222 protein-coding genes and 1 tRNA gene (2 of these 223 running past the window's edge) are annotated in these 222,370 nt (G+C 74.1%); 121 read left to right on the forward strand and 102 right to left on the reverse strand.

Translation table 11 applies throughout. The features are described from left to right. The 8 genes from HNR61_RS49015 to HNR61_RS02950 form a co-directional block, all read left to right on the forward strand. Window positions 1-2,038 carry the 3' portion of a nitrate- and nitrite sensing domain-containing protein gene (locus HNR61_RS49015; RefSeq protein WP_182841521.1) on the forward strand. 578 nt of this gene lie to the left of the window's left edge, so the window shows 2,038 of its 2,616 coding nt (coding positions 579-2,616); the start codon falls outside the window, past its left edge; the stop codon is at window positions 2,036-2,038. After that, entirely contained in the window at window positions 2,038-2,439 is a 402-nt protein-coding gene (locus HNR61_RS02920; RefSeq protein WP_067833430.1) for a roadblock/LC7 domain-containing protein, read from the forward strand. The genes HNR61_RS49015 and HNR61_RS02920 overlap by 1 nt, the downstream gene beginning before the upstream one ends. Window positions 2,440-2,444: 5 nt before the next feature. Beyond that, window positions 2,445-2,873: a DUF742 domain-containing protein gene (locus tag HNR61_RS02925; protein WP_245682090.1), complete on the forward strand. Its 429-nt coding sequence runs from the start codon at window positions 2,445-2,447 to the stop codon at window positions 2,871-2,873. Next, window positions 2,854-3,486, forward strand: coding sequence for a GTP-binding protein (locus HNR61_RS02930; protein WP_182841522.1), 633 nt, complete (start codon window positions 2,854-2,856; stop codon window positions 3,484-3,486). The genes HNR61_RS02925 and HNR61_RS02930 overlap by 20 nt, the downstream gene beginning before the upstream one ends. A gap of 96 nt (window positions 3,487-3,582) precedes the next feature. After that, a complete protein-coding gene (locus HNR61_RS02935) occupies window positions 3,583-6,225 on the forward strand; it encodes a sensor histidine kinase (RefSeq protein WP_246441929.1) in 2,643 nt (880 codons plus the stop codon). Then, the gene (locus HNR61_RS02940; RefSeq protein WP_067812469.1) at window positions 6,222-6,668 is read left to right on the forward strand and encodes a roadblock/LC7 domain-containing protein; all 447 of its coding nucleotides are present in this window, start codon (window positions 6,222-6,224) and stop codon (window positions 6,666-6,668) included. The genes HNR61_RS02935 and HNR61_RS02940 overlap by 4 nt, the downstream gene beginning before the upstream one ends. A 1-nt stretch (window position 6,669) precedes the next feature. Next, window positions 6,670-7,080 carry a DUF742 domain-containing protein gene (locus HNR61_RS02945; RefSeq protein ID WP_067812489.1) on the forward strand — a complete coding sequence of 137 codons (411 nt, stop codon included), beginning with the start codon at window positions 6,670-6,672 and terminating at the stop codon, window positions 7,078-7,080. Further along, entirely contained in the window at window positions 7,061-7,672 is a 612-nt protein-coding gene (locus HNR61_RS02950; protein WP_182841523.1) for a GTP-binding protein, read from the forward strand. Before HNR61_RS02945 ends, HNR61_RS02950 begins: the two co-directional genes overlap by 20 nt. Window positions 7,673-8,058: 386 nt before the next feature. On the opposite strand, the gene HNR61_RS02955 is transcribed toward HNR61_RS02950, so the two are convergent. Both HNR61_RS02955 and HNR61_RS02960 read right to left on the reverse strand, forming a co-directional pair. Next, window positions 8,059-8,661 carry an isochorismatase family protein gene (locus HNR61_RS02955; protein ID WP_182841524.1) on the reverse strand — a complete coding sequence of 201 codons (603 nt, stop codon included), beginning with the start codon at window positions 8,659-8,661 and terminating at the stop codon, window positions 8,059-8,061. Window positions 8,662-8,733: 72 nt separating this feature from the next. Then, window positions 8,734-9,717, reverse strand: coding sequence for a GlxA family transcriptional regulator (locus HNR61_RS02960; protein ID WP_182841525.1), 984 nt, complete (start codon window positions 9,715-9,717; stop codon window positions 8,734-8,736). A 197-nt stretch (window positions 9,718-9,914) separates the two neighbouring features. On the opposite strand from HNR61_RS02960, the gene HNR61_RS02965 reads away from it, so the two are divergent. From HNR61_RS02965 to HNR61_RS03020, 12 genes are all read left to right on the forward strand, one after another. Further along, window positions 9,915-11,102, forward strand: coding sequence for an ROK family transcriptional regulator (locus HNR61_RS02965; RefSeq protein ID WP_220508871.1), 1,188 nt, complete (start codon window positions 9,915-9,917; stop codon window positions 11,100-11,102). 15 nt (window positions 11,103-11,117) lie between these two features. Further along, window positions 11,118-12,635: a sugar ABC transporter ATP-binding protein gene (locus HNR61_RS02970; RefSeq protein ID WP_182841526.1), complete on the forward strand. Its 1,518-nt coding sequence runs from the start codon at window positions 11,118-11,120 to the stop codon at window positions 12,633-12,635. Then, window positions 12,632-13,612: an ABC transporter permease gene (locus HNR61_RS02975; RefSeq protein ID WP_312897738.1), complete on the forward strand. Its 981-nt coding sequence runs from the start codon at window positions 12,632-12,634 to the stop codon at window positions 13,610-13,612. The genes HNR61_RS02970 and HNR61_RS02975 overlap by 4 nt, the downstream gene beginning before the upstream one ends. A 23-nt stretch (window positions 13,613-13,635) precedes the next feature. Beyond that, window positions 13,636-14,682 (forward strand): ABC transporter substrate-binding protein, encoded by a 1,047-nt coding sequence (locus tag HNR61_RS02980; protein WP_182841527.1) that lies wholly within the window; start codon window positions 13,636-13,638, stop codon window positions 14,680-14,682. Beyond that, window positions 14,679-15,833: a Gfo/Idh/MocA family protein gene (locus tag HNR61_RS02985; RefSeq protein WP_312897739.1), complete on the forward strand. Its 1,155-nt coding sequence runs from the start codon at window positions 14,679-14,681 to the stop codon at window positions 15,831-15,833. Before HNR61_RS02980 ends, HNR61_RS02985 begins: the two co-directional genes overlap by 4 nt. Next, window positions 15,830-16,837: a sugar phosphate isomerase/epimerase family protein gene (locus HNR61_RS02990; RefSeq protein WP_182841528.1), complete on the forward strand. Its 1,008-nt coding sequence runs from the start codon at window positions 15,830-15,832 to the stop codon at window positions 16,835-16,837. The genes HNR61_RS02985 and HNR61_RS02990 overlap by 4 nt, the downstream gene beginning before the upstream one ends. 75 nt (window positions 16,838-16,912) lie before the next feature. Further along, window positions 16,913-17,467, forward strand: coding sequence for an RNA polymerase sigma factor (locus HNR61_RS02995; protein ID WP_182841529.1), 555 nt, complete (start codon window positions 16,913-16,915; stop codon window positions 17,465-17,467). Next, window positions 17,464-18,336 (forward strand): hypothetical protein, encoded by an 873-nt coding sequence (locus HNR61_RS03000; RefSeq protein ID WP_182841530.1) that lies wholly within the window; start codon window positions 17,464-17,466, stop codon window positions 18,334-18,336. Before HNR61_RS02995 ends, HNR61_RS03000 begins: the two co-directional genes overlap by 4 nt. 70 nt (window positions 18,337-18,406) lie before the next feature. After that, entirely contained in the window at window positions 18,407-18,823 is a 417-nt protein-coding gene (locus HNR61_RS03005) for a hypothetical protein (RefSeq protein WP_182841531.1), read from the forward strand. Next, window positions 18,820-19,872 (forward strand): efflux RND transporter periplasmic adaptor subunit, encoded by a 1,053-nt coding sequence (locus HNR61_RS03010; RefSeq protein WP_312897740.1) that lies wholly within the window; start codon window positions 18,820-18,822, stop codon window positions 19,870-19,872. Before HNR61_RS03005 ends, HNR61_RS03010 begins: the two co-directional genes overlap by 4 nt. Further along, complete coding sequence (locus HNR61_RS03015) at window positions 19,869-20,540, forward strand: ABC transporter ATP-binding protein (RefSeq protein ID WP_182841532.1); 672 nt, start codon at window positions 19,869-19,871, stop codon at window positions 20,538-20,540. Before HNR61_RS03010 ends, HNR61_RS03015 begins: the two co-directional genes overlap by 4 nt. Window positions 20,541-20,634: 94 nt before the next feature. After that, the gene (locus HNR61_RS03020; RefSeq protein ID WP_312897741.1) at window positions 20,635-21,810 is read left to right on the forward strand and encodes an ABC transporter permease; all 1,176 of its coding nucleotides are present in this window, start codon (window positions 20,635-20,637) and stop codon (window positions 21,808-21,810) included. 7 nt (window positions 21,811-21,817) lie between these two features. Here the strand turns inward: HNR61_RS03020 and HNR61_RS03025 are convergent, their stop codons facing one another. From HNR61_RS03025 to HNR61_RS03035, 3 genes are all read right to left on the reverse strand, one after another. Next, complete coding sequence (locus HNR61_RS03025) at window positions 21,818-22,498, reverse strand: cupin domain-containing protein (RefSeq protein WP_312897742.1); 681 nt, start codon at window positions 22,496-22,498, stop codon at window positions 21,818-21,820. Window positions 22,499-22,825: 327 nt separating this feature from the next. Beyond that, entirely contained in the window at window positions 22,826-23,743 is a 918-nt protein-coding gene (locus HNR61_RS03030) for an NADP-dependent oxidoreductase (RefSeq protein WP_182842258.1), read from the reverse strand. Window positions 23,744-23,825: 82 nt separating this feature from the next. After that, window positions 23,826-24,410, reverse strand: a complete 585-nt coding sequence (locus tag HNR61_RS03035) for a Uma2 family endonuclease (protein WP_182841533.1) — start codon at window positions 24,408-24,410, stop codon at window positions 23,826-23,828. A gap of 185 nt (window positions 24,411-24,595) precedes the next feature. Between HNR61_RS03035 and HNR61_RS03040 the strand changes: the two genes are divergently transcribed. Together HNR61_RS03040 and HNR61_RS03045 are read left to right on the forward strand one after the other, a co-directional pair. Beyond that, window positions 24,596-25,138: a DUF1707 SHOCT-like domain-containing protein gene (locus HNR61_RS03040; RefSeq protein ID WP_182841534.1), complete on the forward strand. Its 543-nt coding sequence runs from the start codon at window positions 24,596-24,598 to the stop codon at window positions 25,136-25,138. A gap of 34 nt (window positions 25,139-25,172) precedes the next feature. Further along, complete coding sequence (locus tag HNR61_RS03045; RefSeq protein WP_182841535.1) at window positions 25,173-26,159, forward strand: D-cysteine desulfhydrase family protein; 987 nt, start codon at window positions 25,173-25,175, stop codon at window positions 26,157-26,159. Between the two features lie 197 nt (window positions 26,160-26,356). On the opposite strand, the gene galK is transcribed toward HNR61_RS03045, so the two are convergent. The 4 genes from galK to HNR61_RS03065 form a co-directional block, all read right to left on the reverse strand. Further along, window positions 26,357-27,484: a galactokinase gene (gene galK / locus HNR61_RS03050; RefSeq protein WP_182841536.1), complete on the reverse strand. Its 1,128-nt coding sequence runs from the start codon at window positions 27,482-27,484 to the stop codon at window positions 26,357-26,359. Between the two features lie 325 nt (window positions 27,485-27,809). Beyond that, entirely contained in the window at window positions 27,810-29,759 is a 1,950-nt protein-coding gene (locus tag HNR61_RS03055) for a DUF8508 domain-containing protein (protein ID WP_246442330.1), read from the reverse strand. 165 nt (window positions 29,760-29,924) lie between these two features. Continuing rightward, a complete protein-coding gene (locus HNR61_RS03060; protein ID WP_182841537.1) occupies window positions 29,925-31,013 on the reverse strand; it encodes an alcohol dehydrogenase catalytic domain-containing protein in 1,089 nt (362 codons plus the stop codon). Between the two features lie 79 nt (window positions 31,014-31,092). Continuing rightward, complete coding sequence (locus HNR61_RS03065; RefSeq protein ID WP_182841538.1) at window positions 31,093-31,284, reverse strand: ferredoxin; 192 nt, start codon at window positions 31,282-31,284, stop codon at window positions 31,093-31,095. A gap of 186 nt (window positions 31,285-31,470) precedes the next feature. Here HNR61_RS03065 and HNR61_RS03070 point away from each other — a divergent pair, with 186 nt between their 5' ends. Further along, window positions 31,471-32,157 carry a class I SAM-dependent methyltransferase gene (locus HNR61_RS03070; protein WP_182841539.1) on the forward strand — a complete coding sequence of 229 codons (687 nt, stop codon included), beginning with the start codon at window positions 31,471-31,473 and terminating at the stop codon, window positions 32,155-32,157. 43 nt (window positions 32,158-32,200) lie between these two features. Here HNR61_RS03070 and HNR61_RS03075 read toward each other — a convergent pair whose 3' ends face one another. The 7 genes from HNR61_RS03075 to HNR61_RS03105 form a co-directional block, all read right to left on the reverse strand. Next, window positions 32,201-33,328, reverse strand: coding sequence for a prenyltransferase/squalene oxidase repeat-containing protein (locus tag HNR61_RS03075; protein ID WP_182841540.1), 1,128 nt, complete (start codon window positions 33,326-33,328; stop codon window positions 32,201-32,203). Next, window positions 33,318-34,073, reverse strand: a complete 756-nt coding sequence (locus HNR61_RS03080; RefSeq protein WP_182842260.1) for a class I SAM-dependent methyltransferase — start codon at window positions 34,071-34,073, stop codon at window positions 33,318-33,320. The genes HNR61_RS03075 and HNR61_RS03080 overlap by 11 nt, the downstream gene beginning before the upstream one ends. Before the next feature lie 61 nt (window positions 34,074-34,134). After that, complete coding sequence (locus tag HNR61_RS03085) at window positions 34,135-35,430, reverse strand: glycosyltransferase family 4 protein (RefSeq protein ID WP_312897743.1); 1,296 nt, start codon at window positions 35,428-35,430, stop codon at window positions 34,135-34,137. Window positions 35,431-35,665: 235 nt separating this feature from the next. After that, a complete protein-coding gene (locus HNR61_RS03090; protein ID WP_182841542.1) occupies window positions 35,666-36,895 on the reverse strand; it encodes a cytochrome P450 in 1,230 nt (409 codons plus the stop codon). A 75-nt stretch (window positions 36,896-36,970) separates the two neighbouring features. Next, window positions 36,971-37,873: an SDR family NAD(P)-dependent oxidoreductase gene (locus HNR61_RS03095; protein ID WP_312897744.1), complete on the reverse strand. Its 903-nt coding sequence runs from the start codon at window positions 37,871-37,873 to the stop codon at window positions 36,971-36,973. Between the two features lie 190 nt (window positions 37,874-38,063). After that, window positions 38,064-39,020: an MBL fold metallo-hydrolase gene (locus HNR61_RS03100; protein ID WP_312897745.1), complete on the reverse strand. Its 957-nt coding sequence runs from the start codon at window positions 39,018-39,020 to the stop codon at window positions 38,064-38,066. A gap of 32 nt (window positions 39,021-39,052) precedes the next feature. Further along, window positions 39,053-40,216: a steroid 3-ketoacyl-CoA thiolase gene (locus HNR61_RS03105; protein ID WP_182841545.1), complete on the reverse strand. Its 1,164-nt coding sequence runs from the start codon at window positions 40,214-40,216 to the stop codon at window positions 39,053-39,055. 178 nt (window positions 40,217-40,394) lie between these two features. Between HNR61_RS03105 and HNR61_RS03110 the strand changes: the two genes are divergently transcribed. Continuing rightward, window positions 40,395-40,847: an SCO2583/SCO2584 N-terminal domain-containing protein gene (locus tag HNR61_RS03110; RefSeq protein ID WP_182841546.1), complete on the forward strand. Its 453-nt coding sequence runs from the start codon at window positions 40,395-40,397 to the stop codon at window positions 40,845-40,847. Here HNR61_RS03110 and HNR61_RS03115 read toward each other — a convergent pair. Then, the gene (locus HNR61_RS03115) at window positions 40,817-42,058 is read right to left on the reverse strand and encodes a cytochrome P450 (protein ID WP_312897746.1); all 1,242 of its coding nucleotides are present in this window, start codon (window positions 42,056-42,058) and stop codon (window positions 40,817-40,819) included. The genes HNR61_RS03110 and HNR61_RS03115 overlap by 31 nt on opposite strands. 194 nt (window positions 42,059-42,252) lie before the next feature. Here HNR61_RS03115 and HNR61_RS03120 point away from each other — a divergent pair, with 194 nt between their 5' ends. The 8 genes from HNR61_RS03120 (at window position 42,253) to HNR61_RS03155 (ending at window position 49,915) form a co-directional block, all read left to right on the forward strand. Continuing rightward, window positions 42,253-43,254 (forward strand): 3-oxoacyl-ACP synthase III family protein, encoded by a 1,002-nt coding sequence (locus HNR61_RS03120; RefSeq protein WP_182841547.1) that lies wholly within the window; start codon window positions 42,253-42,255, stop codon window positions 43,252-43,254. A 14-nt stretch (window positions 43,255-43,268) separates the two neighbouring features. Beyond that, on the forward strand, window positions 43,269-44,021 hold the full coding sequence (locus tag HNR61_RS03125) for a glycosyltransferase family 2 protein (protein ID WP_182841548.1): 753 nt from the start codon (window positions 43,269-43,271) through the stop codon (window positions 44,019-44,021). After that, on the forward strand, window positions 44,018-45,175 hold the full coding sequence (locus HNR61_RS03130) for a cytochrome P450 (protein WP_312897747.1): 1,158 nt from the start codon (window positions 44,018-44,020) through the stop codon (window positions 45,173-45,175). The genes HNR61_RS03125 and HNR61_RS03130 overlap by 4 nt, the downstream gene beginning before the upstream one ends. Beyond that, window positions 45,172-46,683 (forward strand): class I adenylate-forming enzyme family protein, encoded by a 1,512-nt coding sequence (locus HNR61_RS03135; protein ID WP_182841549.1) that lies wholly within the window; start codon window positions 45,172-45,174, stop codon window positions 46,681-46,683. The genes HNR61_RS03130 and HNR61_RS03135 overlap by 4 nt, the downstream gene beginning before the upstream one ends. After that, window positions 46,680-47,612 (forward strand): NAD-dependent epimerase/dehydratase family protein, encoded by a 933-nt coding sequence (locus HNR61_RS03140; RefSeq protein ID WP_182841550.1) that lies wholly within the window; start codon window positions 46,680-46,682, stop codon window positions 47,610-47,612. The genes HNR61_RS03135 and HNR61_RS03140 overlap by 4 nt, the downstream gene beginning before the upstream one ends. Before the next feature lie 44 nt (window positions 47,613-47,656). Beyond that, the gene (locus tag HNR61_RS03145; protein WP_182841551.1) at window positions 47,657-48,358 is read left to right on the forward strand and encodes a GOLPH3/VPS74 family protein; all 702 of its coding nucleotides are present in this window, start codon (window positions 47,657-47,659) and stop codon (window positions 48,356-48,358) included. Between the two features lie 79 nt (window positions 48,359-48,437). Next, a complete protein-coding gene (locus HNR61_RS03150) occupies window positions 48,438-48,986 on the forward strand; it encodes an NIPSNAP family protein (RefSeq protein WP_182841552.1) in 549 nt (182 codons plus the stop codon). A 62-nt stretch (window positions 48,987-49,048) separates the two neighbouring features. Beyond that, window positions 49,049-49,915, forward strand: a complete 867-nt coding sequence (locus tag HNR61_RS03155; protein ID WP_182841553.1) for an aldo/keto reductase — start codon at window positions 49,049-49,051, stop codon at window positions 49,913-49,915. A gap of 228 nt (window positions 49,916-50,143) precedes the next feature. On the opposite strand, the gene HNR61_RS03160 is transcribed toward HNR61_RS03155, so the two are convergent. Together HNR61_RS03160 and HNR61_RS03165 are read right to left on the reverse strand one after the other, a co-directional pair. Beyond that, window positions 50,144-51,121, reverse strand: a complete 978-nt coding sequence (locus tag HNR61_RS03160) for a hypothetical protein (protein ID WP_182841554.1) — start codon at window positions 51,119-51,121, stop codon at window positions 50,144-50,146. 144 nt (window positions 51,122-51,265) lie between these two features. Then, window positions 51,266-52,441: an MFS transporter gene (locus tag HNR61_RS03165; RefSeq protein ID WP_182841555.1), complete on the reverse strand. Its 1,176-nt coding sequence runs from the start codon at window positions 52,439-52,441 to the stop codon at window positions 51,266-51,268. Window positions 52,442-52,527: 86 nt separating this feature from the next. Here HNR61_RS03165 and HNR61_RS03170 point away from each other — a divergent pair, with 86 nt between their 5' ends. Further along, complete coding sequence (locus HNR61_RS03170; protein ID WP_182841556.1) at window positions 52,528-53,019, forward strand: RrF2 family transcriptional regulator; 492 nt, start codon at window positions 52,528-52,530, stop codon at window positions 53,017-53,019. Here the strand turns inward: HNR61_RS03170 and HNR61_RS03175 are convergent. From HNR61_RS03175 to HNR61_RS03185, 3 genes are read right to left on the reverse strand one after another with little or no spacing between them, the layout of a single operon-like run. Further along, a complete protein-coding gene (locus HNR61_RS03175; protein ID WP_182841557.1) occupies window positions 53,007-53,555 on the reverse strand; it encodes an antibiotic biosynthesis monooxygenase in 549 nt (182 codons plus the stop codon). The two genes, HNR61_RS03170 and HNR61_RS03175, sit on opposite strands and share 13 nt — an antisense overlap. 43 nt (window positions 53,556-53,598) lie before the next feature. Then, entirely contained in the window at window positions 53,599-54,048 is a 450-nt protein-coding gene (locus HNR61_RS03180) for a DUF6210 family protein (RefSeq protein ID WP_182841558.1), read from the reverse strand. Further along, window positions 54,045-55,175, reverse strand: a complete 1,131-nt coding sequence (locus tag HNR61_RS03185) for an FAD-dependent monooxygenase (RefSeq protein ID WP_182841559.1) — start codon at window positions 55,173-55,175, stop codon at window positions 54,045-54,047. The genes HNR61_RS03180 and HNR61_RS03185 overlap by 4 nt, the downstream gene beginning before the upstream one ends. A gap of 62 nt (window positions 55,176-55,237) precedes the next feature. Here HNR61_RS03185 and HNR61_RS03190 point away from each other — a divergent pair, with 62 nt between their 5' ends. Continuing rightward, window positions 55,238-55,804 (forward strand): TetR/AcrR family transcriptional regulator, encoded by a 567-nt coding sequence (locus tag HNR61_RS03190; RefSeq protein WP_182841560.1) that lies wholly within the window; start codon window positions 55,238-55,240, stop codon window positions 55,802-55,804. On the opposite strand, the gene HNR61_RS03195 is transcribed toward HNR61_RS03190, so the two are convergent. Then, a complete protein-coding gene (locus tag HNR61_RS03195) occupies window positions 55,801-56,166 on the reverse strand; it encodes a sigma factor (RefSeq protein ID WP_182841561.1) in 366 nt (121 codons plus the stop codon). The genes HNR61_RS03190 and HNR61_RS03195 overlap by 4 nt on opposite strands. A 125-nt stretch (window positions 56,167-56,291) precedes the next feature. Here HNR61_RS03195 and HNR61_RS03200 point away from each other — a divergent pair, with 125 nt between their 5' ends. Next, window positions 56,292-56,858, forward strand: coding sequence for a DoxX family protein (locus tag HNR61_RS03200; protein WP_182841562.1), 567 nt, complete (start codon window positions 56,292-56,294; stop codon window positions 56,856-56,858). A 240-nt stretch (window positions 56,859-57,098) separates the two neighbouring features. Here the strand turns inward: HNR61_RS03200 and HNR61_RS03205 are convergent, their stop codons facing one another. Further along, complete coding sequence (locus HNR61_RS03205; protein ID WP_182841563.1) at window positions 57,099-58,007, reverse strand: helix-turn-helix transcriptional regulator; 909 nt, start codon at window positions 58,005-58,007, stop codon at window positions 57,099-57,101. Window positions 58,008-58,174: 167 nt separating this feature from the next. Between HNR61_RS03205 and HNR61_RS03210 the strand changes: the two genes are divergently transcribed. After that, window positions 58,175-59,563: an MFS transporter gene (locus tag HNR61_RS03210; RefSeq protein WP_182841564.1), complete on the forward strand. Its 1,389-nt coding sequence runs from the start codon at window positions 58,175-58,177 to the stop codon at window positions 59,561-59,563. Here HNR61_RS03210 and HNR61_RS03215 read toward each other — a convergent pair. The 3 genes from HNR61_RS03215 to HNR61_RS03225 form a co-directional block, all read right to left on the reverse strand. After that, entirely contained in the window at window positions 59,544-59,819 is a 276-nt protein-coding gene (locus tag HNR61_RS03215; protein WP_182841565.1) for a hypothetical protein, read from the reverse strand. The two genes, HNR61_RS03210 and HNR61_RS03215, sit on opposite strands and share 20 nt — an antisense overlap. Further along, window positions 59,816-61,018 (reverse strand): MFS transporter, encoded by a 1,203-nt coding sequence (locus HNR61_RS03220; protein ID WP_182841566.1) that lies wholly within the window; start codon window positions 61,016-61,018, stop codon window positions 59,816-59,818. Before HNR61_RS03220 ends, HNR61_RS03215 begins: the two co-directional genes overlap by 4 nt. A gap of 215 nt (window positions 61,019-61,233) precedes the next feature. Continuing rightward, entirely contained in the window at window positions 61,234-62,688 is a 1,455-nt protein-coding gene (locus HNR61_RS03225; protein ID WP_182841567.1) for a catalase, read from the reverse strand. Between the two features lie 118 nt (window positions 62,689-62,806). On the opposite strand from HNR61_RS03225, the gene HNR61_RS50395 reads away from it, so the two are divergent. The 4 genes from HNR61_RS50395 (at window position 62,807) to HNR61_RS03240 (ending at window position 66,354) form a co-directional block, all read left to right on the forward strand. Next, on the forward strand, window positions 62,807-62,959 hold the full coding sequence (locus tag HNR61_RS50395) for a helix-turn-helix domain-containing protein (protein WP_220508872.1): 153 nt from the start codon (window positions 62,807-62,809) through the stop codon (window positions 62,957-62,959). A gap of 6 nt (window positions 62,960-62,965) precedes the next feature. Then, window positions 62,966-64,000, forward strand: coding sequence for an RNA-guided endonuclease InsQ/TnpB family protein (locus tag HNR61_RS03230; protein ID WP_312897797.1), 1,035 nt, complete (start codon window positions 62,966-62,968; stop codon window positions 63,998-64,000). Between the two features lie 243 nt (window positions 64,001-64,243). Then, on the forward strand, window positions 64,244-65,218 hold the full coding sequence (locus HNR61_RS03235) for a hypothetical protein (protein ID WP_182841568.1): 975 nt from the start codon (window positions 64,244-64,246) through the stop codon (window positions 65,216-65,218). 11 nt (window positions 65,219-65,229) lie between these two features. Beyond that, on the forward strand, window positions 65,230-66,354 hold the full coding sequence (locus HNR61_RS03240; protein ID WP_182841569.1) for a hypothetical protein: 1,125 nt from the start codon (window positions 65,230-65,232) through the stop codon (window positions 66,352-66,354). Here the strand turns inward: HNR61_RS03240 and HNR61_RS03245 are convergent, their stop codons facing one another. Continuing rightward, complete coding sequence (locus tag HNR61_RS03245) at window positions 66,355-67,569, reverse strand: MFS transporter (RefSeq protein ID WP_182841570.1); 1,215 nt, start codon at window positions 67,567-67,569, stop codon at window positions 66,355-66,357. Between the two features lie 106 nt (window positions 67,570-67,675). On the opposite strand from HNR61_RS03245, the gene HNR61_RS03250 reads away from it, so the two are divergent. From HNR61_RS03250 to HNR61_RS03265, 4 genes are all read left to right on the forward strand, one after another. Next, entirely contained in the window at window positions 67,676-68,047 is a 372-nt protein-coding gene (locus tag HNR61_RS03250; protein ID WP_182841571.1) for an ArsR/SmtB family transcription factor, read from the forward strand. Window positions 68,048-68,282: 235 nt separating this feature from the next. Next, window positions 68,283-68,678, forward strand: coding sequence for a hypothetical protein (locus HNR61_RS03255; protein WP_182841572.1), 396 nt, complete (start codon window positions 68,283-68,285; stop codon window positions 68,676-68,678). Window positions 68,679-68,782: 104 nt separating this feature from the next. Then, entirely contained in the window at window positions 68,783-69,298 is a 516-nt protein-coding gene (locus tag HNR61_RS03260) for an RNA polymerase sigma factor (protein WP_220508874.1), read from the forward strand. Next, complete coding sequence (locus HNR61_RS03265; RefSeq protein WP_182841573.1) at window positions 69,291-70,100, forward strand: hypothetical protein; 810 nt, start codon at window positions 69,291-69,293, stop codon at window positions 70,098-70,100. Before HNR61_RS03260 ends, HNR61_RS03265 begins: the two co-directional genes overlap by 8 nt. Window positions 70,101-70,114: 14 nt before the next feature. Here HNR61_RS03265 and HNR61_RS03270 read toward each other — a convergent pair whose 3' ends face one another. Continuing rightward, on the reverse strand, window positions 70,115-70,993 hold the full coding sequence (locus tag HNR61_RS03270) for a LysR family transcriptional regulator (protein ID WP_182841574.1): 879 nt from the start codon (window positions 70,991-70,993) through the stop codon (window positions 70,115-70,117). 82 nt (window positions 70,994-71,075) lie between these two features. On the opposite strand from HNR61_RS03270, the gene HNR61_RS03275 reads away from it, so the two are divergent. Further along, on the forward strand, window positions 71,076-71,801 hold the full coding sequence (locus HNR61_RS03275) for an SDR family oxidoreductase (RefSeq protein ID WP_182841575.1): 726 nt from the start codon (window positions 71,076-71,078) through the stop codon (window positions 71,799-71,801). Window positions 71,802-71,888: 87 nt separating this feature from the next. On the opposite strand, the gene HNR61_RS03280 is transcribed toward HNR61_RS03275, so the two are convergent. The 4 genes from HNR61_RS03280 to HNR61_RS03295 form a co-directional block, all read right to left on the reverse strand. Then, window positions 71,889-72,887, reverse strand: a complete 999-nt coding sequence (locus HNR61_RS03280) for a hypothetical protein (protein ID WP_182841576.1) — start codon at window positions 72,885-72,887, stop codon at window positions 71,889-71,891. After that, window positions 72,888-73,214 (reverse strand): hypothetical protein, encoded by a 327-nt coding sequence (locus HNR61_RS03285; protein ID WP_182841577.1) that lies wholly within the window; start codon window positions 73,212-73,214, stop codon window positions 72,888-72,890. A 102-nt stretch (window positions 73,215-73,316) separates the two neighbouring features. Continuing rightward, window positions 73,317-73,916, reverse strand: coding sequence for a hypothetical protein (locus tag HNR61_RS03290; protein ID WP_182841578.1), 600 nt, complete (start codon window positions 73,914-73,916; stop codon window positions 73,317-73,319). A 78-nt stretch (window positions 73,917-73,994) separates the two neighbouring features. Further along, on the reverse strand, window positions 73,995-74,576 hold the full coding sequence (locus tag HNR61_RS03295) for a hypothetical protein (RefSeq protein ID WP_182841579.1): 582 nt from the start codon (window positions 74,574-74,576) through the stop codon (window positions 73,995-73,997). Window positions 74,577-74,708: 132 nt separating this feature from the next. On the opposite strand from HNR61_RS03295, the gene HNR61_RS03300 reads away from it, so the two are divergent. Then, window positions 74,709-75,476 (forward strand): hypothetical protein, encoded by a 768-nt coding sequence (locus tag HNR61_RS03300; protein ID WP_182841580.1) that lies wholly within the window; start codon window positions 74,709-74,711, stop codon window positions 75,474-75,476. 7 nt (window positions 75,477-75,483) lie between these two features. Here HNR61_RS03300 and HNR61_RS03305 read toward each other — a convergent pair whose 3' ends face one another. Next, a complete protein-coding gene (locus HNR61_RS03305) occupies window positions 75,484-77,007 on the reverse strand; it encodes a PucR family transcriptional regulator (RefSeq protein ID WP_182841581.1) in 1,524 nt (507 codons plus the stop codon). 152 nt (window positions 77,008-77,159) lie between these two features. On the opposite strand from HNR61_RS03305, the gene uraD reads away from it, so the two are divergent. From uraD to alc, 16 genes are all read left to right on the forward strand, one after another. Further along, on the forward strand, window positions 77,160-77,672 hold the full coding sequence (uraD, locus tag HNR61_RS03310) for a 2-oxo-4-hydroxy-4-carboxy-5-ureidoimidazoline decarboxylase (protein ID WP_312897748.1): 513 nt from the start codon (window positions 77,160-77,162) through the stop codon (window positions 77,670-77,672). After that, entirely contained in the window at window positions 77,672-77,986 is a 315-nt protein-coding gene (gene uraH / locus HNR61_RS03315) for a hydroxyisourate hydrolase (RefSeq protein ID WP_182841582.1), read from the forward strand. The genes uraD and uraH overlap by 1 nt, the downstream gene beginning before the upstream one ends. Before the next feature lie 6 nt (window positions 77,987-77,992). Beyond that, on the forward strand, window positions 77,993-78,892 hold the full coding sequence (gene pucL / locus HNR61_RS03320) for a factor-independent urate hydroxylase (protein WP_182841583.1): 900 nt from the start codon (window positions 77,993-77,995) through the stop codon (window positions 78,890-78,892). A gap of 14 nt (window positions 78,893-78,906) precedes the next feature. Next, window positions 78,907-79,797 (forward strand): FAD binding domain-containing protein, encoded by an 891-nt coding sequence (locus HNR61_RS03325; protein ID WP_182841584.1) that lies wholly within the window; start codon window positions 78,907-78,909, stop codon window positions 79,795-79,797. A 1-nt stretch (window position 79,798) separates the two neighbouring features. Next, the gene (locus HNR61_RS03330) at window positions 79,799-80,290 is read left to right on the forward strand and encodes a (2Fe-2S)-binding protein (protein WP_182841585.1); all 492 of its coding nucleotides are present in this window, start codon (window positions 79,799-79,801) and stop codon (window positions 80,288-80,290) included. Then, window positions 80,287-81,642, forward strand: coding sequence for an 8-oxoguanine deaminase (locus tag HNR61_RS03335; protein WP_312897749.1), 1,356 nt, complete (start codon window positions 80,287-80,289; stop codon window positions 81,640-81,642). The genes HNR61_RS03330 and HNR61_RS03335 overlap by 4 nt, the downstream gene beginning before the upstream one ends. Beyond that, on the forward strand, window positions 81,642-83,951 hold the full coding sequence (locus HNR61_RS03340) for a xanthine dehydrogenase family protein molybdopterin-binding subunit (protein ID WP_182841586.1): 2,310 nt from the start codon (window positions 81,642-81,644) through the stop codon (window positions 83,949-83,951). The genes HNR61_RS03335 and HNR61_RS03340 overlap by 1 nt, the downstream gene beginning before the upstream one ends. Window positions 83,952-84,165: 214 nt before the next feature. Then, on the forward strand, window positions 84,166-85,623 hold the full coding sequence (locus HNR61_RS03345) for an NCS2 family permease (protein WP_182841587.1): 1,458 nt from the start codon (window positions 84,166-84,168) through the stop codon (window positions 85,621-85,623). A 10-nt stretch (window positions 85,624-85,633) separates the two neighbouring features. Next, window positions 85,634-86,743 carry an XdhC family protein gene (locus tag HNR61_RS03350; protein ID WP_182841588.1) on the forward strand — a complete coding sequence of 370 codons (1,110 nt, stop codon included), beginning with the start codon at window positions 85,634-85,636 and terminating at the stop codon, window positions 86,741-86,743. A gap of 22 nt (window positions 86,744-86,765) precedes the next feature. After that, window positions 86,766-87,155, forward strand: a complete 390-nt coding sequence (locus tag HNR61_RS03355; protein WP_182841589.1) for an allophanate hydrolase-related protein — start codon at window positions 86,766-86,768, stop codon at window positions 87,153-87,155. Further along, entirely contained in the window at window positions 87,152-87,961 is an 810-nt protein-coding gene (locus tag HNR61_RS03360; RefSeq protein ID WP_182841590.1) for a hydroxypyruvate isomerase family protein, read from the forward strand. Before HNR61_RS03355 ends, HNR61_RS03360 begins: the two co-directional genes overlap by 4 nt. Further along, window positions 87,958-88,839, forward strand: coding sequence for a 2-hydroxy-3-oxopropionate reductase (locus HNR61_RS03365; RefSeq protein ID WP_182841591.1), 882 nt, complete (start codon window positions 87,958-87,960; stop codon window positions 88,837-88,839). The genes HNR61_RS03360 and HNR61_RS03365 overlap by 4 nt, the downstream gene beginning before the upstream one ends. 107 nt (window positions 88,840-88,946) lie before the next feature. After that, a complete protein-coding gene (gene gcl / locus HNR61_RS03370) occupies window positions 88,947-90,662 on the forward strand; it encodes a glyoxylate carboligase (protein WP_182841592.1) in 1,716 nt (571 codons plus the stop codon). A 114-nt stretch (window positions 90,663-90,776) separates the two neighbouring features. Then, window positions 90,777-91,940, forward strand: a complete 1,164-nt coding sequence (locus HNR61_RS03375; RefSeq protein ID WP_182841593.1) for a glycerate kinase — start codon at window positions 90,777-90,779, stop codon at window positions 91,938-91,940. Continuing rightward, window positions 91,937-93,262 (forward strand): allantoinase AllB, encoded by a 1,326-nt coding sequence (gene allB / locus HNR61_RS03380; protein WP_182841594.1) that lies wholly within the window; start codon window positions 91,937-91,939, stop codon window positions 93,260-93,262. The genes HNR61_RS03375 and allB overlap by 4 nt, the downstream gene beginning before the upstream one ends. 37 nt (window positions 93,263-93,299) lie before the next feature. Continuing rightward, window positions 93,300-94,331 carry an allantoicase gene (alc, locus tag HNR61_RS03385; RefSeq protein ID WP_182841595.1) on the forward strand — a complete coding sequence of 344 codons (1,032 nt, stop codon included), beginning with the start codon at window positions 93,300-93,302 and terminating at the stop codon, window positions 94,329-94,331. Here alc and HNR61_RS49020 read toward each other — a convergent pair. From HNR61_RS49020 to HNR61_RS03415, 7 genes are all read right to left on the reverse strand, one after another. Beyond that, window positions 94,321-94,443: a hypothetical protein gene (locus tag HNR61_RS49020; RefSeq protein ID WP_281400291.1), complete on the reverse strand. Its 123-nt coding sequence runs from the start codon at window positions 94,441-94,443 to the stop codon at window positions 94,321-94,323. The genes alc and HNR61_RS49020 overlap by 11 nt on opposite strands. A gap of 86 nt (window positions 94,444-94,529) precedes the next feature. Next, on the reverse strand, window positions 94,530-95,579 hold the full coding sequence (locus tag HNR61_RS03390; RefSeq protein WP_182841596.1) for a Gfo/Idh/MocA family protein: 1,050 nt from the start codon (window positions 95,577-95,579) through the stop codon (window positions 94,530-94,532). Continuing rightward, the gene (locus HNR61_RS03395; protein ID WP_182841597.1) at window positions 95,576-96,721 is read right to left on the reverse strand and encodes an NAD(P)/FAD-dependent oxidoreductase; all 1,146 of its coding nucleotides are present in this window, start codon (window positions 96,719-96,721) and stop codon (window positions 95,576-95,578) included. Before HNR61_RS03395 ends, HNR61_RS03390 begins: the two co-directional genes overlap by 4 nt. Window positions 96,722-96,770: 49 nt before the next feature. After that, window positions 96,771-97,865 (reverse strand): LacI family DNA-binding transcriptional regulator, encoded by a 1,095-nt coding sequence (locus HNR61_RS03400; RefSeq protein ID WP_220508876.1) that lies wholly within the window; start codon window positions 97,863-97,865, stop codon window positions 96,771-96,773. Continuing rightward, window positions 97,865-98,623 carry an amino acid ABC transporter ATP-binding protein gene (locus tag HNR61_RS03405; protein WP_182841598.1) on the reverse strand — a complete coding sequence of 253 codons (759 nt, stop codon included), beginning with the start codon at window positions 98,621-98,623 and terminating at the stop codon, window positions 97,865-97,867. Before HNR61_RS03405 ends, HNR61_RS03400 begins: the two co-directional genes overlap by 1 nt. Next, a complete protein-coding gene (locus HNR61_RS03410) occupies window positions 98,620-99,372 on the reverse strand; it encodes an amino acid ABC transporter permease (protein WP_182841599.1) in 753 nt (250 codons plus the stop codon). Before HNR61_RS03410 ends, HNR61_RS03405 begins: the two co-directional genes overlap by 4 nt. A gap of 2 nt (window positions 99,373-99,374) precedes the next feature. After that, window positions 99,375-100,220: a substrate-binding periplasmic protein gene (locus HNR61_RS03415; protein ID WP_182841600.1), complete on the reverse strand. Its 846-nt coding sequence runs from the start codon at window positions 100,218-100,220 to the stop codon at window positions 99,375-99,377. Window positions 100,221-100,458: 238 nt separating this feature from the next. Between HNR61_RS03415 and HNR61_RS03420 the strand changes: the two genes are divergently transcribed. Both HNR61_RS03420 and crcB read left to right on the forward strand, forming a co-directional pair. Next, window positions 100,459-100,923 carry a fluoride efflux transporter FluC gene (locus HNR61_RS03420; RefSeq protein ID WP_182841601.1) on the forward strand — a complete coding sequence of 155 codons (465 nt, stop codon included), beginning with the start codon at window positions 100,459-100,461 and terminating at the stop codon, window positions 100,921-100,923. After that, on the forward strand, window positions 100,920-101,285 hold the full coding sequence (crcB, locus tag HNR61_RS03425) for a fluoride efflux transporter CrcB (RefSeq protein ID WP_312897750.1): 366 nt from the start codon (window positions 100,920-100,922) through the stop codon (window positions 101,283-101,285). The genes HNR61_RS03420 and crcB overlap by 4 nt, the downstream gene beginning before the upstream one ends. On the opposite strand, the gene HNR61_RS03430 is transcribed toward crcB, so the two are convergent. Beyond that, complete coding sequence (locus HNR61_RS03430) at window positions 101,282-102,397, reverse strand: CobW family GTP-binding protein (RefSeq protein WP_182841602.1); 1,116 nt, start codon at window positions 102,395-102,397, stop codon at window positions 101,282-101,284. The two genes, crcB and HNR61_RS03430, sit on opposite strands and share 4 nt — an antisense overlap. 68 nt (window positions 102,398-102,465) lie before the next feature. Here HNR61_RS03430 and rpmG point away from each other — a divergent pair, with 68 nt between their 5' ends. From rpmG to HNR61_RS03455, 5 genes are all read left to right on the forward strand, one after another. Next, the gene (gene rpmG, locus HNR61_RS03435) at window positions 102,466-102,630 is read left to right on the forward strand and encodes a 50S ribosomal protein L33 (RefSeq protein ID WP_067812386.1); all 165 of its coding nucleotides are present in this window, start codon (window positions 102,466-102,468) and stop codon (window positions 102,628-102,630) included. After that, on the forward strand, window positions 102,630-102,866 hold the full coding sequence (gene rpmB, locus HNR61_RS03440) for a 50S ribosomal protein L28 (RefSeq protein WP_067812385.1): 237 nt from the start codon (window positions 102,630-102,632) through the stop codon (window positions 102,864-102,866). Before rpmG ends, rpmB begins: the two co-directional genes overlap by 1 nt. Beyond that, complete coding sequence (gene rpsN, locus HNR61_RS03445) at window positions 102,866-103,171, forward strand: 30S ribosomal protein S14 (RefSeq protein WP_182841603.1); 306 nt, start codon at window positions 102,866-102,868, stop codon at window positions 103,169-103,171. The genes rpmB and rpsN overlap by 1 nt, the downstream gene beginning before the upstream one ends. A gap of 8 nt (window positions 103,172-103,179) precedes the next feature. Beyond that, a complete protein-coding gene (gene rpmF / locus HNR61_RS03450; RefSeq protein WP_182841604.1) occupies window positions 103,180-103,344 on the forward strand; it encodes a 50S ribosomal protein L32 in 165 nt (54 codons plus the stop codon). Between the two features lie 79 nt (window positions 103,345-103,423). Beyond that, window positions 103,424-105,553, forward strand: a complete 2,130-nt coding sequence (locus HNR61_RS03455) for a bifunctional serine/threonine-protein kinase/ABC transporter substrate-binding protein (RefSeq protein WP_182841605.1) — start codon at window positions 103,424-103,426, stop codon at window positions 105,551-105,553. Between the two features lie 70 nt (window positions 105,554-105,623). Here HNR61_RS03455 and HNR61_RS03460 read toward each other — a convergent pair whose 3' ends face one another. The 5 genes from HNR61_RS03460 to HNR61_RS03480 form a co-directional block, all read right to left on the reverse strand. Beyond that, entirely contained in the window at window positions 105,624-105,863 is a 240-nt protein-coding gene (locus HNR61_RS03460) for a DUF397 domain-containing protein (protein ID WP_067826703.1), read from the reverse strand. A gap of 89 nt (window positions 105,864-105,952) precedes the next feature. Next, window positions 105,953-106,405 carry a MaoC family dehydratase gene (locus tag HNR61_RS03465; protein ID WP_182841606.1) on the reverse strand — a complete coding sequence of 151 codons (453 nt, stop codon included), beginning with the start codon at window positions 106,403-106,405 and terminating at the stop codon, window positions 105,953-105,955. 75 nt (window positions 106,406-106,480) lie between these two features. Next, window positions 106,481-106,906: a PaaI family thioesterase gene (locus HNR61_RS03470; protein ID WP_182841607.1), complete on the reverse strand. Its 426-nt coding sequence runs from the start codon at window positions 106,904-106,906 to the stop codon at window positions 106,481-106,483. Window positions 106,907-107,015: 109 nt separating this feature from the next. Next, the gene (locus HNR61_RS03475; RefSeq protein ID WP_182841608.1) at window positions 107,016-108,455 is read right to left on the reverse strand and encodes a S1 family peptidase; all 1,440 of its coding nucleotides are present in this window, start codon (window positions 108,453-108,455) and stop codon (window positions 107,016-107,018) included. 217 nt (window positions 108,456-108,672) lie between these two features. Beyond that, window positions 108,673-109,302 carry a TetR family transcriptional regulator gene (locus HNR61_RS03480; protein ID WP_182841609.1) on the reverse strand — a complete coding sequence of 210 codons (630 nt, stop codon included), beginning with the start codon at window positions 109,300-109,302 and terminating at the stop codon, window positions 108,673-108,675. Window positions 109,303-109,476: 174 nt separating this feature from the next. Here HNR61_RS03480 and HNR61_RS03485 point away from each other — a divergent pair, with 174 nt between their 5' ends. From HNR61_RS03485 to HNR61_RS03505, 5 genes are read left to right on the forward strand one after another with little or no spacing between them, the layout of a single operon-like run. Further along, window positions 109,477-111,120, forward strand: coding sequence for an AMP-binding protein (locus tag HNR61_RS03485; RefSeq protein WP_182841610.1), 1,644 nt, complete (start codon window positions 109,477-109,479; stop codon window positions 111,118-111,120). Continuing rightward, window positions 111,121-112,227 (forward strand): acyl-CoA dehydrogenase family protein, encoded by a 1,107-nt coding sequence (locus HNR61_RS03490; RefSeq protein WP_182841611.1) that lies wholly within the window; start codon window positions 111,121-111,123, stop codon window positions 112,225-112,227. It abuts the gene before it with no gap. 2 nt (window positions 112,228-112,229) lie between these two features. Continuing rightward, on the forward strand, window positions 112,230-113,402 hold the full coding sequence (locus HNR61_RS03495) for an acyl-CoA dehydrogenase family protein (protein ID WP_182842269.1): 1,173 nt from the start codon (window positions 112,230-112,232) through the stop codon (window positions 113,400-113,402). A gap of 9 nt (window positions 113,403-113,411) precedes the next feature. Next, window positions 113,412-114,701, forward strand: a complete 1,290-nt coding sequence (locus HNR61_RS03500; RefSeq protein ID WP_312897751.1) for an OB-fold domain-containing protein — start codon at window positions 113,412-113,414, stop codon at window positions 114,699-114,701. Continuing rightward, window positions 114,698-115,864, forward strand: a complete 1,167-nt coding sequence (locus HNR61_RS03505) for a lipid-transfer protein (RefSeq protein WP_182841612.1) — start codon at window positions 114,698-114,700, stop codon at window positions 115,862-115,864. Before HNR61_RS03500 ends, HNR61_RS03505 begins: the two co-directional genes overlap by 4 nt. On the opposite strand, the gene HNR61_RS03510 is transcribed toward HNR61_RS03505, so the two are convergent. From HNR61_RS03510 to HNR61_RS03520, 3 genes are all read right to left on the reverse strand, one after another. Further along, window positions 115,848-117,476 (reverse strand): immunity 49 family protein, encoded by a 1,629-nt coding sequence (locus HNR61_RS03510; protein ID WP_182841613.1) that lies wholly within the window; start codon window positions 117,474-117,476, stop codon window positions 115,848-115,850. The genes HNR61_RS03505 and HNR61_RS03510 overlap by 17 nt on opposite strands. A gap of 52 nt (window positions 117,477-117,528) precedes the next feature. Then, window positions 117,529-119,157 (reverse strand): immunity 49 family protein, encoded by a 1,629-nt coding sequence (locus HNR61_RS03515; protein WP_182841614.1) that lies wholly within the window; start codon window positions 119,155-119,157, stop codon window positions 117,529-117,531. Window positions 119,158-119,309: 152 nt separating this feature from the next. Then, window positions 119,310-120,527, reverse strand: a complete 1,218-nt coding sequence (locus HNR61_RS03520) for an RNA polymerase sigma factor (RefSeq protein ID WP_182841615.1) — start codon at window positions 120,525-120,527, stop codon at window positions 119,310-119,312. A gap of 230 nt (window positions 120,528-120,757) precedes the next feature. On the opposite strand from HNR61_RS03520, the gene egtA reads away from it, so the two are divergent. From egtA to egtD, 4 genes are read left to right on the forward strand one after another with little or no spacing between them, the layout of a single operon-like run. Next, the gene (egtA, locus tag HNR61_RS03525; RefSeq protein WP_182841616.1) at window positions 120,758-121,954 is read left to right on the forward strand and encodes an ergothioneine biosynthesis glutamate--cysteine ligase EgtA; all 1,197 of its coding nucleotides are present in this window, start codon (window positions 120,758-120,760) and stop codon (window positions 121,952-121,954) included. Window positions 121,955-121,982: 28 nt separating this feature from the next. Next, window positions 121,983-123,305 (forward strand): ergothioneine biosynthesis protein EgtB, encoded by a 1,323-nt coding sequence (egtB, locus tag HNR61_RS03530; protein WP_182841617.1) that lies wholly within the window; start codon window positions 121,983-121,985, stop codon window positions 123,303-123,305. After that, window positions 123,305-124,039 (forward strand): ergothioneine biosynthesis protein EgtC, encoded by a 735-nt coding sequence (gene egtC / locus HNR61_RS03535; protein WP_182841618.1) that lies wholly within the window; start codon window positions 123,305-123,307, stop codon window positions 124,037-124,039. Before egtB ends, egtC begins: the two co-directional genes overlap by 1 nt. A gap of 13 nt (window positions 124,040-124,052) precedes the next feature. After that, window positions 124,053-125,000: an L-histidine N(alpha)-methyltransferase gene (gene egtD, locus HNR61_RS03540; protein WP_182841619.1), complete on the forward strand. Its 948-nt coding sequence runs from the start codon at window positions 124,053-124,055 to the stop codon at window positions 124,998-125,000. A gap of 53 nt (window positions 125,001-125,053) precedes the next feature. Here the strand turns inward: egtD and HNR61_RS03545 are convergent, their stop codons facing one another. The 6 genes from HNR61_RS03545 to HNR61_RS03570 form a co-directional block, all read right to left on the reverse strand. Beyond that, window positions 125,054-126,142: a YeiH family protein gene (locus tag HNR61_RS03545; protein ID WP_246441932.1), complete on the reverse strand. Its 1,089-nt coding sequence runs from the start codon at window positions 126,140-126,142 to the stop codon at window positions 125,054-125,056. Further along, on the reverse strand, window positions 126,139-126,648 hold the full coding sequence (locus tag HNR61_RS03550; RefSeq protein WP_312897752.1) for a cysteine dioxygenase family protein: 510 nt from the start codon (window positions 126,646-126,648) through the stop codon (window positions 126,139-126,141). The genes HNR61_RS03545 and HNR61_RS03550 overlap by 4 nt, the downstream gene beginning before the upstream one ends. A 145-nt stretch (window positions 126,649-126,793) precedes the next feature. Next, window positions 126,794-127,699 carry a LysR family transcriptional regulator gene (locus tag HNR61_RS03555; protein ID WP_182841621.1) on the reverse strand — a complete coding sequence of 302 codons (906 nt, stop codon included), beginning with the start codon at window positions 127,697-127,699 and terminating at the stop codon, window positions 126,794-126,796. A 65-nt stretch (window positions 127,700-127,764) separates the two neighbouring features. Beyond that, the gene (locus HNR61_RS03560; RefSeq protein ID WP_182841622.1) at window positions 127,765-128,508 is read right to left on the reverse strand and encodes an SGNH/GDSL hydrolase family protein; all 744 of its coding nucleotides are present in this window, start codon (window positions 128,506-128,508) and stop codon (window positions 127,765-127,767) included. Between the two features lie 173 nt (window positions 128,509-128,681). Then, the gene (locus HNR61_RS03565) at window positions 128,682-129,212 is read right to left on the reverse strand and encodes a cysteine dioxygenase (protein ID WP_182842271.1); all 531 of its coding nucleotides are present in this window, start codon (window positions 129,210-129,212) and stop codon (window positions 128,682-128,684) included. A 5-nt stretch (window positions 129,213-129,217) separates the two neighbouring features. Continuing rightward, window positions 129,218-130,117, reverse strand: coding sequence for an amidohydrolase family protein (locus tag HNR61_RS03570; protein WP_182841623.1), 900 nt, complete (start codon window positions 130,115-130,117; stop codon window positions 129,218-129,220). Window positions 130,118-130,246: 129 nt separating this feature from the next. On the opposite strand from HNR61_RS03570, the gene HNR61_RS03575 reads away from it, so the two are divergent. Next, window positions 130,247-131,245: a LacI family DNA-binding transcriptional regulator gene (locus HNR61_RS03575; RefSeq protein ID WP_182841624.1), complete on the forward strand. Its 999-nt coding sequence runs from the start codon at window positions 130,247-130,249 to the stop codon at window positions 131,243-131,245. Here the strand turns inward: HNR61_RS03575 and HNR61_RS03580 are convergent. Beyond that, complete coding sequence (locus tag HNR61_RS03580) at window positions 131,242-132,717, reverse strand: aromatic amino acid ammonia-lyase (RefSeq protein WP_182841625.1); 1,476 nt, start codon at window positions 132,715-132,717, stop codon at window positions 131,242-131,244. The genes HNR61_RS03575 and HNR61_RS03580 overlap by 4 nt on opposite strands. Window positions 132,718-132,931: 214 nt before the next feature. Here HNR61_RS03580 and HNR61_RS03585 point away from each other — a divergent pair, with 214 nt between their 5' ends. The 9 genes from HNR61_RS03585 (at window position 132,932) to HNR61_RS03625 (ending at window position 142,096) form a co-directional block, all read left to right on the forward strand. After that, complete coding sequence (locus tag HNR61_RS03585; protein ID WP_312897753.1) at window positions 132,932-133,711, forward strand: ABC transporter ATP-binding protein; 780 nt, start codon at window positions 132,932-132,934, stop codon at window positions 133,709-133,711. Next, entirely contained in the window at window positions 133,708-134,433 is a 726-nt protein-coding gene (locus HNR61_RS03590; protein WP_312897754.1) for an ABC transporter permease, read from the forward strand. Before HNR61_RS03585 ends, HNR61_RS03590 begins: the two co-directional genes overlap by 4 nt. Further along, window positions 134,430-135,122 (forward strand): ABC transporter permease, encoded by a 693-nt coding sequence (locus tag HNR61_RS03595; RefSeq protein ID WP_182841627.1) that lies wholly within the window; start codon window positions 134,430-134,432, stop codon window positions 135,120-135,122. The genes HNR61_RS03590 and HNR61_RS03595 overlap by 4 nt, the downstream gene beginning before the upstream one ends. Window positions 135,123-135,154: 32 nt before the next feature. Next, on the forward strand, window positions 135,155-136,075 hold the full coding sequence (locus HNR61_RS03600; RefSeq protein ID WP_182841628.1) for an ABC transporter substrate-binding protein: 921 nt from the start codon (window positions 135,155-135,157) through the stop codon (window positions 136,073-136,075). 104 nt (window positions 136,076-136,179) lie between these two features. Further along, window positions 136,180-136,656 carry a hypothetical protein gene (locus HNR61_RS03605; protein ID WP_182841629.1) on the forward strand — a complete coding sequence of 159 codons (477 nt, stop codon included), beginning with the start codon at window positions 136,180-136,182 and terminating at the stop codon, window positions 136,654-136,656. A gap of 237 nt (window positions 136,657-136,893) precedes the next feature. Further along, window positions 136,894-138,264 (forward strand): alpha/beta fold hydrolase, encoded by a 1,371-nt coding sequence (locus HNR61_RS03610; protein ID WP_182841630.1) that lies wholly within the window; start codon window positions 136,894-136,896, stop codon window positions 138,262-138,264. 472 nt (window positions 138,265-138,736) lie between these two features. Next, the gene (locus HNR61_RS03615; protein WP_182841631.1) at window positions 138,737-139,825 is read left to right on the forward strand and encodes a HesA/MoeB/ThiF family protein; all 1,089 of its coding nucleotides are present in this window, start codon (window positions 138,737-138,739) and stop codon (window positions 139,823-139,825) included. After that, window positions 139,822-141,057 (forward strand): hypothetical protein, encoded by a 1,236-nt coding sequence (locus tag HNR61_RS03620; protein ID WP_182841632.1) that lies wholly within the window; start codon window positions 139,822-139,824, stop codon window positions 141,055-141,057. Before HNR61_RS03615 ends, HNR61_RS03620 begins: the two co-directional genes overlap by 4 nt. A gap of 385 nt (window positions 141,058-141,442) precedes the next feature. Then, on the forward strand, window positions 141,443-142,096 hold the full coding sequence (locus HNR61_RS03625; protein WP_182841633.1) for a class I SAM-dependent DNA methyltransferase: 654 nt from the start codon (window positions 141,443-141,445) through the stop codon (window positions 142,094-142,096). Window positions 142,097-142,448: 352 nt separating this feature from the next. Here HNR61_RS03625 and HNR61_RS03630 read toward each other — a convergent pair whose 3' ends face one another. Next, window positions 142,449-142,877, reverse strand: a complete 429-nt coding sequence (locus HNR61_RS03630; protein WP_182841634.1) for an ATP-binding protein — start codon at window positions 142,875-142,877, stop codon at window positions 142,449-142,451. A 159-nt stretch (window positions 142,878-143,036) separates the two neighbouring features. Here HNR61_RS03630 and HNR61_RS03635 point away from each other — a divergent pair, with 159 nt between their 5' ends. The 3 genes from HNR61_RS03635 (at window position 143,037) to HNR61_RS03645 (ending at window position 144,557) form a co-directional block, all read left to right on the forward strand. Further along, window positions 143,037-143,819, forward strand: coding sequence for a helix-turn-helix domain-containing protein (locus tag HNR61_RS03635; protein ID WP_182841635.1), 783 nt, complete (start codon window positions 143,037-143,039; stop codon window positions 143,817-143,819). After that, window positions 143,810-144,004, forward strand: a complete 195-nt coding sequence (locus HNR61_RS03640) for a DUF397 domain-containing protein (protein WP_182841636.1) — start codon at window positions 143,810-143,812, stop codon at window positions 144,002-144,004. The genes HNR61_RS03635 and HNR61_RS03640 overlap by 10 nt, the downstream gene beginning before the upstream one ends. A 226-nt stretch (window positions 144,005-144,230) precedes the next feature. Then, on the forward strand, window positions 144,231-144,557 hold the full coding sequence (locus HNR61_RS03645; protein ID WP_182841637.1) for a hypothetical protein: 327 nt from the start codon (window positions 144,231-144,233) through the stop codon (window positions 144,555-144,557). 56 nt (window positions 144,558-144,613) lie between these two features. Here the strand turns inward: HNR61_RS03645 and bla are convergent, their stop codons facing one another. Beyond that, the gene (gene bla, locus HNR61_RS03650; protein WP_182841638.1) at window positions 144,614-145,564 is read right to left on the reverse strand and encodes a class A beta-lactamase; all 951 of its coding nucleotides are present in this window, start codon (window positions 145,562-145,564) and stop codon (window positions 144,614-144,616) included. Between the two features lie 132 nt (window positions 145,565-145,696). On the opposite strand from bla, the gene HNR61_RS03655 reads away from it, so the two are divergent. Next, window positions 145,697-146,047 carry a hypothetical protein gene (locus HNR61_RS03655; protein ID WP_182841639.1) on the forward strand — a complete coding sequence of 117 codons (351 nt, stop codon included), beginning with the start codon at window positions 145,697-145,699 and terminating at the stop codon, window positions 146,045-146,047. A gap of 3 nt (window positions 146,048-146,050) precedes the next feature. Here HNR61_RS03655 and HNR61_RS03660 read toward each other — a convergent pair whose 3' ends face one another. Further along, on the reverse strand, window positions 146,051-146,497 hold the full coding sequence (locus HNR61_RS03660) for a PH domain-containing protein (RefSeq protein ID WP_182841640.1): 447 nt from the start codon (window positions 146,495-146,497) through the stop codon (window positions 146,051-146,053). A gap of 18 nt (window positions 146,498-146,515) precedes the next feature. After that, window positions 146,516-147,307 (reverse strand): IclR family transcriptional regulator, encoded by a 792-nt coding sequence (locus HNR61_RS03665; RefSeq protein WP_182841641.1) that lies wholly within the window; start codon window positions 147,305-147,307, stop codon window positions 146,516-146,518. 92 nt (window positions 147,308-147,399) lie between these two features. Between HNR61_RS03665 and hutH the strand changes: the two genes are divergently transcribed. The 7 genes from hutH to HNR61_RS03700 all read left to right on the forward strand — a co-directional run bounded on the left by hutH (window position 147,400) and on the right by HNR61_RS03700 (window position 156,028). Then, the gene (gene hutH, locus HNR61_RS03670; protein WP_182842273.1) at window positions 147,400-148,944 is read left to right on the forward strand and encodes a histidine ammonia-lyase; all 1,545 of its coding nucleotides are present in this window, start codon (window positions 147,400-147,402) and stop codon (window positions 148,942-148,944) included. A 28-nt stretch (window positions 148,945-148,972) separates the two neighbouring features. Then, window positions 148,973-150,628, forward strand: coding sequence for a urocanate hydratase (hutU, locus tag HNR61_RS03675; RefSeq protein ID WP_182841642.1), 1,656 nt, complete (start codon window positions 148,973-148,975; stop codon window positions 150,626-150,628). A gap of 77 nt (window positions 150,629-150,705) precedes the next feature. Continuing rightward, window positions 150,706-151,902 carry an allantoate amidohydrolase gene (locus HNR61_RS03680; protein WP_220508878.1) on the forward strand — a complete coding sequence of 399 codons (1,197 nt, stop codon included), beginning with the start codon at window positions 150,706-150,708 and terminating at the stop codon, window positions 151,900-151,902. Between the two features lie 9 nt (window positions 151,903-151,911). Beyond that, complete coding sequence (locus HNR61_RS03685) at window positions 151,912-153,276, forward strand: formimidoylglutamate deiminase (protein WP_182841643.1); 1,365 nt, start codon at window positions 151,912-151,914, stop codon at window positions 153,274-153,276. A gap of 83 nt (window positions 153,277-153,359) precedes the next feature. Next, window positions 153,360-154,595 (forward strand): MFS transporter, encoded by a 1,236-nt coding sequence (locus HNR61_RS03690; RefSeq protein WP_182841644.1) that lies wholly within the window; start codon window positions 153,360-153,362, stop codon window positions 154,593-154,595. After that, complete coding sequence (locus tag HNR61_RS03695) at window positions 154,592-155,542, forward strand: GlxA family transcriptional regulator (protein WP_182841645.1); 951 nt, start codon at window positions 154,592-154,594, stop codon at window positions 155,540-155,542. The genes HNR61_RS03690 and HNR61_RS03695 overlap by 4 nt, the downstream gene beginning before the upstream one ends. A gap of 9 nt (window positions 155,543-155,551) precedes the next feature. Next, window positions 155,552-156,028, forward strand: a complete 477-nt coding sequence (locus HNR61_RS03700; protein WP_182841646.1) for a hypothetical protein — start codon at window positions 155,552-155,554, stop codon at window positions 156,026-156,028. Window positions 156,029-156,297: 269 nt separating this feature from the next. On the opposite strand, the gene HNR61_RS03705 is transcribed toward HNR61_RS03700, so the two are convergent. After that, a tRNA-Sec gene (locus HNR61_RS03705) sits at window positions 156,298-156,393 on the reverse strand. A 98-nt stretch (window positions 156,394-156,491) separates the two neighbouring features. Here HNR61_RS03705 and hutI point away from each other — a divergent pair. After that, window positions 156,492-157,655 (forward strand): imidazolonepropionase, encoded by a 1,164-nt coding sequence (gene hutI, locus HNR61_RS03710; protein WP_182841647.1) that lies wholly within the window; start codon window positions 156,492-156,494, stop codon window positions 157,653-157,655. Here hutI and HNR61_RS03715 read toward each other — a convergent pair. Next, entirely contained in the window at window positions 157,645-157,977 is a 333-nt protein-coding gene (locus tag HNR61_RS03715) for a cupin domain-containing protein (protein WP_182841648.1), read from the reverse strand. The two genes, hutI and HNR61_RS03715, sit on opposite strands and share 11 nt — an antisense overlap. A gap of 265 nt (window positions 157,978-158,242) precedes the next feature. Here HNR61_RS03715 and HNR61_RS03720 point away from each other — a divergent pair, with 265 nt between their 5' ends. After that, window positions 158,243-158,791, forward strand: coding sequence for a putative immunity protein (locus HNR61_RS03720; protein WP_182841649.1), 549 nt, complete (start codon window positions 158,243-158,245; stop codon window positions 158,789-158,791). A gap of 32 nt (window positions 158,792-158,823) precedes the next feature. Here the strand turns inward: HNR61_RS03720 and HNR61_RS03725 are convergent, their stop codons facing one another. Both HNR61_RS03725 and HNR61_RS03730 read right to left on the reverse strand, forming a co-directional pair. Further along, complete coding sequence (locus tag HNR61_RS03725) at window positions 158,824-159,165, reverse strand: SRPBCC family protein (protein ID WP_220508879.1); 342 nt, start codon at window positions 159,163-159,165, stop codon at window positions 158,824-158,826. A gap of 43 nt (window positions 159,166-159,208) precedes the next feature. Then, on the reverse strand, window positions 159,209-159,571 hold the full coding sequence (locus HNR61_RS03730) for a hypothetical protein (RefSeq protein ID WP_182841650.1): 363 nt from the start codon (window positions 159,569-159,571) through the stop codon (window positions 159,209-159,211). A gap of 137 nt (window positions 159,572-159,708) precedes the next feature. On the opposite strand from HNR61_RS03730, the gene HNR61_RS03735 reads away from it, so the two are divergent. Continuing rightward, complete coding sequence (locus tag HNR61_RS03735; protein WP_182841651.1) at window positions 159,709-160,356, forward strand: TetR/AcrR family transcriptional regulator; 648 nt, start codon at window positions 159,709-159,711, stop codon at window positions 160,354-160,356. 7 nt (window positions 160,357-160,363) lie between these two features. Here HNR61_RS03735 and HNR61_RS03740 read toward each other — a convergent pair whose 3' ends face one another. The 4 genes from HNR61_RS03740 to HNR61_RS03755 all read right to left on the reverse strand — a co-directional run bounded on the left by HNR61_RS03740 (window position 160,364) and on the right by HNR61_RS03755 (window position 164,485). After that, window positions 160,364-160,867, reverse strand: a complete 504-nt coding sequence (locus HNR61_RS03740; RefSeq protein ID WP_220509014.1) for a flavin reductase family protein — start codon at window positions 160,865-160,867, stop codon at window positions 160,364-160,366. Beyond that, the gene (gene sppA, locus HNR61_RS03745) at window positions 160,852-162,555 is read right to left on the reverse strand and encodes a signal peptide peptidase SppA (RefSeq protein WP_182841653.1); all 1,704 of its coding nucleotides are present in this window, start codon (window positions 162,553-162,555) and stop codon (window positions 160,852-160,854) included. The genes HNR61_RS03740 and sppA overlap by 16 nt, the downstream gene beginning before the upstream one ends. A 33-nt stretch (window positions 162,556-162,588) precedes the next feature. Beyond that, window positions 162,589-163,065, reverse strand: a complete 477-nt coding sequence (locus HNR61_RS03750; RefSeq protein WP_246441933.1) for a PaaI family thioesterase — start codon at window positions 163,063-163,065, stop codon at window positions 162,589-162,591. Window positions 163,066-163,135: 70 nt separating this feature from the next. After that, window positions 163,136-164,485 carry a serine/threonine-protein kinase gene (locus HNR61_RS03755; RefSeq protein WP_182841654.1) on the reverse strand — a complete coding sequence of 450 codons (1,350 nt, stop codon included), beginning with the start codon at window positions 164,483-164,485 and terminating at the stop codon, window positions 163,136-163,138. A 97-nt stretch (window positions 164,486-164,582) separates the two neighbouring features. Between HNR61_RS03755 and HNR61_RS03760 the strand changes: the two genes are divergently transcribed. Then, window positions 164,583-165,455: an NUDIX domain-containing protein gene (locus HNR61_RS03760; protein ID WP_182841655.1), complete on the forward strand. Its 873-nt coding sequence runs from the start codon at window positions 164,583-164,585 to the stop codon at window positions 165,453-165,455. 216 nt (window positions 165,456-165,671) lie between these two features. Here HNR61_RS03760 and HNR61_RS03765 read toward each other — a convergent pair whose 3' ends face one another. The 6 genes from HNR61_RS03765 to HNR61_RS03790 all read right to left on the reverse strand — a co-directional run bounded on the left by HNR61_RS03765 (window position 165,672) and on the right by HNR61_RS03790 (window position 172,984). Further along, window positions 165,672-166,040 (reverse strand): ACT domain-containing protein, encoded by a 369-nt coding sequence (locus HNR61_RS03765; protein ID WP_182841656.1) that lies wholly within the window; start codon window positions 166,038-166,040, stop codon window positions 165,672-165,674. Between the two features lie 9 nt (window positions 166,041-166,049). Continuing rightward, window positions 166,050-168,290 (reverse strand): 1,4-alpha-glucan branching protein GlgB, encoded by a 2,241-nt coding sequence (gene glgB / locus HNR61_RS03770; protein WP_182841657.1) that lies wholly within the window; start codon window positions 168,288-168,290, stop codon window positions 166,050-166,052. Between the two features lie 117 nt (window positions 168,291-168,407). Beyond that, the gene (locus HNR61_RS03775) at window positions 168,408-169,505 is read right to left on the reverse strand and encodes a GNAT family N-acetyltransferase (RefSeq protein WP_182841658.1); all 1,098 of its coding nucleotides are present in this window, start codon (window positions 169,503-169,505) and stop codon (window positions 168,408-168,410) included. 43 nt (window positions 169,506-169,548) lie between these two features. Then, window positions 169,549-170,814 carry a cytochrome P450 gene (locus HNR61_RS03780; RefSeq protein WP_182841659.1) on the reverse strand — a complete coding sequence of 422 codons (1,266 nt, stop codon included), beginning with the start codon at window positions 170,812-170,814 and terminating at the stop codon, window positions 169,549-169,551. Between the two features lie 79 nt (window positions 170,815-170,893). Then, window positions 170,894-172,261, reverse strand: a complete 1,368-nt coding sequence (locus HNR61_RS03785; RefSeq protein ID WP_182841660.1) for a glycoside hydrolase family protein — start codon at window positions 172,259-172,261, stop codon at window positions 170,894-170,896. A gap of 504 nt (window positions 172,262-172,765) precedes the next feature. Further along, window positions 172,766-172,984, reverse strand: coding sequence for a hypothetical protein (locus HNR61_RS03790; RefSeq protein WP_067819062.1), 219 nt, complete (start codon window positions 172,982-172,984; stop codon window positions 172,766-172,768). Between the two features lie 149 nt (window positions 172,985-173,133). On the opposite strand from HNR61_RS03790, the gene HNR61_RS03795 reads away from it, so the two are divergent. After that, window positions 173,134-173,940, forward strand: a complete 807-nt coding sequence (locus HNR61_RS03795) for a GntR family transcriptional regulator (protein WP_182841661.1) — start codon at window positions 173,134-173,136, stop codon at window positions 173,938-173,940. Window positions 173,941-174,031: 91 nt separating this feature from the next. Here the strand turns inward: HNR61_RS03795 and HNR61_RS03800 are convergent, their stop codons facing one another. From HNR61_RS03800 to HNR61_RS03845, 10 genes are all read right to left on the reverse strand, one after another. Continuing rightward, window positions 174,032-174,391, reverse strand: a complete 360-nt coding sequence (locus HNR61_RS03800; RefSeq protein ID WP_182841662.1) for a hypothetical protein — start codon at window positions 174,389-174,391, stop codon at window positions 174,032-174,034. After that, window positions 174,388-176,592, reverse strand: coding sequence for a hypothetical protein (locus HNR61_RS03805; RefSeq protein WP_182841663.1), 2,205 nt, complete (start codon window positions 176,590-176,592; stop codon window positions 174,388-174,390). Before HNR61_RS03805 ends, HNR61_RS03800 begins: the two co-directional genes overlap by 4 nt. 2 nt (window positions 176,593-176,594) lie before the next feature. Continuing rightward, entirely contained in the window at window positions 176,595-177,950 is a 1,356-nt protein-coding gene (locus HNR61_RS03810) for a lipopolysaccharide biosynthesis protein (RefSeq protein ID WP_182841664.1), read from the reverse strand. Continuing rightward, the gene (locus HNR61_RS03815) at window positions 177,943-178,749 is read right to left on the reverse strand and encodes a polysaccharide deacetylase family protein (protein ID WP_312897755.1); all 807 of its coding nucleotides are present in this window, start codon (window positions 178,747-178,749) and stop codon (window positions 177,943-177,945) included. Before HNR61_RS03815 ends, HNR61_RS03810 begins: the two co-directional genes overlap by 8 nt. A 163-nt stretch (window positions 178,750-178,912) precedes the next feature. Further along, complete coding sequence (locus tag HNR61_RS03820) at window positions 178,913-179,962, reverse strand: glycosyltransferase family 2 protein (protein ID WP_312897756.1); 1,050 nt, start codon at window positions 179,960-179,962, stop codon at window positions 178,913-178,915. Beyond that, window positions 179,959-181,029, reverse strand: coding sequence for a GNAT family N-acetyltransferase (locus tag HNR61_RS49820; protein WP_182841665.1), 1,071 nt, complete (start codon window positions 181,027-181,029; stop codon window positions 179,959-179,961). The genes HNR61_RS03820 and HNR61_RS49820 overlap by 4 nt, the downstream gene beginning before the upstream one ends. Continuing rightward, complete coding sequence (locus tag HNR61_RS03830) at window positions 181,026-181,907, reverse strand: glycosyltransferase family 2 protein (protein WP_182841666.1); 882 nt, start codon at window positions 181,905-181,907, stop codon at window positions 181,026-181,028. Before HNR61_RS03830 ends, HNR61_RS49820 begins: the two co-directional genes overlap by 4 nt. Before the next feature lie 346 nt (window positions 181,908-182,253). Beyond that, the gene (locus HNR61_RS03835; protein WP_312897757.1) at window positions 182,254-183,705 is read right to left on the reverse strand and encodes a maltokinase N-terminal cap-like domain-containing protein; all 1,452 of its coding nucleotides are present in this window, start codon (window positions 183,703-183,705) and stop codon (window positions 182,254-182,256) included. Between the two features lie 2 nt (window positions 183,706-183,707). Next, window positions 183,708-185,807: a maltose alpha-D-glucosyltransferase gene (gene treS, locus HNR61_RS03840; protein WP_246441935.1), complete on the reverse strand. Its 2,100-nt coding sequence runs from the start codon at window positions 185,805-185,807 to the stop codon at window positions 183,708-183,710. Continuing rightward, entirely contained in the window at window positions 185,804-187,789 is a 1,986-nt protein-coding gene (locus tag HNR61_RS03845; protein WP_182841667.1) for an alpha-1,4-glucan--maltose-1-phosphate maltosyltransferase, read from the reverse strand. Before HNR61_RS03845 ends, treS begins: the two co-directional genes overlap by 4 nt. Window positions 187,790-188,047: 258 nt before the next feature. Between HNR61_RS03845 and glgP the strand changes: the two genes are divergently transcribed. Then, entirely contained in the window at window positions 188,048-190,639 is a 2,592-nt protein-coding gene (gene glgP, locus HNR61_RS03850) for an alpha-glucan family phosphorylase (RefSeq protein ID WP_182841668.1), read from the forward strand. A gap of 69 nt (window positions 190,640-190,708) precedes the next feature. Here the strand turns inward: glgP and HNR61_RS03855 are convergent, their stop codons facing one another. Both HNR61_RS03855 and HNR61_RS03860 read right to left on the reverse strand, forming a co-directional pair. Beyond that, a complete protein-coding gene (locus HNR61_RS03855) occupies window positions 190,709-191,317 on the reverse strand; it encodes a hypothetical protein (protein WP_182841669.1) in 609 nt (202 codons plus the stop codon). A gap of 11 nt (window positions 191,318-191,328) precedes the next feature. Then, a complete protein-coding gene (locus HNR61_RS03860; protein ID WP_182841670.1) occupies window positions 191,329-191,568 on the reverse strand; it encodes a helix-turn-helix transcriptional regulator in 240 nt (79 codons plus the stop codon). Window positions 191,569-191,686: 118 nt separating this feature from the next. Here HNR61_RS03860 and HNR61_RS03865 point away from each other — a divergent pair, with 118 nt between their 5' ends. Beyond that, window positions 191,687-192,850 carry a sensor histidine kinase gene (locus HNR61_RS03865; RefSeq protein ID WP_312897758.1) on the forward strand — a complete coding sequence of 388 codons (1,164 nt, stop codon included), beginning with the start codon at window positions 191,687-191,689 and terminating at the stop codon, window positions 192,848-192,850. Here HNR61_RS03865 and HNR61_RS03870 read toward each other — a convergent pair. Further along, window positions 192,825-193,958, reverse strand: a complete 1,134-nt coding sequence (locus HNR61_RS03870) for a lipase family protein (RefSeq protein WP_182841672.1) — start codon at window positions 193,956-193,958, stop codon at window positions 192,825-192,827. The two genes, HNR61_RS03865 and HNR61_RS03870, sit on opposite strands and share 26 nt — an antisense overlap. A gap of 346 nt (window positions 193,959-194,304) precedes the next feature. Between HNR61_RS03870 and HNR61_RS03875 the strand changes: the two genes are divergently transcribed. Then, window positions 194,305-195,147 carry a M55 family metallopeptidase gene (locus HNR61_RS03875; protein WP_182841673.1) on the forward strand — a complete coding sequence of 281 codons (843 nt, stop codon included), beginning with the start codon at window positions 194,305-194,307 and terminating at the stop codon, window positions 195,145-195,147. A 1-nt stretch (window position 195,148) separates the two neighbouring features. On the opposite strand, the gene HNR61_RS03880 is transcribed toward HNR61_RS03875, so the two are convergent. The 5 genes from HNR61_RS03880 to HNR61_RS03900 all read right to left on the reverse strand — a co-directional run bounded on the left by HNR61_RS03880 (window position 195,149) and on the right by HNR61_RS03900 (window position 197,760). Then, window positions 195,149-195,415, reverse strand: a complete 267-nt coding sequence (locus HNR61_RS03880) for a hypothetical protein (RefSeq protein ID WP_182841674.1) — start codon at window positions 195,413-195,415, stop codon at window positions 195,149-195,151. Beyond that, a complete protein-coding gene (locus HNR61_RS03885; protein WP_182841675.1) occupies window positions 195,385-195,936 on the reverse strand; it encodes a P-loop NTPase family protein in 552 nt (183 codons plus the stop codon). The genes HNR61_RS03880 and HNR61_RS03885 overlap by 31 nt, the downstream gene beginning before the upstream one ends. Continuing rightward, window positions 195,936-196,604, reverse strand: coding sequence for a Rossmann-fold NAD(P)-binding domain-containing protein (locus HNR61_RS03890; protein WP_182841676.1), 669 nt, complete (start codon window positions 196,602-196,604; stop codon window positions 195,936-195,938). Before HNR61_RS03890 ends, HNR61_RS03885 begins: the two co-directional genes overlap by 1 nt. A gap of 130 nt (window positions 196,605-196,734) precedes the next feature. After that, window positions 196,735-197,205, reverse strand: coding sequence for a carboxymuconolactone decarboxylase family protein (locus HNR61_RS03895; protein ID WP_182841677.1), 471 nt, complete (start codon window positions 197,203-197,205; stop codon window positions 196,735-196,737). A gap of 201 nt (window positions 197,206-197,406) precedes the next feature. Next, complete coding sequence (locus HNR61_RS03900; protein WP_182841678.1) at window positions 197,407-197,760, reverse strand: ArsR/SmtB family transcription factor; 354 nt, start codon at window positions 197,758-197,760, stop codon at window positions 197,407-197,409. An 89-nt stretch (window positions 197,761-197,849) separates the two neighbouring features. Between HNR61_RS03900 and HNR61_RS03905 the strand changes: the two genes are divergently transcribed. Then, a complete protein-coding gene (locus HNR61_RS03905; RefSeq protein ID WP_182841679.1) occupies window positions 197,850-198,842 on the forward strand; it encodes a zinc-dependent alcohol dehydrogenase family protein in 993 nt (330 codons plus the stop codon). A gap of 9 nt (window positions 198,843-198,851) precedes the next feature. On the opposite strand, the gene HNR61_RS03910 is transcribed toward HNR61_RS03905, so the two are convergent. Beyond that, window positions 198,852-199,571 (reverse strand): SWIM zinc finger family protein, encoded by a 720-nt coding sequence (locus HNR61_RS03910; protein ID WP_182841680.1) that lies wholly within the window; start codon window positions 199,569-199,571, stop codon window positions 198,852-198,854. Further along, window positions 199,571-202,570, reverse strand: coding sequence for a DEAD/DEAH box helicase (locus HNR61_RS03915; protein ID WP_182841681.1), 3,000 nt, complete (start codon window positions 202,568-202,570; stop codon window positions 199,571-199,573). Before HNR61_RS03915 ends, HNR61_RS03910 begins: the two co-directional genes overlap by 1 nt. Window positions 202,571-202,900: 330 nt before the next feature. Here HNR61_RS03915 and HNR61_RS03920 point away from each other — a divergent pair, with 330 nt between their 5' ends. Further along, entirely contained in the window at window positions 202,901-204,235 is a 1,335-nt protein-coding gene (locus HNR61_RS03920; protein WP_182841682.1) for a phospholipase D-like domain-containing protein, read from the forward strand. Between the two features lie 68 nt (window positions 204,236-204,303). On the opposite strand, the gene HNR61_RS03925 is transcribed toward HNR61_RS03920, so the two are convergent. Continuing rightward, the gene (locus HNR61_RS03925) at window positions 204,304-205,041 is read right to left on the reverse strand and encodes a DUF1963 domain-containing protein (protein WP_182841683.1); all 738 of its coding nucleotides are present in this window, start codon (window positions 205,039-205,041) and stop codon (window positions 204,304-204,306) included. A gap of 537 nt (window positions 205,042-205,578) precedes the next feature. Next, the gene (locus HNR61_RS03930) at window positions 205,579-205,935 is read right to left on the reverse strand and encodes a peptidase inhibitor family I36 protein (protein WP_182841684.1); all 357 of its coding nucleotides are present in this window, start codon (window positions 205,933-205,935) and stop codon (window positions 205,579-205,581) included. Window positions 205,936-206,204: 269 nt separating this feature from the next. Here HNR61_RS03930 and HNR61_RS46625 point away from each other — a divergent pair, with 269 nt between their 5' ends. Continuing rightward, window positions 206,205-206,630, forward strand: coding sequence for a hypothetical protein (locus HNR61_RS46625; protein WP_220508880.1), 426 nt, complete (start codon window positions 206,205-206,207; stop codon window positions 206,628-206,630). Next, on the forward strand, window positions 206,627-206,953 hold the full coding sequence (locus HNR61_RS46630) for a helix-turn-helix domain-containing protein (protein WP_220508881.1): 327 nt from the start codon (window positions 206,627-206,629) through the stop codon (window positions 206,951-206,953). Before HNR61_RS46625 ends, HNR61_RS46630 begins: the two co-directional genes overlap by 4 nt. Before the next feature lie 13 nt (window positions 206,954-206,966). Here HNR61_RS46630 and HNR61_RS03940 read toward each other — a convergent pair whose 3' ends face one another. After that, on the reverse strand, window positions 206,967-207,791 hold the full coding sequence (locus tag HNR61_RS03940; protein WP_182841685.1) for an NAD(P)H-binding protein: 825 nt from the start codon (window positions 207,789-207,791) through the stop codon (window positions 206,967-206,969). A 138-nt stretch (window positions 207,792-207,929) separates the two neighbouring features. Here HNR61_RS03940 and HNR61_RS03945 point away from each other — a divergent pair, with 138 nt between their 5' ends. Both HNR61_RS03945 and HNR61_RS03950 read left to right on the forward strand, forming a co-directional pair. Further along, on the forward strand, window positions 207,930-208,913 hold the full coding sequence (locus HNR61_RS03945; protein WP_182841686.1) for an AraC family transcriptional regulator: 984 nt from the start codon (window positions 207,930-207,932) through the stop codon (window positions 208,911-208,913). A 41-nt stretch (window positions 208,914-208,954) separates the two neighbouring features. Continuing rightward, on the forward strand, window positions 208,955-209,737 hold the full coding sequence (locus HNR61_RS03950; RefSeq protein WP_182841687.1) for an enoyl-CoA hydratase/isomerase family protein: 783 nt from the start codon (window positions 208,955-208,957) through the stop codon (window positions 209,735-209,737). On the opposite strand, the gene HNR61_RS46635 is transcribed toward HNR61_RS03950, so the two are convergent. The 4 genes from HNR61_RS46635 to HNR61_RS03970 all read right to left on the reverse strand — a co-directional run bounded on the left by HNR61_RS46635 (window position 209,724) and on the right by HNR61_RS03970 (window position 213,180). Continuing rightward, window positions 209,724-211,058, reverse strand: a complete 1,335-nt coding sequence (locus tag HNR61_RS46635) for a serine/threonine-protein kinase (protein ID WP_220508883.1) — start codon at window positions 211,056-211,058, stop codon at window positions 209,724-209,726. The two genes, HNR61_RS03950 and HNR61_RS46635, sit on opposite strands and share 14 nt — an antisense overlap. 97 nt (window positions 211,059-211,155) lie before the next feature. Beyond that, window positions 211,156-212,172, reverse strand: coding sequence for a hypothetical protein (locus HNR61_RS03960; protein WP_182841688.1), 1,017 nt, complete (start codon window positions 212,170-212,172; stop codon window positions 211,156-211,158). After that, complete coding sequence (locus HNR61_RS03965; protein ID WP_182841689.1) at window positions 212,172-212,738, reverse strand: RNA polymerase sigma factor; 567 nt, start codon at window positions 212,736-212,738, stop codon at window positions 212,172-212,174. Before HNR61_RS03965 ends, HNR61_RS03960 begins: the two co-directional genes overlap by 1 nt. A 100-nt stretch (window positions 212,739-212,838) precedes the next feature. Continuing rightward, window positions 212,839-213,180, reverse strand: coding sequence for a winged helix-turn-helix transcriptional regulator (locus HNR61_RS03970; RefSeq protein WP_182842280.1), 342 nt, complete (start codon window positions 213,178-213,180; stop codon window positions 212,839-212,841). 96 nt (window positions 213,181-213,276) lie between these two features. Between HNR61_RS03970 and HNR61_RS03975 the strand changes: the two genes are divergently transcribed. The 8 genes from HNR61_RS03975 to HNR61_RS04010 all read left to right on the forward strand — a co-directional run. Then, window positions 213,277-213,927: an NADPH-dependent F420 reductase gene (locus HNR61_RS03975; RefSeq protein ID WP_182841690.1), complete on the forward strand. Its 651-nt coding sequence runs from the start codon at window positions 213,277-213,279 to the stop codon at window positions 213,925-213,927. A gap of 208 nt (window positions 213,928-214,135) precedes the next feature. Next, window positions 214,136-214,900: an SDR family NAD(P)-dependent oxidoreductase gene (locus HNR61_RS03980; protein ID WP_067818770.1), complete on the forward strand. Its 765-nt coding sequence runs from the start codon at window positions 214,136-214,138 to the stop codon at window positions 214,898-214,900. 207 nt (window positions 214,901-215,107) lie between these two features. After that, on the forward strand, window positions 215,108-216,061 hold the full coding sequence (locus HNR61_RS03985) for an acyl-ACP desaturase (RefSeq protein ID WP_182841691.1): 954 nt from the start codon (window positions 215,108-215,110) through the stop codon (window positions 216,059-216,061). Window positions 216,062-216,104: 43 nt separating this feature from the next. Further along, window positions 216,105-216,950 carry a serine/threonine-protein kinase gene (locus tag HNR61_RS03990; RefSeq protein ID WP_182841692.1) on the forward strand — a complete coding sequence of 282 codons (846 nt, stop codon included), beginning with the start codon at window positions 216,105-216,107 and terminating at the stop codon, window positions 216,948-216,950. A 111-nt stretch (window positions 216,951-217,061) separates the two neighbouring features. After that, window positions 217,062-218,870, forward strand: coding sequence for a serine/threonine-protein kinase (locus tag HNR61_RS46640; RefSeq protein WP_281400339.1), 1,809 nt, complete (start codon window positions 217,062-217,064; stop codon window positions 218,868-218,870). Window positions 218,871-218,894: 24 nt separating this feature from the next. Beyond that, on the forward strand, window positions 218,895-220,442 hold the full coding sequence (locus tag HNR61_RS04000; RefSeq protein WP_182841693.1) for a serine/threonine-protein kinase: 1,548 nt from the start codon (window positions 218,895-218,897) through the stop codon (window positions 220,440-220,442). A 310-nt stretch (window positions 220,443-220,752) separates the two neighbouring features. Then, window positions 220,753-221,532, forward strand: coding sequence for an electron transfer flavoprotein subunit beta/FixA family protein (locus tag HNR61_RS04005; RefSeq protein ID WP_182841694.1), 780 nt, complete (start codon window positions 220,753-220,755; stop codon window positions 221,530-221,532). A gap of 23 nt (window positions 221,533-221,555) precedes the next feature. Next, window positions 221,556-222,370, forward strand: the 5' portion of a protein-coding gene (locus tag HNR61_RS04010) for an electron transfer flavoprotein subunit alpha/FixB family protein (RefSeq protein WP_182841695.1). The gene runs 136 nt beyond the window's last position; only the first 815 of its 951 coding nucleotides appear in the window; the start codon lies at window positions 221,556-221,558; the stop codon falls past the right edge of the window.

The following is a 222,370-nucleotide window of genomic DNA, read 5'->3' on the forward strand; positions in this document are numbered from 1 at the left end:
CGCCGCCCAGCACCGGGCGTTCGTGGAGCTGGTGGGGCGGCAGCGGCAGCTCTGGGAGCACCAGCGGGCCCAGATGGACGCCGGGCACCACGGCCGCGTGCTGCGCCCCTCCCTGACCTCCACGGCGTTCACCTCCTTCCAGGCGATGGAGAACGAGATCGCCGACACCGGCACCCGGCGCGGCACGGTCGACCCCGCCCGGTGGTCGGCGCTCGTCGATCCGATGCTCGTCACGATCAACGACGCCCACGGCAAGAGCCTGGCGCAGTTGCGCGACGAGCAGCACGCCCGCGGCGACCGGATCCTGCTGATGCTCGGCCTGGCGGGCGGCCTCGGCCTGGTCGCGGTGGGCGCCTCGCTCGTGCTGTCGGTGCGGCTGGGCCGCGACCTGATCCGCGAGCTGACCGGGCTGCGCCGGTCCGCGCAGGACATGGCCGAGAACCGGCTGCCCGGCGTCGTCGCCCGGCTGGTGCGCGGCGACCGGATCGACGCCGACGCCGAGGCCCCGCCGCCGGCCAGCGGGCGCACCACCGAGATCGCGCAGGTCGCGGCGGCGTTCGGGGCCGTGCAGCGGACCGCCGTGGAGGCGGCCGTCGGCCAGGCCGAGCTGCGCGAGGGCGTGCGCGCCCTGTTCCTCAACATCGCCCGCCGCAACCAGTCGCTGCTGCACCGCCAGCTCAAGATGCTGGACACGCTGGAGAGCCGCGCCGAGGCCGACGACCTGGCCGACCTGTTCAAGCTGGACCACCTCACCACCCGCATGCGGCGGCACGCCGAGAGCCTGATCATCCTGTCCGGCGCGACCCCCGGCCGGGGCTGGCGCCGTCCGGTCGCGCTCGCCGACGTGCTGCGCGGCGCGGTCGCCGAGGTGGAGGACTACACCCGGATCTCGGTGCTGACCGAGTCCGACGACGCGCTGGTCGGCGCGGCCGTCGCCGACGTGATCCACCTGCTGGCCGAGCTGCTGGAGAACGCCACCGCGTTCTCGCCGCCCGGCACCGAGATCCGGATGATGGCCGAGCGGGTCGGCAACGGCTTCGTCATCGAGATCGAGGACCGCGGCCTCGGCATCGCGCCCGACGAGCTGGCCGAGATCAACCGGCGGCTGGCCGCCCCGCCGGACTTCGACCTGGTGGACACCGACCAGCTCGGCCTGTTCGTGGTGGCGCGGCTGGCGGCCCGGCACCACATCCAGGTGTCGCTGCGGCGCTCCCCGTACGGCGGCGTCTCGGCGGTCGCCCTGCTGCCGCACGACCTGGTGGTGTCCGCCGAGGACTTCGACCCCGACGCCCCCGAACCCGCGCCGGAGCAGGAGCCGGCCACCGGGTCCGCCACCGGGTCCACCACCGAGTTCGTCATGGAGCCGGGCGTGGAGGCGGGCGCGGAGCCGGGCGTGGAGGCGGGCCCGGAGCCGGAGCCCGCGTCCGGCCCGGACGTCCCCGCCCCGGTGGTGCCGCTGCCCGGCGCCGCCGCCGAGCCGGTCTTCGCGCCGCCGCCCGAGCCCGAGCGCGGCTTCGAGCCCTGGCCCGAGCCCGAGCCCGCCCCCGAGCCCGCCCTCGAACCCACGATCGTGTGGGACCTGCCGCCCTCCGCGCCGTCCACCGAACCTCCCACCGGGCCCCCCGCCGGACCGGCCGCGCTCCCGCACGCCGTGAACCCGTGGTTCGACGACGGCGCCCGCTGGGCGGACCCGGCGCGGAACGACGCGCCGCCCGCACCGGAGCCACGACCGCTTCCCACGTCCCCCGCCACGACCGCTCCCACCGAGACCGCTCCCGCCGACAGCGACCCCGCCGACACCCACGCGGGCCTGCCCCGGCGGAGGCGCCAACAGAACCTGGCCCCGCAACTGCGCGACGACGGACGGGTCACACCGCCGCCTGTGGAGGAGAACGCGCACGGCGTCGTCGTGCGCTCGCCCGAGCAGGCGCGCTCCCTGATGTCGTCGATCCAGAGCGGATGGCGTCGCGGCCGCGACGCCGACCGGGACGAGCCCGAATCCGGGCGAGAGCACCACGAGCATGAGGGGATCCGATGATGCACGGCACCGCGACAGGCGAGCTGGACTGGCTGCTCAACGATCTGGCCGACCGCGTTCCCGCCGTCCGTCAGGCGGTGATCCTGTCCCGCGACGGGCTGGCGGTGGCGGCCTCCCGCGAGCTGGCCCGCGAGGACGCCGAGCACCTGTCGGCGCTGGCGGCGGGCGTGCAGAGCCTGGCGCGCGGCGCCGGCCGCCACTTCGACGGCGGCAACGTGCGACAGACGATCATCGAGATGGACAACGCGCTGCTGTTCGTCACCGCCGCCGGGGACGGCACCTGCCTGGCGGTGCTGGCCACCGCCGACGCCGACGCGGGCCTGATCGCCTACGAGATGGCCGTGCTGGTCAAGCGGGTCGGCCGGCACCTGCAGGCCGCGCCGCGCACCAGCGGGAGCTGACCGCGGTGGCGGCGGACGGATGGTTCGGCGACGGGGACCGCGAGGACCGGCGCGCCGGACGCGACACCGGCCACGAGTGGCTGGACCAGGAGGCCGGGCCGGTCGTGCGCCCCTACGCGATGACGCGCGGGCGCACCCGGCCGGAGGGTGGAACGTTCGACCTGATCGCGGTGGTCGCGGCGACCGGGAAGCCGCCCGCGCGGCGGTGGCGCTACGGGCCCGAGCACCGGCGGATCCTGGCGCGCTGCGCGCGCCCGGTCCCGGTCGCCGACCTGGCCGCCGACCTGGGCCTGCCGATCGGCGTGGTCCGGGTGATGCTGGGCGACCTGCGCGACGACGGCCTGGTCCGGGTGGTCGCGACGATCGAACGCAGCGACGGCCGCCCCAACGTGGGGGTGCTGAGGGAGGTGCTGGATGGGCTCCGCGCGCTCTGACGGGACGTTCCCCGAGGGAACGCCCGACGACGGGCCGCCGCTGGTCACCACCAAGATCCTGGTGGCGGGCGGGTTCGGCGTCGGCAAGACGACGATGGTCGGCTCGATCAGCGAGATCCGGCCGCTGCACACCGAGGAGCCGCTCACCGAGCGCGGCGTGGACGTCGACGACACCTCGGGCGTGGAACGCAAGACGACCACCACCGTGGCGATGGACTTCGGCCGCATCACGCTGACCGAGCGGCTGGTGCTGTACCTGTTCGGCACGCCGGGCCAGGAGCGGTTCTGGTTCATGTGGGACGAGCTGGCGCAGGGCGCGCTGGGCGCGGTCGTGCTGGCCGACACCCGGCGGCTGACCGACTGCTTCCCGTCGGTCGACTACTTCGAGCGGCGCGGCACGCCGTTCGTCGTGGCGGTCAACTGCTTCGAGGGGGCCGAGACGCACCGCGCCGAGGACATCGCCATCGCGCTCGACCTCGACCCGGACGTGCCGGTGGTGCTGTGCGACGTGCGGCGCCGCGAGTCCTGCAAGCAGGTGCTGATCAGGCTGGTCGAGCACGTGCTGAGCCTGCCCGACGCCGCCGACGACGGACACCGCGCGACGGCGGTGTGACCGGGAGCGACCCCGATCCCTGACCCCGGAGATCCCATCACGTAGTAGGCTCCGGCAGACCTCCACACACCCCCGCAAAGGGAGGTTTTCCACCACATGTTGGCCCGGCGCCTGTCGTCCGTGCGGGCGAGGATCACGACGCTGATCCTCGTCCCGCTGCTGTCGCTGGTCGCGCTGTGGGCGTTCGTGACGTCCGTGACCTACGGCGACGCCGTGCAACTGATGAACGGCAAGCGGTTCCAGGACAGGTCGCTGCTGCCGACCCAGAAGCTCATCAGCGAGCTGCAGAAGGAACGCCGGCTCTCGCTGTGGCAGCTCGGGGCCCCGGCGAACGCCGACCGCAGCGGCCTGGACGCGCAGCGGCGCGCGACCGACGCGGCGCGCGCCGTCGTCGAGCGCAACGCCCGGGACGGCGACCTGCGGGAGGCGGTCGTCCCCGCCGTGCGCGCCCGGATCGACGCGCTGGTGGCGCGGATGCAGGTGCTGGGATCGATCCGCCGCACCGTCGACGCCCACACCGCCGTCGAGCACCCGAACGACTTCCACACCGTCGACCGGCAGCGGGTGCTGGCCGAGGTCTCCGGCATGATCGACGCCGGGTTCGCGATCTACAACGCGGCCGTCCCGTCGGACGGCCGGATCGCCACCGACGCGCGCGTCCTCACCGCCGTGGGCCGCGCCCGCGAGTTCCTGGCGCGCGAGGACGCGCTGCTCACCGGCGCGCTGTCGGCCGGCCGCCTCACCGCCGCCGAACGCGCCGAGTTCGCCCAGTTCGTCGGCGCGCAGCGGAACCTGTACGCCGACACCGCGCCGAACCTGCCGCCCGCCGACGCCGCCCGCTACCGGGACATGGCCGCCAGCCCGCCGTTCCAGCAGTTGCGGAGGCTGGAGGAGCAGGTCATGCGCGACACCGGCCGGGAGACGCGCACCACCCGCACCAACGACGAGCAGAACGCGGCCCCGCCCACCGGCCAGCAGCCCGACCGGCAGCAGCAGCCCACCGGCCGGCAGCCCGACGACCGGCACCCCGACGACCACCAGCAGCCCGACCCCACCAAGACCTCCAGCGCCGTCCGGACGAACCTGCCGGTGGACCCGGCCGCCTGGCGCGGCGCCGTGGACCAGGTGACGGAGCGGCTCTACGCGTTCGAGAACTCGGTGCTGGCGGGCGTGACCGAACGCGCCACCGGCATCGCGATCAACACGCTCGCCCCGCTGGGCCTGGCCGGGCTCCTCGGCCTGGTCGCGGTCGTGCTGTCGTCCTACATCGCGGTCCGGATCTCCCGGCGGCTGCTGCGCGAGTGCCGCGCCCTGGCCGGGGCCGTCGGCGACTTCGCCCGCAAGCGGCTGCCGCTGCTGGCCGACCAGGTCCGCGCCGGGGACTCGGTGGACCCCGCCGACGAGCCCCCCGCGGCCGACTACCGGATCGCCGAGATCCGCGAGATCTCCGAGTCGTTCGTGGCCACGCGCGACGCCGTGCTCGTCGCGGCCGCCCGCGAGATCGCCGTGCGGCGCGGCCTCAGCGAGGTGTTCGTCAACCTCGCCCGCCGCAACCAGGTGCTGCTGCACCGCCAGCTCAGCCTGCTCGACACCATGGAGCACCGCACCGAGGACCCGGCCGAGCTGTCCGACCTGTTCCGGCTGGACCACCTGGCCACCCGCATGCGGCGGCACGCCGAGGGCCTGGTCATCCTGGCGGGCAAGCACGCCGGCCGCGGCTGGCGGCGGCCCGTCCCGCTGGTGGACGTGGTGCGCGGCGCGGTCGCCGAGGTGGAGGACTACCCGCGGGTGCGGGTGCAGCAGCTACCGAGGGTGGCGCTGGTGGGCGCCGCCGTCGCCGACGTCATCCACCTGCTGGCCGAGCTGGTCGAGAACGCCACCTCCTACTCCCCGCCGCAGGCGCCGGTGCTGGTCAGCGGGCACGCGGTCGGCAACGGCTTCGCCATCGAGATCGAGGACCGCGGCCTCGGCATGACGCCCGAGGCGCTCCAGTCCGCCAACGACAAGCTGGCCGACCCGCCGGAGTTCGACCCCTCCGACAGCGCCCGCCTCGGCCTGTTCGTGGTGGCGCGGCTGGCCCGGCGGCACGACATCCGGGTCACGCTGCGGCAGTCCGCCTACGGCGGCACCACCGCCATCGCGCTGCTGCCCGCCAACCTGGTCACGGACGTGCCGGAGCCGGAGCCGGCGGCGCGCCGCGCGACCGGCCCGGTGACGCTGCCGGCCGGCGCGCCCGCCGGCGGCGCCGGGACCGGCACGACGACCGCGCAGCAGAGCGTGGTGCGGCTGGTGTCCGAGCCCATGCCCGAGCCCATGCCCGAGCCCGAGCCGCCCACCGGCCCCGCGCCGTCGCCGCCCGCGCCGGAGCTGACCGCCGACGGGCTGCCCAGGCGGCGGCGCCAGCAGCACATGGCCCCGCAGCTCCGCGACCGCACGCAGGAGCGGCGGCAGGCGGCGTTCGACCGGCCCCCGCCGCCCGAACCGGCCGCACCCCCCGCGCCGCCCGCGCCCCCCGCGCAGGCCGCACGGCCCGCCGCGGAGCCCGCGGCGCCGCTGGCGGCGCCCGTTCCCGAACCCGGTCCCGAACGCTCGCCCGAGGCGATGCGGTCCATGCTGTCGGCCATGCAGAGCGGCTGGCAGCGCGGCCGCGACGAGGCGCGGGCCGCCGGGCGTCCGCACGAGCAGGCTTCCGAGCAAGCTTCCGAGCAAGCAGCCCCCGAGGAGGACGACACCCGATGACCCTTCCCCAGCATGCCGGCGACCCGGCGAACGGCGAGCTGAACTGGCTGCTGGACAGCCTCGTCCAGCGCGTCGCCCAGGTGCAGAACGCGGTGGTGCTGTCCGGCGACGGTCTGCTGATGGCCGCCTCCCAGGGACTCACCCGCGAGGAGTCCGAGCACCTGTCGGCCGTGGCCGCCAGCTTCCAGAGCCTGGCGCGCGGCGCGGGCGAGTCGTTCCGGGGCGGCGCGGTACGGCAGACCATCGTGGAGATGGAGCACGCGTTCCTGTTCGTCACCGCCGCCGGGCGCGGCGCGTGCCTGGCGGTGCTCGCCGACGCCGACGCCGACCTCGGCATCATCGCCTACGAGATGGCGATGCTCGTGACGCGCGTGGGACAGCACCTGTCGGTCGACCCGCGGACGGCCGCGTCGGCGGGTGCGGGCAACCCGGGCGGCGTCTGACATGTCGCGGACCGGTGGTGAGCCGGGTCCGCCGGGCGCGGCCTGGCTGGACGACGAGGCCGGGCCGGTGGTGCGCCCCTACGCGCTCACCGGCGGCCGCACGCGCCACGAGGGCGAGTTCGACCTCGTCGCCCTGATCCTCACCCGTGATCCGGCGGGTGAGGACGGGGCGGCGGCCACTCGGCCATGGGTTCCGGACCCGGAACATGAGATGATCTTGGAGCTTTGCCGCACCCCGTTGTCGGTTGTCGAGATAGCGTCGGAACTGGAACTCCCCCTCGGAGTCGTCCGGGTCCTGCTCGGCGACCTGCTCGACCGCTCGCGGATCGAGGTCCGGCGCCCCGCGCCGGTCGCCCTGTTCCCCGGCGAGCGCGTACTCAAGGATGTGATCGATGGAATCCGTGCGCTCTGACGCGACCGCCCCGCAGGGCGACTCGGCGCTGACCGTCAAGATCCTGGTGGCGGGCGGGTTCGGCGTCGGGAAGACGACCCTGGTGAGCGCGGTCAGCGAGATCCGGCCGCTGCGCACCGAGGAGGCGTTGACCGAGAAGAGCATCGGGATCGACGACACCTCCGCCGTGTCGCAGAAGACCACCACGACGGTGGCGATGGACTTCGGCCGGATCACCCTGCCCAACGGCCTGGTGCTGTTCGTGTTCGGCACCCCGGGCCAGGACCGCTTCTGGTTCATGTGGGACGAGCTGGCCAAGGGCGCGCTCGGCGCGGTCGTGCTGGTCGACACCCGCCGGCTGGCCGACTGCTTCCCCTCGGTGGACTACTTCGAACGCCGCAACGTGCCGTTCATCATCGGCGTCAACAACTTCGAGGGCTCCGGCCGGCACACGCCGGAGCAGGTGCGCGACGCGCTGGACCTGTCGGCGGACATCCCGGTCATCAACTGCGACGTCCGGGACCGCGAGTCGGCCAAGAAGGTGCTCATCACGCTGGTGGAGCACATCATGCGCACGATGAGCCGCCGCGACCCGAACGCCCTCACGCACTGACCCGGCCGCGCCGCGTCCCGCCGCACACGGCACCGTGCGGCGGGACGGCGCGCCGCCGGGCTACCGGGGCGGCGCGACCGACGCGCCCGGAGCGAGCGGGGTGAGCCGGTCGCGGAGTCCGGCGTGCCCGAACGCCTCGTCCAGCGCGTCCTGCACGCGTAGCGGCTGCCGGAGAGCACCGACCCGCCCGTCGACGCCGCCGCCCGCCGGGTCGGCTCCGCCACCGGCGTCGCACCCCGGCCGTGGCGCGACACGTTCCGCGCCCGCCCCGCGGCGGGCGCGGAACCACCGGCGTCCGGTTAGGCGGTGTTCCCAAGGGACGGCGCACGACGTCCGGACGGATCACGTGCCTCGCGCGGTGGCCGGGGCCCCCGGTGCGGCGACCCCTAGGCGGGGAGGTCGTCGACGGTGGGGGCGATGACGCCGAACAGGTCGCCGATCGTGGTCAGGGCGGCCGTCTGGAGGGCGGCGGCGGTCACCACGGAGCCGTCGGGCGCGGTCAGCGGCCGGGTGGCGGTGGCCTCGGCCACGACGGTGGGGCGGTAGCCGAGGGCGAACGCGCCCTGGGCGGTGAAGGCGACGCACATGTGGGTCATGAAGCCGGCCAGCACCAGGTCCTCGCCCACGCCGAGGTCGCGCAGGGTCCTGTCCAGGTCGGTGCCGTGGAAGGCGTCGGGGGTCCGCTTGACCACGACGGGCTCGCCGTCGGCGGGGGCGACCTCGGCGCTGATGGCCCCGATCTCGGCGCGGACGTCGTAGGGGGTGCCCTCGCCGCCGTCGTTGACGACGTGCACGACCGGGGCGCCCGCGGCGCGGGCGGCGGACAGCAGGCGGGCCCCGGCCGCGAGGGCCGGTTCGGCGCCGTCGAGCGCCATGACGCCGGTGCGGTAGGTGTTCTGGAAATCGATCATGACGAGGGCGGCGTCGGCGAGGCGGGGCGGCCGGTCGTCGAGGCCGACCACGTCGCGCAGGCTCGGGGAAACGGTCATAACAGATACTCCCTGTCGGAAATAGAGGTTGGCGGGCGGGCGCGGTCGCGTCCCGCCCGGGGAACGGAAGGCTCAGGCGGTGGTGCGGAAGCGGCGGCGGTAGGCCGCCGGGGTGGTGCCGATCTGCTTGCGCAGCGCGCGGTGGAGCGTCTCCACCGAGCCGAGCCCGCAGGCGGCGGCGACCCGGTCCAGCGGCTGGTCGGTGCCCTCCAGCAGGCGGCGGGCCGCCTCCACCCGGGCGGCCTCGACGTAGGCGGCCGGCGTGGTGCCGGCCTCCTGGCGGAAGACCCGGGCGAAGTGGCGTTCGCTCAGGCACATCCGCTCGGCGAGGGCGGCCGCGGACAGGTCGCCGTCCAGGTTCTCGGCGATGAAGACCCGCAGCTCGTCGATGTCCCGGCGGGAGGCGGGGGGCCTGCTCAGCGGGACCGAGAACTGGCTCTGCCCGCCCTGGCGCTTGAGGTACATGACCAGCTGCCGGGCCACCGCCAGGGCGACCTCCTCGCCCAGGTCCTCGGCGACCAGCGCCAGCGCCAGGTCCATGCAGGCGCTGATGCCCGCCCCGGTCCACACGTCGCCGCTCCGCACGAAGATCGGGTCGGGGTCGACCGTCACCTCGGGGTGGTCGGCCGCGAGCTGCGCGGCGGTCGACCAGTGGGTGGTGGCCGTCCTGCCGTCCAGCAGGCCGGCCGCCGCCAGCAGGTGCGCGCCCACGCACACCGACGCCACCCGCCGGGCCGAGGGCGCGGCCGTCCGCAGCCAGGCCACCACGTCCCGGTCGATCCGGGCGACCGGCCCGCCGGGGCGCATGTCCACCGCGCCGGGGACCAGCAGGGTGTCGACCACGCCGTCGACCTCGGCGAACGAGAGGTCGGCGACCAGCCGCACCCCCGCCGACGTGGTGACGGTGCCGGGCTCCCGGCCCGCGAGCTGCACCCGGTAGCCCGCCCGGCCGCCGGTCTCCCGGTTGGCCAGGGCGAACACCTCGGCCGGGCCGGTGACGTCGAGGAGGTCGACGTCGGTGAAGACCGCGATGACGACGCGGCGGGTGGTGGGCATGCGTCCATGGTCACCGTGATCGCGGGTGACCGCAATGACGGCGTTCTGTCACATCCGGACATGGACGCCACGGCCGCCCGCCTGACTTTGTCCTGTCAAAGGAGAAAGTTCGGGATTTTCAGGTGAAAGAGTCTTCTCCTTGCGGCGAAAGGGAGTTACCTTCGTCACACTGCTCCCGACCCCGAAGGGACGGCGTGATGCGGATGACGGCGCGGCCCCAGAACGCGCACCAGGCGCGGCTGCTGCGGCTGTTGCGGGACGAGGGTCCCCGCTCGCGGGCCGAGCTCGGGGACGTCGTCCGGCTGTCGCGGTCGAAGCTGGCCGTGGAGCTGGACCGGCTGGTCGCGCTCGGGCTGGTGGAGACCGCCGGGCTGGCGGCCTCGCGCGGCGGGCGGCGGTCGGAGATCGTGCGGCTGGCGCCGGGGCTGCGGTTCGTGGCGTTCGACATCGGGGCCACCTCCGTGGACGTCGCGGTCACCGACGGGGAGCTGAACGTCCTCGGCCACCTGAGCGAGGAGTGCGACGTGCGGCAGGGCGCGACCGTGGTGCTGGAACGCGCCCTGGACCTGCTCGGCAAGCTGCGCGAGCAGGACCTCATCCCCGGCGCGGTGCACGGCACCGGGATCGGGGTGCCGGGCCCGGTGTCGTTCCGCGAGGGCATCCCGGTCGCGCCGCCGATCATGCCGGGCTGGGACCGGTTCCCGGTGCGGGCGGCGATCGGGCAGGAGCTCGGCTGCCCGGTGCTGGTCGACAACGACGTGAACCTCATGGCCCTCGGCGAGCTGCACGCGGGCCTGGCCAGGGCCGTCGACGACTTCCTGCTGGTGAAGATCGGCACCGGCATCGGGTGCGGGATCGTCGTGGACGGCGCGATCTACCGGGGCGTGTCGGGAAGCGCCGGGGACATCGGGCACATCCGCGTCGACGACGACGGCCCGGTCTGCGCCTGCGGGAACACCGGCTGCCTGGAGGCCTACTTCGGCGGCGCGGCGCTGGCCCGCGACGCCACCGAGGCCGCCCGGTCGGGACGGTCCGAACGCCTGGCGGGCCTGCTCGGGGACCGCCCGGCGCTCACCGCCGAGGACGTCGCCACCGCCGCCGCGGGCGGCGACCCGGTGGCGGTCGGGCTGGTGCGCGAGGGCGGGCGGCACGTGGGGCAGGTGCTCGCCGGCCTGGTCAGCTTCTTCAACCCCGGACTGGTCATCATCGCGGGCGGCGTCGCCGGGCTCGGCCACGCGCTGCTCGCCGAGATCCGCAGTGTCGTCTACCGCCGGTCGCTGCCGCTGGCGACCGGCAACCTCCCGATCGTGCTGTCCGAACTGGCCGGGTCCGCCGGAGTGATCGGCGGGGTCCGGCTCATCAGCGACCACGTGTTCGCCGTCTAACCCGCGGAGGCCCCGATGGGCGAGCAGCAGACGCTGCTGACGATGCGCGGCATCGTCAAGGAGTTCCCCGGCGTGCGCGCCCTCGACGGCGTCGACCTCGACGTGCGGGCGGGCGAGGTGCACTGCCTGCTCGGCCAGAACGGCGCGGGCAAGTCCACCCTCATCAAGATCCTGGCCGGGGCGTACCGGCCCGACGCCGGGGAGATCGAGCTGGACGGCCGGCCGTTCCGCCCGGCCCACCCCACCGCCGCGATGCGCGCCGGGATCGCCACCATCTACCAGGAGCTCGACCTGGTGGACGGGCTGTCGGTCGCCGACAACGTCTTCCTCGGCCACGAGCGCGCCCGCCTCGGCTTCACCCGGCGGCGCGAGGCCGAGCGCCGCGCGCACGGGCTGCTGGACCGCCTCGGCCACGGCGAGATCCCGCCGGGCCGGGAGGTCGGGCGGCTCCCGGCGGCGGGCAAGCAGGTCGTCAGCATGGCGCGGGCGCTGTCGCACGACGCCCGGCTGATCGTGATGGACGAGCCGTCGGCGGCGCTGGCCCACGACGAGGTCGGCAACCTGTTCCGGATCATCCGGGAGCTGACCGCCGCCGGGGTCGCCGTCGTCTACATCTCGCACCGGCTGGCGGAGATCCGCGAGATCGGCGACCGGATCACGGTCCTGAAGGACGGGCGGACGGTGGCGCGCGGCCTGGCCGCCGACGACACCCCCACCGACCGGATCGTGGCGCTGATGACCGGCCGCGAGACCAGCTCCGCGTTCCCCGACCGGCCCCCCGCCGCCACCCTGGACGACCGTCCCGAGGTGCTGCGGGTGGAGGGGCTGACGCTGCCGGGGGTGTTCGCGGACGTGTCGTTCACCGTGCGCGCGGGCGAGATCGTCGGCCTGGCGGGGCTGGTGGGCTCCGGCCGCTCGGAGATCCTGGAGACCGTCTACGGCGCCCGCCGCCCCGGCGCCGGGCGGGTCCTGGTCGACGGGCGGCCGGTCCGCCCCGGCTCCACCGGCGCGGCCGTGCGGCGCGGCATGGGCCTGGCGCCCGAGGAGCGCAAGAGCCAGGCGCTGCTGCTGGACCAGAGCGTCACCGCCAACGTCGGCGTCGCCTCGCTGCCCCGCTTCTCGAAGCTCGGCTGGCTGGACCGGCGGCGCGAACGCGGCGAGGTCGACACCCTGGTCCGGGCCCTCGACATCCGCCCCGGCGATCCCGACCGCGCGGTCGGGACGCTGTCGGGCGGCAACCAGCAGAAGGTCGTGCTGGCCCGCTGGCTGGTCGGCGACCGGCGGCTGCTGGTGCTGGACGAGCCGACGCGCGGCGTGGACGTCGGGGCGCGCGCCGAGCTGTACGCGCTGATCCGGGGGCTGGCCGACCGGGGGATCGGGGTGCTGCTGGTGTCCAGCGAGGTGCCCGAGGTGCTGGGCCTGGCCGACCGGGTGCTGGTGGTCCGCGAGGGCCGCGTCGTCCACCAGGGCGACGCCCGGGGGCTGGACGAGGCCGCCGTACTTGAAATGATCATGGAAGGGAGCGCCCTGTGATCACCGATTCCCGCCCCGCCGCGCCCGCCCCGCCGCGGCTGCGGCGCGAGGTGCGGCACGCCGGGCTGGTCGCCGCGCTGGTGCTGCTGGCGCTGGTCGGCCTGGTGACCCGGCCCGACAACTTCGCCACCTCCGCCAACCTGGTCGGCGTGCTCGCGCTGGCCTCCACCATCGGCGTCATCACCGTCGGCATGACCTTCGTGATCATCGGGGGCGGCATCGACCTGTCGGTGGGCGCGCTGATGGCGCTGGCCTCGGTGTGGGCGACGACGCTGGCGACCCAGTCCTACGGCCCGGCGGTGATGGTGCTGTGCGCGGTCCTCGTCGGCACCGGCGCGGGGCTCGTCAACGGCCTGCTCATCTCCTACGGGCGCCTGGTGCCGTTCATCGCCACCCTGGCCATGCTGGTGGCCGCGCGCGGCCTCGCCCAGCGCATGTCCGACCGCAGGACCCAGCTCGTCCGGCCCGAGAACGACGCCATCGAGGCGCTGTCCACCGGCCGGATCCTCGGGCTGCCGCCGGTGGTGTTCGTCTTCGCGGCCGTCGCCGCCGCCGGATGGGTGCTGCTGAACCGCACCACGTTCGGGCGGCGCACGTTCGCCGTCGGCGGCAACCCCGAGGCGGCGCGGCTGGCCGGCATCGACGTGCGCCGCCACACCCTGCTGTTGTACGCGCTGTCCGGGCTGTGCTGCGGCATCGCCGCGATCATCATCATGGCCCGCACCACCACCGGCTCCAGCACCCACGGCGACCTGTACGAGCTGGACGCGATCGCGGCCGTCATCATCGGCGGCACGCTGCTGACCGGCGGGCGCGGCTCGCTGGTCGGCTCGATCCTCGGCGTGCTCGTGTTCACGCTCATCACCAACCTGTTCATCCTCAACGGCCTGCAGACCAGCGACCAGCTGATCGCCAAGGGCGCGATCATCGTGGCCGCCGTCCTGCTCCAGCGCCGCGGCCTGCGCACCCCCACCTGACCCACCCCCGCAGGAGGACCACCATGCCCATCCCATCGAGAAGAGGCGTGCTGTTCGGCGGCGCGGCCGTCGCCGCCGGAGCCCTCGCCACCGCCTGCACCGGCAACGACCCCGCCGACGACGCCCCGGCCGCCCAGTCCGCGGCCGGAGGCGGCGACAACGAGAAGCCGGGCCGCGCCGTCACCATCGGGTTCTCGGCGCCCGCCGCCGACCACGGCTGGATCGCCGCCATCACCAAGAACGCCCAGGCCCAGGCCAAGCGCTACTCCGACGTCACGTTCCGGGCCGTCGAGCCCACCAACGACATCAACCAGCAGATCTCGGCCGTCGAGTCGCTGATCTCGGCGAAGGTCAACGCGCTGGTGCTGCTGCCCAACGACGGCCAGCAGCTCAACCAGGTCGCCCGCAAGGCCATGGACGCGGGCATCCCCGTGGTCAACCTCGACCGCATCTTCCCCGACAAGCTCTCCTACCGGACCTGGATCGGCGGCGACAACTACGGCATGGGCGTCGCCGCCGGGCACTACGTCGGCCGCCGCCTGAAGGAGAAGGGCGTCGCCAAGCCCGTCATCGTCGAGATCCAGGGCATCGCGACGCTGCCGCTCACCCAGGAGCGCAGCAAGGGCTTCGCCGACGCGCTGAAGACCCACGGGTTCTCGGTGACGGCCAAGCAGGACGCCAAGTTCACCGTCGAGACCGGCAACCAGGTCGCCGCCAACCTGCTCCAGGCCCACAAGAAGATCGACGCCCTGTGGAACCACGACGACGACCAGGGCGTGGGCGTGCTCGCCGCGATCAAGCAGGCGGGCCGCAAGGAGTTCTTCATGGTCGGCGGCGCCGGGTCCGCCAACGCCATGCGCGAGATCAAGGCGGGCGGCCTGCTGGAGGCCACCGTCACCTACAGCCCCTCCATGGCCGCCTCCGCCGTCAAGGTCGCCCGGCTGGTGGCGCAGGGACGCGGCATGACCGACCTGGTGGAGCTCCAGGCCCCGCAGTCGATCACGCTGGCGTCCGAGACGGTCACCCGGCAGAACGTGGACAGCTACCTGCCGATCGGTTTCGAGTCGTGAGCGGTGCCATCGGGGTCGGAATGGTCGGCCACGCCTTCATGGGGCGTGCGCACTCGCAGGCGTGGCGCAGCGTCGGGGCGTTCTTCGCGCCGCCGCTGACGCCCGTGATGGCCGCCGTGGCGGGCCGTTCCGCCGAACGCGCCGCGGCGGCGGCCCGCACGCTCGGCTGGGCGTCGGCCGAGTCGGACTGGAAGCGCCTGCTGGAACGCGACGACGTCCAGCTCATCGACGTCTGCACCCCCGGCGACACCCACGCCGAGATCGCCGTGGCGGCGCTGGAGGCGGGCAAGCACGTGCTGTGCGAGAAGCCCCTCGCCAACTCCGTCGCCGAGGCCGCCGCGATGGCGGCGGCGGCCGACCGCGCGCGCGAGCACGGGGTGCGGGCGATGGTCGGGTTCAACTACCGGCGCGTGCCCGCCGCGGCGCTGGCCCGGCGGCTGGTCGCCGAGGGCCGGATCGGCGAGATCCGGCACGTGCGCGCCCAGTACCTCCAGGACTGGCTGGCCGACCCGGACGCGCCGTTCACCTGGCGCAGCGACCGCGAGCGCGCCGGGTCGGGCGCGCTCGGCGACCTCGGCGCGCACATCGTGGACCTCGCGCAGCACGTCACCGGGCAGCGGCTCGTCGGCGTCTCGGCGGTGACGGGCACCTTCGTGCCCGAGCGTCCGCTGCCGGAGGGCGGGACGGCGCGGGTGACCGTGGACGACGCGGCGCTGTTCCTGGCCCGCACCGACGGGGGAGCGCTGGCGTCGTTCGAGGCGACCCGCTTCGCGACCGGCCGCAAGAACGCGCTGCGGCTGGAGGTCAACGGGTCGAAGGGGAGCCTGGCGTTCGACCTGGAGTCGCTGAACGAGCTCTCCTTCCACGACGCGGCCGAGGACCCGGCCACCGCCGGGTTCCGCCGCGTCCTGGTGACCGAGCCGGACCACCCCTACGCGGGGGCGTGGTGGCCGCCCGGCCATCTGCTCGGCTACGAGCACACCTTCACCCACCAGGCCGCCGACCTGCTCACCGCCATCGCCGGGGGCACCGACCCCGCGCCGTCGTTCGCCGACGGCCTCCAGGTGCAGCGGGTGCTGGCGGCCGTCGAGACCAGCGCGGACAGCGGCGCGTGGACGACCGTCGAGGGATCTGGAGGAGACGGCCGATGACCCGACCGATCACCCTGTTCACCGGGCAGTGGGCGGACCTGCCGTTCGAGGAGGTCTGCCGGCTGGCCTCCGGCTGGGGCTACGACGGGCTGGAGATCGCCTGCTGGGGCGACCACTTCGACGTGCGGGCGGCGGTGGAGGACGACTCCTACGTCCCGCGCAAGCTGGAGACCCTGGCCAAGCACGACCTGAAGGTCTGGACGATCTCCAACCACCTGGTCGGGCAGGCCGTCTGCGACGACCCGATCGACGAGCGCCACCAGGCGATCCTGCCCGCCCGCGTCTGGGGCGACGGGGAGCCCGAGGGCGTCCGCCGGCGCGCGGCCGAGGAGATGAAGGCCACCGCCCGCGCCGCCGCCCGGCTCGGCGTGGACACCGTCGTCGGGTTCACCGGCTCGGCGATCTGGCATCTGGTGGCGATGTTCCCGCCGGTCCCGGCCGCGATGGTCGAGCGCGGCTACACCGACTTCGCCGACCGCTGGAACCCGATCCTCGACGTGTTCGACGAGGTCGGCGTCCGCTTCGCGCACGAGGTGCACCCCAGCGAGATCGCCTACGACCACTGGACGACGGTCCGAGCGCTGGAGGCGGTCGGGCACCGGCCCGCGTTCGGCCTGAACTGGGACCCCTCCCACATGATGTGGCAGGACGTGGACCCGGTGAACTTCCTGTACGACTTCCGCGACCGGATCTACCACGTGGACTGCAAGGACACCCGGCTGCGCGCCCGCGACGGCCGCCGGGGACGGCTGTCGTCCCACCTGCCGTGGGGCGACCTGCGGCGGTCCTGGGACTTCGTGTCCACCGGGCGCGGCGACGTGCCCTGGGAGGACTGCTTCCGCGCGCTGAACGCCATCGGCTACGACGGCCCGATCTCCGTCGAGTGGGAGGACGCGGGCATGGACCGCCTCCAGGGCGCGCCCCAGGCCCTGGAGTACGTGCGCGGCCTCAACGCGATCACCCCGCCGGAGGGCGCGTTCGACGCCGCGTTCGGCGGCGACTGAGAAACCTCCGCCTCCCCCTGTAACGCCTCCCTTCGTCCGGACATCTGCTGTGATGACCGGACGAAGGGAGACGGCGTGGACCAGGCGTCGGGGGATCGCGCGCGCTTCGAGGCCCTGTACGCGGCCCACCACGAGGCGGTCGCGCGGTACGCGCTGCGTCGCACCGCGTCGTCCGACGACGCCGTGGACGTCCTCGGCGAGACCTTCCTGATCGCCTGGCGGCGGCTGGACGACGTGCCGGACGGCGACGGGGCGAGACTGTGGCTGTACGGCGTCGCGCGGCGCGTGCTGGCCAACCACCGGCGCGGCGCGGCCCGCCGCGAGCTGCTGCTGACGCGGCTGCGCGCCGAGTTCGCCGAGGCCGCGCCCGAACGGCACGGCGCCGCCGCCGAGATCCGCGCCGCGTTCGCCCGGCTGTCGGGCGAGGACCGGGAGCTGCTGTCGCTGACCGGCTGGGAGGGCCTGACCCCCGAGCAGGCCGCGACGGTGCTGGGCCGCCGCGCCGCGACCGTCCGGGTCCGGCTGCACCGCGCCCGCAAACGGTTCGCCCGCGCGCTCGCCGACGAGGGCGTGGACGTGGAACGGTACGGCGCCCGCGCCGTCGCCCTGGCGGAGGGAGCGCTCCGATGAGCCTGGAAGAGATCGTCAGGTGCGCCGAGCCCGCGCACGCGGTGCCGCCGGCGGGGGACGGGTCGCGCGAGCTGCTCGACGAGATCACCGCGCGGCCCCGCCCGGCCGCCCGCCCGCGCCGGGACCGGTGGCGGCTCGCCGTCCCGCTGACCGTCGCGCTCGCCGCCGCCGCCGTGCTGGCGGGCTGGCTGCTGCCGCTCGGCCCCGCCCTCGGCCCGCGCCCGGCCGCCGCGCTCGACATCCGCCGGGAGGGCGGCTTCTACATCGTGACGGTGAAGGACGCCTTCGCCGCGCCCGAACGCTACGCCGCGCAACTGCGCGCCCGGGGCCTGGACATCGGCCTGAGCGTCCAGCCGGTCTCCCCGAGCATGGAAGGGATGATCTTCACTCCGTACGACCCCCGGCTGAACGGCGTGCCCGAACAGGAGCGGTCCCGCCGCCCCGACGCGATCGTCCCCATCGCGCGGCCGGGGGCCTGCGCCACCGCCGACCGCTGCGTGATCGGCGTGCGGATCCCGGTGGACTACCGCGCCTACAAGGGGCCGGACTACACGGGGCCCGCCATGATCTCGCTGGGCCGCCGGGCCCGGCCGGGCGAGCGGCACCGGGGCTTCGCGCGGCTGAGCACGCCGGGCGAGCCGCTGGCGTGCCGGGCGTTCATCGGCCGCACGGTGGACCAGGTCACCGCGATGCTGCGGAGGCGCGGCGTGACCGTCGGGGTGTTCGCCGTGCCGCAGAAGGGCTCGCACCCGAGCGTGCCGGGAACCTGGCGCGTCCACGACGGCTGGCTGACCGAGCCCGGAAAGGCCCTGCTGGTGGCGGACCCGGCCCCGCCGCCCCGCGTCCCACCGCTGGTCGACTGCCCCTGATCCGCTGATCCGTTCCCGCACGGCCCTCCTCCGCCGTGCGGTGTCCTCACCATGCCCAGAAGGAGTTCCCGTGAGACGGCTGTCGTTCCTGCTCGCCGTGCCGCTGCTCGCGGCGGCCTGCGGCGGAGGTTCCGAGCCCGCCGCCGCACCGCCCACGCCGTCCGACGCGGCCCAGCTGAAATACTCCCGCTGCCTGCGCGAGCACGGCGTGGACATGCCCGACGACCCGAAGAAGATCCCGGCGGGCGGGATGACGATCCCGGAGAGGGCGCGCAAGGCGTGCGCGGGCGTCGAGCCGCAGGGCAAGACGATCGACATGAACGACCCCGCGACCAAGGACCGGTTCGCGCGGTTCGCCAAGTGCATGCGCGCCAACGGCTACGACATGCCCGACAACGCGCCGCCGGACGTCCACCTGCGCAATCCGAGGAAGTGGGAGCAGTCGTACGCCAAGTGCGACCACATCCTGCGGGAGGGGCGGAAGTGAACCGCCTCCTGGTCGCCGGGGTCGCCGTGGCGGCGCTCGCGGCGGCCGGGGCCGCGGCCGTCGCCGCCACCGGCGACGGACCCGAGCGCGGTCCCGTCCGGCCGTCCGCCGCGACGGCCCCGGTCACGCGCGGCGATCTGGTGGACACCAAGACGGTGGACGGGACGCTGACGTTCGCCGGGGAGCGGAAGGTCGCCGCCGGGACGTCCGGCGTCGTCACCGCCGTGCCCCGGCCGGGCCGGGTGCTGCGCCAGGGCGACGTCCTGTACCGGGTGGACCGGCGGCCGGTGGTGCTCCTGCACGGGACGCTGCCGCTGTACCGCACGCTCGCCGAGGGGGCCGACGGACCCGACGTGACCCAGCTCGAACGCGCTTTGCGCGCCCTCGGCCACGGCTCCGCGCTGACCGTGGACCGGCGCTTCACCCCGGCGACGGCCCGCGCCGTGCGGGACTGGCAGGACGACGCGGGACTGCCGGAGACCGGGACGGTGGACGCCGCGCAGGCGGTGTTCCTGCCGTCCCCGGTCCGGGTCACCGCCGTCGGCGCGGCGGTGGGCGACCGGGTCGCGACGGGCCGCCCGATGCTCACGCTGACCGGCGTCCGGCCCGTCGTCCACGTGGACCTGAAGGTGTCGGACCGGGCCCTGGCCCGCGCGAACGCCAGGGTGACCGTCGAACTGCCGGGCGGCGGGACGCGGCCCGGCCGGGTCGTCCGGGTGGGCGGCACCGCCGAGAAGGCGCGCGGCGAGGGGCAGCAGGAGCCGACGGTGGACGTCGAGATCGAGCTGGCCGGGGGAAGGGACACCGGCGGGCTCGACCAGGCGCCCGTCACCGTCAGCCTGGAACGGGAACGCCGCCGTGACGTGCTCACCGTCCCGGTCGAGGCGCTGCTCGCCCTGCGGGGCGGCGGCTACGGCGTGGAGGTCGTCGCGGCGGACGGCTCCCGCCGCCGGATCCCCGTGCGGACCGGGGCCTACGGCGGCGACCGCGTGGAGGTCTCCGGCACCGGCCTGGCCGAGGGCACGCGGGTGGGGGTGCCCGCCCAGTGATCGAACTCGTCGGCGTCACCAAGCACCACCCCGGCGGCGTGCGCGCCCTGCGCGGCGTGGACCTGACCGTCGCGCCCGGCGAGCTGGTCGGCGTCGTCGGCCCGTCCGGCTCGGGCAAGTCCACGCTGCTGCACCTGGTCGGCACGCTGGACCGGCCCTCGTCCGGCACGGTCCGCGTGGCCGGGCACGACGTGGGACGGCTGCCGGACCAGCGGCTGGCGCGGCTGCGCGCGACCGGCATCGGGTTCGTGTTCCAGCAGTTCCACCTGGACCCGCGCGCCTCGGCCCTCGACAACGTCGCCGACGGCCTGCTGTACGCCGGGCGTCCCCGCCGCGAGCGCCGCGCCCGCGCCGCCGCCGCCCTGGAACGCGTCGGCCTCGGCCACCGCCTGGACCACCGCCCCGGGCGGCTGTCGGGCGGCGAGCGCCAGCGCGTCGCGGTCGCCCGCGCCGTCGTCGGCGACCCGCCGCTGCTGCTGGCCGACGAGCCCACCGGCAACCTCGACTCGGCCTCCGGCGAGGAGGTGCTGTCCCTGCTCGGCGACCTGAACGCGGCCGGCACCACCGTCGTCGTCATCACCCACGACCGCGCGGTCGCCGCCCGCTGCCCCCGCCGCGTCCACGTCCGCGACGGCGACATAGCCAAGGACGAGAGGGGAACACGTTGATCCCGCACCCGGCCGATCGGCCCCACCGCCGCACGACCGACCCACACCGCGCCCACGTCCGCGACGTCGTGGCCGTCACCGGCGGGAGAGGACGGTGACGCGCCTGCGTTCGGCTGACATGGCCCGGCTGGGGGCGGCCGGGTTGCGGGCCCGGCCCGCGCGTGCCGCGTTGTCGGCGCTCGGTGTCGCGATCGGGATCGCCACCATGGTCGCGATGCTGGGCATCGCCGCGTCCGGGCAGGCCGACCTGCTGCGCCGCCTGGACGCCCTGGGCACCGGGCTGCTGCGCGCGCAGCCGGGGGAGAGCATCGGCGGTGACAAGGCGCGGCTGCCCGAACGCGCCGTCGCCCTGGCCGCGCGCGTGGACGGGGTCGCGTCGGCGAGCGCGACCGGCGAGCTGGACGCCACGGTCCGCCGCACCGACCGCATCCCCCGCGTCGAGACCGGCGGCCTCACCGTGCAGGCCGCCGACCTGGGGCTGCTGCGCACCCTGCGGGGCGGGGTGCGTACCGGGGCCTGGCTGAACGACGCCACCGCCCGCCACCCGGCCGTCGTCCTGGGCGCGGTGGCCGCCGACCGTCTCGGGATCACCGATCCCGGCGTCCGCGTCCACGTGGGGGACCGCTGGTTCACCGTGGTCGGCGTCCTCGCGCCGCTGCCGCTGGCCCCCGAGATCGACCGCGCGGCGCTCGTCGGCGTTCCGGCCGCGCGCGCCCACCTGGGGTACGACGGCCGCCCGACCACCGTCTACGGGCAGGCCGCCGACACGGCGGTCCCGGCCGTGCGGGCCCTGCTGCCCCGCGCGCTGAACCCCGAGCGCCCGAGCGACGTCGCGGTGTCGCGCCCCTCCGACGCGCTGGCCGCCCGCGCCGCCGCCGCGGGCACCCTGGACGGCCTGCTGCTGGGGCTCGGCGCGGTCGCGCTGCTGGTCGGCGGTGTCGGCATCGCCAACACCATGGTGGTGTCGGTGCTGGAGCGCCGCCGCGAGATCGGACTGCGCCGCGCCCTCGGCGCGACCCGGGGGCTGGTCCGCGCCCAGTTCCTCACCGAGTCGCTGCTGCTGTCGGCCCTCGGCGGCGTCGCGGGCCTGCTGCTGGGCGCCCTGGCCACCGCCGGGTACGCGCTGGCGCGCGGCTGGCCGTTCGCGCTGCCGCTCCCGGCGCTGGCCGGGGCGCTGGGCGCGACGCTGCTGGTGGGCGCGCTCGCGGGCCTGTACCCGGCGGTGCGGGCGGCGCGGCTGGCCCCGACCGAGGCGCTCGCCGCGTCCTGACCGGCCCCTAGAGCGCCCGGAAGTCGGCGAAGTCGAACCCGGGGGAGACCACGCAGCTCACCAGGACCTCCTGGTTCCCGGCGGGCCGGGCGGACTGCCAGACGCCCGCCGGGACGAGGGCCTGGGGGACCTGGCCGTGCTCCACGTCCGGTCCCACCGTGACCGTCGTCGTCCCGCCGGGCCGCTCGCCGTCGCCGCCGAGGACCAGCGACAGCGGCCCGCCCCGGTGCCACAGCCACACCTCGTCCGAGCGCACCACGTGCCAGATCGACTCCTCGCCGGGCGGCAGCAGGAAGTAGATGCCGGTGGCGCTGCTGCGCTCGCCGGGATAGCCGTCGGGGGTGAACGCCCGGCCCGTCCGCCACGTCTCGCGGAACCAGCCGCCCTCGGGGTGGGGGAGCATGTCCAGGGCCCGCGCCGTCGCGGGCTGCTCCAGCACGGCCACGTGCCCGCCGTGCGGGGCGCGCCGCAGGTAACGGACCTCCGCCCCCGTCCGGTCCACCACCCCGCGCGGTCCCGCGCCCGGCCCGGGGTCCACCGCGAGGACCTGCCCCTCGGGGAACTCGGCGTCGGCCAGCGCCAGCACGTCGGCGTCGTCCCCGCCGGCCCACACCGCCCCGGCCTCCCCGAGGACGAACCTCGGACCTTCCTGGGCCCGCCAGGCGTCAAGCGTCGTCAGCAACAGCACGGGAGTGAGATTACCGGCGCGTTGATCGATTGTTGATCGGATGCTGATCGGCGTACGGCAGAGTTCCTGTCGCCCGGTCCGGCGTGCCCACGGGTGGGCTCACGGGCGCGGTGACGGAGGTGTCGCGGGGATGCCTCCACGGGGATCCGCGCCGACCGCGGACCGGGCGGCCTGGAACGGGCGGGTGGCGCACCGGGGGATCGCGCGCCCGCCACCGGGCATACGGCGGCGTGACGGCCGACCCTTCCCCCTCACCGGAAAACGGGTCGGCCGTCGCGTCGTAGACGGCCTTCCGGTCCGGACCTCTCGCCCGGAGGCGAGGCCGGGCTACACGGTCAGGACGATCTTTCCCCGGCTCCGGCCGGACTCGCCCCTCTCGTGGGCCTTCGCGGCCTCCGCCAGGGGCAGGACCGTGTCGATCTCGGCGCGCAGGCGTCCCTCCTCCGCCAGCTCCGCGATCCGGGTGAGGGCGTGGTGGTCGGGTTCGACGAGGAGCGTCTCGGCGCGCGCGCCACCGGGATCGAAGTCGGCGAGCCTGTTGAGCACCAGCGACACCAGCACGCCGCCCTCGCGCAGCGTCCGCAGGGAGCGCGGGCCGTAGTCGCCGCCGATCGCCTCCACCACGACGTCCACGTCCCGCACCGTCTCGGCGAAGTCGGTCGTCGTGTAGTCGATCGGCTCGTCCACGCCGATCGAGCGCAGGAACTCGTGCTTGGCGGCGCGCGCGGTGCCCAGCACGTACGCGCCGCGCGCCTTGGCGATCTGGACCGCCAGATGGCCGACGCCGCCGGCGGCGGCGTGGACCAGGACGCGCCGGCCCGGCTGGACGTCCGCGGTGTCGACCAGCGTCTGCCACGCCGTCAGCGCCGCCAGCGGCAGCGCGGCGGCCCGCACGTGGTCGAGGTTCGCGGGCTTGGGCGCGAAGCACCGCGACGGGGCGGTCACGTACTCGGCGTACGCGCCGTGCCCGCGGGGGTAGGGCAGCATCCCGAACACCTCGTCGCCCGGCTTGTGGAGGGTCACGCCGAGGCCGACCGCCTCCACCACGCCGGACACGTCCCAGCCCAGCACGAACGGCGGTTCGCCCAGCAGCCCGCCGGTCGCGCGGTGCTTCCAGTCGGTCGGGTTCACCCCGGCCGCGTGGACGCGGACCAGGACCTCGGCCGGTCCCGGTTCCGGCCGGGGCAGTTCGATCTCCTTCAGGACCTCGGGTCCGCCGAGGACGTCCTGGCTGATGGCTCGCATCGTCGTCATGGCCCCCAGCGTGCCGCCGCGCGACCCGGGCGACGAGTGGCCTGATCGCCAAGGTCCGCAAGGATCCGGCCAGTCACTCCATCTCCGACAGCCGCGACGGGTCGAAGGCGATCGGGAACGGCGCGGGCGCCTCGACCGGCTCGCCCGACTTCGCGCGGCGGACCGCCCGGTAGGCCGCGCCGTCCAGCTCCAGCATGGTCACCAGCGGGCGCGGCTCCAGGTCGACGATCCAGTAGTGCGGGATGCCGAGGGCGGCGTACTCGGCGACCTTGTGGACGCGGTCGGTGCGCTCGTTGTCGGTGCGCGGCGTCACCACCTCGGCGACCAGTATCAGGTCCGGGCCGTAGTAGGTGTGGGTGCGGCGCTCCAGCGCCATCCGCGCCATGTCGCGCGGCACCACGAACACGTCGGGCCGCCGGATCCCGGCCGGGGTCGTGACGTGCTGCGGCGCGCCCGCCACATGGACGTCGGCGTCGGCGTGCCGGGCCGCCTCCTTGAGGATCCTGCGCAGCTGCTCGGCGGCGTTGTCGTGCCACAGGTCGCCGGGCAGCTCGGTCAGCCAGCCGTCGGCCAGCTCGTACCGGTCGCCCTCGTCGGGCAGCGCGTCCAGGTCGTACAGCGTGTACGGACCGTGCTCGTGGCCTGCGACGGCATGCATCGGCGGCCTCCTCCCCCAGAAGATCACCGTTGCCGCGAGAGTAATGGATCATCCCGGGCGCGGCCCGCAGGCGCTCCGGGGAGGCCCCCGGACGCCACGCCGGGCCGGATCCCGCGCGACCCGCGCTTGACCTTCCAGTAACGGAAGGGTCGAAGCTGGAGGGGCGACCGAAGGAGAGGATGCCGATGAGCGTCGACCAGCGCCCCGCCCCGCGCGCCTCCGACCTCGACCGGGACGCGCTGCTGGTGCGGCTGCACCGGGCCTACGCCGAGGGCCGCCTCGACGAGCCCGAGCTGGACGAGCGCATCGGGCGGGCGCTGTCCGCCCGCACCCACGACGACCTGGACCGCATCGCCGCCGACCTGCCCGCGCGCCGCGCCGTCTGGACGCCGGAGCCCGGCGTGTCCGGGCGCCTCCAGGTCGCCTGCCGGAGCGAGGTCCGCCGCACCGGGCGGTGGCGCTGCCCGGAGACCCTCGCCGTCGTGGCCCACCAGGGCGGCTGCCTGCTGGACCTGCGCGACGCCGACCTGCCCGCCCGCGCCACGGTGTGGGTGCTGGCCCACCGGTCCACGGTGCGGATCGTCGTCCCGCCGGGGACGCGGGTCGAGGCGGGCGGGGCCGGGGTGTCCACGTCCGTGACCGCGGCCCCGGCGTGGGACGGCGTGACGGTGCGGGTCAGGGGCCTGGTCCACCGGGGCGCGGTCGAGGTCACGGACCGCCCGGCCTGAGGCGGCGGCGGGCCACGCGGGCACAATGGGGGCCATGACCGACCTTCTCGCGCGCTTTCCCCGGGCCGTGCTCGGGCACTGGCCCACCCCGCTGGAACGGGCCGAGCGGCTCTCGGCGGCGCTCGGCGGACCCGAGATCTGGATCAAGCGGGACGACTGCACGGGGCTGGCCATCGGCGGCAACAAGACCCGCAAGCTGGAGTTCCTGCTCGGGCGGGCGCTCGCCGAGGGGCACGGGACGGTCGTCACGTTCGGGGCGGTGCAGTCCAACCACGCCCGGCAGACCGCCGCCGCCTGCGCCCGCCTCGGCCTGCGCTGCGAGCTGCTGCTGTCGCGGTCGGTCCCCCGCGACGACGCCCTCTACGAGACCTCCGGCAACGTCCTGCTCGACCACCTGCTCGGCGCGAACGTCCGGATCGTCGACGGCATCGACGAGACCGTGAAGGCGCTGGAGGAGATCGGCCCCGCCTACGTCATCCCGCCGGGCGGCTCCAACGGGACCGGCGCCCTCGGCTACGTGGGCGCCGCCCTGGAGCTGGCCGGTCAGCTCGCGGCCCCGGGCGGCCCCGGCCGCGTGGAGCGGGTCGTCGCGGCCACCAGCACCGCCGGGACCTCCGCCGGGCTCGTGGTCGGGCTGGCCCACGCCGGGCTGCCGGCGCGGGTCGAGGCGATCTGCGTGTACGAGCCCGCCGACGTCACCTCCGCGACGCTGGAGGCGCTGGTGGAGGAGACCGCCGACCTGGTCGGCGTGGCCCGGCCGGCCGGGGACCACCGGGTGCGCGACGACTGGTTCGGGGCCGGGTACGGCCTGCCGACCGCCGCGATGACCGAGGCCGTCCGGCTGTTCGCGCGCACCGAGGGCCTGCTGCTGGACCCGGTCTACTCGGGCAAGGCCGCCGCCGGGCTGGTGGGCATGGTCCGTGCCGGGGAGATCGGCGCGGACGAGACCGTCGTGTTCTGGCACACCGGCGGCTCGCCCGGCCTGTTCGTCTATCCGGAGGTGTTCACCGAGCCGTCCTGACGGACGGCGGGGCGGGTCGGGTCACCCGTTGCACCCGCAGGAGCAGCCCTTCGGGCAAGAGCAACCGCCGCCGTGTCCGCAACTGCATCCACCTTTGGTCATGAGCGGAACGTACCTCCGCGATGGCGCTCGGTCTATCACCGGACCGCGAGGTGCCCCTGTCGCCGCCGTCAGATGCGGACCGGCGGCCGGGGGCGTCACCGCACCCGCCGCGCCCCGGCGGACGGGGTGACGGTGCGGCAGTGCGGCTCGGCCCAGCCGCGTTCGGCGAACGCCAGCGCGACCGCGGCGGCCACCTCGGCGACCGCGTCCGCCGGGACCAGCGCGATGACCGAGCCGCCGAAGCCGCCGCCGGTCATCCGCGCGCCCAGCGCGCCCGCCGCCAGCGCCGCCGCCACGGCCGCGTCCAGCTCGGGGCAGCTCACCTCGAAGTCGTCGCGCAGCGAGACGTGCGAGGCGGTCAGCAGCGGGCCGATCCCGGCGGCGCGGCCCGCCTCCAGCAGCGCGACGACCCGCTCGACGCGGGCGTTCTCGCCGACCACGTGCCGGGCCCGGCGCAGCAGCACCGGGTCGGTGAGGGCCGACAGGTCGCCGGCGTCCCGCAGCGCCCGCACCCCGAGCCGCCGCGCGGCCTCCTCGCAGGAGGCGCGGCGCGCGGCGTACTCGCCGTCCACGAGGCTGTGCTTGACGCGGGTGTCGACCAGCAGCAGCTCCAGGCCGTCGGCCGCGAACGGCACCTGCCGCACCCCCAGGTCGCGGGTGTCCAGCAGCAGCAGGTGCCCGGCGGTGCTCAGCAGCGACGCGCTCTGGTCGAGGATGCCGCACGGCATGCCGACGAAGACGTTCTCGGCGCGCTGGGCGAGCCGGGCCAGCTCCGCGCCCGGCAGCGCGATCCCGGCCAGCCCGGTCAGCGCCAGCGCGGTCGCGCACTCCAGCGCCGCCGACGACGACAGCCCCGCGCCGTCCGGCAGGTCGGAGCCGACCACCAGCCGCGCCGCGCCGATTTTGTGCCCGGCGTCCCGCAGCGCCCACAGCACCCCCGCCGGGTAGGCGGCCCAGCCCGGCACCGAGCCCGGTTCCGCGTCCGGCGGAACGCCGACCCGCTCCCCGGGCGCGCGCAGCGAGGAGACCTCCAGCGCCCCGTCCGGCGCCCCCTCCCAGGGCGCGGCGGCCACCGTCACCGTCTGCTCCAGCGCGAACGGCAGCACGAACCCGTCGTTGTAGTCGGTGTGCTCGCCGATCAGGTTGACCCGCCCCGGAGCCGCCCACACCCCTTCGGGCTCCGTCCCGTACGCCTCCCGGAACGCCACGACCGCCTCGTTCACATGACCTCCCTGGGACGCCCGGCGGCACGCGCAGGCAGACCGTCGTCGATGAAAGCACCCCTGCCGTTCTCACCGGAGACCGGCCCCCCCGAGTCTGTCGGAGGGCCGCCGCGGTGTGCATCCCCGCACGACCAGGGGAGAGAACACCGTCCTCCGCCATCACGGCCGGTGGCTCGGCGGGGGGCCGGTCCCTCTGACCAGGCCCGTCGTGTGCGGTTCGGACCGATCGGCCGGGTAGGTGTAGCGAATCCGGCGGTTGGCACGATAATGAGACATCGCGCGATGGCCGGCGGCACTGGGCAGCGCTCGCCGGCCATCGCGGTTCTCACTTCTTCTTGGCCGCCTTCTCGCGCGGCTTCTCCGGCGACAGGTCGATCCGCACGATCGTGGGGTCGTGGTCGCCCGCGCGGTCGGCGAACTCGGCGTTGCGGTGCACGATCTCGTACTCGTGGCGGCGCCCGCCCAGCGACGGGCTGAGCAGGATGTGCTCCGACATCTGGGAGTTGCCGTCGACGACGGTGGTGTAGCGGTCCTTCGCGGGCGTCCGGGACGGGAGTCCGCGCAGCCCGGTGCCCTCGGTGAGGGTCCGGAGCGGGGCGGCGAACTCGCGCTCGTTGAGGTCCCCGGCGACGATGACGTCGGCGTCGCGGTCCACGGCGCGCAGCGACCGCACGAACCCCGCCACCACGCGGGCCTGCGCGTCGCGCCGCCACTCGCTGGGCCGCAGCGGCGGCTGGCGGCGGCCGAACAGCGGCTGGTCGTCACTGCTGGCGAACCAGTGGTTGGCGATGACGACGATGCGGCGGCCCCGCCAGGTCACCTCGCCCGCGACGGGCTTGCGGGCGGCGCTCCAGGCGGGGTCGGCGGGCGCGATCCGGCCGGGGCTCGACGACAGGGCGACCTTCCCGGGGCCGCCGCCGTCCGCCGGGTGGGGGACGGCGCGGACGGGCGCCGGCGCGGGGTCCGTTCCGGCGGACACGCCCGCGGCGGGGTCGGCGGGCGCGCCGGTGCCGGAGCGGTCCACGAAGCCCAGGCCCCGGTCGGTGCGGAACAGGAACCCGGCCCGGACGTTGCCGCCGCGCACGCCGCCGTCGGCGTTGTCGCGCGGGGAGACCGACCGCCAGTCGTAGGCGGGGCCGCCCGCCGCGCTGATCGCGGTGACGAGCTCGGCGACGGTCTGGTCGGCGGCGACGGTGCCGTCGTCGGCGGCGCCGCTGTTGTCCTGGAGGCCGGTCACGGCGATCAGGTCGGGGTTGCGCAGGCCGTCCACGACGTCCGCGGCCAGCGCCCGGAACCGGGCGGTGGGGGCGTCGGGGCTCAGCCCGTTCATGTCGACGGTCGCCACCGCCAGCTCCCCGTCGCGCTGCGGGCGGGTCGTCTCGCGCGGCAGGCCGCCGTCGCGGCGGCGCGGGGTGGCGGTGAGCAGCAGCTTGAAGGCGCCGTAGCCGTAGTCGAGCACGCCGTCGTTGGCGCCGGGCAGCCGGTCACCGACGTTCATGGCGGGCAGCGGGGCCAGCGCGTCGTCGAGGACGACGCGCTCGGGGTTGGGGTCGTCGGCGCGCAGCAGCAGGCCGCCGCGCCCGGTGCGCTCGCCCGCGCCCCGGCCGTCGGCGGGCAGCACCGGGACCTCGCCGGCCCGGGAGGGGCCCACCGCGACGGCGTCCTCGACGCGGACGCGCATCCCCTCCAGGGACTCGTAGAAGTCGATGGCGTCGCGCCCGGGGACGAACCGGCCCCTGGTCTCGACGTCGATCTGGCCGGGGCCGGCGTGGTCGGCGTCCACGACGGCGGACGGGGCGCGGCGCCCGGCGGGGCCGAGCACGACCGGCGGCGGGACGGCGACGCCGCGCGCCTCGACCAGCGTGGCCGTGGCGTCGATCTCGGTGCGGCCGAGGTGCGGCGAGGCGGGGCCGCCGGACCGGAACTCGCTGACCCGGCCGTCCACCCGGACCGCGTCGCCGACCGCGGCGGTCGGGCGGGTGCGGGTGAAGACGAAGACGCCCTCGGAGGTGGCGTCGTCGCGGTCGGGGCGCGGGTCCTGCATCCAGAAGCCGTTGCCGGTGACGGCGGTGACGACGCCGGGGACGCGCGCGACCGTCCGCCCGTTCACCGGGGACAGGTGGCCCCGGCCCTGGACGTCGCGGATCAGGCGCGCCGGGGCGGTGGCGTCCGCCGCCGCCGCGGGGACGACGGCCAGCGGCGCGCAGAGCGCGAACGCCGCGGCGATCGCGCGGGCCGTCAGCGGGAGCCGTCCCGCCTCGCCGGTGTGTGCCACCCACCCTCCATGCTGGATTCGCTGGCTTCACCTGGGTCTCGACAGCAGAAGGATGACACGCGCGGCGATCATTTGGTGCGCCCCGTCCGGAGAATCTCAGTTCGACCGCACGGAAAACGGGTTCCGGTCATGCCCCGGAACCCGTTCCGACGTGCGCTTTTCCCGTCAGTCGAACAGCACGACCTGCCGGATCACGTCGCCCTGGTGCAGGGCGCGCACGGCGTCGTTGAGGTCCTCGAACCGGATCCGGCGGCTGATCAGGCCGTCGATGTCCAGCCGTCCGGCCCGCCACAGGTCCACGAACATCGGCACGTCCCGCTTGAGGTCGCAGCCGCCGTACAGCGAGGACTTGACGTTCTTGCCCTCGAACAGCAGCGAGAACGCGCTCATCTCCCAGTTGTCGTCGGCCGCGCCCGCGCCCACCACGATCACGTCGCCGCCGCGCCGGGTGATGCCCCAGGCGGTGGTGATCGCCGCGGACTTCCCGACGACCTCGAAGACGTAGTCGAAGCCCTGGCCGAGGGTGAGCAGCCCCTTGGCCTCCTCCAGGTCGTCCAGCGTCGCGGTGTGGGTGGCGCCGAACTGCTTGGCGAGGGGGTGCTTGGCCTCGTTCGGGTCGACGGCCAGGATCGTGGCCGCGCCGGCGATGCGGGCCCCCTGGATCACCGACAGGCCGACGCCGCCCGCGCCGACCACCGCGACCTTCGAGCCCGGCCGCACCTTGGCGGTGTTGACGGCCGCGCCGACGCCGGTCGGGATGCCGCAGCCGAGCAGCGCCGCGTACTCGAACGGCACGTCCTCGGCGACCTTGATGACGCCCTGGTACGGCAGCGTGACCTCCTCGGCCCACGTGCCGACCCCGGCCATCCCGAACGCCGGGGTGTCGCCACCGATCCGGAACCTCGGGTCGCTGAACGCCGCCCCGATGAACCCCATGCACAGGTACGGCTCACCGCGCAGGCACTCGGGGCAGGTCCCGCAGTCGGGCGTCCAGTTGATCACCACATGGTCGCCGACCTGGACGCCCGGCACGCGGTCGCCGACCTCCGCCACCACGCCGGCGCCCTCGTGGCCGATCACCGCCGGGGGCACCGAGGGCAGGACCCCGGACATGGTCGACAGGTCCGAATGGCAGACCCCGGTCGCCTTGATCTTCACCTTGACCTGGTCGGGACCCGGATCGACGGCGGTGACGTCGTCGCGCAGGTCGAGTTCGGTGTCGCCGACCGCATGCAGGACCGCGGCACGTGCCATGGCTGCCTCCACATCGAGGGACGGGCGCCGGCGCGGCGCCCTGGGGGGTGGGTGTGACCTGACGGGGGCGAGGCGGGCGCTACTCCTCCAGCGCCAGCGCGGCCTTGGGGCAGGAGCGCACCGCGTGCCGGACCTTGTCCGCCTGGCCGGCGGGCACCTCCGGCAGGAGGATCTCCAGCTCGTCGTCGTCGGTGAGGTCGAAGACCTCGGGGGCGATGCCGACGCACACGGCGTTGGCCTCGCAGACCAGGGGGTCGACGCTTACCTTCATCGCCTTCTCCGTTCACTTCCCGATGGGCGTGCGGTGCGGACCAACCTACCGAACCAGGTTCGGTTCGACCCGTGCGGCGGGTCCGGCGCGTGCGCCCACCCCGAAAGTAGAACACGTTCCAGTATTGGGCGGCAAGAGTCGAATCCCGTTCGAAGATCCGGATAAAGTGCCCGGCGGAGGCGAGAGATGACTGACACCCTGACGGACGGCGCGGCGAAGCTCCCGATGCCCGCCGACATGCTGCGCGCCGCCCGCGCCGCCAAGGGCTTCATGCCCGAGGACGAGGGCCTGGCGCTGTACGACGCGGCCCTGGAGTACGCCGCCCGCGACCTCGGCCCGCTGCTGGAGGTGGGCACCTACTGCGGCAAGTCGGCCATCTACCTCGGCACCGCCGCCCGCCACACCGGCGCGACCGTGGTGACCGTGGACCACCACCACGGCTCGGAGGAGAACCAGGCGGGCTGGGAGCACCACGACCCGTCCCTGGTGGACCCGCTGACGGGCCGCATGGACACCCTGCCGGTGTTCCGGAAGAACATCGCCGCGGCGGGCCTGGAGGACCACGTGGTGGCGATCGTGGGCGCGTCCCGCACCGTGGCGCGCTTCTGGAACACGTCCCTGTCCCTGCTGTTCATCGACGGCGGCCACGCGGCGGAACACGCCCGCGCCGACTACGAGGGCTGGGCGCACCGGGTGGCCGTGGGCGGCGCCCTGGTCGTCCACGACGTCTTCCCCGACCCCGCCGACGGCGGCCAGGCCCCCTACGAGCAGATCTACCTGCGCGCGGTGGACAGCGGCGCCTTCGAGGAGCGCCGCGTGGTCGGCTCCCTCCGCGTCCTGGAACGCGTCAACGACGGCGACCCCCTGCGCTGACGCGGCGGGCGGGCCCCGCCCGGGCGGGCGGGGCCGTCGCCGTTCAGAGCCTCGTGCGGACCGGGTTGGCCACGCTCACCAGGGCGCAGCCGCACGCCGTCGGGTCGGCCGCCTTCGACGGACCCAGCGGGTGGTCGGCGATCTCCTTGAAGATCTTCGCGCCCGGGGAGGCGCCCTCCAGCACGTCCGCGGCCAGGATCACCGCCGCCGCCGTGTACGTGGAACGGTCGCCGGGGAAGTGCCTGCCGTGCTCGAACTGCCAGCCCGTCCAGTACGAGCCGTCCTCGTGGCGCAGGTGCTGGATCGTGCGGAACAGCTCCAGGGCGCGGTCGCGGCGGCCCGCCGCGTCCAGGGCCATGACGAGCTCGCAGCTCTCGGCGGCGGTGACCCAGGGCTGGTCCGAGACGCAGCGGCAGCCCAGGCCGTCCACCACGAAGGTGTCCCACTGCGCGGCGAACCGCCGCTCGGCCGCCCCGCCGCGGACCGGGCCCGCGAGGATCGGGTAGTACCAGTCCATCGACCAGCGGCTCTTGTCGGCGAACGCCTCCGGGTGCTCGGCCACCACGTGGCCGAGCTGGTCGGCCGCCAGCTCCCAGTCCGGCTGGGGGTGGCCCAGCCGGTCGGCGAGGGCCACCGCGCAGCGCAGCGACTGGTAGATCGAGGAGCAGCCGGTCAGCAGGGCGTGGTCGGCGGCCTCGCCGTTCTCGTGCCGGATCCACAGGACCTCGCCGCGCCGGGTCTGGAGGCCGAGGGTGAACTCGACGGCCTTGTGGACCACCGGCCACATGCGGCGCGCGAAGTCCTCGTCGCCGGTCATGAGCAGCTCGTGCCAGACGCCGACGGCGACGTAGGCGGCGTGGTTGGACTCGCCGCCCGGCTCGGTGACCTCGCCGAGCACCCACTTGGCGGGCCAGGACCCGTCGGGGCGCTGGACGCCCGCCAGCCACTCGTAGGCGCGGCGGGCGTGGTCGCCGAGGCCCGCGACGGTGAGCGCCATCGCGGCCTCGACGTGGTTCCAGGCGTCGACGTGGCCGGGGACGTCGTCGATGGGGGAGAACCAGGGGATCGCCCCGGACCCCTCCTGCTGGCGGACGATGCTCTGCGCGGTGGCGACGATGTCGGCGGAGGTCAGGATGCCTTCGACGGCGGGGGGCGCGACCTCAGACCGCATCCACTTTCTCCTTGGTGGAGGGAGCGTCGCGCCGCGCGGGCTTGGTGAAGTACACGACCACGCTCTTGCCGAGGACCGGGTTCAGCGCCTTCTCCGCCAGGCGGGTGGCCAGGGGCCGCTTCATGATGTCCCACACCAGGACCTGGTGGTAGGCCTTGGCGAGCGGGTTGCCGTCGTTGTTCACGCCGACCGCGCACTTGATCCACCAGTAGGGCGTGTGCAGGCCGTGCGCGTGGTGGTGCCCGTCCACGCGGAACCCGGTGGCCTTGAGCTTGGCCTCCAGCTCGGCGCGGGTGTAGATCCGCACATGGCCGCCGGGCGCGGTGTGGTAGTCCTCCGACAGCGCCCAGCAGACCCGTTCGGGCAGCCAGGCCGGGACGGTCACCGCGAGCTGCCCGCCCGGCTTCAGCACGCGCAGAAGCTCGCGCATCGCGCGCATGTCGTCGGGGATGTGCTCCAGCACCTCCGAGGCGACGATCTTGTCGAAGTGGTCGTCGGGGAACGGCAGGTCGAGCGCGTCGCCCCGCACCGTCTCGGCGCGCGCCTGCTCGGGGACCTCGCCCTCCAGGCGCATCGCGCCGAACATCTTCTCGACCCCGGCCAGTTCCTCGGCGTCCAGGTCGAAGGCCACGACGTGCGCACCCCGGCGGTACAGCTCGAAGGCATGCCGTCCGGCGCCGCATCCCATGTCGAGAACGCGCTCTCCGGGGGTGACGCGGAACCGCTGGAAATCCACGGTCAGCAGGGTCGTGCTCCTTCCGTACGGGAGCCTCGGGGGAGGAGGCCCCGGTTGTTCGGCGTGGTGCCTACCGGCCCGCGGCCATCCGCAGGTACCGGCGCTGGGTGATGGCGTTGCGGTAGTGGCCGACGGTGGCCTGCGCCACGGCCCGCCACGCGTACCGCTCCTGCACCCGGGCCAGGCCCGCCGCGCCGACCTTGCCGCGCTCCTCGGGGGAGTCGTGCAGGCGGCGCAGCACACCGGCCAGTTCCTCGACGTCGCCGGGCTCGACCAGGATCGCGGCGTCGCCGACGACCTCCGGCAGCGCCCCGGCGCGGCTGGCGACCAGCGGGGTGCCCGACGCCATGTGCTCGACGGCGGGCAGCGAGAACCCCTCGTACCGGGACGGCACGACGGCGACCTCGGCGGAGGCCAGCAGCTCGCCCAGCTCCTCGTCGGAGATCCCGCTGACGAACCGCACGCGGTCCCCCAGCGCGAGCTCCCGCACGAGGCGTTCGGTGGGGCCGTCGGCCTTGGGGCGGCTGACGACGACCACGTGCACGTCGCGTTCGGTGGCGACCTTGGCGACGGCGCGCAGCAGCACGTCCACGCCCTTGATCGGCGCGTCGGCGCTGGCCATCGCGACGATCCGGCCGGGGACGCGCTCGCCGCGCGGATGGAAGATCCGGGTGTCCACGCCCAGCGGAAGGATGTGGATGTCGTGCGGGTCGACCTTGAAGTCCTTGACGATGTCGACCTTGGAGGAGCCCGACACCGTCAGCACCGGGCCGATGCGCCGCGCGACCTGCGACTGCATCGTCACGAACCCGTACCAGCGGCGCTTGCCGAGCTTGGCCTTGAGGTCGGGCGCGGCCTCGATCTCGATGCGGCGGTCCACGCTGATCGGGTGGTGGATGCTGGTGACCAGCGGCAGGCCCAGCCGCGTGATGCCGAGGTTGCCCAGGCCGAGCACCTGGTTGTCGTGCACGACGTCGAAGTCGCGGCGGCGGCGCCTCAGCTCGCGCAGCGCCCGCAGGCTGAACGTCAGGGGCTCGGGGAAGCCGCCGGTCCGCATGTGCGCGAACTCCAGCACGTCGACCCAGTCCCGGAACTCCTCGCGCCCCGGCGTGCGGAACGGGTCCTCGTCCCGGTACAGGTCCAGGCTCGGGACCTTGGTCAGCACGATCTCGTCGCGGTCCAGCTCCGGGTACGGCTGCCCGGAGAACACCTCCACCGAGTGCCCGAGGTCGACCAGTTCGCGGCTCAGGTGCCGCAGGTAGACACCCTGCCCGCCGCAGTGCGGCTTGCTCCGGTACGAGAGCAGGGCCACGCGCAGGGGCCCGTCGCCCGGCTCCAACGCGTCCGGCTCCACCGCCTCAGCCACGCCTGCCCCAGCCCACGCGCCACTCCTGTCCGTCATGGTGGGGCGGGCGTGCACGGCGCCGCCTCACCTTGATGCCCTTGTTGTTGAGAGAGACCTTAGCTTGCGCACGTTACCCGACAGTTCAATATTGGGCATGACGTCCAAAAGTGTTTCGAAGAGCACATCGGTCCCGGCCCGGGCAGCGGGTCTGCGCTGGGCGAACGGCCCTCCCGGCACCCCCGCCGCCCGGGTCCCGTCACCGCCGGGGTGGCGTGAAGCGGACGGGCAGTTCCTTGAGGCCGTTGACGAAGTTGGAGCGCAGCCGCCGCGCCGGCCCGGCGGGCGCGATGTCGGGCATCCGGTCCAGGATCGTGTCGAAGATGATCTTCAGGTTGAGGCGGGCGAGGTGGGTGCCCAGGCAGTAGTGCGGCCCGCCGCCGCCGAACCCCAGGTGGGGGTTGGGGTCGCGCCCGACGTCGAACGCGAACGGGTCCTCGAACACCCGCTCGTCCCGGTTGGCCGACGCGTAGAACAGCACCACCTTGTCCCCGGCCCTGACCGGCTTGCCGCCGAGCTCGGTGTCGGCCGTGGCGGTGCGCCGGAACTGGTTGATCGGGCTGACCCAGCGCACGATCTCCTCGACGGCCGTCGGCAGCAGCGAGCGGTCGGCGCGCAGCCGTTCCCACTGGTCGGGCCGTTCGAAGAACGTCCGCATCCCCCCGGCCGTGGCGGTGCGGGTGGTCTCGTTCCCGGCGATCGACAGCATCAGCACGAAGAGCTGGAACTCCTCCTCGCTGAGCCGCGTGCCGTCGGCGTCCGGCGACAGCAGCTTGGTGACGATGTCGTCGCGCGGGGTGTCGCGCCGGTCCTTGGCCAGGACGGAGGCCCACTCCATGAACTCGGCCGCCACCGCCGTGGACTCGCTGCGGTCGCCGATGTAGTCGGGGTCGTTGAACGCCACCAGCTTGTTCGACCAGTAGAAGATCTTCTCCCGGTCCTCCAGCGGCGCGCCCAGCAGCTCGCAGATCGTGTAGAGCGGCAGCGGGGCGGCGAACCGCTCCACGAAGTCGCACTCGCCGAGCGGCGCGGCCTCGTCGATCAGCCCGGCGCAGATCTCCCGGACGTGCTGCTCCAGCCGTCCGATCATCCGGGGCGTGAAGCCCTTGTTCACCATGGACCGCAGCCGGGTGTGGTCCGGCGGGTCCTGGAACAGCATCATCACCCCGTACAGGGCCAGGTCGTCCGGGCTGAACTCCTCGAACATCGCGGTGCGGGTGTGGGAGGAGAACAGCTCGGGGTGCCGGGAGACGTGCACGACGTCCTCGTGCCGCGTCACCGCCCAGAAGCCGGGGACGCCGTCGTTGGGATCGGGGTGCCAGTGGACGGGGTCGTGCTCGCGCAGCCAGGCGAACCGCTCGTGCGGGACGCCGCCCTCCTCGTAGACGCCGGGGTCGATCACGTCGGTGACTTCGAGCTCGGTGGGCAAGGGGAGTCCTTCCGCCGGGGTGGGGCGTGCCGGGGACGGGCCGGGCGGCGCCCGGTCCGGGTGACCGCTGGCGGGTCAGTCGAACGCGAGGGAGGCGGCGGCGCTGAAGCCCGCGCTCCCGGTGGCGACATGGGGGCCGAGCGCGCCGGCCAGGGCGTCCGCGGTCCACACGCCGTCGGTGCGGACCAGGTGGGCGACGGTCGGCGGGGCCATCACCGCGACCCGGCCGCCGTAGACCACGAAGACCTGTCCGGTGACCTGGTCGGCGGCGGGCGAGACGAGGTAGGCGACCAGCGGCGCGACGTGCTCGGCGCCCAGCGGGTCGGGCCCGCCCTCGGGCGCGGGGCCGAACACGTCCGCCGTCATGGCGGTGCGGGCGCGCGGGCAGATGGCGTTGGCGCGCACCCCGTAACGGCCGCACGCCTGCGCCGTGGACAGGGTCAGGGCCGCGACGCCGCCCTTGGCGGCGGCGTAGTTGGGCTGGCCGGGCGCGCCCAGCAGGAACGCCTCGGAGGCGGTGTTGACGATCCGGCCGTAGACGGGGCCGCCGGTCTCCTTGGACCGGGAGCGCCAGTGCGCGGCGGCGGCGCGGGAGACGACGAAGTGGCCGCGCAGATGGACGCGGACGACCGCGTCCCACTCGTCGTCGGCCATGTTGAACAGCATGCGGTCGCGGGTGAACCCGGCGTTGTTGACCACCGCGTCCAGCGCGCCGAACTCGGCCAGCGCCGTCTTGACCAGGGCGTCGGCGGTGGCGGCGTCGGCGACGTCGCCGGGCACCACGGCCGCCCGGCCGCCGCCGGCGCGGACGCGCTCGGCGGTCTCGTGGACGTCGTCGCCGGGGAGGTCGTTGAGGACCAGGTGCGCCCCGGCGCCCGCGAGCGCGAGGGCCTCGGCCCGGCCGAGGCCGCGCCCGGCGCCGGTGACGACCGCCACCCGCCCGGACAGGCCCACGTCCTGCCGTGTCTTGTGCGTCACTGCCGTCCCTTCGGTGGTGAACCGCTGGAGAAAGGGGCGGTACCGCGTCGCGCCACACGGGACCCGATGTGATCGAGCGCTTGCTCGGTATTTGGATCTAGAACGAGTTCTAGCATGAGACTCCAGTCTCATCAAGAGTCTAGTCAGGAGGGTGACGTGTCTGACACCCCGCCGCCAGGAGGCGGGACGATCAGCGCAGGACGAACCGCAGCGGGTCGCCCTCACCCTCCCGGCGGGCGATCCCCCGGCGTTCCAGGACCCGCAGGTGCGCCGCCGCCTCGCCCGCCGCCATGCGCCGGGACTGGGAGGACATGTCCGCCCACGGCTCTCGCCACCCCAGCCCCGCCGCGACCTGCCACAGCGTCACGGGCTCGCGCGACAGCAGCCCGGTCAGCTCGGCCAGGCGCTCCTCGTGGTGCCGGGCGATCTCCCCGGCGCGTCCGGCGAGGTCGTGGAAGCGGTGCTGGTGGGCGGGCAGCACCTCGCCGACGGGGATCGCGGCGACCCGGTCCAGCGACCGCAGGAAGTCCCCCAGCGGATCGACGTCCGGCAGGTCGTAGGGGCACAGCCCGATGTGCGGCGTGATCTTCGGCAGGACGTGGTCGCCGGTGAACATGCGGTCGCCGTCCTCCAGGTGCAGGCAGAGGTGGCCGGGGGAGTGCCCCGGCGTCCACACCGCCCGCAGCCGCCGCCCCGGCAGGTCCACCAGCTCCCGGTCCTCCAGCTCGCGGTCGGGCTGCGCGGGCGGGTCGATCCGCTCGCGCCGCCGCTCGGCGGTCCCGAGGATCTCGCCGTCGTCGGCCCCCGCGCGGCGCAGCGACGCCAGCTCCCAGGTCCGCTCGTCGTCGGCCGCGACCGCCTCCCGGAACAGCCGGACGACCGCCGCGTCGTCCCGGTGCATGGCGATCCAGGCCCCCGACGCCTCCCGCACGCGCCCGGCGAGCCCCGCGTGGTCGGGGTGGTAGTGCGTGACGACGACCCCGTGGACGTCGGCGACGTCCATCCCGAACGCCGCCAGCCCGTCCCTCAGCGCGCCCCAGGAGTCGAGGTGCTCCCAGCCCGCGTCGACGAGCACGGGCCCGCGCGGCGACTCCAGCGCGTAGACGAGGGTGTGGGCGAGCGGGTTGCCGGGGATCGGCACCGGCACGCTCCACACCCCACCGCCCAGGTCCTCCGGCCTCACCGGATCCGTTCCAGGACCGTCGCGGTGGACAGGGCCCCGCCGCAGCACATCGTGACCAGCGCGGTGGCGGCGTCGCGGCGCTCCAGCTCGTGCAGGGCCGTGGTGACCAGGCGGGCGCCGGTCGCGCCGACCGGGTGGCCGAGGGCGATCGCGCCGCCGTTGACGTTGACCCGGTCCAGGTCGGGCCGGTGGACGCTCGCCCACGACAGCACCACCGACGCGAACGCCTCGTTGATCTCGGTGATGTCGATGTCGCGCATCGTCATCCCGGCGCGGGCCAGGACCCGTTCGGTCGACTGGACCGGGCCGTCCAGGTGGTAGTACGGCTCGGAGCCGACCAGCGCCTGCGCCCGGATGCGGGCGCGCGGGCGCAGCCCGAGTTCCCGGGCCCTGTCCTCGGACATGACGAGCACGGCCGCCGCGCCGTCGGAGATCTGCGAGGACGTCCCGGCGGTGTGCAGCGCGCCCTCGCCGAGGACGGGCCTCAGCCCGGCGAGCCCCTCGACGGTGGTCTCGCGCAGCCCCTGGTCGCGGGTGACGCGCAGGGTCTCGCCGGTCGGGGCGCCCTCCCTGTCGACCTGCGGGGCGTCGATCGGGGCGATCTCCCGGTCGAAGCGGCCGTCGGCCCACGCCTTGGCGGCCCGCCGCTGGGAGCGCGCCCCGAACGCGTCCAGGTCCTCCCGGGTCAGCCCGCGCCGCTTCGCGATGCGCTCGGCCGCCTCGAACTGGTTGGGCATGTCGATCGACCAGTCGTCGGGGCGCGGGCTGGCGGGCAGGACGTTGCTGCCGAGCGGGGCGCGGCTCATCACCTCCACGCCGCAGCCGATCGCCACGTCCACGACCCCGGCGGCGACCTGCGCGGCCGCCAGGTGGACGGCCTGCTGCGCCGACCCGCACTGCGCGTCGATCGTGGTCACGCCCGTCTGCCAGGGGAGGCCGGCGTACAGCCACGCGTAGCGGCCCACGTGCCCGCCCTGCTCGCCCGCCTGCGTCACGCACCCGGCGAAAACCTGTTCCACCCGGGCGGGGTCGAGGGCGGCGCGGTCGAGCACGGCCGTCAGCGCGCGGGCCAGCACGGCCTGCGCCTTCAGGCCCGCCAGCCAGCCGTTGCGCTTGCCGAGCGGCGTGCGTACCGCCTCGACGATCACCGGGGTGCCCATCCGGCCTCCTTACGGGAACACGACTAGAACGGAGTTCGCCTCCTGCCCGCCGACTGTAACGTGTTCTAGTTTTGTGCGGAAGGGTCACGCGTACCGGACCCGGAACTCCTCCATCCCGTTCGGCTCCCGGCTCGGGTAGCGTGCGCAGCAGGCGTTCCCCGCCGAGGAAGGGTTGGCGATGACCACCGATCACGACGAGCCGGGGCCGGTGTTCGACGAGGACTTCGTCCGGGGCGCGACGATCAGGGAGCCGTCCGCGAGCGAACGCGTCCGCACCCCCGGCCGCGTCGAGCGCTGGCGGATGCGGCGCGAGTGGCGGCGGCGCAAGCGGGCGTCGGCCCGGGAGCGGCGCGCCGCCGAACGGCCCGGCGGCGCGAGCCGCGCGGACGTCCTCAAGCTGGTCCTGGTCGTGCTGGCGCTGCTGGCGATCTCCACCGGGCTGTGGTGGGTCAACCGGCCCGAGCCCGCGCCGGTCGTGCCGGTCGTCCCGCAGGTCCCGAAGAACGAGCAGCAGCAGCCGCCGCCGGGCCAACTGCCGGGCCGGCCGCCCGGCCAGCCGTCGGACGAGGCCCCGGAGCCGGTGCCCACGCGGGCGGCGGGTCAGGCCGGCCTGACGTTCAGGGTCGCGTAGTTCGGGACCAGGACGCGGCGGGCGGCGCGGCGTGACACCACCTCGTAGGGGCGGCCCGCCGCGTGCAGCGTCTCCAGCATCCGGGCGACCTGGGTGCGCGCGACCGCCGCGCCCAGGCACAGGTGCCGCCCGCCGCCGAACCACAGCTGGCGGTTCTCGGGCACGTAGTCGCGGGTGACGTCGAACGCCCCCACGTCGTTGTTGGCCCGGTAGGTGAGCAGCAGGACGCGCTCGCCCGCCCGCAGCCGCCGCCCCGCCACGGTCGCGTCGCGCGCGACGTGCCGCCCGATCACCGGCGCGGGCGTCGCGACCCGCAGCCCCTCCCGGACGGCGTTGGCCAGCAGCCGCCGGTGGGGCTCACCGGCCGGGTCCCGCCGCCGGGCCGCCAGCAGCAGGTCCTGCTGGCCGGTGTCGTGCAGGAGCGCGACGGTGCGGGCGGTGCCGGACGCGCCGGTCTCGGTGCCCGCGATGACCAGCAGCGTCGCCAGCCCGCGCGTCAGCGGCAGGCCGAGGTCCATCTCCCGGCAGCGGCCCAGCAGCGTTCCGGGGCCGCCGGTGCGGTAGCCGTCCTCGACCCCCACGGTGATCTCCTCGACGATCGCGCGGGCGCGGGCCACCACCTCCGGGGCCAGCTCGGTGGAGCCCATGGTGCCCATCGCCAGGGCGGCGAGGCGCTCCCCGGCGGCGAAGATCCGGCGGTACCCGTCGTCGGGCCCGCCGGCCGGGAGGCCGAGCAGGTCGGCGACCATCCGCCCGGCCAGCACGCGGGTGGCGTCGGCCACGTCCACGGTCCCCCCGGCCGCCAGCCGACCGGCGATGATCTCGTGGAAGGGGCCCTGGGAACGCTCCACCAGCGCGCGGGCGGCGTCCTCGGTGAACAGGTCCCGGGCGCGGGTGCGGACCTCGGCGTGCCGCGCCCCGTCGAAGAACCGCCCCATCTCCTCCCCGAACAGCTGTGTCCACAGGTGGCCGACGCCGCCCTCGCCGTTCATGCCGAACGCGGCGTGGTCGTTGAGCACGCGGCGGGCCAGCACCGGATCGGTCACCACCCAGCCGAGGCGCGGCACGCGGGTGATCGGGCCGAGCCCCCGGGCGGCCTCCAGCAGCGCGAACAGGCCGGGGTTGCCGTGCCACAGCAGCCGTCGCTCCGCGCGCTCGGCGGCGCCGCGCGGCGCCCGGGTCACGGTGGGGGTCACGTCGCTCTCGGTCACGGGACACAGTCTCCCGATCGCCCCCCACGTGCGGAAACGGGGGGAGGGCTCAATTCGGATGAGTAGTGGTACTCACGTACATTTCCGTAAGGTCTCTCTGTCCGCGCCGCCGAGACCCGGCGAGTCTGGTTCCGGGCGCCCTCCCTGACGCCCCTACCACGCACCGAACTGGACATCCGGGGGAGTCACCAGCCATGCGAGCACGCATCGCCGCCGTCGCGGCCCATCTGCCCGAACGCACGCTGACCAGTGCCGAGGTCGAGGCGCGCGTCGACGCGGCGAGCCCGGCGTTCCGGCCCCACCCGACCATCGTGGAGCGGATGACCGGCATCCGGTCCCGGCACGTGATGGACGACGACCAGCAGGCGTCGGACCTGGCGGTGGCCGCCGCCCGGACCGCGCTGGCCGACCGGGGGCTGGCCGCCGACCGGCTCGACCTGCTGGTGTTCGGGTCGGCCTCGCAGGACCTGGTCGAGCCGGCCACCGCGCACATCGTCGCCGCCAAGCTCGGCGCGACCTGCCCGGTCTTCGACGTCAAGAACGCCTGCAACAGCTTCCTCAACGGCCTCCAGACCGCCGACGCGCTGATCCGCACCGGCCAGGCCGAACGGGTCCTGGTGTGCACCGGCGAGGCCCCGTCGCGGGCGATCCGCTGGTCGGTGCGCGACCGGGCGCAGTTCGTGGACGCGTTCGCGGGCTACACCCTGTCGGACGCGGGCGCGGCGGTGGTCGTGGAGGCCGCCTCCGACGGCGGGATCTTCTACCGGGACTTCGCGGCGGTGTCGGCGGCCTGGCGGGTGGGGACGCTGCCGGGCGGCGGGTCGATGCACCCGCGCGACCCCGAGTACACCTACTTCAGCGGGGACGGGCGCCGGCTCAAGGACGCGTTCGTCGGCCACGGCCCGGAGATCTTCGTGAACGCGCTGACGAAGACCGGCCTGACCTGGGACGACTTCGCGGTGATCGCCGTCCACCAGGTGACGCTGCCGTATCTGGAGATCCTGCGGTCGATCCTCGGGATCCCGGCGGAGAAGCTGGTGGTGACGCTGCCCGAGCACGGCAACATGGCGTCGGCGTCGCTGCCGGTGCAGCTGGCCACGGCGATCCGGGAGGGCCGCTGCCGCCCCGGCGACAGGGTCGCGATGGTGGGGCTGGCGGGCGGCGTCAGCCTCGGCGTCACCTTCGTCGAGCTGTGAGGGGAGGGGCGCTCATGGAGCTGTGGGTCGTCATCCCCGCCTACGACGAGGAGAGGTCGATCGGCGCGACGCTGCGGCGGCTGGGCGAGCAGACCGACACCGACTTCATCCTGGTCGTGGTGGACAACGCCAGCACCGACCGGACCGCCGAGGTCGTGCGGGCGTTCGCCGAGGAGCATCCGAAGCTGGACGTGCGGATCGTCCACGAGGCCGAGAAGGGCACCGGGGCCGCCGCCGACACCGGCGTCCGGCACGCCATCGCGGGCGGCGCCACGCACGTCGCGCGCACCGACGCCGACTGCCTGCCGCACCCGGAGTGGGTGGCGGCGGTGAAGCGGGCGTTCGACGACGGGCTGCTGATGGTGAGCGGGCCGCTGCTGCCCCGCACCGACGAGTTCCCGCTGAAGTGGTGGGAGCGGCGGCTGCTGCCGGCGGTCGTGCGGACGGCGGCGCTGTTCGGGCGGTTCCGGCCCGGCAACCAGGACCCGCTGTACCTGGGGCCGTACGTGATGATGCCGGGCTGCAACGTCGCCATCACCGCCGACCTGTACGAACGCGCCGGAGGCTTCCCGCGCACCCGCATCGAGGACGTGCACGAGGACCGCGCGCTGGTGAACCGGGTCCGCCGCCTCACCGCCGGCTACGGGCTGCGCGACGATGTGGTCGTGTACGGCTCGGTGCGGCGGCTGCGGGCGTTCGGGCTGGTCAGGACGTTGGGCTGGTACGCCGACCACCGGTACCGGCCGGAAGTGGTGGACATCCGGTGATCGATTGGGAACGACGGCTGTACCTGGCCGCGCATCCGCTGGCCTACCCGCTGCTGCGGGGGCTGGCGCGGCGCGGGCCGGTCGTGCGGGTGCCGGGGGTCGGCGTGGTGGTCAACGACGCCGCGACGGCCCGCCAGGTGCTGATGGACCGGGAGACGTTCCGCAAGGACGGGCCGGGCTCGCCCGGCGACCTGTGGACGCCGGTGCTGGGGCCGTCGGTGCTGCTCAACATGGAGGGCGAGGAGCACCGGGCGATGCGGGCGCGGCTGGCCGAGCTGTTCACGCCCGCCTACACCGAGGCCCTGTGCGCGGAGGTGCTGGCCGGTCCGCTGGCCCGGCTCGCCGACCGGCTGGAACGCGGCGCGGTCGTGGACCTGGTGGACACCATGCGCACCATGGCCGGAACGGTGATCGGGCGGGTCATCGGGCTGGAGGCGGAGGAGCGGGACTACCGGGCGCTGTTCGAGGGCGGCGAGCGGATCACCGCGATGGTGTCGCTGCGCACCCGGCGGCTGTCGGACGCGCAGATCGCCGTGGCCCGCGAGGTCCTGGACCCGCTCGGCGACATCGCCGCCAAGGCGTACGCGGCCGGGGACGACCGCACGGTCATGGGCCGGATGCGCTCGCTCGGGCTGTCGGAGGAGGAGGCGCGCGGCGCGGCCGGGGCGTTCTTCCTCACCGGGACCGAGACGGTCGCGACGCTGGTGCCCCGGATGATCGCGCTGCTGTGCGACACCGGGACGCTGGACCGGGTCGCCGCCGACCCGGACGGGCTGCTGGACCGGGCGATCGACGAGGCGATGCGGGTGGTGACGCCGACGCCGGTGATGCTGCGCGGCGTGCGCGCGCGGGCGGAGATCGGCGGGGTCGCGGTGCGGCCCGGTGACCGGGTGCTGATCGCCACGCACAACTGCTGCGCCGCCCACGGGCCGTTCGACCTGGACCGGCCGCACCCGCCGGAGCTGCGGCGGCTGTGGTTCGGGGCCGGGCCCCGGTTCTGCATCGGGTACCCGCTGGCGATGGCCGAGACGCGGGCGGTCGCGCGGACCGTGCTGGCCGCCGCCCCCGTCAGGATCACGCGCCGGACGGCGGCGCGCGGGGTGCTGCTGCCGACCTACAAGCGGATGGTGATCCGGAAGGAGGCGAGGGCGTGACGCTGGTCGCGAGGCTGCTGGAGCAGGCGGCGCGCACCCCCGCGGAGGTCGCGCTCGTCGCGGGGGACGGCGCGGAGCTCACCTACGGCGACCTGCGCCGCCGCGTGCTGGCCGTGCGGCACGGGCTGCTCGCCGCCGGGATGGAACCCGGCGACGGCGTGCTGTTCTCCGTGCGGCCGTCGCCGGAGTCGCTGGTGCTGGCGCTGGGCGTCGTCGCGGCGGGCGGGGTCGTGGTGTTCGCCGACCCCGGGGCCGGACCGGAGATGTTCACGGCGCGGCTGGGGCTGGCGCGCCCGCGCTGGTCGGCGGCCGAGTCGGTGCTGTACGCGGGCAGCCGCCTGCGCCCGGTGCGGGCGTACGCGCGGCGCCGGGGGCTGCTGCTGCCCAACCTCGCCGACCTGCGGATCCCCGGTGACGAACGGCCGATGCGCCACGTCTTCACCGGGCGGCGCCTGCCGGGGGTGCCGCGCGGGGCGCTGTCCTTCGCGTCGCTGGCCGCCGGGGACGCGCCGGAGGAGCCGTTCACCGGCGACCCGGACGCGCCCGCCGCCGTGATCTTCACGTCCGGCACCACGGCGAACCCGCGCGCGGTCGTGCACACGCAGGGCTCGCTGGCGGCGGCGCTCGACCTGTTCCGGGAGCGGCTGCCGCTCGGCCCGGGCGACGTCGTGCACACCGACCAGCTCATGCTGGGGCTGCCGACCCTGATCTCGGGGGCGCGGTGGTCGATGCCGCCGCTGTTCTGCCCCCCGGCCGACTTCGCGAGGCTGCTGGCCGAACGCGGCGCGACGCACACGTTCTGCGTGCCGGTCCACCTCGCCGAGGTCCTGGACGCCGCGCCCCGGCTGCCCGGCCACCTGCGGTACGTGCTGCTGGGCGCGGCCCCGGCCCCGGCGGGCGTCCTGCGGCGGGCCGTCGCGGCGGCCCCCTCGGCGAAGGTGCTGTCGGTGTACGCGATGACGGAGATCCTGCCGGTCGCCCTGGCGTCGGCCGAGGACAAGCTCGCCCACACCGCGTCGGGGGCCGGCGGCGACCTGCTGGGCGAGCCGCTGGTGGACGCGGTCGTCGCGGGCGACGGCGAGCTGCTGCTGTCCGGCCCGAACCTGTGCCGCGGCTACCTGGGCGAACCGCCGCTGGACCGGCTCCCGACCGGCGACCTGGCGCGGATCGACGACGGCCGCCTGGTCCTCACCGGCCGCAAGAAGGACATGCTCATCCGGGGCAAGTTCAATCTGTACCCCGGCCTGTACGAGCCCGCCGTCGCCGCGCTGCCCGGCGTCGTCGAGGCCGCCTACGTGGGGCTGCCCGACCCCGAGACCGGCGACGAGGAGGTCGTGCTGGCCGTCGTCGGCGCGACCGCCGGGCTGGACCGCCGCCTGCGCGACGTCATCGACCACGACGCGCTGCCGGACCGCATCGTGGCCGTGCCCGGGCTGCCGCGTTCGGGACGCGGGCGCAAGCTCGACCGGGAACGGCTGGGGGAACTCGTGCGGCGGGGGGAGCGATGAGGATCGCGGTGACGGGGGCCTCCGGCTTCGTCGGCGGGGCGGTGTGCCGGGCGCTGGTGGGGCGGGGGATCGAGACGCTGGCGTTCGGGCGGCGCGCCACGGTCGCGCCGGGGCACCTGGCGGGCGCGCCCTACCGCTCCTGGGACCTCACCCGCGGGCCGCTCGCCGACCCGCCGCCGGTGGACGCGGTGATCCACTGCGCGGGCTCGGTCACCGACTGGGGACCGGCGGCCGGCCTGTTCGCGACCAACGTGACCGGGACGCGCAACGCGCTGGCGTCGTTCCCCGGCGCGCGGTTCGTGCACGTCAGCACCGCCAGCGTGTACGACCCGTTCCGGCCGACGGTGCGGGCGGCCGAGGACGAGGCCCCGGTCGCGCGGTACCTGAACGCCTACGGCGCGTCCAAGGCCGCCGCCGAACGCGCGGTCCTCGCCGCCCGCCGCGACACGGTCGTCCTGCGCCCGCACGCGGTGTACGGGCCGGGCGACACGACGCTGCTGCCGCGCGTGCTGGCGGCGGTGCGCGGCCCGCTGCTGGTCGCCGTCGGCACCGGCCGCCAGCCGATCAGCCTCACCTCGGTCAGCAACCTGGTCGCGGCATGCCTGCTCGCCGCCACCGGCCCGGTCGCCTCCGGCGTCTTCAACGTCACCGACGCCGAACCGGTCGTGCTGGACGACGCGTTCCGCGCGATCCTGGCCGAACGCGGCGTCCGGGCCCGGCCGGTCTACCTGCCCCACCGCGCCGCGCGCCCGCTGGCGGCGGCGGTGGAGGGGGCGTTCCTGCTGGCCGGGAGCGCCTCGCCGCCGCGCCTGACGCGGTACGCCATCAGCCATCTGGCGGTGGAACGCACCCTGGACATCACGGCCGCCCGGGAGGTCCTCGGCTACGACCCGGCGGAGACGTCGTTCGCGGGCGCCGCCGACTGGTGACCCCGCCGTGGAACCGTTGCGGCGCCACCGGTAGTCATAGGGGCATGGCACTGACCCTGGCTGAAGAGTTCCTGCTGCTGGCGCTGCGCGACGACACCGGCAAGCCCATGGTGGACGGCACGAGGCTCAAGGCGGCGCTGGCCGGAGCGGCGATCGTCGAGCTCGCCCTCGACGGCGCGCTCCGCCTGACCGGGCCGGACGAGCCGGGCCGCAAGCCGGGCCGCCTGGCGGCGACCGGCGGGCCCGTCGCCCACGAACGCTTCGCCGGGCTCGTCGAGCTGGTCGACGGCCGCAAGCCCAAGGACGCGGTGTCCCGGGCCGCCGGGTTCAACAGCTGGCGCGGCGACCGGGGCCGCGACCTGCGCGACGCGCTGCTGGCGGACCTCGCCGAGGCGGGCGCGCTGCGCGAGGAGCAGGGGAAGGTCCTCGGGCTGTTCCCCAGCAAGGCGTGGAAGCCCGCCGACCCGGGCGTCGAGGCCGAGGTCCTGGAACGCGTCCGCGCCGCCGTCGTGACCGGGGCCGACCCGGACCCGCGCACGGCCGCGCTGGTCGCGCTCGTGCACACGGTGGGTCTGCTGCCGAAGCTGTTCCCCGAGAACGACCGCAAGGAGCTCAAGCGGCGCGGCAAGGAGATCAGCGAACGGGACTGGGGCGGCCAGGCGGTCCAGAAGGCGATCCAGGAGATCCAGGGCGCGGTGCTGGTCGCGGTGACGGTCGCGGCGAGCGCCGCGGCCTCGGGGGGCTGACGCCCCATGGCGCGATCCGTGGGCCGTATGGCGCCTCCGCCCCTTGCGGCCCCGGACCGCTCCACGTGAGGGTGACCGGATGACCGTGATCGAGCTGCGCCAGTACACGTTGCGGCCGGGCCGCCGCGACGAGCTCATCGACCTGTTCGAGAGGGAGCTCGTCGAGTCCCAGGAGGAGTGCGGGATGCGGATCGTGGGGACGTTCCGCGACCTGGACGACCCGGACCGGTTCGTGTGGGTGCGGTCGTTCGCGGACCTGGAGACGCGGCTGAAGGCGTTGACGGCGTTCTACGGGGGCCCGGTGTGGGCGGCGCACCGCGAGCGGGCGAACGCGACCATGCTCGACGTGTCCGACGCGCGCCTGCTGAGCCCGGTGCGGGACTTCACGCTGCCCGGGTCGCGTCCGGGCCACGGGGCCGAGCCGCCGGGCACGACGCTGACGGCGGTGGTGGAGCCGCCGTCGGCCCCGGAGCGCCCGGGGGCGCTGGCGGTCCTGGAGACGCTGGACGCGGAGAACGACTTCCCCCGGCTGCCGGTCCGCACGGACCGGGTGCGGGTGACGTTCACGCGCGAGGACGTGCCGGGGGCGCTGCGCCTGTCGCCGACCGGACGTTCCCTGCTGCGCTGATCGCGCCCCGGATCCGGTAGCGTGTTCCCGGCGCCTCCTCCGACGGGGCGCATTCTGCGTTCATGAGCGAGAACACCCTTTCCGCCGCCGCTGCCGGGACCTGGACGCTGGGCGACCTGACGGTCAACCGCATGGGGTTCGGGGCGATGCGGCTCACCGCGACCGACCGGGACCGCGCCGTCGCCCTGCTGCGGCGCGCGGTCGACCTCGGCGTCGGCCACATCGACACCGCCGCGTTCTACTTCTCGCCGCTGCGCTCGGCGAACGAACTGATCAACCGGGCCCTCGCCCCCTACCCCGACGGCCTCGTCATCGCCACCAAGGTCTGGCCCGCCCGCGACCCGTCGGGGGACTGGTGGTGGGCCGAGCCCGCCCAGTTGCGCGGCCAGGTGGAGGAGAACCTGCGCCAGCTCGGCCGCGACCACCTCGACCTGGTCAACCTGCGGCTCCCCCGCAGCCGCCGGAACGGGTCGCTGGCCGAGCACTTCGGCGCGCTGGCCGAACTGCGCGACGCCGGGCTGGTCCGCCACCTCGGCGTCTCCCACGTGACCGCCGCCCAGCTCGCCGAGGCGCAGGCGATCGCGCCGGTCGTGTGCGTGCAGAACCCCTACGGGATCGGCGCGCCGCCGGAGGAGCAGGCGTTGCTGCGCTCCTGCGGGGAGCAGGGGGTGGCGTACGTGCCGTTCTACGCGATCGCGGGGTCCGGGAGGGACGCCGGATCCGTGGACCTGGGCCACGCGGCGCTGGAGGAGATCGCCCGCGCCCACGACGCGACCCCCGCGCAGGTCCGGCTGGCGTGGACCCTGCGGCAGGGACCGCACGTCCTGGCCATCCCGGGCACCGGCGACCCCTCCCACCTGGAGGAGAACATCGCGGCCGGAACACTGGAGCTCTCCGCCGAGGAGATGGCACGGCTCGCCGTCCCCTAGCGAACCTCGGCAGGAACACCGGAACGCGCCAGGACCCGCGCCAGCAGCGCGATCTCCGGCGGCGTTCCGGTGTAGCCACCCGCCCTGACCTGCTCGGACACGGCCCCGGCCGAAGCGAGGCCAAGGCGCAGCGCAGGACGTCGCCGACCAGGCTCTGCCCGCCGTGGCAGCGCCCCCGGCCGCCGCAGGAACGGCACGTCTCGACGTAGTCGACGCCGACACCGTCCATCAGCCCTCCCGCGTTCCGCCGCCGAGCAGGGCGGGCCGGAGGGCGAACCAGGCGCGCAGCTCGGGGGAGTCCGCGGACGGCAGGACGGTCCGGAGGTCGTGGATCTGGTCGCGGAGGCGGCGGGACAGGCGGATCTCGTCCGGGGTGAGCGAGCGCGCGGCGGCCAGGCGGGCGGCCTCGGCGAGGGGTGGAACAGCGGCGAGCCAGCGTTCGACCGCCTCGCTCGGATCGGCGCCGTCCCTGACCAGATTCCGGACGAGGGTGACGGCGGCCTCGTCCGGCGGATCGACGCCCCGTTCGGCGGCCTGCCGGTCCAACGCCTTGGCCAGCCGCCACCGGGCGGGGCCACCGGCGGCGCCGCGCAGGCAGTGCCACCAGTCGGCGCGTTCGGGTCCGGCGGGCTCCCGCTCGTCCAGCCAGGCCGAGAGTTCCGGCTCGGAAAGCGGGACCAGGTGCCCGGCGTAGGACTCGAAAGTCTGCTTCCGCCCTCGGAACCGCGGCCAGGCCGGAGAAGGCTGTGGCCCGAGCACCTTCACCACGTCCCCGGAGGATTCGGCGATGAGGCCCATGCGGGAGGTCGGTTCCCAGTACTCGGCGCAGCCGTCGTTGAGGGAGGGGCGTTCCTCCAGCGGGAAGCCGCGTTCCCGCAGGGCCCCCAGAAGCTCTCCGGCATCGAGCCGCGAGCGGAACGGCCCGTAGCGCTCGACGAGCCGCGGCTCGACCCCGCCGTCCTCCACGAGCCACGCCAGACGATGGGCCTGCGCCCCGAAGTAGGTCACCGACCAGGGAGAACCGCGATCGTCCCGATGCCAGCCGAACTCGACCAGCCCGAAATCAAGGAGCATGCCGCCGGGCGGGTGCCAGGGATCCTCCACCCGCCCGAGGACCGCCTCGACCTCGTCCGGGGAACTGGTGTGGTCGAGCCCCAGCACCGTCCCGGTGGCCAGCAGATCGGCGAAGAAGTCGAGATCGCTCACCGGGGCATTGTCGGGGCCCGGCGGCGGGCGGCGCATCCCGTTAAGGACGGGCACCACCGGTTCCGCCCGCCCGCGACGCCGGGTTCCGCGTGATCAGGACGCGCAGCCCGGACGGCAGCGCCGCCGACGCCCGCCGGGCCCGGGTCAGCGCAGGCGGGTGATCGGGGCGAGCATCAGGGCGGTCAGCGCGGCCAGGACGCCGAAGGCGGGCCGGAAGCCTCCCGTCGCGTCGCGCAGGACGCCGACCAGGACCGGCGCCAGCGCGGCGGCGGCGTACCCGACGAAGAACGCCATCGCGCTGATCCGGCCCGCCTCCCGCGGGTCCCGGCCGGCCACCACCGGCAGGGTCAGCACGAGGGTGAACAGGCCGCCGTGGCCGACGCCCAGCGCGAGCATCCACGGCCAGGGGACGGTGGGGACGGCGGCCAGTCCGGCGAAGCCCACGGCGGTCAGCGCGGTCGTGAGGGCGAGACCGGCACGCGGGTCGGCGCGTTCGCCCAGCAGCGCGGGCACGGCCAGCATGGCGGCGACCTGGATCGCGATCATCGCGGTCAGCAGCGCCCCGGCGGTGGTGGCGTCGCGTCCGCCGTCGTCCTGGAGCAGCGGCGCCACCCAGGCCAGCTCGCAGTAGTACAGCGCCGAGTTGCCCGCCGCCAGCGCGGTAATCCGCCAGGCGGCCGCGCTGCGCCAGGGCAGCCCGGCGGTCGCGGGCCCGGCGGGGGCGGCGACGTCGTCCAGCGCGAGCGGGCGGCGCGCGGCCGACCAGACCACCATGCCCGCGGCCGCGAGCACCGCCCAGGAGGCCAGCGCCCCCGGCCAGGACCCGAGCGCGTCGGCGAGCGGGGCGCTGACCCCCGCCGCGACCGCGCCGCCCAATCCGAGGCCCGCGGTGTAGAGCCCGGTGACCACGCCCGCGCGGTCGGCGAAGCGCGCCTTGACCACGGCGGGCAGCAGCGTCTGCGCGATGGCGATCCCGGCGCCGACCACGGCGGCGCAGCTCAGCTGGATCCAGGCCGCGCCGCCGACCGCGCGGGCCGCGGTGGCCACCGTGATGATCGCCAGACCGAGCAGCACCCCGCGGTGCAGCCCGAGCCGCCGCGCGGCGACGGCGGCCAGCGGGGCGCAGACCCCCATCGCCAGCGTCGGGACCGTGGTGAGCAGCGACACCGCCGTCGCGGACAGCTCCAGGTCCCGCTGGACCCGCTCCACCAGCGGCGACACCGCGGCGATCGCGGGCCGCAGGTTGGCCGCCGCGACGAACAGCGCGACCGCGGCCGCCCCGAACGCCGTCTTCGGCACCTCCCGCACATCGTGCGCCATGACCCCTCCCAATGATCTCGGACAGAAAGTATCCGAGATATATCACAACGCGGACACTCGCTATCCGAGTTCGGTAGGCTGGGGCCATGAAGCTGTCGAACGGGGTGGAGTGGGCGCTGCACGGCTGCGTCACCCTCAGCCAGAGCGACTCCCCGGTGCCCGCGGCGCGGCTCGCCGAACTGCACGGCACGCCGCCCGCCTACATGGCCAAGCAGTTGCAGGCGCTCTCCCGCGCGGGCATCGTGCGTTCCACGCCGGGCCAGGTCGGCGGCTACACCCTCACCCGGCCCGCGTCCGCGATCACCGCGCTGGAGGTGGTGCGGGCCATCGACGGCACCGAGCCCGCCTACCGGTGCACGGAGATCCGGCAGCAGGGACCGCTGGGCGTTCCCGCCGAGGAGTGCACCCGCCCCTGCGCGATCGCCCGGGCCATGGCGGCCGCCCAGGACGCCTGGGCGCGGGCACTGGCCCAGATCTCGATCGCCGACCTGGCGACCGCCATCGACGCCGACAGCGGCGGCTCGGCCATGGCCGGCGTCCGCCGCTGGCTGACCGCCGGCACGCCTCACAACGGCTGAAAGCGCTGGGCCTCGGCGTGGATCAGGCCTGGCCAGGTGTAGAGGCGTTCCCATTCGGCGGCCAGGGGGTCGTCGTCGGGGGAGGGGGCCTCCATGACCGCCCGGTGGGCTTCGCGGGAGGTCCAGGCGGCGTAGTTGATGATCTCCGTGCCGTCCTCGCTCAGGTGGAAGTGGGCCGCCAGCAGGCCGGGCATGGGGTCGTCGGTCTCCAGGGACAGGAGGGCGTCCACCCAGGCGCGCTGGCGGTCGGGGTCGGGGGAGTCGAAGACCGCGCGGGCCAGGACGGCGCAGCCGGTCGGATCCGTGGCGCCGGGGGTCTGTGAGCTCCGGTAGAGGGTGAACGGTCGCGCCTCCGGGCGGGCCCTGGCGAACGCGGCGGCGGACTCCCCGTCCGGCCACTGCGAGTAGTGGAGGACGGTGCCGTCCCGTTCGCCGACGAGGTGGGTGTAGGTCAGGGCGTCCGGGGGAGCGGGGGCGGGGGCGGTGGAGCGCTCGATCAGGATGTGCTTCGCCCGGGTCGGGTCGGGATAGGTCATGCGGGCACTGTTCAAGATCACCTGAGGTGGCCGCAACGGAATTTCAGTCCGAGTTGCACCACAGCAGTACGCCCGGGCCGTCCGGGGTGACGATCGGGATCCACGCCTCGTCCAGGTCCGCGAGGCGGGACCCGTCCAGGCGCAGGTGGGCGCGGGTGCTGTCGGCGTTCGCGGCTGGGGTGGACGGCCAGAAGACCGTGGCCTCCACGGCGGATTCGATACGGGTCAGCAGGTCCCCGGCGGGTGCTCCGGGGAGGCCGGTGCCTTTCAGGTCGCGTTCGAAGATCTCGCGTAGCTCGCGCAGGGCGTCGCGGCCCGTCGCCGGATCCCAGGCTCCCAACGGAACGTAGTAGCCCTCCGCCCGGCCTTGGAGGCAGGCCGTTCCGCCGTACTGCTGGACGTAGACGACGCCGGTCGGGGCCTCGATCACCGCCCCGAACCAGCCGTCCTCTTCGATCGTTCCGTCCGCGTCCAGGAAGACGTAGCGCCTCATGCCCGAGGAGGCTGCCACATGAAGAGGGAGTCCGCCTGCTTCAGCAGCGCGCCGGGGCCCAGGAGGTTCGCGGCGCGGATGGCCGTGTCGCGCAGCGCGGCCAGCGGCGGTGCCGACAGGCCGCTCAGCCTGGCCAGGTTGTGGGAACGGCGCACGATCCCGGTGGTGCGCGGCAGGCGGGCCGCGGTGTAGGCGGGCAGGCCGCCGCCGTCGGTCACCTCGTGGGCCAGGACGACCGCGTCCTCGATCGCCTGGCACGCCCCCTGCCCCAGGTTCGGCGTCATCGGGTGCGCCGCGTCGCCCAGCAGCGCGACGCGGCCGCGGTGGTAGGAAGGGAGCGGTTCGGCCATGTCGTGGATGTCGTTGCGCAGGACGCGGGCCGGGTCGGCGTTCGCGACGAGGGCCGGGATCGGGTCGTGCCAGTCGCCGAACAGGCGGTCCAGCTCGGCCTTCTCGTCGGGGACCGTCGTGCCGGGGACGGCCGGGGCCGTCGCGTAGCAGTAGATCTCCCCGTCCGCGATCGGCATCACGCCGAAGACGCGGCCCCTGCCCCAGGTCTCGGTGGGGCGCGGGTCGGGGACCGCGGGGGTCAGGAAGCGCCAGGCGGTCAGGCCCACCGAACGCGGGGCCGGATGGCCGGGGAACAGGGCGGCGCGGATACGGGAGTTGATTCCGTCGGCGGCGACGACCAGGTCGGCGCGTTCGGCGCCGCCGGCCGTCACCACCTCGCCGGTCTCCGGGTCCACCGACTCCACCTCGGCGCCCAGGCGCAGGGAGTCCGGTGGGACGCGGTCGAGCAGGACGTCGACCAGCGCGCTGCGCAGCGACACCACCGTCGGGTCCCCGTACCGCGCCGCCGCCGTCTCCGCCGTCGTGCGGTTCAGCCAGCCGCCCTTCCACGAACGCAGCCCGCCCTCGCCCTGGAACGCCGCCAGTTTCCGCATGGCGTCGCCCGCGTCGATCGTGTCGAGGGCGCGCAGGGCGTTCGGGCCGAGCGCCAGGCCGGAGCCGACCGGTTCGAGGGAGGCGGCGCGTTCGTACAGGGTGACCGTCCAGCCCTTGCGGTGCAGGGCCGCCGTCACGGTGAGCCCGCCCACCCCGCCGCCGACCACGATCGCGTGAGGCATCGTTCCGTCCTTTCGGAGACTACACCTGTAGTTCTACTTCACTACAGGTGTAGTCTGCAAGGGTGACTTCCCCATCGCGCTCCGAACTGGTCGCCGAGACCGCCATCACGCTGATCGTCGAACGGGGGCTGCGCGGCCTCACCCACCGCGCGGTCGACGAGGCCGCCGGGCTGCCCGCCGGGTCCACCTCCAACCTCGCCCGCACCCGCGCCGCCCTGCTGGAACTGGTCATGACCCGCCTCACCGAGCTGGAGCAGCGCCGGTTCGCCGCCGCGGACCTGCCGGCCGGCGGGGACCGGGAGACGGTCGTCGAGACGGTGGCGGGGCTGCTGCGCCTCCAGCTCACCGAGGGCCGGCGGCGCACGCTCGCCCGGTACGAGCTGGCGCTGGAGGCCAACCGGCGGCCCGAGCTGCGCGCCGTCTACGACGCGAGCGGGGCGGCGTTCCGGCGGGCGGCCGTGGTGCTGGTCGCCGGGGCCGGGTCACCCGACCCGGTGCGGCACGGGCGGATGCTGGTCGCCTTCGCCGAGGGGGTGATGTTCGACGCGCTGGCGGGGGCCGGGGACGACCCGACGCCGGAGGAACTGCGGCCGGCGGTCGCCGAGTTCCTGCGCGGGATGCTCGGCTAGCTCGTCCACAGCCGGAGCTTGTCGGGGTTGCGCACCGCCCAGATGCGCGTGATCCGGTCGGACGGGTCGGCGGTGTCGGCGGGCCACTCGGACTGGTCGGGCAGGGGCTCGGGGATCCACTCGCCCACGTAGGTCTCCCGGCGGGCCCGGGCCGAGGTGAGCTGGTTGAGGCACAGGCGGCTGGTGACCGTGCTCAGCCAGGCGCCGGGCGCCGCGATGGCGTCGCGCTGCGGCGCGGGCATGGCGTACCAGCGGGCGTAGGCCTCCTGGACGACGTCCTCGGCGTCGGCCAGGGAGCCCAGGAGCCGGTAGGCGAGGTTGATCAGATGACGCTGCTCGCTCATGATCGCCGGCCTGGTCATCGTGTCGTTCGCTCCTCGGTCGGGTCCGTCCTCACCAGTTCGACAGGACAGCGCGGCGAACTGTGAGTTCGGCGCGCCGCCTCACAGTTCGCGGGGGCCGGTTGTCGGATCAGCAGGAGGTCGAGATGCAGACCCAGACCTGGAACCGGATCCGCACCATCGCATTCTGGGCGACCACGCTCGTGATCGTCGCCGAACTGGTCGCCGGAACGATATGGAACCTCAAGCCGATCGAGTGGGTGGAGATCCAGCTGCGCCACCTGGGATACCCGGACTACTTCGCCGGCATCCTGGGCTTCTGGCACGCCGCGGCGGCGGCGGCGATCATCGCCCCCGGGCTCCCACTGATCAAGGAGTGGGCGTACGCGGGGGTCGTTCTCATGTGGTCGGGTGCCGTGCTGTCGCATCTGTCGGTCGGCGACGGTCCCGTGAACTGGGGGCCGCCGCTGATGTTCACGACGCTCGCCGTCGCGTCGTGGGCGTTGCGGCCGGCCGACCGCCGGCTTCGCCGCGACCGCCCCGCCGGCACCGGACCGGAGCGGCCGGGCCCGTCGGCGGCGGCTCGTCCGCGCGCCTGGGCCGTTCCGGCCGAGATCCTCGCCGCTCTCTTCGCGGTGATGGCCCTGACGCTGCCCACGGTCGAGGACTTCATGCGCGAGCAGGCGGTCGCGTACGGCTGGATCGACAAGTGACCGAACCCCTCCCGACACGCCTTCCACGGGCATGCCCCCGGACCCAACGGCCGCCCCGCCCCGGGCTGTGTTTCAAAGCCCTGGCCTACGGCGCTCGCCCCGGGGGCTCGCACCTCACCAGGTCTCGGCGAGCGCGGCATCGCTTCGCGATCTGACCTGCGGGCCCTCGCCTCCGGCTTCGCGCCCGCAGGTCAGGTCACGCGCTCGCGTGCGTGGCCGAGACCCGCTTTGAGACAGGACCTAGGCGCGCGGGGCGGACGTCGCGTCCGGGCCCCAGCTGGCCAGCAGCCGCAGGTTCTCGGCGGTGGGCGAGCCCGGTTCGGCGTGGTAGAGGATCAACGCCTGGTCGGGGTCGGCGGGCAGCCGCAGCGTCTCCAGCGACAGCCTCAGCTCGCCGACCAGCGGGTGGCGCAGGTGCTTGAGGCCGTGGGCGTTCTCCTTGACGTCGTGCCGGGCCCACAGTCGGCGGAAGTCGGCGCTCTTCACCGACAGCTCGCCCACCAGCCGCACCAGCCGGGGGTCGTCGGGATGGCGGCCCGCGTCCAGCCGCAGTGCCGCCACGATCTCGGCCGCCTGCGCCTCCCAGTCCACGAACAGCGCCCGGTAGTCGGGGTTCAGGAAGATCAGCCGGGCGCAGTTGCGCTCCTCGGGAGGCATCCGGTCCCAGTCGCCGAACACCGCCGAGACCAGGGGGTTCCAGGCCAGGATGTCCGAACGCCGCCCCGCCACGTAGGCGGGCACCGTCCCGTCCAGCGACGCCAGCAGCCCGCGCAGCGCGGGCCGCACCTGCTGGCGGGGCGGCGGCGCGGGACGGGGGCGGTGCTGGCGGCGGGCCAGGTGCTCCAGGTGCGCGCGCTCGGCGCCGGTCAGCCGCAGGGCGCGGGCGATGGCGTCGAGGACCTCGTCCGACACGTTCGGGCTGCGGCCCTGCTCCAGCCGCGTCAGGTACGCCACCGACACCCCGGCGAGCTGCGCCAGCTCCTCCCGGCGCAGCCCCGGCACCCGCCGGTACCGCCCCGAGTCGGGCAGCCCGACGTCCGCCGGCCGCAGCCGCGCCCGGCGGCTGCGCAGGAACTCGCCCAGCTCGGCGCGCGGATCGATCGCCCGGCCGACGGCCTCCGCCGTCTCCACCACCCGTTGGTCACCCATGACGCCATTGTCGGCGATCGGACCCGGCACCGGTGCGGATCATCCTGACCCTGCTGGTACTAGGAACGCCGTTCGACCGCGGAACGGAGGTCTGGCAGCCCCTCCGGCGGCGCGGAAGCCTCGACCACGGCCCCGGAGGGGGGCCGCTCGCGACGGAGGTTCCCCCGATGAGTACTGCTGTCGACGCCGTTCCGGAACGGCGGGAGCGCGTGCGCTGGCCCGCCCGGCTGTGGATCGCGCTGCTGGTGTCCAGCGGCGTGATCATGCTGGACGGGCTGGAGAACTCGATGATCGCCGTGTCGCTCCCGGAGATCCAGCGCGATCTCGGGATCGGCGCGGCCACCGCGCAGTGGCTGATGGGCGCCTACATCCTGGCGTTCGGCGGCTTCCTGCTGCTGGGCGGGCGGTTCGCCGACCTGTTCGGGCGGCGGCGGGTGCTGGTGACCGCGATGAGCGTGTTCGCGGCGCTGTCGCTGCTGGGCGTGGTCGTCGACGACCCGGGGCTGCTGATCGCCTCGCGGTTCGTCAAGGGCATGGCGGCGGCGTTCACCGCCCCGGCCGCCATGGCGCTGCTGACCACGACCTTCCCCGAGGGCCCGCAGCGCAACCGGGCGTTCGGGATCTTCAACGTGTTCGAGGCGTCCGGCTACTCGGGCGGGCTGCTGGTCGGCGGGCTGCTGGCGGCGCTGGACTGGCGGGCCACGTTCGTGATGCCGATCCCGGTCGCCGTGCTGGTGGTGGTCGGCGCGCTGCTGGTGCTGCCGCCGGACCCGCCGCGCGCCGGACGCGTGCGGCTCGACGTCGGCGGCGCGGTCACCCTCGTCGCCGGGATGCTGCTGCTGGTCTTCACGGTGAGCTCGGCGGCCGACGCCGGATGGGCCTCGGCGCGGACGGTCGGCGGGTTCGCGGCGACGGCGGCGCTGCTCGCGGCGTTCACGGTGATCGAACGCACCGTGCGGCACCCGCTGATCCGGCTGGGCGTCCTGCGCGACCGCGGCCTGGTCACCGCCAACCTCAGCGCCGCGCTGCTGTACGGGGGCGCGATGGGCTTCCAGTTCCTGCTGGCGCTGTACCTGCAGAACCTCCACGGGTGGACGCCGCTGCAGATGGCGCTGGTGCTGCTGCCCGCCGGGCTGATGGTGGTCGTGGTCGGGCCGGTGATGGGGACGCTGATGGACCGGTTCGGCGTCACGCGGGTGCTGCTGGCGGGGCTGGTGGCGTTCGTCCCGAGCTACCTGCTGATGCTGCGGATGGGGCCCGAGCCGGACCTGTGGACGGTGCTGGTGCCCGCGTCGCTGCTGTGGGGGGTGGGCTTCGCGCTCAGCATCTCGGCGCTGATGGTCGCCGGGACCAGCGGGATCGCGGACGGGGAGCAGGGGCTGGCGTCCGGGCTGCTGACCAGCTCGTTGCAGGTCGGCGGGGCGTTCGGGCTGGCGGTGGTGACGGCGGTGATCGTGCCCGGGACGCGGCTGGAGGAGCTGCGCGCCGGGGTCGTGGCGATCCTGGTGTTCGCGGTGCTGACGCTGGCGGTCCAGCTCATCCGGCTGCGGCGGTGAGCCGCTCCAGGACGCCCGCCGGCCCCTCGCCGCGCATCGCGCCGTCACCGGTGGCCGGCCCGTGCGTGACCTCGTACCACGGGCCGAGCCGGTGCCGCACCAGGCCGCGTTCGCGCGGCCCGGGGCTCACCCCGTAGGTCTCGGCCCGCGCCTCGGCCCGCAGCCGGGGCTCGACGTCGGGACGGCGCGCGGTGCGCTCGACCCGGCCGTCCACGAGCACGGCCGCGCTGTTCCAGCCCCCGGGGAAGCCGGTCACACGACGATCTTCTCAGCGGCGGCCGGGGCGGGCGCGCGGTACCGGCCGCGGGTCGCGGTGAGCAGCGCCAGCGCCGCCGCGGCCCCGGCGCAGGCGACCGCCGTGGCGAACGCCGCGCGGTGGCCCGCCGTCCCGGCCAGCCGGCCCGCCAGCATCGCCCCGCCGGAGGTCCCCAGGATGATCGCGCTGCCCAGCACCGTCATCGCCTCGCCCAGCCGGGCCGCCGGCGCGGTGCGCTCCACCAGCGCGAACATGGCGATGATGGTCGGGGCGACGGTCAGGCCCAGGGCCGCGACCGTCACCGCCAGGGACGTCAGGCCCGCCACCGCGAGCAGCGCCAGCGCCAGCGCGAACTGCACGGCCGTGGCCAGGCGGAGCTGCGCGCGGATGTCCAGGCGGGGCGGCAGCGCGGTCATCAGCAGCCCGACCAGCGCCGACGGGACGCCCATCAGCCCGTAGACCAGCCCCGCCGCCTCCGGCGCGCCCAGCTTCTCGGTCAGCTCGGTCACGCCCGTCTGGATCGCGCCGAAGACCAGCCCCTGCAACGCCATCCCCGCGAACAGCAGCGCCAGCGCGACCGAGACCAGGCGCGGCCTCGGCCCCGGCGCGGCGGCGCGGACCGGGCGCGGGGCCGTGGGGTGCAGGGCGAACGCCGTCCCGAACACCACGACCAGCGCCGCCGCCACCAGCAGCGCCGCCGCCGGGTCGAGCACCGCCAGCAGCCCCACCAGCGCCGGGCCCGTCACGAAGCTCGTCTCGTCCACCGTGCCGTCGAACGACAGCGCCGCCCCCGTCAGCTTCGGGTCGCCCTGGGCCAGCGGCACCAGGCGGCTGCGCGTCAACGGCCCGATCTGCGGCACCGACAGTCCCGCCGCCAGCGCCAGCGCCGCCTGCGCGAGCGGCGGCCAGCCGCCCTGGACCGCCAGGACCAGCGCGGTGAGGGCCGTCCCGTTGACGGCCGACGCCGCCAGCACGACGCGCCGCTGCCCCCGCCGGTCGGCCAGCCGGCCGATCACCGGGCCGCCGCCCGCCTGGCCCAGCGCCAGCGCGCCCGACACCAGCCCGGCCGTGGCGATGCCGCTGTGCGCGTTCACCAGCAGCAGCGACCCGATCGGGCCCATCGCCGCGGGCAGCCGGGCCAGGAACGACACCAGCGGCAGGAACGGCCCCGTCAACGCGACGACCCTGCGGAACTGCACGTCATCAGCCTCCCGGCTGGGGGAAAACGGATCGGGAACGCGGCGGCGGCCCCACCCCCGGATGGAAGGGGGGGGGGGCCGCCGCCGGGCCGGTGAAGGGGACGACACCGGCCGGGTTCCGCGCGTCCCGTCGTGGCTGTCGTGGTACGTACGGCGCGCGGAGTGGAGCGGGGCGGCCGGGCCGGGGACAGGGCCGGGACCGCCCCGGGTCCTCGCTAGCCGCGCAGCTCCTTCACCGCGGTCTCGACCTGGTGGCCGTAGGCCGGGTCGGCGGCGTGGAAGTGGCCGATCGCGCGTTCCACGATCGCGTCGTCGGAGACCTTCGCCAGGCCGCCCGCGATGTTGGCGACCAGCCGGGCCTGCGCGGCCGGGTCCATCAGCCGGTACAGGTTGCCCGCCTGGACGAAGTCGTCGTCCTCGCGGTGCGCCACCGGCTCGTGGGTGCCGACCAGGCCGGCGACCTCGTAGCCCGTGGCGAGGGGCCGGCCGGTCTCGGCGGGGCCGCCGAAGCTGTTGGGCTCGTAGTTCTTGGCGCGGCCCCGGTTGCCGTCGAACCGCATCGCGCCGTCCCGGCCGTAGTTGTCCGCGGCGGCGTGCGGGGCGTTCACCGGGAGCTGGGTGTGGTTGACGCCCAGCCGGTAGCGGTGCGCGTCGCCGTACGCGAACAGGCGGCCCTGGAGCATCTTGTCCGGCGAGGGGCCGATGCCGGGGACGAAGTTGTTCGGCGAGAACGCCGCCTGCTCGACCTCGGCGAAGATGTTCTCCGGGTTGCGGTTCAGGACGAGCCGGCCGACCCGCACGCGCGGGTGGTCGGCGTGCGGCCACACCTTCGTCAGGTCGAACGGGTTGAACCGGTAGGCGGCCGCGTCCTCCACCGGCATGAGCTGCACGTACATCGTCCACGACGGGAACATGCCGCGCTCGATGGCCCGGTGCAGGTCCTGCTGGTGGGAGTTGGCGTCCCGGCCGGCCAGCTCCTGCGCCTCCTCGCTGGTGAGGCAGCGGATGCCCTGGTCGGTCTTGAAGTGGTACTTCACCCAGTGCGCGCGGCCCTCGGCGTTCACCCACAGGTAGGTGTGCGACCCGAACCCGTCCATGTGCCGGTAGGACGCGGGGATGCCCCGGTCGCCCATCAGCCACGTGACCTGGTGCGTCGCCTCCGGCGAGTGCGACCAGAAGTCCCAGACGTTGTCCGGCTCCTGGACCCCGGTGAACGGGTCCCGCTTCTGGGAGTGGATGAAGTCGGGGAACTTCAGCGGGTCCTTGATGAAGAAGACCGGGGTGTTGTTCCCGACGAGGTCGTAGTTGCCCTCCTCGGTGTAGAACTTCACCGCGAAGCCGCGCGGGTCGCGCACGGCGTCGGCCCCGCCCAGGCTGTCGGCGACGGTCGAGAACCGCAGGAAGACCTCGGTCCGCTTGCCCACCTCCGACAGGAACGCCGCGTGGGTGTAGGAGGTGACGTCGTCGGTCACCTCCAGGTACCCGTAGGCCCCGGCGCCGCGCGCGTGCACCACGCGTTCGGGGATGCGCTCGCGGTTGAACCGGGCCAGCTTCTCGATCAGCTGCTGGTCCTGGATGAGAAGCGGCCCCCCGGGCCCGGCGGACGCGCTGTTCTGGTTGTCGGCGACGGGTGCACCGGACTCGGTCGTCAAGATCGGTCGGCTGGTCAAGAGTTCACCTTTTCTCTGCGACGCGCCCGGCGGGGCGGGTGGTGGTGACGCTGTCGGCGGGATCGGCCGAATTCCACGTTCCGCGGAAAGCGGTGAATGAAATGATTAACGTGGGAACGTGTCCCGTTATCGGCTCCAGCCGACCCCCATCCAGGAGGCCGCATTGCTGGAGCATTGCCGACACGCCAGATTCGTGTGGAATCTGGCCGTTGAGCAGTGGGCCGGATGGCGGCGGGGCAGGAAACGCCCGCCTGACTTCGGAGAGCAGTGACGTCAGCTGACCGCGGCACGCGCGGCCGAACCGTGGCTGGCGACGGGATCGGTCATCGTCCAGCAGCAGGCGCTCAAGGATTTCGCCCTGGCGATGGCGAACTTCTTCGCGGGAACGCACCGGCGTCCGACATGGCGTAGAGCCGGGAAAGACGAGGGTTTCCGCATCGTGGCCATGAAGCCGGGAAACGTTCGGAGGATTTCCCGGAACGTCGGCCAGGTGAGGATCCCCAAAGTGGGCTGGGTCCGCTTCCGATGGTCGCGTGCGGTTCCCAGGGCGAAGTCCTACCGCGTGACGCGCGACAGGGCCGGGCGCCGGCACGTGGCGTTCGCCGTGGCTCCACCCCCGCTCGCGGGACCGGGAACGGGATCGGTCGTCGGCGTGGACCGCGGCGTCGTGGTGTCGGCCGCGCTCTCGACCGGCGAGCTGCTGCGCGTCCCGGGCCTCCGCGAGACCGAGGCCCGTCGGCTGCGACTGCTGCGGCGCCGGTTGGCGAGGGCGAGACCCGGGTCGCGACGGCGAGCCGGGACCAAGGCCGCCCTCGCGAGGCTCCACGCGCGTGCCGCCGACCGCCGTAAGGACTGGGTGGAGAAGACCTCGACCGCCCTGGCCACGCGCTTCGATGTGATCGCGGTGGAGGATCTCAAGATCGCGAACATGACCCGTTCGGCCAGGGGGACCAGAAGCGCGCCCGGTAGAGGGGTCACGGCGAAAGCCGCGCTCAACCGGGGCATCCTGGCCTCCGGCTGGGGACAACTCGTCCGCAGGCTCGACCAGAAGGCCCCCGGCAGGGTGGTGAAGGTCAAAGCCGCGTACACCAGCCAGCGTTGTTCGGCGTGCGGGAACCTGGACCGGAAGGCGCGCGAGAGCCAAGCCGTCTTCCGTTGCGGGCCCTGCGGGTTCGTCGGCAACGCCGATGTCAACGCGGCGCTCAACGTGGGAAACGCGGCAAGGCATGCCGTGGCTGCGCGGGAAGGGCTCTGGGATGCCGGGCCGACGCACCGCGAACCTCATCTCGCGCACCTCCGTTCCTTCGCGTGAGCTGAAATCCCCGTTCGCCGAACGGGGAGGATGCCGACTCCAAGGTGAGGCGACGGTACGTCCCGTGCTCAGGGGGTGGTCAAGGTGAGCGGGGCAACTCTGGAGGAAGCTCCGCAAGCGGGTCGTGACGCCGTTCGGAAGACGGCACGATCCTCCAAATCCGCGCCCCCTCGCCTCGGGGAGTACTGGCCGGAATGGGGTGCTTTCTGCCAGAATCCGGGGATCTTGATGGGGGACGGGGGTATGGGAAACGCGCTGCGGCCGGTGGTCGATCCGGCGCTGCCACAGGAGGAACGCGCGCTCCTGCTGAGGTCCGGGACGGGCCTGACGCCCGCGAGCGCACCGGCGCCGACCGGGTCGTCCCGGGGCGACCGGGTGCGCGGCGACATGCCGGGGGCCGTGACGGTGGCGACGCTGTGCGGGTTCCTGCCCGCCGTGGCCGGGTTCTACCTGCGGGGACTCCCGGGGCTGACGGTCGGGGCGGTCGCCCAGGCCGCGCTCGCGGTGGTCCTGTGGAGCGACGGGTTCAAGCAGTTCGTGCTGGCGGGAACGGTCCTCCAGATCGCCGCCTGGGTGGTGCTGATGATGCTCCACGGCGGGAAGGACGAGCGCGCCGAGCTGGGCCGCCTCCACCACGGCCGGTACTACCTGGAGGCCGACTTCGACCAGGGGGACCTGCGCCCGTGGTTCGGCGCGGTGCCGGGCGGGCTGATGTGGCGGGCGCAGAGCGCCGTCACCACCGTCCTGGAGTCGGACGTGGAGGCCGCCGGGCTGCTCGACGACACCGCCAACGCGGTCGCCTTGCCCCAGCGGGAGTGGGAGATCGCGCGGTCGCTGGCCGAGCTGACCCGGAACGCGCGGGAGCTGGACGCCGCCGCGCCGCCCGGTCGGCGGGGCCGGAGGGAGAGCGAACCCCAGCGGAAGGCGTCGCGGGAGGCGACGGCGGAGGTGCTCGAGCGGGTGCGGGCGCTGGAGGAGTACGCCGCCCGGGTCCGCGCCGCCGACAAGGCGTACCGCGAGTGGCGCACGGTGCGGGAGCTGGAGGAGCTCAACGCGGAGACGCGGGAGTCACTGGCCCGCGCCGTACGGGACGAGCTGGCGGCCGCCGAGATCGACGACGCCGCCGACCGGCCCGGGCTGGCGCCGCTGCGCGACAGCCTCCAGAAGGCGCGGGAAGCCGGGCGGACGCTCGCCGAACCCGCCGTTGAGCAGGTGTGAGGAACCAGGCTGTGAGCACCCATAACGACACCGGGTCGTCCGGTATGCAGCGACTGCTGGACAGGTTCCCGCCCGCGCTGCAGGCGGTGGGCGGCCTCCTGCTGGTCCTTCAGGTCCTGTTCGGCTTCGTGCTGGTCGTGCCGATCGTGTTCGGCTTCCTGTTCGGCCTGCTGGACGGCGGGGGCGGTTCGAAACCGCGCCCCCGGAGCGTGGTCGAGTCGCCGCGGAGGGAGGGGCCCGTCATGATGACCCTGGTGGTCACCGGCGACCGCCGCACCGCCGAGGTCGACTTCAACACCTCCGACGGCAGCGTGGAGCAGTCGGACAAGAACGTCAGGCTCCCGCTGCGCCGGACGGTCCGGGTCCCGGAGGGCGGCCATCTGCTGGTGAGCGCCCAGAAGTCCCGGTACGCCGGCGCCGGAAAGATCACCTGCACCGTGCTGATCGGCGACCGGGTGGTGGAGCAGTCCTCGAACTTCGGCGACAGCGCTTCCGTCAACTGCCTCGCCAGGTTCGACAGCAAGCCGATCGCCGGGGCGACCGTCCCTCCCCAGGGCAACGGGATCCTGCCGGGCGAGGTCCGCCTGACCAAGAAGGTGCCGGTCCGGCGGTACAAGGGGAAGGGCTCCCCGGTCGTGGGACGGGTGAGCGACGGCGACCCCCGCCTGTCGTACCTGGCGCTGGGCGGCGAGTGGGGCCGCAGCCGCGAGGTCGATCCGCAGATCAGCGGCTACCACCGCCGTCAGGGGTTCGAGAGCGAGGTCGGGTGGGAGGCGGTCATCGCCTCGGGGTTCGTCAAGGAGGAGCTCGTGCTGGAGGCCAGGGGGCGGAACCGGCTGCGCACCCTGGCCTGGGCCGTGCAGGACTACCGCCAGAGCATCGCCTTCGACGAGGCCCGTGGCCGGGACGTCGCCTCCCAGCCGATCACGGTCGGCGGCCGCAGGGGCTGGGTGATCGTCCGGGAGGTCCGGTTCAAGCCGAAGAAGAACATGCGCGCCACGATGGACCTGTCGGTGGTCGCCGTGGTCGACACCGGCCGCCCCCGGCCCTCGTTCCTGTGGATCGACATCCCCGACACGCACAAGCATCTGTGGCCGGACGTCAACACCGTGCTGGACTCCCTGAGCGTGGACTGATCAGGCCGTGCGGCGGCGGGCGGCGAGGACCGCGACGCCCCCGGCGGCCGCGACGGACGCCAGCACCGCGCCGAAGACCGTGGCCCCGGTGGCGAGGCCGGTGGCGTCGCTGAGGTAACCGGCGGTGACGGGGAGGATCCCGGCGGGCAGGTAGCCGCCGACGTTGAAGGCCGCGTTGGCCTCGGCGAGGCGTTCGGTCGGGACATGGGCGTTGAGCAGGGACAGGCCGCCGAGCTGGCCCATGCCCTGGCCCGCGCCCGCCAGCAGCGCGGCGGCGACCAGGGCCGGGACGGACGCGGCGTGCACGGCGGCCACCAGGGCGGCCATGCTCGCGACGGTGCCCGCCGCGCCCCAGGCCAGGATGGTGGGGCGGGCCAGCCGCTGCACCGCGAACTGGACGGCCGTGGCGGTGAGGAACATCGCGAACGCCAGCGCGCCCGCGACGGTCCGGCTGGTGGTCCCCAGCAGGCCCGACAGCAGCGACGGGCCCAGCGACAGCACGAACGAGGTCGCGGTGATGCCCGGCGCGAAGACGGCCAGGCCCAGCGCGAGCCGCGTCCGGCTGTCGCGGGGGACGCGGGGCACGCGCACCCAGGCCCCCGCGCGCGGCGCGGCCGGGCGGGGCAGGGGCATGCGCAGGACGGCGAGGACGGCGGTGGCCAGCAGCACGGCCTCGACGGCGAAGACGGTCACGGTCGGGCCCGGCAGGGTCTCCGACAGCACGCCCGCCAGCAGCGGCCCGAGCCCCGCGCCGAAGACCATTGCCGACGAGGCCAGCAGCGCGGCGAGCCGGGCGCGGTGCGCCCCGGCCACGTCGCTGACCGCCGCCATCCCGGCCGACACGACCGCGCCGACGGCCACGCCGGTGAACAGCCGGGCCACGACCAGCGCGGGCACCGAGGGGGCGGTCGCGAACACGGCGCAGGCGGCCAGGGCCAGGCCGAGCGCGGGCAGCAGCACCCGGCGGCGGCCGAGCCGGTCGGCGGCCACGCCGGACACCAGCAGCGAGCCGAGCAGCCCGGCGATGTAGCAGGCGAAGATCACCGTGAGCGTGCCCCGGGAGAAGCCGAGCTGGCGCTGCCACAGCACGTACAGCGGGGTGGCGGCGTTGGACAGCACGAACACGGCGGTGACCGGCCAGGCGGCGAACCAGATCCACCGGGTCGGCGCGGCGGCGCGGGGCGGGGCCTGGGGGAGGGCGAGGGAGCGGGGCATGACCGTCCTTCCTGTACGAGTTTTATCGAACCTGTACGAGTGCAGACGAACATAGCATCAAGTACGATCGAAGTCGTACAAGGGGATCGAGCGCCGAGGAGCCGCCGTGCCGACGACCGTGCCCGCCTTCCGGGACCTGCCCGCGCCCGCCGGGCTGCCCGAACCGCTGCCCGAACCGGCGGCGGAGGACCTGCGGCTGGAGAAGGTGCTCGGCGCGCTGAGCGACCCGCTGCGCCTGCGCATCGTCCGCACGCTGCTGCTGGAGCGCGAGGAGTTCGACCACCCCTGCGGCTGGTTCGGCCTCGACCGCCCCAAGTCCTCGCTCACGCACCACTTCCGGGCGCTGCGCGAGGCCGGGATCATCCGGCAGCGCCAGTACGGCCTGGAACGCCGCAGCCACGTGCGCACCGAGGACCTGGAGTCCCGTTTCCCCGGCCTGCTGAACCTGGTCGCCGCCTGGGACCCGGACGCGCCCTGAGAACGCCGGACGTCCGCCCGGTCGGGCGGGGGTGGCTGAAGGGACGTCGGCATGGCGATGACCGACCGCGGCGAAGCGACGGGTCTCGTTCGGGCCGTCTTCGGTCCTCCACCCGGCCCCCCGACGGGCCCACCATCACAGCGCGAACGCAGACCGCCTACGCGGCCGACACCTGACCGGGGGAGGCCACACCCGAGATCCAGGTCGTCGGGTCGAACGTTACGCTGGCGCCGTGATGAGCAAGAGGACGGGCGGAGGACGGCTCGTCGCCTTCCTGGCCGCTTCCGCGGTACTCACTTCGGGGTGCGTCGGCTCGGTCGACGCCGGCGAGCTGCCCGGCCTGTACCGCAGCAAGGAGACCGGCGGCGAGGTCAGGCTCGGGTCCGATGGGACGTTCTCCGCCACCGGTGTGGCGACGGGCATCGTCCCCGGCCGCGCCGACTTCCGCGGCCGATGGGAGTTCGTCGACAGCCCCTCGTCCAGGGACTTCGTCCACCTGGCGATCGAGGACGGGGGGCTCGGCAGGATCGGAGGCGTTCAGCTCTACCCGAGCGGCCGGGCTTCGGTGGAGTTCCATGCTGATCCGGACGGGCCGCCGTCCCTGGTGCTCACCAAGGTGACCACGCCGTAGATCTCGCGTGCCGAGCCCGAAGGGCCCGCTCGTCGGATCCCCGATCCCTTCTGCAACCGCCGGCCCTCCTCGCGCGTGTATCGCGTGAAGAGAAGGGGGACCAGGTGGCGGACGAAGCGGCCTTCGCCGAGTTCTACCGGGTGATGTATCCGGGACTCGTGGCGGAGATGTACGCCTACACCGGCAGCATGGCCGAGGCGCAGGAGATCGTCCAGGAGGCGTTCACCCGCGCGTGGCCGCGCTGGCGGCGCGTCGGGGGCTACGACCATCCGCGGGCCTGGGTGGCGCGGGTCGCCTACCGGCTCGCGGTGAGCCGCTGGCGTAGGGCGCGCAGCCTGGTGGCGAGCCTGAGCAGGCACGGCCCGCCGCCCACCGCCGCGCCCGCCGCGCCGCCGGGCGAGGCTTCGGTGGCGCTGGTGGCGGGACTGTCCCGGCTGCCCGAGGCCCAACGCCGCGCGCTGGTCATGCACCACATGGGGGGCTGGCCGATCGCCGAGATCGCCGACGTCGAGGGCGTCGCCGAAGGAACGATCAAGGCGCGCCTGTCCCGCGGCCGGCAGCGCCTGGCCGCCCTGCTGGACGCCGCCGCGGACGACAAGGAGGAGACCTGGCATGCGTGACCTCGACACCGCCTTCGGCGAGCTCCGCCGCGCCGTCACCGACGAACTGGTCGCCCCGGACGCGGCCGCGATCCTCGGCCGGGCGCGTCGCCGCACCCGCACCCGGATCGCCGCGTCGGCCGCCACGCTGGCCGTCGTGCTCGGCGGCACCGCGTTCGCCGTCAACGGCGGCGACGACCGGGCCGGGCCGCCGCCGGTGCTCACCACTCCGTCGGCCCGGCCGCAGCCGCCCCGGCTGCCGGTGCTGGCCGACCTGATCCACGGGCGCCAGGTGCGGCCCATCGACAACACCGGCTCCCCGAACCGCTGGGTCCGGTCGGTGGCGAACGACTCGGACTTCCCCTCCTGCAAACACACCGTCGAGCTGGACGGGATCTTCGACGACAGCCGGCCGGAAATCCGTTCGGCCCTCGTGCTCTCCTATGACGGGAACAGGGAACAGGGCAACGAGCCGACCAGCACGTCGCGGTCCGAGACCGTGATCGTGTTCGCGGACACCGACCAGGCCAGGGCCGCCATGCGGACGCTGCGCAGCGCCGCCACCGACTGCGGGGGCGACGGGCTGGACGAGTTCACCCGGCTGGACTTCGGCAACGAGGCGTTCCGCGGGGCCATGCGGGTTCGCGAGCCCGGCGGTCCGAACACCCAGCGGCAGCAAGGGGTGATGGTGCGCCAGGGAGCGGCCCTCGCGGTGTTCGCCTCGATGCGCAACAACGGCCGGGAACTCGTCTCCCTGGAGCGGTTGGAGCAGGAGGCCCGGACCATGGCGGAACGTCTGGCCGGGCTCGGCTACGGGGACTGACCCCTCGAACGATCTCAGCCACCCCGGACGAGGGCGGCCGACCCGTGCTCGGACCCGAGGCGCAGGGCGATCCGGATCAGGGCGGCCAGCGGCAGGGAGCGGCTGTGGGGCGGCCAGGCGATGACCGTCGTCACGGGCGCCGCGTCCAGCACCGGCACGGCGGCCAGCCCCGGGTCCAGGTGGGACCGGCACGAGTCCGGCAGGATCGCCGAGGCCCGGCCGAGCGCGATGAGCTGCAGCAACTGCGCGTGGTCCCGGACCTCGGGGCCGGGGCCGGGCGGGTACGTGCCGCCGGGGCCCGGCCAGCGCGGCAGCGGCAGGCCGGGCAACGCGGCGACGTCGGCCGTCCGCAGGTGCGGCCGGTCCGTGAGGGGGTGCGCCGCCGGCAGCACCGCGGCCTGCCCTTCCGTGTACAGCTCCTCGGCTTCGAGTCCGGTCGTGGAGTCGAACGGCCGGTGCAGCAGCGCCACGTCGGCCCGCCCGTCGCGCAGCAGCCGTTCCTGCTCGCCGGGCTGGCACAGCAGCACGTCGACGGTCGCCGCGCCGGGTTCGGCGGCGTAGGCGTCGAGCAGCTTCGACAGCAGTTCGCCGGTGGCTCCGGCCTTGGTGACCAGGACCAGTCCCGGGCGGCCCGGCACGGCGCGGCGGGTGCGGCGCTCGGCGGCGGCGACCGCGTCGAGGGCCGCCCGTCCCTCGCGCAGCAGCACCGTTCCGGCCTCGGTCAGCGCGATGGTGCGGTTGGTGCGGTCGAACAGCGTCACCCCGAGCCGCCGTTCGAGCCGCTGGATCGCCCGCGACAGCGGCGGCTGGGCCATCCCGAGCCGCTGCGCCGCGCGTCCGAAGTGCAGCTCCTCGGCGACGGCGACGAAGTAGCGCAGCTCCCGGGTCTCCATGGGCTCACGATACCCGGCGGGTATCACGGCCCACCCAGACGGTGTTGGAGGTCGCGCCGGGCGGGCGGACAGGATCGTGGGCATGAGCGAACAGAGGATCGCGCTGGTCACCGGCGCGAACAAGGGAATCGGATACGAGATCGCCGCCGGGCTGGGCGCGCTCGGCTGGAGCGTCGGCGTCGGCGCCCGGGACGAGCGGCGCCGGGAGACCGCGGTGGCGAAGCTGCGCGCGGCCGGTGCGGACGCGTTCGGCGTGCCGCTCGACGTGACCGACGACGCGAGCGCGGCCGCCGCGGCCAGGCTGATCGAGGAGCGCGCGGGCCGGCTCGACGCGCTCGTCAACAACGCCGCCATCACCGGCGGCGTCCCCCAGGAGCCCACCCGGGTCGACCCCGGCACCGTGCGGGCCGTCGTGGAGACCAACGTGATCGGCGTCATCCGCGTCACCAACGCCCTGCTGCCGCTGCTGCGCCGCTCGGCGTCGCCGCGGATCGTCAACATGTCCAGCGCCGTCGGCTCGCTCACCCGGCAGACCGCCCCCGGGGTCGAGACCGGCCCGATCTCCGCCGCCTACACGACGTCGAAGACGTTCCTCAACGCCGTCACCGTCCAGTACGCCAAGGAGCTGCACGGCACCGGGATCCTGGTCAACGCCGCCTGCCCCGGCTTCTGCGCGACCGACCTCAACGGCTTCCGCGGCGTCCGCACCCCCGAGCAGGGCGCGGCGATCGGGATCCGGCTCGCCACCCTGCCCGACGACGGCCCGACCGGAGGCTTCTTCGAGGACGCCGGACCGGTGCCCTGGTGACGGGCGGCCCCGGATCGCGCTGCGCACCCACCTCGACGGCAGAACCCGGGGCTGTCCGCTAGGGCCGACGCGGGAGCCGCCGCCCGGTCAGGGAGTGGTCTCCTCCAGCACGCCGTCGGGGCCCGGCAGCCATTGACCGTCATCGCCGTCGGCCTGGCCGGGGCGCGTCCACACGAATCTCGACTCTCCGGGCGTGTAGAACCAGTGGTCGGCGCTCGGGTTCCCCGCCACCGCGAAGGGCGCGCCCCCGTCGTCGATCGTGATCTGCCTGCTCTCGCCGTTGAGCGTCGCGGTGATCGCCAGCTTGAACGTGCAGCTCCGATGCTCGAACGACAGCGCCACGATGTCGAAGGTCTCCGATCCCTCCCGGGGGAGGGAGTAGCTGAAGGGCCGGGCGGACTTCGCGTCGATCTCGTCGTCGCCCTCGCGGGACAGCCAGCGCTCCGGGATCCGGGGGAAGACGAGCGGCGCGGGGCCCGCCGCGTCCAGGTCCACCAGGACGGCGCGTGGCGTCAGCGGGTCGGTCCCGCCGCCGCTCTGGACGCGGGTCCCCCGCAGCGGCGGGCCGCACCTCAGCCCGGTCACCCGCATGCTGCGCAGATGGACCGCGCCCCCGGTGACGTTCTGCAGCGTGACGCTGAAGAAGAGGCGGTTCACCGCGACGCCCCCGCGTTCCCTGACGAAGTCGTAGAGCAGGTGCGCCGCGCGGTCACCACCCGGCTTCGGCGTGCCCCTGACGATCCGGGGGTGCGGAATGATCCAGTCCTGCTGCTTGACGTAGATGCTCTTCAGGTCCGGCGAGCTCATGTTCAGGGGGTTGGTGTCCGAGACGACCCTGACCACCGGTTCGGTGACCGGCGGCCTTCGGACGTCGGCCCTCAGCTGGGCGCGCACGTAGAAGGCCCCGGTGATGACGAGGGTGACCACCGCCGTGACGGCCAGCCCCATGGCGAGCTTGGAGGCGGGGAAGACGCTGAGGTTCCCGCTCGCCTGGTAGAGGTCTCCCCGCACGCGCGTCCGGGAGATGCGCTGTTCCGTCCTCGGCGCGTGCTCCGATCCGGGGCCGGCGGAGGGAACCTCGTCCATTCAGCTTCCGTCGCGCTGGGTCTGGGACAGGTCGCCCCGCACGGTGGAGTCCGCCACCGACTGGTCGCCCGTCCCGGCCATCGACTGCCTGAGGTCGCGGCCGACCCGGGTGCCCTCGACCCGCTGGACGCCGCCCGCCGGGGGAGGGGAGGAACCGGCGAGGGTCAGCCACGCCTGAAGACCGCCGCCCACCACGACCAGCACCGCGAGGGTGATCCACCAGGCCAGCGCCCACTGCTGGGTGAGCATCCCGGTGGCCACGTTCACCGCCGCCGCGACCGCCACCGTTCCCGCCGCCGCGACCCCGCGCCTGGCCTTCGGACCCATCTGGCCCCCTCAACCCCGCCGGTACGGGCCGCCGTGCCCGTTCGGCCACGAGTGTCGCACCGCGCCCCCACCGCCGTGCGGTGACCGCCGTGAACGGCCACATCAGGCCGGTGGCCGGGCGGGGGCGAGGCCCGACCAGATCAGGTAGGCGCCGTCGCCGACCAGGACGCCGGTCGCGTTCGCGGCGCCGGTCGGCAGGAGGAAGACGTTCGCCTCCCCGTAGGGGGTCAGCACCAGCACCGGGTCGCCCTCCTGGGCCGCCAGCGCGGCCAGCGCGGCGTCGCGGCGGCGGTCCACGGTGGAGTTCAGCGCCGCCGCCATCGCCCCGACGACGTCGGCCTCCGCTCGCGGTCGCCGCGTGAACAGCACCGCGACGCCCGGTGCCGGACCGGCGGCGTCGGCCTCGCTCGCCGGGGCGGCGACGATCTCGCCGGGGGCGAGGTGCTCCGGGACCACCGCCACCGCCGTGACGATCCGGTGGCACGGCGTGTCCTGCCCGCCGTCCTCGTAGACGGCGAACACCCGCGCCGGACCGTCGGGCAGCGGGAAGGCGGGGTGATCGTCCTCGCCGAGAGTCCCTAACGTGACCCGGCCCCCGCGCACGTGCAGCGTGCCGATCTGCCGGAAGTCCCCTTCCGGAGGATCGTCCGAACGGGTCCCGTGCCGCGCGAGGGCCTGCTTGAGGGCGGTGTTCCAGTCCATGGCGGGGCATGATGCCAGCCGCCTGTGACAGTGCCGGGCCGTTCGGGGCGGGCGGGGGTCTCCGGTCCGCCCGGACGGTCACTTCCGGGCGGCGAACACCAGGTTGTCGTCGATGTACTGGGAGGTGGTGGAGGCGCGGATCAGCTGCGGCACGGTGATGGTGTGCGAGGTGCCCCGGGCCGGGGCCGAGCCCTTCATGGTCCACAGCGCCGCCTGGACGGTCGCGGGCCCGCAGTGCTTGACGGAGTTCTCCTGCTTCTTGGCGTCCAGGTTCATGCCGCGCACGACCATGCCGGGGCGGCGGCCGCCGGGAATCCAGATGGCGGCGTTGCCGTTCTGGACGATGCGGTTGGCGTTCAGCCACGCGGTGGAGCAGCCCGGGGCGTTGATGTTGTTGGACCGTCCGGGCACCCGCAGGTGGGGGCTGGCCTTCACGCCCCGCCTGGCGGTGGTCGCCACCTTCACCACGACCCGCACCTTGGCGAAGCCGGCGTTGTGCTGGACGCAGGTGGTGTAGGTGACCCTGTTGTGGGTCCGCCCGGCCGTGCAGGTCTGGTAGGCGGCACCGCTCTGGCTGGTCCAGCTCGCGGCCTGGGCGGCCGGAACGCCCGTCAGCGCGGTCGCGCCCACGGTCGCGGCGAGCAGTACGAGAGCACGCATGGCTCTCTTCGGGGGGAAGATCGACAGTGCGGGTCACTGTAGTGATCGGAACGTTCCACATCCCGGTTGCCGATCTTTTTCTCCGCTGGTCGGCCGAGGAGATCATCAGAGAACGGGTAAGTGACGGGACGTATGAGACATTCGCGCCTGTATCCCGAGCCGCCGCATCTGGAGCTGGCCGTTTTCCATGAGGTGACGCCGGAGGAACGCCTGCTGGCGGAGGTCTGCGCTCGGCTCGGGGCCGCGGGCGCCGTGCCGACGGGGTATCTCGAAGTGATCCCGGAGGATCTTCCGTTCGAGCGGCCGACCGACGTCGGCGCCGAGGCGGAGGAGATCCGCGTTCCGGCCGAGCGGGTCGGGGGCCATCTCGCCGGGGAGGTCCCCGGGCGGCGGGTCCTGCGGGCGGGTTTCGAGCTGCGCCCGCTGGGCCTGGTGGCGGCCGGCCACAACCGGGGGGCCGCCGGGCGGCATCCCGTCGCCCTGCTGACCAGCGCGGAGAAGATCGAGAGCGGGTGGCCGGGCCGCCGGCGCGGGAGCGCCGAGCGCGTCGCCGCGGCCGTCAGGAGCCTGATGAGGGACGTCTGCGAGGCCGTCGGCCCGCTCTACGCCTCCCTGGGCGTGGAGACGACCCTCCCGGGTCCCGAACGCCTGGCCGGGACGGGCGACAGGCTGGGCGACGTCTTCGTGGCCGGCCGGCTGTTCGCCCGCGTTCCCGGGCTCGCGGGGCGGCTCGACGGGTGCTTCGCCGCCGGACACTCGGAAAAGTGGTCCGGTGGAACCTACTACTCGTCCTGGGGCCCGTTCAACGACGCCGGGACGACGGCGCGGGATCCCGGGCTGGCGGCGCGTTCCGGGCGGCTGCTGGGCGACGCCGTCGCCCGGTTCGCGCGGGAACGCTGACCGGGCGTCACCCGAGGCGCAGGGCCAGGAAGAAGTCCACCCGGTCCTCCAGGCGGGACAGGTTGCGGCCGGTCAGTTCCTCGATGCGCTGGATGCGGTAGCGGACCGAGTTCACGTGCAGGTGCAGCTGCTCGGCGCAGCGGGTCCAGGAGCCGCTGTTCTGGAGGAACGTCTCCAGCGTCCTGATCAGGTCCGCCTTGTGGACCTCGTCGTAGGTGCGCAGCGGGTCCAGCAGGCGCACCCGGAACATGTGGCGGACGTCGTCGGGGACGCTGGCCAGCAGCAGGACGTGCGTCGCCAGCTCGTCGTGGCCCACCACGCAGACCGGGTCGGTCCGGCCCTCGGCCAGGCGGCGGGCGTAGCGGGCCTCCTCGACCGCGCCGCGCAGCTCGCCCGCCTCCACGATGTCGCTGACGCCCACCGCCAGGCCGCTGTCGGAAAGGCCCGGGCTCAGGGACTGGAGGGTCTGGTGGACGCCGCCCGCCAGGTCGTGGTCGCGGTCCACCGGCAGCAGGGCGATCGCCTCGTCGTCCAGCAGCCCGATCACCGGGCGGACCGGCAGGATCTCGCGCAGCAGCGTGCGCAGCTCGCCGGGGCGCAGGGTGCCGCCCCGGGCCGCCGCGGCGACCGCCACGAACGTCGCCCGCACGTCCAGCCCCGTCAGCTCCAGGCGCGGCAGGATCTCGTCGGTCCCCGCGGCCTGGACGATCAGACGGATCAGCTCCTGCGCCAGCCGGCCCTCGACGCTCAGCCGGTCGTCCAGCCGGGCCCGCTCCAGCGCCACGATCGCCGCCAGCTCGGCCGTCAGCGCGCGGCGTTCGGCGGACCACTCCTCCCAGTCGCCCTCACAGGCGATCATCCAGTCGGCCACCCGGGAGGTGGTGTCGGGCGCCACCGGGAACAGCGAGACGTCGGGGCCCGCCAGGCGGTGCGGCAGCCGGGGCGTGGTCAGGAAGACCCGGGCCAGGGACGCCGGGTCCACGCCGGCGGGCAGGTCGTGGGAGCCCGCCACCACCCGGCCCGTCGAGGTGATCACCCAGCAGCGCATGCCCAGGTCGCGGCCGACCAGCTCCAGGACCGGATCCAGGCCAGCGCCCTCGGCCAGCCCCTCGACGAGCTGGCGGTGCCGGTCCAGCACCGCCGCCAGGTCGGCGGCGCGGGCCGTGGACAGGTGGCGGACCACCGTCTCGGTGACCGTCGCGAACGCCACCTCCTCCGGCACCCGCAGCAGCGGCATCCGGTGCCGCCGGCACGCCTCCACCAGGTCGTCGGGGATGTTGCCGGCGTGCAGGTCCCACGCCGCCAGCCCCGACACCCCGGCCTTGGCGAGCGCCCGCACGAACACCTCCGAGTCCGAGGGGTCCCGGCGCCAGACGAGCCCGGTCAGCACCAGCTCCCCGCCGGACAGATAGCGGCTCGGATCCAGCAGGTCGGTGGTGACCACCCAGCGGATCACCCGGTCGAGCCCGTCGTGGCCGGTGACGGCCTCCAGCCGCAGCTCCGGCATGGTCAGCAGCGCACTCAGCCTCATGACCGGGGAGGTTAACACCAGGGGTACTTGGAGCAACGCACGAAATCGGGCGCGCCGAGCAGTCCACAGTTCGGACTTCCTGTCTCTCGACCGGTCCGGGGGACGGTGTGTGTACTGCAAGCACCCACTCACCGAGAGACCAGGAGGCGAAGGTGGCGGTGACCCTCGAACGGCTCAACGCGTTCCCCGCGTCCGAGGCGGAGGCCGAGCTGCTCACCTGCTGCGCCTCCGGCGTCTGGGCGGCCGCGGTCGCCGCGGACCGGCCCTACGACGACCTGGCCGGTCTGCGGGCCGCCGCGGCGCGGCACCTGGCGGCGCTGGACTGGGCCGAGATCGACAAGGCCCTGGCGGCCCACCCCCGGATCGGTGACCGCGTGGGGGGCGGCGACCGCGAGGCGCGGTGGTCGCGCGGCGAGCAGTCCGGCATGGACGCCGCCGCCGACGCCACCCGCCAGGCCCTGTACGAGGGCAACGTCGCCTACGAGGAGCGCTTCGGCCACGTGTTCCTGATCTGCGCGACCGGCCTGTCCGCCGACCGGATGCTCGCCTCCCTGCGCGAACGCCTCACCCACGACCCCGACACCGAACGCGCCGTCGTCCGCACCGAGCTCGCCAAGATCGTCGAGATCCGGCTGAGCAAGCTTCTCAGCGAGGAGAACGCCTGATGTCCCTGTCCACCCATGTGCTGGACGCCGCGCGCGGCCGGCCCGCCGAGGGCCTGCCGGTCCGGCTGGAACGCCGCGCCGGCACGGCCTGGACCCCGCTGGCCGAGGCCAGGACCGACGCCGACGGGCGGATCAGGGAGTGGGGCGGGGCCGAGGTCGGCGCGGGGACCTACCGGCTGACCTTCGGCACCGGGGGGCTGTCGGACTTCTACCCCGAGGTCGCCGTCGCGTTCACCATCACCGACCCGGCGCAGCACTACCACGTGCCGCTGCTGCTCAGCCCGTTCGCCTACTCGACCTACCGAGGGAGCTAAGACCAGATGGCCATCGTTCTCGGCCCCAACCGCTACGGGAAGGCGGAGACGCGCGTCGTGCGCGTCACCAAGGACGGCGGGGTGCACCGCATCAAGGACTGCAACGTCAGCGTCTCGCTGTCCGGCGACATGGACGAGGTCCATCTGACCGGCGACAACGCGGCGGTGCTGCCGACCGACACCCAGAAGAACACGGTGTTCGCGTTCGCGAAGAAGTACGGCGTCGGCGAGATCGAGGAGTTCGCGCTGCTGCTGGCGCGGCACTTCGTGGACTCCCAGCCGACCATCCACCACGCCCGGGTGGAGGTCGAGGAGTACTCCTGGGAGCGCATCCCGGTCGAGGACGCCCCCCACCTGGGGCTGCGCGACAAGCAGCACTCGTTCGTGCGGGGCGGCACCGAGGTGCGGACGGCGCTGGTCCACAGCGACGGCAGCGACGGCGACGAGTCGGTGGTGTCGGGCCTGAAGAACCTCGTGGTGCTCAATTCCACGGGCAGTGAGTTCTACGGCTACATCGAGGACGAGTACACCACCCTCGCCCCCACCCACGACCGCATCCTCGCCACCGAGGTCACCGCCCAGTGGCGGCACCGGGGCACCGACTCCAGCTGGGGCCGCTCCTACCGGGACGCGCGCCGGTGCCTGCTGGAGGCGTTCGCCGAGACCCACTCGCTGTCGCTCCAGCAGACCCTCTACCAGATGGGACGGCGCGTGCTGAACGAGCGCCGCGAGATCGTCGAGGTCCGCATGGCCATGCCGAACAAGCATCACTTCGTGGTGGACCTGTCGCCGTTCGGAATGGACAACGACAACGAGGTCTTCTTCGCGGCCGACCGCCCGTACGGCCTCATCGAGGGCGCCGTCCTCAACGACGACGCCCCGCAAGTTCCGAACGCCTGGATCTGAGGGATTCTGTAGACATGGACTTCCTGCGCCCGCTGACCTGGGAGGACGCTCTGGCCGCCAAGGCGGAGCATCCCGACGCCGTGCCCATCCAGGGCGGCACCGACGTCATGGTCGAGATGAACTTCGACGTCCACCGCCCGCCGGCGCTGCTGGACCTGAACCCCGTCCGGGAGCTGACCGGGTGGGACAGCGTCGACGGCCGCCTCCGGATCGGCGCGGGCGTGCCCTACGTCCGGCTGATCGAGGAACTGGGGGACCGGCTGCCGGGCCTGGCCCAGGCGTCCCGCACCGTGGGCTCCCCGCAGATCCGCAACCGGGGCACCGTCGGCGGCAACCTCGGCGCGGCCTCGCCCGCCGGGGACAGCCACCCGCCGCTGGTCGCCGGGGACGCGGTGATCGAGGTCGAGTCCGCCGCGCGCGGCACCCGCATGATCCCGGCGACCGGGTTCTACACCGGCGTCAAGCGCAACGCCCTGGAGCCGGACGAGCTGATCCGCGCCTTCTGGACCGATCCAGCGCCCGGCCCGCAGTACTTCTCCAAGATCGGGACCCGGAACGCCATGGTCATCGCGGTGTGCTCGTTCGCCATCGCGCTGAACCCCGAGACCCGGCGGGTCGGGACGGGCGTCGGCTCGGCCGCGCCCACCCCGCGCCGCGCCACGGCCGCCGAGGACTTCCTCAGCGCCGAGCTGGACTGGGAGAACCGGGGCCCGCTGTCGGTCGCGGCGGCGCAGCGGTTCGCCGAACTGGTCAAGGAGGCCGCCTCGCCGATCGACGACGTGCGCGGCACCGCCGACTACCGCAAGCACGCCCTGTCGGTGATGGCCCGCCGCACCCTCACCTGGGCATGGAACGACTACCGCGGCGCGGTTCCGGGAACCGGAGAAGGAAAGGAGGCCTCCTGACATGCGCGTGAACTTCACCGTCAACGGCTCGAAGGAGACCGTGGACGACGTCTGGGAGGGCGAGAGCCTCCTGTACATGCTGCGCGAGCGGATGGGCCTCCCGGGCTCCAAGAACGCCTGCGAGCAGGGCGAGTGCGGCTCCTGCACGGTGTACCTGGACGGCGTTCCGGCGTGTTCCTGCCTGGTCGCCGCCGGGCAGGTCGAGGGCCGCGAGGTCCGCACCGTGGAGGGCCTGGCCACCGGTTCCACCGGCTCCGACCAGGAACTCGACCCGGTCCAGGAGGCGTTCGTGGAGGCCGGGGCCGTCCAGTGCGGCTTCTGCACTCCCGGCCTGATCGTCCAGTCGCACGACCTGATCAACCGGGTGCCGGACCCCTCCGACGCCGAGATCCGCGAGGCGCTCGCCGGCAACCTGTGCCGCTGCACCGGCTACGAGAAGATCCTGGACGCGGTGCGGCTGGCGGCCGGCCGGAAGGCGGCGGCGGCCAAGTGATCACCCGGATCATCGAGAACGCCCACGTGGTGACGGTCACCGGCGAGGAGTACCCCGGCGGCCACATCGTCATCGAGGGCGACAGGATCACGTCGGTCGGGAGCGGTCCCGCGCCGCGGACCGAGGGTGCCGAGCGCATCGACGGCACCGGCTGCCTGGCCACCCCCGGCCTGGTCAACACCCACCACCACCTGTACCAGTGGGCCAGCCAGGGGCTCGCCAAGGACAACACCCTGTTCGAGTGGCTGGTCACCCTGTACCGGCCCTGGTCGAAGATGGACGCCGAGGTCGTCGCGGGGGCGGCGAGCGCCGGGCTGGGCTGGCTCGCCAAGTCCGGCTGCACCACCGCCTCCGACCTGCACTACGTGTTCCCCAAGGGGCGCGGCGACCTGTTCGACGCCGAGATCCAGGCGGCGGCGGAGCTGGGCGTCCGGTTCCACCCCTGCCGGGGCTCGATGGACCGCGGCCAGTCCCAGGGCGGGCTGCCGCCGGACGAGGTCGTGGAGGACCTGGACACGATCCTGGCCGAGACCGAGGCCGCGATCGACCGGTACCACGACGACTCGTTCTCCTCGATGCTGCGGATCGCGGTCGCGCCGTGCTCGCCGTTCTCGGTCAGCCGGGACCTGCTGGTCCGGAGCGCCGAGCTGGCCCGCGCCAAGGGCGTGCGCCTGCACACCCACCTGTGCGAGACGCTCGACGAGGAAGAGCACTGCCTGGAGCAGTTCGGGATGTCCCCGGTCGACTACATGGAGACCCTGGGCTGGCTCGGCTCCGACGTCTGGTACGCCCACGCCGTGCACCTCCAGGACGCCGACATCAAGAAGATGGCCGACACCGGCACCGGCGCGGCGCACTGCCCCAGCTCCAACGCCCGGCTGGGCGCGGGCATCGCCCGCGTCGCGGACATGATGGCCGCCGGGGTCCCGGTCGGCCTGGGCGTGGACGGGGCGGCGTCGGCGGAGATGGTCTCGCTGGCCGGTGAGGTCAAGCAGGCCATGTACATGCAGCGCGCCCGCTACGGCCCCACCGCCCTCACCGCCCGCCAGGCCCTGGAACTGGGCACCCTGGGCGGCGCGAAGGTGCTGGGCCGCCAGGACGAGATCGGCTCCCTGGAGCCCGGCAAGCTCGCCGACATCGCCCTGTGGCGGGTCGACGGGTTCTACGCGGCGGTCGACGACCCGGTGGTCGCGTTCGCCTACGGCCAGACCCCGCCGCTGGCCCGGCTGCTGGTCGGCGGCAGGACCGTGGTGAACGACGACGAACTGGTCACCGTTCCGCAGGACGAGGTCGGCCGGCGCGGCGCCGAGGCCCACCGCCGCCTCATGAAGCTCGCCGAGGAGGTTCTGTAATGGCCACCCCCGTGAAGGCGCCGGGGCACGTCGCGGCCCCCGGCAAGGGCGGCGTGGGCGACAGCCCGCTGCGTCCCGACGGAACGCTGAAGGTCGCCGGCGAGTTCGCCTACGCCTCCGACCTGTGGATGGACGGGATGCTGTGGGGCGCGACCCTGCGCTCCCCGCACGCCCGCGCGAGGATCCTCTCGATCGACATCAGCGCGGCCCTCGCCCACCCCGGCGTGCACGCCGTCCTCACCCACGAGGACGTGCCGGGCAAGAAGCACTACGGCCTGGACCTCACCGAGGACCAGCCGGTGCTGGCCATCGGCGAGGTCCGCCACCAGGGCGAGCCGATCGCGCTGGTCGCCGCCGACCACCCCGAGACCGCCCGCCGCGCGATGGAGAAGATCGCCATCGAGTGGGAGGTGCTGGAGCCGGTCACCGACCCGCGGAAGGTGATCGCCGACCCGGAGAGGTACCGGGTCCAGCGGCTCGGCGGCATCACCCGCCACCAGCCCGTCCGCGTCGGCGACGTGGACGCGGCGCGGGAGCGGGCCGAGGTCGTCGTCTCCGGCGAGTACGAGGTCGGGATCCAGGACCAGGCGTTCCTGGGGCCCGAGGCCGGGCTGGCGGCGCCGTCGGAGGACGGCGGGCTGGACATGTACGTGTCCACCCAGTGGATGCACTGGGACCTCAAGCAGATCGCCCCGTGCCTCGGCCTGCCCGAGGACAGGATCCACATGACGATGGCCGGGGTCGGCGGCGCGTTCGGCGGCCGCGAGGACCTGTCGATGCAGATCCACGCGGGCATGCTCGCGCTGCACACCGGCAAGCCGGTCAAGATGTCCTACAACCGGTACGAGTCGTTCTTCGGGCACGTGCACCGGCACCCGGCGCAGATGCGCTACGAGTACGGCGCGACCCGGGACGGCCGGATCGTCTACGCCGACGTGGAGATCATCCTCGACGGCGGGGCGTACACCTCCTCCACGCTGAACGTGACCGGCAACGCCGCGTCGCTGGGCGTGGGCCCCTACGTGATCCCCAACATCAGGATCGACGCGTACGGCGTCTACACCAACAACCCGCCCTGCGGCGCGATGCGCGGGTTCGGCGCGGTGCAGGCGTGCTTCGCCTACGAGTCGATGATGGACAAGCTCGCCGAGGCGTGCGGGATCACCCCCGTCCAGGTCCGGCAGCGCAACGCCATCAGCCAGGGCGACAAGCTCGCCACCGGCCAGGTCGTGGACGCCCCCGCCCCGCTGGCCGAGATGCTGGCGCGGGCCGAGGCCATGCCGCTGCCGCCGCCCGCCGACCAGAGCGACATCCGCAACCTGCCCGGCGGCGCGTCCCAGACCACCCACGGCGAGGGCGTCGTCCGGGGCGTCGGCTACGGCGTCGGCCTCAAGAACATCTGCTTCTCCGAGGGCTTCGACGACTACTCCACCGCCCGGGTCCGGCTGGAGGTGATCGGCGGGGAGCCCACCGCGCTGGTGCACACCGCCGCCGCCGAGGTCGGCCAGGGGCTGGTCACCCTCAAGGCGCAGATCGCCCGCACCGAGCTGGGCGTCCAGAAGGTGACGATCGCGCCCGCCGACAACCAGGTCGGCTCCGCCGGCTCCTCCAGCGCCTCCCGCCAGTCGTACATGACCGGCGGCGCGGTGAAGGCCGCCTGCGAGGCGGTCCGCGCGGAGCTGTTCCGGCTGGCGGGCCGGCGGCTCGGCCGCGAGTTCGACGACCTGAACCTGGTCGGCGGCAAGGTCGTGTCCCGGTCGGAGGGGGTGCTCGCCTCCATCGAGGAGATCCTCGGCGACAAGGTCATCGAGGAGACCCGCGAGTTCCACCACCACCCCACGCAGAGGATGCACCCGGTCACCGGGCAGGGCGACAGCCACACCCAGCTCGGACTGTGCGTGCACCGCGCCGTGGTGGACGTGGACGTGGAGCTCGGCCTGGTGAAGGTGGTCGAGCTGGCCGCCGTGCAGGACGTCGGCAAGATCATGAACCTGCTGTCGCTGGAGGGCCAGATCCACGGCGGCACCGCCCAGGGCCTCGGCCTGGCCGTGATGGAGGAGATCGTCGTCACCAACGGCCTGGTGCGGAACCCGTCGTTCACCGACTACCTGATCCCGACCATCCTCGACATGCCCCCCATGCGTCTCGACATCCTCGAGAACCCCGACCCCAAGGCCCCATACGGGCTGCGGGGAGCGGGAGAGCCACCCACGCTCTCCTCGACCCCGGCGGTCGTCGCGGCCATCCGCGACGCCACCGGAAAAGCACTCACCCGAGTGCCGGTTCGCCCGGAGCACATCGTTTCCTGACCCGAGGCGACGCACCGTGACCGGTGGGGCGGTGACCGAGGAGCACCGCCCCGGCCGGTCCGGACTCCGGTCCCAGCAGTTGATCAACAGGGGCAGTCCGCCGTGTGCTTGGGGGACGGCGGGGCGGACCCCACAACCGCACTGATCGAAACGGCCGGACGGCCCACGCGCGGGCCGCCCGCGGGTCGATCACGCCCTAAGGAGGGCACGAACCGTGACCGAGACCCAAGCCCCACCCCCGAAGTCACCCCGCCCCGGCCCCGGACCGGGCTCCAGGTCCGCGCTGGACCGCTTCTTCGACCTGTCCGGAAGGGGAACGACCGTCGCCCGCGAGGTGCGCGGCGGCGTCACCACCTTCTTCGCGATGGCCTACCTGGTCATCCTCATCCCGTTGATCATCGGTGACGCCAAGGACGTCACCGGCGCGACCCTGAACCCCGCGCAGCTCACCACCATGGTCGCCCTGTCGGCGGGCCTCACCACGATCCTGATGGGCCTGGTCGGCAACGCGCCGCTGGCGATGGCCGCCGGGCTCGGCGTCACCCCGATCGTGGTGTTCCAGGCCGCGCCGCACATGACCTGGCCGCAGGCGATGGGCCTGGTCGTGCTGGAAGGCGTGATCATCGTCCTGTTCGCGCTCACCGGCATCCGGCAACTGATCATGGACGCCATCCCGCTGGCCCTCAAACAGGCCATCGGGGTCGGGATCGGCGCGTTCATCGCGCTGATCGGCCTGGTGGACGCCGGCTTCGTCGGCCACCACGAGAGCTCCGCGACCCCGGTCACCCTCGGGATGTTCGGCAAGCTGACGGGCTGGCCGGTGCTGGTGTTCTGCTTCGGCCTGATCCTGATGCTGGTGCTGTTCGTGCGGCGGGTGCCCGGCGCGATGCTGATCGGCATCGTCGCCGCCACCGTCTTCGCCGTCGTGGTGAACTCGCTGGTGAAGGTGGACCCGAAGGCGTGGGGCCCGGTCGAGCCGAAGCTGCCCGGCTCGGTCGTCGCGACGCCCGACTTCGGGCTGCTGTTCGACTTCGACCTGATCGGCGGCTTCGAGCGGGCCGGGATCGTCACCGCGTCGGTGGTGCTGTTCACGCTGGTGCTGTCGGGCTTCTTCGACGCCATGGGCACGATCCTGGGCGTCTGCGAGGAGGCCCGGATGCTGGACGAGAACGGCAGGCTGCCCGGCCTGTCGAAGATCCTCACCGTGGACGGCTTCGGCGCCATCATCGGCGGCGGCGTCAACGGCTCGGCCAACACCGCCGTCGTGGAGTCGGCGGCCGGGGTCGCCGAGGGCGCGCGCACCGGCCTGGCGAGCGTGGTCACCGGCGGCATGCTCACCGCGCTGATCTTCCTGACGCCGCTGGCCGGGGTCGTGCCGCTGGGGGCCGCCGCGCCCGCGCTGGTGCTGGTCGGCGCGTTGATGATGACCCATGTCCGCAAGATCGACTGGGACGACCTGGAGATCGCCGTCCCGGCGTTCCTGACGGTCGTGCTGATGCCGTTCACCTACTCGATCACGGTCGGCGTCGCGGCCGGCGTGCTCTCCTACACGGTCATCAAGCTGGCCCGCGGCAAGGTCCGCGAGATCCACTGGCTGCTCTACCCGCTGTCGCTGATCTTCGTCGTCTACTTCGCGCTGCATCCCATCGAGTCCGCCCTCGGAATCAAGTAGGAGGCCCACGTTGCGTGAGATCGCCGACCGGCTCCGCGCCTGGAACGACTCCGGCGCCCGGTACGCCGTCGCCACCGTCGTGTCCGTCGGGGGCTCCGCCCCCCGGCGGCCCGGCGCGGCCATGGCGGTCGCCGCCGACGGCGAGGCCGTCGGCAGCGTGTCCGGCGGCTGCGTCGAGGGCGCGGTGTACGAGCTGTGCCAGGAGGTGATCCGGACCGGGGAACCGGTGCGGCAGAGCTTCGGCTACAGCGACGACGACGCGTTCGCGGTCGGCCTGACCTGCGGCGGGACCATCGAGGTCCTGGTGCAGGCCGGGCCGGTGCCGGACGCGGCGCTGGAGGCGGTCTCACGCGACGCGCAGGTGGCGTTCGTCCACGTCCTGCCGCCTGGCCCTGTCACCGGCACCGGGCTGCTGGTCGTGTGGCCGGACCGCCACCACGGAACGACCGGCCTGGCCGACGCCGACGCGGTCGTCGCCGGCGAGGCCCGGGCCATGCTGGACACCGGGAAGACGGGGACGATCTCCGTCCGCTGCCGGGATGACTTGGACGTCTTCGTCCACTCGTACGCGCCCGCGCCCCGCCTGCTGGTGTTCGGGGCGATCGACTACGCCGCGGCCGTCGCGCGCATCGGGAGGTTCCTGGGCTACCGGGTGACGGTGTGCGACGCGCGGCCGGTGTTCGCGACCCCGGCCCGGTTCCCCGAGGCCGACGAGGTGGTCGTGGACTGGCCGCACCGCTACCTGGCCGCCGAGCACGAGCGCGGGTCCGTGGACGGCCGCACGGTCGTCTGCGTGCTGACCCACGACGCCAAGTTCGACGTCCCCCTGCTGGAGGTCGCGCTGCGGCTGCCCGTCGCCTACGTCGGCGCGATGGGCTCGCGGCGCACGCACCACGACAGACTCTCCCGGCTTCGTCGCGCCGGGATGTCCGATGCGGAGCTGGCGCGCCTGCGCTCTCCCATCGGGCTGGACCTCGGGGCACGCACGCCCGAGGAGACGGCCGTGGCCATCGCGGCGGAGTTCGTCGCCGCGCGTCGCGGAGGTACCGCGCTGCCCCTGGGGCAGATCGACGGGCCCATCCACCATGACAGCCAGACCGCCTCGGCCGAGGTGGCCTGACCTTGGAGGAAAGGACAGTCCGATGCCGCTCATCTTTCTGAACGGCGGGGCGATGCGCGGGGGACCGCTGCATCACCTGCTCGACGGCTCGCCCCTGGTCGCCGAGACCACGACCGCGCCCCGGTACCGCTTCTACTCCGTCGGGGACCAGTGCCCGGCCCTGTCGCCGGTCGCCCACGGCGGCTCGCCGGTCCACGGCGAGGTCTTCGACGTGCCGATGGACGTGCTGCGCGACAGGCTGCTGCCCGCCGAGCCCCCGGAGCTGGAGCTCGGCGTGATCGAGCTGGCCGACGGGTCCTCGTCGCTGGCGATGCTGCTGCGGCGCCCCCACACCTCGTACACCAGGCTGATCGACATCACCGAACACGGGAGTTGGGACGCCTACCGACAATCCAGGAAGGAGGCAGCGTGACGCGCCGTTACGCCGTCAACTGCTCGATCCTGTTCACCGAGCTCCCGCTGCCGGACCGCCCGGCGGCGGCCCGGGACGCCGGTTTCTCCGCCGTGGAGTTCTGGTGGCCCTGGCCGGACCGGGCGGTGCCCTCCGACGCCGAGGTCGACGCGTTCTGCCAGGCCGTCGAGGACGCGGGCGTCCAGCTCATCGGCCTCAACCTCTACGCGGGCGACATGCCCGCCGGGGAGCGCGGGGTGCTGTCGGACCCGGCCCGCGCCACCGAGTTCCGCGACAGCGTCGCGGTCACCGTCGCGATCGCCGAGCGGACCGGCGTGCGGGCGTTCAACGCCCTGTACGGGCAGCGCCTCGACGGGGTCGCCGACAGCGAGCAGGACCGCGTCGCCACCCAGAACATCGCCTACGCGGCCCGCCAGGTCGGCGCGTTCGGCGGGACGATCCTCATCGAGCCGCTGGCCCGCGGCCTGAACGGGGCCTACCCGCTGGAGACCGCCGCCGACGCGCTCGCCGTCGTGGAGCGGGTCCGCGCCGAGGGCGCCGCCAACGTGAAGTTCCTCTACGACAGCTTCCACCTGGCCGGCAACGGCGAGGACCTGGAGAAGGTCGCGCGCGAGCACGCCGCCGACATCGGCCACGTGCAGATCGCCGACGTTCCCGGCCGGGGCCGTCCCGGGACCGGCGGGATCGACTTCGGCGCGCTGTTCGGGGTGCTCGACGCCATCGGCTACGACGGCTGGACCTCGCTGGAGTACAAGCCGCAGGGCCCGACCGCCGGCGAATTCGACTGGATCAAGGAGCACTCATGAGCAGGATCGCCTTCATCGGACTCGGGATCATGGGCGCGCCCATGGCGGGCCACCTGGTCCGCGCCGGGCACGAGGTCACCGGCTACGACGTCGTCCCCAAGGGCCTGGACGCGCTGGTCGCGGCGGGCGGGACGGCGGCGGACAGCACCGCCGAGGCGGTGTCCGGCGCGGAGATCGTCGTCACGATGCTGCCGCAGGACGAGCACGTGGAGTCGGTGTACTTCGGCGACGGCGGCGTGCTCGCCAACGCCAAGCCCGGCACCCTCTGCATCGACTTCTCCACCGTCAGGCCGGAGACCTCGATCAGGGTCGCCGAGGCCGGCCGGGAACGCGGCCTGCGCGTGCTGGACGCCCCGGTGTCCGGCGGCGAGAAGGGCGCGGTCGACGCCGTGCTGTCGATCATGGTCGGCGGCGCCGAGGAGGACTTCGAGGCCGCCCGGCCGGTCTTCGAGGCGGTCGGCAAGACGTTCGAGCGGGTCGGCGGCTCCGGCGCGGGCCAGTACGTCAAGGCCGCCAACCAGCTCATCGTCGGCGGCACCTACGCGCTGGCCGCCGAGGCGATCGTGCTGATGGAGGCCGCCGGGGTGGACGCCAAGGCCGGCCTCGACGTGATCGCCGGCGGCCTGGCCGCCTCCCGGATCCTCGACATCAAGCGCGACACCATGCTGCGGCGGGAGTTCCAGCCGGGCTTCCGCATCGACCTGCACCACAAGGACATGGGCATCGCCACCGCGGCGGCCCGCTCCGCCGACGTCTCGCTGCCGATGACCGCCCAGGTCGCGCAGCTCATCGCCGCCGCCCGCGCCAAGGGCTACGGCTCGCTGGACCACTCCGCGCTGCTGAAGGTCGTCGAGGACCTGTCCGGCCGCTCCTCCTGACGCGGCCTCCCCAAGCCTCTCCCACAACAGAACGGACGGCCGGTCCCCGACCGAGCGCCAACTCCAGACAGGAGACCGGCCGTCCGCCCCAGAAGGGATATTTCATCATGGCGAAGATCCCCGTCATGCAGGCGGTGGTCGAAGTCCTCAAGTCCGAGGGCGTCGACATCGCGTACGGGTGCCCGGGCGCCGCGATCCTGCCGCTGTACAAGGCGATGGAGCAGGACGGCGGCATCGACCACCTGATCGTCCGGCACGAGGAGGGCGCCACCCACATGGCCGACGGCTGGTCGCGCACGACCGGCAAGGTCGGCGTGGCGATCGGCACCTCCGGCCCGGCCGGCACCAACATGATCACCGGGCTCTACACCGCGCACGCCGACTCGATCCCGATCCTGGTGATCACCGGTCAGGCGGCCTCCAGCAAGCTGCACCAGGAGGCGTTCCAGGCGGTCGACATCGTCGAGATCGCCAAGCCGGTCACCAAGTGGGCCGTGCAGGTCAAGGAGGCCGCCCAGGCCCCGTGGATCTTCCGCGAGGCGTTCCGGATCGCCAAGTCCGGGCGGCCCGGCCCGGTCCTGATCGACCTGCCGATCGACGTGCAGAAGCAGGAGATCGAGTGGGACGCCTCGATCGACGCGCCGCTGCCGATCGCCCGGATCGAGCCGCACCGGCCGCGCGTGGAACGCGCGCTGGACATGCTGCTGGCCGCCGAGCGCCCGCTGATCCTGGCGGGCGGCGGCGTCATCCTCGCCGACGCCCACGAGGAGCTGGTCGAGCTGGCCGAGCTGCTCCAGGTGCCGGTGCAGGCGACGCTGATGGGCAAGGGCTGCATCGACGAGAACCACCCGCTGTACGCGGGCATGACCGGCATCCAGACGTCGCAGCGGTACGGCAACGCGTCGTTCCTGGAGTCGGACCTGGTCCTGGCGCTGGGCGCGCGGTTCGGCGACCGGCACACCGGGCAGCTCGACGTGTACCGGGGCGACCGGAAGTTCATCCACGTGGACATCGAGCCGACCCAGATCGGCAAGGTGTTCGGCCCGGACCTCGGCATCGTGTCCGACACGAAGCTGTTCCTCCGGGCGGTCCTCGGGCTGGCCCGGGAGCGCGGCCTGACCGGCGAGCCCGGCGCGTGGGTGGAGCGGGTCCAGGAGCTCAAGTCGACCCTGACCCGGCGCGAGGACTTCGACGACGTCCCGATCAAGGCGCCGCGGATCTACAAGGAGATCAACGAGTTCTACGGCCCCGACACCTACTTCGTCACGGCCATCGGGCTCTACCAGATCTGGGGCGGCCAGCACCAGAAGGCCCCCAAGCCGCGCCACTACCAGGTGTGCGGCCAGGCCGGGCCGCTCGGCTGGGAGATCCCGGCCGCGATCGGCGTCAAGACGGCCCTGGCCAAGACCGAGCCGGACGCCGAGGTCGTCGGGATCGTCGGCGACTACGGCTTCCAGTTCCTGGTGGAGGAGCTGGCGGTCGGGGCGCAGTACAACGTGCCGTTCGTGCTCATCATGATCAACAACGAGTATCTCGGGCTGATCCGGATGGCCGAGGACCACGGCGGCTACTCCATGAAGTACGAGGTCGACATCCACTACGACGAGTACGGCTCCGACAACGTCAAGATCATGGAGGCGTACGGCTGCTCGGGCACCCGCGTGGTGGAGCCCGAGGAGATCCGCCCGGCGCTGGAGTGGGCGCGCAAGGAGGCCGACCGCACCTCCCGCCCGGTCCTGGTCGAGATCATGATCGAGCGCGAGGCCGACACGGCCAACGGCGTCCGCATCGACCAGGTGAGGGAGTACGAGCCGGTTCCGTGACGGCGAGAGGCGGCGGGCCGTGGTGAGGAGCAGGTGCGGGACGGCCCGCCGCCACCCCGCTGAAGTGCGCAGACGGGGATAGTTGGGGATGAACGTCGTAGAAGGGTGGCCGTCATGAGAGAGCCGCGATCGGGGCACGTCGTGATCGCGCCCGACAAGTTCAAGGGCTCGCTGACCGCGAACCAGGTCGCCGAGCACGTCGCGGCCGGGCTGCGCCGCGCCCGCCCCGACGCCCGTCTGGTGCTGCTGCCGGTCGCCGACGGCGGCGACGGGACGGTCGACGCCGCCGTCGCCGCCGGGTTCGCCCGGCTGCGGACCACCGTCACCGGCCCGACCGGCGAGGAGGTCGTCGCCTCCTACGCGGTGCGCGGGCGCACCGCCGTCGTCGAGCTGGCCGAGGCGTCCGGCCTGCGGCTGCTCCCGGGCGGCGAGCCGCGGCCCCTCACCGCCACCAGCCGCGGCACCGGCGAGCTCATCGACGCGGCACTGCGCGGGGGCGTGAACCGCATCGTGCTCGGGCTCGGCGGCAGCGCCTGCACCGACGGCGGCGCGGGCATGGCCGCCGCGCTCGGCGTCCGCCTCCTGGACGACCGGGGCGAGGAGCTCCCGCCGGGCGGGGCGGCGCTGCGCTCGCTGGCGCGGATCGAGACCGGGCGGCTCGCCGAACGCCTGGAGGGCGTGCGGGTCGTCGTCGCCGGCGACGTCGACAACCCGCTGCTCGGCCCGGAGGGGGCCGCCGCGGTCTTCGCGCCGCAGAAGGGCGCCTCCCCGGCGCAGGTGCGGACCCTGGAGAACGGCCTGGCCCGGCTGGAGTCGGTCGCGCGCCGCGACCTGGGGGCGCTGCACGCCAAGCAGCCCGGCGCGGGCGCGGCCGGGGGAGTGGGGTTCGGCGCGATGACGTTCCTGGGCGCCACCGTCCGGCCCGGCATCGGCTACCTGCTGGACCTGCTGGGCTTCGCCGAGCAGGCGGCCGGGGCGCGGCTCGTGGTCACCGGCGAGGGCTCCCTGGACCGGCAGTCGCTGCGCGGCAAGGCCCCGGTCGGCGTCGCCCGCGCCGCCGCCCGCGAGGGCGTGCCCGCGATCGCCGTCGCCGGGCGCCGCGCCCTCACCGGCGAGCAGCTCCGCAAGGCCCGCCTGCAGAGCGCCTACGCCCTCACCGACCTCGAACCCGATCCGGAGCGGTGCATGGCCGAAGCGGGCCCGCTGCTCGAACGACTGGCGGAACAGATCGGCCGCGAGTGGCTGGTCGAGTCCCCAACCATGGGAGGAGTGGCGTGACAGAGACCTATGACCTGGTCATCCGGTCCCGGCGGGCGGTGCTGCCCTACGGGGAGAAGCCCGCGGCGGTCGCCGTGCGGAACGGCCGGATCGCCGCGATCGAGGAGGCGGACGCGCCGCTGGCGGCCGCCGCCGAGGTCGACCTCGGGGACATCGCGCTGCTGCCGGGCCTGGTGGACACCCACGTCCACATCAACGAGCCGGGCCGGACCGAGTGGGAGGGCTTCGCCACCGCGACCCGCGCGGCCGCCGCCGGGGGCGTGACGACGGTGGTGGACATGCCGCTGAACTCGCTGCCCCCGACGGTGGACGTCGAGTCCCTCGCCGTGAAGCAGGCGGCGGCGCGCGGCGCCGTGCACGTGGACGTCGGGTTCTGGGGCGGGGCGATCCCCGGCAACGTCGCCGACCTGCGGCCGCTGCACGAGGCCGGGGTGTTCGGGTTCAAGTGCTTCATCTCCGACTCGGGCGTGCCGGAGTTCCCGCCGCTGTCGCCCGAGCGGCAGTACGAGGCGTTCCGGGAGATCGCGTCGTTCGACGGGCTGATCATCGTGCACGCCGAGGACCCGGCGGCGCTGAGCGAGCCCGCCGCCGGGGACTACGCCTCGTTCCTGGCGTCGCGGCCGCCGTCGGCCGAGAGGCGCGCCGTGGAGCAGGTCATCCGCGTCGCCGAGCAGACCGGCGTGCGGGCGCACATCGTGCACCTGGCGGCGGCCGACGCCCTCGAACCGCTCGCCAAGGCCCGGTCGCGGGGCGTGCGGGTGACCGCCGAGACGTGCCCGCACTACCTGACGCTGACGGCCGAGGACGTCCCCGGCCCCGACGCGACCGCGTTCAAGTGCTGCCCGCCGATCCGCGACGCCGGCAACCGCGAGGAGCTGTGGAACGGGCTGGCCGACGGCGTGATCTCGTGCGTGGTCACCGACCACTCCCCGTGCACCCCCGACCTCAAGCGGGGCGACTTCGCGACCGCCTGGGGCGGCGTGTCCTCCCTCCAGCTCGGCCTGTCGGCGGTCTGGACCGCCGCCCGCGCCCGGGGCCACGGCCTGTCGTCGGTGGTCCGCTGGATGGCCGAGGGACCGGCCGCGCTGGTCGGGCTGAACGGCGACGGCGCGCGCCGCAAGGGCCGCATCGCGCTCGGGTACGACGCCGACCTGGTGGCGTTCGCCGCCGACGCGTCCCACGTCGTGGACGCCGCCGCGCTCCACCACCGCAACCCGGTCACCCCCTACGCGGGCCGCTCGCTGCGCGGCGTGGTCCAGGCGACCTGGCTGCGCGGCGAGATCGTCGACGACACCCCCCGTGGCGCGCTGCTCAACCGCTGACCCGCCGCCCCCAGCCCGACCCGAACAGGAGCATTTCGTGAGCGAGTTCCTCTCCCTTCCGGACCTGGCCGTCCGCACCCTCGGCGGCTCCGTGATCGCCGCCAGCGACGAGTCGTTCGAGGAGAAGGAGAACCTGATCAACCCGTGGGCCCCGGCGTTCCACCCGGAGACCTTCGGCCCGAAGGGACAGGAGTACGACGGCTGGGAGACCGCGCGCCGCCGCCCGGACGCCGGCGGCGAGCTGGGCCACGACTGGGCGATCGTGCGGCTGGGGCTGCCGGGGGTGGTCCGCGGCGTGGTGATCGACACGGCGTGGTTCAAGGGGAACTTCCCGCCGCACGCCTCGGTCGAGGCGTGCGCCGTCGAGGGTCACCCCTCGCCCGCCGAGCTGGCCGCCGCCGAGTGGGTGGAGATCGTTCCGAGGAGCCCGCTGGAGGGGGACCGGGCGCACCACTTCGAGGTGGCGGTCCGGCGGCGGTTCACGCACGTCCGGCTGAACATGTTCCCCGACGGCGGCATCGCCCGGCTGCGCGTCCACGGCGATGTCGTCCCGGACCCGCGCCTGCTCACCGGCCTCACCGTGGACCTGGCGGCGCTGGAGAACGGGGCGCGCGTCACCGCGTGCTCGAACATGTTCTACTCCTCGCCGGACAACATGCTCGCCCCCGGCGCCGCCCGCAACCAGGCCGAGGGCTGGGAGACCGCGCGCCGCCGCGACGCGGGCCACGACTGGGCGGTGGTCAGGCTGGCCGCGCCGGGCGTGATCAGGCTCGCCGAGTTCGACACCGTCAACCTGAAGTTCAACGCGCCCGCCGCCGTGGCGCTGTGGGGGGTCGACGAGCGCACGGCGGACCCCGACGACAAGGACGCGTGGGTGGAGCTGATGCCGCGCACCCGCGTCCAGCCGGACGGCCGCCACCGCTTCCGGCTGGAGGGGCTGCCGGAGGTCACCTCCGTGCGCGTGGACATCCACCCCGACGGCGGCCTGGCCCGCCTCCGCCTGCTCGGCGACCTCACCCCGGCCGGTGAGGAGGCCCTGTTCGCCCGCTGGGCCGAGCTCACCGCCTGACGGGGGGCCGCCGCCCGGAGCCGCCGTTCCCCTCGCCCGGGGGCGGCGGCTCCCTCCTCCCGTCGCGCAGCGCCCGCCACAGGGCCCGCGACAGCGCCCACATGTAGTTCACGGTTCCGTCCCCCCGACAGTGCTGATCATCTCCTGTATGAAGAGGACGCGCGGGAGGGGCATTCCGTTGCGAGGCCCGCTTTCTTCTCAGATCTCCCCGAGGTCCGCCGGGCGCGCCACCTCGCCGGTGACCGCGCTGCGCCGGGCGGCGTCCAGGACGGCGGCGGTCGCGACCGCGTCGCGCGGGTCGACCGGGACCGGACCGGCGCCGCGGACCGCCGCCGCGAACGCCGGATAGAAGGCGTCCCACGCGCCCCGCTCCGACGGAACGGTCTCGCCCTCGTCGCCGCGCGTCAGCCGTCCCCACCGCTCGGGCGGCTCGACGCCCCAGGCGTCGCCCTCCGACGCCGGGGACGCGCCGCCGACCAGCAGCGCCTCCTGCCCGTCCACGCCGTCGACCACATAGGCCCCGGCGGTGCCGCCGACGCGGAACCGCGGCCCCGGCGCGCCCTGCCGCCAGCTTCCCCACAGGCGCGACCGGACGCCGCCGCGATGGGTGAGCGCCACGAACACGTCGTCGTCCAGGCCGCCGTCCGGGCCGTCGCGGTGGTGCGCCTCGGCGTACACCCGCTCGACCGGCCCGCACAGCACCAGGGCCTGGTCGACCAGGTGGCTGCCGAAGTCCAGCAGCGTGCCGCCCCCGGCGGCGGGCGGGCCGGGCTCGGGCGCGAACCGCTCGAACCGCGACTCCAGCAGCGTCAGCGCGCCCAGCGCGCCGGAGCCGACCAGGCGCCGCGCCGTCAGGAAGTCGGAGTCCCAGCGCCGGTTCTGGTAGACGGTCAGCGGCACCCCGAGGCGTTCGGCCAGCTCGACGGTCTCGCGCGCGCCGTCCGCGTCGAGGGTGAACGGCTTGTCGCACACCACCGCCAGACCGAGCCGCAGCGCCCGCCGGGTCAGCGGCAGGTGCGTGTCCGCGGGCGTGGAGATCGCGACGGCCTCGGCCCCGGCGGCGGCCAGGTCCTCCAGCGAGTCGAACGCCGGCAGGTCCCACCGGCCGGCGACCTGGCGGCGGCGTTCGGGGGAGGTGGTCACCACGCCCACGAACGCGCACCCGGGCGCCGAGGCGAGCAGCGGCGCGTGGAAGTGGCGGCCGCCGAAGCCGTAGCCGACCAGGCCGATGCGCACCGGCGCGGTCACCGGGCCTGCCCGCGCGCGAAGCGGCCGGGCCGGAACGCCGACAGCAGCGGCCCGCGCCCGCCGGTGACGATCTCCTCGGCCAGCAGCTCACCGGCGATCAGCCCGAGCGTGGCGCCGCTGTGGGTGAACGCCACGAACAGCCCGCGCACCCCGTCGAGCTCGCCGAGGACCGGCTCGCCGTCGCCGGGGATCGGCTTGGGGCCGACGCCGTAGGAGTCCAGCACGAGATCGGGGTGGCCCGCCAGCACCGCCGACGCCTCGCGCAGCAGCCCCTCGACCGTGTCGGCCTTCACCTCGTAGCCGCCCCCGTCGTGGACGACCACCTCCCCGGCGGCGGCGTCGGAGTCCATGACCAGCGCGCCGTCCGGCGCGGGGCGCAGCGCCACGCGCGGGGTGTTGAGCACGGCCCGCAGCGCGGTCCCGGCGGGCCGGGCGCGCACGAGCAGCGCCAGCGGGGTCGCGTCGGCGATCCGGGCGCCGAACCGCGCGGCCATGTGCGGGACGGCGGCGCCCGTGGCCAGCAGGACCGCGTCGGCCCCGATCCGCTCGCCCGCGCCGGTGCGCACGGCGACGGCGCGGCCGTTCTCCACGACCGGCTCGGCGGGCCCGGCGCCCTCGACGATCCGGCCGCCGGCGGCGGCCAGGTCGTCGGCGAGCCACCGCACCAGCGGCGCGAGCTCCACCCAGCCCTCACCCGGGTTGAAGATCGCGCCCTCGTCGGGGATCGCGCCGGGGTCCACGCCGGGCGTCCAGGCGGCGACCTCCTCGCGGCTCAGCCAGTGCGCGTCGTAGCCGTTGCGCCGCATGTGGGCCAGCGCCTCGCGGTGCCCGGCGGCCTCGCCGGGCGCCGCCCAGGTGAGGCCGCCGTCGAAACGCAGGTAGGCGGACGAGCCGGGCACCCGGGCGGCGAACGTGCGATAGCGGTCGACGCCCAGCAGCCGCAGGTGGTGGTACTCCCGCGAGCGCGCGCCGCCGAAGGAGTTCAGCCACGCCAGCGAACGGCCCGTCGCCTGGTCGGCGAGGGAGCCCTCGGTGACCAGCACGACGTCGGCGCCGCGCCGGGCCAGCTCCCGGGCGGTGGACACGCCGATGACGCCGCCGCCCACCACGGCGACGCGGGGACGGGAAGGGGAAACGGACATGAGGAAACACCTCTCGTAAGAAGGTCGAGGAAGAAGGCGCTCGGGCGCGTCAGAGTTCGGCGGTGCTGGAGCGGACGACGAGCCGCGTCGGCAGGACGATCCGCTCGCGGGGCGCGTCGTCGCCCTTGATCCGGCGGAACAGCCGCTCGGCGGCGGCGCGGCCCATGTCGATCGGCGACTGGGCCACCACCGTGACCGGCGGGTCGACCAGCGAGGTCCAGTCCAGGTCGTCGAAGCCGACCAGCGACAGGTCCCCCGGCACGGCCCGTCCGCACCGGCGGGCCGCGGTGTACAGGCCCTGGGTGGTGACGTTCTCGGCGGCGAACACCGCGGTCGGCGGGTCGGGCAGCGACAGCAGCGCCACCGCCTCCCGCTCGGCCGTCGTGACGTCCAGGAACGGGCCGAAGCGCACCAGCTCCCGGTCCGCGGTCACCGCGCGCTCGTCCAGCGCGGCCAGGAACCCGCGGATACGGTCGACCGAGGGACGCGCCGCGCCCCGCACGCCGAGCCCCGCGCCGCCCGGCGCGGCCACCAGCTCCGGCCCCTCGGCGGGGTCGATCGACGCCAGCAGCCCGATCCGGCGGTGCCCGCGGTCCAGCAGGTGCGCGGTCGCGCCGCGCGCCGCGGCCACGTTGTCTATCACGACGCTGTCGGCGTCCACGAGCGGGCTGGTGCGGTCGAGCAGCACGACCGGGACGCCGCGTTCCTGCGCGCGCCGCAGGTGCCCCACGTCGGTGACCGAGGTGGGCGACACCACGATCCCGTCGATCTGCTTGTCCAGCAGCACCTGGACGGCGTTGCGCTCGACGTCGAGCCGGTCGTCGACGTTGAACAGGATCGCCTCGTACCCCTCCGCCCGCGCCACGTCGCACACGCCGCGCATCGCGGCGGCGAAGTAGGGGTTGGCGATGTCGGCGCCGATGAAGCCGATGCTGCGCGTCCCGCCCGAGCGCATGCTGCGCGCGATGGCGTTCGGCGAGTAGCCCAGCCGGTCGGCGGCCTCGCGGATGCGGGCGCGCAGGTCCTCGCGGACGCGGCCGTACCCGCCGAGCGCGCGCCCGGCCGTGGCCACCGACACCCCGGCCTCGCGGGCGACGTCGGCCACGGTGGGACGGCTCCCCCGGGGACCGGTGCCGGCGCCCATCACAGCACCTGCGACAGGAACTTCGCCAGCCGCGGCGACGCGGGGGCCTCGAAGATCTGCTCGGGCGGGCCCGCCTCGACGACCACCCCGGCGTCCATGAACACCACCGTGTCGGCGACCCGCCGCGCGAAGCCCATCTCGTGCGTCACAACGATCATTGTCATGCCTCCGCGGGCCAGTTCGGCCATCAACTCCAGCACGCCCTTGACGAGCTCGGGGTCGAGGGCGCTGGTGACCTCGTCGAGCAGCATCACCTCCGGCTCCATCGCCAGCGCCCGCGCGATCGCGACGCGCTGCTGCTGGCCGCCCGAAAGCTGCGCGGGCCGGTGCCCGGCGCGGTCGGCCAGTCCGACGTCGCCAAGGCGGCGCAGCGCGACCTCGGCGGCCCGCTCCCGGGGCATCCTCTTGACGTGGGTGAGCGCGAGCGCGACGTTCTGCAGCGCGGTCTTGTTGGGGAACAGGTTGAAGTGCTGGAACACCATGCCGACGCGCTGCCGCAGCACGTTGACGTCGAGGTCGGCGGTGTCGCGCCCGTCCAGCAGCACCGTGCCGGAGGTGCGGGTCTCCATGCCGTTCAGGCAGCGCAGCAGCGTCGACTTGCCCGACCCGGACGGGCCGATCACGCACACCACCTCGCCGGCGGCCGCGTCCAGGCCGGCGCCGCGCAGCACCTCCACCGGCCCGAACCGCATGCGGATGTCGCGGGCCCGCAGCGACGCGCCCCGGTAGCGCTGCCCGTCCGCCTTCGCGGTCGTCATGCGGGCGCTCCTTCCGTGGCCGTGGCGACCGGCCGGTCGTCGGCGGCCGGGGCGGGGCGGGAGCCCTCGCGCATCCGCCGGTCGATGTGGTTCACCAGATGGGTCAGCGGGACGGTGAGGATCAGGTAGCACAGGCCCGTGGCCAGCAGCGGCGACAGGTTGCCCGACGCCACCGCCTCGTCCTGGCCGATGCGGAACAGCTCGCGCTGGCTGGTCACCAGGCCGAGGAAGTACACCAGGCTGGAGTCCTTGATGATGGCGATGAACTGGTTGACCAGCGCGGGCAGCACCCGCCGGACGCCCTGCGGCACCACGACCAGGCGCAGCGACTGGGCGTGGGTGAGGCCCAGCGCGCGGCACGCCTCGCCCTGCCCCCTGTCGACGCTCTGGATGCCGGACCGGAAGATCTCGCCGATGTAGGCGCCCGACATCAGGCTGAGCGCCAGGACGGCCACCGGGTACGGCGAGGCCAGCCAGCCCACCTGCGCCGAGAACACGCCCTCGCCGACCATCAGGATCGTCAGCGCGGCGGGCAGCCCCCGGAACAGGTCGATGTAGACGCGGGCGGGCAGCCGCGCCCACCGGCGCCGCGACAGCCCCATGATCGCCAGCACCATGCCGATCACGCTGCCCAGCAGCGCCGAGGCCACCGCCAGCATCAGGGTGTTGGCCAGCCCGTAGGTGAGCAGGTCCGGCAGCACCTGCCGGATCAGCTCCCAGTCGAAGAAGTTGTGAAGCAGGTCGTTCACGGCTACGCCTTGGCGGTGTAGGGCGGGAGCTGGTCCGCGCCGGGCACCGGGCTCTCGGGGAAGTACTTCTTGTACAGCCGCAGCCAGGTGCCGTCGGCGACGACCTGCTTGAGCGCCCCGTTGAGCTTGCCGACCAGCACCGAGTTGCCCTTGCGCACGCCCCAGCCCGCCGGGTGGTCGGTGGAGGGGACGGTGAACGGCTGCGACAGGCGCAGGCCGGGGTACTTTTTGGCGATCGCCAGGTTGGGCTCGAAGTCGTTGAAGAACCCGTCGACCCGCCGGTTCTTGAGCGCCAGGTCGGCCGAGTTGCTGTCGGGGAACCGCACGATCTCGGCGCCGGGGACGAACTTCCCGGCGTTGGCGTCCTGGATCGAGCCCTGGAGCACCGCGATGCGCTTGCCGCGCACGGAGGCGGCGTCGGAGGTGATCCCGCTGCCCGGGGCGGCCAGCACGCCGAGGTAGCCGGCGAGGTAGCCGTCGGAGAAGTCCACCACCTTCCGGCGCTGCGGGGTGATCCCGACGGCGGCGCTGACCACGTCGAACTGCCGGTTGTTGACCGCCGGGAGCAGCGCCGAGAAGTCCAGGGCCACATAGGAGGTGCGCAGCCCGATCCTCTGGGCGGCCGCGTCCATCAGCTCGATCTCGAACCCGGTGAGCTTGCCGTTCTCGGCGTAGGCGTAGGGGCGGACGTTGTTGGTCGTGCCCACCTTGAGCACGCCCGCCTTGGCCACGCCCTCGGCCTGGCCGCCGCCCGCGCCCGCCTCGGCGCCCGAGCCGCACCCTGCCGCCGACGCCGCCGCCAGAGCGATCGCCAGGAGCGCCGTACGCCTCGTGGGGACCTTTCGCATCTCTTTCTCCAATGTGTGCGCAAGCGCTGGACGGCAGGCGTCCACGGCGCACCGGTCAGTGCGGATGGGGGGATCGAAGCCGCTGGTCGGACCGTGTGAGAACGTTCTCTCGCTGCGAGTGAGAGAACGTTCTCACGGGCGATTGGCGCCGTCAAGACCAAAGAAAGGGCGCCCGCGGAGCGGCCCCGGACCGACCAAGGGGCCGGAGATCCGGCGTCGGCCTGGTAGGAACATCGGTATGCCCGACAGCACGGACCGGCCCGTCGACCCCGACGTGGACCTGCGCGTTCCGGAGCAGCGCGCGGAACTGCGCCGCCATCCCCGGACGACCGTGGCGGCGGTGTCGGCGGGCGGCGCGCTGGGGGCGCTGGCCCGGTACGGCGTCGGCGCGGCGTTCCCGCACGCCCCCGGCGCGTTCGCCTGGGCCACGCTGGGGATCAACACCGTCGGCTGCCTGCTGATCGGCGTGCTGATGGTGCTGGTCACGGAGGTGCGCCGCCCGCACCACCTGGTCCGGCCGTTCCTGGGGACGGGCGTGCTGGGAGGGTTCACGACGTTCTCGACCTACACGGTCGACGCCCACCAGGCGGTCCGGCACGGGGCCCCGCACCTCGCCCTGGCCTACCTGGCGGCGACGCTGGCCTGCGCGCTGGCGGCGGTGCTGGCGGGCGTCCGCGCGACCCGGTGGGCGGCGCGCCGGTGAGCGTCCCCGCGGCCCTGCTGGTGGCGGCGGGCGCGGCGGTCGGCGCGCCGCTCCGCTACCTGGCCGACCGGGCGGTCCAGGCCCGCCACGCCACGCCGTTCCCCTGGGGCACCCTCGCCGTGAACGTCACCGGCTCGGCGATCCTCGGCTTCCTGACGGCCCTCCCGGCGGGCCCCGGCGCGATGGCGCTGCTCGGGACGGGCTTCTGCGGCGCGCTGACGACGTACTCGACGTTCGGCTACGAGACGCTGCGCCTGTTCGAGGAGCGGGCCCGCGCCCAGGCGGTGGCGAACGCGGCGGTCTCGGTGACGGCGGGCCTAGGCGCGGCCTGGCTCGGCATGGTGTCCGCCGGGGCGCTCTAGGCGGGACCCGGCAGGAACGGGGCGAACGGGTCCTCCACGTTCTCCGGCGACTCGTCCGGGGCCAGCAGGCAGCCGTCCAGGAGGGCGTGGACCCGGTCGCGGTCCAGGTCGGGGGCCGTGAACGTCAGGTGCTGGACGCGGTCGCCGTGGTCGGCGGTCCAGTCCAGGGCGGCGGCCGCCCGGCGGATCGGCGGGACCATCTCCCAGGCCGCCTCCGGGAGGGACGCCAGCCACGGGCCCACGTCCTCCACCGTGACCACCCCGGCCGTCGCGTCCCAGGCCAGCATCCGGTCGGGGCGGTTGGCCAGCCAGAAGCGGCCCCGGCTGCGGACCGACTCGGAGGCCAGGGCGTCCATCGCGTCGAAGAAGCGCGCCGGGTGCAGGGGCGCGGTGCGCCGCCACACGACGGTGGTCACCTCGCCGGTCGCCGCCTCCTGGGGGAGGCGGGCGGTGGCGGGGTCCACGCGGGCGGCCAGCTCGCGCGGGTGCAGGGCGGGGCCGGTGACCGGCGGCGGCGGGTCGTCCGGGAGGTGCTGCGGGGTCGTCGGGGCCAGGTGGGACAGCAGCTCGCGGCACAGGTCGAGGTCGTCGTCGGGGCCGGGGTCGGGGACGGCCAGGGCGGTGGCGTACTCGATCTGGCGGGTCAGGACCTCGGCCACGCAGCGCTCGTCGCCGGCCGTGCCGATCCGGCCCGACCCGGTCAGGGTCTCGCCCCGGCACACGTCCACCGGGGTCAGCCGCGTGTCCACGGCGGTGACCACCGCGGTCAGGCGCAGCGTCCCGGCGTGCTCCAGGAACTCCGCGACCGCGCGGGGCTCCACCGAGTCCCACAGGTCCGCGACCAGCAACCGGGAGGTGTCGGCGAGGCGGACCAGCTCCGGCAGCAGGTCCTCGCGGACGGTGCAGGTCACGCAGGGGTGTTCGAGGCGGATCACGGTGCGGTCGCGCAGGCCCCAGGCGTCCCGCACGGTGCGGACCACGCGGCCGTCCGCGATGGCCCGCAGGTCGTGGTGGACCGCCACCGCGCCGGGGTGGGCGGCCAGCAGCCGGTCGACGACGGCGGTCCGGGCGGACGCGTGCAGCCCGGCCACCAGCGCCACGGGAACGGACATGGACCCTCCCTTGTTGGAAATGAAAACCGTTTTCACTATAGTGTCGTCCCGGCCGAAAGGAGAAACCCATGGCTCGCAACGAGCTGCGTCCGGTGATCAAGCTGCGGTCCACCGCGGGCACCGGGCACACCTACGTGACCCGCAAGAACCGCCGCAACGACCCCGACCGCCTGACCCTGCGCAAGTACGACCCCGTGGCGCGCAGGCACGTCCTGTACCGGGAGGAGCGCTGATGGCGCGGCGCTGCCAGCTCACCGGGGCCGGGCCCGCGTTCGGCAAGCGGGTCTCGCACTCGCACCGGCGCACCTCCCGCAGGTTCGACCCCAACCTCCAGACCAAGCGGTACTGGCTGCCCTCCGAGGGCCGGTACGTGCGGCTGCGGCTGTCGGTCCGGGCGATCCGGACCGTGGACAGGATCGGGATCGAGGCCGCCGTGGCGCGGATCCGGGCGCGGGGGGAGAAGGTCTGATGGCCAAGAAGAGCAAGATCGCGGCCAACGAGCGCCGCCGCGCCGTCGTGGACCGCTACGCCGCGCGCCGGGCCGAGCTCAAACGCATCATCCGCTCCCCGCGCACCGACCCCGCGATCCGGGCCGCCGCCGTCCGGGAGCTGGCCGGGCAGCCCCGCGACGCCAGCCCCACCCGCGTCCGCAACCGCGACGCCGTGGACGGGCGCCCCCGCGGCCACCTGCGGAAGTTCGGGCTGTCGCGGGTCCGGTTCCGCGAGCTGGCCCACCGGGGCGAGCTGCCCGGCGTCACCAAGTCGAGCTGGTAGGAGAGACCATGGCCGTGCCCAAACGCAAGAAGTCCCGCAGCAACACCCGGCATCGCCGGGCTCAGTGGAAGGCCGCCGCGCCCGACCTGGTGACCATCGTGGTGAACGGCGTGGAGGTCCGCGTCCCGCGGAAGTACGCGCGGGCCTACCGGCGAGGGCTGATCGGAACCTGAGAACCGACCGGCCCTCCGGTGGCGTCCCACAGGGGGAACAGGGAAGATCGTCCCGTCCCCCTCTCCCCCCGGAGGACCGATGCCCGAGCCGCTGTCACCTGACGATCCCACCCGCGTCGGCGGGTACGAGCTGACCGGACGGCTCGGCGACGGCGGGCAGGGCTCGGTCTACCTGGGCCGGGACGCCGCCGGGCGGACCGTGGCCGTCAAGCTGCTGCACGCCCGGCTCGGCCGGGACCCGGCGGCGCGGGCCCGGTTCGTACGGGAGCTGGAGGTCGCCGAACGGGTCTCCGGGTTCTGCACCGCGCGGGTCCTGGACGCCGACATCGACGGCGACCGGCCCTACATCGTCAGCGAGTTCGTGGACGGCCCCTCGCTGGCCGACCTGGTGCGGCGGGACGGCCCGCTGGACGCGGCGGCGCTGACCCGGCTCGCGATCGGCACCGCGACCGCGCTGGCCGCCATCCACCGCGCCGGGATCGTGCACCGCGACTTCAAGCCGCCGAACGTGCTGGTCGGCCCCGGCGGCCCGCGCGTGATCGACTTCGGGATCGCGCGGGCGCTGGACTCCGAGGCCATCACCGTCACCAGCCAGGTCGTGGGGACGCCCGCGTTCATGGCCCCCGAGCAGATCGCGGGCGGGCGGGTCGGCCCGGCCGCCGACGTGTTCGCCTGGGGCGGGACGATGCTGTTCGCGGCGACCGGGCGGCTGCCGTTCGGCGGCGGCTCCATCCCGGCCGTGATGCACGCCGTGCTGCACGCCGAGGCCGACCTGAACGCGCCGCCCGGCCCGCTGGCCGAGATCGTCGGCGCGTGCCTGGCCAAGGACCCGGCCCGCCGCCCCTCCAGCGCGGAGGTGCTGACCCGGCTGCTGGGCGCCGTCGGCGCCCAGGACCCCGGCGACCCGCAGGACGGCGACCCGCTGGAACGCGGCGCGACCCTCGTCTACTCGCCCCCCGCCGACCTGGCGTTCGCGCCGTCCACGCGGCCCACGCCGTCCACGCGGCCGCCGCGCCGCCGCACGCGCGCGGTGGCGCTGTCGGCGCTGGCCGCCGCGCTGGTGACCGCGCTGCCGCCGACGCTGTGGGCCCTGCGCGACACCGGGGGCGAGGGACCGGGCGGCGGGACCGCCAAGACCGTGCGGGTGGCGTTCATCGGCCCGCTGTCGAAGGGCGTGACCGACCTGTCCCCGCTCGGAACGGCCATGCGGGACGGGGCGAAGGCCGCCGTCCAGGCGCACAATCGCAGGAATCCATCGATCAAGGCCGAACTGGTCGAGTACGACACCAAGGGCGACGCGGCGCTCGCGGAGGCGGCGGCGCGGCAGGCGGTGGAGCGGAAGGTGGTCGCCGTGATCGGCCCCTCCCTCTCCGAGGAGAGCCGCAGGGCCGTCCCCGTGCTGGAGCGGGCCGGGATCCCGAGCGTCTCACCCGCCGCCGCGAACGCGACCCTCGTCGAGCAGGGCTGGAGGACCTGGCACGCCGTCGTCCCGGACGTCAAGGTCGCGGCCACCGCCCTCGCCGACCTCGCCGTCACGAAGGGCGGGGCGAAGAAGGTCGTCGTGGTGGAGGACGAGACGCACGACGCCATGATCATCGCGAACCACGCCGTCGCCAAGCTGAGCCTGGCCGGGGCGAAACCGACGCGCGTGCGGACCCGGTCGCGGAGCGACCACGCCGACGCCGTCAAGAAGATCAAGGAGTCCGGGGCCGACGCCGTCGTCTACGGCGGCTTCTACCCCGCCGCCGCCCCACTGGTGAAGCGGGCCCGCGCCGCCAGGGTCACCGCCCGGTTCTACCTGTCGGACGGGGCACTGGACGAGGAGTTCGTCCGGGCCGCCGGGACACGGGAGGCCGAGGGCACGGTCTTCACCTGCTCCTGCCTGATCCCCGGCCCGAAGGCCCCCGCCGACCAGAGGTACGCCCGCTTCCGCGACGCCTTCCGCGCCGTCCACGGGACCGAGCCGCGCCCCTACGCCGCCGAGGGCCACGACGCCGCCGGGGCCCTGCTGGCGACCCTCGCCCCCCGCAGGGACGATCCCCGGGCGATCAACGAGGCGCTCCGGACCGTCGACTACACCGGCGGCGTCGCCCCCCGCGTCCGCTTCAACGACAAGGGCGAGATCATCGACGGCGTCGCCCACGCGTACCAGGTCCACAACGGCGTGATCACCCTGCTCGGCGACGCCGGTAAAGCCTCGATCAACTAGCCCCGGAACGGCGAAGGGCCACGTCCGCCGGGCCGTCGTCCGGTGACCGGACGGCGGCCCGCCGGGAAGGTCACACCTGGGCCGGAGGCTCGTCCTCCAGCAGGTCGTCGAACTCACCGTCCTTCACCCCGGCGACGAACGCGTCCCACTCGGCCTCGGTGAAGTACAGCCTGGGACCGTCGTCGTCCTTGGCCGAGCGCATGACGACGGCGCGCTCGCCGAACTCCTTGTGGTTCACCGGGACGTCCTTGCCGTCGATGAACTCGATGATGACGCCGTCAGTGATGATCGGTTCCGGCTGGTCGGTCACTCGCCCACCCTCTTCGTCCGCGACTGGTCGCCCCCAGCGTAATGCCGCGGGTGCGCTACGCCACGCCGGATCGCCGCCGGGGCGGCCGTTCAGGCGACGTACAGCGACAGCGTGTCGGCGACGCAGGCGGGACGCCGCTCGCCCTCGACCTCGACGGTGACGCGGACCGTGGACAGCTTCCCGGCCGGGGAGTTCTTCAGGTCCAGCAGCTCGGCCCCGCCGCGCACCCGCGCCCCGGTCCGGACGGGGGAGGGGAAGCGGACCCGGTTGAGGCCGACGTTGACGCCCATCGTCAGGCCGTCGATGTGGAAGATCTCCGGCATGAAGGCGCTGACCAGCGAGAGCGTGAGGTAGCCGTGGGCGATCGTGCCCCCGAACGGCCCGGCGGCGGCGCGTTCGGGGTCCACGTGGATCCACTGGTGGTCATCGGTCGCGTCGGCGAAGGTGTCGACCCGCCGCTGGGTCACCTCCCGCCAGGGGCTGTACCCGAGGTGCTCCCCCCTGGCCGCGGCGAACTCGTCCAGATCCGCGAAACGTCTCATGCCTACGACCCTCCCGGCCCGGTCACCGCCCGGACAATGGCGGACCGGTACAAGATCCACCACGGGAACCCTGTGTCAGCGGGCGAGTGACTGGATCTTGGCGGTCGCGGTGGCGGTGGCCAGCAGGGCCCCGTCGGTGTCGCTGAGGGTGCCGGACAGGAAGCAGATGTCCCGGCCGCGCTTGACCACCTCGCCGTGGCCCAGCAGGCGGCCGGGACGGGCCGGGCGCAGGAACTGGACCTGGAGGTTCAGCGTGGGGGCGAACTGGCCCGGCGGCAACGTGGCGACCAGGGCGGGCCCCAGGGTGTCGTCCAGCATCGCGGCCAGGAAACCGCCCTGGACCACCCCCGCCGGGTTGAGGAAGCGCTCACCCGCCTCGAAGGCCACGTCGATGGTGCCCGCGTCGGGGTCCACATGGACGAGCTCCCACCCCAGGGTGACGGCGGCCGGGGGCGGCGGCACCCGCCCGTGCTGAACGTCCCAGAAGGCTCCTTCACGCATGCCGGACAGTGAACCACGCCCCACCGACAAAGATGGGATCCCCGGCCGCTTGACCTGGGAGCGCGGCCGGGGATCCCTGGCGGGGGGCGGTTGGTCTGTCAGGGGCCCGTCACGGCTTGGTGTAGCCCGCCGTGTAGGAGCCGTTGCCGCTGTAGGCGTGGATGCGCAGGCGGTAGGTGCCCGCCGTGCCGTTGTAGCTGACCTTCTCGTCCGGGCCGGGGCTGGTGGACTGCGCGACCGTGGACCAGGTGCCGCTGCTGGACTGCTTCTGCAGGTACAGGTCGAAGTCCACGCCGTCCGGGCCGTCGACGCACGCGGTGTGCGCGCCGGAGACCGAGGAGGTGTAGCCGCCGCTCGGCTGGTACTGGTTGGCGCCGCTGGTCAGGGAGCCGGTGACCTTGGTGGCGGAGGAGTCGCAGTAGCCGGGCTGCGGGCCGGGCCCGCCGCTGCCGGTGACCAGCTGGCGGCCCTCGGGGCGGATGATGTCCAGGATCTCGGTGACCGGCTGGAAGTAGGTGGAGTCGCCGCTGCCCTGGCCGTCGCGGCAGGTGCCCGACCCGCCGGAGGTGATGCCCTGCGCCTGGCCGCCGGTCTGGGTGATCAGCGCGCCGCCCGAGTCGCCGGGGTCGGCGCAGATGTTGGTGCGGATCAGGCCCGTGACGGTGCCCTCGGCGTAGTTGACGGTGGCGTTGAGCTGCTGGATCGTGCCGCACCACAGCCGGGTGTTGGTGGTGGAGCCCGAACGGCACACCGCCGTGCCCACCGGCGCGGGCGTCGCGCCCTGCACCGTCTCGTAGGTGCCGTCCCAGCGGGTCACCTTGGCGGTGGGGGTCCACTGGCTGTTGGTGTCGACCACGGCGTAGTCGTTGCCGGGGAACGACGACCGGCTGAACCGTCCCTGCGCCACCTGGTTGGCGCCGCTGGTGGTCTCGCCGACGTTCCCGCAGTGCCCCGCGGTGACGTAGCCGCCGGTGACCGAGAACGCGATCGAGCAGCCGGCCGACGGGGTCCAGTAGCGCTCGCCGCCGATCAGGTCGTACAGCGGGCGGGGCCGCTCACTGGACCTCTCGATCCGGACGGCGTCGGCGTCCACGCCGCTGGCCTTCACGAACGCGCGGGCGTCGGCGGTGGAGCGCGCCTGCACGACCACCGTGTTGGTGTCGGTGTCCACGTACCACGCGGTGACCGACTTGGCCGCCTTGCCGGAGTTCTTGTTCAGGATGCCCTGGACGGAGGCGAGGGTCCGTTCGGTGCGCTCGACCACCCTGGGCTCCGCGCCGGCGGCGCGGATCTCGGCGGTCTCGGCGGCGTCGGTCGTCGCCACGACGACCTTGCCCTTGGTGACGTAGGCCCCGGCGAACGTGCCGCCGAGCTTCAGCCGGAGGTCCTTCTGGATGCGGGTGGCCCGGTCGTCCGGTTGTGCCGGCGCGGTCGGGGCCTGCGCGCGGGCCGGGGCCGCGGTGGCGGCGGGGCTCGCGTGCGCCGGGAGCGCCGACGCGGCGACCAGCGCGGCCGCGGCGGCTCCCAGCAGCAGGGGGGTGCGGGGCATGTGACTCTCCTGTGCCGTGGTGGGGGAGGGGAGAGGGACTGTCGTCCTGCGCCAGGAATGTACGAGCGGCGTCGGGCCACCACAATGCATCGGTTTGTGGCTGTTTTTCAGAGTTGATTGCGTCTGCGTCGAAGGGACGCGCGAACGCGGCGATCCGGGCCGGCGACGACGCCGCGCTCCACGGCTGCGCGGCGCCGGCCGGAACGGGGAGCCGGGGTCAGAAGTCGTGCAGCAGCCGCGCCGCCACCGTCTCCAGGCGGGCCTGCGCCTGGTCGGCGGTGGCGTGGCCGCGCAGCATCTCGATCATCTCCATGGTCCAGACGCTGGACAGCGCCTTGGCCACCACCCGGCGGGGGTCCCCGTCGGGCACGTCGGCGTCGGGGCCCACGGCGGCGCGCAGCAGCAGGCCCGTCATGCGGTCGCCGAACTCGGTCTTGACGTCCGACAGCAGCAGCGAGCGGATCAGCGCCGACGCCAGCTCCGGTTCGCGCATCAGCCCGCGGGTGGCGCGCATCAGCACCGCCACGGCGCGCCGCGGCGGGGTGTCGGCGCTCGGCGGGCGGCGTTCGATGCTGCCCTCCAGCAGGTCCAGCTCCTCGCTGACCACCGCGACGATGAGGTCTTCCTTGGACGGGAAGTAGCGGTACAGGGTGCCGAGGGCCACGTCGGCGCGCTCGGCGACCTTGCGCATCTGCATCTCCTCGATCCCGCCGCGCGACACCAGCGCGGCGGCGACCTGCAGGATGCGCTTGCGGCGCTGGTGCTGGCTGCGGGAACGCGCGCCCTGCGGCGCCGCGTTCTCGGCGCTGGACGGCTGGTCTCGGGTCACGGTCGGCTCTGCGCTCACGGGCCTAGCCTACAGCCCTGACAGGAACGTGTTATCTGAACGAGACTCCACGCCGTGTCGACCGTGGATCGACAGGGTCACCCGCGCTTGGACGAGCAGGGTCGGTCGGCGGCGATCATGACTCTGGACACAGACTAGAATCTGTTCTAGTTTTGCGGCCGGGAGGTGACCGCCGTGACCGTGGCCGCACTGCTGGAGGCACGGGCCGCCGACGCCGCGCCGGGGCTGCGGTGCGCCGACGACGGGCGGGCCTGGAGCTGGCGCGAGGTCGTCGCCGAGTCCGCCGCGCGGGCCGCCTGGATGGACGCCCGGCGCCCGGACGACCGCCCCCTGCACGTCGGCGTCCTGCTCGACAACGTCCCCGACCTGGTCTTCCTCATCTGCGGGGCCGCCCTGTCGGGGAACGTGGTCGTCGCCCTCAACACCAGCCGGGGCCCCGCCGAGCTGGCCGCGGACGCCGAACGCGCCGACTGCGACCTCATCCTCACCCAGGAGCGCCACGCCGGCCTCGCGGCGAAGATCGGCTCTCGGCGCGTCGTGGACATAGCGAGCGGGGAGCACCGGGACGAGCTCGCCGCGCACGAGAACACGCCCCCACCCGACGCCTCCGCCATCACCGGGCAGACCCTGATGATGCTCATCTTCACCTCCGGCACCTCCGGGCGGCCCCGCGCCGTCCGCGTCACCCACCGCAAGGTGGTCGTGCCGGGGGAGAACCTGGGAGCGCGGCTGCTCAAAGCCGATGACGTCGTGTACTGCCCGATGCCGCTGTTCCACTCCGGCGCGCTGATGGCGGCGTTCGCACCGGCGCTGTACGCCGGGGCCGAGCTGGTGATCCGCTCCCGGTTCTCCGCCTCCGGCCTGCTGCCCGACGTCCGCCGGTACGGCTGCACGTACCTGCACTACGTCGGCAAGGCGCTGTCGTACGTCGTCGCCACCCCGCCCGGCGGCGACGACGCCGACAACCCGCTGAAGGTCGCGTTCGGCAACGAGGCCGCGCCGCTGGAGCAGAAGGCGTTCGCCGAACGGTTCGGCTGCCTCGTCATCGACGCCTACGGCTCCACCGAGACCGCCATCCACCTGAGCCCCGACCCGCTCGGCCCGCCCGGCGCGCTCGGCAGGCTCCCCGAGGGCATCGCGATCCTGGACCCCGCCACCGGCCGGGAGTGCCCGCCCGCCCGGTTCGACGCGGCCGGGCGGCTGCTCAACGGCGACGAGGCGATCGGCGAACTCGTCAACACCCGCGACATGGGCGTCTTCGACGGGTACTACAAGGAGGACGCCCCCGACCGGATCCGCGACGGCATGTACTGGAGCGGCGACCTCGCCTACGCCGACGGCGACGGCCACGTCTTCTTCGCCGGGCGCATCTCCGACCGGCTGCGCGTGGACGGCGAGAACTTCGGGGCCGCCCAGGTCGAACGCGCCCTCGCCGGGTTCGCCGACGCGTCCCCCGGCGTCCGGGGGCTGGCCGTCTACGGCGTCCCCGACGCGGCCTCCGGCGACCAGGTGATGGTCGCGTTCGCCGCCGACGGCTTCGACCCCGACGCGTTCGCCGCCTACCTGCGCGACCGCGCCGACCTCGGCCCCAAGTGGCCGCCCCGGTACGTGCGGGTCATGCCCGACCTGCCCGCCACCCCGTCCAACAAGATCCTCAAACGGCCGCTGGCCCGCGAGGGCTGGCGGACCGGCGACCCGGTGTGGTGGCGGCCCGGCCGGGACCTGGCCTACCGGCGGCTGACCCCGCAAGACGCGGCCCGCATCCGCGAGGAGTTCGCGGTGCGCGGCCGACTTCACCTCCTGGAAGGGAGTGGCTGAGTGGACTTCAACCTCGACGAGACCCAGCAGGAGTTGCAGGGGCTCGCCGCCGACCTGCTCAAGCGGGAGGCGGCGCCGGACCGCCTGGAGGCGTTCGAGAGGACCGGCGCGCCGTACGACGCCGCCGTCTGGAAGGCCCTCGCGCAGGCCGGGCTGCTGGGCGTCGTGCTGCCCGAGGAGGTCGGCGGCGCGGGGCTCGGCCCGGTCGAGCTGACGGTGATCCTGCGGCAGGTCGGCGCGCACGTCGCGCCCGTGCCCGCCTACGCCTCGCTCGCGCTGGCGGCGCTGCCGATCGCGCGGCACGGCACCGGGGAGCAGCGCGCCCTGCTGGCCCCGCTCAACGAGGGCGACGCGATCCTGACCGGCGCCTACCGCGAGGTCGGGCCGGGCGGCGACCCGCGCGCCACCGCCCGCCGCGACGGCGACGGGTACGTGCTGGACGCCGTCAAGACGTTCGTGCCGTACGCCGGGCAGGCGTCGCTCATCCTGGTCCCCGCGAGGGTGGAGGGCGAGGGCGTCGGGGTGTTCCTGGTCGAGCAGGTCGCGGCGGAGATCACCCCGCAGCCCTCGGCGACCACCGAGCCGCTGTCGCGGGTGGCGCTCACCGGCGTGCGCGTCGGCGCCGGCGCCCTGCTCGGCGGCGCCGCCGACGGCGCGGCCTGGGACACGCTGCGGCGCTGCGCGGTCGCGGGCGCGGTCGCGCTGGCCTCCGGAGTGATCGAGAGCGCGCTGGACCTCACCGCCGAGTACGTCAGGACGCGCGAGCAGTTCGACCGGCCGCTGGCCCAGTTCCAGGCCGTCACCATGAACGTCGGCGACGTCTACATCGCCAAGCGCGCGCTGGACGTCGCGGTGTGGGCGGGCGCCTGGCGGCTCGCCGAGGGGTGGCCCGACGTCGACGAGACCCTCGCCATCGCCGCGTTCAACGCCGCCGACCCCGTCGTGAGAGCCCTGTACACCTGCCAGCACCTGCACGGCGGCATCGGCCTCGACGTCACCTACCCGCTGCACCGCTACTTCGCCTGGGCCAAGCAGATCGGTCACCTGCTGGGCGGCCCGGAGGACCAACTCGACACCCTCGGCGCACTCGTCGCACAGGAGGCTTGAGCGTGTTCATCGACCTGACCGACGAGCAGAAGAGGCTCCGCGACGAGCTGCGCGGGTACTTCCGGAACTGCCTGACGCCCGAGCAGCGCGAGCAGATCGCGAACGACCCGTTCGGCGAGCACTACATGGCGCACTGCAGGCGCCTCGGCCGCGACGGGATGCTGGGGGTGGCCTGGCCGAAGGAGTACGGCGGGCGCGGCTACGGCCCCATGGAGCAGCAGATCTTCGCCAACGAGATCGCCCGCGCCGAGGTGCCGTACCCGATCATCACGCTGAACTCGGTCGCCCCGACGATCCTCCAGTACGGCACCGACGAGCAGAAGAAGCACTTCCTGCCGAGGATCCTCGCGGGGGAGTGCCACTTCGCGATCGGCTACAGCGAGCCGGGCGCGGGCACCGACCTGGCGTCACTGCGCACCACGGCGGTCCGGGACGGCGACCACTACGTGGTGAACGGCCAGAAGATCTTCACGTCGGGCGCGCACTACGCCGACCACATCTGGCTGGCCGCGCGCACCGACCCCCACGCGAAGAAGCACAAGGGCATCTCCATGCTCGTCGTGGACTGCGCGGACCCGGGCTTCTCGTGGACGCCGATCGTGACGATGGACGGCCGCCACCACACCAACTCGACCTACTACCAGGACGTCCGCGTCCCGGTGGACATGCTGGTCGGCGAGGAGAACAAGGGCTGGGACCTGATCGTCAACCAGCTCAACCACGAACGCGTCACCCTCGGCCCCGCCGGGAACATCGGCCACACCTACGACCGGTTCGAGAAGTGGGCGCGCACCGCCACCGGCCGCGACGGACGGCCGCTGACCGAGGAGCCCGCCGTCCGGCGCGCCGTCGCCCGCGTCTACGCCTACCTGCGCGTCAACGAGTTCCTCAACTGGCAGGTCGCCGCCAACATGGACCTCGGCTGGCTCGGCGCCGCCGACGCCTCCGCCACCAAGATCTACGGCTCGGAGCGGATGCAGGACGTCGGCCGGATCGTCGGTGACACCCTGGCCCGCTTCGGCGACCCCGGCGACCCGGCGACCGCCGAGTTCGTCCGGCGCCTCGACCACGGCGTGAAGGGCGCGGTGGTGCTGACGTTCGGCGGCGGCGTCAACGAGATCCAGCGCGAGCTGATCGCGATGATCGGCCTCGGCCTGCCCCGCGCGCCCCGGTGAGGAGAGCCCGTGCACGACGAACTTCTGGCGCTGGCCGACCGGCTGGCGGCGCGGGGCGAGCAGGACGGCGGCCCCTGCCCCGACGCCGTCAACCCGGCGATGATCCGCAACTGGACGCAGGCGCTCGGCGACCCCCGCGACTGGGAGGACGCCGCGCCGCCCGCGATGATCCAGGTGTGGTCGATGCCGGGCCTGGTGGAGCAGAAGGGCGGCTCGGCCGCCGAGGAGCCGCTCCGCCTGCTCGACGCCCACGGCTACACCGGCGTCGTCGCCACCAACTGCGAGCAGACCTACGACCGGTACGTGAAGGTCGGCGAACGGCTGAGCTCCCGGATGCGGTTCGGCGGCGTGACCGGGCCGAAGAGGACCGCGATGGGCGAGGGCTACTTCGTCACCTGGTACCAGAGCTGGTACGACGAGGCCGGCGAGCGCGTGGCCGAGATGCTGTTCCGGGTGCTGAAGTTCCAGCCGCGCAAGCGCGCGGGCGGGAACGTTCCGAACAAGGGCGGCAGATACCCGCTGCGGCCCGCCGTCGGCCCGGACACGCGGTTCTTCTGGGACGGCGTCGACGCCGGTGAGCTGCGCGTCCAGAAGTGCGGCGCGTGCGGCGCGCTGCGGCACCCGCCGGGCCCGATGTGCCCGAAGTGCCACGCCACCGAGCGCGGGTACGTCGTGGCGAGCGGGCGCGGCGCCGTCCACAGCTACGTCGTCCACCACCACCCGCCCGTCCCCGGGCGCACGCCGCCGTTCGTGGTCGCGGTCGTGGAACTGGAGGAGGGCGTGCGGATCGTCGGGAACGTCATCGGGTGCCCGCCCGAGGACGTGCGCGTCGGGATGCCCGTCCGCCTGACGTTCGAGCGGATGGACGACGAGCTGACGCTTCCGCAGTGGACGCCCGCCTCCGTGCCTGACACCGCCCCCGAGCCCGAGCCCGCCGGGCAGGCCCCGCCCGCCGACCTGGAGATCGAGCTGACGCCGACGTTCGTCATCGCGACGGCCCTGGCGACGCGGGACTTCACGCCCGTCCACCACGACACCGCGCTGGCCCGCGCCCAGGGCACCAGGGACATCTTCGTCAACATCCTCACCACCATGGGCGTGGTGCAGCGCGCCGCGCTCGACGCCGTCCCCGGCGCGACGCTGGAGACGATCGCCGTCCGGCTCGGCGTGCCCGCCTACGCGGGCGACACGCTGCGCCTCCACACCGACCGCGTGGACGGCCGCACGCTGCGGGTGCGCGGCGCGGTGAGCCTCGGCGACCACGTGACCGCCACCGTGACGTTCAGGGAGGACGCGTGACGCTCTCCGGCAGGGCCGCGATCGTCGGGATCGGGGCCACCGAGTTCTCCAAGGAGTCGGGGCGGTCGGAACTCCGGCTGGCCGCCGAGGCGTGCCTGGCCGCGGTCCGCGACGCCGGGCTCACCCCGGCGGACGTGGACGGGCTGGTGACGTTCACCGCCGACGCCAGCTCCGAGATCGCCGTGCAGCGCGAGCTGGGCATCCCGGCGCTGCGGTTCTTCTCCCGCGTCGACTACGGCGGCGGCGCGGCCTGCGGGACCGTCGCGCACGCCGCGATGGCCGTCGCGACCGGGCAGGCCGACGTGGTGGTGTGCTACCGGGCGTTCAACGAGCGTTCCGGGCACCGCTTCGGCCAGGCCAACAAGTCCGGCGGGAGCGGCTCGAACGCGATGGAGTTCTCCTGGCACCTGCCCTACGGGTTCGCGACCCCGGCGGCGTGGGTGGCGATGCAGGCCCGCCGCTACATGCACGAGTACGGCGCGACCAGCGAGGACTTCGGGCGCGTGGCGGTCGCGATGCGCCGCCACGCCGCCACCAACCCGAAGGCGTGGTTCCACGGCCGCCCGATCACGATGGAGGAGCACCAGGCGTCGCGGTGGATCGTGGACCCGCTGCACCTGCTGGACTGCTGCCAGGAGTCCGACGGCGGCGTGGCGCTCGTGGTGACCACCGTCGAGCGCGCCCGCGACCTGCCGCACCCGCCCGCCGTGATCAGCGCGGCGGCGCAGGGCACCGGGCCCGACCAGATGATGATGTTCTCCTACTACGGCGGGGACATCGCCACGCTCCCCGCGATGGGCACGGTCGGGGAGACGCTGTGGCGGCAGTCGGGGCTGACGCCCGCCGACGTGCGGACGGCGGTGCTGTACGACCACTTCACGCCGTTCGTGCTGATCCAGCTTGAGGAGCTGGGCTTCTGCGGGCGCGGCGAGGCGAGGGAGTATGTGAGGGACGGTGGCATCGAGATCGACGGCCGGCTTCCGGTCAACCCGCACGGGGGTCAGCTGGGTGAGGCGTACATCCACGGCATGAACGGCGTCGCCGAGGCGGTCCGCCAGATCCGCGGCACCGCCGCCAACCAGGTCGCGGACGTGGCGAACGTCCTGGTGACGGCGGGCACCGGCGTCCCCACCAGCGGCCTGGTCCTCAGCGGTAGGGGGTGAGGTTGGGGGGCGCGCCGGTCCAGGCGCCCTCCACGATCCGGCGCGGCAGGTAGTCGGTCTCGACCTCGAAGTCCCAGCCCCGGTCGCGGGCCCGGCACACCATCCCGATGATCTCGATCGGGACCAGCGACTCGGGCCTGTCGGGCCGCGCCGCGACCGAGTGGTACTGCCGGTACAGATCCAGGGCCTCGGCCAGCGCCCGGTCGAACCCGGCGCGGTCGCGGCGCAGCAGCCGGTCCAGCATCCGCGCCATCGGCAGGTACAGGCAGTCCCACTCGTCGTGCGGGCCGGGGCCCTGGCCGAGCGCCTGGTCCAGCTCGCGGCGGGCGCTGCGCTTGGCCAGGTGCGCCCGCAGCGCCCGGGTGTACTCGGTGACGTGGTGGCCGCCGTACCCGCCGTCGCCGATCACCTCGTCGGACACCGAGCCGAGCACGGCGATGGCGTCGGGCGAGCGCGTCGCCATCGCCAGCCCGACCGCGCGCACGTAGTTGCGGGCCCCGCCGCCCCCGCCGCGCGGGCCGTCGGCGGGCAGCACGGCGGCGCGGTTGCCGACCGTGACCCGCACGTCGGTGCCCGCCTCGGCCGACAGCAGCGCGAACGCGGCCGTGGACGCCTGCTGCGCCAGCAGCAGGTCGGTCCACTGGCGGATCTCGTTGGCGTCGGGGTCGGCGACCGACCGCAGCGCGAAGGTGTCGACGCGTTCCCGCGCGAACCGCTGGAACTCGTAGGCCAGCCAGCCGGGCCCGCGCGGCTCGAACAGGCGCTCCAGCGAGCCCCGCGCGTCCCGGAAGCGCCGGTCCAGCGTCCGCGCCGCGTAGTCGGTCCCGACGTCGGGACGGCGCACCGGCTCGCCGGGGTCGGCGTTGCGCGGGCCCGCGCCGGTGACCAGCCGGGACGGGCAGTGCACCGAGTCGATCTTCACGGTGACGCCGCGCCGCCGCGCCAGCGCGGCCAGCGCCAGCAGGTCCCAGGGCAGCAGTTCGGCGAGCCGCCCCGCGAACCGCTCGGCGTGCCGGTCGAACTCCTCGCGCAGCGCCGTCGCGCACGCCATCCGGTCGCCCCGCGCCAGGGCGTGCAGCGCCGCCGACTCGACGCCGTCCAGCCGCACCGGCCGCTTCACCCACAGATCGGCCAGCGCCCGCGCGTAGGCGGCCCCGGGCCCGTCCGGCAGCCGCCGGATCGACACGTCCACGAGCCGGGCCAGCGCCCGCTCCTGGCCGCTGACCACGCCCAGCCCGAACGCCGTCAGCCACGACCCGGCGTCGGGCTCGTCGCCCCTCTCCGGGTCGCCGAGCACGATCGTGTACCCGGCGCCGAGGTACTCCACCCACACGTCCACGGTGTCGCCGCGCGCCGACTCCAGCGCCCGCACCCGCGCCGCCGCGACCTCGGCGGCGCTGCGCAGCGCCGCCCAGGAGTCGCGGGCCTCCAGCCGGGGGTCGTCGGTGAGCAGCCGCGCGGCGACATAGGCCAGCAGCATGTCGCGGGTGACCGCGATCCCGCCGGATCCCCCGTTCCCGGCACGCGACACCCACTCGCCGAACTCGTAGGGCATGGCCCGCAGGGCCTTGGCGACGGCGTCGTGGTCGACGGGGGAGTGAGCAGCGCACATGATGGAACGATCGTACAAATGCCGAGGTAGTGCCTGATGTGTATAGACGGTATTAGTCGCCCCGATATGGGGTGAGATCGAGGGGCGTCGCGGCCCACGCGCCCTCGACGACGCGGCGCGGCAGGTAGTCGGACCCGATCCCGACCTCCCAGCCCCGGTCGCGGGCGAGGCAGGCCATCGCGAGCGGGAGTGGCGCCACCAGCGACTCGGGCCTGCCCCTGCGGATCGCGACCGAGTGGTACTGCCGGTGGAGTTCCAGGGCCTCGGCCAGCACCGGGTCGAACGCGGCGCGCTCGCCGCGCACCAGCACGTCCAGCAGCCGGGCCGCCGGGACGAACACGCACTCGGCCTCGTCGTCGAGGACGTTGCGGGGGTCGAGCACCTCCTGGAGCCCCTCGCGGGGGTCGCGCCCGGCCAGGTGCGCGCGCAGGGCCCGCGCGGCGTGGGTGCCGACCGGGTCGTCGCCCAGGACCACCGTGTCGGGCACGGCCCCCAGGGACGCGAGGGCGTCGCCGTCCCGGGTGATCATCGCCAGGGCGGCGGCGTGGACGTAGTTCGCCGCGCCCCGGCCGACCCCCTGGCCGCCGTCGGCGCGCAGCTCGCCGGCCCGGTCGCCGACCGTCACCTCCACGGGGGCGCCCGGCTCGGCCGACAGCAGCCGGAACGCGGCGGCGTACGCCTGCCGCGCCAGCACCAGCTCGATCCACTGGCGGACGTCCTCGGCGTCGGGGTCGGCCAGCGAACGCACCGCGAACGCCTCCAGCCGCTGCTGGGCGAAGTGGACGAACTGCCAGGACGCCATGCTCCGCGACAGCGGCCGGTCGAACAGCTCGTCCAGCTCCTCCCCGGCGTCCCGCTCCCGCTGCGCCAGCACGCGCGCGGCGTAGCGGGCGTGGAAGCCGGGGCGGCGGATCGGGCCGTCCGGCACCCTGACCAGGGGGCCCGCGCCGGTCAGCAGCCGCCGCGGGCAGTGCACCGAGTCGACGTCCACCGCGACGCCGTGCCGGTGGGCCAGGGCCGCCACCGCGAACAGGTCCCAGGGCACCAGCGCGCGCAGCGACCCCTGGAAGTCCGCCTCGTACCGGGCGAACGCCTCGCGCAGCGCCTCCGCGCACGCCCGGTGGTCGCCCTGCGCGAGGGCGTGCGCGGCGGGGTGGTCCACCCCGTCGAGGCCCACCGGCCGGCCCCGGTGGAGGGCGGCCAGCGTCCGCGCGAGCGTGGTCCTCGGGTCGTCGTCCGGCAGCAGCCGCCAGTGGCGTTCGGTGAGCGCGGCGAGCGCCTCGCCGTCGCCCACGGCCAGGGCGAGGGAGAACGCCTGGAGCCACGCCCCGGCGCGGGGCCCGGCGCCGTCGGCCTCGCTGACGCGGAACCGGAAGCCGACCCCCAGGTAGTCCACGGTCACGCGGACGGTGTCGCCCTCCTCGGCCTCCAGCGCCCGGACGTACTGCATCGAGAGCGAGCCCGCCTCGCGCAGCGCCGTCCAGGTGTCGCGCCCCTCCGCCCGGGGGTCGTCGGTGAGCAGGCGGGCGAAGGCGTAGCCGAGCAGGTAGCCCGCGGCCAGGTCGATGCCGCCCGGACCGGCGTTCTCGGCGCGGTCGATCCAGTTCGCGAACTCGTGCGGAACGGCGTCGAGGGCCGCGCGGATCTTCTCGGCGGGGACGGGGGAGTGGTCGGCGCACATGACGCGAGATCGTACAAAGCGCGCCGGGGGCCCGACGCGGGGGTCCGCGCGGCATCGCTTCGCGATCTGACCGGCGGGCCCTCGCCTCCGGCTTCGGACCCGCAGGTCAGGTCACGCGCTCGCGTGCGTGGCCGGGGCCCGCCCCGGGCGCCTCAGCCCGGGTCGGGGGTCGGGTTGCTGGAGGGGGTGGGGGCCGGCGGCTCCTGGGACGGAGGGCTCGACGGGGTGGTCGGCGGGGTCGTGGGCTGCTCGGTCGGCGGCGTGGTCGGCGGGGCGGGCGGGGCCGTCGGGGTCGTCGGCTCGCCCGGGGGCGTGCTCGGCCGGTCCGGCGGGGTCGACGGCCCCTGGGGCTGCGTGCCCGGCACGGACGCGGACCCGGACCCGGAGCCGTCCGGCGGCGGGGGCGGGGCCGGCGCGGGCGGCGGCGCGGCCTCGGTGGACTGCGGCGGCGGGGACGCGGGGATCCCGTCCCCGGTGCGGCCGTTGCCGAGGCGCCGCGTGCTCGTGGTCGGCGACGCGGTGCCGTCGGAGGCGGTCCGGTCGGCGACCGGGGCGGTGCCGCTCCCGCCGGTGCCGGGGGTCACCGAGCTGACGCCGACGCCCTCCTTGGCCGACGGCCAGGAGGCCAGCACGCTCACGGCCGTCGCGACGGAGGCGGCGATCCCGGCGACCGCGCCCAGCCCCCGGGCCAGGCCGCGCCGCGGGCGCTCCCTGGCGGGCCGGCCGCGCGGGGCGGGACCGGCCCCGCCCGCGATGACGACCAGCGGGCTGGGGGAGGTGACGGCCGGCAGCGGGCGGGTGGCGGGGTCGCCGCTCAGCGCCTCGGCGCACGCGGCCAGGACGCGTTCGCGCAGCCAGTCGGGGGCGGTGGCGGGCGCGCGGTCGGCCAGCAGGCGCGGCAGGCGGCCCTTCTCGAACGCGGTGATCAGCTCGGTGGTGCCCCCGCCGCGCATGAGGACGTCGAGCACGGCGCGTTCCAGCCGGTTGCGGGCGACGGTCAGCAGCTGGCGGGTGGTGTCGGGGGCGATGCCGAGCACGTGGGCGATGTCGGGGACCTCCAGCCACTCGCCCGCCTCCAGCAGCAGCGCCTCGCGGTGGTCGGCGCGCAGGGTCCCGGCGGCGTGCAGCAGCGGGTCGGCGGTGCCGAACGGCGGCACCGCCTGCGCGGCGAACGCGCCCCGCCCCGCGCAGGCCTGGCGCGCCAGCGAGTACATCCACAGCACGGCGTCGCCGCGCGGCGGGTGCTGGGTGGCCGCCACGTAGGCGTCGGTGACGGCGCTGGCCGCGGCGGCGTCGCCGAGCAGCGACCAGCAGTAGGCGTGCAGGCGGGCGGCGTGCGCGTCGAACAGGGATCCGGCGTCCCCGCGCAATGTGACCTCCGTGTTGGTCCGGTCGGCTCCGTGGTCCGGTCTCCGGTGGCGTGGACAAAGCGGTGGGAAAGGGGACTCTAGTGCACACCGGGACGGAAGAGAAGTTGGGGTCGGCGCGCGGGTTCCCCCGACGGTTCACCGGAATTTTAGGCAAGTTCGCGAAAAAAGTCGGATTGCTGATCCGGTTCAGCTGGGAAGGCTCGCTCACGTTGTCGAACGAGGGGATCCCCATGGCCCGGATCGGCGTCCAGGACGTCCACCGCTACACACGCGGCGTGTGCTTCAAGAACGGCCCGCCCGGCACGGTCGGCGCGGAGACCGAATGGTTCGTCACCGAGACCGGCGACCCGTCCGCGCCGGTCGCCGGGGAGCGCGTGCGGGCGCTGCTGGCCGAGGCCGGACCGCCCCCGCGCGGCAGCCGGATCACCTACGAGCCCGGCGGGCAGCTGGAGCTCAGCTCCGCGCCGTTCCCGGGCCTCGCGCCGCTGCACCGGGCGCTGACCGAGGACCTGGCGCACGTGCGGGCGGCGCTCGCCCGCGCCGGGCTGTCGCTGGCCGGGCACGGTGTCGACCCGCACCGGCGCCCGCTGTTCCAGGCCGACCACCCGCGCTACCGGGCGATGCGCGAGTACTACCGGGCGGGCGGGTTCGACGAGGCCGGCATGGACATGATGTGCTCCACGGCCTCGGTGCAGGTGTGCCTGGACGTGGGCGCGGACCCGGCGGACGCGGCGCGGCGCTGGCGGCTGGCGCACGCGCTGGGCCCGGTGCTGGTGGCGGCGTTCGCGAACTCGCCGCTGCGCGCCGGGCGCCCCACCGGCCTGCGCTCCACCCGCCAGGCGATCTGGCACGGGCTGGACCCCTGCCGGACGCTGCCGGTGCTGGGCGACGGGTCCGACCCGGCCGCCGAGTGGGCGCGGTACGCGCTGGACGCGCGGGTGATGCTGGTGCGGACCGGGGACGGGGAGTGGCGTTCGGATCCGGGCATGACGTTCGCCGAGTGGATCGCGACCGGCGAACCGGGCCTGGACGACCTGGTCTACCACCTGTCCACGCTGTTCCCGCCGGTCCGGCCGCGCGGCTGGCTGGAGCTGCGGATGATCGACGCGCTGCCCGGCCCGTGGTGGCCGGTGCCGGTGGCCGTCGCCACGGCGCTGCTGGACGACCCCGCCGCCTCCCGGCTCGCCGAGGCCGTGACCGGACCGGTCGCCGGGCGGTGGGCCGAGGCCGCGCGCGACGGGCTCACCGACCCGGAGCTGGCGGCCGCCGCCGCGGCCTGCTTCGCCGCCGCGCTGGAGGCGCTGCCCCGGCTCGGCGCCGGGGCCCTGGCCCCGCTGGTGGACGAGTACGCCCGCCGCTACGTCGACCGGGGCCGTTCCCCCGCCGACGACGTCGTCCCCCCGCAACCCGCGGCCGCCCGGCCCTGACGAGTCACCACCCCCTGGAGAGGAACGCATGGTCGCGTTGAGCGCGCTCGACGAGCACGCCCTGAAGGAACTGATCGCCGACGAGCTCGGGGCCGTCCGGGACCGCAGTCTCGGCCTGACCACCGGGGTCCTGGACGGCGCGGAGCTGACCGCCCAGGTCTCGCCGCTGATGTCCCCGCTGGTGTGGGACCTGGCGCACGTCGGCAACTACGAGGAGCTGTGGCTGCTGCGCGCCGCCGCCGGGATCGACCCGATGCGCCCGGAGATCGACACGCTGTACGACGCGTTCGAGCACCCGCGCGCCGAACGGCCCTCGCTGCCGCTGCTGCCGCCGGAGGAGGCCCGCGCCTACATCTCCACGGTGCGGGCGAAGGTGCTGGACTCGCTCGGCCGGGTGCGGTTCGACCCCCGCGAGCCGCTGACGGCGGGCGGGTTCGTGTACGGGATGGTCGTGCAGCACGAGCACCAGCACGACGAGACGATGCTCGCCACCCACCAGCTCCGCAGGGGCGCGCCCGCGCTGCTCGACCCGCCCGGCGGCGCGGGGGAGCGCCGGGCCCCGGCCGCCGGCGAGGTGCTGGTCGAGGCGGGCCCGTTCGTGATGGGCGCCTCCGACGACCCGTGGGCCTACGACAACGAACGCCCCGGCCACGTCGTGGACCTGCCCGCCTACCACATCGACACCGAACCCGTCACCAACGCCGCCTACCTGGCGTTCATGGAGGACGGCGGCTACGACCGCCCCGACTGGTGGACGCCCGCGGGCTGGGAGTGGCGCGACTCCTCCGGCAAGCGCGCCCCCGCGTTCTGGTCGCGCGAGGGGACCCGGTGGGTGCGGCGGCGCTTCGGGCGGGTGGAGGACGTTCCGCCCGACGAGGCCGTGCAGCACGTGTGCTGGTACGAGGCCGACGCCTACGCCCGCTGGGCGGGCAAGCGCCTGCCCACCGAGGCCGAGTGGGAGAAGGCCGCCGCCTGGGGGCCCGGCGCGGACCGGGCGCGCCGCTACCCGTGGGGCGACGAGTACGCCGAGGGCCGCGCCAACCTGGGGCAGCGCCTGCTGCGGCCGTCCTCCGCCGGGGCGTTCCCGGACGGGGAGTCGGCCTACGGGGTGCGGCGGCTCGTCGGGGACGTGTGGGAGTGGACCGCCACCGACTTCCACGGGTATCCGGGGTTCCGGTCCTTCCCGTACAAGGAGTACTCGGAGGTCTTCTTCGGCCCCGACTATAAAGTGCTGCGCGGCGGGTCGTGGGCGACGCACCCGCTGGCGGCGCGCAACACGTTCCGCAACTGGGACCACCCGATCCGGCGGCAGATCTTCGCCGGGTTCCGCTGCGCCCGGGACGCCGCCTGATGTGCCGCCATCTGGGATACCTCGGGCGGGCGCGGACGCTGGAGTCGCTGGTCTTCGACGGGTCGCACTCGCTGGAGCGCCAGTCCTACGCGCCCCGCATGACCCAGGGGAACCTGCTCAACGCCGACGGGTTCGGCGTCGGCTGGTACCACCGGGGCGAGGCCGTGCGGTTCCGGCGCGCCCAGCCGATCTGGACGGACCGGTCGTTCCGGGAGGTCGCGCGGGCCGTGGAGGCCGCGTGCGCGGTCGCGGCGCTCCGGTCGGCGACCACGCGGTTCCCGGTGGACGAGTCGTGCGCGCAGCCGTTCCGGGCCGGGACCCGGCTGTTCAGCCACAACGGCAGGGTCGAGGACTTCGACGCCGCCGAGGCCAAGCTCCGCGAACTGGCCGGGGACCTGGCGGAGGTCCCCGACGCGCGGGCCCCGGTCGACTCGGCGCTGGTGTTCGCCCTCACCGCCCGGCACTGGCGGGAGGGGGCGCCGCTCGGCGACGGCCTGGCCGAGACCGTGCGGACCGTCACCGCGCTCGCCCCGGGCCGCTACAACCTGCTGGCCGCCGACGGCGCCGCGCTGGCCGCCACGACCTGGGGCGACTCCCTGTTCACCCGCGCCGCCCCGGACGGCCTGTGGATCTCCTCCGAGCCGCTCGACGACGACCCCGCCTGGCGGCGGGTCCCCGACCGCAGCCTCGTCACCGCCGACCCGGCGTCCGGCGTCCGCGTCACCCCCCTGTAAGGAGAGCCTTTCCGTGGATCTGTTCCTGACCGCCGACGACCTCGCCAAGAGCCTCCGCGGCGACGTGCGCGAGGGCCTGACCGCCGCGCCCAAGACGCTGCCGCCCAAGTGGTTCTACGACGAGCGCGGCAGCGGCCTGTTCGAGGAGATCACCGCGCTGGAGGAGTACTACCCCACCCGCCGCGAACGCGAGATCCTCACCGCCCGCGCCCCCGAGATCGCCGGGATCACCGGGGCCCGCACCCTCCTGGAACTGGGCGCGGGCTCGGGCGAGAAGACCCGCCTGCTGCTGGACGCCCTGCGCGGCACGCTGCGGACCTACGTCCCGGTGGACGTCAGCGGCGACTTCCTCGCCGGGTCCGCCGCCGCGCTGGCCGCCGACCACCCCGGCATCACCGTCCACCCCGTCGTCGCCGACTACGAGCAGCACCTGCACCTGCTGCCCGCCGGGGAACGCCGCCTGGTCGCGTTCCTCGGCGGCACCATCGGGAACATGCCGCCCGCCACCCGCGTGGCGTTCCTCGGTGGCCTGCGCGCCACCATGGGCGACGGCGACGCGCTGCTGCTGGGCGCGGACCTGGTGAAGGACACCGCCCGCCTCGTCCGCGCCTACGACGACGCCGCCGGGGTGACCGCGGAGTTCAACCGCAACGTCCTGCACGTGATCAACCGCGAGCTGGACGCCGACTTCGACGTGGCGTCGTTCGAGCACGTCGCGCGCTGGGACGACGCCCACGAGTGGATCGAGATGCGGCTGCGCTCCACCCGCGACCAGACCGTGCGGATCGGGGCGCTGGACCTGACGGTGACGTTCGAGGCGGGCGAGGAGATGCGCACCGAGATCTCCGCGAAGTTCCGCAGGGCCCGCCTGGAGGACGAACTGAGCGCGGCGGGCCTCACCCTGAAACACCTGTGGACCGACGAGGCGGGAGACTTCGCCCTCTGCCTGGCCGTGCCGTAGCCGCGGGGGAGCGCCCCTCGGCTCCGGCGGCCGCCGGAGCCGAGGCGGCGCGCTCAGGCGGTCAGCAGGACGCCCACGTAGGAGACGCCGGCGATCGTGACCCAGGACGCCAGGCCGAGGGCGGCCATCCGGCCGCCGGTCCGCGCCAGCGACGGCAGGTGGACCGACGCGCCGAGCGCGAACAGCGCGGCGGCCAGCAGCAGGCCCTGCAGGGTCGCGGCGAGGGCGACGACCCCCGGCGGGAGCGAGCCGGTGCTGCCCAGCAGGACCATCAGCAGGAACCCGGCCACGAACAGCGGCACCAGCGGCGGGCGGCGGGCGGCGTTCCCCGCGGCGCCCCGGCGCCGTACGCGGGCCGCGAGGACGGCGACCAGCGGCGCCAGGAGCACCACCCGCATCAGCTTGACCAGGACGGCCGCGGCCAGCGCGGCCGGTCCCGCCGTCTGCGCGGCCGCCACCACCTGGCCCACGTCGTGCACGCTCGCGCCGACCCACCGGCCGAACGACACCGCGGTCAGCCCCAGGGGATGGTGCAGGAGCGGCAGCACCGCGATCGCCAGGGTGCCGCACAGCGTCACCACCGCCACCGAGTCGGCGACGTCCTCGTCGTCGCTGCCGGTCACCTGGCTGACCGCCCCGATGGCCGAGGCGCCGCAGATCGAGTAGCCGGTGGCGACCAGCAGCGGCCGGTCCCCGGGCAGGCCGATGCGCCTGCCCAGCCACCAGGTGCTCAGGAAGGTCACCACGACCACGGCCAGCACCATCAGCGCCGTCGCCCCTCCCAGGCCGAGCACCTGCGACAGGCTCAGCTGCAGGCCGAGCAGGACGATCGCCGATCGCATCAGCCGCTTGGCGGCGACGCCCAGCCCCGGCCGGGCCGCTCCCCGCACGACCGGGCGCAGGCCCGGCAGGTGCGCCGCCGCCATTCCCAGCACCACGGCCATCGTGAGCGTCGGGACCGCGGGCACCAGGGCGTGGACGGACTCGGCCAGGGCGACCCCGGCGGCGGCCATGGCCAGACCCGGCGCGCCGCGGCGCATCCCCGTCCCCCAGCCCGCGACCCTTCGGCAGCGCGCGGTGCGCGGGGTCCGGGCGCGGGCCGCGACCGTTCGCGGGGCGGGCAGGTCCGTGGACCCGCTCATGTCCCCTCGGACGGAGCCGGGTAGACCCGGCGGATGCTGGAGCCCAGCGCGGCGACGTCGGCGCCGTAGACGTGGATCGAGATCGCCTTGGCGGCGCCCGCGTTGCGCACCCGGTGGATGTCGCCGGGAGGGGCGAACGCCGAGATCGCGCCGACCGGGTTGAGCACCTCCTCGGTGAGGACCAGGCGCGGGACGGGCCCGTCGGACATCGCCCGGTACCGCTGCTCGCTCTCCTGGCCCTGGTGGACGCCGGCCACGCACCAGGACACGTGGTCGTGGATCGGGGTCTGCTGGCCGGGGAGCCAGACCAGCGCGACGATCGAGAAGGACCCGTCGGGCTCGCGGTGGAGCAGGTGCTGGCGGTACCGGTCGGGGTGGCCCTCGCGGTGAGGGGCGGCGAGCAGGCCGGGCTCCCCCAGGCGGCCCCGCAGCGCCGCGCCGACCAGTTCGGCCGTCGGCTGCGGGGACAGCCGCCGCCTGACGATCTCACGGACCGCCCTGACCACGGAATCGAGAAGGGGAGTGCTTCCGGTGACGGTTCCCGCGGAAGCGGGCGTTGCAGTCATGGCAGCAGCATTGGCTCGTTCTGCCCATAACGTCCAACGACAACTTTTTGGCCGCTCTCAAAGAGCGGCTTATGGAAGGGGCGTCCTAGCAGCCGGTACGCGCCGCCGCGACGCTCCTGAGCTCCTCGACCAGCAGCCTGACCGTCGGGATGCGCTGGTGATCGTCCATCACGTAGGCGTACACCTGCCGGGCCGGGCGCCCCGTCACCATCCGTCCCGTCACCTCGGGGTGGCACAGGAAGGACAGCACCAGCGCCGGCATCAGCGCGATGCCCACCCCGGTCGCCACCAGGCTCTGCACCGCCAGGTTGTCGTCGGTGGAGAACACCACGTCCGGCACGAACCCCTCCTCGGCGCACAGGCGCAGCAGGTTGGCCCGGCACCGCGGGCAACCGGCGATCCACCTCTCGCCGTTCAGGTCGGCGAGCCGGACGAAGTGGTGGCGGGCCAGGGGATGCCCGGTCGGCAGCAGCACCGTCAGCAGGTCCTCGGTCAACGCGATCCGCACCACCTCCGGCGGGTGCTCGGCCTGCATGCCCGCGTAGGTGAAGGCGAGCGCGACGTCGCACTCGCCGCGCCGGAGCCGGTGCAGCGACTCGGGCGGCTCGGCCTCCTGCAACTCGACCCGGACCCCGGGATGGGCGGCCATGAGCCTGGCCACCGTCATCGGCACGATGGTGGCGTTGGCGCTGGGGAACGCGCACAGCCGCACCAGCCCCGACTCCAGCTTGGCCAGCGCGCGCAACTGCCGCTGCGCCGCCATCAGGTCGCCCACGATGACCTCGGCGTGCCGGACCAGCGCCGTCCCCGCCTCGGTCAGCCGGAAACCCCGTCCCACCCGGATGAACAGCGGTGTCCCCACCGCCCGCTCCAGCGCCTTCATCTGCTGGGTGACCGCGGGCTGGGTGTATCCCAGGCTCCGGGCCGCCGCCGAGTACGAGCCCGCGCGCACCACTTCCAGGAAGGTCTTCAGGTGCCGCGACTCAAGCATGATGAATCATAAGCAGAACTTTGGCTCAGGGCCCTTCGCGCTGGGGCTTCCTCATGCCGTGACCTCTAGATCTTGGCGGCGGGGCGGGCCAGGTTCAGCCCGCGCAGCTCACCCGCCAGGCGGGCCGCCAGGTGCCGGTGGCCCGCCACGGTCGGGTGGACGCCGTCGGGGCGGATGAACTCGGTGGCGTTGCCGGTGCCGGTCGCCCGGCTGCCGGTGATCCAGCGGGACGCGATCGGGTCGATGAACGGCACACCCAGTTCGGTGGCCACGGCGCGCAGGGCGTCCCGGTTGGCCAGGGCGGGGGCGGGAGGACGTTCGCTGCCCCAGATCGGGCCGATCAGCACCAGCCGGGTGCCGGGCCAGCGCTGCCGGGCCCGCTCCAGCAGCTCGCGCGCGCCCGCGGCGACCTGCGGCGGCGGGTACCTCCAGTCGTTGTGCCCGCCGGAGACGATCAGCAGGTCGGGGGCGGGCCGCCAGCCGAGCTGGCTCTCGAACAGCAGCGGGAACGGCTGCCCGCGCCCGCCGGTCGCCACGAACCCGGTGCCGCCGCGGCCCCCGATGATCACCTGCCAGCCCAGCAGCCGCGCCGTCGCCGCCGCGTAGGTGTTCTCCGGCAGGCTGCCGCGCTCCCCGACGGTGTAGCTGTCGCCGAGGAACATCACGACCGGGGCCCCCGGCCTCGGCTTGGCGGCGGCCGTCGCGGGCCGCTGGACCTGCCCGGACAGCGCCGAGCAGCCGCCCACCGGCAGGACGCCGAGGCACAGCGCGGCCATCGCCGCGCCGCGGCGCGCGCGGCGAGAAGACATGGGACCACCAAGCGAAGGGGGAGTGAACGTCGCGCCGATTTTACTGATCCACCCCGTCCATGGTGGCCAATGCCGAATGTCGTCCTTCACTGTCGAACACGGGGCGTCCGCGCCGGTCACCGGCCGGACCGCCCGGAACGCGGCCCGGCGCGGCCACCACTGCGACCGACCGGCTACGCGGGCGACTCCAGGGGCCGCAGCTCGTCGGCGTAGCTCACCGACACCCGCCGCATCACCCCGTCGTCATCGATGGAGTACTGCCCGAGCCGCCACAGCGGCGGCGAGTAGGCGTGGATCGACACGCTCGCCTCGGCCGAGCCGACCAGGCGGTGGATGTGGTCGGGGCCGAAGCAGAACGACGCCCCCTCCCCGACCGGCACGCGCACGTGGTCGCCGCCGATGCGCGGGTTGCACTCCTCCAGCTCGCCCGCCACGACCCGGACCGCGCCGGAGGACACGTCGTGGTCGTGCCAGCCGGTGTCGTTCTCCGGCGTCCAGCACAGCAGCCACACGTCCACGTACTCGTCGCGGTACAGGGACGCGTAGTGGCGTTGCCCGGAGGAGAAGACGACGTGCTGCCGCCACAGGCCGGGTTCGCCGGCCAGCGCGTCGACCAGGGCGCGCAGCTCGCGCTTGTCGAGGGCGCGCGCGGGCAGGGCGTCCAGACAGGACACCGCCCCCGGGGGCAGGACGTCGGACGGCATGGTCGTCACGGCTTCAGCTCCTCTCCGTGCAGTAGGCGGTGCGGGTTGGCCACGCGGAACGCGTGGTGGGCGGCCTCGCCGAGCGCGAGGTCGCGGGGGTCGGCGTACGGCCGGTCGGTGCCGTGCGCGACCACGTCGACGCCCAGCGCGCGCACGACGGCGTCGGCGGCGCGCGGGCCGTAGGAGGAGGTCTCGACGAACGCGTTCGGGTCGACCTCGCCGCGTCCGCCGCCGCGCGCGGCCAGGCGTTCGCCGTGCAGCGGGGCGAGCCCGGCGAGCATGGCGAAGCACACCCGCAGCCCCGGGTGCCGCGCCCGCCCGAACGCGCGGAACGCGTACCACGCCGCGTGCATCTGCTGCACGTACGGCACGAGCGCGGGCCACCAGGCGGGGACGCCGGGCGCGGCGGGCGCGGGGCCGGGGTGGAGGAACAGGGGCAGGTCCCGTTCCTCCAGCAGGTGGAGCAGCGGCGCGCAGCGGTCGTAACCGGCGGGGTCGGCCAGAGCGTTGGCGGGGAGCTGCAGCCCGGCGAAGCCCGCGTCCAGGGTCTCGGTGACGGCGCGGGCGTCGATCTCGGCGACGTTCGCGGCGGCCCACGCGCCGAACGGCTCCGGCAGCGCCGCGGCGCCCTCGTGGTAGGCGTCCAGCAGCGGGCGGGCCTCGGTGGAGGGCAGCCACTCGATCCCGAGCGGCGTGGACAGCGACACCAGCGCCCGGTCGAGCCCGTCGGCGCGGGCGAGGGCGGCGCGGCGGGCGGGGTCGTGGTCGGCGGGGTCGACCTCGTAGGGCGGCTCGCCGGTCAGGTGGAGCGTCCAGCCGTCCAGGAACGGGGGTGTCCGGCGCGCCCGCAACGCGGTGACCAGCGGGGGTCCCCACAGGTGCTGGTGCACGTCGATGCCGGGCACGCGCCGCCGCTCCTTTGCTGAACCGGATCAGTTAACCGTTTCAGTGAAGCGGTTCAGTAACCGTTTCGTCAAGACGTGGCCGCCCTTCCCTCCCGGAAACCGTCGGCGCCACCCCGTAGGGTTGGACCCGTGGCGGACAGGAGGAAGCGGGCGACCATCCGGGAGGTGGCGCAGGCGACCGGGCTCTCACCCGCCGCGGTGTCGTACGCGCTGCGCGGCATCCAGACCTCCGAGGAGACCCAGGAGCGGGTCCGCGCCGCCGCGGCCGAGCTCGGCTACGAGGCGCACCCGATCGCCCGCGCCCTGGCCAGCGGGCGCACCGACATGGTGGGGCTGCTGTGCGGCTCGCTGGAGGACTACTGGCAGCAGTCCCTGGCGGTCGGGATCGGCCGGTCGCTGCTGGCGCGGGACCGGTACGCGCTGATGGTGGACGCGGGCGGCGACCCCGAACGCGAGCTGGCGCTGGCCCGCCGCCTGCGCGACCAGCGCGTGGACGGCCTGATCGTGCAGCCCCTCGACCCGTCGGCCGCGCTGTGGTCGGAGCTGGCCGAGACGGTGCCGGTGGTGTCGATCGGCGACGCGCTGCACGGCGGCCAGTCCCACGGCGAGGTCGTCTTCGACAACCGGCGCGGCGTGACGCTCGCGCTGGAGCACCTGCGGGAGCGGGGCCACGACCGGATCGCGGTGTTCACGCCGACGCGGGACAGCACCCCCGACCGGCCCGCCGACGTCCATGTCAACGCCGAGGCCCAGCGGCTCGGCCTGCGCGTGGACGCGGTCGTCGCGCCGCAGTCGCTCGCCGAGGCCACCGCCGTCGCCACCGAGGTGCTGGGCGACCGGGACCGCCCCTCGGCGGTGTTCTGCTTCTCCGACGTGATCGCCTACGGGGTGTACGCGGCGACGCGGACGCTGGCGCTGGACGTCCCCGGCGACGTCGCGGTGTGCGGCTACGACAACCACCCGATGTCGGCGCTGCTCACCCCGCCGCTGACCACCGTGGACTGGGACATCGAGGGCATCGTGCACGCCGCCGTCCGCCTGGTGGTGGACGTCATCGACGGCAAACCCCGCAAACGCCGCGTCGTCCGCGAACCGACCCTCCTGGCCCGCGCCTCCACCGGCGGTTAGGGGAGGGGCGGGGGGAGCAGGCGGGCGATCGCGGGCAGGGCGTCGGCGGCGGTGGCGATGTCGGCGTCCAGGGGGCGGTCCTCCACGCGGTCGTCCAGCACGGCGGCGGCGACGTCGTAGGCGGCCCGCAGCGGCCCGCCCGCCGGGGCGCGGCCCTGCATCCGCAGCGCCCGCACCGCCGCGACCAGCTCGCAGCCCAGCCCGATCCGGGAGGCGGCCAGCGCGTCGGTGGTGGCCCGCGCCGACTGCGTGGAGAACCCCGCGTGCTCCTCCACGCCCCGCGACAGCACCGCGCTGCCCAGCGCCGCCGGGGTCGCCAGCCGCCGCGCGTCCGCCAGCGCCGAGTGCGCCACGTACTCCAGGATCATGATCCCCGACGACGCCTCGGTGGCCGCCTGGAACGGGTACAGCCCCGTGAACGACGGCTCGGTCAGCGTGCCCAGCCGCGCCGCCGACAGTGCCATCGTCTGGAACAGCGCCGCCCGCGCCGCGTCCAGCGCCAGCCCGACGTAGGCGGTGTGGAAGTTTCCGTTGTGCCAGGCGGTGCGGCCCGCGACGTCGATCAGCGGGTTCTCGGCCGCGGCGTTGACCTCGCGGGTGACGACGTTCTCGGCGTACCGCGCCGCCTCCAGCGCCGGGCCGTGGACCTGCGGGAACGCCCGGTAGCCGTACGGGTCCTGGATGCGCGCGGGCGTCGGGTGGTCGAACGCCAGCAGCGTCCGCACCGCCGCCGCGGCCTCGACCTGGCCGGGGTGCGGGCACGCCTCGTGGACGGTCGGCGCGTAGGGCTCCTCCGAGCCGCGCACCGCCAGCAGCGACAGCGCCGTCACCACCGTCGCGGCGTCCAGCAGCGCCCGCAGGTCGGCGACGGCGAGGGCGGCCTCGCCGAGCGTGGCGGCGTTGGAGCTGATGAACGCCAGCGCGTCGGCCGAGCCGAGGCGGAAGCCGGGGCCGCGCGCCACGCCCGCGTCCGGCCCGCCGAGCCAGGCGCGCTCGCCCAGCAGGCACAGCGCGGTCGACGCCAGCGCCGTCAGGTCGCCGGTGCCGATCGCCCCGTAGACCGGGACGGGAGGCAGCAGCCCCAGGTTGAGGGCGTCGGCGAGGGGCTGGAGCACGCCGGGGTCCACGCCCGAGCCGCCGGCGGCGAGCTGGTTGAGGCGCACCGCCAGCATCGCGCGCACGATCTCGGGCGCGACCAGCGGCCCGGCCCCGGCCGCGTGGCTGCGCAGCAGCCGCAGACCGTGCGCGTCGGCGTCCTCCCACTCCACCTCCACCACGCGGTTGGCGCCGACGCCGGTCGTGCGGCCGTAGACGGGACGTTCGGCGGCCACCGCGCGGGCCGTCCGCCACGCGGCGCGGGCCCGCGACACGCCCGCCGGGTCTATGGTGATGATCACGTCCCCGCGGGCCGCGCGGGCGACCAGTGGGCAGGTGAGCGAGGTCCCGTCGATAACGATTCGACTGTTCTGCACGGCCTCACGCTACTTTCCCCAGTATTACGGTGGCTATTCTCGGGATTGTGGACTTGACCCCGCCGTACCGGCGCTTGAGAGTGTCAGATGGCTACGGTTGGGTAAAAGTCGCAACCGATCATCACCCGCACCACCACCCGACACTCGAACCGGAACGACGGCGTTGCGGTGACGCCGCCCCGAGGACGTGACCCGCTTGATCAGCTTTACCGGCGTGACGAAGCGCTACCCGGACGGCACCGTCGCCGTCGACCATCTCGACCTGGAGATCGCGGCGGGCCGCATCACCGTGCTGGTGGGCCCGTCGGGCTGCGGCAAGACGACCACGCTGCGCATGATCAACCGGATGGTGGAGGCCACCGAGGGCACCATCACCGTGGACGGCCGGAACGTCGCCGACATCGACCCGCCCACGCTGCGCCGGGGGATCGGCTACGTCATCCAGCAGGCCGGGCTGTTCCCCCACCGCACGATCGTCGACAACATCGCGACCGTGCCGGACCTGCTCGGCCAGGACAAGAAGCGGTCCCGCCGCACCGCCCGCGAGCTGATGGCCCGCGTCGGCCTCGACCCCGCGCTCGCCACCCGCTACCCGGCCCAGCTTTCGGGCGGCCAGCAGCAGCGCGTCGGCGTCGCCCGCGCGCTGGCCGCCGACCCGCCGATCCTGCTGATGGACGAGCCGTTCAGCGCCGTCGACCCGATCGTGCGCGCCAGCCTCCAGGACGAGTTCCTGCGCCTCCAGGACGAGCTGGAGAAGACCATCGTGTTCGTCACCCACGACATCGACGAGGCCGTCAAGCTCGGCCACCGCATCGCGGTGTTCCAGGTCGGCGGCACGCTCGCCCAGTACTCCACGCCCGACGAGCTGCTCGCCGCGCCCGCGAACGACTTCGTCCGCGACTTCCTCGGCGGTGACAAGGGCATCCGCCGCCTGCGGTTCACCCAGGAGCTCGACGCCGAGCCCGGCGCCGGAGCCGAGGCGGCCGACCGGTGATCCCCCTGGTGACCGAGGGCGAACCGCTGGTCCGCTGGGACTGGATCGGCCGCAACCTCGGCGAGATCGGCTCCCTGCTGGCCGACCACGTGCTGATGTCGGTCGTCCCGATCCTGGTGGGCCTGGCCGCCGCGCTGCCGATCGGGCTGGCCTGCGCGCGCTGGCGCCGGATCTACCCGCCGGTGCTCGGCGTCACCAACGCCCTGTACGCGCTGCCCGCGATCGCGGTGTTCATCATGCTGATCCCGTTCACCGGGATCGGCAGCCGCACCACCGTCATGATCCCGCTGGCGCTCTACACGCTGTCGGTGCTGGTCCCGTCGGTGGTGGACGGCCTGGCGGCGGTGCCCGACCACGTCCGCCAGTCGGCCGTCGCGATCGGCTTCGGCCCGGTCCGGCGGCTGGTGCGGGTGGAGCTGCCGATCGCCGTCCCCGTCGTCATGGCGGGGCTGCGGGTCGCGACCGTGTCGAACATCAGCCTGGTCAGCGTGGGCGCGCTGATCGGCGTCGGCGGGCTCGGCGACCTGTTCACCGACGGCTTCAACCGCGACTTCCCGACCCCCATCGTCGTCGGCATCGTGCTGACCATCGCGCTGGCCCTGGTCGCCGACGGTCTGCTGCTGGCGGTCCAGCGGCTGCTGACGCCGTGGGCGCGCGCCGGGGCCCGCGGCGCGCGGTCGTCCCGCGCGCGGCTCGCGAGCCCGGAGAGGACGGCCCCGTGAACGCGATCCTGGAGGCCCTGCGCTGGTTCGGCGAGCCCGCCCAGTGGAGCGGTCCCGACGGCATCCCCCACCGGATCGGCGAGCACCTGCTGTACTCCGGGCTGGCGTTCCTGATCACCGTGCTGGTCGCCCTGCCGCTGGGGCTGCTGCTCGGCCACGTCCGGCGGGGCCGGGCCGCCTCGGTCCTGGGCTTCGCCGTGGTCGCCGCCGCCAACGGCGCCCGCGCCCTGCCCACCCTGGGCCTGGTCATCCTCGCGGTCATCCTCACCGCCAGCGAGCTGGTCCCGATCCTGCTGCCGCTGATCGTGCTGGCGATCCCGCCGGTGCTGGTCAACGCCTACACCGGTGTCCAGCAGGTCGAGCCGTGGCTGCGGGACGCCGCCGAGGGCATGGGCATGACCGGCCGCCAGGTGCTGTGGCGGGTCGAGTTCCCGGTGGCGCTGCCGCTGGTGCTGCTCGGCCTGCGCACCGCCGCCGTCCAGATCGTCTCGACCGCCGCCATCGCCGCGTTCGTCGGCCTCGGCGGCCTCGGCCGCTACATCATCGACGGCCTGGCCCGGCAGGAGTACGACACCACGGCGGGCGGCGCGATCCTGGTGATCGCGCTGGCGTTCGCCGTGCAGGCGGCGTTCGCGCTGCTGTACCGGCTGGCGGTCTCACCCGGACTGCGCCGCTCGACGGCGTCCTGACCTCACCATCCTCAGCGGGAAAGGAAACAACGATGATCCGCAAGATTCGGGGCGCCGCCGTGCTGCTGGCCGGGGCGCTGGCGCTGGCGGCCTGCGGCGGGGGCGACGGGGGAGACCCGCTCAAGAAGGGCACCGAGGGCGGCGGCGGTGGCGGCGCGGCCCTGGTGATCGGCACCGCGAACTTCCCCGAGAGCGCCGCCCTCGGCGAGGTCTACGCCCAGGCGCTGGCGGCCAAGGGCGTCAAGGCCGAGACCAAGATGGCGGGCACCCGCGAGGCGTTCTACAAGGCGATCTCCGGCGGCCAGCTCGCGATCGTGCCCGAGTACAACGGCAACCTGCTGCTGCACGTCGACCCGAAGGCCGCGCAGACCGCCACCGACCAGGTGAACACCGCGCTCAAGACCAAGCTCCCGGCCGAGCTGGAGATCCTGGACTCGGCCAAGGCCGAGGACAAGGACGCGGTCGTCGTCACCAAGGCCACCGCCGACAAGCACAAGCTGAAGACCATCGCCGACCTCAAGCCGGTCGCCAAGGACCTGGTGTTCGGCGGCCCGCCGGAGTTCAAGACCCGCGTCTCGGGCCTGGTCGGCATCAAGGACAAGTACGGCGTCGAGTTCAAGGAGTTCAAGGCGCTGGACGTCGCGGGCCCGATCACCGTGGCGCGGCTGAAGCAGGACCAGGTCCAGGCGGCCAACCTGTTCACCACGGACGCGGCGATCACCCGCAACGGCTTCGTGGCGCTGGAGGACCCCCAGTCGGTCTTCCCCGCCCAGAACGTCACGCCGCTGGTCTACAAGTCCAAGGTGGACGCCAAGGCCAGGGAGGTCCTGAACGCCGTCTCCGCCAAGCTCACCACCCAGGACCTGCTGGACATGAACACCAAGATGTCGGTCGACAAGGCCGACCCCAAGCAGGTCGCCGAGGAGTGGCTGAAGAAGTCGGGCCTGGCCTGACCTCCGCGTGCGAAGGCCCCCGCCGCGGGGGCCTTCGCACGTCGTGCGCGTTGGGGTAACGTGCGTCACGTAGAGCACATGCGACATGACGAGGAACGGTGCGCATGACCCCCCGCGAGAGCACGTTCCGGCGTCGGGTCCTGGTCGCGGTGGCGGTGCTGGCCCTGACCGGGTGCGGGCCGACCGACACCTCCCCACCGGACGCCTCGGCGCGGAAGAAGACCCCGAGCGCGCCCACCCTGCCGAAAGCGGCGGACGGCACCGACCTCAAGGCGTGCGCCGACGGCCGGTGCGAGGTCCAGGTCGACGCGCCGGCGGACCTTCCGGTGCCCCGCAAGCTCCAGGTCGCCTCCGTGCGGGTGCAGTCGGTCGGTCCCGACACCGTCACCCTCGTCGGGCGTCCCCTGGGGAGCCGCACGGGCGGGTTCTGCACCGGCGTGAAGTGCAGCTCCTCCAGCGCGGGAGGGAAGTTCACCCTCACCCTGGGCCCCGCCAGCACCGGCAGCCAGAACGACCTGAAGGTCACGGTCGTGGCCGTCAACGGCGGATCCGCCGTCCTGCGGCTCGCCCCCGCCTCCTGACCCCGGTCACCCCGCCCCGAGCACGCGCGTCAGCAGCGGCCCGAACTCACCGGCCCGGGGCGCCGGGCCGGACGCCCGACCCGCCCCCGCCAGGGCGGACGCGTCCCTCGAACCGCTCGTCACGCCGCTGGACCGGTCCGCGACGAACGGCCGTTCGGCCGATGCCGCTCCTCCTTCCGGCCGATGGGCGCCCCGCCCCGCCGCGACAAGATCGTCGACAGGACGGAAGGAGGAGACATGCGCGTCCTGCTGACACTGCTCCTGGCCGGGACGACGGGTACGGCGCCCGTCCAGGCCACCCCCCTCCCCTGGCAGCCCTGCGGGGAACACGGCGCCGAGTGCGCCACCCTCCAGGTGCCGATGGACTGGAGCCGGCCGGACCGCGGCCGGATCACCCTGGCGTTGAGCCGCCTGAAGGCCGCCGACCCGACCCGCCGCGTCGGCGTCCTGTTCTTCAACCCCGGAGGGCCGGGCGGTCCCGCACGGCCCATGCTGCGGGACTACGCGACGACGGCGTTCCCGGCCGCCCTGCGGGAACGCTTCGACATCGTGGGGGTGGACCCGCGCGGCGTCGGTGAGAGCACTCCCGCGATCACCTGCGAGGAACCGACCCGGGGCCCCGACCAGTTCCCCGGGACCCGGGAGGGGTACCAGCGGCTGGCCGACTACAACCGGCGGGTGGGAGAGGGCTGCGCCCGCGCCACCGGCCCCCTGATCGACCACGTGGACACGCCCAGCGCGGCCCGCGACTTCGACGCCGTCCGCAAGGCGCTCGGCGAGCGCAGGGTGAGCTGGCTGGGCCTGTCCTACGGGACCCTGCTGGCGACGACCTACGCGCGCATGTACCCGGAACGCGTGCGGGCCGCCGTCCTCGACGGCCCGCTGGACCACACCGTGGGCTCCCGCCGCATGGCCCTCGACGAGGCGCGCGAGACCGAGGAGGCGTTCACCCGGTTCGCCGACTGGTGCCGCACCGACACCACGTGCGCCATGCACGGCAAGGACGTGGGGACCGCCTACCGCGAGCTCCTCGCCAGGGCCCGCCGCCACCCGGTCCCGGCCCAGGGCCACCCGGCCGGCGTCACCGCGCCGCAGATCGGCCACAACGCCTACAACATGCTGTCCTTCCCCGCCACCGGCTGGGCCCAGCTGGCCAGAGGCATCCGCGACGCCACGGCGACGCCGCCCAACGCGGCCGAGTTCGCCACGGAGGTCTCCAGCGACGCCGCCTACCGCACCATCGCCTGCCACGACTTCCCGAGCGACGTCCGCGGCCACCGCGACCTGGCATCCCGCCAGCGCGAGATCCGCAAGGCCGCCCCCACCACGGGCGGCTACGTCGAAGGCTGGGACATCCAGGCCGGCTGCCTGGGCTGGCCGATCCGCCCGGCCAACCCCTGGGGCCCGACCCCGGTCCGCGGCGCGCCGTCCGTCCTCATCGTGGGCAGCACGACGGACCCGGCGACCCCCGAGGTCTGGGGCAGGGGTCTGGCCCGCCAGATCAAGGGCTCCAAGCTCCTCATCTGGAAGGGCGTGGGCCACACGGCCTACTTCAACGACTCGCCCACCCGGTCCCGGGAGGTCGCCCACCTCGTCAACGCCAGGTGAGGTCCCGGCCCCCGCGCCCACCGGCGCGGGGGCCGACCGGACGGTCGACGGCCGCGCGGCACCGGCGCGAACGGGGACGGCGCGGGAACCGGAAGCGACCGACGGAACGACGGCGCGCCGATCATGAAAATGGAGCACCGTCGTCACCATCAGTGGATTCGATCCCTACGAACGCGCCAGATTCCCGCAATACATGACTTTCTTTACAGGGGATATGTCCACGGTCTGATCTTGAACCTACGATCACGGTCACAGCGCGCACAGAGCGCGTGTTCCTCGATCCGCCGGGAGGTCCCATGCAGAAGGTGGAGCAGGCGAAGCAGGCCAAGCAGGCCAAGACGATCAAGCTGGAGATCAAGCGGCTGGAGAAGGTCGAGACGACCGCTCTCCGCGACAACGGCTGATTCTCCCCGAGTGGCCGGCCAGGTCTCGACCTGGCCGGCCTTTCCCTGCCGACGACCGGAAGGCTCGCATGCGGCTTCCCCGAATCAAACGCGTCCACCAGCCCCTGGCCCTGCCCGGCGACCGCATCCTGATCGGCCTGATGCAGCAGGGCGTCGCGGCCGAGATCCAGGACGGCGAGGACGGCGCGATCGCCCGGCTCATCACCCTCATGGACGGCGGCCGCACGATCGACCAGGTGTGCGCCGCCTTCGCCGAGACGCATCCCCACGTCGACGAGGACAGCGCCCGCGCGGTGATCCAGGAACTGATCGCGGGTGGATTCGTCGAGGACGCGGACGCGCCCCTGCCCGGGAACCTGGACGAACGGGAGGCCGCCCGCTACGAACCGGCCCGCAACTTCTTCACGTGGATCGACACGACACCGCGCGGCTCGCCGTACGAGATCCAATCCAAGATCAAGGACGCAAGGGTCGGCCTGCTCGGCCTCGGCGGCACCGGATCGGCGGTGGCGGCCGGACTGGTGGCCAGCGGCGTCGGGGCGTTGCACGTCGCCGACTTCGACGTGGTGGAGGAGTCCAACCTCACCCGCCAGCTCCTCTACACCGAGCAGGACATCGGCCTGCCCAAGGTCGACCGCGCCGTGGAACGGCTCCGCGCCATGAACGGCATGGTGGAGGTCACCGGCGACACCCTCAAGGCGAGCGGGCCCGAGGAGATCGCCGCGCTGATGGAAGGCCGCGACGTGTTCGTCCTGTGCGCCGACGAGCCGCACCCCGACATCATGTTCTGGACGAACGACGCGGCGCTGCGGACCGGGACCCCCTGGTTCGTCAGCTTCTACACCGGGCCGATGGCCGTGGTGGGCGGACTGGTGCCGCGCGAGACGGGATGCTGGGCCTGCCTGCGCCGCCAGGAGGACCGGCACGAGTTCAAGGCCCACGGCCGCGCCCTCACCGAGGAGCGCCCCAACGCGGTGACCGCGGCCAGCGCCAACATCAGCGGGCACCTGTGCGCGCTGGAGGTGCTCTACCACCTCGCGGGCCTGCCGGCCCAGGCACGCGGCCGGATCTTCCACTGGAACTACGCGGTGTGGGGCCACTCGTACTTCGTCGACATCCCGCACGACCACGACTGCCCCACCTGCGGAACGCCGTGACCACCGTCGAGTTCCACCCGCTGGTGCTCCGCCCGGACGACGACGACCCCGACGCGGTCGTCGTCGGACGGCTGAGCATCGGGGAGTTCGTGGAACTCCCCGCGGTGTACGGGGACGCCATCACCCTGATGCGCCAGGGCCTGACGGTCGAGGCGGCCGAGGAACGCATCGCCGCCGACCACCAGGCCGAGGTCGACCTCGCCGAACTCGTGGAAGCCCTCACCGACCTGGGGTTCGTGCGAGCCGTCGACGGAGACCCGCTCCCGGACCCGGCCGAGCGGGCACCGCGCAGCCACTTCGCCCGCCTCAGCCGGCGGCACGTGGCATGGCTGTTCGGATTCCCGGCGAAACTCGTCTGGCTGGCGGCCGTCGGCGCGGCGCTGGTCACGCTCCTCCTGCGGCCCTCTCTGCTGCCGGACTACTCCGACTTCTTCTGGAGCGACTACGTCGGCCTCACCGTCCTGGTCAACACGGTGATGATGTCGATGTCGATCAGCGTGCACGAACTGATGCACCTGATGGCGGCGCGCTCGCTGGGCGCACCGGGACGCATCGGCTTCGGCACCCGCCTGCACAACCTGGTCGTGCAGACCGACGTCACCGGGGTGTGGGGGGTGCCGCGCCGGGCGCGGTACCGCGTCTACCTCGCCGGGCTCGCCTGGGACGCCTTCCTGATGGCGACGCTGGTCCTGCTGGTCGCCCACGCCGGCCTGCCGGGCGCGGCGAAGGCCGTTCTCCAGGCGCTGGTCGTCACCGTCGTGATGACGATCCCGTTCCAGCTCCAGGTCTACATGCGCACCGACCTCTACTTCGTGTTGCGCGAACTGCTGCGCACCCGCAACCTGTTCGACGACGGCCTGGCCTACGCCAGGTACCTGCGCGCCGGGTTCGTCGCCATGGTGCGCCGGCGCCCGCGGACCGTGCCGGACCCGACGACCGGACTGTCCCGCCACGAACGCCTGGCGACCCGCATCTACTCGGTGCTCCTGGTGCTCGGCGCCACCGTCACCCTCACCGCGTTCGCGCTCTTCGGCGCCCCCATCGTGATCGTCGCCTTCGCCCGCGCGATCGAGGGCGTCGCCGAAGGACTCACCGGCGGATCCCCGCTACGGGCCCTGGACTCGGCGCTGCTGATCCTCATCGAGGGCGGCATCCAGGCCCTCTTCGTGGTCACCTTCGTACGCACCCACCCCCACTGGTTCCGTCGCCGTCGGACGCTCCGGCCCGAGTAGCGGACACCGCTCGACGTCGACGGGAACGGCCCGGCCGCCTGCCATGGTGCAGATGCGCGCCGAGCGGCGAAAAGTCCTCTCAGAGCCGGTGGTCGACTGGTGCTGCGGCCAACGCCACGCCGACGGCGAACGACGACCGTCGGATGTGCGCGGTCCAGGCAGGCGCGTGCGTGGGGAGTCGCGATGACGGTCCCAGCGTGCGTGAGACGAGGACCATCCCCGCGTATGCGGGGATGGTCCCTCTCTCCGGGACATGCGGGGGACCGGTGTTCGATGCTCCCTGCGCATCGCGGGGATGGGGCTCGGGCTGGGTCGTGTGGGCCTTGGTTCGGTGGGCTCGTGATGTGGTCGCGGATGCGGTGGGGGCGGGCTAGGGTCGTTCACCATGATCGAGTCCTCCCCTCTGGACACCACCCGGGCGGCCTACGACTCCGTCGCCAACCTTTACGCCGAGTTGTTCCGTGACTCGGTCGAAGGGCATTCGCTGGACCGCGCCCTGGTCACCGCGTTCGCTGAATACGTACGGGCTGCGGACGTCGGGCCGGTGGCCGATCTTGGGTGCGGTCCTGGCGGCGTCACGGCGCGCCTGGCCTCTCTTGGCGTGACCGCCTTCGGTGTCGACGCGTCACCGGCGATGATCGAGCTGGCCCGCCAGGAGTACCCGCATCTGCGGTTCGACGAGGGTTCGATGCTCGCGCTGGACATCGCGGACGGCACCCTGGGTGGCGTTCTGGCCTGGTACTCCATCATCCACACGCCCCCGCAGGACCTGCCGGTGCTCTTCGAGGAGTTCGCGCGGGTGCTGGCGCCGGGCGGGCACCTGCTGGTGGGGTTCTTCGCCACCGACGACGACGCGCAGCCTTCGGTCGAGCCGTTCGATCACAAGGTCTCCCTCGCCTACCGGCTCCCCATCGACCATGTGGTGGACCTGGCGGCCGAGGCCGGGTTCACGGAGATCGGCCGGATGCGCCGCGAGCCGGGCGAGGGCGAGAGATTTCGGCACGGCCGTCTCCTCGCTCGTAAGCCGGTCGAGCCGTAGGCCCGGTCCCGGGAGACGTTGAAGCGGGTCCATGAGTCGCCGGTGCCGCTTCGTCGCCCGGTTATCGCCCGTTTGAGCCCGGACCTTCGCCGCCGACGACGGCGGCACCGTCGAATACGGCAGCGCGCCGGTCGTACGCGGGGATGGCTTGCTGCGGGTGCCTGCGGGGCTTATGGGGTGTTGTGTTGCTTGAGTGCGTCGGGGTCGGCGACCAGGTGCTCGATGAGTTTTTCGGCTGTGGAGGCGCTGAGCAGCGTGGGACCGGTTGCTCGCCATACGCCTCGGTCACACACCCAGATGTCCCAGTCGGGGAACGTCTCCCGCAGGGACGCCAGCAGCGTGGTGGGCGGGCTCATTTCGGTGTCTCGTTCAGTACCGCGAAGACGGCCTTGCCTCCGGACGCCAGGTGGCAGAAGCCCCACGCGGCGGTGAGTTCGGAGACGATGGCCAGCCCTCGGCCGGAGAACGAGTCCGGCGTGAGCGGCTTGACGTGCGGCTCGGCGTCGCTGCCGTCCCGTACCTCGGTCACCGGCCCGGCCTTCGAGGGGTACAGGTGAACGGAGATCGCCTCACCGGGCGCGCTGCCGTGCTTGTAGGCGTTGGTGACCAGCTCGGTGACCACCAGCAGGGCGATTTCGCGTACCCCGTTTGTATAGCCCTTGGCGTCGAACCATCCTCGGGCGAAGTCCCGTGCGGCTTTGATCGCTTCCGGCGTGGAGGTGATCACCAGCGTGGACGGGTCCGTGGTCGCGGGTGGGAGGCCCGGTGATCTCGGGGGCATGGCGCCTGCCTCTGCGTTGTGACTCGCGGTGCATTTCTCGTTACGCCCCACGGTCTCTCGGTTCGTGCGTACGGTGTAGCTGAGACGCAGCATGCGAAGGTTCAGCTCAGCTGAGTGCAGAAGTGGCCTCAGCGTTCCTCACGTGGCGGGGAGGGGAGTATGGGCGCGAAGAAGCCGATGCCTGCCCTGGTGCGTTTCGGCGGCGTGGTGAATCACCATCGTGAGCAGAGTGGTCTTTCACGGGCGCAGTTGGCGGCGATGGTCCCGCTTGCGCCGGGCTATGTGGGGCAGATCATTCGAGGTTTGAGCAAGTGCTCTCGGGAGACCGCCGTCAAGCTGGACGCCGTTCTGGATGCCGAGGGTGACGTCGTCCGCGCGTGGGACAAATGGGTGATGAAAACCGATTCTCCGAGGTCGTTCGCCGATTTCTCGGAGTCGGAGGCGACGGCTGCTCTGCTGCGCGCGGTGGACGTTCTCCATGTCTACGGCCTGTTTCAGGCAGAGGCATACGCGCGTGCGCTGCTGCCGCGTGAAGAGGACCTGCGTCAGAGGCTCCGGCGGCAGGATGTCCTCGAACGTTCGTCGCCTCCCACGGTCCTGGCGATCCTGGACGAGGGTGTCCTCTACCGGGAGGTCGGTTCGGCCGCCATCATGCGTGAGCAGCTTGAACGCCTTGTCGAGCTGTCCCGGCATCCGAGCGTTCATATCCAGGTGGCACCGTTCGCGTACTATCGGGGAGTGAGCGGGACCTTCTCGATAGCCACACAATCCGACACGTCTTCCGTCGCGTTCCTCGACAATGCCGCGTACGGAGACACCGTGCACGATAACCAGGTGATATCGAGCCTGATGGACACCTTCGGCAGGATGCAGGCGCGGGCGTTGAACGTCGAAGAGTCCCGCGCGTTCATCAGAAAGGTGATCGAGCAGCGATGGACTTGAGCGCCGTCAGGTGGCGTAAATCTTCCTACAGCGGGGACAACGCCGCTCAATGTGTTGAGGTCGCTGGACTCTTCGATGCCCTGGGGTTTCGGGACAGCAAGGATCCGGAGGGGCCCAAGCTTTTCATTGGGCGTGTGGAGGCTCGGGGGTTGGCTGAGCGCATTAAGGGGCTTGGGGCCGGGTAGGGGGCGTCGGCTTAAATCGATGGGCTCTGTGGGGTGGGCGGCGCTAGGGTCGCGTCATGCACTGAGGGAACGAGTTCCGACGCCGTCTGGTGTCGTTGAGCATGCCGTCGCCGGGGGACGACCTGCCCGGCGGATCCTTCCCGAACGGCCCGGCCGCCCCTCTCTTCGCCTGCGTGGACGCATCCCGCGGCGCGGTCGCCGGGTCTCTGAGCGAGTGGAGGCTGACATGGCCATAGCGCGTAAGGGAACGCGGCGGATCGACGTGGACGGGACCGCGTACCTCTGGAAGGTGCGGCGTCGTCCCACCTACAGCCAGGGCATCGGGGAGAGCCCGCTGACCTTCGTGGTGGAACGGGCCGAGGAGCCCGGGGCGCTGCTGGTGGTCTCGCTGCCTTGCGCCCATCCCCGCAACCGGGTCGGGCTGCCTTCGGCGACGGTGCTGCCGGGCACGGTCGCCGAGGCCGTGCGGGTCGCGCTCGGGCGCGGTTGGTGTCCCGGGCGGCCGGGGCCCGCGTTCAGGGTGACCCTGGAGAACGCCGTCACAGCGGCCTGACGGCCCGGCCGGAACGCGGCGAACGGGGTGCCGCGTTCCGGCCGGGCGCGGCCTGCTCAGAGCTTGCCGAGGGCCTTGGCCAGGGCGGTCGCGGTGGACTGGATCACCTTGGCGTCGTGCGGGGTGTCGTCGGTGGTGCGGTTGGTGAAGATCGCCAGGATGATCGGCGCCTTCGCTCCGGGCGGCCAGGCGATCGCCATGTCGTTGGCGGTGCCGTGGTTGCGCGCGCCGCCGGTGCCGCTCTTGTTGCCGACCGTCCACTCCTTGGGCAGGCCCGCCCGGATGCGGTCGGCGCCGGCGAGGCTGGCCTTCAGCCAGCCGAGCAGCCGTTCCCGGTCGTGGGGGTGCAGGACCTTGCCGGTGGTGAGCTTGGTGAACGTCCGCGCGGCCGCCGCGGGGGTGGTGGTGTCGCGCTCCTCGCCGGGCTGCCACTCGGTCAGGTAGGGCTCCGGGCGGTCCAGGCGGCTCGTGCGGTCGCCGGTGGCGCGGAAGAACGCGGTCAGCCCGCGCGGCCCGCCGATCTGCTTCAGCAGCGTGTTGCCCGCGAACCCGTCGGACTTGGTGATCCCGGCGCGGCACAGCTGCGCGGGGGTCATGCCGGTGTCGGTGTACTCCTTCGTCTCGGGGGAGTTCTCGGTCAGCCCGGCCATGTCGGCGGGCTTCCAGCGGATGACCTTGTCCATCAGGCCGGGACGGTCGGTGCGCGCCTTCTCCATCACGGCGGAGCACGCGAACACCTTGAACATCGAGTTGAACGGGAAGCGCTCGTCGGCCCGGTGGCCGACGGTCCTGCCGGTCGCCAGGTCGATGCCCACCGCGCCGATGCGCCCGTTGTAGGACTGCTCCAGCTCCTGGAGGGCCTTGGTCAGGTCGGTGCCGCTGGTCGCGGCGACGGGGGAGGCGCCCGTCCCGCCCGGGGCGGCGCCCGCCGCGTAGGCGACGCCTCCGAGCAGCGCGGAGGTGGTCAGGGCCGCGACGCCCAGTCGCAGCCGGAGGTGCTGTGTCATGCGCCTCAGAAGATCAGAAACGGCGGGCGGGCGTCCAATACCCATATGGATCACTCGTTGATATGCGTCCGGATATACGGCCTCGTGTCAGGGGTGATCTCCGTTGTTCCGGACGGCGCTAAATTGATCAACATGCCGCTCGTCGATGTCACCTACGCTCCGCGTGTCCCCGAACCCCAGCTCCGGCGGCTCGCGTCGGTGCTGCCGCATCTGGTGTCGGTGGCCGTGGAGTGTCCCGAGGAGCCCTACGACGGCGACCTGCGGCCCGGTGACGTGGAGATCCGGTTCCGGCCGCTGGGGCCGTTGGACCGGAGCGGGCTGGACGTGGTGATCGAGGTGCGGTCCAAGTGGTTCGAGAGCCGGGCCGCCGACCGGCAGGAACGCGTCGACCGGCTGCACGAGGACATCAGCGAGGCGACCGGCCTGCGCGACTTCGGGATCTACCTCTCGCTCCCGGTGGCCGCCTGGGCGCAGGACGACTGACGGTCACGGGGTCGGCTGGGGCTCCCCGGCGGTGTGCTCGGCCACCTTCGCCTTGAGCCGGGCGACCTTCTCGTCGAACGCGCGGTCCCGCTGGAGCGGGCCGCGGCCGTCCTGCGGCGCGGGGAGGCCGCGCACGGTGCCGTCGGTGAGGTGGAGGCGTACCCTGCGCTGGCGGGTGGCGTCGCTCAGCTCCAGGCCCGACACCCGCGACCACCCGATCGGCTCGGCGCGCAGGAACCCCTGGATCCTCAGCCCCTCCGCGGTCACCGCGATCCCGCGCCGCCGGTCCAGGAAGTACATCGTGACGAACGCGGTCACCAGCGCCACATCGCTGATCACCAACACCGGGCCCCTGTCGCCCGTCGCGAAGTCGTACGCGCCCCAGAGCACGAACAGGGCGGCGAACACCAGCCATTCCGCCGCACGGCCGGGCGTCACACGCAGGACCACGGATACTCCTTCGGTAGGTCACGGCATTGTGCCAGTGCTCCGGTCCGGGGAGCGGGGCGCGTGGCCGCCCAGGCGGGTGGTCAGGTCCGCGGCGGTGGAGCGGATCTGGGCCGCCAGGACGGGCCAGGTGTCCTCCGGGCGGGTCTCGCGCCGGAACGTCACGGTGATCGCCGCCGTCGGGTGGCCCGTGTGGTCGAACGAGCACGCCGCGATGCTGGCGAAGCCCTCGGTGATGTGGCCGTCCTCGACCGCCCAGCCGCGGCGGGCGTCCTCGGCCAGGATCCGGCGCAGGTCGCGCAGGGTGCGCGGGCCCTGGCCGGTGCGTTCCACGAACGGGCCCGGGAACAGCGCCCTCACCTGCGCCGGCGGGAGCTGGGCCAGCATCGAGCGGCCGCTGGCGGTGAGCTGGGCGGGCATGCGGACGCCCACGTCGGTGATCAGGGTGGCGTGCCGGCGGGGCTGCTCCTTCAGCAGGTAGAGGGTCTCGGCGCCGTGCAGCACCCCGAGCTGGGTGATCTCGCCGGTGCGGTCCACCAGGCGGCGCAGCAGCGGGCGGGCCAGGCGTTCCAGCGGGCCGTGGCGCAGGTAGGCCGAGCCGATCTCGAACGCCGCCACGCCCAGCCCCCAGCGGCGCTCCTCGGGCAGGTACGACACGAAGCCGTCCTCGGCCATCGCCGCCAGCAGGTGGTAGGCCGAGGAGCGGGGCAGGCCGAGCTCGCGGGCGATCGTCGAGGCGGGCAGCGGGCCCGCCGAGGCCGCCAGCAGGCGGAGGACCGCGAGGGTGCGGCGGGCGGCCGGTACCTGGCTCATGTCCTCATTGTCTCGTATCCGAGACACATCGAGGCGGCGGGCCCTCGCCGGGGGCAGCTCGGGGCGGTGCAATGGTGGGTATGAGTTTCGGCATGGGGGACAAGAACATCCTGGTCGGACCGGAACCGCTGACCTTTGACCAGGTCGTGGCGGTCGCCCGGGACGAGGCCCGGGTCACGCTGACCGACGAGGCGCTGGCGGCCATGGCGGCGTCGCGGGCGCACATCGACGAGATGGCGGGACGGTCCACCCCGGTCTACGGGGTGTCGACCGGCTTCGGGGCGCTGGCCACCCGGCACATCGCGCCCGAGCTGCGCGCCAAGCTCCAGCTCAACATCGTGCGCTCGCACGCGGCCGGATCCGGCCCCGAGGTCGAGCGCGAGGTCGTCCGCGCCCTGATGCTGCTGCGGCTCGGCACCCTGGCGACCGGGCGGACGGGCGTGCAGCCCACCACCGCGCGGGCGCTGGCCGCCCTGCTCAACGCCGGGATCACCCCGATCGTCCACGAGCACGGCAGCCTCGGCTGCTCGGGCGACCTGGCCCCGCTGGCGCACGTCGCGCTGGCGCTGATCGGCGAGGGCAAGGTCCGGGACGCCAAGGGCGAGCTGCGCGACACCGCCGAGGCGCTGGCGGAGGCCGGGCTCGCCCCCGTCGCCCTGGCCGAGAAGGAGGGGCTGGCCCTCCTCAACGGCACCGACGGCATGCTCGGCATGCTGGTGCTGGCCATCCGGGACCTGCGGGAGCTGTTCAAGGCCGCCGACCTCGCCGCCGCCATGACCGTCGAGGCGCTGCTCGGGACCGACCGGGTCTTCGCCGCCGACCTCCAGGAGCTGCGGCCGCACCCCGGCCAGGCCGCCTCCGCCGCCAACCTGCGGGCCCTGCTCGCCGACTCGTCGATCATGGAGTCGCACCGGGGCCCCGACTGCACCCGCGTGCAGGACGCCTACTCGCTGCGGTGCGCCCCGCAGGTGAACGGCGCCGCCCGCGACACCCTGGCCCACGCCGAGCTGGTGGCCGGGCGCGAGCTGGCCTCGGCCGTCGACAACCCCGTGGTGCTGCCGGACGGGCGCGTGGAGTCCAACGGCAACTTCCACGGCGCCCCCGTCGCCTACGTGCTGGACTTCCTCGCGATCCCGGTCGCCGACGTCGCGTCCATGAGCGAGCGCCGCACCGACCGGATGCTCGACAAGGCCCGCTCGTTCGGGCTGCCGCCGTTCCTGGCCGACGACCCGGGCGTGGACTCCGGCCACATGATCGCCCAGTACACGCAGGCCGCGATCGTGTCGGAGCTCAAGCGGCTGGCCGCCCCCGCCTCCGCCGACTCCATCCCGTCCTCGGCGATGCAGGAGGACCACGTCTCCATGGGCTGGAACGCGGCGCGCAAGCTCCGCGACGCCGTCAACGGCCTGGCCCAGGTCGTCGCCGTCGAGATCCTCACCGCCGCGCGCGCCCTGGACCTGCGCGCGCCGCTGCGGCCCGGCCCCGCCACCGGCGCGGTCGTCGCCCGGCTGCGCGAACGCGTCCCGGGCCCCGGCCCCGACCGCTACCTGGCGCCGGAGATCGCCGCCGCGGCCGAACTGGTCCGCGACGGGTCCCTGGTCGCCGCCGCCGAAGCGGTCACCGGACCGCTCTCCTGATCCCACTCGACCCCGAGGAGCACCCGACATGTCCGGACCCCGTCCCGTCCGCGCGCCGCGCGGCACCGAGCCGACCGCCAAGGGCTGGGGCCAGGAGGCCGCCCTGCGCATGCTCATGAACAACCTCGACCCCGAGGTCGCCGAGCACCCCGACGAGCTGGTCGTCTACGGCGGCACCGGCCGCGCCGCCCGCAACTGGAACTCCTACGACGCGATCGTGCGGTCCCTGACCGACCTGGAGGGCGACGAGACGCTGCTGGTGCAGTCCGGCAAGCCGGTCGGGATCTTCCGCACCCACGAGTGGGCGCCGCGCGTGCTGATCGCCAACTCCAACCTGGTCCCGCAGTGGGCGAACTGGGACGAGTTCCGGCGGCTGGAGGCCGAGGGCCTCACCATGTACGGGCAGATGACCGCCGGTTCGTGGATCTACATCGGCACGCAGGGCATCCTGCAGGGGACCTACGAGACGTTCGCGGCGGTGGCGGCCAAGCGGTTCGGCGGCAGCCTCGCCGGGACCATCACGCTGACCGCCGGGCTCGGCGGCATGGGCGGCGCCCAGCCGCTCGCGGTCACCATGAACGGCGGCGTCGCGATCTGCATCGAGTGCGACCCCTCCCGCATCGAGCGCCGCGTCCAGCACCGCTACTGCGACACCAGCACCGACTCCCTCGACGAGGCGCTGCGGCTGGCCGAGGAGGCCAGGGTGAGGCGGGAGCCGCTGTCGATCGGCCTGCTCGGCAACGCCGCCGACCTGGTCCCCGAGCTGCTGCGCCGGGGCGCGCCCATCGACATCGTCACCGACCAGACCAGCGCCCACGACCCGCTGGCCTACCTGCCGTCGGGCGTGGCGTTCGAGGACTGGCAGGCCGAGCGCGACAAGGACCCGCAGGGCTTCACCGAGCGCGCCCGCCAGTCGATGGCCAGGCACGTGGAGGCCATGGTCGGGTTCATGGACGCCGGGGCCGAGGTGTTCGACTACGGCAACTCCATCCGCGGCGAGGCGCAGCTCGCCGGGTACGACCGGGCGTTCGCGTTCCCCGGCTTCGTGCCCGCCTACATCCGGCCGCTGTTCTGCGAGGGCAAGGGCCCGTTCCGCTGGGCCGCGCTGTCGGGCGACCCCCGGGACATCGCCCGCACCGACCAGGCGATCCTGGACCTGTTCCCCGACAACGAGCCGCTGACCCGCTGGATCCGCATGGCGGGCGAGAAGGTCCACTTCCAGGGCCTGCCGTCGCGGATCTGCTGGCTCGGCTACGGCGAGCGCGACAAGGCCGGGGCCGTGTTCAACGACCTGGTGGCGCGCGGCGAGATCAGCGCCCCGCTGGTGCTGGGCCGCGACCACCTGGACTCCGGCTCGGTCGCCTCCCCCTACCGCGAGACCGAGGGCATGGCCGACGGCTCCGACGCCGTCGCCGACTGGCCGCTGCTCAACGCCATGCTCAACACCGCCTCCGGCGCGACGTGGGTGTCCATCCACCACGGCGGCGGCGTCGGCATCGGCCGCTCCATCCACGCCGGGCAGGTGTGCCTGGTGGACGGCACCGAGCTGTCGGCGCGGAAGCTGGAGCGCGTCCTCACCAACGACCCGGGCACCGGCGTCATGCGCCACGTGGACGCGGGCTACGACATCGCCCGGGACGTGGCCCGCGAGCGCGGCGTCAACATCCCGATGCTGGAGTCCTGAGCCCGCGCGACGCCCGCGGCGCGGCGTGCCGTTCCCTGCCGGGGGCGGCACGCCGCGCCGTGACGAGAGGAGACCGGTTGAGTTTCGAGGAGATGTGGGCCGCGCTGGAGCCGGTCGGGCGGCGCCCCGACGGCGGCTACGACCGGTTCGCGTGGACGGGGCCGGAGCTGGAGTGCCGCGCCTGGTTCCTCGACGAGGCCCGCGCCCGGGACCTGGAGGTCGAGCGCGACGCCAACGGCAACCTGTTCGCCTGGTGGCTGCCCGAGAGCGGGGAACGCGGCGACGCGGTGCTGACCGGCAGCCATCTGGACTCGGTGCCGGGCGGCGGCGCGTTCGACGGGCCGCTGGGCGTCGTGTCGGCGTTCGCGGCCGTGGACGCGCTGCGGGCCGAGGGGTTCGCGCCGGGACGGCCGGTCGGGATCGCGGCGTTCGCCGAGGAGGAGGGCGCCCGGTTCGGCGTGGCGTGCCTGGGGTCGCGGCTGCTGGCCGGGGCGATCGACCCGGCGCGGGCGCGATCGCTGACCGACGGGGACGGGCGCGCGTTCGCCGACGTCGTCGCCGCGCACGACCTGGACCCGGACCGGATCGGCCCCGACGAGGACCTGCTCGGGCGGATCGGCTGCTACGTCGAGCTGCACGTGGAGCAGGGCCGGGCGCTGGAGGTCCCGGTCGGCGTCGCCAGCGCGATCATCCCGCACGGGCGGTGGCGGCTGGACTTCGCCGGGGAGGGCAACCACGCCGGGACCACGCTGCTGCGGGACCGGCGCGACCCGATGCTGCCGTTCGCCCACGCCGTCCTGGCGGCGCGGGAGGCCGCGCGGCGGCACGACAGCGTCGCGACCGTCGGCAAGGTCCACATCGTGCCGGGCGGCGTGAACGCCATCCCGTCGCTGGTCACGGCCTGGCTGGACAGCCGGGGGCCCGACGACGCGGCGGTGCGGGCGACCGTGCGGGACGTGCACGAGGCGGCGCTGCGGGCCGGGGCCGACCACCGGGTGGCCGTCACGCTGGCCGAGGAGTCCTACACCGAGATCGTCGACTTCACCACCGCGCTGCGCGACCGGATCGTCACAGTGCTGGGCGGCGCCCCGGTGCTGCCGACCGGTGCCGGGCACGACGCGGGCATCCTGTCGGCGCGGGTGCCGACGGCGATGCTGTTCGTGCGGAACCCGACGGGCGTGTCGCACGCCCCGGCCGAGTCCGCCGAACGCGACGACTGCCTCGCGGGAGTCCGGGCCCTCGCGGCGGTACTCAAAGACCTGGCGCGCGGGTAGGGGACTGATATGCGTTGGCACGCCGAGCTCGCCTGGCTCGGAGACGGAGTGGCCGCCGATGTGCTCATCGAGGCCGACGGCGAGCGTTTCACCACCATCACCCCCGGCGTCCCGGCCCCCCCGGACGCCCCGCGCCTGCCCGGCCTCACCCTGCCGGGCCTGGCGAACGCCCATTCACACGCCTTCCACCGCGCCCTGCGCGGCCGGGTCCAGGCGGGCAGCGGCACGTTCTGGACCTGGCGCGAGACCATGTACCGGGTCGCCGACCGTCTCGATCCCGACTCCTACCGGGCGCTGGCCACGGCCGTGTACGCGGAGATGGCGCTGGCCGGGATCTCCTGCGTGGGGGAGTTCCACTACCTGCACCACCGGCCGGGCGGCGAGCCCTACGACGACCCGAACGCGATGGGCGAGGCGCTGATCGCCGCCGCCGCCGACGCGGGCGTCCGGATCACGCTGCTGGACACCTGCTACCTGATGGGCGGCATCGGCACGCCGCTGGAGGGCCCGCAGCTCCGGTTCGGCGACGGCACCGCCGGGAACTGGGCGCGGCGCGTGGACAGCCTGCGCGAGCAGAGCGACAAGGCCGGGCGGCTGCACGCCCGGATCGGCGCGGCGATCCACTCGGTGCGGGCGGTGCCGCGCGAGCAGATGAGCGCGGTCGCGTCCTGGGCCAAGGAGCGCCAGGCCCCGCTGCACGTCCACCTGTCGGAGCAGCCCGCCGAGAACGAGGCGTGCGAGGCGCGCTACGGCATGTCCCCGACCCGGCTGCTGGCCGAGTGCGGGGCGCTGGGGGCGCTCACGACCGCCGTGCACGCCACCCACCTCAGCGAGGCCGACATCGGGCTGCTGGGCGCGACGATGACGGGTGTCTGCATGTGCCCGACCACCGAACGGGACCTGGCCGACGGCATCGGCCCGGCCCGCGCGCTGTGCGACGCCGGGTCCCCGGTGTGCCTGGGCTCGGACCAGCACGCGGTGATCGACCTGTTCGAGGAGGCCCGCGCCGTCGAGCTGGACGAACGCCTCCGCACGCGGCGGCGGGGCCACTGGACGGCCGGCGCGCTGCTGGCCGCCGCCACCTGGAACGGCCACCACAGCCTGGGCTGGCCCGAGGCCGGAAGGCTGGAGCCGGGCGCGTACGCGGACCTGGTGACGGTGGCGATGGACACGGTCCGCACCGCCGGGGCCGCCCCCGGGTACGCGGCCGAGGCGGCGGTGTTCGCCGCGACCAACGCCGACGTGCGCCACGTGGTCGTGTCGGGCCGCGAGGTGGTGCGCGACGGGCGGCACCTGCTGGTCGCCGACGTTCCGGGCGCGCTGCGGGACGCGATCGAGGCCGTGACCTCCGAGGAGGAGACGCCCCCGGCCTGATCGGGGCGGCCTGACCCGAAGTGCGCGGTTCGCGGCCCGGACGCGTCTCGTGGCCGGGGCGGGGGTGGCGCAGGCTCGGTTTCATGATCGAGACCGACGTTCGGAGGACCGGGAAGGGGACGCGGCCGGTCGGGGCCGTGGTGGCCGTCGCGGCGGCGGTGATCGTGGCGGCCGGGGCGTTCAGCACCGTGCCGGGGCTGCTGGTCGGGCCGCTGCACCACGAGTTCGGCTGGTCGCACGGCACCGCCGGGGCCGCCATGTGGGCGAGCATGGCCCTCAACGGGCTCGTCGCGCCGTTCGCCGCCGCGCTGACCGAGCGGTTCGGGCCGCGCCCGGTCGCGACGGCCGCGCTGGCCGGGCTCGCGGCGGGCGCGGGGCTGAGCGCGTTCATGACGGCGGCCTGGCAGTACGTCCTGTGCTGGGGCGTGCTGGCCGGGCTCGGCACGGGCGCGCTGGGCGGGACGTTCGCCGCCGTCGTCGCGCACCGGTGGGTGCAGCGGCGGCGCGGCCTGGCCATGGGCGTGCTGACGGCGGCCGGGGTGGTCGGGCAGTTCGGGTTCCTGCCGCTGGTCGCCGGGGTGGTGGAGCGGACGCAGTGGCGCGCCGGGGTCGGGGCCGTCGCGGTCGCGGCGCTGGCCGTGCTGCCGCTCGCCGGGTTCGTGCTGCGCGACCCGCCCGGCGGGCACGGTGGCGGGGCGCGGCCGGGCGCGGCGTCGGTGCTGCGGAGCGCGGCGCGGACGCGGACGTTCTGGCTGCTGGCGGGCACGTTCGCGATCTGCGGGATGTCCACCAACGGCGTCATGTGGACGCACTTCGTCGCGGCGGCCGGGGACCACGGGATGGCGGCCCCGGCGGCGGCGTCGGTGCTGAGCGTGATCGGGGTGTGCAACGTCGCGGGGACCGTCGCGTCGGGGTGGCTGACCGACCGGTACGACCCCCGGTGGCTGCTGGCCGGGTACTACGCGCTGCGGAGCGGGGCGCTGCTGGCGCTGCCCGCGCTGCTGGGGCCGCAGGTGCGGCCGTCGCTGGTGGCGTTCGCGGTGGTGTTCGGGGTGCTGGACGTCGCGACCGTGCCGCCGACGATCGCGCTCAGCGCGGTGCGGGAGCGGTTCGGCGAGCGGGAGGGCGCCGTGGTGTTCGGCTGGACGCTGGCCGCCCACCAGCTCGGGGCCGGGATGATGGCGCTGGCCGGGGGCGTCGTGCGGGACGCGTCCGGGGAGTACACGCCGATGTGGGCCGGGGCCGGGGCGCTGTGCCTGGTCGCCGCGGTGATGGCGGCGGGTTTGCGGCGCGTCCCGCCCGGAAGGATCACCGCATGACGCGTCATGTGGTGGCGGTGCTGGTGCGCCCGGGGGTGATGCCGCTGGAACTCGGCATCGTCCACCAGCTCTTCGGGAGCGCCCGGACCGGCGGGGAGCCGCTGTACGAGGTGGTGACCTGCACGCCCGAGCCGGGCGACGTGCGCACCGACGCCGACTTCGCGGTGCGGGTGCCGCGCGGGCCCGGGGCGCTGGCGGCGGCGCGCACGGTGGTCGTCCCCGCCGCGCACGGGGCCGACGAGACCGACCGGCTGGACGAGCGGCTGCGGGCCGCGCTGGACCGCGTCCGGCCGGGGACGCGGATCGCCTCGATCTGCACGGGCGCGTTCGTGCTGGCGGCGGCCGGGCTGCTGGACGGGCGGCGGGCGACCACGCACTGGAAGTCCGCCGAGCTGTTCCGGCGGCTGTTCCCGCAGGTGAAGCTGGACCCGGACGTGCTCTACGCCGACGAGGGCGACGTGCTGACCTCGGCGGGGGAGGCCGCCGGGATCGACCTGTGCCTCCACATGATCCGCACCGACCACGGGGCCGCCGTCGCCAACGACGTGGCCCGCCGCACCGTCGTCCCGCCCCACCGCGACGGCGGGCAGGCCCAGTACATCCCCCGGCCCGTGACCGAGCCGGGCTCGCCCTCGACGGGCGCGGCCCGCGCCTGGGCCCTGCGTCACCTGGACCGGCCGATCTCCCTGCGCGACCTCGCCGAACGGGAGTCGGTGAGCGTGCGGACGTTCACCCGCCGCTTCCGCGAGGAGGTCGGGATGTCGCCCGCCCGGTGGCTGCTGCGCCAGCGCGTCGAGCGGGCCCGCCAGCTCCTGGAGACCACCGACCTGCCGGTGGAGCGCGTCGCCGCGGACGTGGGCCTCGGCACCGCCGCCTCCCTGCGCCGCCGCATGAGGGAGACGGTGGGGGTGTCGCCGCGCTCCTACCGCCGCACGTTCCGGGGGTAGGAACGTCCCATGACCTCACCACCGCCCGGCGTCCACCCCACCGAGCCCCTCACCGCGCCCGACGGGACGGCGGTGGACGTCGACGTCGAGCTGGTCCCGCTGGTGCGCGCCGTCTGGGCCGGAGGATGGGTCACGGCGGGATCCTGCCAGGACCTCGGGGACGCCGCCGACGCGCTGCGGGCGCTGGGGGACCGGGCGCCCGCCCACGCCACCGAGGCGTTCGCGGCGTTCTACCGCGGCTACGCGTGGCTGAAGATGCCGCGCCCGGACGCGCTGGCGTTCCTGGACGCGCTGGCGGCGACGCCGTTCCGGGACCGGGTCACGGCCCGCTGGGGCCCGGAGGCGTGGCGGGTGGACGTCGCGGTGCGCCACGACGGGGACCGCGGCTTCACGCTCGCGCCCACCGCCCACCTCCACTTCCCCCGCACCCAGATCCCCGAGCTGACCGCCGTCGCCACCGCGCTGCGCGACGGGATGCCGCGCTAGGCGGGGGACACCGCGGCACGGCCGGTCAGGGCGTGGTGGACGTCGAGGGTGACCTCCAGGCCGTCCAGGACGCTCGCCGGGGAGGGCCCGGGGCAGGGGACCCTGGAACCGGTGGACGCCGCGTCCTGCCGCCTGACGACGCCCCCGGACTCCCCGGGGCGCCTGGCCCACCGCCTGCTGCTCCTGCCGGTGCCCTGCACCCTGCTGGACCCGCCGGAGGTCGCGGCGGAGCTGGCCGCGCTGGGCGACCGCGCCGCCGCCTTGGCGGATGGCGGAGGCGAACGGGAATCGAACCCGCCGTCCCGAGATACTCGCGACCTGCGGTTTTGAAGACCGCGGGGGCCACCAGGCACCCTCTCGCCTCCGCAGGAGACGATAGCGGCCCGCCCGGGTGTCTCGGACCCGAGACGGAAGCGGTGGCGCGCCGCGCCCGCCCGTGCCGCGCCGGTGCGATGCTGATCGGGTGAGCACTCTCATCAGGAACATCGGGGAACTGGTCACCAACGAGCCCGGCGTCGGGGAGGGGCCGCTCGGGGTGCTGCGCGACGCGGCGCTCGTGCTCGACGGCGGAGCGGTCGCCTGGGTCGGGTCCACGGCGGACGCGCCCGAGGCCGACGAGGTCCTCGACGCCGCCGGGCGCGCCGTGCTGCCCGGGTTCGTGGACTCGCACGCCCATCTGGTGTTCGCGGGGGAGCGCGCCGAGGAGTTCGCCGCGCGGATGAGCGGACAGCCCTACAAGGCCGGGGGCATCCGGACGACCGTGGCCAGGACGCGCGCCGCCGGCGACGACGAGCTGCGGGCCAACGTCCGGCGGCTCGTCGACGAGATGGCCCGGCAGGGCACCACCACCGTCGAGTGCAAGTCCGGGTACGGGCTCGACGTCGAGCAGGAGGAACGCGCCGTCCGGATCGCCGCGGAGATCGTGGACGAGGTGACGTTCCTCGGGGCGCACGTCGTGCCCGCCGAGTACGCCGACGACCCGCAGGGGTACGTCCGCCTCGTCTCGGGGGAGATGCTCGCCGCCTGCGCGCCGCACGCCCGGTGGATCGACGTGTTCTGCGAGCGGGGCGCGTTCGACGCCGACCAGGCGCGCGAGGTGCTCCAGGCCGGGATCAAGGCCGGGCTCCTGCCCCGCGTGCACGCCAACCAGCTCGGCGAGGGGCCGGGCGTCCGGCTCGCCGTGGAGCTGGGGGCGGCCTCGGCCGACCACTGCACGTTCCTCGGCGACGCCGACGTGGACGCGCTCGCCTCCTCGGAGACCGTGGCGACGCTGCTGCCGGGCGTCGAGTTCTCCACCCGGCAGCCCTACCCGGACGCCCGGCGGCTCATCGACGCCGGGGTCACCGTCGCCCTGGCGTCGGACTGCAACCCCGGCTCCTGCTACAGCTCCAGCATGGCCTTCTGCATCGCGGTCGCCGTGCGGGACATGCGCATGACCCCGGACGAGGCCGTGTGGGCCGCCACGGCCGGGGGCGCGCGGGCGCTGCGGCGGACCGACGTCGGACGGCTGGGGGAGGGCGCCCGCGCCGACGTCCTCGTGCTGGACGCGCCCTCCCGCGTCCACCTGGCCTACCGGCCGGGCGTGCCGCAGGTCGCGGCCGTCTTCAAGGCGGGCGTCAGAGTGTGATCTGGTAGGTCTTGCGCAGGGTCTCGTGGACGGTCCAGGTGGTGCGGGCTCCGGCGGTGAAGACCCCCACGTCGCCGGGGCCGACCTCCAGGGTCGGGCCGTCCTCGATCTCGATCGTGGCGCGGCCCGCGACCACCGTGAAGATCTCGTCGGCCTCGGTGTCGGTGACCGTGCCGGGGGTGATCTGCCAGATGCCGCGCTCCACCCGGTCGTCGGCGTGCAGGACCAGGGTGGAGACCTCCGGGTTGCCCGCGACGACGCCGGCCGGGTCCAGGGTGTCCGGCTCCAGCTCGGCGGCGGTCACCGACAGGGCGAACGACATGGTCTCTCCTCGCTTCTGGAACGTTCCGCAGAGCGTAGCGGCGGCGGACGCGAGATCCGCCGGCCAGTCCGGAGTCCCCGCGCCGCCGGATTGGACGCGGTGGAGCCGTCCGCGGAGGGCGGTCATGCCGTGCGCAGGGGCGGGGGAGCGTCACCGCGGTTTGAAGGTATGCCTTCGCTGACCGGGGAAATCCGCCCGAAACCTTACACGGGGGGTTCAAAGTTACAGTCGAAGTGACTGCGGCCCCTGTGTAGAAGGACGACCCATGGCGGACGACTCCACGACGATCGAGCTCAGCATGTCCGAACTCCGCGAGGTCACCCTCTACGCGGTGGCGTGCGCGCGGCCCGCGTTGGTGATCTTCGAGCGGGCGTGCCCCGACGACCGGCGCCCCCGGGACGCGATCGAGGTCGCGCGGGCGTTCGCGGAGGGGGCCCGGCGGTCCAAGGCGATCCGGGACAACGCGTGGGCGGCGCACCGGGCGGCCCGGGAGGCCCGGGACGCGGGGCGGGACGCGGCGAGTGACGCGGCGCGCGCGGCCCTGGCGGCGGCCGGCGCGGCGTACCTCCACCCCCTGGCGAAGGCGACCCAGGTCAAGCACATCCTCGGTGCGGCCGCCCACGCCGCGCGGGCGTTCGAACTCTCCGCCGGGGACGACCCCTCGGTCGGGGCCGACCACATCGCGCAGTCGCGGACGCTCACGCCTCCCGTCGTGGTGGACGTCCTGCGGCGCTACCCGGCCGCCCCGCCCGGCGGTGGGCGGGTCGGGGAACTGATCCGGCGGCTGGACGCGTCGCTCCGGAGCGGGGGGTGAGGGGCGTCCGTCCCCGGACGCCTTCGCGGATCTCAGCGGGCTTCGGCGGCGGCCTTCAGGTCGTTCAGCCATGCTTTGAGGCCCGCGCCGAGGATCTCGGTCGCGAGGGGGACGTCGGCGTCGACCTGCGGGCCGGTGCGGGTTTCCTCGGTGGGCACGAGGACGCCTCCCCTGACCTTGGTGAACGTCCACACGTGGACGCCGTCGACGCGCAGTCCCTCGCCGACGGCGGGGCCGGTCCAGCGGAGGCAGGCGTGCCGCCCGAGCTGCTCGACGGTCGAGGTGATGACCAGGGTGGTGGCGGGCGTGGCGGGCGCCGGGGCCGTCCACCGGAACGCCGAGCCCGCGCGCAGGGCGGCGCGGATGCCGGACATGGTGGTTCCCCCTGTCGGTCGCTGGGCGGTCTTCGCGGTGGCGTCAGCGCGCCGGAAGGTGGCGGGGGCCCGGCCGGTGGGCGGCGACGACGAGCACGGCGGACGCGGTGACGATCAGCCCGACGAACGCGGGGTGGATGTCCTTGGACAGGCTCGGCGCGCCGTCGGGCCGCGCCAGCCAGACGGCCAGCGGGATCGCGTACGCGACGGCCACCAGCGCGGCCGCCCGGCGGACCGCCCGGTCGCGGGTGCGGCGCAGGGCGCCGGCCAGCGCGATCGCGACCGGAACGCCCGCCAGCAGGGCGAACTGGCCGAGGACCATGACGGGGACCGCCCAGGCGGCGAGGGTCACCGCCCGCGGAGCGCGCCGGCCGGCGCGGGCGGGCGGCTGGGAGGTGGTGGTCATGACGTTCCCTTCGACTGGACGGTTACATCTTTTCGCTTCCATTAGAAGTCATAACCGTGCGGACGAGGGGTCGTCAACAGAGACCGTGATACCTTCTAACTAATTCTTGGTGGTGTAGCTCTGGAGGGAGGCGGCGCATGGCGGAGACGAACGCGCGGACCCCGCGCGAGCGCTACCGCGCCCAGATCCGCGCGGAGATCAAGGAGCGCGCCTGGCAGCAGATCGCCACGGCGGGGGCGTCGGCGCTCTCCCTCAACGCCATCGCCAAGCAGATGGGCATGAGCGGCCCCGCGCTCTACCGCTACTACGCCGGTCGCGACGAGCTGATCACCGAGCTGGTCGCGGACGCCTACCGCGGCCTGGCCGACACCCTGCGCTCGGCGTCGGCCGCGGGCGCCGACCTGGCCGGGCTGGCGCACGCCGTGCGCGCCTGGGCCCTGGCGGACCCCCAGCGGTACTTCCTCGTCTACGGCACCCCCGTGCCCGGCTACCGGGCGCCCGACGACACCACGGCCATCTCCAGCGAGATCATGGCGGTCCTGCTCGACGCCTGCGCGGCGTCGGTCCCGGACGGCCCCGCCACGCCGTTCGACGCCCACCTGCGCGACCACCGGGACTGGGCGGGCGGCCACCCCGCCCCGCCCGCGGCCCTGCGCCGGGCCCTGGCCTTCTGGACCCGGCTGCACGGCGTCCTGTCCCTGGAGCTCGCCGGTCACTTCACCGGCATGGGGTTCGACCCCGCGCTGCTGTTCGCCTCCGAGCTGGACGACCTGCTGGCCCGCTGACCGCGGCTCAGACGTAGCGGCGGTTGACGCGGATCAGCGGGTCGCGGCGGCGGGCGACGTAGTCCGCCGTCAGGACCTCGGCCACGTACAGGCGGTGGTCGCCCGCGTCGATGCGCCGCCGGGTCTCGCACTCCAGGGCCGCCAGCCCGCCGTCGGGGATCAGCGCCTCCGACAGCGGGCCCCGGTGGTGCGGCTCGGAGGCCAGCAGCAGGCGCGCGCCGGGACGGCCCTCGGCGGCGAAGCGGCCCGCCAGGGCGCGCTGGCCCGCGCTGAGCACCGTCGCCGCCCAGCGGTCCCGGCGGTCCAGGACCTCGGCCAGGTAGGACCCGGCCGCGACGCCCGCCAGGACCATCGGCGGTTCGAGCGACACCGACATGAACGACGTGACGGTCGTGCCCAGGTCGTCGCGGCCGTCCCGGACGGTCAGCACCACCACGCCGGTGGCGAACCCCGCGACGGCGTCGGTGAAGTCGCCGGGGGGCAGGGGCTGCGCGTTCAGCGGATCTCCCAGTTTCCGGGCAGGGTCAGCGGGCCGGCGGCGGGCAGGCCGAGGCGGGCGGCCACCCCCGACAGCGAGCCCCAGCCGTCGAAGCGGGCGGTGGCGGCGGTGCGGTCCTCGCTGGACTCGGCCGGGCGCAGCCGGTCCAGCGGGGAGGAGTGCGGGAACACCCGGACCGGCGCGTCGGCGGCGAGCCCGGCCTTCTTGCGGGCCAGCTCCAGCGCCCGGTCCAGCCCGCCCAGCTCGTCCACCAGGCCGTGCCGCCGGGCGTCCGCGCCGGTCCACACCCGGCCGCGGGCGACCTCGTCGACCTGCTCGGGGGACAGGCCGCGGCCCTCGGCGACCTTGGCGGTGAAGTCGGCGTAGATCGCGTCGAGGGAGGCGTTGACGCGCTCCCACTCCGACTCGTCGAACTCCTTGGTCATGCTCAGCATCCGGGCGTGCGCGCCCTCGGAGACGTGCCCCATCGCGATGCCGAGCCGGTCCAGCAGGCCGCTGATCACGGGCTTGCCCATGACCACGCCGATCGAGCCGGTGAGGGTGCCGGGCTGCGCGATGATGGTGTCGGCGGCCATGGCGACGTAGTAGCCGCCGGACGCGGCGACGTTGCCCATCGACACGATCACGGGCTTGCCCGCGCGGCGGGCGAGGTTCACCTCGCGCCAGATCGCGTCGGAGGCGACGGCCGAGCCGCCGGGGCTGTTGACCCGGAACACGATCGCCCTGACCGAGTCGTCCCGCACGGCCGCGCGGAACGCCGCGCCGATCGTGTCCGACCCCATCGCCGGGCCCTGGCTGGGCAGCGGGCCGCCGCGCCCGGACCGGCCGAGGCGGATCGGGCCCTGGCCGTTGATGAGCGCGACCGCGTCCTGCCTGCCGGGCTGCGGCAGCTTCCTGGCCAGGCCATGGGAGCGGTTGTAGCGGGTGACGAACTTCAGCTGCGCGGTCGGCCCGAACCGTTCGCGCAGGTCGGCGTAGACCTCGTCGCGGTAGCCGAGCCGGTCGACCAGGCCGTTCTCCAGGGCGTCGGCGGCCAGCAGCGGGCCCCGGTCCATGAGCTCGCGGACCTTCTCGACCGGCAGGCCGCGCGCGGCGGCGATCCCCTCGGTGATCTGCTCGACGTAGGAGGCGACCAGCCGCCGGGAGGACTCCTCGTGCGCGGGCGTGTAGCCCTTGCGCATGAAGGTGTTCGCCATGGTCTTGTACTCGTGGCGCTGGCCGAACTGCGGCTTGACGCCGGCCTTCTCCAGCGCCCCGGCCAGGAACGGCTCCTCCAGCGCCATGCCGGTCAGCCCGACCTCGCCGGTCGGCTGCATCCAGACCTTCTCGAACGCGGTGGCCAGGTAGTACGGCACGGTCCCGTGCCCGCTCTCGCCGAACGTCTCGGTCCAGGCCACGGTGAGCTTGCCCGCCTCGCGCACGGCGGTGACCGCGTCGCGGATCTCCTGGACCAGCGCCATCCCGACCCCGCCGGTGACCTTGACGACGACGGCGCGGACCCGGCTGTCGGCGCGGGCGCGGCGCAGCCCGTCCAGCACGTCGCGCAGGTGGGTGCGGCGCATCGCCAGCACCGCCGTGAGGGGATCGGCGGGCGGGGTCTCCACGAGCCCGTCGGTGAGGTCGAGTTCCAGCACCAGGGGCGCGGTCCGCTTCTCGCGCGCCTGCTTGATGACGTTGATGACCGAACCGGGATCCACCATGCGCCCCAGCCTATGTGCTCGGCGCCGGTCCGCTCAGCGGGCGAACGCCCGGTTCGGGATCGTGCTGCCGGACGCCTGCGCGACCGGGCGGCCGTCGGCGTCGGTGATGACGGCGGTGGAGAACAGGCGGGTGCCGCCGGGGTGGACGCAGGTCCCGGTGACGGTGTAGGTCCCCCCGGCCAGGACGGCGCGCAGGTAGTCGATGTTCAGGTTGAGGGTGAGCTGCGGGACGAAGTGCTCGCCGGTGCTGGCGGAGGCCAAGCAGACGGCGTTGTCCAGGATGGTGGCGATGAAGCCGCCGTGCACGGTCCCGCCGGGGTTGCAGAGGTGCTCGCCGGGCGTCCAGGAGATCACGACGCGGCCGGGCTCGGCGGTGTCGATCCGCTGGCCGATGTAGCGGGCCACGTCGGAGACCTCGGGGAAGCGGCCGTCGCCGATGGCCTGGATCAGCTCGGCCCCCGACAGCGTGTTCCACATCTCGGCGTGTTCGGGCAGGGTCTCGACGCTCAACGGCACTCCCGGTCGTTCGATCTTCAATCGAACTCTATTCGGAGACCGGTCCCCACCGCTGTGCCGTGCGTCACCCGGACCGGCCGAGCGTGCCGGAGGTGGTGCCGCCGAGCCCCTCGGACTCGTAGCGGAGCCTGCCGTCCACCAGCCGCAGCGTCAGGCTTCCGCCGAGGCAGAAGCCGGTGGTGCCGTGGGTGTTGTTCGGCGTCTCCTGGATCCGGAGGGTGTCGCCGTCCACGGCGGTGACCTGGAGGGTGTCGGTGCAGCCCCACGCCCGGTAGACCGACTCGCCGCGGCTCTCCCCGGCCCGCAGGACGACCGTGGCGTCGGTGCTGGTGCCGTTGGGGGCGCCGAGGCCCGGCGGCTGGGCGATGGTGCCGGTCCAGGTCCCGGCGAACGCGGCCGGGACCTTCGTGCCGCCCCCGGCGCCGGGGGTGGGGTCGGGGGACGCCGTGCGGGTCGTGGTGACGTTCTCCCCGGGGCGGTCGCGCTGGTCGTTCACGGCGAACCAGATCCCGGCGGTCGCCGCGACGACCGCCAGCCCGGCCCCGGCCGCGATCAGCGCCCCGCGCCCCGCGCGCCGCCGCGACGGCACGGTGGGCTCGCCTCCGATCGAGGGGACGGCCGACGGGTCCACCAGGCGCACCATCAGGTCGCGGGCGGTCGGCCGCCGCGCCGGGTCCTTGTCCAGGCACTCGGCCAGCAGCCCGTGCAGGAACGGCGGCACCCCGCCCAGGTCGGGATGCTCGTGGGCGATCCGGCGCATGACATCGGACATGCGGTCGAACCGCCCGAACGGCGGCCGTCCCGTCGCCGCGTACACCATCGTCCCCGCCCACGCGAACACGTCGGACGCGGGCGTCGGCGGGCGGCCCGCCAGCGACTCGGGCGCGGAGTACGACGGCGTTCCCGCCGGCCGCGTCCGCGTCCCGGCGTCCACCTCCCGCGCGATCCCGAAGTCCACCACGCGCGGCCCGTCCGGGCCGAGCAGCACGTTGGCGGGCTTGAGGTCGCGGTGGACGATGCCCGCGCCGTGGATGGCGGCCAGGGCGCTGGCGGTGTTGACGGCGAGGCGTTCCAGGTCGCCGTCCCGCAGCGGCCCCCGCTCGGCCACCCGCCGCTGGAGCGACGGCCCGTCCACGAACTCGCTGACCACGTAGGGCCGCGCCGCGTCGGCGGAGCAGTCCAGCACGGCGGCGGTGCAGAACGGCGCCACCCGCCGCGCCGCCTCCATCTCGCGCGCGAACCGCGCCCGCGCCTCCGGGTCGGCCGTCTTGAGCGTCTTGACCGCCACGCGCCGTCCGGCGGGGTCCTCCGCCAGGTAGACCACGCCCTGCCCGCCCTCACCGAGCCGGCCGGTCAACCGCCAGCGGCCGACCTCGTGCGGATCGTCGGGGCCCAGCGGCGAAACGGCCACCATCAGCGCGTCCCTTCCCACGGCGACTCGCCGTTGTCGCGTCACGGTCCCCCGGCCGCACACCACGGTACCGGGATCATCAACCCGATATCGTCGCGGTATGGCAGACGGCGACGGTTGGCGGCGCTGCGCCCTCGGGCACGTGCACTGGGGCAGGCACGGCGCGGCGGGGCTGATGGTCTTCCACCGCGACCCGGGCGACGGGCGCAAGCGGGTGCTGCTGCAACAGCGCGCCTGGTGGGGCAGCGGCGGCGGGACGTGGGGCATGTTCAGCGGCGGCATGGCCACCCGGGAGGACCCGGTCGCCGCCGCGCTGCGGGAGACCGCCGAGGAGTCCACGCTCGACACCTCGCGCGTCCGGCTGTACGGGACGTGGACCGAGGACCACGGCGGATGGTCGTTCACGACCGTGTTCGGGGAGATGGACCACCGCCCGGTGGTGGAGCCCGCCTCGCGGGAGACGCGCCGCGCCGAGTGGGTGCCGGTGGAGGAGGTGGACCGGCGCAAGCTGTTCTCGCCGTTCGCCCGAAGCTGGCCGGCGCTGCGCGGCGCGCTGGCCCGCCTGGTGGTGATCGTGGACGGGGCCAACGTGGTGGGCGCCCGCGCCGACCACGGCTGGTGGAAGGACCGCGCCGGGGCCAACGCCCGCCTCCGCGACGACCTGGCCGCCCTGGCCGAGGGCCTCACCGGCCTGCCCGACGGCCTGGTCCCCTACGAGGTCGCCTATCCCGAGACCGTGCTGGTGGTGGAGGGGGCGGCCCGCCGGGTCGCCGACGAGCCGCGCGACGGGGTGCGGGTCGTGGCCGCGCCCGGCAGCGGCGACGACCTGATCGCCGACCTGGCCGCCCACACCGACCTCGACACCGTCCCGCTGGTCGTGACCGCCGACCGGGAGCTGCGGGCGCGCTGCGAGTCGGCGGGCGCGGCCGTCATCGGCCCCCGCTGGCTCCTGGAGCGCCTGCCCCGGCGGTGACTCCGGAGACGGACCCGGTGACGGACTGGGTGACGGTCTAGGCCGTGTTTCAAAGCCCTGGCCCACGGCGCTCGCCTGGCGGCTCGCACCTCACCAGGGCTTGGCGAGCGCGACATCGCTTCGCGATCTGACCTGCGGGCCCTCGCCTCCGGCGTCGGGCCCGCAGGTCAGGTAACGCGCTCGCGTGCGCGGCTGAGGCCCACTTTGAAACAGGCCCTAGCCGGCGCCCTGGACGGCGACCGCGTGCCCGGCCTCGCCGAGCGCCTTGACCGCGTCCTCCAGGGAACCCTCGGGCACCAGCACCAGGTCGGCGTGGTAGGTCGAGGTCACGAACACCGAGATGCCCGCCTCGGCGAGCGGCGCCACCACCGACGCGAGCATGCCCGGCACGTCCAGCCCGTGCGCGTCCCCGTAGAACCCGGCCCACCGCTGGAACGCGCCGAACGGCGGGGCCTGGCGCACCACCGTCAGGCCCTCGGGCGCGCGCACCAGCGCCACCCACTCGTCGTCCTCGGGGAACGTGGAGTTCGGCTGGTGCTCGACCGCGAACCGGTCGGGGACGACATGCAGGCGCAGTGACGGCATCCCGTCACTCTAATCCGGCTCGGGCGCCAGCCACACCGCGCCCAGCGGCGGGATCCGCATGCACACCGAGGCGGGCATCGCGTGGTGCGGCTCCTCGACCGCCTCGACGACCCCCATGTTGCCGACGCCGCTGCCGCCGTACTCGAACGCGTCGGTGTTGACGACCTCCCGCCAGCGGCCCGCGTGCGGCAGCCCGACCCGGTAGTCCTCGTGCGGGGAACCGGAGAAGTTCACCACCGCCACCAGCGTCGGGCACTCCCCGCCCTCACCGTCCGGCCGGCCGTAGCGGACGTAGGACAGGGTGTTGCCGCCGGCGTCGTTGCCGTCGATCCACTGGAAGCCCTCGGGCTCGTTGTCCATCGACCACAGGGCGGGCTCGGCGCGGTAGACGGCGTTGAGGTCGCGGACCAGGCGCTGCACCCCGATGTGGAACGCGCCCTCGGTGGCGCTCTCCAGCAGCCACCAGTCCAGCGGGCGTTCCTCGGCCCACTCGGCGCCCTGCCCGAACTCCCCGCCCATGAACAGCAGCTGCTTGCCCGGATGCGACCACATGTAGGCCAGCATGCAGCGCAGCCCCGCGAACTTCTGCCAGTCGTCGCCGGGCATCTTGCCCAGCAGCGACCCCTTGAGGTGGACGACCTCGTCGTGCGACAGCGGCAGCACGTAGTTCTCGGAGAACGCGTACACCAGCGAGAAGGTGATCTCGTTGTGGTGGTAGTTCCGGAACACCGGCTCACGCGCCAGGTAGTGCAGCGTGTCGTGCATCCAGCCCATGTTCCACTTGAACCCGAAGCCGAGGCCGCCCAGGTGCGTCGGGCGGGTCACGCCGGGCCAGGCCGTGGACTCCTCGGCGATCGTCATGACGCCGGGGTCGCGCTTGTAGACGGTCGCGTTCATCTCCTGGAGGAACGAGATCGCCTCCAGGTTCTCGCGGCCGCCGTAGATGTTGGGCGTCCACTGGCCCTCCTCGCGGGAGTAGTCCAGGTACAGCATCGAGGCGACGGCGTCCACGCGCAGCCCGTCGATGTGGAACTCCTCCAGCCAGTAGCAGGCGTTGGCGACCAGGAAGTTGCGGACCTCGGCGCGGCCGAAGTTGAACACCAGCGTCCCCCAGTCGGGGTGCTCGCCGAGCCTGGGGTCCTCGTGCTCGTACAGCGCGGTCCCGTCGAAGCGGGCCAGCGCCCACTCGTCCTTGGGGAAGTGCGCCGGGACCCAGTCGACGATCACGCCGATGCCCTCCTGGTGCAGCCGGTCCACCAGCAGCCGGAAGTCGTCGGGGGAGCCGAACCGGGAGGTCGGCGCGTAGTAGGAGGTCACCTGGTAGCCCCACGACGGCCCGTAGGGGTGCTCGGCGACCGGCAGGAACTCCACGTGCGTGAAGCCCATGTCCTTCACGTACGCGGGCAGCTCCTCGGCCAGCTCCCGGTAACCGAGGCCCTTGCGCCACGACCCGAGGTGCACCTCGTAGACGCTCATCGGCTCGTGGATCCACTGCCGCGCCTTGCGGCGCTCCATCCACTCGTCGTCGGCCCACTCGTAGGAGGAGGTGAACACCTTCGACGCCGTCGCCGGGGGGACCTCGGTGGCCTGCGCCATCGGGTCGGCCTTGGCCCGCCAGTGCCCGTCCGCGCCGAGGATCTCGTACTTGTAGCAGGTCCCGTCGCCCACCCCGGGCACGAACAGCTCCCACACCCCCGTCGAGCCCAGCGCCCGCATCGGGTGCGCGCGCCCGTCCCAGTGGTTGAAGTCGCCGACGACCCGCACCCCGCGCGCCGTCGGGGCCCACACCGCGAAGCTCGTCCCGGTGACCGGCCCGAACGCCGACGCGTAGGTCCGCACCCGCGCGCCCAGGGCCTTCCACAGCTCCTCGTGCCGGCCCTCGCCGATCAGGTGCATGTCGAGCTCGCCGAGCGTCGGCAGGTGCCGGTAGGGGTCGTCCTGGACCTGCTCGACCCCGTCGCCGTAGGTCACCGCCAGCCGGTAGTCGGGAACGGCCAGCGGCGCGTCGTCCTGTCCGGAACCGGACAGCGAGGCCTCCGCCGGCAGCGTCCCGGCGAACACGCCCTCGTGGACGTGCCGGAGCCGCTTGCGGTCGCCGCCGGGAAGGACCACCTCCACCCGCTGCGCCATGGGGCGCAGCGCCCGGATGGTCACGCCGTTACGGCCCGGATGCGCGCCGAGCACCGCGTGCGGGTCGTGGTGCGCACCGCCGACGAGCTGTTCGATCTCCGCGCGGGTCACTCGTGCCATGGGCTCACGGTCTCCTCGTCCCGGAAGGCTTGGACGCCTTTACCGTGCCCGGAGATCGGCGTTCCTCACATGTCAGACCCGGACTCGTTCCCGTTCCAAGGGACGATCTTCAGGAGATCATGAGCGTGGCGGTACTCCGCGGGAGCGCCACCGGCCGTACCGGCGCATCGCCCGGTCGGCCATGCCGTACAGGGTCGGGTTGTTCAGGATCGCGTCGCGGGCGCGGGCGACCGGCTCGTGCCGCGCCCAGTGGGCCGCGCCCGCCGCCGACCGGGTCCGCACCACGCCCTCGGCGACCGGGAACGCGTGGTTCCGCAGCTCCTGCTTGTACCGCCAGCCCACCGACGGCCCCATGTCGATCTCCCGCACGCCGATCGCGGCGGCCTGCTCGGCCATGTGCAGGTGCAGGATCAGGCCGGGGGAGTACTTGGAGAACTCCGGGTCGTACACCGGGAACCAGGTCACCAGGGTGTGGTCGCTGCGCAGCCCGAAGTGGCCCGCGACCGGCCGGTCGCCCGCGTACAGCATCGACAGGGTCCCGGCGAAGCGGTCGGTGTGGGTGCGGTGCAGCCGGTCGACCAGCTCCACCACCCACGGCCGCGCGAACCGGTCGGCCCGGCCCATCGCCCGGTACTGGCCCGACTTCCACCGCCGCACCAGGGCCAGGGACTCCTCGTCGCGCACGTCGAACGCGAACCTCACCTCGCCCGCGTCCCGGCCGAGCTTCCGCTCCTTGTACCGCGTCTGCTTGACGACCTTGGAGCCCTTCTCCTTCAGCGACCCGCAGTAGCCGTCGAACCCGCCCTCCAAGCTGATCACCGCCGAGTCCAGCCGTTTGGTCACGTACGGTTCGAACCACGGCTGCCCCGGCAGCACCGTGCCGAACTCCCAGGCCGCCAGCCCGCACGCGCGCAGCAGCGCCCGCGCGTCCAGCTCCAGGCCCGGAACGTGGACCAGCCCCTGCCCGAGCGACAGCCAGCCGCCGACCGCGGCGGCCGTGCGGCGGCCGTGCAGCTCATAAGGGAAGAAACCGACCAGATCGGGGCCGTCGTGCAGCACCGCCACCCGCGCCCCGTCGATCACCTCGTCGACCGCCCGGGCGTATCCGGCCGACATGAACGGGTTCGCCAGGCGCGGCAGGTCGTCCTGCATCTTGCGCCAGGCGGTCAGCTCGGTCTCGCCGAGGTCGCGCGGACGGACAACGGACACTCGCATCTCAGGATCTCCAAGCGCGGGAACGGTCGGGTCGGTGGCCGGGTCAACGGTCGTAGGTGAACGGCAGGCGGGTGATGCCGTTGTCGAAGCTGGACAGCAGGTACTCCGGCTCGCCCGTGGCGCGCAGCCCCGGCAGGCGCGTGAACAGCTCCCAGAACATGATCTTCAGTTCCATGCGGGCGAGGTTCGCGCCCAGGCACAGGTGCGGTCCGGGGCCGCCGAACGCCACGTGCGGGTTGGGCGAGCGCGAGATGTCGAGGGAGTCGGGGTCGTCGAACACGTCGGGGTCGCGGTTGGCCGCCGGGTAGAACAGCACCACCTTGTCCCCGGCGCGGAACGGGTGCCCGTTCAGCTCGTGGTCCCGCTTCAGCGTGCGCCGGAACTGGATGATCGGCGACACGTAGCGGACCAGCTCCTCGATCGCCGGGCCGATCCGGGCGTCGTAGTCGTCCATCAGCAGGTCCCGCTGCTCGGGATGGTCGGTGAACAGCCTCAGGCCGTGCGACAGGGTGTTGCGGGTGGTCTCGTTGCCCGCCACCAGCAGCAGGTCGAAGAACGAGCCCAGCTCCGGGATCGACAGGCGCTCCCCGTCGGGGTTGGCGTTGACCAGCGCCGACACCAGGTCGTCGCGGGGCTCGGCGCGGCGGGCGCGGCCCAGCCGGGCGACCAGGCGGTGCAGGTCCACGATCGCCCTGAGGTTGCCGTACAGCAGCCGCAGCGTGCGCGGGCTGGCCAGGGACCCGCGCACCCCCGAGTACTCGGTCATCGCGTCGACCCGCGACAGCACGTAGGGCCGCACCCGCTCGGGGATGCCCATCATCGCGCAGATCACCGCGAGCTGGAACGGGGCGGCGACCTGCGACACGAAGTCGCGCGGCCCCTGCTTCTCGACGTCGTCGACGATGCGGGCGGCGATGGCGCGGACCTCGTCCTCGATGGTCGCGAGCATCTTCGGGGTGAACGCCCGGAACACGATCCGCCGCAGCCGCGCGTGCTCGGGGTCGTCCATGTTCACCATCGGGGTGCCGAACACCTTCGCCAGCCACGGCGGTGGCTCCGGCGACGTCGCGGCCGGTTCGCTGGAGAAGACCTTGGCGTTGCGGCTGGCCTCCACGACGTCGGCGTGCCGCACCAGCGCGTGGAAACCCTTGCCCGACCGGACGAACGGCACGCGGGGCTCGGCGAAGTACACCGGCGCGCCGTGCTCGCGCAGCCGCGCGAAGTCGGCGAGCCGCTGCTCCGGCGGCCGGTCCCAGAACGCGATGTCCACCACGTCGATGCCGGCGGGCGGAGCGGAGCCCAGGGCCATGCCTTCTCCTTCGTCTGTGAACGTCTGTGAGCGTCTGTGGAGGGCTCGCGGGCCGTCCGCGGGCCCCTCGGCCAAGTGGTCAGCGGGCGACCCAGCGGACCTCGTAGGGGCCCAGGTCGACCGGCCTGCCCTCGATCTGGGCCCGCTTGCCCTGCGGGGTCGTGTTGACCATGACCATCTGCTTGTCCTGTGCCAGTACCCGCACCGCCGGGTCGGCGGCCTTCACGTTCAGCAGCTTCGTTCCGGGCGGGAACCAGCGGGTGAAGTTCTGCAGGTTCGTCAGGTTCGGGGTGGGGGCTCCGCCCGCCTGCGGGCCCGACCACAGGCAGCCCGGGCAGTCGGCGCCGGTGGCGGTCTGCGGGCTCCAGTAGAACGCGCTGGCCGCGCCTCCCCTGATGAACTCCATCATCGCGGCGACCTGCACCGCGCCGCGGCGCTCGTCGGTCCAGTCGGACGGGACCGGCTCCACGTACCACTCGGCCCACCACACCGGCAGCTCCTCGTCGCCCAGCGCGCGCAGCCAGCGGGTGACGTCGGAGAACTTCGTCAGCACCTCGAACTCGTTGGGCCGCACGTCGCGCTGCACCGGCAGCGCGTGGCCGTCGACCGCGATGAAGTCGGCGCCCTCCTTGTGCTCGTACCAGTACTTGAGGGCGTCCAGGTTCCGCTGGTCCATCGAGCCCCAGGAGCCGCGCAGCTCCGACGGCGGGCCGACACCGGGCGCGTTGCTGTTCATGACCATGTAGGGGCCGCCGACCTTGATGTCGGAGTCCACCTTCTTCAGTTCCTTGTAGACCTCGTTGTAGAGCTTGGTGTAGCCCTCGTGGTCCCAGCGGTTGGCCCGCGGGTTCCAGAAGCCCTTGAACTCGTTCCAGACGGTGTAGTGCTTGACGTCCGGGTACCGCCTGGCGACCTCGGCGGCGAGCCGGGCGTAGTCGTCGAAGAACCTGGGCTGGATCGCCACCTCCAGCCGCGACCAGTCGGTGCCGCCCGCCGCGCCGCCCTTCATCCAGTCGGGGCCGCAGCACAGCGTCACGACCGGGGTGCCGCGGGTCTGCCGGATGGTCTCCATCCGCCGGTCCAGCGACGCCCAGTCGTACTGGCCGGGCCGCGGCTGGGGGTTGCCGACGCCCCACCCCATGATCGGGGTGACCTGCGGCATCGGCTGGCCGGACAGGGCGTCCAGGGCCCTCTGCGGGCCGCGTTCGCGGTCCACGCTCTCCTGGGTGTGGGTGAACCCCCACGACGGCCAGCCCTTCGGCGCGCCCGGGGCCACCTCGCCGGCCGGGGCGGCGAGCGACCGCACGGTGCCGTCCGGCCTCCCGCCGGCCAGCCAGATGAAGATCGCGGAGGTCAGCATCCCCGTCAGGGCGGCCGCCAGCGCGATGAGGAACAGCCGCCGGCGGGGACGGCCGTGCCGGCCCTGGCGGTTGCGGAACAGCGCCACGCGTGTGGGCTGGGTACGCTGACGGACTTCCAAGACGGGCCTCCAGAAGGGGCGGCCGTGATCTTCGCCGATGGGACGGCCGGATATCGTCGCCGGTGGAACCGGTGTATTGGTTAGAACGCCGGGGGGTGACGGCTGGTTCGGCCGGGCGGTCGGCGGAACCGTCATAACTGCCTTACCTGTGATCTCCCTTGGCGACAACCTTCCAGCACGGGGGACGGCCTCACGCGGCGTGGCCGGAAAGGGTCAGTGCGGAGTCACTTTTCCCTTTCACCGAGGTGACATCCGCCTCACCTATCCGGTTTGACTCTTATGTCACTCCAGCGCCACAAGTCACTGACGTGTTGGTGCGTTTTGCGGCTGTTTTCCGGCGGCTGGATATCGGTGGGGAAGCGGTGGGAATCGCGCGGAACGCGGCGCCGGCGGGCGGGTCCGCCCGGTCCGCTGGGCCCGGTCCGCCCCCGTACGCGGACCGGGCCGCACGGCGCGTCCGCGTCGGCGCGTTCAGCCGTTCCCGGCGTCGCGCCCGGCCTGCTCGCGCAGCAGCTCACGCAGACCCGGCTCGTCGTCGGCCGCGACCGTCATCGCGTAACCCGCCTGCAACTGGGCGTCGGTGAGATCGCCACTGCGCGTGGCGTACCAGCGGCCGGCGTCGCTGCGCCACACCAGCCAACCGGGGAACTCGCTCTCGATGGCCGCCTTCAGATCCTCGAAGTCGCCCATCAAGGTCATCCTTTCGCCAAGCGGGCCTATTCGTATACACAAGTCTTACTCGGTTAAAGATGGTGTCAAGCTGTCCGTAAGCGGACCGTCTCCCGGGGGACACCCCCGGGAGACGGGAGTGACGGCCCGGGCGGAAGGGGGTGGTGCCGGTGCCGGAACGGCCGGCCTACCTGCGCATTGCCGACACCCTGCGGGAAGGGATCCGCAGCGGCGTCTATCCACCGGGCACCCGGCTGCCGACCATGGCCGAACTGTGCACCGCGCACGGCGTCTCCGAGATCGTGATCCGGCAGGCCGTGGCGCTGCTGCGCGGCGAGGGCCTGGTCGAGACCCGGCGGGGCGGCGGAACGGTCGTCAAGGTCGTCCCGCCCGCCCGGCGGATCGCGATGGACCGGTACCGGACATTCGCCCGGCCCGCCGCGCAACCGGACACCGGAACCGGAACCGGAGCGGGTGCGCGGCCCGAGGTGCGTCCGGCCACCACCTTCACCCACGACCAGCGGATCCCCTGGTCCGAGTACCGCCTCGACAAGGAGTTCAGCCGCACCCGCGCCGGACCGGAACTGGCCGGGCTCTTCGAACTGCCGACCGGGACCGAACTGCTGCGCCGTCGGTTCGTGTTCTACTCGCGCGGCGAGCCCCAGCAGATCTCCGTCAACTACCTGCCGTGGGACCTGGTGGGCGACACCCCCGTCGCCGACCCCTCCCGCGAACCCTGGCCGGGCGGCACCCTCGCCCAGATCGCCTGGCTCGGCCACCCCGCCACCCGGATCGAGGAGGCCGTCAGCTCCCGCATGCCGACCCCCGAGGAGGCCGAGACCCTGCGCATGTCCGGCGGCGTCCCGGTGTTCGCCATCACCCGCCGCATGATCTCCGGCAGCCGGGTGATGGAGGTGTGCCGGGACATCGTGATCCCGGCGGATCGGGTGATCCTGGATTACGCGATCGACCTGTGAGCCGGCGGGGGCGGTGGCCGGCGCGGACCGTCGAGGGCACGGGCGTCGGCCAGACCCTCGTTCACGCCTGCGGCGTGCGCTGACGCGCTCCTCACTCCTTGAAGAGCCAGTCGTCGTCTTCCTCCTCCTTGCGGGGGAGGCGGAGGTCCTGGCGGGTCACGTTCGCCCCGGCCGGGACGGGGCGGGGCGGGAGGGCCGCCGGTGGGGGCTGCCTCCTGCGGTGGACGCGGCCCGACAGGGCCAGCAGGGCGCTCAGCGCGCCCAGGGCGACGAGGCCGCCGTGCAGGGACCAGGTGCCCAGGATCAGCATTGTCTGGGCCGTCGCGGCGATCAGGACGATGCCGGCGGCGATCGAGACCACCAGGCGGCCCACCGGGTCCAGGCCGCGCAGCAGGGACCAGAACGCCGTTCCGGGGACGACGAGCAGCAGCAGGGCCAGCAGGAGTTTCATTGGATGACGATGAACCTCTCCACGATGACCGCCACGACGCTGAGCAGCAGGGGCGTGGCCAGCACGGTGAGCGGGCGCAGGCGGCGCAGGTCGTTGGGGGGCAGGCGCAGGCGGCGCAGTTCGCGGGCCAGCAGGACGCCCAGCAGGACCGGCAGGTAGACCATGCCCGCCGGGGTCCAGGGGGAGGAGCGCAGGCCGAGGCCGGTGGGGCCGGGGACGGGGGCGGGGGCGGGCTGCTGGACCAGGCCGTACACGGCGGCGTCGCGGTCGCCGAAGACCTTCTTGATCTTCGGGGCGGGTTGGCTCGCCGCGGCGTCCAGGGCCGCGCGCATCCTCGTGGCGTAGTCGCGGGCCAGGCTGGTGTTGAGGACCTGGGCGTCCTCGTTGCCGCGGGTGGTGATGAAGAACGCGCCCGCGCCGCCCGCCGCCTGCTGCTGCATCGCCGTCACGATCGGGGTGACGTCGCCGGGGTTGGCGCGGTTGGCGAGCACCGGCGTGTACTGGAAGCGTTCCCAGTCCCGGAAGCCCCACGGCATGGTGTTGGGGTTGCCGCCGGTCGCGGTGGCGTCCTCGCCGGTCAGCCACACGACGCCGATCGGGCCCCGGTGGACGTCCAGCATCGTCTCGAACGCCCTGATGTCGCTCTTGCGGACCTGCTCGAACTTCTCGTTCCCGTAGCGGACGGTCAGGAAGCCGCCGGTCAGGGCCAGGGTGAACAGCGACGCCGCCGCCACCGCCGGCACGTGCCGCCAGGGGCCGGTGCGGAGCCTGCCGAAGCGGATGCGGATCTTGGGGTCGCGGACGGCGGGCGCGTCGAACGGGGCCGGGAAGAACAGGTACGCCACCAGCAGGCACGCGGCGGGCAGCATGAAGAAGTAGATCCGCAGCGCGATCTCGCCGCCGTAGTTCTGGAGGCCGAAGGAGCTGAACGGCACCAGCATCAGCACCAGCGCCACCCGGTCGTCGATGCCCCGGGCGCGGCGGCGCAGCAGCCCCGCGACCGCCAGCGTCACGATCACCAGGGTGATCAGGATGCGGAGCTGCTGGATGTCGGCGATCTGCGGGCTGCTGTTGCTGATCCGCCCGCCGGTGCTCTCGGTGAGGTTGCCCAGCAGGTCGCCCAGGTTGCCGAACAGCTCGCCCTTGCGGGAGACCCAGTAGCCCACCGTCATGAAGCTGATCCAGCCCGCGTAGACGATGCCCGCGATGAACGGCAGCCCGCGCAGGCTGCACCGCCGCGCCACCACCAGGCCCGCGCACGAGGCCGTCATCAGGAACGGCGTGAGCTGGTGCGCCGCCGTGCCGACCAGGATCAGGCCGAACAGCAGGAACAGCAGGATCGACTGCTGGCGCACCGCCACGCGCGGCGCGGGCAGCTCACCGGGGTCCTTGACCGAGAACAGCCAGTTGTAGACCCGCCAGAAGCCGCCGGCGCGCTCGCGGGTCTCCCTGGAACGGCGCCGACCGGGGCGTTGCAGCCGCTCGTCGTGGTGGCGGAACCAGTTGACCAGGATCGCCACGAAGAACAGGTACAGCAGGTACGCGAACGCCTGCGGCGACAGGTAGTCCTGCCCCACCCAGTTGGCCGCCAGGAACAGGAACGCCGCCAGCCACTTGGCCCGCCAGGTCGCCCGCAGCACCCGCAGGATCAGCACGTAGGGGACCAGGTACAGCAGGTTGATGACCGGCGGGGCCCAGCGCAGCAGCGGTTCCAGGTCGTTCTGGCCGACGGCCTTGGCGAGGAACGCCATGAACGCGAAGAACCCCGGCGTGGAGAACCGGGCGTCCAGCGTCCAGGACACGTCGCCGTTGCGCATCACGTACTCGATCAGCCCGGCCGTCTGCCAGGACGTCGGGAACCGCGCGATCGGCTCCAGCGCGAGCGTGACGCCGTGCAGCGAGCACAGCAGGATCAGGATCTGGAGGCTGAGCAGCAGCACGCGGGGCCGGGGCAGCGCCAGCGTCCACATGAACGCCAGCACCAGCGCCGCCGCGCCGAGCAGCGTCGCCACCGGCAGGACGCTGATCAGGCCGTGTCCGGACATCGCGTCCATGTCCACGTTCCGCAGCGGCACCCAGAACAGCAGGGTGCCCAGCGTCATCAGGCCGATGATGCCGAACAGCACCGGCCGCCCCACGCGGGGGACGGGAGGGGTGGACTCGGAGCGCCCCTCGGGGTGCCCGGCCGCACGAACCGTCACGTTCAAGAGATATCCCGCTCCCGGCTCGTCGTGGAAGGGCTGATGACGCGGCGCAGGCCCGGCAGGATCGCCAGCGCGACCGCGACGTTCACGACCACGACCGCCACGCCGATGGTGTACAGGTGCCGCTCGTCGATCAGCAGGAGGACCAGGCCGAGCATGCCCACCAGCCGGACCCCCTGGAGCAGGGCGATCAGCCGGGTGCGGTTGTGGACCCGCAGCGCGCCGATGTAGATCTCGATGACCGCCTTCGGGATGACGGCGAGGGCCAGGACCTGGAACAGCGGCGCGCCGCTGACGTAGTCGTGGCCGTAGACCCGCAGCGCGTACGGCGCGGCCACGATCGCCAGGAGGATGGCCGGGACCAGCAGGAACACGCTGCGGCGCAGCGCCGCGCGGGTGGAGGCGGCCAGCGACTCCCGGTCGAACGCGCCCTGGACGGTGAGCGAGTACGACAGGGTGATCGCCGCCAGGTCCAGCATCATGCCCGCGACCCAGGCGACCTGGAAGTAGCCGGTCGTCGTGGGGGACAGGTGCGCGGCGACGACGATCGGCACGAGGCTGAGCGTCGCGAACTGGAGCGCGCCGCCCAGGTAGCCGGTGCCGAAGTAGGCGGCCATCTGGCGGGGCGTGGAGCGGTGGCCCCGGCCCTCGTTGACGCGGCGGTGCTCGGGGATCAGCCGGCCGAGGATGACCGCGTTGGCCGGGACCAGCAGCACCATCACCGGCAGGTACCAGGCCAGGACGACGCCGTTGTGGGGGAACGCCGACGCCAGCGCCACCAGCAGCCCGAGCCGGGCCAGCGACCAGACCGTGTTGACGGCCGGGACCCACCCGGCGTGGCGCAGCCCGGTGAAGACGGCCTCCATGGCGTTCCACAGGTTCCACGCGACCGCCATCGCCAGGAAGACCAGGCCCGCGCCGAGCCCGTGCAGATGGTCGAAGTTGTCCCAGTGCCGTCCCCAGACCTGGACCGTCACCAGGAACGCGGTCCCGACCCCGGCGGCGGCGACCGCGCCGACGGCGTAGCACAGCAGCACCAGCCGGCGGGTGTTGCGGGCCGTCTCCGGGAGGAACCGGATCAGCAGGAAGTTGAGCATGGTGACGCCGCCGACGAACATGATCGCCTGGTTGACGGAGGTCATGCGGCCGAAGTCGGCGGGGTCGCGGTAGAACAGCGGGCCCAGGCCCCAGAACGCCGCGCCCAGCAGCGTCGTCACGCCGCCGTTGAGCATGAGCGCGTAGGCGCTGCGGAACATCGGGTTGGACAGCTCGCCGCGCAGCCACTCGCGCAGGCGGGCGCTCGTCCCGGCCCGCGGCTCGGGGCGGGACGTGGCCAGGGGGCTCCGGTCAGACACGGCCCGTCGCTTTCCTGACTCCGTAGCGGGCCCGCCGCAGCACGGCGTAGCCCTTGGTGAGCGCACGGTCCCTGAGGAAGATCAGGGAGACGTTCCTCCCGTCGACGATCGTGGCGAACGTGGCGAGCGAGGTGGACATGCGGACGGTCAGCCGGGGGACCGCCAGCGCGTCGTCGCGCGCGGCGCTCCCGTCGCCGAGGCGGCGGGGGTCGGCGAGGCGGTTGGCGACCGCACACGCCGTCTCATACCCCGCGGCGCGTACCGCACGCCTCACGCGCGCGCTCGAATACCCGAAGGGGTAGGCCATCGTGGTGACCGGGACGCCGGCGCGGTCCTCCAGCAGTCCCCGGTTGCGGGTCAGCTCGTCGCGGAGCGCGGCGTCGCCGAGCTGGTCGAGCTGCGGGTGGCTGTGGCTGTGCCCGCCGATCTCCACGCCGTGCGCGGCGGCCTCGCGGACCTGCGACCACGCCATCATCGTGTCCAGCGGGCGTCCCGCCGCGTCCGGCCCGGCGTCGGCGAGCCAGCCGGTGGTCACGAACACCGTGGCGGGGAACCCGTGCCGCTCCAGGACCGGCAGCGCGTGCCCGTGGAAGTCGGCGTACCCGTCGTCGAAGGTGATCACGATGGGCCGGGGGTGCCGGTGGGCCTCGCGCAGCGCCCCGAACGGGATCGGCGTGAACCCCTCCTCGGCCAGCAGCGCCATCTGGTCGGCGAACGCGCCGGGCGTCACCGCGAGGGCCGCGGTCCGCTTCGGCGGCCGCTCGCGTACCGAGTGGTACATCAGGATGGGAACGCTCACGGGTTCGTCCAGGGGCTCGTTGGTCTATGGGTTGGAACGCCGCCGGCGAGGCAAAGGTTCGGAAGCTTTACCCTCGTGACCGGCACCGGCCGACCGCTGGACGCGCGGGCGCACCGGCGGCCCGCAGGGACCTCCGGCGCGCCCGCGCCCGGCCCGGTGCGCGTCAGGTCGTCTCCTCGCGGCCGCGGACGTCCCCGGGGCCGGCGCGGGCGACGAGGCGGCGGGAGCGGCGGGTCCGCCGCCGCGCCGCGTACTGCCCCATCGCGTAGCCCCAGGCCGTCCACGCCAGCCCGACGGTGATCGCTCCGGCCCGGCCGAGTCCGGCGCGGTCGCCCTTGACCGCGTCGGACACCCCGGCCAGGACGCCGCGCGGCAGCGTCCTGAGGGCGTGGGCGCGCTCGCTGGCCAGGCCGTCCTGGCTGCCGACGCTCTGGGTGACCAGCGCCTTCGACAGTCCTTCGGCGTAGCAGCGTTCGCGGAAGTAGGCGAAGCGGGCGCGTTCGGAGGGCACCCGGTGCCAGATGACCGCCTGGTCGTCGTAGATCAGCTCCGATCCGGGGCTGCGCTGCCGCAGCCGGATGCAGAACTCGGTCTCCTCGCAGCCCAGGGGCCGTTTGTGGAAGCTTCGCCCGATGCCGGAGCTGAAGCCTCCGGCGATCGGGAACATGTCGCGGCGGAACGAGGCGTTGCCGCCCATCACGTTGCGGACCGGCCCCGGCGTCAGCCCCCGGTAGGTGCAGCCGACCGTCCAGTCGAACTCCTCGGGGAACCAGCGCGGCCGGGTGCCGGTCGTGGCCGGGACCGGGTCGTCCACCAGCGCGCCGGAGGGCGTGGAGCCGGGCCACAGCGGCAGCGTGAGCCCGCCGACCCCGGCGACCTTCGGGTCGTCGTAGTGCCCGGCGAACGCCTCCAGCCAGCCCGGCGCGGCGACCGCGTCGTCGTCGAGGAAGGCCACCACGTCGCCGCGCGCGACCGCGACGCCGGTGTTCTTGCCGCCCGACAGGCCCCGGTCCTCGCGGTTCTCCACGACGGTGACGTCGGGCAGGGAGGCCTTCAGCCGGGCGTGCAGGGCCGGGTTGTGGTCGACCACGACGATGATCTCGAACGGGGCGTGCCGCTGGGCGCGCACCGACGCGACGGCGGCGTGCACGTCGTCCCAGCGCTGCTCGGTGTAGGCGCAGATCACGACGGAGATCGGCAGGGTGGTGCTCACGACGCCCGCCTCCTCAGCCGTGCGTAGGTCTTCAGGACGCGGTCCGCCTTCCGGTAGAGCGCCGGGTTGTCCAGCACCGCGCCGCGCGCCCGGTTCAGCGGGGCGGTGCGGGCCCAGTGGAGCGCGGCGGCGGGCGTGGGCCGGGCGACCCGGCCCTCGGCGATGGGGATCTCGCGGCCCTTGAAGCCCTCCTTGAACTCCTTGCCGCCGCGGCCCATCGCGATCTCGGTGACGCCGTTGCCGGCGCAGCCCCGGGCGAGCAGCAGATGGCCGATCATGCCGGGGGAGTACTTGCCGAACCGGGTGTCGTAGGCGGGGAACCAGCCCGCCATGACCGGGCCGTTGCGCAGCCCGAAGTGGGCGGAGACCGGTTCGTCGCCCGCCCACAGCACGCTGAGCACCCCGAACCCGGTCTCGTGGAGGTGCCGCACCAGCCGCACGATCCACGGCCGGGCGAACCGGTCGGTCCGCCCGGTGCGGTTGTACTGCTCGGACTTCCAGTCCATGAGCCGCTTCAGGTCGGCGGTCTCGCGCGACTCGAACTCGTAGCGCAGCTCGCCGACGTCGCGGCCGAGCTTGCGCTCCTTGTAGCGGATGGTCTTGTGGGTCTTGGGCGCGGCCTTCCTCAGGTGCGCCTCGAACGCCTCGAACCCCTCGCCGAGCTCCATGACGGGTTCGACGCGGCGCACCGTGTGGAACGGCCTGAACATGACCTGGGACGCCAGCAGGTGGTCGAAGTCCCACACGCCGATCCGGCACGCCCGCAGCAGCGCGCGGGCGTCCAGGTCGAGGTCCGGCGGGGCGACGATCCCCTGCAGGTCGGTCAGGCCGAATCCCACGGGGTGGCCGGTGCCGAGCGGGCCGCGCTGGAAGGGGAGGAACGCGGCCACGTCCGGTCCGTCCTCGACGACGGCGACGCGCACGTCGTCGCGGAACAGCCCGACGCCGAGGGTGAACTCCGGCGCCAGGAACGGGTTCATCAGGTCGGGCCCGGTGAGCTGGAGGTCGCGCCACCGCTTGACCTCGGTCTCGCCGAGGTCGAGCGGGCGCACAACGGTGATCTTCACTCGGTCCCTGTCCTGCTGAACGCGGCCGCCTCCCAGTCCAGGTGGACCGGCTCGGCGGGGTGCGGGCGGACGGCGGGGCCCGCGGCGGGCCCGGCCACCGGCTCCAGCGGGCCCCGGAAGCGCAGGCGGATCATGGTGCGCAGCACGCGCCAGCCGTCCCGCCAGGTGTTGAGGTTGGACTCGCCGTGCCGCCGCTCGGTCTCGTGGCTGGGGACCTCGGCGATGCGCAGACCGGCCCGGACGGCGTTGACGCACATCTCGGTCTCGATCTCGAAGCCGGTGGACTCCAGCCGGAGCCGGTCCACCGCGTCGCGGCGCATGGCCACATAGCCGTAGCACAGGTCCGACCAGTTCTGCCGGTACAGGCGGTTGGCCAGCCAGGTCAGCGCCGAGTTGCCGACGCGGCGCAGGCCGGTCAGGTCGTCGGAGCCGCCCCCGCAGCCGTAGCGGGTGCCCTTGACGAAGTCGTAGCCGCGGCACAGCAGCGCGAGGAACGAGTCGAACTCGGCCGGGTCCATGCTGCCGTCGGCGTCCAGCATGATGATCATCTCGCCGGTCGCCGCGGCCATCCCCGTCCGCATGGCGCTGCCCTTCCCCGTGGGCGGCTCGACGATCACCTTGGCGTCCGGACGGACGGTCAGCACGTACTCCACCGTGCCGTCGCTGGACTCGCCGTCGACGATCACGATCTCGTCCACCGCGGTCAGCCGCGGCAGGAGCCATCGCAGGTTCTCGACCTCGTTGAGGGTGGGGATCACGGCGGTCACGGTCGGCCAGCGCCGCGCGTGCCCCGAGAGGTTCCGGAGGTTGGTGGGGAGCGGGAGGGAGGCCGCCCCCACCACTCCGGTGACGTGCACGGAGGAGTCATCAGGTCGCATGGGAGTTCCCCGTAAGTGGTTGACGTCTTGACCCTTTAGATGTCGGGTCCGCCCATCATGTTTGGGCCGATCGGACGTTCACTCCCGTAAGTTGCGCAGGATCGCCTACGTACCTGGTACGGCTCCGACTGGTAAGGGGGCGGTCACGGTTCGCTCGGCCGGTCATAGAGGGGGAAAACGGATAAACGTGACAGCGCCCATTGACCGGATGTGGCCACGTCAGCGGGGTGGTGCGGCGTTCTCGCGCCCCCGTTCCGGGCGGCCGCGAAAAAAGATCACCTGCAATTGATCATAACCGGGCGGTGGCGATTTTTTGAATGATTCATGGCTTTTGTCGCCATGGAGATCAACGCGCCGTCAGATGCGCCAGCGAATGCAGGGGAACGGTCAGCCAGGAGGGCCGGTTGCGGGCCTCATAACGGATCTCGTACACCGCCTTGTCGAACTCCAGCGCCCGCGTCAGCACCCGGTGCGCGGCCGGGTCCGGACCGCCCGCCGCCGCGTAGCCCCGGCAGAACGCCTCCCGGTTGCGCTCGGCCCACGCCAGCGCCCGCCGCTCCTGCTCCAGCGCCACCGCCGGGGGCGCCTGCCCCTCGTCGGCGTGCAGGAACCGCGCCGCGTACTCGAACGACCGCAGCATCCCCGCCACGTCCCGCAGCGGGTGCCCCAGCGCCCGGCGCTCCTCGGGGGTGCGCGCGGGCTCGCCCTCGAAGTCCAGCAGCGTCCACCCGTGGCCGGTGCGCATGGCCTGCCCGAGGTGCAGGTCGCCGTGGACGCGTTGCAGGGCCAGCGGCTCGGTGCGCTCGGCCAGCGCGTCGAACGTCGCGCCGATCGCCCCGGCGTGCGGGGCCACCTCCGGGACGTCCGCCGCGACCTCGTCGAGCTGGCGGCGCATGGCCCGCGCCATCTCCCGGACGTGCTCGGCGCCGACCTCGGTGACGCCGAACGCGCGGGCCAGGTCGCGGTGGACCGCCGCGGTCGCCGCGCCGAGGCGCTCGGCCTCGGCCGCGAAGTCGCCGCCCGCCCAGCCCGGGTCGGCCGCCGTGTAGCTCCCGTTGGGACGCCTGGTGGGGGCCCCGGGGTAGGGCTCCGCGCCGCGCGTCATCGGCATCGCGAACCAGTCGCGCACGCTGGTGGTCGCCAGCCGCCACCCGTCGCTGCCGCCGCGCAGGAACTCCGACAGCAGCGCCAGCGTGACCGGCTCCCCGGTGCCGGCGGTCGCCAGCTCGACCCATCCGTGCACGGCCGGGACGTGCGGGCAGCCCAGCTCCGACAGCGCAAGGTTGATCTCCAGGTCGGGGCTGGGGCCGGGCGACAGCCGCCGGAACAGCTTGCAGATGTGGGTCTCGCCGTACACCAGGGAGGTGTTGCTCTGCTCGGCCGACATCGGCGTCCCCGGGGCCGAGACGTCGATCGCCGTGCCGGGGGCGCGGCGGAACCGCAGCGGCCCCACCGCCGCCTCCTCGGCGATCCCGGCCAGCAGCGCCCGGTTCAGCTCCGGGTCGTGGACGGCGTCGTAGACGTGCGTCGCGTCGTGCCCCTCGCCGACCCGGCCGATCTCGGCGTGCGCGAGCCGGTCGGGCAGGACCCGCCGGGTGCCCAGCAGGACCTGGTAGTGGTCCACGACGTCGCCCTGCCGGACGTCCAGCACCAGGTGCCGGAGCCCCGGATCGCCCGGCAGCAGTTCGGTGGCGGTGCCGAGCGACACCTCGGTCACCGGCCGGTCCTTACCGGCGAACCAGCGCTGGCGGGGCAGCCAGTCGTGCAGCAGGGCGGCCATCGTGGACTCGGCGGGCACGGTCAGATCACCTCGTCACCGGCGTCGGCGGGGGCGGGCGGCAGCAGGAACCAGTAGAAGCCGTGGCCGGGCAGGGTCAGCAGGTACGGCAGCTCGCCGATCGCCGGGAACTGCACCCCGCCCATGCACTCGATCGGGGTGGAGCCGCGGAACCGGCGCAGGTCCAGCTCCACCGGCTGCGGGAACCGGGACAGGTTGTTGACGCACAGGACGGTGTCCATGCCGCCCCACTGGTTGGCCTCCCCGTCGGGGATCTCCCGCACGAACGCCAGCACGCTGGGGTTGGACGCCGACAGCTCGACGTACTCGCCGACGCCGAACACCGGGTGCCGCTGCCGGATCTCGATCATCTTGCGGGTCCAGTTGAGCAGCGAGCCGGGGTTGTCGCGCTGGGCCTCGACGTTGACGGCCTGGTAGCCGTAGATCGGGTCCATGATGAGCGGCAGGTAGAGCCGGGCGGGATCGCAGCGCGAGAACCCCGCGTTGCGGTCGGGCGTCCACTGCATGGGGGTGCGGACCGCGTCGCGGTCGCCGAGCCAGATGTTGTCGCCCATCCCGATCTCGTCGCCGTAGTACAGGACGGGCGAGCCGGGCAGCGACAGCAGCAGCGCGGTGAACAGCTCCAGCTGGTTGCGGTCGTTGTCCAGCAGGGGGGCGAGCCGCCGCCGGATCCCGATGTTGGCCTTCATCCGGGGATCCTTGGCGTACTCGGCGTACATGTAGTCGCGCTCCTCGTCGGTGACCATCTCCAACGTGAGCTCGTCGTGGTTGCGCAGGAAGATGCCCCACTGGCAGTTCTCGGGGATCTTCGGCGTCTGCGCCATGATCTCGGAGATGGGGTAGCGCTGCTCGCGCCGCACCGCCATGAAGATCCGCGGCATGACGGGGAAGTGGAACGCCATGTGGCACTCGTCGCCGCCCACGCCCGGGTCGCCGAAGTACTCCACCACGTCGGCGGGCCACTGGTTGGCCTCGGCCAGCAGCACCCGGTCGGGGTAGAGGCGGTCCACCTCGGCGCGGACGCGCTTGAGGTAGGCGTGCGTCTCGGGCAGGTTCTCGCAGTTGGTGCCCTCGCGCTCGTACAGGTAGGGCACCGCGTCCAGCCGGAACCCGTCGATGCCGAGGTCCAGCCAGAACCGCAGCACCTCCAGCATCGCGTCCTGCACGGCCGGGTTGTCGTAGTTCAGGTCGGGCTGGTGGGAGAAGAAGCGGTGCCAGTAGTACTGCCCGCGCACCGGGTCGAACGTCCAGTTCGACGTCTCGGTGTCCACGAAGATGATGCGGGCGTCGGCGTACTTCTCGTCGGTGTCGGACCACACGTAGAAGTCGCCGAACGGGCCGTCGGGATCGGTCCGCGACGCCTGGAACCACGGGTGCTGGTCGCTGGTGTGGTTCATGACCAGGTCGGCGACCACGCGGATGCCGCGGGCGTGCGCCTGGTCGATCAGCTCCACGAAGTCGCCCAGCTCGCCGAACTCCGGAAGGATCTTGGTGTAGTCGCTGATGTCGTAGCCGCCGTCCTTCAGCGGCGAGTGGTAGATCGGCAGCAGCCACAGGCAGTCCACGCCGAGCCACTGGAGGTGGTCCAGCCGCTCGATGAGGCCGCGCAGGTCGCCGTACCCGTCGTTGTTGGAGTCGGCGAACCCGCGCACCGACACCTCGTAGAACACGGCGGTCTTGAACCAGTGCGGATCGCGGGGGGTCTCGGGGTCGAACGCGTCGGGGACCGGCTCGTACGACAGCGGGGCCGCGTCGGGGGGCAACTCGGTGATCGGCTCCTCCTCGGGCACCGCGCCCGGTGGGGGCAGCGGGGTGGTCGTGGAAGCGGAGGGGGCGGACACCGAGGGCGCGCCGCCCGCCGCCGGGCGCATCGCGTGCGACTCGCGGGACTCGGTCACCGAACGGGGCTCCCCGCTGCGGGTCTCGGCCCGGCGCTCCTCGGTCCGGCGGTCCTCGGCGCGCCGTTCCTCCGCGCTGCGGCCCTCGTGGGGCAGCAGGTCGTGGTCCGGGATCTCGCTGTCGTGGTCGGTGGGGCCGGCAGGGCCGTTGGGGCCGGTGAGGCCGGAGGGGTCGGCGGGCGTGGGCTGGTCGGAGGTGCTCAACTCGTCCTTCCCCGAAGCGTGAAGATGTGGGCCGGCTGTTCGTGGGGATCCAGGCGCACGTAGTTGGCCTGCCACCAGGTGTAGGTCGCCCCCGACAGCTCGTCGGTGACCTCGAACCCGTGGGCGGCGGCGTCGGCGTCCAGCCCCAGTGCGGTCAGGTCCAGGTGGACGGTCGCCTCGCGGGCCTGGTGAGGGTTGAGGTTCACCACCGCGATCACGACGTCGTTGCCCAGCGCCTTGCTGAAACAGATCAGCTCGGGCTGGTCCACATGGTGGAATCTCAGGTTGCGCAGCCTGTGCAGCGCCGGGTGCCCCCGCCGCACCTCGTTGAGGCGGCCGATCAGCGGGGCGATCGAGCGTCCCTCGCGTTCGGCCTCCTCCCAGTCGCGGGGTTTGTACTGGTACTTCTCGGAGTCGCGGTACTCCTCGCTGCCGGGACGGACGGGGACGTTCTCGATCAGTTCGTAGCCGGAGTACACGCCCCAGGTGGGGGACAGCAGCGCGGCCAGCACCGCGCGGATCTCGAACGCGGGGCGTCCGCCGTGCACCAGGTACTCGTTGAGGATGTCGGGGGTGTTGACGAAGACGTTGGGCCGCATGTAGGCGGCCGCCTCGCCGGACAGCCCGGTGAAGTACTCCTCCAGCTCGTGCCGGGAGTTCTTCCAGGTGAAGTAGGTGTAGGACTGGTGGAAGCCGATCCTGGCGAGGGTGTGCATCATCGCGGGCCGGGTGAACGCCTCGGCCAGGAACAGCACGTCGGGATCGGTCTCGGCGACCTCGGCCAGCAGGCGTTCCCAGAACGGCACCGGTTTGGTGTGCGGGTTGTCCACCCGGAAGATCCGCACGCCGTGGTCCATCCAGTGCCGCAGCACCCGCAGGATCTCGGCGTAGATGCCCTCGGGGTCGTTGTCGAAGTTGAGGGGGTAGATGTCCTGGTACTTCTTGGGCGGGTTCTCGGCGTAGGCGATGGTGCCGTCGGCGCGGGTGGTGAACCACTCGGGGTGCTCGCCGACCCACGGGTGGTCGGGGGAGCACTGGAGCGCGAAGTCGAGCGCGACCTCCATGCCCAGGTCGCGGGCGTAGGCGACGAACGCGTCGAAGTCCTCGATCGTGCCGAGGTCGGGGTGGACGGCGTCGTGCCCGCCCTCGGCCGAGCCGATCGCCCACGGCGAGCCCGGGTCGTAGGGGCCGGCCTCCAGGGTGTTGTTGGGCCCCTTGCGGAAGGTGCGGCCGATCGGGTGGATCGGCGGCAGGTACACCACGTCGAAGCCCATCTCGGCGACGGCGGGCAGCCGCTTCATCGCGGTGCGGAACGTTCCCGACAGCGGTCCGCGCCGCCCCATCGGGTCGAACTGCGCGCCCTCGGAGCGGGGGAAGAACTCGTACCAGGAGCCGAACAGCGCGCGTTCCCGGTGGACGACCAGCGGGAACCACTCGGTGGCGGTCAGCAGGTCGCGCAGCGGGTAGCGCTCCTCCAGGTCGCGCACGTCGGGCGTGGCGGCGGCCTCCATGCGCGCGGCGGGCGACAGGGTCCGGTCCCGCAGCGTGTGCGCCAGCCGGACGAACACCTGCCGGTCGTGGGAGGGCAGGGCCTCGGCGGCGCGTTCGAACAGCAGCGCGCCCTCGGTGAGCATCAGCTCGACGTCCTGCCCGCGCGGCACCTTGATCTCGGCGTCGTGCCGCCAGTGGGCCAGGGGGTCGCCCCACGCCTCGACGCGGTAGTGCCAGGTGCCGGGCGCGGTGACGGTGACGTCCGCGCCGTAGCGGTCGAGGCCTTTGGCGATCTCGGTCATCCGGACCGGCGGCTGGACCTCGCCGTGGGGGTCGCGCAGCACCACGGCCGCGCCGAGCCGCTCGTGCCCTTCACGGAAGACGGTGGCGTTGACCTGGAAGGTCTCGCCCACGACGGCCTTGGCGGGCCACTTTCCGCACTCGACCAGCGGGGCCACCTGGAGGATGGGGATACGGCCAAGTCTTGTCATTCCCGACCTTCTGGATATTTCGGGCTTGCGGGTCGTATCAGACTTGCGGGACGTGGTGGGCTGGGCGCGCATGCGGCTTCCCTACCCGTTCGTGATTGAGAAAACCGTCCTCGCGGCGATCGAGTGCCTACTCTGCGGTAAGAAGAAGTTACTTTGCGTTACATGTCTGCTACCTCGGGTGGGAAGTGCGGATCGAGGTGGTGATTTTCGCGTGGTACCCGGTGCGATGAACGGATCGAGCGCCTAGCGTGGCGCTGCGTGAAGGCAATCAGGCGATTCACCGTACGTACCGTCCTTCCGGAACCTCTTCTTCCGCTGGAAGAGCTGATCCTGAATCTCCGCTGGTCATGGCACCACGAGACACTCGACCTGTTCCGGTCGGTGGACCCCGCGCTGTGGGAGACCGTCCGGCACGACCCGGTCCGGCTGCTGGGGGAGGTCGGACCGGCGCGGCTGCAACGCCTCGCCGCCGACCGGCGCTTCCTGCGCCAGCTGAACGACACGGCCGAGGACCTGCGCGAGTATCTGACCGCCGACCGCTGGTACCAGACCCTTGACGACGCCCCGAAGGCCATCGCCTACTTCTCGCCCGAGTACGGCATCACCGCGGCGCTGCCGCAGTACTCCGGCGGCCTGGGCATCCTCGCGGGCGACCACCTCAAGACCGCCAGCGACCTGGGGGTGCCCATCATCGGGGTGGGCCTGCTGTACCGGCACGGGTACTTCTCCCAGTCGCTGTCGCCGGACGGCTGGCAGTTGGAGCGTTACCCGCCGATCGATCCCAACGGCCTGCCGCTGACCCTGCTGCGCGAGCCCGACGGCGCCCCGGTGCGGGTCCGGATCGGGCTGCCGCAGGGCCACGACCTGCACGCCCACGTGTGGCTGGCGCGGGTGGGCCGCGTCCCGCAACTGCTGCTGGACTCCGACGTCGAGGAGAACGACCAGGCCGGCCGCGACATCACCGACCGGCTCTACGGGGGCGGCGGCGACCACCGCCTGCTCCAGGAGATGCTGCTGGGCATCGGCGGCGTGCGGGCGATCCGGGCCTACTGCCGCATCACCGGGCACCCCGCGCCGGAGGTCTTCCACACCAACGAGGGCCACGCCGGGTACCTCGGCCTGGAACGCATCCGCGAGCTGGTCTCCGAGCACGGCCTCAGCTTCGACGAGGCCCTGGAGGCCACCCGCGCCGGGACGGTGTTCACCACGCACACGCCCGTCCCGGCGGGCATCGACCGGTTCCCGCGCGAGCTGGTCCGCAAGTACTTCGGCGGCGCCAACGAGGAGCCCGAGGTCCCCGCCGAACGCATCCTGGAGCTGGGGGCCGAGACCTATCCCGAGGGTGACCCGGCCGTGTTCAACATGGCCGTCATGGGGATGCGGCTGGCGCAGCGCGTCAACGGCGTGTCCACGCTGCACGGCCAGGTCAGCCGGGAGATGTTCGGCGGCCTGTGGGGCGGGTTCGACACCGCCGAGGTGCCGGTCGGGTCGGTCACCAACGGCGTCCACGCCGGGACGTGGGTGGCCCGCGAGATCCTCGAACTGGCGGCCCGCGAGGTCCCGTCGGTGCTGCACGGTGAGGGCTGGGAGGGCGTCCGGCGCGTCCCCGGGCAGGAGATCTGGCGGATCCGCCGCCTGCTGCGCGCCCGGCTGGTCGAGGAGGCCCGGCGGCGGCTGCGCGAGTCGTGGAAGCACCGGGGCGCGAGCGAGGCGGAGATCTCCTGGATCGACGACGCGCTCGACCCCGACGTGCTGACCATCGGGTTCGCGCGGCGGGTGCCGTCCTACAAGCGGCTGACGCTGATGATGCACGACCCCGAGCGGCTGCGCGCGCTGCTGCTGGACCCCGAGCGGCCCGTGCAGATCGTCATCGCGGGCAAGGCGCACCCGGCCGACGAGGGCGGCAAGCGGCTGATCCAGGACATCGTCCGGTTCGCCGACGCCGAGGACGTGCGGCACCGCATCGTGTTCCTGCCCGACTACGACATGGCGCTCGGCCAGGCCCTGGTGCAGGGCTGCGACGTGTGGCTGAACAACCCGCTGCGCCCGCTGGAGGCGTGCGGCACCTCCGGCATGAAGGCCGCCCTCAACGGCGGCCTGAACCTGTCGATCCGCGACGGCTGGTGGGACGAGTGGTACGACGGCCAGAACGGCTGGGCGATCCCGTCCGCCGACGGCCTGGCCGGGCCCGACCGCCGCGACGCGCTGGAGTCGGCCGCGCTGTACGAGCTGGTCGCCGACCACGTGTCGGTGATGTTCTACGACCGCGACGCCTCGGGCCTGCCGCGCCGCTGGCTGGAGATGGTCAAGCACACCATCGCCACGCTCGGGCCGAAGGTGCTGGCCAGCCGGATGCTGCGGGACTACGTGCAGCGGTACTACGTTCCGGCGGCGCGGTCGGGCCGGGCGATGGCCGCCGACGACCACGCGGGGGCGCGCTCGCTGGCGGTGTGGAAGCAGCGGATCGTCAAGGCGTGGCCGACGGTGGCCGTCGAGCACGTGGAGTCCACCGGCGAGGCCAGCCCGCACGTGGGGACGAGCCTGCCGGTCCGCGTGGTGGTGGACCTCGGCGGCCTGGACCCGTCGGACGTGGCGGTGGAGGTGGCCTACGGCCGGGTCGACGACACCGACGCGCTGATCGACCCCTCCTACCTGGAGCTGTCCGGCGGCGAGCCGGTGGAGGAGGGGCGGCTGCGGTACGTGGGCGAGGTGCCGCTGGCGCGCAGCGGCGCGTTCGGCTACAGCGTCCGCGTCGTGCCGCGCCACGCGATGCTGGCCGGTCCCGCCGAGATGGGCCTGGTCACGCTGCCGCCCGCGCCGCACGGGATGACCAACGGCAACCTGCGCTGACCGGCCGGACGCGCGCCACGGCCCGGCGGGCGGCCTCACCGGCCGCCCGCCGGGCCACGGCGCAACGGGTCAGTCCTCGTCGTCGGGGAGCGGGTCGGGCATCCGCCAGGCGGCGATCAGCATCGGCAGCGCCGCGACCGTGGCGAGCAGGGCGATGGAGAACACCGCGAACACGGCGCTGGGGAGGGTCGCGACGTCCCCCTCGTCGGGGACCGTCGTGCTCACCAGGACCGCCGCGGCGAGCAGGAGCGTCAGCGTGGCGCGGTGGGCCAGGGCCTGGGCCCGCAGCCGCTCGGTGATCTGACGCTCGTCCAGCAGGCGGTCGGGCGCCCCGGCCACGCCCCGGGTGACCTTCATCAGCGGGCTGGCGAGCAGCGTGAACCCCAGCGCGGCGGCGAGGCACAGCCCGAACGTGGCCCACATGGCGGTGTCGCTGGGCGCCAGGTGCCAGCAGACCACGACCGCCGCCCACGGCAGGGCCAGCAGCCCGGCGGCCAGGCCGACCAGCCGGCGGCGGCCCGCCCGGCTCGCCCAGCGCGGGGCCATCTCCTGGTCGATCGTGGCCCGGATGATGTCGTCGCGGCGCCGCTGCCGCTCGGCGGCGCGGCGCCTGGACTCCTCGCGCAGCGCTTCGGCCTTCCGCTTGCGGGAGGTGGGCTCCATGGTCGTGCCTTTCATGAGCGGGCCTTTCAGGTCGTGCTGCCGAGACGGGGGAACGGCGTGAGCGAGAAGACCACCTCGACCGGCACCTCGAAGTGGGCGGCGATGCGCAGCGCCAGGTGGAGGCTGGGGCTGTACTCGCCCCGCTCCAGGTAGCCGATGGTCTGGTAGTGGACGCCGAGGGCGGTGGCCAGGTCGCGGCGGGACACGCCGCGTTCGGCGCGCAGCACCGCGATGCGGTTGTGGACGTGCTCCTTGTCGGTGGGCATCCCATCCCCTCGTAGTCCCGGTTCTACGGACCGGTGCATCTCTGTTGTTATTGATAGTAGGACTACTACATCTGATCGCACAAGTAGGAGGTTCGGTGCGACTGGCAGGATGAGGGGCGTGCCCCTCTGGTCCGTCCTGTCCCGAACCCTGCGCGGCGGCCGCGCCGACGCCGCGCTGGCGCTGGGCCTGTTCGCGCTGTCGGCGACCTACGTCCTGCTCCTTCTGGAGGGGCGGAGCTGGCAGAGCGCGTACGAGCGCGTCCCGGGCTCCGGATGGACCCTGACCGTGATCGCCTGCGGCGCGCTGTACTGGCGGCGGCGCCGTCCGGTCACCGTCGCGGTGGTCGTGAGCCTGGCGTGCGCGGCGTACTACCCGATGACCGAGCCGGACGGGCCGATCCTGCTGGCGTTCATCGTCGCGCTCTACACCGTCGCCGCCGAGGGCAGGACGGTGGCCGCCGTCCTGGTCGGCGCGGCGGCGCTGGGCGTGATGACCTACGGCGAGGCCACCAGCGGCATCAACCACCTGCGGAACTCGGGCCTGTACCTGATGGCGGGATGGTTCGTGGCGGTGGTCGCGGTCGGCGGCGTCGCCCACAACCGCCGCGCCTACCTGCGCGAGTACGAGTGCCGCCTCGCCGAGGCGGTGCGCACCCGCGAGGAGGAGGCCCGCCGCCGCGCCATCGAGGAGCGGCTGCGCATCGCCCGCGACCTGCACGACGTGCTCGGCCACAACATCTCGCTGATCAACGTGCAGGCCGCCGCCGCGCTGCACGGCCTGCGCCGCGACCCGTCGGGGGCCGAGTCCGCGCTGACCGCCATCAAGGCGACCAGCAAGGACACCCTGCGGGAGTTGCGCACCACCCTCGGCGTGCTGCGCCAGGTCGACGACGACGCCCCGGCGGCGGGCCTGGCCCGGCTGGCCGAGCTGACCTCCGGCGCGTCGGCCGCCGGGCTGACCGTGCGCGCCGTCACCGAGGGCGCGGCGCGCCCGGTGCCCGCCGAGGTGGACCTGGCGGCCTACCGGATCGTGCAGGAGTCGCTGACGAACGTGACCCGCCACTCGGCCGCGACCGAGGCGACGGTCCGGGTCCGGTACGCCGGCGACGCGGTCCGCGTGGAGATCGACGACCCGGGCCCGTCCCGCGACGGCGTGTCGCCCGGCTCCGGCAACGGAGTCCGGGGCATGCGGGAGCGCGCCGAGGCGCTGGGCGGCGAGCTGTCCGCCGGTCCGGGGCCCGGCGGCGGGTTCCGGGTCAGCGCCCGGCTGCCGCTGAGCTGAGCAGCCGCCTCACGAACGCGGTCGTGTCGGGCAGGGACGCGGCCATCGTCCCGCTGTGGTCGGTCCCCGGGTAGGCCCGGAACGTCACCGGCTGGCGGCGGGCCTTCAGGTCGCCGGCCAGCTTGAGGGTCAGCGGGATCGGCACGGTGGTGTCGTTGACGCCCTGCGCGACGAAGAACGGCCGCCGGTACCCGGTCAGCGGCACCTCGGTCACGCTTCTGAGCCGCTCGAAGAAGGCGGCGTCGAACAGCGGCCGCCGCAGCATGCTCCCGATCGAGACGCCCCGGGTGCGGGTGACCATGTCGGCGTAGCAGAGCCGCTCGGCGTCGGCGACGACCCGCCGGCCGAGCGGGGTGAGGTACCGGCCGACGTCGAACGCGGGCCGGGCCGCCCGCAGGCCCGCCAGGATGTAGGCGGTGTAGGCGGTCAGGTCGGCCAGGGGCAGGTCGGGGATGTGGGGCCCGGCCAGGAAGACGATCCCTTCGAGGTTGGACGGCGGCCCGGTGGCGACCGCGCCCCGGAAGTCCAGGTCGGGGGCGTACCTGGGGGCGATCACGGCGGTGAACAGGGCCGCGTGCCCGCCCTGCGACTGCCCGACCGCGACCCACCGGGCGGCGAGCGAGCGGTCCACGCCGCGCGCGGCCCGCACCATGTCGACGGCGGAGTGGGCGGCGCTCCGGCCGTCCAGGTACGGGTGGACGCCGGGCGTGCCGAGCCCCACGTAGTCGGTCGAGACGATCGCGTACCCCTCGGACATCCACCGGGTCAGGTAGGTGACGTCCCGCTGCGACCGCCCGGCCGTGGAGGGGGCGCAGGCGTCGCCGAGCCCCACCGTCCCGTGCGTCCACGACACCACGGGCCACCCGCCTTCGGGCGGCGTCCCCCGGGGGACGAACACGGCCCCGCTGCTGAGCGCGGGTTTTCCGGTGGGGCCGGTGGTGCGGTAGACGACGCGGTGCGCGCTCCCGGCGCCCGGCAGCCACAGCCCCGCCGGGAGGGGCGTCACCGACACCACGCTCCCGGCGCTCCGGGCGGGGGCGGCGCGGGCGGGGGAGACCGGCGCGGAGAGGACCACGAGGGCGGAGCCGAGGGCGACCGTTCGACGCAAGACGACCTCCAAGATCGCCGAAACCCTAACCCCGCCCCCGCGCCCCGGCCAGCCCCCTGGCCGGAACGGGACTTCCCCCAGGGTCTCTCCACGCGGCCCGGCGGAGACGTTCCGGCGTGACCCCTGGGCGCAGCCCGTCCACCCGGACGGAGAGCATCCGGTCCCCGGGCCCGCCCTCGACCCGGTCGGTCACCCGCAGCGTCATCGCCGTCCGGCCGCGCCGCGCGTCCCCGCCCACGCCGGCCACGCCCTGGTCGGCGCGGTCTGCACCAGGTCCTCGGCGGTCGCCCGTCCGCCGGCCGAGGCCCCCGGAAGCGTTGCGTCCCCGATGGAGGAACATGGGGACATGAAGGTCTTCGTGTCGGTGGACATGGAAGGGGTCTCGGGACTCACCGATCCCGAGGAGATGCGCGCGCCGGGACGCGGCTACGAGCGCGGCTGCGAGCTGATGACCGCCGACGCGAACGCCGCCGTGCGCGCGGCGTTCGACGCCGGGGCCGCCGAGGTCGTGGTCGCCGACTCCCACGGCCGGGGCCGGAACCTGCGCGCCGACCTCATCGACGAGCGCTGCGCGCTCGTGCGCGGCACCCACCAGCCGATGCACATGGGGGAGGGCCTGGACGCCTCCTTCGACGTGGCCCTGTACGTCGGCTACCACGCCCGCGCGGGCGTGCCGCTCGGCGTGCTCAACCACACGTGGATGGGCCGGGAGATCCACGACGTGCGGTTGAACGGCGCGGCGGCCGGGGAGATCCGCCTGATGGCGGCCTACGCCGGGACGCTGGGCGTCCCGGTCGGGCTGGTCACCGGCGACGCGGCGGCGTGCGCCGAGGCGCGCGAGACGCTCGGCGCGGTGCCCGCCGTGGCGGTGAAGGAGGGCCGCGACCGGTACGCGGCGGTACTGGTCCCGCCGCCCCGCGCGCAGCGGATGATCTACGAGGAGGCGCTGCGGTCCCTCCGGGACCCCTCCGGCTGGCGGCGTCTGGACGTGGACCCGCCCTACACCCTGGAGGTGGAGTGGAGCTCGACGGCGATCGCCCGGTCCTGCGCGGTGATCCCCGGCGTGACGGCCACGGGGCCGCGTTCCACGGCGTTCACCTCCGGCGACTACACCGAGATCGTCGGGTTGCTCGGCGTGCTGGCGTTGATCGCGGGGGATGTGGGCTGCACCGGCCGGCACTACGGGTGACTCAGGCCGTCCGGCACAGGAGCGTCCCCGCCGCCAGGCGCCCCGCGCCCCGGCCGGTCGGCACCAGCTCGGCGGTGACCACCGGGGTGAGCTCGTCGACCGGGCGGCCGTACACGCGGATCTCCCGCACGGTGAGCGACACCGGATGATCGCCGCCCGCGTCGCGGGCGACCGTGAACACCTCCCCGGCCCGGAACGCCTCCCGGCAGCGTCCCCGCACGACGCCGGGCGTCCCGGTCAGGACGAGGGCGTGGAAGCACTCGACCATCCGTCCCCCTCCCGCGCGAGCCGGTCCGGGCGGCGCGTCTGGCGGGCCGTCCGCAGGTGGACGACCCGGACGCCGGGGTGCCGGGCGATGCGCTCGGCCGTCTTGGCGCGCTTGCGGTCGTACTGCGACCAGGCCCAGCGGACCGGATGGTCGGGGTCGGTCCAGTCGCGCCAGCGCTCGCGGTTGCCGTTCCACAGCTCGCGGCGGAACAGCGCCCGGCCGAACGACCGCCGCAGCACCCGGAACATCACCGTGCGCCGGGGCAGGTCCAGCCAGATCACGGTGTCGGCGCGCTCCCACAGCAGGTCGCCGAGCTTGCCGTGGTACTGGTCCTCGCAGATCCAGCGGTCGGTCGCCGCGAACGCCCGCACCTCGTCCACGAACTCCGGGCGCGGCGTCCAGCCGGGCCCGTGGTGCATCGCGTCCAGCTCGTGACGGGGCAGGTCCAGGTGTTCGGCCAGGCGGTCGGCCAGGGTGCTCTTGCCCGCGCCGGAGATCCCGGCGACCAGTACCCGGCGCATCAGCGGAAGGCGCCGGCGTGGGCCGGGGCCCACTGCCGGAAGGTGCGGGGCGGGCGGCCGGTGACCTCCTGGACGTCCGGGCGGACGATGGCGTCGACGTACTCGGCCGGCAGGGTCCGTTCCATCTCGGCGCGCGCCTGCCCGTCGGTCAGCCCCACGCAGCGCAGGTCCCGGCCGAGCATCTCGGCCAGGACGGCGAGCTGGTCGCGGGGGTGCGGGCCGGTCAGCTCGTGGACGCGCCCCCGAGGGTCGCGGCCGACGAGCGACCGCGCGGCGACGGCCGCGACGTCCCGGGGATCGACGCAGGCCGCCGGCGCGTCCGGGAACGGCACGCGCACCGTGTCGCCCGCGCGCAGTCGCGGCGCCCAGCGCGGCGCGTTCGACATGAACGCGCGCGGGCGCAGGAGCGTCCAGGCCATCCCCGAGTCGCGCACGGCCCGCTCCGACAGCGTCAGGGAGCGGGAGATCGGGTCGCTCATGTCCGCCAGCGCGGCCGACCCTCCCGACACCAGCACCACGTGCCGCACTCCCGCGTCCCGGGCCCCGGCCAGGGTGCCGGGGTCGTCGAGGCCGCCGAGCACGGGCCGGGCGCCGTCGGGCACCGGCGCGTCCGGCCCGCGGACCGGCTCCGCGCCCACGTTGCCGGTCGCACCGGTGACCAGGAACACCGTTCCTCCCACAGTTCGCGGACGAGCCCGGTCGCCGCGGCGGAACCGGCGTCCTAATGATCATTTTGCCGGACGCCGCGCCCGGCCCGGAACGGCGGCCCGCGACGCGGGCGGGGACGCCGGGCGGCGGTCACCCCCACTGGCCGGGCCGGTAGTCGCCGGCGGGCTGCCGGATGAGGACGTTCATGCGGTTCCAGGTGTTGATGAGGGCGATCAGGGACACCAGGGCGGCGAGCTGGTCCTCGTCGTAGTGCTCGGCGGCGTCGGCCCAGGCCTCGTCGGTGACGCCGCCGGCGTCGGCGATGCGGGTGCCCTGCTCGGCCAGCTCCAGCGCGGCGCGCTCGGCGTCGGTGAAGACGGTGGCCTCCCGCCAGGCGGCGACCAGGTTGACGCGCACCGCGGTCTCCCCGGCGTGCGCGGCGTCCTTGGTGTGCGCGTCGGTGCAGAAGCCGCAGCCGTTGATCTGGCTGGCGCGGATGGCCACCAGGTTCTGCGTCGCGGTCGGCAGGGCGGAGTCGGCGATGACCTTGCCCGCCGCGGCGAGGTGCTTCATGTACCTGGTCGCGAGGGGGGTGGCGTAGTAGGGGAAACGGGCGTCCATGGGGTTCTCTCCTTGCCGTGTCGGCTGTTACACCCCAACGACGCGGCGGCCCGGCACGAGGTAACGCCGGCGCGGCGGCGGTCGTCTCGCTGGTGGCGACCCTCGTGCTGCTGGGCGACGGCTGGGAACGCGGGACCGGTGTGGAAGGGCCTGCGCGCCGAGGGCGAGGCCGCGCTCCACCGCGCCTGACCCCGGCGGGTCTCAGACGGCGGCGCGGTCGGCGGCGCGGTCGGCGGCGCGGTCGGCGGTCACGATCGCCTCCAGCAGGCCCGGGAACGCCTGCCCGAACTCCTCGCGGCGCAGGGCGTTCATCCGCGACGTCCCGGCGTAGTACTGCCGGATCAGCCCCGCCTCGCGCAGGACCCGGAAGTGGTGAGTGGCCGTCGACTTGCTCACCGACAGGTCGAACCCGCCGCACCTGATGTCGGCGGACGAGGCGTGCAGCCGCGTCACGATGCCGCGCCGCACCGGGTCGACCAGGGCCTCCAGCACCTGCTGGAGCGGAACGGTCCTCGGGTCCGGGTGGTGCGGTTCGCGTTCGGCGTCGGTGCTCATGCCCCCATGGTACGACGGTCATCGAAGTTTGACAGCCATCGAACTTAAGTGCTTGGGTGGGGCTCCGCTCCGCGAGAAGGGACGAGGCGATGGCCAGGACGGTGTTGTTCCACGAGCTCGGCGGCCCCGAGGTGATGCGGCTGGAGGACGTCCCGGTCGGCGAGCCGGGGCCGGGCGAGGTGCGGATCCGGGTGGAGGCGATCGGCGTGAACCGCGCCGAGGCGCTGTTCCGCGCCGGGGTCTACATCGAGCCGGTGCGCAAGTTCCCCGCGCGGCTCGGCATCGAGGCCGCCGGGGTGGTCGAGGCGGTCGGCGACGGGGTGACCGGCGTGCGTCCGGACCAGCTGGTCAGCGTCGTGCAGACGTTCTCGCCGAACGACTACGGCGTCTACGCCGAACGCGCCGTCGTCCCCGCCTCGGCCGTGCTGCCCCGCCCCGAGGGGCTCGGCGCGGTCGAGGGCGCGGCCGTGTGGACGCCCTACGTGACCGCCTACGGCGCGCTGGTCGAGGTCGGCGGCCTGCGCCCCGCCGACACCGTCGTGCTGAACGCCGCCTCCAGCGGTGTCGGCCTGGCCGCCATCCGCGTCGCCGACCGCGTCGGGGCCACGCCCATCGCCCTCACCCGCACCGCCGCCAAGCGGGACGCGCTGCTGGCGGCGGGCGCCGCCGAGGTGATCGTCACCGATACCGAGGACGTGGCCGACCGCGTCCTGGCCGCCACCGGCGGCCGCGGCGCGGAGCTGGTCTTCGACGCCGTCGCCGGACCCGGCGTGCGGGAGCTGGCCCGCGTCGTCGCCGACGAGGGCATGCTGCTGGAGTACGGCCTGCTGAGCGGCGAGCCGACGCCCTACCCGGCGTTCGACCTCGGCATGCCCGCGCTCAACATGCGCACCTACACCATGCTGGAGACCACGACCCGGCCCGACCGGCTGCGGCGCGCGGCGGCGTTCGTGGCCTCCGGGCTGCGGTCGGGCGCGTTCCGGGCCGCGGTGGACCGCACCTTCGACCTCACCGACATCGTGGAGGCGCACCGGCACCTGGAGTCCGGCACCCAGATCGGCAAGATCGTCGTCACCGTGTGACCGGCGCGCTCACTCCCGCTCGGGCGCGGCCGAGGCCAGCGCCTCGTAGGCGGGCAGCAGGGCGTCGGCCAGGTCGCGCCGCCGCACCCTGACCGGCGGCGGCGCGGCGACCTGGAGCACGAACCCGGGCGGGACCGGGGGAGCGGGACGCCGCTCGCGCAGCCGGGCCAGCCCGGAGGGCCGCGCCCAGAACCCCTCGGCCGTCAGCGGCTCGTCCGGGGTGTCCTCCTCGGCGGCGGCCGGGGCGCGCCGCAGCGCCGTCAGCAGGTCCTCGCGGGTGCGGCCGTTCCAGGCCAGCACCAGGAACGGGTCCTCGTCGAACGCCCGCGCCAGCGCGTACAGCACCGCCGCGCCGTGGTCGCACGGCGTCCCCCAGTCGTCGCAGCCGCACATCATGTGCAGCGCGGCGGGGAACAGGGACGTCCCGGCCTCGGCGAACACGTCGGCGACCTCCGGCGGCAGCTCCCCCGACAGCAGCCGCGCCCGCAGCACCGGATGCGCCGCCAGCGCCGCCTCGACGCGCCGCCAGTCCGCCGGGTCGATCGCGTCGACGCCGAGCGCGACGTCGAACGCCTCCCCGCCCAGCCCCGCCACCCGCGCCGTCACCTCGTGCGGCGCGACCTTCAGCCGGTCCACCCGCTCGGCCTCGGCGAACACCCGTCCCCGCGCCATCCGCACCGGGTCGGCCAGCGCCTCCACCGCCGCCAGGAACCGCTCGGACCAGCTCATCAGTCCGCCACCGCCTCGGGCGCGAGCCACAGCACGTCGCGCAGCTCGGCCACCGACAGCTCGGTCAGCCAGTCCTCCCCGGTGCCGACGATCGAGTCGGCCAGGGCCTTCTTGCGCTCGATCATCTCGTCGATGCGCTCCTCCATGGTGCCGACGCAGACGAACTTGCGGACCTGCACGTTCCTGGTCTGCCCGATCCGGAACGCCCGGTCGGTCGCCTGGTCCTCCACCGCCGGGTTCCACCAGCGGTCCAGATGCACCACGTGGTTGGCGGCGGTCAGCGTCAGGCCCGTCCCGGCCGCCTTGAGCGACAGCAGGAACACCGACGGCTCGGGGTCGTTCTGGAAGTGCTGCACCAGGTCGTCGCGCGCCTGCTTGGACGTGCCGCCGTGCAGCCACAGCACCGGCCGCTCCAGCCGGGACGCCAGGTACGGCTGGAGCATCGACCCGAACTCCGCGTACTGCGTGAACACCAGGGCCTTCTCGCCCTGCTCCACGACCTGCCCGCAGATCTCCTCCAGCCGCTCCAGCTTGCCCGACCGCCCCGCCAGCCGCGACCCGTCCTTGAGCAGCTGCGCCGGATGGTTGCAGACCTGCTTGAGCTTGGCCATCGTCGCCAGGACCAGCCCGCGCCGCTGCCGCTCGTCGGCCTCGGCGATCTGCGCGAGCATGTCGTCCACGGTCGCCCGGTACAGCGACGCCTGCTCGGGCGTCAGGTTGCAGTAGGTCTTGATCTCCTGCTTCTCCGGCAGGTCCGAGATGATCGACCTGTCGGTCTTCAGCCGCCGCAGGATGAACGGCTGCGTCGCCCGCTTGAGGGCCAGCGCCGCCCGCTCGTCCCCGTCCTTCTCGATCGGCACCGCGAACCGCTCCCGGAACGCCGCGCGCGGCCCCAGCAGCCCCGGATTGGCGAACTCCATGATCGACCACAGCTCGGTGAGGTGGTTCTCGACGGGCGTGCCGGTGAGCGCGATCCGGGTGCGCGCCGGGATGGACCGCACGGCGCGGGCCTGGCGCGTCCCGGCGTTCTTGAGCGCCTGCGCCTCGTCGCACACCACCCGCTCCCACCCGACGCGGCCGAGCACGGCGGCGTCCCGCGCGGCGGTCCCGTAGGTGGTGAGCACGAGGTCGGCGCGCCCCACGGCCGCGACGAGGTCCTCGTCCCGGTGCCGCCCGGTCCCGTGGTGCACGTACACCCGCAACTTGGGCGTGAACCTGGCGGCCTCCCGCTGCCAGTTCCCGACCAGCGACATCGGCCCGATCAGCAGCGTCGGCCTGGGCGTCCTGCCGCCTTCACGCTCGTACGCCAGCAGCGACAGGGTCTGGAGGGTCTTGCCGAGGCCCATGTCGTCCGCGAGCAGCCCGCCCAGCCCGAGGTCGCTCATGAAGCGCAGCCAGGCCAGGCCGCGTTCCTGGTAGGGCCGGAGCGTCGCCTCCACGCCCTCGGGGGTGGTCATCGGGGTGAGGCGGCGGTCGGCCTGGCCGGACAGCAGGTCGCCGAACGCGCCGTCGGCGTCCACGTCCAGCAGCGGCAGCGCGTCGTCGCCCGCGTTGACGATCGCGCGGATCGCCTCGGCGGCGGTCATCGTGCCCGCGCGGGGCTGCCGCAGGAACTCCAGCGCGGCCTCGAGCTGCTCCTCGTCCAGCTCGACCCACTGGCCGCGCAGCCGCACCAGCGGGGTCTTGAGGCGGGCCAGCTCCGCCAGCTCGTCCTCGTCGATCGACTCGTCGCCGATCGCCAGGTCCCACTTGAACCGCATCAGCCCCGACAGGTCGAACCCCGACCCGGCCGCCGCGCCGCCGCCCTCGTCGGGGTCGTCGCGGGTGGTCAGCCTCATGCCGAGCCGCGCCCTGCCCGCCCAGGTCGGCAGCAGCACCCCGAACCCCGCCGCCGCCAGCATCGGGGCCGACTCGCGCAGGAACCGGAACGCCCCGGCGGTGTCGAGGACCAGCTCGTGCGGGGTGTCGCCGTTGAGCGCCCGCGCCATCCCGGGGAACAGCCGCAGCGCCCGGCCGAGGCCCTCCAGCAGGGTCTCGCGCGCGTTCGGGATCGACGTCGCCTCGCCCGCCCACACCAGCGCGGCGGGAACGTACAGGCTCGGGTCGTCCACGCCCTGCAACGCGAACTCCACGCGCCAGGACTCGCTCTTCTCCCCGCCCTGCCCGTAGTCCAGCTCGTCCGCGCCCGGCTCGGCCAGCCGGAAGCACACCCGCAGCGGCCCGGAGGGGCGGCGGACGGCGGCGGCCCAGGCGTCCAGCTCGGCGATCAGCTCGTCGGGGTCGTCCCGGGGCTCGCGGGCGACCACCGGGTTCGGTCCGGTCAGGGCCTCGACCCAGCGTTCGGCGAGCGGCAGCCGGTCGGGGACCCTCCCGGCGCGCGGCGGCAGCAGCGGATGCGGCACGATCCCGCGCACGGCCGTGTCCACCAGCCCCGACAGCGCCTCGCGCAGCACCTCGGCGGCGGGGCGGCCCCCGTCGGCGGCCCGGCACGCCGACGGCATCGCCCGCACCAGATCCCCGAACCGGTCCCCGTCGTCGAACACCGGCCGCCACCGCGCCACCAGGTCCCCGTCCTCGCGCAGCAGCGCCGGGAGCACCTGGCCGCGTCCGACGAGGTGCACCGCCTCCTCGGCGAGCAGGCACAGGTAACGCAGGTCGGTCCCGCAGACCACGTCCCCGCTGTGCTCGGCCGCCTGCAACAGCGCCATCGCCGGGAACGGCTCCAGCACCAGCGCCGGGACCCGCCACTCCCGCAGGCGCGGCGGCTCGTCGTGCGGCGTGGAGTCCAGCTCCGGCGACGGCACCGGCATCCCGCCCACGGTCGGCAGCGCCATCGCCAGCTCGACCCGGAACGCGCCCCTGACCATCGGCTCGTAGGAGGTCCCGGTGAAGTCGCGCGTCGCGAACGGGTGCGCGTCCGGGTCCGGCTCGCGGCTCCCGGTCCGTTCGGCCCACAGGCACAGTGCGCCGCCGTGCCAGGCGGCGTGCGCGACGAGCATGAGCGAGATCCCCCGAGCGTCCGACTGCGGCCGGGCCACGAACCTACCAGCGCCCCCCGACAGCGGGGACGCCCCTCGGTCCGCGTCCCGCGCGCCCCCGCGGCCGGCGTCCCTTCGCCGTTCCCGCCGCACGGGCCCGCGCGGTTCGGCGCCGGGGGATCCCGCCCGACATGGGCGGAAGAACAGGACAACGCCCCTGTCAATCCCGCTGTCCGACTCCGGTCGGATCTCGCCCGCGAGTTGGGATGTTCGTGATACTTCACGGCAATCGTCGACGATCGCTCGCGCGTTTTCCGGCGCGCGAGGTCCTGCTCCCCCGAAAGGACACCGATGTTCGGTCGACGCTGGTTCCTCGCCGCCTGCGGCGCGCTCATGACCGCCGGGTCGCTGGCCGTCTCACCGCCCGCGGGAGCCGGATCCCGGACGGCCGCCGCCGCGACCCCCATCGACCGCGGATACGTGGAGAACTTCGTCGAGTTCGACGAGGGAAAGCACGAGAGGATCGCGGCGCACGCCAAGCGCCTCATCGACGCCGCCAACGGCGGTTCCATCAACATCACCCTCTACTACTTCGACCGGATCGAGATCGTCGAAGCGCTCGCCGCCGCGGCCGGGCGCGGTGTCAGGGTCCGCGTCGTCATCGACGGCTGGAACCGCGGCCGCGCCGAGTACAAGGCCCTCATCGAGGCGTCCAAGGTCCCCGACCCGAAGCAGCGGATCGCCGTCGCCACCTGTAGTCCGAGGAAGGTCGACTGGGAGGGGCGGAAGGTGGCGACCCGCGGCTGCATCGCCAACCGCGACGCCTTGGACGAGGCCGGCAACGCCGTCAGCGAGCCCTCCATCATGCACAACAAGTTCATGACGCTGTCGAGCGTGCAGACGACCGGCGGGACGGTGAACAACGTCGTCTACGTCTCCTCCGCCAACCTGGACTGGTGGCACGGGAAGGACGCGACGGAAAAGAAGGCGTACGAGAACGTGGTGACCCTCACGAGCCCCGAACTCCACCGGTTCTACGCCGAACGCTACTTCGACGACCTGTTCCACGGCCCGAACAGCACGGGGAACAACGAGTACGGCGACCCGGACCCGGACCCGGAGACCGACAACAACCACCACAGCGCCGACTACGAGGTCTTCACCTATCCCCGCCAGGTCCACGACCCCGTCGGCGAGGCCCTCGCCGAGGCGGCGGAGACGTGTTCCACCACCAGGACCGACGACGTCATCAAGGTGGCCAACTTCAGGATCTCCCGCCGGAACATCACCGGGATCCTCGGGGTCGCCAAGAAGAGAGGGTGCACGGTCCAGGTGGTCACCGGCGACGTGGGCGACGATCCCCGCACACCCGCGAACGACCACTACCCGGCGCTCACCGACCTGCTTGAGGCGAACATCGACATCAAGCTGTGCGGCCCCGCCATGGGCGCCTACTCCCAGATGCACGAGAAGACCCTGATGATCGGCCACGGCCCCACCGCCGGGCTCTACATCGGCAGCGCCAACATGACCGACGGCGCCATGAAGTACGCGGACGAGAGCGTGCTGCGGGTGATGAAGACGTCGCCCCTGTGGTCGAGGTTCGACCAGCACGCCAACGCCCTCCACGGCTACTGCCCCACGTGGAACCCGCTGAACGACCGGCGGTCCGTCGCCGCCGACTGACCGGGAGGGAACGCGGCGCGCCGGGGGGTCGGGTCCCCACCGGGACCCGGCGCCCCGGCGGCCGGCCCTCAGGCGACGTCCAGCGCGTACCGCACGCGGTCGAGGCGGCCCGCCCCCAGGTCCTCCTCGGAGATCAGGAACTCGATCCCGGTGATCTCGCCCCAGGCCGTTCCCTCCTCGGCCGAGACCTGGAGCAGCGGACGGCCGTGACCGGGGGCGACGTCGTGCTCGTCCCAGCCGAACAGCAGGTGCCGGGACGCGGGGAGCGCGTCGCGCGCGGCCACGCAGGCCCCCATGATCCTGACGATGTCGACGTTCCCGCTCTTCCAGAGGCGTTCGAGCTCGGGCGCGGTGTGGTCGGGGACCGACAGCGCGGGGCGGGCGTCCAGCGGCAGCGGCGGGATCACGTGGGTGCCGTCCGGGGCGGGACGTTCGGGGTCGTCGCCGGGAACGTGCAGCACGCGACAGCCGGGGCTGACCGGGAACTCGTCGGCAAGCGTGTCCTCGCCCTGCCGGAACCCGAACCAGTCGTCGTAGAAGAACAGCAGGACGCCGTCGCGGGGAAGCGGCCAGTCACCGTCGTACAGCGGGGCGAGCGACGCGCAGTCGAGCCGGACCAGCAACGTCAGCGCCTGCCCCCGGTGAACGGGCCATTCCATGCCGGCCGGGAGCGGCGGCAGGCCCCCGTACACCGACGCGCCCTCGCCGACCTCCAGCGCGACGGCGGGCCGCACCAGCGACAGCACCGCCTCGGCCGACTCGGGGTCGCCGTGCTCGTCCAGGGCCTCCCGGAGAAGATCACGCATACCGCGACAGACTGCCACAGGGACTCGTGGACCGTCGGCCGCGTCGCCGTCGAGCCTCGCCGGGTCGCGTTCCGCCCGCCCGCTGACCGGCGCGATCGTGTCCGGCGACGGCCCGTGCGCGCGCATGGCCTCCGCGGTCGGCCGAACGTTCATCAACGGTGGCCTTCCGTTCCTAGCAGTTTGTCCCGCAGTTCGCAGGGCGTGTGGGCGTGGACGACAACGGTCCACTTGTTCACGCACCGCACCGCGTGCCATATCCCTCGCGGGTCGCACACGATCCCGTGGTGGGGGAACCGCCGCCGCAACGCCGCTACCAGGATTGCTTCGGTCACTGCCTGCGCCAGCATCCATACGGCAGCCCGGGATTCCACGAGTGCGAGTCCGCTTGCGGCGAAGACTACTGGGAATGCATAGGGATGCGTTTTTGAGAGGGTCCTCTGCCTGACCTGCCCTTGACGAAGGGCGAGCGCCGCCACTTCCACGGCACCGCACGCCGCCCAGGGCCGCGCGGCGTTCGAGCCGCCTGTACCCCCGCGCTCAGGGAACGCAGTGGTGCCGGTCCGGGCGGTGCGCGGCCCGGACGGTGGTGGCGGTGAGCGCCTGGCCGGGATCCAGGCGGCCGCCGGTGAAGGCTCTTCCGGAAACGGGGAGCCAGCACCACCTGTCGCCGGTCCGGTTCCAGGCCGAGCGCCCTCCGCCGACCAGGCCCTGGCCGGCGACGTCGAAGGTCCCGTCGCGGTAGGCGGCGACCCTGCCGGTGCCGTCCGGCCCCTCCCAGACGCAGAACCGGCTGGCCGGGCAGCCGTGCCACAGCGCTTTGGCCGCGTGGACGGCGGCGACGCTCGGGACCATGAGCAGCGCCGCGGCCAGCGGTTCCAGGAACGGCTTGCGCATCGTGGCCTCTGCCCTTGGGATCGGGGACGCACGCGTCGTGCGGGACGGGGCGTCGCCCACACGACCCACGGTCGTTCACCGAACGTGGCCGATCAAGCACATGGCGTGGACGCGCCATCGGTTGAAGAGCGGACGATCGCCGCGCCCTTTCCGTGTTCGTTACCCACCGGGGCCGATGCGCTCCGTAAAGTAAACCCATCGGTATGAGTCGCTGACGGTCGCGGGGCGGCTCGGCGCCCCGTCCCGGGAGCCGGAGGGAGGGCGAGAAGGTGGCACCGACACCGGAGCGGACGCGGCCCCGGCGGGCGGAGGTGCGGGAGGCCGTGGCCCAGGCCCTGGAGGAGTCGGCCTTCCACGCCGCCCGCGGCGTGCGGCCCGCGGCCCAGCGCGTGGACCCGCCCAGGGTGGGCGTCGCGGTCGCCCGCCTGGTCGACGTCACCCGCCGGGAGCTGCTGACCTTCGACGACCCTTCGGGGTGCGTCGTCCAGGGGGTGCCCGAGCGCCTGCTGACGCACGCGGCCGACTGCGTTCACCGCGCGGTCGCCCGGGTCCCCGCCGTCCGGCAGATCACCTCCCCGCAGGGGCTGGCCCACGACGCCGAGCTGGGCACCATCCCGTGGCGCGACGGCGGCCAGGCGCGTCTGATCCGGCAGATCCCCTTCCGGCTGGGGTGTTCGACCGCCGGACGGCCGTGATCCCGCTCGACCTGGAGGTCTTCTACAACGGCCTGCTCGTCATCCGCGACCCGGCGGTGGTGGACGCGCTGACCCGCCTGCACCGCGGCTGGTGGGACGCCGGGGACGACCCCGCCGCCGGCCGCGATCCCGACGAGCCGCCCGCCCACCTGGTCCCGGTGCTGGCCTGCATGCGCGGCGGCCTGTCCGACCAGGCCGCCGTCGCGCGCCTCGGGCTCTCGCCGCGCACCTACACCCGCCGCGTCGGCGAGCTGCTGGACCTGCTCGAAACCACCAGCCGCTTCCAGGCCGGGACCATCGCCGCGCGCCGCGGGTGGATCTGAGACGGCCGGCCGGTCAGCGGAACCGGTCGGCGTTGTCGGCGACCCACTGGCGGAACGTGCGGGCGGGCGTTCCGGTGACCTCCTCCACGGTGGAGGTGAGCGGCCCGGGAACCTCGACCAGATCGGCCTGGGCCCGGAGGACGCCGTCCACGGCCTGCTCGGGCCAGCCCCGCGCGAGCAGGCGCCGCCGGGCGTCCTCGACCGGTGTGTCGACCCAGCGCACCGGGCGGCCGATCTCCTCGCCGATGACGCGCGCCTGCTCCGCCTGCGTCAGCAGCCCCGGCCCGGTCAGCAGGTGCTCGGCGCCGACGTGCCCGTCGGAGACGAGCGCGCGCACCGCGACGGCGGCGATGTCGTCCTCGTGGATGGGGGCGGTGGTCGCCGCGCCGTGGGGGCCGCTGACCACGCCCTCGTTCCGGATCTGCTCGGCCCAGGCCAGGGTGTTGGCCGAGAAGGCGTGCGGGCGCAGGGACGTCCACTCCAGCCCGCTGCGCCCGATCAGCCGCTCGGCCTGCCGCTCGTGGTCCCGGACGGCGGCCGACGACAGGTAGACCACGCGGCGGGCGTGCTCGGCGACCATGTCCAGGACCGCGGACAGCCCCTCGGCCGTGGCGAACGGCCAGACCAGGAAGACCGCGCCGACCCCGGACACGGCGGCGCGCAGGCTCGCGGGGTCGGAGAGGTCACCGCGCACGACCTCGCCGGGCGTGGGCCCGGCGGCCCGGGGGTCACGGGTCAGCGCCCGCACCTCGGCCCCCATCCCGGCCAGCCGCGCCGCGACCCGCCGCCCCACCGTGCCGGTCGCGCCCGCGACCAGGATGCTCGTCCGGTCGTCCATCAGCGGTTCCCCTTCCGTTCCGGGCCCCTCGGCCCGCTGTGATCGACCGTAGGCGGGACGGCGCGGACGGGCCATGCGCGGAACTCGCCGGTTTCTACGCGATCGTCTTCTCCCATGGCGCACGGATAGGTTTCCGGTGTGGACATGCTCAGCGACGTGGTCGACATCGTGCGCACCGGGCAGCCCCGGTCGGCGCGCGTGCGATGGCACGCCCCATGGGGGCAGCGTTTTCCCTCCGCCCCGGGGGCGGTGGGATTCCAGGTGGTCCTCCAGGGAACATGCTGGCTGTTCCCACCGGACGGTGGCGCACCGGTCGCGCTGGGCACCGGCGACGTGGTCCTCTTCCCCCACGGGCACGGACACGGCCTGGCGGACAGCCCCTCCACTCCGCTGGCGGCCCCGGCCTGCGATCCCTACGACGACGCCGGTCTCCACGCCTCGGACTCCGGCGGTCGGACCGCCCAGGACGTCACCGCCGTGACGCTGTGCGGCGGTTACCGGCTCGACCGTTCCCGAGCCCATCCGCTGCTGGGCGAACTGCCCGACACCGTCCATCTGCCCGCCCGTCTGGGACACCGCACCGAACTCCGCGCGGCCGTCGAACTGCTGGCGGGCGAACTCGACCGGCCGCGTCCCGGCACCGACGCCGTCGTGCCCGCCCTCCTGGACACGCTGCTGCTGTACATCCTGCGCACCTGGTTCGACGACCGGCTCCGGGACGGCGCGGGGACCGGATGGGCGGCGGCGCTGGCCGATCCCGCGATCGCCGCCGCGCTCCACGCCGTCCACCACGACCCGGCCCACCCCTGGACCGTCGCCTCCCTGGCGGCGCGCGCGGGACTGTCCCGCGCCGCCTTCGCCAAACGCTTCCGCTCCACGGTGGGCCGGCCGCCCCTGCGCTACCTGACCTGGTGGCGCATGACGGTCGCGGCACGGCTGCTCCGCGCCTCCGACGCACCGCTGAGCCAGGTGGCCGCCGAGACCGGCTACTCCTCGGAGTTCGCCTTCGCCAACGCCTTCAGGCGCGAGCACGGGACCGCCCCCGGCCGTTACCGCCGGCGCGGTCGGCCGGAACACGCGCGGGCCCGCACCGGGCGCGGCGGCCCCGCGGACACGTCCTAAGCTCGTGGCGTCGTTCCGCGGAGATCACTTTGGAGGGTGTTGTGGGCGAGTTCGTGCGGGTCGAGGTCGAGGACGGCGTCGCGACGATCCGGCTGGACCGGCCGAAGATGAACGCGCTGAACGCGCAGGTGCAGCGCGAGCTGATCGACGCCGCCCGGCGGGTCACCGAGGACGACGCCGTCGGCGCGGTCGTACTGTACGGCGGGGAGAGGGTGTTCGCGGCGGGCGCGGACATCAAGGAGATGGCCCCCATGACCTACGCGGAGATGTCCGGCGGCCCCTCCGAGCTGTTGCAGGAGTTCACCCGGGCGCTGGCCGCGATCCCCAAGCCCGTCATCGCCGCGATCACCGGGTACGCGCTGGGCGGCGGCCTGGAGGTCGCGCTGACCGCCGACTTCCGCGTGGTCGGCGAGGGCGCGAAGGTCGGGCAGCCGGAGATCCGGCTCGGCGTCATCCCCGGCGCGGGCGGCACCCAGCGGCTCACCCGACTGGTCGGCCCGGCCCGCGCCAAGGATCTGGTCTTCTCCGGGCGGCACGTGGCGGCCGAGGAGGCCCTGGCGATCGGCCTGGCCGACCGGGTCGTGCCCGACGCCGACGTCTACGCCGAGGCCGTGAAGTGGGCGCGGACGTTCGTGGGCGGGCCGGCCGTCGCGATCCGCGCCGCCAAGCAGGCCATCGACGCGGGCCTGGAGGTGGACCTGGCGACGGGCCTGGAGATCGAGCGCGTCCAGTTCGCCGCGCTGTTCGGCACCGAGGACCAGAAGAACGGCATGCGCTCGTTCATCGAGGAGGGGCCGGGCAAGGCCACGTTCACGGGCCGCTGACCGGCCACCACACCGGCGGGACGCGCAGGGCCACGACGGCCGCCAGCAGGGCCGCCGCCAGCAGCGGGACGACCACCCGGCGCAGCGGCGGCCCGCTCGTCCCGTAGCGGCCGCGCAGGACCAGCGCCCCGGCCGTCAGCAGCCCGAACGGCAGCGCCCCGTCCCCGGCCGCCGGGGTGACCAGCAGCGCCGCCAGCAGCACCGAGTACCCGGCCCCGGCCGCCGCCGCCAGCACCACCAGCCGCACCAGCAGCTCCAGCGGGACGGCGGACACGGCCGCGACCCGCGCGCCGAACCGCCCGGCCCGCGACAGCCGCGCCCGCATCCGCCGCCACGCGTCCCGCGCGTACGCGGCCAGGAAGTACCCGGCGCAGGCCACCGCCGCGGGCAGCGGCAGCAGCGCGCACAGCGCGGGCAGCGCCACCAGCGCCGCGCCCCGCGCCGCCCGCCGGACGCGCGCGGCCCGCCGTTTCGGCTCGGGCGGCTCCTCGGGCGGGGGAGCGGGGACGTGCTCGGTGGCCGCGTCCACGGCGCTCCCCGCGAGGTCCTCGTTCCCCGGCAGCGCCCCGGCCGCCGGGCGGCGCGCCGGGACGGGCGACAGCGCCGCCTTCACCAGCGGCAGCAGCTCGCGCGGCACCCCCGACAGGTCGGCGCGGCCGCGTTCCATCCGGGAGAACACCGCCTGCGACGGCCCGGCCCCGAACGGCGGGCGCCCCGTCGCCGCGAACGCCACCGTCGCGCCCCAGGAGAACACGTCGGCGGCGGGCGTGGCGCGCAGGCCGTCCAGGACCTCCGGGGCGAGGTAGCCGGGCGTCCCGATGGCGGTGCCGGTGAGCGTCAGCCGGGTGGCGTCCAGGTGGTGCGCCAGCCCGAAGTCGATCACCACGGGCTCGCCGTCCACCATGATCACGTTGGTGGGTTTCAGGTCCCGGTGCACCAGCCCGGCCCCGTGGATCGCCGCCAGGGCCCGCGCCAGCCCCCGCACCAGGCGGTCCAGGTCCTCGCCGCGCAGCGGTCCGCGCTCCCGGACGACCTCCGCCAGCGTCCGGCCCTGCGCGTACCGGGTGACGAGGTAGGGACGGCGCGCGCCGAGGTCGGCGTCCAGCACCTCGGCGACGTTCGGACCGCGCACCAGGCGCAGCGCGGCGACCTCGCGCTCCAGCCGCCGCCGGGCGACCGCGTCGCGCGCCACGGTCGGGTGCAGCACCTTCACCGCCACGGCCCGCCCGGCACCGTCCAGGGCGAGGCTGACCTCGCCCATGCCACCGACACCGATCTCCTCCAGAACGCGGTAGGGACCGATCCGTTCGTCGACTCGCATAGGGGACACCCGCCGGGCCTCGGGGACTGCGGGGCCGATCGTAGGGGGCGTTCGGCCCGAAGTCCGGAAGGCGCGGCGGGTGTCCCCGAAAAGTGGATCAGGGGCGCGTTCCGGGGCGGTCCACCACGCCCTTGGCGAGCAGCGCCGTCCAGGTCACCACCCTGCCGGTCGCGGGGACGCCACCGGCGCGCGACCGGTGGTCTTTCCCCGCGGGGCCGGGGATCTGGACCATCCGCGAGCCGAGGTAGCGGTAGTCGCCCTCGCTCACGATGATCTCGCCGACGGACCGGCCCCGGTCGGTGACCATCGTGAACGCGACGCCGCGCCGCCCGGTCACGTCGGCCGCGCCGCGCCGCAGCCGCGCGCCCTCCAGCCGGGGCAGCAGCCGGTACAGGGCGGCCTGGAGGCGGGGGGGCGGGGCGGTCAGGCGCATCAGCGCGTCGACCAGCGTGAACACGTCGGCGTCGGTGACCGGGGCCCGCGGGTCCGGCGCCGGGTCGCTGAGGACCCGCAGCCGCGGCCCGGACCCGGGAGCGGTCTCGGCCCTCCTCTCGGCCCGCGCGGCGGCGAGCAGCTGCCGGCGCAGCGCCGCGGGGTCGGTGGCGGTGTAGCGGGTCAGGTCCGCCCAGGAGCCGGCCGGGCTCCGGCGAAGACCCCCGCCCCCGTTCGACGTCCGCATCCCGCCGCCGGTGAAGTCCACCCAGAACTCCCCGGTGGCCACCTTCCCGGTCACGCCGACCCCGTACCGCCGCGGCTCGGCGTAGGCGTGCCTGACATAGGTCCACTGCCGGGGCCCGGCGACCGGGCCGGGGTCGCTCTCGGCGGTGCGGGCGGCGCGCTCGCCCAGCTCGGCGACGTTGGCGACCGGCATCATCGGGGACGGGCGGCCCGGTGCGCCGGACCCGGCGTCCCGGACGACGGCCGCCGCCACCACGGACCCGGCCGCCAGCGCGGCGACCGCGCCGAGCCGCCACACCACGCGCGGCGCGCGACGTCGGCGGCGTTCGGGGCCGGGGGAGGCCGCCAGCAGACGCAGCCGCGCGGCGCGTTCGGCCTCCGGGGTCATCGGCGGCGTGTCCGCGCGCATTCCCCGGAGCGTCGTCAGCTCGTCCATCAGTCGTCTCCCAGCACGGTGCGGAGCTTGCGGCGGGCGCGGTTCAGGCGGGACGCGACGGTCCCGGCGGGCACGGACAGGGCCTCGGCGATCTCGTCGTAGCCGAGCCCGCCCCAGGCGAACAGCAGCAGCACGTCGCGGTCGCCCGCCGACAGCCGCGCCAGCGCGCCCGCCAGGCGGCGCTCGTCCTGCTCGGCGGCCACCCGCGACACGACGGTCTCGGCCATCGGCTCGGGCAGCGGGTCCACGCCGGTGCGGCGCAGCGCCCGGTAGTGGCGCTCCTCGGCCCGGCGGTGCCGGGCGATCAGCGTGGACGCGATCCCGTACAGCCACGGCCGCGCCATCGACCGCGCCGGGTCGTAGGTGGCGCGCCGCCGGAACGCGATCTCGAACGTCTCGGCCACGATGTCGTCGGCGGCCTGCGTGCCCAGCCGCCGCGCCGCGTAGTGGTGGATCTGGCGGGCGTACCGGTCGAACAGCGCCGCGAACCGTTCGGGGTCGTCGCCCGAACGCCGGATCAGCTCGCCGTCGTCGATCTCGTCCGGCCGCGCGTACGCGGCCGTCATGCGGGTCCTGGTCTCATCGGGGACTCCTCCAGCCGGGGGATGGTCGCCCGGTTGTCTCCCGATGGCCGGACCCTTCTTCACGCTTTTCCCAACCGGCTTCTCAACCGGCCTCGGCGCGTTCCTGCGCGGCGAGGACCTGCTCGCCGTACCGCTCGGTCCAGCGGCCCAGCGCGAGGATCGGCTCCAGCAGGCCCCGGCCCGGCTCGGTCAGCGCGTACTCGACGCGCGGCGGGGCCTCGGCGTAGCGGCGGCGCTCGACCAGGCCGTTGGCCTCCAGGCGGCGCAGCGTCTCGGTGAGGACCTTGGGGCTGACGCCGCCGATGCGCTCGCGCAGCTCGCCGGGGCGCGCCGGGCCCCCGCGCAGCGCGTACAGCACCACGGACGTCCAGGTCCCCGCCAGCAGGTCGAACCCGAGGCGCGCGGGACAGTCGGCGATGAACATCTCGGCCACGATCCTGCCCCTTTCGATACTTACCGGGAGGTGCGTCACGGAACGCCTACCGTCCCGACCGTACCGACCGACAAGGAGGCACAGGCGATGCGGATCGGAACGTTCGGCGCGGGGAACATGGCCGAGGCGCTCACCGCCCACTGGGTGCGCGCGGGCCACGAGGTGATGATCGGGGCGCGCTCCCCGGAGAAGGCGAGGGCGGCGGCCGGGCGCGTCGGGGCGCGCGCGGGAGGGCTGCGCGAGGCCGCGCGGTTCGGGGAGGTGATCCTGCTGGCCCTGCCGCACGACGCGGCGGTCGCGACGGTCCGGGCCGCCGGGCCGCTGGACGGCCGGGTGCTGGTCGACTGCACCAACCCGATCGTCCCGCCCGCGTTCACCCTGGCGACCGGGCACGGCCCGGCGGCGGCCGAGCGGATCGCCGCCGCCGCGCCCGCCGCCCACGTGGTCAAGGCGTTCAACCTCTGCCACGAGGGCATCTGGCGGATGACCCCGCCGGTCTTCGACGGCCGCCCGCTCGGCGTGCCGGTCTGCGGCGACGACCCCGGCGCCGTCGCGACCGCCGGACGGCTGGTGCGCGACGCCGGGGCCGTGCCGCTGCCGGGCGGCGGGCTGGCGCGGGCCGGATTGCTGGAGGCGACGGCGGCGTTCGTCATCGGCCTGTGGTTCGCCGGCGCCGACCCGGCGGCGATGCTGCCGCCCGTCGAGATCGCCATGGGCGGCGAGCCGCACGTGGTCTGAACGGGCCGCCGGGAGGGCCTGCGGCCGGGAGGGACGGGCCGGAGGGGTCTTCCGTCCGGGCCGCCGCGCCGGAGGCGGTGCGGGAGCGGCCGGACCCCTTCGCCGCGGCCCCAGGGTACCGGCCGTTCCCGGGCACGCGCGTCACCGTGCCCCTCGGGGCCCGGACGGGCCGCACGGAGGGCCCCCGTCTCCCGTACCATCTCGCGCCATGCGACAGGCGTATCGAACCGCGCTCGTGACCGGGGCCTCCAGCGGCATCGGCGAGAGCTTCGCCCGGCTGCTGGCCGCGCGCGGCACCGACCTGGTGATCGTGGCGCGCCGCGCCGACCTGCTCGACCGGCTCGCCCGCGAGCTGGTCGAACGCTACCGGGTCGCGGTCGAGGTGCTGGCCTGCGACCTCACCGACCCCGGCGCCCGCGCCGAGGTCGAGGGCCGGCTCCGCGACGACCCGGTGGAACTGCTGGTCAACAACGCCGGGTACGGCGCGTTCGGCGCGTTCGCCGACCTGGACCTCGACGACCAGCTCGCCGAGATCGAGCTGAACGTCACCGCCCTGGTCCGCCTCACCCACGCGGCCCTGCCGGGGATGCTGGAACGCGGCCGGGGCGGCGTCCTCAACGTCGCGTCCATGGCGGGCTTCGCGCCGTCGCCGGGCAGCGCGACCTACGGGGCGACCAAGGCGTACGTGGCGTCGTTCTCCGAGAGCCTGCACGCCGAGGTGGGCGGGCGGGGCGTGCACGTCACGGCGCTGTGCCCCGGCTTCACCCGCACCGGTGACGACGGCGCCGACCTGCTGTGGCTGCGCCGCGAGGACGTCGCCCGCGCCGGGCTGGACGCGGTCGCGGCGGGCCGGGCGCTGTGCGTGCCGGGCGCGCAGTACAAGGCGGCGCTGCCCGCGTTGAAGATCCTGCCCCGGGCGCTGCTGCGCGCCGCCGCCAACCGGCTGTGGCAGCAGGCGGCCGACACGCGGTGAGCGCCCCGTCGCCGGTCGCGGTTCCCGCATTCCTACAAGAAAGAGGAACGGCGGCTTGTGACGGGGGGAGCTTGACGTACGTGACAGCGGTCGCGAATCTGGAACCTACGGTTTAGTAAGTTTCAGCCCGGCCCGCCGGGACCCTCCCCCCACGCCGCGCGACAGGCCGTGCCCGCGCGTTCCCACGTCGTCAAGCGAAGGATCAGGATGTCCGTGACGCCCGAAGACAAGCAGCTCCAGCTCAACCTGATGCGGGACCTGGAACCCGTGGTGGAGACGGAACTGAACCGGCACCTGTCCACGGCCAAGGAGTGGTTCCCCCACCAGTACGTGCCGTGGAGCCAGGGCCGCGACTTCGACGGCCCCCTCGGCGGCGAGGAGTGGAGCCTGGAGCAGTCGCAGCTCTCGCAGGAGGCCCGCGAGTCGCTGATCGTCAACCTGCTCACCGAGGACAACCTGCCCGGCTACCACCGCGCCATCGCCGAGGTGTTCGGCCGCGACGGCGCGTGGGGCACCTGGGTCAACCGGTGGACCGCCGAGGAGAACCGCCACGGCATCGTCATCCGCGACTACCTCACCGTCACCCGCGCCGTCGACCCGATCGCGCTGGAACGCGCCCGCATGAAGCACATGGAGGTCGGCTACGAGGCCGACCACGGCGACTCGTTCCTGCACGGCGCGGCCTACGTGTCGTTCCAGGAGCTGGCCACCCGCGTGTCGCACCGCAACACCGGCCGGGCGTCCGGCGACCCGGTCTGCGAGCAGATGCTCGCCCGCGTCGCCGCCGACGAGAACCTCCACATGATCTTCTACCGGAACCTGCTGGGCGCGGCCCTGGAGGCGGCCCCGAACGCGACCATGCGGGCGATCACCGACGTGGTGAAGGGCTTCCAGATGCCCGGCCACAGCATCGACGGGTTCCTGCGCAAGTCCGTCGTGATCGCCAACGCGGGCATCTACGACCTGCGGCTGCACCACGACGACGTGCTGATCCCCGTGCTGCGCAAGTGGGACGTGTTCGACCGCACCGACCTGTCGGACGACGGCGAGAAGGCCCGCGAGGAGCTGGCGGAGTTCCTGGAGGGGCTGGACGCCGCCGCGACCAGGTTCGAGACCCGGCGCGAGGAGCGCCGCGCCCGCCAGGCCGCGCGCCGGAACTGATTTTTCTCGGAACGACCTTGCCGGTTCCCGCGTCATAGGGGATATGGGGAAGCATCGGCGGCTCGGAGAGTACCGGCTGCTGGCCGAGATCGGCCGGGGGAGCACGGCCGTGGTCCACCTCGCCCTGGACCCCGTCGGCCGGGAGGTCGCGCTCAAGGAGCTCGACGCCGAGTTCGCGGCGGAGCCGGAGGCGCGGGGGCGCCTGGCCCGGGAGATGGCGGCGCAGGCCCGCGTCACCAACCACGCCCCCAGCCCGTACGTGACGCGGCTGCTGGACGGGCGCCTCGACGGCGACCACCCCTACATCGTCACGCAGTACGCGCCCGGCGTCCCGCTGGGCGACCTCGTGGACGCCTACGGGCCGCCGCGCGCCGAACGCCTGCTGCGGGTGGCGCGCGGCATGGCCCTCGGGCTGGCGTCGATCCACGACGCGGGCGTGGTGCACCGCGACGTGTCGCCCGGCAACGTGATCGTCCTCGGCGACCGGCCGATGCTGGTCGACTTCGGGATCGCGCTGCCGGCCGACGCCGAGCAGATCACCCGGCGCGGCATGGTGATCGGCACGCCCGCCTACCTCGCGCCCGAGCTGATCGAGGGCGGCAAGGCCACGCCCGCCGCCGACGTGTACGCCTGGGCGGCGACCCTCGCCCAGGCCGCGACGGGGCGCCCGCCGTTCGGCCGGGGCTCGCTGCACGGCGTCTGCTACCGCATCCTGCGCGGCCAGGCCGACCTGGGCGGCGCGGCCGAGCCGCTGGCGCCGCTGCTGCGGCGCGCCCTGGACCGCGACCCGGGCCGGCGCCCGTCGGCCCGCTGGCTCGCGGGCGCCCTCGCCGACTGGGCGGGCACCGCCGAACGCCCCCGGATCCCCCTCGCGGCACGGGCCGCGTGATGCCGGGGAGATCCACGGGGGACGGCGCGCGAGGGTAGGGTTTCGGAAACGACAAAGGGGGTCACCACGTCCGGGGACAGCTTCGGCCAGGATCGGATCGGGCACTACCGCCTGCTCCAGACGCTCGGCGAGGGCGGGATGGGCGTGGTGCACCTGGCGGCCGATCCCGAGGGCCGCAACGTGGCCGTCAAGGTGCTGCGGCCCGCCGTCGCGGGCGACGCCACGGCCCGCCGCCGCCTGGCGCGCGAGGTGGACTCGATGCGCCGCGTGCACAACCCGCACGTCGCCGAGATCCTCGACGCCGACGTCACCGCCGACCAGCCCTACATCGTCACCCAGTACGTGCCCGGCCGCACCCTTGAGGAGATCGTCGAGGAGTCCGGGCCGATGGCCGGCCAGGCGCTGCAGCGGCTGGCGGTCGGGCTGGCGTCGGCGCTGTCGGCGATCCACGGCGCGGGCATCGTGCACCGCGACCTCAAGCCCGGCAACGTGATGCTCGTGGACGGCGAGCCCGTCGTGATCGACTTCGGGATCGCGCAGGCCGCCGACGCGACCCGGCTCACCGCGACCGGCATGGTGATCGGCACCCCCGGCTACCTCGCCCCGGAGATCATCGAGGGCGAGGAGGCGGGCCCGTCCTCCGACGTGCACGCCTGGGCCGCGACGCTGGCCTACGCCGCCACGGGGCGGCCGCCGTTCGGCTCCGGCACCTTCGAGTCGATCTTCTACAAGATCATCAATAACACGCCGGACCTGGACGGCGTGCCCGAGCCGATCCTGCCGCTGCTGCGCGCCGCGATGTCCCGCCACCCCGCCGAACGGCCCACCGCCGTCGACCTGGTGCAGCTGGCGCGGCGGGTCCAGGTCGAGGCGACCCTCACCGACCAGACGATGGTCGACCAGTTCCGGACGCGGCTGGAGGAGACCTCCCGGGACGCGGAGACGACCGCGCCCGACCACACCGCGTCGCGGGCGTTCGCGATGCCGCCGCCGGAGCCGCCCGCCCCGGTGCCCGCGCCGGTGCCCACCCCGGCCCCGCTCCAGCCCAAGGACTTCATGGGGCAGCTGCCCCCCGCGGCCCCGCCGCCGATGCCGCCGCCGGCGCCCGGACCGTTCGAGCGGCCCGGCGGCTACGAGCAGTACCGGCGCGCGCCCGCGCCGCTCACCGAGCCGCGCCCGCAGCCCGCGCCGCAGCCCGTGCCGCCGCCCGTCCCCTACGAGAACCCCTACCAGCAGGCCACCGGGCCGCGCCCGGGCGAGGAGACCACCCGCCGCGACGCCGACCGCGCCCCCGACCGGGAACGCCGCAAGCCCTACGGCTGGTACCGGGTGATGAGCCTGCTGGTGCTGGTCGCGCTGCTGGGCTTCGCCGGGATCGCGCCGCTGCTGGCCGTCGGCGTCACCGTCGTCGGCGTGCTGGTGCTGCGGATGGGCGACAAGGCCGCCCGGGGCATGGAGGGCAAGCGCACCCGGCGCGGGCCGCGCGCCGGGGACGCGGTGGCGGCGGCGTTCAAGGCCCCGCTGCACCTGCCCGGCGCGGCCCTGGTCACCGTGCTGATCGCACCGCTCACCCTGCTGGCCGGGGCGGTCCTGCTCGGGGTGCTGATGTTCGCCAAACCCGACCTGGGCGCCGCCACCGCCGTGTCCTACGCGTCGATGGTGGTGATCGCGCTGCTGTGCCTGGCCCCCGGCAGCGGGGCCCCGCGCCGCCAGCTGGCGCGGCTGTGGGGAGCGGTCCTGCCGCGCGCCGAGGCGGCCGTGGCGGGCGTGCTGATCCTCGGCACGTTCGCGACGGTGCTGGTGGTGCTGTCCCGGCAGGGCGAGCCGGACACCACGCCGCTGCCCGGCATGAGCCAGAGCCTGGAGGATCTGCGCGCCGACATCAAGGATCTGCTGTCGGGCGGCCTGCCTTTCATATAGGAGCCCGGTAGTGTGGCGAACCCTATGAGCGGGGAGCAGAGCCACCGAAACCACCGGAGTCCGCTGACCGGGCCCGCGCCCGGCACGCGCCGGGACACCGACGCCGCGGGCCGGGACGTCGCGATCACCACGCCGCCGCCCGGCGCGCCGCGCCCGGACCTGGACCGGATGCGCGCGGTGCTCAGCCCCCACGTGGTGGACGTGCTGGACGGCGACCCCGACGCGGACCCGCCCTACGTGGTGTCGCGGCTCGTTCCCGGCCGCTCCCTCACCACCGAGCTGGCGGAACGCGGCGCCCTGCGCGGCGCCGCGCTGCACCGCCTGGCGGCCGGCCTGGCCAGGGGCCTGGCGGCGATCCACCGGACCGGCCTGGCCCACGGCGCGCTCACCCGCGACACGGTCCTGCTCGTGGACGGCGCCCCGGTGATCGTCGAGTTCGGCCTCGCCCCCGGAACGCCCGCCGACGACGTCCACGCGTGGGCGGCGACGGTGACGCTCGCCGCGACGCACTCGGGCGACCCCGTACCGCCCGAGTGGGAGCCGCTCCTCCACGCCGCCGCGTCCCCCGACCCGTCCACCCGCCCCTCGGCGACCGAACTGGCCGAAGCCATGGCCGACCTCCCCGTCCCGCCCCCCACCTCGACACGGTCCCCCGCGATGACACCTCCCTCCACGCCGGCCCGGACTCCCGCACCGGCGCAGCCCCCCATGCCGACCCAGCCTTCCGCGTCAGCGCAGCCTTCCGCGTCTGCGCAGCCTTCCGTGTCAGGGGAGGCTTCCGTGTCAGGGCAGGCTTCCGCGGCAGCGCAGCCTTCCGTGTCAGGCGAGGCTTTCGTGTCGGAGGAGGCTTCTCCTGCGGCGCAGGTCGCCACGTCTGAGGAGGCTTCCGTATCGGTGCGGCCTTCCGCGCTGGAGGAGATCTTCGCGTCGGCGCGGAGCTCCACGACGGCACGGCCCGCCGCGTCGGCGCGGGGTTCCGTGTCGGTGCGGCCCGCCGCGGCGGACGGGGGCGGGGACGCTGAGGACGACGACGCTCACGCGCTGGCCATCGCGCTGGGGTGGGCTCGGCTGCTGACGATGCTGGTCGTGGTGATCGCGGTCGGGGTCACCCTGGTCGTGCCGGTACTGGGGCTGGTGTCCTCGGCGCTGGCGGTGACGGGGCTGCGCCTGATGCCCGGCGCCGGGAGCCGCCTGCCGGCGTTGGCGCGGACGGCGGCGACGCTGCCGTACGCGGCGGTGTTCGCGGTGGGGGTGCCGCTGGGGCTGATGCTGCTGTCGGGCGTGGGCGTGATGGTGGACCCGCAGCGGGCGAGCGCGTTCGGCGCGGCGGCCGCCGCGCTGGTGGTGTGGACCGCGCCCGGCGTGCGCGGTCCGCGCCGCCGCCTGGAGGAGGCGTTCCTCGGCCTCGCCGAGAGCCCGCGCCGGATCGCCGTGGCGGGCGTGGCGCTGGGCCTGCTGGCGTTCGCGGTGATCGTCGCCTCGGTCTCCTGGCACCCGAGCTTCACCCCGCTCTACGGCCTGCAGAGCACCGTGGAGAACACCCTGTCCCGCATCCAGATCTCCCTGCACTGAGGGGGCCGGACGGCCCGCCGGGCGTGATCTGCGTCACTCCGGGGTCGGGCGCGGCGCGGTCGTGAGGTGCGGGTTCGGCGTGGGTAGGGTCTCACCCACCTGGGATTTGCCTTCAGGCTACCCACGGGTAACATCTGCAGTGCATGGCCGAGACAGGGACCCGGATCCGAAGGCGGTTCGGGTGTTTGGCAGGCTGTGCGGTGCGGAGCAGTTCAGCAACGCACCAGCCAGCGTCGACCCGCCATGGGCGGCGCCCCTCTTGCCGCTGCCCCCAGCGGCCGATTGAGTGCAGGGAGGTCGGCCACCGGCCATGAACATCGTCGTCTTGGTGAAGCAGGTTCCCGACACGGAGAGCCCGCGCAAGCTGAAGTCCGATGACAGCACGCTCGACCGCGCCGCGGCGGACGGCGTCATCAACGAACTCGATGAGTACGCCATCGAAGAGGCGCTGCGCATCAAGGAGGCCCACGGCGGCGAGGTGACCGTCCTGACCATGGGTCCGGACAAGGCCACCGACTCCATCCGCAAGGCCCTGGCCATGGGCGCCGACAAGGCCGTGCACCTCGTCGACGAGGCCCTGGCGGGCTCGGACGCGCTGCAGACCTCGTACGCCATCGCCCAGGCCCTCGGCCAGACCGGCTACGACCTGGTCGTGCTGGGTTCGGAGTCCACCGACGCCCGCACCGGCGTGCTCGCCGCGATGCTCGCCGAGCGTCTCGGCGTCCCGCAGCTCTCGATGGCCAACAAGGTCGAGATCGAGGGTTCCGCGATCAAGATCCAGCGGCAGACCGACTACGGCTACGACCGGGTCGAGGCCGGCCTGCCGGCGGTCGTGAGCGTCGTCGAGAAGATCAACGAGCCGCGGTACCCGTCGTTCAAGGGGATCATGGCGGCCAAGAAGAAGCCGGTCCAGAGCCTCGGCATCGCCGACGCCGGGATCGACGCCGGCCAGGTCGGCCTGGCCAACGCCGCCACCGAGGTCGTGGACTTCGCCGAGGCCCCGCCGCGCGCGCAGGGCCAGATCGTCACCGACGAGGGCGACGGCGGCGCGAAGGTCGCCGAGTTCCTCGCGTCGAAGAAGTTCGTCTGAGCGAGGAAGGGGACTGAAGAACGATGAGCGAGATTCTCGTCCTCGTCGACCACGTCGACGGTGAGGTCAAGAAGGTCACCCTCGAACTGCTGACCCTGGCCAACCGCCTGGGCGACGCCGCCGCGGTATGGGTGGGCGCGGGCTACGAGGGCTCCAAGGAAAAGCTGGCCGAGTACGGCGCCAAGAAGGTCTACCTGGCCGCCGACGAGGAGCTGACCTCCTACGTCGTCGCCCCGAAGGCCGCCCTGCTGGCGCAGCTCGCCCAGGACAGGGGCGCGGCCGCCGTGCTCGTCGCCGCCACCGGCGAGGGCAAGGAGATCGCCGGTCGCCTGGCCGTCAAGCTGGGCACCGGCGTGCTGACCGACGTCGTGGACGTCGCCGAGGGCTTCGTCGCCGAGCACTCGATCTTCGGTGGCGCGATCGTCGCGCACGCCAAGGTCAAGGAGGGCACCCCGGTCATCGCCGTCCGCCCGAACTCCATCGCGCCCGAGGCCGCCCCGGCGACCCCGGCCGAGGAGCAGGTGTCGGTGGCGCTGTCGGACACCGACAAGGCCGCCAGGATCGTGGAGCGGGTCGTCGAGGAGAAGGGCGAGCGCCCCGACCTGACCGAGGCCGCGATCGTCGTCTCGGGTGGCCGCGGTGTCGGCTCCGCCGAGAACTTCAAGATCATCGAGGGCCTGGCCGACTCGCTCGGCGCGGCCGTCGGCGCCTCCCGCGCCGCGACCGACGCCGGCTGGTACCCGCACCAGTTCCAGGTCGGCCAGACCGGCAAGACGGTGTCGCCGCAGCTGTACATCGCGGCCGGCATCTCCGGCGCCATCCAGCACCGGGCCGGCAT

The sequence above is a fragment of the Actinomadura kijaniata genome, assembly GCF_014138665.1.
Taxonomy (GTDB): Bacteria; Actinomycetota; Actinomycetes; order Streptosporangiales; family Streptosporangiaceae; genus Spirillospora; species Spirillospora kijaniata.

What these genes read in the sequence shown, in the direction of transcription:
- HNR61_RS02940 (WP_067812469.1), top strand. Translation starts at nt 6,222, where the DNA reads ATGACCCTTCCCCAGCATGCCGGCGACCCGGCGAACGGCGAGCTGAAC.
- hutH (WP_182842273.1), top strand. Translation starts at nt 147,400, where the DNA reads ATGGGGGACAAGAACATCCTGGTCGGACCGGAACCGCTGACCTTTGAC.
- HNR61_RS04005 (WP_182841694.1), top strand. Translation starts at nt 220,753, where the DNA reads ATGAACATCGTCGTCTTGGTGAAGCAGGTTCCCGACACGGAGAGCCCG.
- HNR61_RS03635 (WP_182841635.1), top strand. Translation starts at nt 143,037, where the DNA reads ATGGGCGCGAAGAAGCCGATGCCTGCCCTGGTGCGTTTCGGCGGCGTG.
- HNR61_RS02965 (WP_220508871.1), top strand. Translation starts at nt 9,915, where the DNA reads ATGCGGATGACGGCGCGGCCCCAGAACGCGCACCAGGCGCGGCTGCTG.
- HNR61_RS03700 (WP_182841646.1), top strand. Translation starts at nt 155,552, where the DNA reads ATGACCTCACCACCGCCCGGCGTCCACCCCACCGAGCCCCTCACCGCG.
- HNR61_RS02990 (WP_182841528.1), top strand. Translation starts at nt 15,830, where the DNA reads ATGACCCGACCGATCACCCTGTTCACCGGGCAGTGGGCGGACCTGCCG.
- HNR61_RS03645 (WP_182841637.1), top strand. Translation starts at nt 144,231, where the DNA reads ATGGCCATAGCGCGTAAGGGAACGCGGCGGATCGACGTGGACGGGACC.
- HNR61_RS03860 (WP_182841670.1), bottom strand. Translation starts at nt 191,568, where the DNA reads ATGCCCACCGACAAGGAGCACGTCCACAACCGCATCGCGGTGCTGCGC.
- hutU (WP_182841642.1), top strand. Translation starts at nt 148,973, where the DNA reads ATGTCCGGACCCCGTCCCGTCCGCGCGCCGCGCGGCACCGAGCCGACC.
- HNR61_RS03145 (WP_182841551.1), top strand. Translation starts at nt 47,657, where the DNA reads ATGGCACTGACCCTGGCTGAAGAGTTCCTGCTGCTGGCGCTGCGCGAC.
- HNR61_RS03630 (WP_182841634.1), bottom strand. Translation starts at nt 142,877, where the DNA reads ATGCCCCCGAGATCACCGGGCCTCCCACCCGCGACCACGGACCCGTCC.
- HNR61_RS03980 (WP_067818770.1), top strand. Translation starts at nt 214,136, where the DNA reads ATGCGACAGGCGTATCGAACCGCGCTCGTGACCGGGGCCTCCAGCGGC.
- HNR61_RS03885 (WP_182841675.1), bottom strand. Translation starts at nt 195,936, where the DNA reads ATGCGCCGGGTACTGGTCGCCGGGATCTCCGGCGCGGGCAAGAGCACC.
- HNR61_RS04000 (WP_182841693.1), top strand. Translation starts at nt 218,895, where the DNA reads ATGAGCGGGGAGCAGAGCCACCGAAACCACCGGAGTCCGCTGACCGGG.
- HNR61_RS03035 (WP_182841533.1), bottom strand. Translation starts at nt 24,410, where the DNA reads ATGCATGCCGTCGCAGGCCACGAGCACGGTCCGTACACGCTGTACGAC.
- HNR61_RS02950 (WP_182841523.1), top strand. Translation starts at nt 7,061, where the DNA reads ATGGAATCCGTGCGCTCTGACGCGACCGCCCCGCAGGGCGACTCGGCG.
- HNR61_RS03720 (WP_182841649.1), top strand. Translation starts at nt 158,243, where the DNA reads ATGGCGGACGACTCCACGACGATCGAGCTCAGCATGTCCGAACTCCGC.
- HNR61_RS03985 (WP_182841691.1), top strand. Translation starts at nt 215,108, where the DNA reads ATGTCCGTGACGCCCGAAGACAAGCAGCTCCAGCTCAACCTGATGCGG.
- egtA (WP_182841616.1), top strand. Translation starts at nt 120,758, where the DNA reads ATGGCCCGGATCGGCGTCCAGGACGTCCACCGCTACACACGCGGCGTG.
- HNR61_RS03180 (WP_182841558.1), bottom strand. Translation starts at nt 54,048, where the DNA reads ATGAGGCGCTACGTCTTCCTGGACGCGGACGGAACGATCGAAGAGGAC.
- egtB (WP_182841617.1), top strand. Translation starts at nt 121,983, where the DNA reads ATGGTCGCGTTGAGCGCGCTCGACGAGCACGCCCTGAAGGAACTGATC.
- HNR61_RS03195 (WP_182841561.1), bottom strand. Translation starts at nt 56,166, where the DNA reads ATGACCAGGCCGGCGATCATGAGCGAGCAGCGTCATCTGATCAACCTC.
- HNR61_RS03040 (WP_182841534.1), top strand. Translation starts at nt 24,596, where the DNA reads ATGAGCGTCGACCAGCGCCCCGCCCCGCGCGCCTCCGACCTCGACCGG.
- HNR61_RS03475 (WP_182841608.1), bottom strand. Translation starts at nt 108,455, where the DNA reads ATGCCCCGCACCCCCCTGCTGCTGGGAGCCGCCGCGGCCGCGCTGGTC.
- HNR61_RS03940 (WP_182841685.1), bottom strand. Translation starts at nt 207,791, where the DNA reads ATGGACGACCGGACGAGCATCCTGGTCGCGGGCGCGACCGGCACGGTG.
- HNR61_RS03430 (WP_182841602.1), bottom strand. Translation starts at nt 102,397, where the DNA reads ATGTCCGTTCCCGTGGCGCTGGTGGCCGGGCTGCACGCGTCCGCCCGG.
- HNR61_RS02955 (WP_182841524.1), bottom strand. Translation starts at nt 8,661, where the DNA reads ATGACCGTTTCCCCGAGCCTGCGCGACGTGGTCGGCCTCGACGACCGG.
- HNR61_RS02970 (WP_182841526.1), top strand. Translation starts at nt 11,118, where the DNA reads ATGGGCGAGCAGCAGACGCTGCTGACGATGCGCGGCATCGTCAAGGAG.
- HNR61_RS03075 (WP_182841540.1), bottom strand. Translation starts at nt 33,328, where the DNA reads ATGCGGTCTGAGGTCGCGCCCCCCGCCGTCGAAGGCATCCTGACCTCC.
- HNR61_RS03150 (WP_182841552.1), top strand. Translation starts at nt 48,438, where the DNA reads ATGACCGTGATCGAGCTGCGCCAGTACACGTTGCGGCCGGGCCGCCGC.
- HNR61_RS03560 (WP_182841622.1), bottom strand. Translation starts at nt 128,508, where the DNA reads ATGTCTTCTCGCCGCGCGCGCCGCGGCGCGGCGATGGCCGCGCTGTGC.
- HNR61_RS03605 (WP_182841629.1), top strand. Translation starts at nt 136,180, where the DNA reads ATGACCCCCCGCGAGAGCACGTTCCGGCGTCGGGTCCTGGTCGCGGTG.
- HNR61_RS03300 (WP_182841580.1), top strand. Translation starts at nt 74,709, where the DNA reads ATGAGACATTCGCGCCTGTATCCCGAGCCGCCGCATCTGGAGCTGGCC.
- HNR61_RS03465 (WP_182841606.1), bottom strand. Translation starts at nt 106,405, where the DNA reads ATGAGACGTTTCGCGGATCTGGACGAGTTCGCCGCGGCCAGGGGGGAG.
- HNR61_RS03685 (WP_182841643.1), top strand. Translation starts at nt 151,912, where the DNA reads ATGCGTTGGCACGCCGAGCTCGCCTGGCTCGGAGACGGAGTGGCCGCC.
- HNR61_RS03235 (WP_182841568.1), top strand. Translation starts at nt 64,244, where the DNA reads ATGGGAAACGCGCTGCGGCCGGTGGTCGATCCGGCGCTGCCACAGGAG.
- HNR61_RS03905 (WP_182841679.1), top strand. Translation starts at nt 197,850, where the DNA reads ATGGCCAGGACGGTGTTGTTCCACGAGCTCGGCGGCCCCGAGGTGATG.
- HNR61_RS02930 (WP_182841522.1), top strand. Translation starts at nt 2,854, where the DNA reads ATGGGCTCCGCGCGCTCTGACGGGACGTTCCCCGAGGGAACGCCCGAC.
- HNR61_RS02920 (WP_067833430.1), top strand. Translation starts at nt 2,038, where the DNA reads ATGCACGGCACCGCGACAGGCGAGCTGGACTGGCTGCTCAACGATCTG.
- HNR61_RS03420 (WP_182841601.1), top strand. Translation starts at nt 100,459, where the DNA reads ATGCCCGACAGCACGGACCGGCCCGTCGACCCCGACGTGGACCTGCGC.
- HNR61_RS03140 (WP_182841550.1), top strand. Translation starts at nt 46,680, where the DNA reads ATGAGGATCGCGGTGACGGGGGCCTCCGGCTTCGTCGGCGGGGCGGTG.
- HNR61_RS03790 (WP_067819062.1), bottom strand. Translation starts at nt 172,984, where the DNA reads ATGGGCGACTTCGAGGATCTGAAGGCGGCCATCGAGAGCGAGTTCCCC.
- HNR61_RS03285 (WP_182841577.1), bottom strand. Translation starts at nt 73,214, where the DNA reads ATGGGTCCGAAGGCCAGGCGCGGGGTCGCGGCGGCGGGAACGGTGGCG.
- HNR61_RS03555 (WP_182841621.1), bottom strand. Translation starts at nt 127,699, where the DNA reads ATGCTTGAGTCGCGGCACCTGAAGACCTTCCTGGAAGTGGTGCGCGCG.
- HNR61_RS03615 (WP_182841631.1), top strand. Translation starts at nt 138,737, where the DNA reads ATGCGGCTTCCCCGAATCAAACGCGTCCACCAGCCCCTGGCCCTGCCC.
- HNR61_RS03120 (WP_182841547.1), top strand. Translation starts at nt 42,253, where the DNA reads ATGCGAGCACGCATCGCCGCCGTCGCGGCCCATCTGCCCGAACGCACG.
- HNR61_RS03340 (WP_182841586.1), top strand. Translation starts at nt 81,642, where the DNA reads ATGGCCACCCCCGTGAAGGCGCCGGGGCACGTCGCGGCCCCCGGCAAG.
- HNR61_RS03185 (WP_182841559.1), bottom strand. Translation starts at nt 55,175, where the DNA reads ATGCCTCACGCGATCGTGGTCGGCGGCGGGGTGGGCGGGCTCACCGTG.
- HNR61_RS03170 (WP_182841556.1), top strand. Translation starts at nt 52,528, where the DNA reads ATGAAGCTGTCGAACGGGGTGGAGTGGGCGCTGCACGGCTGCGTCACC.
- HNR61_RS03510 (WP_182841613.1), bottom strand. Translation starts at nt 117,476, where the DNA reads ATGTGCGCTGCTCACTCCCCCGTCGACCACGACGCCGTCGCCAAGGCC.
- HNR61_RS03960 (WP_182841688.1), bottom strand. Translation starts at nt 212,172, where the DNA reads ATGGACGAGCTGACGACGCTCCGGGGAATGCGCGCGGACACGCCGCCG.
- HNR61_RS03715 (WP_182841648.1), bottom strand. Translation starts at nt 157,977, where the DNA reads ATGTCGTTCGCCCTGTCGGTGACCGCCGCCGAGCTGGAGCCGGACACC.
- rpmF (WP_182841604.1), top strand. Translation starts at nt 103,180, where the DNA reads ATGGCCGTGCCCAAACGCAAGAAGTCCCGCAGCAACACCCGGCATCGC.
- rpsN (WP_182841603.1), top strand. Translation starts at nt 102,866, where the DNA reads ATGGCCAAGAAGAGCAAGATCGCGGCCAACGAGCGCCGCCGCGCCGTC.
- HNR61_RS03275 (WP_182841575.1), top strand. Translation starts at nt 71,076, where the DNA reads ATGAGCGAACAGAGGATCGCGCTGGTCACCGGCGCGAACAAGGGAATC.
- HNR61_RS03690 (WP_182841644.1), top strand. Translation starts at nt 153,360, where the DNA reads ATGATCGAGACCGACGTTCGGAGGACCGGGAAGGGGACGCGGCCGGTC.
- HNR61_RS03965 (WP_182841689.1), bottom strand. Translation starts at nt 212,738, where the DNA reads ATGACGGCCGCGTACGCGCGGCCGGACGAGATCGACGACGGCGAGCTG.
- HNR61_RS03255 (WP_182841572.1), top strand. Translation starts at nt 68,283, where the DNA reads ATGAGCAAGAGGACGGGCGGAGGACGGCTCGTCGCCTTCCTGGCCGCT.
- HNR61_RS03545 (WP_246441932.1), bottom strand. Translation starts at nt 126,142, where the DNA reads ATGAGCGGGTCCACGGACCTGCCCGCCCCGCGAACGGTCGCGGCCCGC.
- HNR61_RS03830 (WP_182841666.1), bottom strand. Translation starts at nt 181,907, where the DNA reads ATGCGACCTGATGACTCCTCCGTGCACGTCACCGGAGTGGTGGGGGCG.
- HNR61_RS03735 (WP_182841651.1), top strand. Translation starts at nt 159,709, where the DNA reads ATGGCGGAGACGAACGCGCGGACCCCGCGCGAGCGCTACCGCGCCCAG.
- HNR61_RS03165 (WP_182841555.1), bottom strand. Translation starts at nt 52,441, where the DNA reads ATGGCGCACGATGTGCGGGAGGTGCCGAAGACGGCGTTCGGGGCGGCC.
- HNR61_RS03065 (WP_182841538.1), bottom strand. Translation starts at nt 31,284, where the DNA reads ATGAAGGTAAGCGTCGACCCCCTGGTCTGCGAGGCCAACGCCGTGTGC.
- HNR61_RS03990 (WP_182841692.1), top strand. Translation starts at nt 216,105, where the DNA reads ATGGGGAAGCATCGGCGGCTCGGAGAGTACCGGCTGCTGGCCGAGATC.
- HNR61_RS03375 (WP_182841593.1), top strand. Translation starts at nt 90,777, where the DNA reads ATGAGAGAGCCGCGATCGGGGCACGTCGTGATCGCGCCCGACAAGTTC.
- HNR61_RS03755 (WP_182841654.1), bottom strand. Translation starts at nt 164,485, where the DNA reads ATGGTGGCCGTTTCGCCGCTGGGCCCCGACGATCCGCACGAGGTCGGC.
- HNR61_RS03775 (WP_182841658.1), bottom strand. Translation starts at nt 169,505, where the DNA reads ATGCGAGTGTCCGTTGTCCGTCCGCGCGACCTCGGCGAGACCGAGCTG.
- HNR61_RS46635 (WP_220508883.1), bottom strand. Translation starts at nt 211,058, where the DNA reads ATGCGAGTCGACGAACGGATCGGTCCCTACCGCGTTCTGGAGGAGATC.
- HNR61_RS03205 (WP_182841563.1), bottom strand. Translation starts at nt 58,007, where the DNA reads ATGGGTGACCAACGGGTGGTGGAGACGGCGGAGGCCGTCGGCCGGGCG.
- HNR61_RS03290 (WP_182841578.1), bottom strand. Translation starts at nt 73,916, where the DNA reads ATGGACTGGAACACCGCCCTCAAGCAGGCCCTCGCGCGGCACGGGACC.
- HNR61_RS03395 (WP_182841597.1), bottom strand. Translation starts at nt 96,721, where the DNA reads ATGTCCGTTTCCCCTTCCCGTCCCCGCGTCGCCGTGGTGGGCGGCGGC.
- HNR61_RS03305 (WP_182841581.1), bottom strand. Translation starts at nt 77,007, where the DNA reads ATGAGGCTGAGTGCGCTGCTGACCATGCCGGAGCTGCGGCTGGAGGCC.
- HNR61_RS03365 (WP_182841591.1), top strand. Translation starts at nt 87,958, where the DNA reads ATGAGCAGGATCGCCTTCATCGGACTCGGGATCATGGGCGCGCCCATG.
- HNR61_RS03030 (WP_182842258.1), bottom strand. Translation starts at nt 23,743, where the DNA reads ATGCGAGCCATCAGCCAGGACGTCCTCGGCGGACCCGAGGTCCTGAAG.
- HNR61_RS03970 (WP_182842280.1), bottom strand. Translation starts at nt 213,180, where the DNA reads ATGTTCATCGCCGACTGTCCCGCGCGCCTCGGGTTCGACCTGCTGGCG.
- HNR61_RS03625 (WP_182841633.1), top strand. Translation starts at nt 141,443, where the DNA reads ATGATCGAGTCCTCCCCTCTGGACACCACCCGGGCGGCCTACGACTCC.
- HNR61_RS03845 (WP_182841667.1), bottom strand. Translation starts at nt 187,789, where the DNA reads ATGACAAGACTTGGCCGTATCCCCATCCTCCAGGTGGCCCCGCTGGTC.
- pucL (WP_182841583.1), top strand. Translation starts at nt 77,993, where the DNA reads ATGGCCATCGTTCTCGGCCCCAACCGCTACGGGAAGGCGGAGACGCGC.
- HNR61_RS02980 (WP_182841527.1), top strand. Translation starts at nt 13,636, where the DNA reads ATGCCCATCCCATCGAGAAGAGGCGTGCTGTTCGGCGGCGCGGCCGTC.
- HNR61_RS03515 (WP_182841614.1), bottom strand. Translation starts at nt 119,157, where the DNA reads ATGTGCGCCGACCACTCCCCCGTCCCCGCCGAGAAGATCCGCGCGGCC.
- HNR61_RS03895 (WP_182841677.1), bottom strand. Translation starts at nt 197,205, where the DNA reads ATGGACGCCCGTTTCCCCTACTACGCCACCCCCCTCGCGACCAGGTAC.
- HNR61_RS03800 (WP_182841662.1), bottom strand. Translation starts at nt 174,391, where the DNA reads ATGAAACTCCTGCTGGCCCTGCTGCTGCTCGTCGTCCCCGGAACGGCG.
- HNR61_RS03060 (WP_182841537.1), bottom strand. Translation starts at nt 31,013, where the DNA reads ATGGCACGTGCCGCGGTCCTGCATGCGGTCGGCGACACCGAACTCGAC.
- HNR61_RS03900 (WP_182841678.1), bottom strand. Translation starts at nt 197,760, where the DNA reads ATGAGCACCGACGCCGAACGCGAACCGCACCACCCGGACCCGAGGACC.
- HNR61_RS03765 (WP_182841656.1), bottom strand. Translation starts at nt 166,040, where the DNA reads ATGCCGTCACTGCGCCTGCATGTCGTCCCCGACCGGTTCGCGGTCGAG.
- HNR61_RS03565 (WP_182842271.1), bottom strand. Translation starts at nt 129,212, where the DNA reads ATGCCGTCCGACGTCCTGCCCCCGGGGGCGGTGTCCTGTCTGGACGCC.
- HNR61_RS03610 (WP_182841630.1), top strand. Translation starts at nt 136,894, where the DNA reads ATGCGCGTCCTGCTGACACTGCTCCTGGCCGGGACGACGGGTACGGCG.
- HNR61_RS03855 (WP_182841669.1), bottom strand. Translation starts at nt 191,317, where the DNA reads ATGAAAGGCACGACCATGGAGCCCACCTCCCGCAAGCGGAAGGCCGAA.
- HNR61_RS03695 (WP_182841645.1), top strand. Translation starts at nt 154,592, where the DNA reads ATGACGCGTCATGTGGTGGCGGTGCTGGTGCGCCCGGGGGTGATGCCG.
- HNR61_RS03730 (WP_182841650.1), bottom strand. Translation starts at nt 159,571, where the DNA reads ATGACCACCACCTCCCAGCCGCCCGCCCGCGCCGGCCGGCGCGCTCCG.
- HNR61_RS02945 (WP_067812489.1), top strand. Translation starts at nt 6,670, where the DNA reads ATGTCGCGGACCGGTGGTGAGCCGGGTCCGCCGGGCGCGGCCTGGCTG.
- HNR61_RS03875 (WP_182841673.1), top strand. Translation starts at nt 194,305, where the DNA reads ATGAAGGTCTTCGTGTCGGTGGACATGGAAGGGGTCTCGGGACTCACC.
- HNR61_RS03930 (WP_182841684.1), bottom strand. Translation starts at nt 205,935, where the DNA reads ATGCGCAAGCCGTTCCTGGAACCGCTGGCCGCGGCGCTGCTCATGGTC.
- rpmB (WP_067812385.1), top strand. Translation starts at nt 102,630, where the DNA reads ATGGCGCGGCGCTGCCAGCTCACCGGGGCCGGGCCCGCGTTCGGCAAG.
- HNR61_RS03760 (WP_182841655.1), top strand. Translation starts at nt 164,583, where the DNA reads ATGGCAGACGGCGACGGTTGGCGGCGCTGCGCCCTCGGGCACGTGCAC.
- sppA (WP_182841653.1), bottom strand. Translation starts at nt 162,555, where the DNA reads ATGGTGGATCCCGGTTCGGTCATCAACGTCATCAAGCAGGCGCGCGAG.
- egtC (WP_182841618.1), top strand. Translation starts at nt 123,305, where the DNA reads ATGTGCCGCCATCTGGGATACCTCGGGCGGGCGCGGACGCTGGAGTCG.
- HNR61_RS03355 (WP_182841589.1), top strand. Translation starts at nt 86,766, where the DNA reads ATGCCGCTCATCTTTCTGAACGGCGGGGCGATGCGCGGGGGACCGCTG.
- HNR61_RS03780 (WP_182841659.1), bottom strand. Translation starts at nt 170,814, where the DNA reads ATGGCCCTGGGCTCCGCTCCGCCCGCCGGCATCGACGTGGTGGACATC.
- HNR61_RS03070 (WP_182841539.1), top strand. Translation starts at nt 31,471, where the DNA reads ATGACTGACACCCTGACGGACGGCGCGGCGAAGCTCCCGATGCCCGCC.
- HNR61_RS03925 (WP_182841683.1), bottom strand. Translation starts at nt 205,041, where the DNA reads ATGCGTGATCTTCTCCGGGAGGCCCTGGACGAGCACGGCGACCCCGAG.
- HNR61_RS03125 (WP_182841548.1), top strand. Translation starts at nt 43,269, where the DNA reads ATGGAGCTGTGGGTCGTCATCCCCGCCTACGACGAGGAGAGGTCGATC.
- HNR61_RS03455 (WP_182841605.1), top strand. Translation starts at nt 103,424, where the DNA reads ATGCCCGAGCCGCTGTCACCTGACGATCCCACCCGCGTCGGCGGGTAC.
- HNR61_RS03400 (WP_220508876.1), bottom strand. Translation starts at nt 97,865, where the DNA reads ATGGGCGCCGGCACCGGTCCCCGGGGGAGCCGTCCCACCGTGGCCGAC.
- rpmG (WP_067812386.1), top strand. Translation starts at nt 102,466, where the DNA reads ATGGCTCGCAACGAGCTGCGTCCGGTGATCAAGCTGCGGTCCACCGCG.
- HNR61_RS03110 (WP_182841546.1), top strand. Translation starts at nt 40,395, where the DNA reads ATGACCACCGATCACGACGAGCCGGGGCCGGTGTTCGACGAGGACTTC.
- HNR61_RS03725 (WP_220508879.1), bottom strand. Translation starts at nt 159,165, where the DNA reads ATGTCCGGCATCCGCGCCGCCCTGCGCGCGGGCTCGGCGTTCCGGTGG.
- HNR61_RS03245 (WP_182841570.1), bottom strand. Translation starts at nt 67,569, where the DNA reads ATGCCCCGCTCCCTCGCCCTCCCCCAGGCCCCGCCCCGCGCCGCCGCG.
- HNR61_RS03105 (WP_182841545.1), bottom strand. Translation starts at nt 40,216, where the DNA reads ATGGGCACCCCGGTGATCGTCGAGGCGGTACGCACGCCGCTCGGCAAG.
- HNR61_RS03975 (WP_182841690.1), top strand. Translation starts at nt 213,277, where the DNA reads ATGCGGATCGGAACGTTCGGCGCGGGGAACATGGCCGAGGCGCTCACC.
- HNR61_RS03210 (WP_182841564.1), top strand. Translation starts at nt 58,175, where the DNA reads ATGAGTACTGCTGTCGACGCCGTTCCGGAACGGCGGGAGCGCGTGCGC.
- gcl (WP_182841592.1), top strand. Translation starts at nt 88,947, where the DNA reads ATGGCGAAGATCCCCGTCATGCAGGCGGTGGTCGAAGTCCTCAAGTCC.
- HNR61_RS03920 (WP_182841682.1), top strand. Translation starts at nt 202,901, where the DNA reads ATGTTCGGTCGACGCTGGTTCCTCGCCGCCTGCGGCGCGCTCATGACC.
- HNR61_RS03295 (WP_182841579.1), bottom strand. Translation starts at nt 74,576, where the DNA reads ATGCGTGCTCTCGTACTGCTCGCCGCGACCGTGGGCGCGACCGCGCTG.
- HNR61_RS03200 (WP_182841562.1), top strand. Translation starts at nt 56,292, where the DNA reads ATGCAGACCCAGACCTGGAACCGGATCCGCACCATCGCATTCTGGGCG.
- HNR61_RS03880 (WP_182841674.1), bottom strand. Translation starts at nt 195,415, where the DNA reads ATGGTCGAGTGCTTCCACGCCCTCGTCCTGACCGGGACGCCCGGCGTC.
- HNR61_RS03405 (WP_182841598.1), bottom strand. Translation starts at nt 98,623, where the DNA reads ATGACGACCGCGAAGGCGGACGGGCAGCGCTACCGGGGCGCGTCGCTG.
- HNR61_RS03265 (WP_182841573.1), top strand. Translation starts at nt 69,291, where the DNA reads ATGCGTGACCTCGACACCGCCTTCGGCGAGCTCCGCCGCGCCGTCACC.
- HNR61_RS03155 (WP_182841553.1), top strand. Translation starts at nt 49,049, where the DNA reads ATGAGCGAGAACACCCTTTCCGCCGCCGCTGCCGGGACCTGGACGCTG.
- bla (WP_182841638.1), bottom strand. Translation starts at nt 145,564, where the DNA reads ATGACACAGCACCTCCGGCTGCGACTGGGCGTCGCGGCCCTGACCACC.
- HNR61_RS03000 (WP_182841530.1), top strand. Translation starts at nt 17,464, where the DNA reads ATGAGCCTGGAAGAGATCGTCAGGTGCGCCGAGCCCGCGCACGCGGTG.
- HNR61_RS02935 (WP_246441929.1), top strand. Translation starts at nt 3,583, where the DNA reads ATGTTGGCCCGGCGCCTGTCGTCCGTGCGGGCGAGGATCACGACGCTG.
- HNR61_RS03280 (WP_182841576.1), bottom strand. Translation starts at nt 72,887, where the DNA reads ATGGACGAGGTTCCCTCCGCCGGCCCCGGATCGGAGCACGCGCCGAGG.
- HNR61_RS02960 (WP_182841525.1), bottom strand. Translation starts at nt 9,717, where the DNA reads ATGCCCACCACCCGCCGCGTCGTCATCGCGGTCTTCACCGACGTCGAC.
- HNR61_RS03270 (WP_182841574.1), bottom strand. Translation starts at nt 70,993, where the DNA reads ATGGAGACCCGGGAGCTGCGCTACTTCGTCGCCGTCGCCGAGGAGCTG.
- HNR61_RS03325 (WP_182841584.1), top strand. Translation starts at nt 78,907, where the DNA reads ATGGACTTCCTGCGCCCGCTGACCTGGGAGGACGCTCTGGCCGCCAAG.
- uraH (WP_182841582.1), top strand. Translation starts at nt 77,672, where the DNA reads ATGTCCCTGTCCACCCATGTGCTGGACGCCGCGCGCGGCCGGCCCGCC.
- glgB (WP_182841657.1), bottom strand. Translation starts at nt 168,290, where the DNA reads ATGGCACGAGTGACCCGCGCGGAGATCGAACAGCTCGTCGGCGGTGCG.
- HNR61_RS03665 (WP_182841641.1), bottom strand. Translation starts at nt 147,307, where the DNA reads ATGAGCCAGGTACCGGCCGCCCGCCGCACCCTCGCGGTCCTCCGCCTG.
- HNR61_RS03470 (WP_182841607.1), bottom strand. Translation starts at nt 106,906, where the DNA reads ATGCGTGAAGGAGCCTTCTGGGACGTTCAGCACGGGCGGGTGCCGCCG.
- HNR61_RS03175 (WP_182841557.1), bottom strand. Translation starts at nt 53,555, where the DNA reads ATGACCTATCCCGACCCGACCCGGGCGAAGCACATCCTGATCGAGCGC.
- HNR61_RS03330 (WP_182841585.1), top strand. Translation starts at nt 79,799, where the DNA reads ATGCGCGTGAACTTCACCGTCAACGGCTCGAAGGAGACCGTGGACGAC.
- HNR61_RS03045 (WP_182841535.1), top strand. Translation starts at nt 25,173, where the DNA reads ATGACCGACCTTCTCGCGCGCTTTCCCCGGGCCGTGCTCGGGCACTGG.
- HNR61_RS03415 (WP_182841600.1), bottom strand. Translation starts at nt 100,220, where the DNA reads ATGCGAAAGGTCCCCACGAGGCGTACGGCGCTCCTGGCGATCGCTCTG.
- HNR61_RS03600 (WP_182841628.1), top strand. Translation starts at nt 135,155, where the DNA reads ATGATCCGCAAGATTCGGGGCGCCGCCGTGCTGCTGGCCGGGGCGCTG.
- HNR61_RS03915 (WP_182841681.1), bottom strand. Translation starts at nt 202,570, where the DNA reads ATGCTCGTCGCGCACGCCGCCTGGCACGGCGGCGCACTGTGCCTGTGG.
- HNR61_RS03910 (WP_182841680.1), bottom strand. Translation starts at nt 199,571, where the DNA reads ATGAGCTGGTCCGAGCGGTTCCTGGCGGCGGTGGAGGCGCTGGCCGAC.
- HNR61_RS03655 (WP_182841639.1), top strand. Translation starts at nt 145,697, where the DNA reads ATGCCGCTCGTCGATGTCACCTACGCTCCGCGTGTCCCCGAACCCCAG.
- HNR61_RS03640 (WP_182841636.1), top strand. Translation starts at nt 143,810, where the DNA reads ATGGACTTGAGCGCCGTCAGGTGGCGTAAATCTTCCTACAGCGGGGAC.